The sequence below is a fragment of the Flavobacterium crassostreae genome (assembly GCF_001831475.1).
Lineage (GTDB): Bacteria > Bacteroidota > Bacteroidia > Flavobacteriales > Flavobacteriaceae > Flavobacterium > Flavobacterium crassostreae.
Map to the genome: position 1 here is coordinate 1,557,127 of NZ_CP017688.1, position 230,686 is coordinate 1,787,812.

At 36.1% G+C, this 230,686-nt stretch carries 186 protein-coding genes, 4 tRNA genes, 3 rRNA genes and 3 pseudogenes (1 of these 196 cut by a window edge); 78 read left to right on the forward strand and 118 right to left on the reverse strand.

Annotated elements, in window-relative coordinates; genetic code table 11:
• Positions 1 to 43 precede the first annotated feature (43 nt).
• Positions 44 to 1,012 carry a hypothetical protein gene (locus LB076_RS07000; protein WP_066334704.1) on the reverse strand — a complete coding sequence of 323 codons (969 nt, stop codon included), beginning with the start codon at positions 1,010 to 1,012 and terminating at the stop codon, positions 44 to 46.
• Between the two features lie 87 nt (positions 1,013 to 1,099).
• Here LB076_RS07000 and LB076_RS07005 point away from each other — a divergent pair, with 87 nt between their 5' ends.
• Positions 1,100 to 2,224 carry a cysteine desulfurase family protein gene (locus tag LB076_RS07005; RefSeq protein WP_066334707.1) on the forward strand — a complete coding sequence of 375 codons (1,125 nt, stop codon included), beginning with the start codon at positions 1,100 to 1,102 and terminating at the stop codon, positions 2,222 to 2,224.
• 286 nt (positions 2,225 to 2,510) lie between these two features.
• On the opposite strand, the gene LB076_RS07010 is transcribed toward LB076_RS07005, so the two are convergent.
• From LB076_RS07010 to LB076_RS07025, 4 genes are all read right to left on the reverse strand, one after another.
• On the reverse strand, positions 2,511 to 2,960 hold the full coding sequence (locus LB076_RS07010) for a sensor of ECF-type sigma factor (protein WP_066334807.1): 450 nt from the start codon (positions 2,958 to 2,960) through the stop codon (positions 2,511 to 2,513).
• A 49-nt stretch (positions 2,961 to 3,009) separates the two neighbouring features.
• Positions 3,010 to 3,441: a hypothetical protein gene (locus tag LB076_RS07015; protein WP_066334710.1), complete on the reverse strand. Its 432-nt coding sequence runs from the start codon at positions 3,439 to 3,441 to the stop codon at positions 3,010 to 3,012.
• Positions 3,442 to 3,474: 33 nt separating this feature from the next.
• Positions 3,475 to 3,972 (reverse strand): RNA polymerase sigma factor, encoded by a 498-nt coding sequence (locus tag LB076_RS07020; protein ID WP_486599208.1) that lies wholly within the window; start codon positions 3,970 to 3,972, stop codon positions 3,475 to 3,477.
• A gap of 113 nt (positions 3,973 to 4,085) precedes the next feature.
• Entirely contained in the window at positions 4,086 to 5,492 is a 1,407-nt protein-coding gene (locus LB076_RS07025) for an SRPBCC family protein (protein ID WP_066334719.1), read from the reverse strand.
• 404 nt (positions 5,493 to 5,896) lie between these two features.
• Between LB076_RS07025 and LB076_RS07035 the strand changes: the two genes are divergently transcribed.
• Positions 5,897 to 6,277 (forward strand): pyrophosphohydrolase domain-containing protein, encoded by a 381-nt coding sequence (locus tag LB076_RS07035; RefSeq protein WP_066334723.1) that lies wholly within the window; start codon positions 5,897 to 5,899, stop codon positions 6,275 to 6,277.
• Between the two features lie 63 nt (positions 6,278 to 6,340).
• On the opposite strand, the gene LB076_RS07040 is transcribed toward LB076_RS07035, so the two are convergent.
• Positions 6,341 to 7,408 (reverse strand): branched-chain amino acid aminotransferase, encoded by a 1,068-nt coding sequence (locus tag LB076_RS07040; RefSeq protein ID WP_066334725.1) that lies wholly within the window; start codon positions 7,406 to 7,408, stop codon positions 6,341 to 6,343.
• Positions 7,409 to 7,718: 310 nt separating this feature from the next.
• Between LB076_RS07040 and mnmC2 the strand changes: the two genes are divergently transcribed.
• Both mnmC2 and LB076_RS07050 read left to right on the forward strand, forming a co-directional pair.
• The gene (gene mnmC2, locus LB076_RS07045; protein ID WP_066334733.1) at positions 7,719 to 8,384 is read left to right on the forward strand and encodes a tRNA (5-methylaminomethyl-2-thiouridine)(34)-methyltransferase MnmC2; all 666 of its coding nucleotides are present in this window, start codon (positions 7,719 to 7,721) and stop codon (positions 8,382 to 8,384) included.
• 163 nt (positions 8,385 to 8,547) lie between these two features.
• Positions 8,548 to 8,745, forward strand: a complete 198-nt coding sequence (locus tag LB076_RS07050) for a hypothetical protein (RefSeq protein WP_066334735.1) — start codon at positions 8,548 to 8,550, stop codon at positions 8,743 to 8,745.
• A 113-nt stretch (positions 8,746 to 8,858) separates the two neighbouring features.
• On the opposite strand, the gene LB076_RS07055 is transcribed toward LB076_RS07050, so the two are convergent.
• Positions 8,859 to 9,806: a LysR substrate-binding domain-containing protein gene (locus LB076_RS07055; RefSeq protein WP_066334736.1), complete on the reverse strand. Its 948-nt coding sequence runs from the start codon at positions 9,804 to 9,806 to the stop codon at positions 8,859 to 8,861.
• Positions 9,807 to 9,899: 93 nt separating this feature from the next.
• Between LB076_RS07055 and LB076_RS07060 the strand changes: the two genes are divergently transcribed.
• From LB076_RS07060 to can, 3 genes are all read left to right on the forward strand, one after another.
• Entirely contained in the window at positions 9,900 to 10,373 is a 474-nt protein-coding gene (locus LB076_RS07060) for a Dps family protein (RefSeq protein ID WP_066334738.1), read from the forward strand.
• 526 nt (positions 10,374 to 10,899) lie between these two features.
• Positions 10,900 to 12,558: a SulP family inorganic anion transporter gene (locus LB076_RS07070; RefSeq protein WP_066334752.1), complete on the forward strand. Its 1,659-nt coding sequence runs from the start codon at positions 10,900 to 10,902 to the stop codon at positions 12,556 to 12,558.
• 87 nt (positions 12,559 to 12,645) lie between these two features.
• On the forward strand, positions 12,646 to 13,281 hold the full coding sequence (gene can, locus LB076_RS07075) for a carbonate dehydratase (protein ID WP_066334754.1): 636 nt from the start codon (positions 12,646 to 12,648) through the stop codon (positions 13,279 to 13,281).
• Here can and LB076_RS07080 read toward each other — a convergent pair.
• On the reverse strand, positions 13,278 to 14,246 hold the full coding sequence (locus LB076_RS07080; protein ID WP_066334756.1) for a sodium-dependent bicarbonate transport family permease: 969 nt from the start codon (positions 14,244 to 14,246) through the stop codon (positions 13,278 to 13,280). The genes can and LB076_RS07080 overlap by 4 nt on opposite strands.
• 94 nt (positions 14,247 to 14,340) lie before the next feature.
• Here LB076_RS07080 and LB076_RS07085 point away from each other — a divergent pair, with 94 nt between their 5' ends.
• Positions 14,341 to 15,264 carry a LysR family transcriptional regulator gene (locus tag LB076_RS07085; RefSeq protein ID WP_066334763.1) on the forward strand — a complete coding sequence of 308 codons (924 nt, stop codon included), beginning with the start codon at positions 14,341 to 14,343 and terminating at the stop codon, positions 15,262 to 15,264.
• Here the strand turns inward: LB076_RS07085 and LB076_RS07090 are convergent.
• The 10 genes from LB076_RS07090 to LB076_RS07135 all read right to left on the reverse strand — a co-directional run bounded on the left by LB076_RS07090 (position 15,261) and on the right by LB076_RS07135 (position 31,379).
• Entirely contained in the window at positions 15,261 to 16,457 is a 1,197-nt protein-coding gene (locus LB076_RS07090; RefSeq protein ID WP_066334766.1) for an LETM1-related biofilm-associated protein, read from the reverse strand. The two genes, LB076_RS07085 and LB076_RS07090, sit on opposite strands and share 4 nt — an antisense overlap.
• Before the next feature lie 292 nt (positions 16,458 to 16,749).
• The gene (locus LB076_RS07095; RefSeq protein ID WP_066334769.1) at positions 16,750 to 18,540 is read right to left on the reverse strand and encodes an acyl-CoA dehydrogenase family protein; all 1,791 of its coding nucleotides are present in this window, start codon (positions 18,538 to 18,540) and stop codon (positions 16,750 to 16,752) included.
• Positions 18,541 to 18,572: 32 nt separating this feature from the next.
• Complete coding sequence (locus tag LB076_RS07100; RefSeq protein WP_066334771.1) at positions 18,573 to 18,938, reverse strand: four helix bundle protein; 366 nt, start codon at positions 18,936 to 18,938, stop codon at positions 18,573 to 18,575.
• Positions 18,939 to 19,004: 66 nt separating this feature from the next.
• A complete protein-coding gene (locus LB076_RS07105; RefSeq protein WP_066334774.1) occupies positions 19,005 to 20,186 on the reverse strand; it encodes an acetyl-CoA C-acyltransferase in 1,182 nt (393 codons plus the stop codon).
• Between the two features lie 96 nt (positions 20,187 to 20,282).
• Positions 20,283 to 22,673 carry a 3-hydroxyacyl-CoA dehydrogenase/enoyl-CoA hydratase family protein gene (locus LB076_RS07110; protein ID WP_066334775.1) on the reverse strand — a complete coding sequence of 797 codons (2,391 nt, stop codon included), beginning with the start codon at positions 22,671 to 22,673 and terminating at the stop codon, positions 20,283 to 20,285.
• 129 nt (positions 22,674 to 22,802) lie between these two features.
• Positions 22,803 to 23,246, reverse strand: a complete 444-nt coding sequence (locus LB076_RS07115; protein WP_066334778.1) for a MarR family winged helix-turn-helix transcriptional regulator — start codon at positions 23,244 to 23,246, stop codon at positions 22,803 to 22,805.
• 371 nt (positions 23,247 to 23,617) lie between these two features.
• Entirely contained in the window at positions 23,618 to 25,396 is a 1,779-nt protein-coding gene (locus LB076_RS07120) for an AMP-dependent synthetase/ligase (RefSeq protein ID WP_066334779.1), read from the reverse strand.
• Between the two features lie 89 nt (positions 25,397 to 25,485).
• Positions 25,486 to 25,932, reverse strand: a complete 447-nt coding sequence (locus LB076_RS07125) for a hypothetical protein (protein ID WP_066334780.1) — start codon at positions 25,930 to 25,932, stop codon at positions 25,486 to 25,488.
• 136 nt (positions 25,933 to 26,068) lie between these two features.
• Positions 26,069 to 29,755 carry a phosphoribosylformylglycinamidine synthase gene (gene purL / locus LB076_RS07130; RefSeq protein WP_066334784.1) on the reverse strand — a complete coding sequence of 1,229 codons (3,687 nt, stop codon included), beginning with the start codon at positions 29,753 to 29,755 and terminating at the stop codon, positions 26,069 to 26,071.
• Positions 29,756 to 29,861: 106 nt separating this feature from the next.
• Positions 29,862 to 31,379, reverse strand: coding sequence for a hypothetical protein (locus tag LB076_RS07135; RefSeq protein ID WP_066334787.1), 1,518 nt, complete (start codon positions 31,377 to 31,379; stop codon positions 29,862 to 29,864).
• Positions 31,380 to 31,495: 116 nt separating this feature from the next.
• Between LB076_RS07135 and LB076_RS07140 the strand changes: the two genes are divergently transcribed.
• The 4 genes from LB076_RS07140 (at position 31,496) to LB076_RS07155 (ending at position 33,949) form a co-directional block, all read left to right on the forward strand.
• On the forward strand, positions 31,496 to 31,930 hold the full coding sequence (locus tag LB076_RS07140; protein WP_066334790.1) for a PaaI family thioesterase: 435 nt from the start codon (positions 31,496 to 31,498) through the stop codon (positions 31,928 to 31,930).
• A gap of 36 nt (positions 31,931 to 31,966) precedes the next feature.
• Positions 31,967 to 33,049 carry an isochorismate synthase gene (locus tag LB076_RS07145; protein ID WP_066334791.1) on the forward strand — a complete coding sequence of 361 codons (1,083 nt, stop codon included), beginning with the start codon at positions 31,967 to 31,969 and terminating at the stop codon, positions 33,047 to 33,049.
• A 33-nt stretch (positions 33,050 to 33,082) separates the two neighbouring features.
• Positions 33,083 to 33,799, forward strand: a complete 717-nt coding sequence (gene bshB1 / locus LB076_RS07150) for a bacillithiol biosynthesis deacetylase BshB1 (RefSeq protein WP_066334792.1) — start codon at positions 33,083 to 33,085, stop codon at positions 33,797 to 33,799.
• 74 nt (positions 33,800 to 33,873) lie between these two features.
• Positions 33,874 to 33,949, forward strand: a tRNA-His gene (locus LB076_RS07155).
• Between the two features lie 121 nt (positions 33,950 to 34,070).
• Here LB076_RS07155 and LB076_RS07160 read toward each other — a convergent pair.
• Both LB076_RS07160 and LB076_RS07165 read right to left on the reverse strand, forming a co-directional pair.
• On the reverse strand, positions 34,071 to 35,054 hold the full coding sequence (locus LB076_RS07160) for an ISAon1 family transposase (protein WP_070786762.1): 984 nt from the start codon (positions 35,052 to 35,054) through the stop codon (positions 34,071 to 34,073).
• Positions 35,035 to 35,400 carry an ISAon1 family transposase N-terminal region protein gene (locus tag LB076_RS07165; protein ID WP_070786763.1) on the reverse strand — a complete coding sequence of 122 codons (366 nt, stop codon included), beginning with the start codon at positions 35,398 to 35,400 and terminating at the stop codon, positions 35,035 to 35,037. Before LB076_RS07165 ends, LB076_RS07160 begins: the two co-directional genes overlap by 20 nt.
• Positions 35,401 to 35,844: 444 nt before the next feature.
• Between LB076_RS07165 and LB076_RS07170 the strand changes: the two genes are divergently transcribed.
• The 9 genes from LB076_RS07170 to LB076_RS07210 all read left to right on the forward strand — a co-directional run bounded on the left by LB076_RS07170 (position 35,845) and on the right by LB076_RS07210 (position 54,715).
• Positions 35,845 to 36,546, forward strand: a complete 702-nt coding sequence (locus LB076_RS07170) for an outer membrane beta-barrel protein (RefSeq protein ID WP_066336554.1) — start codon at positions 35,845 to 35,847, stop codon at positions 36,544 to 36,546.
• A 14-nt stretch (positions 36,547 to 36,560) separates the two neighbouring features.
• Complete coding sequence (locus LB076_RS07175; RefSeq protein WP_066336561.1) at positions 36,561 to 37,292, forward strand: outer membrane beta-barrel protein; 732 nt, start codon at positions 36,561 to 36,563, stop codon at positions 37,290 to 37,292.
• 30 nt (positions 37,293 to 37,322) lie between these two features.
• Positions 37,323 to 39,287: a T9SS type A sorting domain-containing protein gene (locus LB076_RS07180; protein WP_066336556.1), complete on the forward strand. Its 1,965-nt coding sequence runs from the start codon at positions 37,323 to 37,325 to the stop codon at positions 39,285 to 39,287.
• 146 nt (positions 39,288 to 39,433) lie between these two features.
• Positions 39,434 to 49,231, forward strand: a complete 9,798-nt coding sequence (locus tag LB076_RS07185; protein WP_070786764.1) for a SpvB/TcaC N-terminal domain-containing protein — start codon at positions 39,434 to 39,436, stop codon at positions 49,229 to 49,231.
• Positions 49,232 to 50,101: 870 nt separating this feature from the next.
• Positions 50,102 to 51,055, forward strand: a complete 954-nt coding sequence (locus tag LB076_RS07190; RefSeq protein WP_486599209.1) for an RHS repeat domain-containing protein — start codon at positions 50,102 to 50,104, stop codon at positions 51,053 to 51,055.
• Entirely contained in the window at positions 51,052 to 51,627 is a 576-nt protein-coding gene (locus LB076_RS07195; protein ID WP_066336614.1) for a hypothetical protein, read from the forward strand. The genes LB076_RS07190 and LB076_RS07195 overlap by 4 nt, the downstream gene beginning before the upstream one ends.
• 3 nt (positions 51,628 to 51,630) lie before the next feature.
• Positions 51,631 to 52,080 carry a hypothetical protein gene (locus LB076_RS07200; RefSeq protein ID WP_066336611.1) on the forward strand — a complete coding sequence of 150 codons (450 nt, stop codon included), beginning with the start codon at positions 51,631 to 51,633 and terminating at the stop codon, positions 52,078 to 52,080.
• A 314-nt stretch (positions 52,081 to 52,394) separates the two neighbouring features.
• Positions 52,395 to 54,290: an RHS repeat domain-containing protein gene (locus LB076_RS07205; protein ID WP_066336609.1), complete on the forward strand. Its 1,896-nt coding sequence runs from the start codon at positions 52,395 to 52,397 to the stop codon at positions 54,288 to 54,290.
• A gap of 11 nt (positions 54,291 to 54,301) precedes the next feature.
• Positions 54,302 to 54,715 (forward strand): hypothetical protein, encoded by a 414-nt coding sequence (locus tag LB076_RS07210; RefSeq protein ID WP_066336607.1) that lies wholly within the window; start codon positions 54,302 to 54,304, stop codon positions 54,713 to 54,715.
• Positions 54,716 to 54,748: 33 nt separating this feature from the next.
• Here the strand turns inward: LB076_RS07210 and LB076_RS07215 are convergent, their stop codons facing one another.
• Positions 54,749 to 54,949, reverse strand: coding sequence for a hypothetical protein (locus tag LB076_RS07215; protein WP_066336605.1), 201 nt, complete (start codon positions 54,947 to 54,949; stop codon positions 54,749 to 54,751).
• A gap of 528 nt (positions 54,950 to 55,477) precedes the next feature.
• On the opposite strand from LB076_RS07215, the gene LB076_RS07220 reads away from it, so the two are divergent.
• From LB076_RS07220 to LB076_RS13960, 8 genes and pseudogenes are all read left to right on the forward strand, one after another.
• Complete coding sequence (locus LB076_RS07220; RefSeq protein ID WP_157776675.1) at positions 55,478 to 58,270, forward strand: RHS repeat-associated core domain-containing protein; 2,793 nt, start codon at positions 55,478 to 55,480, stop codon at positions 58,268 to 58,270.
• A 529-nt stretch (positions 58,271 to 58,799) separates the two neighbouring features.
• Positions 58,800 to 59,072 (forward strand): hypothetical protein, encoded by a 273-nt coding sequence (locus LB076_RS07230; protein ID WP_066336878.1) that lies wholly within the window; start codon positions 58,800 to 58,802, stop codon positions 59,070 to 59,072.
• On the forward strand, positions 59,062 to 59,433 hold the full coding sequence (locus tag LB076_RS07235; protein WP_066336879.1) for a hypothetical protein: 372 nt from the start codon (positions 59,062 to 59,064) through the stop codon (positions 59,431 to 59,433). Before LB076_RS07230 ends, LB076_RS07235 begins: the two co-directional genes overlap by 11 nt.
• A 321-nt stretch (positions 59,434 to 59,754) precedes the next feature.
• Positions 59,755 to 61,668 carry an RHS repeat domain-containing protein gene (locus LB076_RS07240; protein WP_066336882.1) on the forward strand — a complete coding sequence of 638 codons (1,914 nt, stop codon included), beginning with the start codon at positions 59,755 to 59,757 and terminating at the stop codon, positions 61,666 to 61,668.
• Positions 61,665 to 62,039 (forward strand): hypothetical protein, encoded by a 375-nt coding sequence (locus LB076_RS07245; protein WP_141672845.1) that lies wholly within the window; start codon positions 61,665 to 61,667, stop codon positions 62,037 to 62,039. The genes LB076_RS07240 and LB076_RS07245 overlap by 4 nt, the downstream gene beginning before the upstream one ends.
• 383 nt (positions 62,040 to 62,422) lie before the next feature.
• Positions 62,423 to 63,538 carry an RHS repeat domain-containing protein gene (locus LB076_RS07250; RefSeq protein WP_066336886.1) on the forward strand — a complete coding sequence of 372 codons (1,116 nt, stop codon included), beginning with the start codon at positions 62,423 to 62,425 and terminating at the stop codon, positions 63,536 to 63,538.
• Positions 63,535 to 64,134 (forward strand): hypothetical protein, encoded by a 600-nt coding sequence (locus tag LB076_RS07255; protein WP_141672846.1) that lies wholly within the window; start codon positions 63,535 to 63,537, stop codon positions 64,132 to 64,134. Before LB076_RS07250 ends, LB076_RS07255 begins: the two co-directional genes overlap by 4 nt.
• A gap of 457 nt (positions 64,135 to 64,591) precedes the next feature.
• Positions 64,592 to 64,768, forward strand: a pseudogene (locus tag LB076_RS13960) (type I restriction-modification system subunit M N-terminal domain-containing protein); the annotation flags it as partial.
• On the opposite strand, the gene LB076_RS13965 reads toward LB076_RS13960, so the two are convergent.
• Entirely contained in the window at positions 64,705 to 65,103 is a 399-nt protein-coding gene (locus tag LB076_RS13965; RefSeq protein ID WP_066336891.1) for an FtsZ/tubulin family protein, read from the reverse strand. The pseudogene LB076_RS13960 and the gene LB076_RS13965 sit on opposite strands and share 64 nt — an antisense overlap.
• 370 nt (positions 65,104 to 65,473) lie before the next feature.
• On the opposite strand from LB076_RS13965, the gene LB076_RS07265 reads away from it, so the two are divergent.
• A complete protein-coding gene (locus LB076_RS07265; RefSeq protein WP_070786662.1) occupies positions 65,474 to 65,836 on the forward strand; it encodes an ISAon1 family transposase N-terminal region protein in 363 nt (120 codons plus the stop codon).
• A 13-nt stretch (positions 65,837 to 65,849) separates the two neighbouring features.
• Positions 65,850 to 66,431, forward strand: coding sequence for an ISAon1 family transposase (locus LB076_RS14045; protein ID WP_425598070.1), 582 nt, complete (start codon positions 65,850 to 65,852; stop codon positions 66,429 to 66,431).
• Between the two features lie 14 nt (positions 66,432 to 66,445).
• On the opposite strand, the gene LB076_RS07275 is transcribed toward LB076_RS14045, so the two are convergent.
• A complete protein-coding gene (locus tag LB076_RS07275; protein ID WP_099092426.1) occupies positions 66,446 to 67,291 on the reverse strand; it encodes an IS3 family transposase in 846 nt (281 codons plus the stop codon).
• Positions 67,292 to 67,341: 50 nt separating this feature from the next.
• Positions 67,342 to 67,653: a transposase gene (locus tag LB076_RS07280; protein WP_066337192.1), complete on the reverse strand. Its 312-nt coding sequence runs from the start codon at positions 67,651 to 67,653 to the stop codon at positions 67,342 to 67,344.
• A 119-nt stretch (positions 67,654 to 67,772) separates the two neighbouring features.
• Between LB076_RS07280 and LB076_RS07285 the strand changes: the two are divergent.
• Positions 67,773 to 68,126: pseudogene (locus tag LB076_RS07285) on the forward strand (ISL3 family transposase); the annotation flags it as partial.
• Between the two features lie 20 nt (positions 68,127 to 68,146).
• Here the strand turns inward: LB076_RS07285 and LB076_RS07290 are convergent.
• The 18 genes and pseudogenes from LB076_RS07290 to LB076_RS07370 form a co-directional block, all read right to left on the reverse strand.
• Positions 68,147 to 69,730 (reverse strand): ScoMcrA-related endonuclease, encoded by a 1,584-nt coding sequence (locus LB076_RS07290; protein ID WP_066336452.1) that lies wholly within the window; start codon positions 69,728 to 69,730, stop codon positions 68,147 to 68,149.
• Between the two features lie 20 nt (positions 69,731 to 69,750).
• The gene (locus tag LB076_RS07295; RefSeq protein ID WP_141672838.1) at positions 69,751 to 69,993 is read right to left on the reverse strand and encodes a hypothetical protein; all 243 of its coding nucleotides are present in this window, start codon (positions 69,991 to 69,993) and stop codon (positions 69,751 to 69,753) included.
• 29 nt (positions 69,994 to 70,022) lie between these two features.
• Positions 70,023 to 71,258 (reverse strand): type I restriction enzyme endonuclease domain-containing protein, encoded by a 1,236-nt coding sequence (locus LB076_RS14050; RefSeq protein WP_232505638.1) that lies wholly within the window; start codon positions 71,256 to 71,258, stop codon positions 70,023 to 70,025.
• 36 nt (positions 71,259 to 71,294) lie between these two features.
• Positions 71,295 to 71,873: a hypothetical protein gene (locus tag LB076_RS14055; RefSeq protein WP_232505639.1), complete on the reverse strand. Its 579-nt coding sequence runs from the start codon at positions 71,871 to 71,873 to the stop codon at positions 71,295 to 71,297.
• A gap of 365 nt (positions 71,874 to 72,238) precedes the next feature.
• Positions 72,239 to 74,386: a UvrD-helicase domain-containing protein gene (locus tag LB076_RS07305; RefSeq protein ID WP_066336458.1), complete on the reverse strand. Its 2,148-nt coding sequence runs from the start codon at positions 74,384 to 74,386 to the stop codon at positions 72,239 to 72,241.
• Between the two features lie 53 nt (positions 74,387 to 74,439).
• Positions 74,440 to 75,072, reverse strand: a complete 633-nt coding sequence (locus LB076_RS07310; RefSeq protein ID WP_066336461.1) for a ribonuclease H1 domain-containing protein — start codon at positions 75,070 to 75,072, stop codon at positions 74,440 to 74,442.
• Positions 75,073 to 75,093: 21 nt separating this feature from the next.
• On the reverse strand, positions 75,094 to 76,359 hold the full coding sequence (locus LB076_RS07315) for a restriction endonuclease subunit S (RefSeq protein WP_066336463.1): 1,266 nt from the start codon (positions 76,357 to 76,359) through the stop codon (positions 75,094 to 75,096).
• Positions 76,360 to 77,214 (reverse strand): nucleotidyl transferase AbiEii/AbiGii toxin family protein, encoded by an 855-nt coding sequence (locus LB076_RS07320; RefSeq protein ID WP_078055306.1) that lies wholly within the window; start codon positions 77,212 to 77,214, stop codon positions 76,360 to 76,362.
• Complete coding sequence (locus tag LB076_RS07325; protein ID WP_066336465.1) at positions 77,186 to 78,139, reverse strand: type IV toxin-antitoxin system AbiEi family antitoxin; 954 nt, start codon at positions 78,137 to 78,139, stop codon at positions 77,186 to 77,188. The genes LB076_RS07320 and LB076_RS07325 overlap by 29 nt, the downstream gene beginning before the upstream one ends.
• A 190-nt stretch (positions 78,140 to 78,329) precedes the next feature.
• Positions 78,330 to 80,402 carry a P-loop NTPase fold protein gene (locus tag LB076_RS07330; protein ID WP_066336467.1) on the reverse strand — a complete coding sequence of 691 codons (2,073 nt, stop codon included), beginning with the start codon at positions 80,400 to 80,402 and terminating at the stop codon, positions 78,330 to 78,332.
• 642 nt (positions 80,403 to 81,044) lie between these two features.
• Positions 81,045 to 81,329: pseudogene (locus LB076_RS13850) on the reverse strand (hypothetical protein); the annotation flags it as partial.
• Between the two features lie 339 nt (positions 81,330 to 81,668).
• Positions 81,669 to 83,258: a type I restriction-modification system subunit M gene (locus LB076_RS07340; RefSeq protein ID WP_066336472.1), complete on the reverse strand. Its 1,590-nt coding sequence runs from the start codon at positions 83,256 to 83,258 to the stop codon at positions 81,669 to 81,671.
• Between the two features lie 233 nt (positions 83,259 to 83,491).
• Positions 83,492 to 83,794 carry a DUF6804 family protein gene (locus LB076_RS07345; protein WP_099092427.1) on the reverse strand — a complete coding sequence of 101 codons (303 nt, stop codon included), beginning with the start codon at positions 83,792 to 83,794 and terminating at the stop codon, positions 83,492 to 83,494.
• Positions 83,787 to 84,587, reverse strand: a complete 801-nt coding sequence (locus LB076_RS07350) for a TerC family protein (RefSeq protein ID WP_066336477.1) — start codon at positions 84,585 to 84,587, stop codon at positions 83,787 to 83,789. The genes LB076_RS07345 and LB076_RS07350 overlap by 8 nt, the downstream gene beginning before the upstream one ends.
• A gap of 29 nt (positions 84,588 to 84,616) precedes the next feature.
• On the reverse strand, positions 84,617 to 86,128 hold the full coding sequence (locus tag LB076_RS07355; RefSeq protein ID WP_066336478.1) for a helix-hairpin-helix domain-containing protein: 1,512 nt from the start codon (positions 86,126 to 86,128) through the stop codon (positions 84,617 to 84,619).
• 3 nt (positions 86,129 to 86,131) lie between these two features.
• Positions 86,132 to 87,541 (reverse strand): PP2C family serine/threonine-protein phosphatase, encoded by a 1,410-nt coding sequence (locus tag LB076_RS07360; RefSeq protein WP_066336479.1) that lies wholly within the window; start codon positions 87,539 to 87,541, stop codon positions 86,132 to 86,134.
• Between the two features lie 3 nt (positions 87,542 to 87,544).
• Complete coding sequence (locus LB076_RS07365; RefSeq protein ID WP_066336485.1) at positions 87,545 to 88,597, reverse strand: TerY-C metal binding domain-containing protein; 1,053 nt, start codon at positions 88,595 to 88,597, stop codon at positions 87,545 to 87,547.
• Positions 88,594 to 89,103, reverse strand: a complete 510-nt coding sequence (locus tag LB076_RS07370; protein ID WP_066336490.1) for a macro domain-containing protein — start codon at positions 89,101 to 89,103, stop codon at positions 88,594 to 88,596. Before LB076_RS07370 ends, LB076_RS07365 begins: the two co-directional genes overlap by 4 nt.
• Before the next feature lie 226 nt (positions 89,104 to 89,329).
• Between LB076_RS07370 and LB076_RS07375 the strand changes: the two genes are divergently transcribed.
• From LB076_RS07375 to LB076_RS07420, 10 genes are all read left to right on the forward strand, one after another.
• On the forward strand, positions 89,330 to 89,755 hold the full coding sequence (locus LB076_RS07375) for a site-specific integrase (protein ID WP_066336491.1): 426 nt from the start codon (positions 89,330 to 89,332) through the stop codon (positions 89,753 to 89,755).
• A gap of 176 nt (positions 89,756 to 89,931) precedes the next feature.
• Positions 89,932 to 90,159, forward strand: coding sequence for an ISAon1 family transposase N-terminal region protein (locus tag LB076_RS07380; RefSeq protein WP_070786767.1), 228 nt, complete (start codon positions 89,932 to 89,934; stop codon positions 90,157 to 90,159).
• A 26-nt stretch (positions 90,160 to 90,185) separates the two neighbouring features.
• The gene (locus LB076_RS07385) at positions 90,186 to 90,422 is read left to right on the forward strand and encodes a 7(1) septoil knot domain-containing protein (RefSeq protein ID WP_066336495.1); all 237 of its coding nucleotides are present in this window, start codon (positions 90,186 to 90,188) and stop codon (positions 90,420 to 90,422) included.
• A 67-nt stretch (positions 90,423 to 90,489) separates the two neighbouring features.
• Positions 90,490 to 90,696, forward strand: a complete 207-nt coding sequence (locus LB076_RS07390) for a helix-turn-helix transcriptional regulator (RefSeq protein WP_065213545.1) — start codon at positions 90,490 to 90,492, stop codon at positions 90,694 to 90,696.
• A gap of 3 nt (positions 90,697 to 90,699) precedes the next feature.
• The gene (locus LB076_RS07395; RefSeq protein ID WP_232505640.1) at positions 90,700 to 92,970 is read left to right on the forward strand and encodes an N-6 DNA methylase; all 2,271 of its coding nucleotides are present in this window, start codon (positions 90,700 to 90,702) and stop codon (positions 92,968 to 92,970) included.
• Positions 92,960 to 94,333: a restriction endonuclease subunit S gene (locus LB076_RS07400; protein WP_066336502.1), complete on the forward strand. Its 1,374-nt coding sequence runs from the start codon at positions 92,960 to 92,962 to the stop codon at positions 94,331 to 94,333. The genes LB076_RS07395 and LB076_RS07400 overlap by 11 nt, the downstream gene beginning before the upstream one ends.
• Positions 94,333 to 95,820: an AAA family ATPase gene (locus LB076_RS07405; RefSeq protein ID WP_066336504.1), complete on the forward strand. Its 1,488-nt coding sequence runs from the start codon at positions 94,333 to 94,335 to the stop codon at positions 95,818 to 95,820. The genes LB076_RS07400 and LB076_RS07405 overlap by 1 nt, the downstream gene beginning before the upstream one ends.
• Positions 95,820 to 96,500 (forward strand): retron system putative HNH endonuclease, encoded by a 681-nt coding sequence (locus tag LB076_RS07410; protein ID WP_066336506.1) that lies wholly within the window; start codon positions 95,820 to 95,822, stop codon positions 96,498 to 96,500. Before LB076_RS07405 ends, LB076_RS07410 begins: the two co-directional genes overlap by 1 nt.
• Before the next feature lie 85 nt (positions 96,501 to 96,585).
• Positions 96,586 to 96,948 carry an ISAon1 family transposase N-terminal region protein gene (locus LB076_RS07415; RefSeq protein ID WP_070786662.1) on the forward strand — a complete coding sequence of 121 codons (363 nt, stop codon included), beginning with the start codon at positions 96,586 to 96,588 and terminating at the stop codon, positions 96,946 to 96,948.
• 13 nt (positions 96,949 to 96,961) lie between these two features.
• The gene (locus tag LB076_RS07420; protein WP_198402051.1) at positions 96,962 to 97,915 is read left to right on the forward strand and encodes an ISAon1 family transposase; all 954 of its coding nucleotides are present in this window, start codon (positions 96,962 to 96,964) and stop codon (positions 97,913 to 97,915) included.
• A 132-nt stretch (positions 97,916 to 98,047) separates the two neighbouring features.
• Here the strand turns inward: LB076_RS07420 and LB076_RS07425 are convergent.
• The 14 genes from LB076_RS07425 to LB076_RS07490 all read right to left on the reverse strand — a co-directional run bounded on the left by LB076_RS07425 (position 98,048) and on the right by LB076_RS07490 (position 112,854).
• Positions 98,048 to 98,135: transfer RNA gene (locus LB076_RS07425), tRNA-Ser, on the reverse strand.
• A 157-nt stretch (positions 98,136 to 98,292) separates the two neighbouring features.
• Positions 98,293 to 99,426 (reverse strand): 3,4-dihydroxy-2-butanone-4-phosphate synthase, encoded by a 1,134-nt coding sequence (gene ribB / locus LB076_RS07430; RefSeq protein WP_066337087.1) that lies wholly within the window; start codon positions 99,424 to 99,426, stop codon positions 98,293 to 98,295.
• 1 nt (position 99,427) lies between these two features.
• Entirely contained in the window at positions 99,428 to 100,876 is a 1,449-nt protein-coding gene (locus LB076_RS07435) for an LptF/LptG family permease (RefSeq protein WP_066336897.1), read from the reverse strand.
• A gap of 8 nt (positions 100,877 to 100,884) precedes the next feature.
• Positions 100,885 to 101,526 (reverse strand): outer membrane lipoprotein periplasmic chaperone LolA1, encoded by a 642-nt coding sequence (gene lolA1, locus LB076_RS07440; RefSeq protein WP_066336900.1) that lies wholly within the window; start codon positions 101,524 to 101,526, stop codon positions 100,885 to 100,887.
• Between the two features lie 4 nt (positions 101,527 to 101,530).
• Positions 101,531 to 103,969, reverse strand: coding sequence for a DNA translocase FtsK (locus LB076_RS07445; RefSeq protein WP_066336904.1), 2,439 nt, complete (start codon positions 103,967 to 103,969; stop codon positions 101,531 to 101,533).
• A gap of 18 nt (positions 103,970 to 103,987) precedes the next feature.
• Positions 103,988 to 104,362 carry a diacylglycerol kinase family protein gene (locus LB076_RS07450; protein WP_066336906.1) on the reverse strand — a complete coding sequence of 125 codons (375 nt, stop codon included), beginning with the start codon at positions 104,360 to 104,362 and terminating at the stop codon, positions 103,988 to 103,990.
• 10 nt (positions 104,363 to 104,372) lie between these two features.
• Positions 104,373 to 104,870, reverse strand: coding sequence for a thiol peroxidase (tpx, locus tag LB076_RS07455; protein WP_066336908.1), 498 nt, complete (start codon positions 104,868 to 104,870; stop codon positions 104,373 to 104,375).
• A gap of 181 nt (positions 104,871 to 105,051) precedes the next feature.
• Positions 105,052 to 105,309, reverse strand: a complete 258-nt coding sequence (locus tag LB076_RS07460; protein ID WP_066336910.1) for a DUF6952 family protein — start codon at positions 105,307 to 105,309, stop codon at positions 105,052 to 105,054.
• Positions 105,310 to 105,383: 74 nt separating this feature from the next.
• Positions 105,384 to 105,692, reverse strand: a complete 309-nt coding sequence (locus tag LB076_RS07465) for a thioredoxin family protein (protein WP_066337089.1) — start codon at positions 105,690 to 105,692, stop codon at positions 105,384 to 105,386.
• A gap of 123 nt (positions 105,693 to 105,815) precedes the next feature.
• Positions 105,816 to 106,454, reverse strand: coding sequence for a peroxiredoxin (locus LB076_RS07470; RefSeq protein WP_066336912.1), 639 nt, complete (start codon positions 106,452 to 106,454; stop codon positions 105,816 to 105,818).
• Between the two features lie 188 nt (positions 106,455 to 106,642).
• On the reverse strand, positions 106,643 to 108,103 hold the full coding sequence (gene nhaC / locus LB076_RS07475; protein ID WP_066337091.1) for a Na+/H+ antiporter NhaC: 1,461 nt from the start codon (positions 108,101 to 108,103) through the stop codon (positions 106,643 to 106,645).
• Positions 108,104 to 108,323: 220 nt separating this feature from the next.
• Positions 108,324 to 109,937: a glycoside hydrolase family 3 protein gene (locus LB076_RS07480; protein WP_066336913.1), complete on the reverse strand. Its 1,614-nt coding sequence runs from the start codon at positions 109,935 to 109,937 to the stop codon at positions 108,324 to 108,326.
• A gap of 81 nt (positions 109,938 to 110,018) precedes the next feature.
• Complete coding sequence (locus tag LB076_RS07485; protein ID WP_066336914.1) at positions 110,019 to 111,296, reverse strand: MFS transporter; 1,278 nt, start codon at positions 111,294 to 111,296, stop codon at positions 110,019 to 110,021.
• Positions 111,280 to 112,854: a glycoside hydrolase family 10-like protein gene (locus LB076_RS07490; protein ID WP_066336919.1), complete on the reverse strand. Its 1,575-nt coding sequence runs from the start codon at positions 112,852 to 112,854 to the stop codon at positions 111,280 to 111,282. The genes LB076_RS07485 and LB076_RS07490 overlap by 17 nt, the downstream gene beginning before the upstream one ends.
• Positions 112,855 to 113,256: 402 nt before the next feature.
• Here LB076_RS07490 and LB076_RS07500 point away from each other — a divergent pair, with 402 nt between their 5' ends.
• Complete coding sequence (locus tag LB076_RS07500) at positions 113,257 to 115,182, forward strand: amino acid permease (protein ID WP_066336923.1); 1,926 nt, start codon at positions 113,257 to 113,259, stop codon at positions 115,180 to 115,182.
• Positions 115,183 to 115,292: 110 nt separating this feature from the next.
• Here LB076_RS07500 and LB076_RS07505 read toward each other — a convergent pair whose 3' ends face one another.
• Complete coding sequence (locus tag LB076_RS07505) at positions 115,293 to 116,492, reverse strand: aminotransferase class I/II-fold pyridoxal phosphate-dependent enzyme (protein ID WP_066336925.1); 1,200 nt, start codon at positions 116,490 to 116,492, stop codon at positions 115,293 to 115,295.
• Between the two features lie 270 nt (positions 116,493 to 116,762).
• On the opposite strand from LB076_RS07505, the gene LB076_RS07510 reads away from it, so the two are divergent.
• From LB076_RS07510 to LB076_RS07530, 5 genes are all read left to right on the forward strand, one after another.
• Positions 116,763 to 117,221, forward strand: a complete 459-nt coding sequence (locus LB076_RS07510; protein WP_066336928.1) for an Lrp/AsnC family transcriptional regulator — start codon at positions 116,763 to 116,765, stop codon at positions 117,219 to 117,221.
• A gap of 151 nt (positions 117,222 to 117,372) precedes the next feature.
• Positions 117,373 to 118,776, forward strand: a complete 1,404-nt coding sequence (gene lpdA / locus LB076_RS07515; RefSeq protein WP_066336930.1) for a dihydrolipoyl dehydrogenase — start codon at positions 117,373 to 117,375, stop codon at positions 118,774 to 118,776.
• Positions 118,777 to 119,149: 373 nt separating this feature from the next.
• Complete coding sequence (locus LB076_RS07520) at positions 119,150 to 120,436, forward strand: anthranilate synthase component I family protein (protein WP_066337094.1); 1,287 nt, start codon at positions 119,150 to 119,152, stop codon at positions 120,434 to 120,436.
• 49 nt (positions 120,437 to 120,485) lie between these two features.
• Positions 120,486 to 121,799 carry a tRNA lysidine(34) synthetase TilS gene (gene tilS, locus LB076_RS07525; protein ID WP_066336932.1) on the forward strand — a complete coding sequence of 438 codons (1,314 nt, stop codon included), beginning with the start codon at positions 120,486 to 120,488 and terminating at the stop codon, positions 121,797 to 121,799.
• Between the two features lie 38 nt (positions 121,800 to 121,837).
• Positions 121,838 to 123,907 (forward strand): protein-disulfide reductase DsbD family protein, encoded by a 2,070-nt coding sequence (locus tag LB076_RS07530; RefSeq protein WP_066336934.1) that lies wholly within the window; start codon positions 121,838 to 121,840, stop codon positions 123,905 to 123,907.
• A gap of 84 nt (positions 123,908 to 123,991) precedes the next feature.
• On the opposite strand, the gene LB076_RS07535 is transcribed toward LB076_RS07530, so the two are convergent.
• The 5 genes from LB076_RS07535 to LB076_RS07560 form a co-directional block, all read right to left on the reverse strand.
• A complete protein-coding gene (locus LB076_RS07535) occupies positions 123,992 to 125,065 on the reverse strand; it encodes an alanine/ornithine racemase family PLP-dependent enzyme (RefSeq protein WP_066336937.1) in 1,074 nt (357 codons plus the stop codon).
• Positions 125,065 to 126,216: an alanine racemase gene (gene alr, locus LB076_RS07540; protein ID WP_066336941.1), complete on the reverse strand. Its 1,152-nt coding sequence runs from the start codon at positions 126,214 to 126,216 to the stop codon at positions 125,065 to 125,067. The genes LB076_RS07535 and alr overlap by 1 nt, the downstream gene beginning before the upstream one ends.
• Positions 126,206 to 127,357, reverse strand: a complete 1,152-nt coding sequence (locus LB076_RS07545; RefSeq protein ID WP_066336943.1) for an amidohydrolase — start codon at positions 127,355 to 127,357, stop codon at positions 126,206 to 126,208. The genes alr and LB076_RS07545 overlap by 11 nt, the downstream gene beginning before the upstream one ends.
• Positions 127,358 to 127,363: 6 nt before the next feature.
• Positions 127,364 to 127,798 (reverse strand): GNAT family N-acetyltransferase, encoded by a 435-nt coding sequence (locus tag LB076_RS07550; protein WP_066336946.1) that lies wholly within the window; start codon positions 127,796 to 127,798, stop codon positions 127,364 to 127,366.
• Between the two features lie 1,207 nt (positions 127,799 to 129,005).
• The gene (locus LB076_RS07560; RefSeq protein WP_066336954.1) at positions 129,006 to 129,350 is read right to left on the reverse strand and encodes a hypothetical protein; all 345 of its coding nucleotides are present in this window, start codon (positions 129,348 to 129,350) and stop codon (positions 129,006 to 129,008) included.
• A 41-nt stretch (positions 129,351 to 129,391) separates the two neighbouring features.
• On the opposite strand from LB076_RS07560, the gene LB076_RS07565 reads away from it, so the two are divergent.
• Together LB076_RS07565 and LB076_RS07570 are read left to right on the forward strand one after the other, a co-directional pair.
• Positions 129,392 to 129,982: a hypothetical protein gene (locus LB076_RS07565; RefSeq protein WP_066336956.1), complete on the forward strand. Its 591-nt coding sequence runs from the start codon at positions 129,392 to 129,394 to the stop codon at positions 129,980 to 129,982.
• 20 nt (positions 129,983 to 130,002) lie between these two features.
• Positions 130,003 to 130,773 (forward strand): hypothetical protein, encoded by a 771-nt coding sequence (locus tag LB076_RS07570; protein ID WP_066336958.1) that lies wholly within the window; start codon positions 130,003 to 130,005, stop codon positions 130,771 to 130,773.
• Between the two features lie 319 nt (positions 130,774 to 131,092).
• Here the strand turns inward: LB076_RS07570 and LB076_RS07575 are convergent, their stop codons facing one another.
• Positions 131,093 to 133,810: a hypothetical protein gene (locus LB076_RS07575; RefSeq protein ID WP_066336965.1), complete on the reverse strand. Its 2,718-nt coding sequence runs from the start codon at positions 133,808 to 133,810 to the stop codon at positions 131,093 to 131,095.
• A 194-nt stretch (positions 133,811 to 134,004) separates the two neighbouring features.
• Positions 134,005 to 134,274, reverse strand: coding sequence for a hypothetical protein (locus LB076_RS07580; protein WP_066336967.1), 270 nt, complete (start codon positions 134,272 to 134,274; stop codon positions 134,005 to 134,007).
• Between the two features lie 1,547 nt (positions 134,275 to 135,821).
• Between LB076_RS07580 and LB076_RS07585 the strand changes: the two genes are divergently transcribed.
• Positions 135,822 to 136,424 (forward strand): recombinase family protein, encoded by a 603-nt coding sequence (locus LB076_RS07585; protein ID WP_066336970.1) that lies wholly within the window; start codon positions 135,822 to 135,824, stop codon positions 136,422 to 136,424.
• A 99-nt stretch (positions 136,425 to 136,523) separates the two neighbouring features.
• Here LB076_RS07585 and LB076_RS07590 read toward each other — a convergent pair whose 3' ends face one another.
• Positions 136,524 to 137,237: a hypothetical protein gene (locus tag LB076_RS07590; protein WP_066336972.1), complete on the reverse strand. Its 714-nt coding sequence runs from the start codon at positions 137,235 to 137,237 to the stop codon at positions 136,524 to 136,526.
• A gap of 69 nt (positions 137,238 to 137,306) precedes the next feature.
• Positions 137,307 to 139,106 carry a recombinase family protein gene (locus LB076_RS07595; RefSeq protein WP_066336980.1) on the reverse strand — a complete coding sequence of 600 codons (1,800 nt, stop codon included), beginning with the start codon at positions 139,104 to 139,106 and terminating at the stop codon, positions 137,307 to 137,309.
• Between the two features lie 46 nt (positions 139,107 to 139,152).
• Here LB076_RS07595 and LB076_RS07600 point away from each other — a divergent pair, with 46 nt between their 5' ends.
• Positions 139,153 to 140,637, forward strand: coding sequence for a YifB family Mg chelatase-like AAA ATPase (locus LB076_RS07600; protein WP_066336981.1), 1,485 nt, complete (start codon positions 139,153 to 139,155; stop codon positions 140,635 to 140,637).
• 60 nt (positions 140,638 to 140,697) lie between these two features.
• On the opposite strand, the gene ypfJ is transcribed toward LB076_RS07600, so the two are convergent.
• The 12 genes from ypfJ to thrA form a co-directional block, all read right to left on the reverse strand.
• Complete coding sequence (gene ypfJ / locus LB076_RS07605) at positions 140,698 to 141,558, reverse strand: KPN_02809 family neutral zinc metallopeptidase (protein WP_066336983.1); 861 nt, start codon at positions 141,556 to 141,558, stop codon at positions 140,698 to 140,700.
• 176 nt (positions 141,559 to 141,734) lie between these two features.
• The gene (locus LB076_RS07610; protein ID WP_066336985.1) at positions 141,735 to 142,520 is read right to left on the reverse strand and encodes a DUF2189 domain-containing protein; all 786 of its coding nucleotides are present in this window, start codon (positions 142,518 to 142,520) and stop codon (positions 141,735 to 141,737) included.
• 20 nt (positions 142,521 to 142,540) lie between these two features.
• Positions 142,541 to 143,278: a nitroreductase family protein gene (locus tag LB076_RS07615; RefSeq protein WP_066336986.1), complete on the reverse strand. Its 738-nt coding sequence runs from the start codon at positions 143,276 to 143,278 to the stop codon at positions 142,541 to 142,543.
• On the reverse strand, positions 143,269 to 144,597 hold the full coding sequence (locus LB076_RS07620) for an aldehyde dehydrogenase (protein WP_066336990.1): 1,329 nt from the start codon (positions 144,595 to 144,597) through the stop codon (positions 143,269 to 143,271). The genes LB076_RS07615 and LB076_RS07620 overlap by 10 nt, the downstream gene beginning before the upstream one ends.
• A 36-nt stretch (positions 144,598 to 144,633) precedes the next feature.
• Positions 144,634 to 145,323, reverse strand: coding sequence for an RluA family pseudouridine synthase (locus tag LB076_RS07625; protein WP_066336993.1), 690 nt, complete (start codon positions 145,321 to 145,323; stop codon positions 144,634 to 144,636).
• A gap of 62 nt (positions 145,324 to 145,385) precedes the next feature.
• Positions 145,386 to 146,204: a 3-methyl-2-oxobutanoate hydroxymethyltransferase gene (panB, locus tag LB076_RS07630; protein WP_066336998.1), complete on the reverse strand. Its 819-nt coding sequence runs from the start codon at positions 146,202 to 146,204 to the stop codon at positions 145,386 to 145,388.
• A gap of 113 nt (positions 146,205 to 146,317) precedes the next feature.
• Positions 146,318 to 147,367, reverse strand: coding sequence for a glycosyltransferase family 9 protein (locus LB076_RS07635; protein WP_066337097.1), 1,050 nt, complete (start codon positions 147,365 to 147,367; stop codon positions 146,318 to 146,320).
• 246 nt (positions 147,368 to 147,613) lie between these two features.
• Positions 147,614 to 148,003: a DUF1398 domain-containing protein gene (locus LB076_RS07640; protein ID WP_066337005.1), complete on the reverse strand. Its 390-nt coding sequence runs from the start codon at positions 148,001 to 148,003 to the stop codon at positions 147,614 to 147,616.
• Between the two features lie 29 nt (positions 148,004 to 148,032).
• Positions 148,033 to 148,311 (reverse strand): DUF3781 domain-containing protein, encoded by a 279-nt coding sequence (locus LB076_RS07645; RefSeq protein ID WP_066337007.1) that lies wholly within the window; start codon positions 148,309 to 148,311, stop codon positions 148,033 to 148,035.
• A 233-nt stretch (positions 148,312 to 148,544) separates the two neighbouring features.
• Positions 148,545 to 149,834, reverse strand: a complete 1,290-nt coding sequence (thrC, locus tag LB076_RS07650) for a threonine synthase (RefSeq protein WP_066337009.1) — start codon at positions 149,832 to 149,834, stop codon at positions 148,545 to 148,547.
• Positions 149,835 to 149,940: 106 nt separating this feature from the next.
• Positions 149,941 to 150,867 carry a homoserine kinase gene (locus LB076_RS07655; RefSeq protein ID WP_066337014.1) on the reverse strand — a complete coding sequence of 309 codons (927 nt, stop codon included), beginning with the start codon at positions 150,865 to 150,867 and terminating at the stop codon, positions 149,941 to 149,943.
• Between the two features lie 18 nt (positions 150,868 to 150,885).
• Positions 150,886 to 153,333, reverse strand: coding sequence for a bifunctional aspartate kinase/homoserine dehydrogenase I (thrA, locus tag LB076_RS07660; RefSeq protein WP_066337017.1), 2,448 nt, complete (start codon positions 153,331 to 153,333; stop codon positions 150,886 to 150,888).
• A gap of 521 nt (positions 153,334 to 153,854) precedes the next feature.
• Between thrA and hutH the strand changes: the two genes are divergently transcribed.
• From hutH to LB076_RS07675, 3 genes are all read left to right on the forward strand, one after another.
• Positions 153,855 to 155,360 carry a histidine ammonia-lyase gene (gene hutH, locus LB076_RS07665; protein ID WP_066337019.1) on the forward strand — a complete coding sequence of 502 codons (1,506 nt, stop codon included), beginning with the start codon at positions 153,855 to 153,857 and terminating at the stop codon, positions 155,358 to 155,360.
• A 62-nt stretch (positions 155,361 to 155,422) separates the two neighbouring features.
• The gene (locus LB076_RS07670; protein WP_066337022.1) at positions 155,423 to 156,067 is read left to right on the forward strand and encodes a DUF47 domain-containing protein; all 645 of its coding nucleotides are present in this window, start codon (positions 155,423 to 155,425) and stop codon (positions 156,065 to 156,067) included.
• A gap of 31 nt (positions 156,068 to 156,098) precedes the next feature.
• Positions 156,099 to 157,382 (forward strand): inorganic phosphate transporter, encoded by a 1,284-nt coding sequence (locus tag LB076_RS07675; protein WP_066337027.1) that lies wholly within the window; start codon positions 156,099 to 156,101, stop codon positions 157,380 to 157,382.
• Between the two features lie 82 nt (positions 157,383 to 157,464).
• Here the strand turns inward: LB076_RS07675 and LB076_RS07680 are convergent, their stop codons facing one another.
• On the reverse strand, positions 157,465 to 158,481 hold the full coding sequence (locus tag LB076_RS07680; RefSeq protein ID WP_066337030.1) for a M28 family peptidase: 1,017 nt from the start codon (positions 158,479 to 158,481) through the stop codon (positions 157,465 to 157,467).
• A 114-nt stretch (positions 158,482 to 158,595) separates the two neighbouring features.
• A complete protein-coding gene (locus LB076_RS07685) occupies positions 158,596 to 159,048 on the reverse strand; it encodes an Lrp/AsnC family transcriptional regulator (protein ID WP_066337031.1) in 453 nt (150 codons plus the stop codon).
• 217 nt (positions 159,049 to 159,265) lie between these two features.
• Between LB076_RS07685 and rocD the strand changes: the two genes are divergently transcribed.
• Positions 159,266 to 160,549, forward strand: coding sequence for an ornithine--oxo-acid transaminase (gene rocD, locus LB076_RS07690; RefSeq protein WP_066337100.1), 1,284 nt, complete (start codon positions 159,266 to 159,268; stop codon positions 160,547 to 160,549).
• A gap of 13 nt (positions 160,550 to 160,562) precedes the next feature.
• Positions 160,563 to 161,525: an arginase gene (rocF, locus tag LB076_RS07695; protein ID WP_066337036.1), complete on the forward strand. Its 963-nt coding sequence runs from the start codon at positions 160,563 to 160,565 to the stop codon at positions 161,523 to 161,525.
• Positions 161,526 to 161,616: 91 nt separating this feature from the next.
• Here rocF and arsB read toward each other — a convergent pair whose 3' ends face one another.
• From arsB to LB076_RS07715, 4 genes are read right to left on the reverse strand one after another with little or no spacing between them, the layout of a single operon-like run.
• On the reverse strand, positions 161,617 to 162,681 hold the full coding sequence (gene arsB, locus LB076_RS07700) for an ACR3 family arsenite efflux transporter (protein ID WP_066337037.1): 1,065 nt from the start codon (positions 162,679 to 162,681) through the stop codon (positions 161,617 to 161,619).
• 2 nt (positions 162,682 to 162,683) lie between these two features.
• On the reverse strand, positions 162,684 to 163,316 hold the full coding sequence (locus LB076_RS07705; RefSeq protein WP_066337103.1) for an arsenate-mycothiol transferase ArsC: 633 nt from the start codon (positions 163,314 to 163,316) through the stop codon (positions 162,684 to 162,686).
• Positions 163,317 to 163,332: 16 nt separating this feature from the next.
• Entirely contained in the window at positions 163,333 to 163,803 is a 471-nt protein-coding gene (locus LB076_RS07710; RefSeq protein WP_066337040.1) for a DUF6428 family protein, read from the reverse strand.
• 19 nt (positions 163,804 to 163,822) lie between these two features.
• Entirely contained in the window at positions 163,823 to 164,152 is a 330-nt protein-coding gene (locus LB076_RS07715; protein WP_066337112.1) for an ArsR/SmtB family transcription factor, read from the reverse strand.
• A gap of 228 nt (positions 164,153 to 164,380) precedes the next feature.
• On the opposite strand from LB076_RS07715, the gene LB076_RS13855 reads away from it, so the two are divergent.
• A complete protein-coding gene (locus LB076_RS13855) occupies positions 164,381 to 164,539 on the forward strand; it encodes a hypothetical protein (protein ID WP_157776676.1) in 159 nt (52 codons plus the stop codon).
• A gap of 118 nt (positions 164,540 to 164,657) precedes the next feature.
• On the opposite strand, the gene LB076_RS07720 is transcribed toward LB076_RS13855, so the two are convergent.
• Positions 164,658 to 165,380 (reverse strand): DUF547 domain-containing protein, encoded by a 723-nt coding sequence (locus tag LB076_RS07720; RefSeq protein WP_078055325.1) that lies wholly within the window; start codon positions 165,378 to 165,380, stop codon positions 164,658 to 164,660.
• A 466-nt stretch (positions 165,381 to 165,846) separates the two neighbouring features.
• Complete coding sequence (locus LB076_RS07725; protein WP_066337048.1) at positions 165,847 to 166,434, reverse strand: DUF6642 family protein; 588 nt, start codon at positions 166,432 to 166,434, stop codon at positions 165,847 to 165,849.
• Positions 166,435 to 166,675: 241 nt separating this feature from the next.
• On the opposite strand from LB076_RS07725, the gene LB076_RS07730 reads away from it, so the two are divergent.
• Complete coding sequence (locus LB076_RS07730) at positions 166,676 to 167,158, forward strand: hypothetical protein (RefSeq protein ID WP_066337051.1); 483 nt, start codon at positions 166,676 to 166,678, stop codon at positions 167,156 to 167,158.
• Between the two features lie 242 nt (positions 167,159 to 167,400).
• Complete coding sequence (locus LB076_RS07735; protein ID WP_066337053.1) at positions 167,401 to 167,913, forward strand: CAP domain-containing protein; 513 nt, start codon at positions 167,401 to 167,403, stop codon at positions 167,911 to 167,913.
• Positions 167,914 to 167,962: 49 nt separating this feature from the next.
• Here the strand turns inward: LB076_RS07735 and LB076_RS13775 are convergent, their stop codons facing one another.
• The 8 genes from LB076_RS13775 to LB076_RS07775 form a co-directional block, all read right to left on the reverse strand.
• Positions 167,963 to 169,144, reverse strand: a complete 1,182-nt coding sequence (locus LB076_RS13775) for a hypothetical protein (protein ID WP_099092429.1) — start codon at positions 169,142 to 169,144, stop codon at positions 167,963 to 167,965.
• Between the two features lie 312 nt (positions 169,145 to 169,456).
• Positions 169,457 to 170,347 (reverse strand): Ppx/GppA phosphatase family protein, encoded by an 891-nt coding sequence (locus LB076_RS07745; protein ID WP_066337056.1) that lies wholly within the window; start codon positions 170,345 to 170,347, stop codon positions 169,457 to 169,459.
• Between the two features lie 38 nt (positions 170,348 to 170,385).
• Complete coding sequence (gene ppk1 / locus LB076_RS07750) at positions 170,386 to 172,455, reverse strand: polyphosphate kinase 1 (protein ID WP_066337059.1); 2,070 nt, start codon at positions 172,453 to 172,455, stop codon at positions 170,386 to 170,388.
• A complete protein-coding gene (locus LB076_RS07755; RefSeq protein WP_066337062.1) occupies positions 172,449 to 172,949 on the reverse strand; it encodes a SixA phosphatase family protein in 501 nt (166 codons plus the stop codon). Before LB076_RS07755 ends, ppk1 begins: the two co-directional genes overlap by 7 nt.
• A gap of 389 nt (positions 172,950 to 173,338) precedes the next feature.
• Entirely contained in the window at positions 173,339 to 174,457 is a 1,119-nt protein-coding gene (gene dnaN / locus LB076_RS07760) for a DNA polymerase III subunit beta (RefSeq protein ID WP_066337063.1), read from the reverse strand.
• Between the two features lie 109 nt (positions 174,458 to 174,566).
• Positions 174,567 to 176,252 carry a gliding motility-associated ABC transporter substrate-binding protein GldG gene (gene gldG / locus LB076_RS07765; protein WP_066337064.1) on the reverse strand — a complete coding sequence of 562 codons (1,686 nt, stop codon included), beginning with the start codon at positions 176,250 to 176,252 and terminating at the stop codon, positions 174,567 to 174,569.
• Positions 176,252 to 176,977, reverse strand: a complete 726-nt coding sequence (gldF, locus tag LB076_RS07770) for a gliding motility-associated ABC transporter permease subunit GldF (RefSeq protein WP_066337065.1) — start codon at positions 176,975 to 176,977, stop codon at positions 176,252 to 176,254. The genes gldG and gldF overlap by 1 nt, the downstream gene beginning before the upstream one ends.
• 44 nt (positions 176,978 to 177,021) lie before the next feature.
• On the reverse strand, positions 177,022 to 177,852 hold the full coding sequence (locus LB076_RS07775) for an SAM hydrolase/SAM-dependent halogenase family protein (RefSeq protein WP_066337071.1): 831 nt from the start codon (positions 177,850 to 177,852) through the stop codon (positions 177,022 to 177,024).
• Between the two features lie 192 nt (positions 177,853 to 178,044).
• On the opposite strand from LB076_RS07775, the gene LB076_RS07780 reads away from it, so the two are divergent.
• The 4 genes from LB076_RS07780 (at position 178,045) to LB076_RS07795 (ending at position 181,969) form a co-directional block, all read left to right on the forward strand.
• Positions 178,045 to 178,995, forward strand: coding sequence for a PhoH family protein (locus tag LB076_RS07780; protein WP_066337074.1), 951 nt, complete (start codon positions 178,045 to 178,047; stop codon positions 178,993 to 178,995).
• A gap of 128 nt (positions 178,996 to 179,123) precedes the next feature.
• Positions 179,124 to 179,939 carry an SDR family NAD(P)-dependent oxidoreductase gene (locus tag LB076_RS07785; protein WP_066337076.1) on the forward strand — a complete coding sequence of 272 codons (816 nt, stop codon included), beginning with the start codon at positions 179,124 to 179,126 and terminating at the stop codon, positions 179,937 to 179,939.
• A gap of 124 nt (positions 179,940 to 180,063) precedes the next feature.
• Positions 180,064 to 180,915, forward strand: coding sequence for a Cof-type HAD-IIB family hydrolase (locus LB076_RS07790; protein WP_066337078.1), 852 nt, complete (start codon positions 180,064 to 180,066; stop codon positions 180,913 to 180,915).
• Between the two features lie 100 nt (positions 180,916 to 181,015).
• Positions 181,016 to 181,969 carry a phosphoribosylaminoimidazolesuccinocarboxamide synthase gene (locus LB076_RS07795; protein ID WP_066337080.1) on the forward strand — a complete coding sequence of 318 codons (954 nt, stop codon included), beginning with the start codon at positions 181,016 to 181,018 and terminating at the stop codon, positions 181,967 to 181,969.
• An 82-nt stretch (positions 181,970 to 182,051) separates the two neighbouring features.
• Here LB076_RS07795 and LB076_RS07800 read toward each other — a convergent pair whose 3' ends face one another.
• On the reverse strand, positions 182,052 to 182,657 hold the full coding sequence (locus LB076_RS07800; protein WP_066337082.1) for a DUF2238 domain-containing protein: 606 nt from the start codon (positions 182,655 to 182,657) through the stop codon (positions 182,052 to 182,054).
• 102 nt (positions 182,658 to 182,759) lie between these two features.
• Entirely contained in the window at positions 182,760 to 183,848 is a 1,089-nt protein-coding gene (locus tag LB076_RS07805) for a M42 family metallopeptidase (protein WP_066337083.1), read from the reverse strand.
• An 80-nt stretch (positions 183,849 to 183,928) separates the two neighbouring features.
• On the opposite strand from LB076_RS07805, the gene LB076_RS07810 reads away from it, so the two are divergent.
• The 6 genes from LB076_RS07810 to rrf all read left to right on the forward strand — a co-directional run bounded on the left by LB076_RS07810 (position 183,929) and on the right by rrf (position 190,566).
• The gene (locus LB076_RS07810) at positions 183,929 to 184,606 is read left to right on the forward strand and encodes a DUF4294 domain-containing protein (RefSeq protein ID WP_066337085.1); all 678 of its coding nucleotides are present in this window, start codon (positions 183,929 to 183,931) and stop codon (positions 184,604 to 184,606) included.
• An 832-nt stretch (positions 184,607 to 185,438) separates the two neighbouring features.
• Positions 185,439 to 186,952 (forward strand): 16S ribosomal RNA (locus LB076_RS07815).
• A 129-nt stretch (positions 186,953 to 187,081) separates the two neighbouring features.
• A tRNA-Ile gene (locus LB076_RS07820) sits at positions 187,082 to 187,155 on the forward strand.
• Between the two features lie 94 nt (positions 187,156 to 187,249).
• Positions 187,250 to 187,323, forward strand: a tRNA-Ala gene (locus LB076_RS07825).
• Between the two features lie 124 nt (positions 187,324 to 187,447).
• Positions 187,448 to 190,330 (forward strand): 23S ribosomal RNA (locus LB076_RS07830).
• Positions 190,331 to 190,456: 126 nt separating this feature from the next.
• A 5S ribosomal RNA gene (rrf, locus tag LB076_RS07835) occupies positions 190,457 to 190,566 on the forward strand.
• Together the 16S, 23S and 5S rRNA genes with 2 tRNA genes alongside form the textbook arrangement of a ribosomal RNA operon.
• A 222-nt stretch (positions 190,567 to 190,788) precedes the next feature.
• Here rrf and LB076_RS14060 read toward each other — a convergent pair.
• The 7 genes from LB076_RS14060 to LB076_RS07870 all read right to left on the reverse strand — a co-directional run bounded on the left by LB076_RS14060 (position 190,789) and on the right by LB076_RS07870 (position 204,911).
• Positions 190,789 to 191,172 carry a transposase gene (locus LB076_RS14060; protein ID WP_232505642.1) on the reverse strand — a complete coding sequence of 128 codons (384 nt, stop codon included), beginning with the start codon at positions 191,170 to 191,172 and terminating at the stop codon, positions 190,789 to 190,791.
• A gap of 658 nt (positions 191,173 to 191,830) precedes the next feature.
• Positions 191,831 to 194,251 (reverse strand): phenylalanine--tRNA ligase subunit beta, encoded by a 2,421-nt coding sequence (pheT, locus tag LB076_RS07845; RefSeq protein ID WP_066331766.1) that lies wholly within the window; start codon positions 194,249 to 194,251, stop codon positions 191,831 to 191,833.
• A gap of 260 nt (positions 194,252 to 194,511) precedes the next feature.
• A complete protein-coding gene (locus LB076_RS07850; RefSeq protein ID WP_066331762.1) occupies positions 194,512 to 195,939 on the reverse strand; it encodes an L-serine ammonia-lyase in 1,428 nt (475 codons plus the stop codon).
• Positions 195,940 to 196,111: 172 nt separating this feature from the next.
• Positions 196,112 to 198,397 (reverse strand): translocation and assembly module lipoprotein TamL, encoded by a 2,286-nt coding sequence (gene tamL, locus LB076_RS07855; protein ID WP_066331752.1) that lies wholly within the window; start codon positions 198,395 to 198,397, stop codon positions 196,112 to 196,114.
• A 30-nt stretch (positions 198,398 to 198,427) separates the two neighbouring features.
• The gene (locus LB076_RS07860; protein WP_066331750.1) at positions 198,428 to 203,398 is read right to left on the reverse strand and encodes a translocation/assembly module TamB domain-containing protein; all 4,971 of its coding nucleotides are present in this window, start codon (positions 203,396 to 203,398) and stop codon (positions 198,428 to 198,430) included.
• Positions 203,399 to 203,600: 202 nt separating this feature from the next.
• Positions 203,601 to 204,359: a patatin-like phospholipase family protein gene (locus LB076_RS07865; RefSeq protein ID WP_066331748.1), complete on the reverse strand. Its 759-nt coding sequence runs from the start codon at positions 204,357 to 204,359 to the stop codon at positions 203,601 to 203,603.
• Positions 204,360 to 204,473: 114 nt separating this feature from the next.
• Positions 204,474 to 204,911, reverse strand: a complete 438-nt coding sequence (locus tag LB076_RS07870; RefSeq protein ID WP_066331819.1) for an acyl-CoA thioesterase — start codon at positions 204,909 to 204,911, stop codon at positions 204,474 to 204,476.
• A gap of 297 nt (positions 204,912 to 205,208) precedes the next feature.
• Between LB076_RS07870 and sbcD the strand changes: the two genes are divergently transcribed.
• Together sbcD and LB076_RS07880 are read left to right on the forward strand one after the other, a co-directional pair.
• Positions 205,209 to 206,426 carry an exonuclease subunit SbcD gene (gene sbcD / locus LB076_RS07875; protein ID WP_078055238.1) on the forward strand — a complete coding sequence of 406 codons (1,218 nt, stop codon included), beginning with the start codon at positions 205,209 to 205,211 and terminating at the stop codon, positions 206,424 to 206,426.
• 22 nt (positions 206,427 to 206,448) lie between these two features.
• Positions 206,449 to 209,466 (forward strand): SbcC/MukB-like Walker B domain-containing protein, encoded by a 3,018-nt coding sequence (locus LB076_RS07880; protein ID WP_066331746.1) that lies wholly within the window; start codon positions 206,449 to 206,451, stop codon positions 209,464 to 209,466.
• A gap of 50 nt (positions 209,467 to 209,516) precedes the next feature.
• On the opposite strand, the gene LB076_RS07885 is transcribed toward LB076_RS07880, so the two are convergent.
• From LB076_RS07885 to clpB, 4 genes are all read right to left on the reverse strand, one after another.
• Positions 209,517 to 209,942, reverse strand: a complete 426-nt coding sequence (locus LB076_RS07885) for a DUF1801 domain-containing protein (protein ID WP_066331743.1) — start codon at positions 209,940 to 209,942, stop codon at positions 209,517 to 209,519.
• Between the two features lie 152 nt (positions 209,943 to 210,094).
• Entirely contained in the window at positions 210,095 to 211,357 is a 1,263-nt protein-coding gene (locus tag LB076_RS07890; RefSeq protein ID WP_066331742.1) for an MgtC/SapB family protein, read from the reverse strand.
• Positions 211,358 to 211,457: 100 nt separating this feature from the next.
• Positions 211,458 to 212,219: a cyclase family protein gene (locus tag LB076_RS07895; protein WP_066331740.1), complete on the reverse strand. Its 762-nt coding sequence runs from the start codon at positions 212,217 to 212,219 to the stop codon at positions 211,458 to 211,460.
• A 221-nt stretch (positions 212,220 to 212,440) separates the two neighbouring features.
• A complete protein-coding gene (gene clpB / locus LB076_RS07900; protein WP_066331739.1) occupies positions 212,441 to 215,047 on the reverse strand; it encodes an ATP-dependent chaperone ClpB in 2,607 nt (868 codons plus the stop codon).
• 158 nt (positions 215,048 to 215,205) lie between these two features.
• Here clpB and ytxJ point away from each other — a divergent pair, with 158 nt between their 5' ends.
• Positions 215,206 to 215,595: a bacillithiol system redox-active protein YtxJ gene (ytxJ, locus tag LB076_RS07905; protein WP_066331737.1), complete on the forward strand. Its 390-nt coding sequence runs from the start codon at positions 215,206 to 215,208 to the stop codon at positions 215,593 to 215,595.
• An 88-nt stretch (positions 215,596 to 215,683) separates the two neighbouring features.
• Here ytxJ and LB076_RS07910 read toward each other — a convergent pair whose 3' ends face one another.
• Positions 215,684 to 217,036 (reverse strand): TIGR00341 family protein, encoded by a 1,353-nt coding sequence (locus LB076_RS07910; protein WP_176699265.1) that lies wholly within the window; start codon positions 217,034 to 217,036, stop codon positions 215,684 to 215,686.
• Positions 217,020 to 218,198 carry a Na+/H+ antiporter NhaA gene (gene nhaA / locus LB076_RS07915; protein ID WP_066331814.1) on the reverse strand — a complete coding sequence of 393 codons (1,179 nt, stop codon included), beginning with the start codon at positions 218,196 to 218,198 and terminating at the stop codon, positions 217,020 to 217,022. The genes LB076_RS07910 and nhaA overlap by 17 nt, the downstream gene beginning before the upstream one ends.
• Positions 218,199 to 218,701: 503 nt before the next feature.
• On the opposite strand from nhaA, the gene yaaA reads away from it, so the two are divergent.
• On the forward strand, positions 218,702 to 219,460 hold the full coding sequence (gene yaaA / locus LB076_RS07920) for a peroxide stress protein YaaA (RefSeq protein ID WP_066331735.1): 759 nt from the start codon (positions 218,702 to 218,704) through the stop codon (positions 219,458 to 219,460).
• 188 nt (positions 219,461 to 219,648) lie between these two features.
• Here yaaA and LB076_RS07925 read toward each other — a convergent pair whose 3' ends face one another.
• Complete coding sequence (locus LB076_RS07925) at positions 219,649 to 220,275, reverse strand: TetR family transcriptional regulator (RefSeq protein WP_066331732.1); 627 nt, start codon at positions 220,273 to 220,275, stop codon at positions 219,649 to 219,651.
• Positions 220,276 to 220,521: 246 nt separating this feature from the next.
• Here LB076_RS07925 and LB076_RS07930 point away from each other — a divergent pair, with 246 nt between their 5' ends.
• The 4 genes from LB076_RS07930 to LB076_RS07945 all read left to right on the forward strand — a co-directional run bounded on the left by LB076_RS07930 (position 220,522) and on the right by LB076_RS07945 (position 222,968).
• Positions 220,522 to 220,905: a DoxX family protein gene (locus LB076_RS07930; protein WP_066331731.1), complete on the forward strand. Its 384-nt coding sequence runs from the start codon at positions 220,522 to 220,524 to the stop codon at positions 220,903 to 220,905.
• A 9-nt stretch (positions 220,906 to 220,914) separates the two neighbouring features.
• Complete coding sequence (locus LB076_RS07935; protein ID WP_066331730.1) at positions 220,915 to 221,520, forward strand: TetR/AcrR family transcriptional regulator; 606 nt, start codon at positions 220,915 to 220,917, stop codon at positions 221,518 to 221,520.
• A gap of 48 nt (positions 221,521 to 221,568) precedes the next feature.
• Positions 221,569 to 222,201, forward strand: coding sequence for an NAD(P)H-dependent oxidoreductase (locus tag LB076_RS07940; protein WP_066331729.1), 633 nt, complete (start codon positions 221,569 to 221,571; stop codon positions 222,199 to 222,201).
• Between the two features lie 224 nt (positions 222,202 to 222,425).
• Positions 222,426 to 222,968 carry a DUF4494 domain-containing protein gene (locus LB076_RS07945; RefSeq protein WP_066331727.1) on the forward strand — a complete coding sequence of 181 codons (543 nt, stop codon included), beginning with the start codon at positions 222,426 to 222,428 and terminating at the stop codon, positions 222,966 to 222,968.
• Between the two features lie 105 nt (positions 222,969 to 223,073).
• Here the strand turns inward: LB076_RS07945 and LB076_RS07950 are convergent, their stop codons facing one another.
• The 8 genes from LB076_RS07950 to trpC all read right to left on the reverse strand — a co-directional run.
• On the reverse strand, positions 223,074 to 224,918 hold the full coding sequence (locus tag LB076_RS07950; protein ID WP_066331722.1) for a PLP-dependent aminotransferase family protein: 1,845 nt from the start codon (positions 224,916 to 224,918) through the stop codon (positions 223,074 to 223,076).
• A gap of 311 nt (positions 224,919 to 225,229) precedes the next feature.
• Entirely contained in the window at positions 225,230 to 226,096 is an 867-nt protein-coding gene (locus tag LB076_RS14065) for an Lcl C-terminal domain-containing protein (protein WP_066331719.1), read from the reverse strand.
• 4 nt (positions 226,097 to 226,100) lie between these two features.
• A complete protein-coding gene (locus tag LB076_RS07960; protein WP_066331717.1) occupies positions 226,101 to 226,583 on the reverse strand; it encodes a T9SS type A sorting domain-containing protein in 483 nt (160 codons plus the stop codon).
• Positions 226,584 to 226,793: 210 nt separating this feature from the next.
• A complete protein-coding gene (trpA, locus tag LB076_RS07965; protein ID WP_066331716.1) occupies positions 226,794 to 227,555 on the reverse strand; it encodes a tryptophan synthase subunit alpha in 762 nt (253 codons plus the stop codon).
• Positions 227,556 to 227,594: 39 nt separating this feature from the next.
• Positions 227,595 to 227,915 carry a gamma-glutamylcyclotransferase family protein gene (locus tag LB076_RS07970; RefSeq protein WP_066331715.1) on the reverse strand — a complete coding sequence of 107 codons (321 nt, stop codon included), beginning with the start codon at positions 227,913 to 227,915 and terminating at the stop codon, positions 227,595 to 227,597.
• 195 nt (positions 227,916 to 228,110) lie between these two features.
• Positions 228,111 to 229,292, reverse strand: a complete 1,182-nt coding sequence (trpB, locus tag LB076_RS07975; RefSeq protein WP_066331714.1) for a tryptophan synthase subunit beta — start codon at positions 229,290 to 229,292, stop codon at positions 228,111 to 228,113.
• 6 nt (positions 229,293 to 229,298) lie between these two features.
• Positions 229,299 to 229,946, reverse strand: a complete 648-nt coding sequence (locus LB076_RS07980; protein WP_486599206.1) for a phosphoribosylanthranilate isomerase — start codon at positions 229,944 to 229,946, stop codon at positions 229,299 to 229,301.
• A 106-nt stretch (positions 229,947 to 230,052) separates the two neighbouring features.
• On the reverse strand, positions 230,053 to 230,686 hold the 3' portion of the coding sequence (trpC, locus tag LB076_RS07985) for an indole-3-glycerol phosphate synthase TrpC (protein WP_066331712.1). The gene runs 152 nt beyond the window's last position; the window shows 634 of its 786 coding nt (coding positions 153–786); the start codon falls outside the window, past its right edge; the stop codon is at positions 230,053 to 230,055.

Sequence of the window (230,686 nt, forward strand, 5' to 3'; positions counted from 1 at the left end):
TTTTTTAAATATCACAACCCCAGTACGGGGGTTAAGATTCGCTTTATTTGCTTGTATAGAGCACGCCATAAGCATAGCGGTCCCCCAACGAAAAACTATAGTTATCTCTACCCAAAGTAGCTTTTTTAATTACAATAGTGTGTTTATAGCTATTAGCGCCATAGGTAGTGGTGGTTACCTCAATTATTCCGTTTTGATTAGTGGTACCTGGCAGCGCATTCCACTCTTGTTTAACAGCAGGAATGCTAGGAGTATTCGCATTACAAAAATAAGTTTCGGTTACTAAATCCGAAAACAAGCGGTAGGTTAATTTGTTTTGAGTGGTGCCTATAATCCCTACTCTTGGAGTGTTTATTGCAGTAACTTCATTTTTTATTAATGTTGGATCTATATCCAGTATAAAAGCTTCGCTAGTATTAAACGCATAAATAATATTAGAAGTGCTGCATTTATGTAAGGGCTTTGTTGGGTCAAACTTAAATCCCAATGGTGTGGCAGTGGTTTTATAATCTCCAAAATTAAAATTTTCATAAACCTGTTTGCCTCCAGAGGTTTTTGTGAAAGTGATGTTTTTAAAAACAATGTTATGGTTGTACCCTGTTATTCTACTACTATTTTCAGTTTCATTGACCGTTATAGTAGCAGCTTTAGTAATTACAATAGATCCGTTAGTACCGTCCCACTGATCTATAACATTGGGAGTTGCAGGAGGGATTGTTTCGCAAATAGTATTGGTAGCTAAGTTTCCGTTGTAAAAACGATATACAACACGGTTGCTTCCACTGATGGGCAAAATGGTTGTGGTTTCTTTGGCGTCTTCGTTGGTAAATATAGCTTTTGGAACCTCTAGCAACAAGGCTTCTTTATCTTTTAATTTATAAAGAATATTGTTGTTACTACAACTTAGTGTGGTTTTTATATCTTCAAAAGAAATGTCTTCTTGGATCAAATCCCCATCGTCACAGCTGTTTACAAACAGAGCAAAAACCAATAGGGCGAGTACTTTTTTCATGGTAAGTTTTATTTGTTACAAAAATAACCAAAAAAATGACAATTGATAAACAACCATACATAATTGATATTTACTAACTTTGCCATAATGAAAAAAGTATACCTCGATAATGCAGCAACAACAGCCATAAGACCCGAAGTTATTCAAGAAATGACAAAAGTAATGGCTGCAGATTTTGGTAATCCATCGTCAACACACGGTTTTGGACGCCAAGCAAAAAACATAGTAGAACTATCCCGTAAAACCATAGCCAAGACATTTAATGTTGCAGCACAAGAAATTATATTTACTTCGGGCGGTACCGAAGCAGATAATTGGATCTTGAGATCCGCAATAAAAGACCTCAAGGTTTCTAGAATCATTACCAGTAAGATAGAGCATCATGCCGTTTTGCACCCAGTATTGCTATTGCAAAAAGAGTTTGGTATACAGGTAGATTATGTAGCCATAAAACCCGATGGATCCGTGGATCTAACCAATTTAGTAGAATTATTGCAAAATCCAGCCAAAACCTTGGTGAGTTTAATGCATGTAAATAATGAAGTAGGTACGGTTTTGGACTTAGAGCGAGTGGCACAAATTTGCAAAGAACACGCTGTTTTGTTTCATTCAGACACCGTACAATCTATTGGAAAATTGCCTTTGGATTTACAAAAAATTCCGATAGATTTTATTGTAGCCAGTGCGCATAAATTTCATGGACCCAAAGGAGTAGGATTTGCCTTTGTCAGAAAAAACACAGCACTACAGCCGCTGTTTTATGGAGGCGAACAAGAAAAAGGATTGCGTGCCGGAACCGAAGCAGTCCACCAAATTGCAGGTATGGCTAAAGCCTTGACAATTTCGTATGCCAATCTGGAGCAAGAGCGTCTGTCTATATCCGAAATAAAAAACTATTTGATAGAACAGTTGCAAAACACGTTTCCGGACTTTAAGATCAATGGAAATCCAGATGGCTTTTATACTCTATTGAATGTTTTATTGCCTTTTTCGGCAGATAAGACAGCGATGTTATTATTCTATTTAGACATGAAAGGAATTGCAGTATCCAGAGGAAGCGCTTGTCAGAGTGGTAGTGTTAGGCCATCACATGTTTTGGCAGAAATGCTCTCTATAGAAGACTTAAGCAAGCCAAGTATTCGGATTTCTTTAAGTCATTATAACACTAAAGAAGATGTGGACCTCCTCCTAGAAGCCTTAAAAACGGTCTAATAAATACCTAGCACAACACCAACAAAACACAAGTGTTAACAAAAATTTTTTGAATTAAATTTGGTTGTCCAATTGTGTATTTTAACCCAAACTGCAAAAGTTTTAGATCTCAAAATGCAACTAATTTTGCGTCAAGCAGAAAACAATATAGGTTCGGTTTTTATTCCTGAGAGCACTATGCGGTGCGCACAGAAAGTATAAATTCGGAAATTATAAAATCAGTATTTACCAAATTCCAGAACCAATCCCATTGCGGCAATCCTTTTTATTAAAGCCTAAAAAGGGACTATTTCTTGGCTCTATATTGTCGCAAAAGCTTTCGGTTAAAATCTTCTTCAGATTTTTTTAGTTTTAATATTTTTATAGCCGGAAGTATTTGTTTTAAATCGGTTTGGTATTTTTTGCGTAAGCGGTACAATTCTTCTTCTGAACTTTCTATTTTATCTAACAAAAGTAAAGCTTCTTTTTCGGACAATTTGTTTAAAGCAGTAGCGTTAATTTCGTTTTTGCAGACCTTCATTTTTTGGTGTCTAATTTCAAATTGTTGTTGGTCAAAAGCGTTATAAACTGGCCAGAACTGGTTTGCTTCTTTTGGACTTAGATCCAATTCGGAGGTCAGAAAAGCAATTTTTAAGGCATGTATTTGTTGTTTTTTGTTTTTCATACTTTCCTGCTGGCCGTAAAAGCTAACAGAACCCAGTAAAAAGAATAGGGAGAGTATCTTGGATAGTTTCATTTTGTTGGTTTTAAAAGTCTTAGCGGCTGCATACATAAGTAAAGGGATATTATTCTAATAGGTAATTTTCTAGATTGTCATTATATAATAAGGTTTCTTCGAGAGTTTGGGTCTCTAACGGCAAAGCAATACTGGTTGTTAGCTGTTGCAAATCTTGTAGATCTAAGCCATGGATTAGATCGTATTGGGTCAGGCTACTTTGGTAGTAGATGTAGTTTTCTAAAGTAATTGATTCTGGCGGTGCAGGATTGTCGGTAGTGGATTGGAGTACTAATGGAATTAGTAAAGCAAGTACTACTACTGCGGCAACAAATGCGAATACGTGTTTTTTGTTTGCATAAAATGAAACTACCCTTGTTTTACTGCTTTTATTTGGAGGTAATTTGGGAGTAATTTTTGCCGCAAAATCTTCAAAATAATTTTCGGGCACAGAAAATCCTGTTTTTATTTTAGAGACTTGGTTTAGTTTAAATTCTTTCATAACATCTATTGGACTTCAAAAGCGATAAAGGGTTTAATTGGTAGTTACAAAATGTTCAATTTTTTTGACGGCATGGTGGTAAGATGCTTTTAGCGCTCCTACCGAAGTGCCTAATATATCTGCTATTTCGTGGTATTTAAGTTCTTCAAAATATTTCATTTTAAAAACCAATTGCTGTTTTTCTGGAAGTGTAGCAATTGCTTGAAAGAGTTTGATTTTAATAGCATCTCCATCAAAATAGGTATCTGCCTTGAGAGTGCTAATGGCTCTTTCTTGAATACATTGGGTAGTGGTGCCGTTTTTTTTGGCTTTTTGTTTCAAAAAAGTAAGGGCTTCGTTGGTGGCAATACGGTACATCCAAGAAAAAAGTTTGCTATCTCCTTTAAATTTTTGAATGTTTTGAAACACTTTTATAAAGGTATTCTGTAGCACATCATCGGTGTCTTGATGCTGAAGTACAATGGTTCGGATGTGGTTATAGAGCGGTTTTTGATATAAAAGCACCAGTTTTTGAAATGCTTCATTTTGCATTTTACGATCCAGTAATTCTTTTATAAATGCTTCTTCTTCTAACAAAGTATTGTTTTTAATTACTTTAGAATAGAATTTTTAAAAAAGGTTTAATCCCGTTAGGTTAAAAAAATCTAAAATTCAAATTCATCGTCTGCACTCATCGGAACTTCTGGCTCTTCTTTTTTGGGAGTAGTTGGTTTTACAACCTTTTCGGACTCTTTTTTAGGGACTACTTTTGGAGCAGGTTTTGGAGTTGGTTTTGGGATTCTTTTTGGAGCAACAGAAGGGGTTGTTATTGTTTTAGGGACTCCAGTATTTGTAACAGCAGGTTTTGTAGCTGTGGGTTTTGTAACTGTGGGTTTTGTAACAGGCGCCTCGGTAGTTGGCACTGCCTCTTGTTCAGAACTGGTAGGGGCGTAGTAGCTAGGTTCTACAGTAATTTCTTGGATAGGCAACGGAATATATACCTCTGTGGTCCATTTAGAGGGAGCTTTATTTTCTTTGGAGGTAGTAGTATAAACCTCAATATGGGATACCTGCGCATCTTGTACTAATTTATTTTGATTTAAATAAGCCAAGGCTTTGTTGTAGGCTGTTTTAGTATGCGAATGGTCTCCTGTCAAAGTGGCTTTTACTGCTTCAAAAGAACCTAGTTTAGAAGATACTAAGTCACTGCCTTCGCTGATAAAAATTTCTTTTTGGATAGGCAAGCAAATAGTAATGTTTGCCAATTGGGTTTGCAAATCATAACTATTATAGATTATAAAAGGTTTGCCGCTGGTGGTAATGCCATTTTGTTCACAAAAACTAGTGATTTTTGGAATCACAATCTTGAAATTTTTGTTGATTTTTGCAATTTCAGAAGTAAATCTTTGGCCTATATAATAGCGCATTGGTTGGTGTGCTAAGCCATCTACTTTTACAGAATAGTTGTTGATCTCGTAATCTAATTGCTGGTCTAAATTCTCGAGGCTTTTTTCGTACATGCTACCAATTACTCGGTCTACGCCACCATTTAGAGCGGTATAAACCTTAAAGGCAAAATTCATGTTTCCTTTGATCCTCCAGGTTACTTTGGTTCCTTTTGGAGTTTCTTTAAAGGTCCAATAAACTAAAGATGGCGATCCGTTAAAGTCCATCTTTTGAGCAATACTATCGTTTTCTTTGGTGTATAAGGTTTGTATCCTTCCATCGCCATCTTTGGACTCCCAAGTATAAAAGGCACCTTTACCAATAGTGTTTTCAGGAAAAACGTTCTTTATTTCTGGATCTTTTTTAATCCAAGAACCAAAATCGACCCAATTTTTATAATCATTTACATAGCTAAAAACAGCTTCTTTAGGAGAGTTAATCACTTTACTTCTTTCTACCTCAAAATCACCTTTTTGCGTAGCAATAAAAATAGACAATGCTACTAAACTTAGTAGTGCTAAAAGAAATAAGTATTTTAAAATTCTCATGATAAAGGGGTTGATTTCTGAGGTAAAGTTATTAATAAACGATACCAATGTAGTAAAAATAGCATTTTTTTTTGGCATTATAGAAAGCGCTCTATTAAAAATAACTCTAAGCTGGAAGCTTTGCTCCTTCAATAGCCTTGGTTTGTTTTAAATTCTGTCCTTAAGACTAGTGCTCTTTACTAAGTGCGGCTTATAACCATACAACCAAATAATTACCGTTTAGAAAGTATTTTGATCAAAAATAAGATGCCAATAAAGAACAAAAATCCCAATAGTATTTTATAATTCCCTTTATAAAATTTTTTATGAATTTTTATATCCTTTCTGTAAGCAATACTAATTGCAATAACAAATGTGATAAAAAAGCAACCCGCAAAAAGCAATTGTCCTTGACTAAACATAATTAAATAATTTTAAGCAAATTTAGGTAATTGTTTAATAATAGTTACTAATTTGCTGTTTCATTTCTTAATAAATACGTTATGCAAAAACAAATAGAAGGCGTCACGAGGTTTCATCAAGCTTTTAGAGTTGGATTTAGTAAGTATCCAGTGGCGGATTTAGATCCTGCACAAAAAAAATTGCGCTATGCTTTAATGCAAGAAGAGAACCAAGAATATTTGCAAGCCGCTAACAAAAATGATTTAGTGGGGATTGCGGATGCTCTAGGAGATATGTTGTACATTTTGTGTGGAACCATTATTACTCATGGGTTGCAAGATAAAATAGAAGCCATATTTGAAGAAATACAGCGCAGTAATATGAGCAAACTAAACACCAATGGTGAGCCTATCTATAGAGAAGATGGTAAGGTGTTGAAAGGACCTAATTATTCTAAACCAGACTTTTCTAAAATAATATAGTATTGGTATAAAACCCCAAAAGGAGGCAGTGTAAATTGCCTCCTTTTGGAATTATAAAATTGGTTATACTTTCACGGTCCAGCCAAAACTGTCTTCGGCAAGTTTGTTTTGTATGTTGGTTAGTTTTTCTTTTAATAAAGAAGCATAAGAATTTTCTGTCTTAGGCAATTCGTAATAAACCTCTTGGTACGAAAATCCAGCAATAGGATTTACAACAGCAGCGGTACCTGCACCAAAAATTTCTTTTAAAGAGCCATCTTTGGCGGCAGCAACAAGCTCGGACACCAAAACAGGGCGCACACTAACAGCAATGCCTTCTTTCTGGGCTATTTCGATTAAGCTTTTTCGGGTAATACCATCTAAAATTCGTTCGCTTGTTGGCGCGGTAAACAAGGTATCGTTGATTCTAAAAAACACATTCATGGTTCCTGCCTCTTCAAGCATAGTATGGGTAGCATCGTCTGTCCAAATTACTTGTTGAAAACCTGCTTGGTTAGCCAAACTAGTTGGATAGAATTGTGCAGCATAGTTACCAGCAGCTTTTGCAGCACCAATACCTCCGTTGGCTGCTCTACTATAATGCTCTGCAATAAGTACTTTTACTTCGCCAGAATAATATGCTTTTGCTGGAGATAAAAGAATCATAAATTTATAATTATCGGATGGGCTTGCCATAACACCGCTGCCAGTAGCAATCATAAAAGGACGGATATATAAAGAGTTACCTAGTCCTTTTTTTATCCAAGCTTGATCTAGTTTTAATAACTCGTTTAAGCCTTCCATAAAAATAGTTTCGGGCACCTCTGGCATGGCCATACGGACTGCAGACTTATTAAATCGCTTGTAATTTTCGTCGGGTCTAAAAAGCCAGATACTATCGTTGGTATCTTTGTAGGCTTTCATGCCTTCAAAAACAGCTTGGCCATAATGAAATACGCGTGCAGACGGATCTAATAAAAAAGGCGCATAAGGTTTAATGGTAGGCGTTTGCCAAGCTCCTTGGATGTAATCACATTCAAATAAATGGTCTGTAAAAACAGAACCAAAAGTTACGTTATCAAAATCTACTTCATTTATTTTAGATGAAGCTGCTTTTAAAATTTGAATTTGTTGATTTTGAGAGGTACTCATAATTATAATTTTATTTGTTTCGTTTTGAGAGGATTGCTATGGCTTAAACACAAAATTAGGGGTGCTTTATAACCCATTATATTTTTGGCAAAATTAAATAAAAATCAGTAAAATACGTACTAAAACCATTATTTATTAGAGGTTTAAATCATGGATTTGTGTATCTGTTAATAAATTAAATTAAAATAGTATTTTTATGTAAAAAATATAATTTTTATGGGCTTATTTTAAACAATGTCTATTTGTTTTTGATTAATTTTGACCTTGTCTTAATTAAATAGAGCATACAAAAAACGATAAAAACAGTATTTTGAAAAGAGAAATCATACAAACCTTAGATGGTTCTACCACCATACATTTGCCAGAATGGGAAGAATGTTACCATTCTAAACATGGAGCCATACAAGAAGCCCAGCATGTATTTATTAAAAATGGGTTGTCTTTATTTAAGAATAAAGAAGTTGCTATTCTAGAAATAGGTTTTGGTACGGGATTAAATGCCTTTATAACTTTTTTAGAAAGCCAAAATTACAACCAATCCATCCAATACACCGGAGTGGAGGCATACCCAATATCTGCAACAGAATTAAGCGGCATGAATTATGCCGATGCATTAGATGCTGGAGCCAGTAAACCAGTATATCTAGAGATGCATGGCTGTTCCTGGGAAACCCCAAACGCTATAGGCAACCACTTTAATTTAACTAAGCGCAAACAGTTTTTTGCAGATATTACGGATCTAGATTGCTATGATTTAATCTATTTTGATGCTTTTGGGTATAGAGTACAGCCAGAATTATGGAGCACTGCCATTTTTAAAAAAATGTATGAAGCCTTAAAAGACAATGGCGTATTGGTGACCTATGCAGCTAGAGGAGTCGTAAAAAGAAGCATGATTGAAGTTGGTTTTGTAGTAGAAAAATTAGCAGGCCCACCAGGTAAAAGAGAAATGTTTAGAGCAACCAAAGTAGTGTAGTTTAAGTTTTTGAGTGTTTAGGGTTTTGATTGTAAGTATTTTACGATTATAAAATCAAATATTAATCTAAAATTTACGTTAAAGTAGAAGGATGCCCTTTTTTAAAACTGTATTTTTACCGTAGTAGAAGATCAAAATAATAACCCAAAATTCGTATTTTATTATGTCTAGAATAATGTTTGATTATACCAAATCTATATTAGAACGAGTGAGTTTTGATCCGTTTCTTTTTTGTAAAGAATTAGAAAAAGCCGTCAGAACCTTATTGCCATACGAAATTGACCAACTACAAGAATGGTTGTTTGATTTTACCACCGAAAAACCAGAATTAAAGCAATGTTTGCTAATCCTAAATTCGTAAAATAAATACAAACAGAAATCCGTTTTTTTAGGTTTGTATTTATTTATACCTAGTTCAAAACCAGATTAATTGGTTTTATATCGGGTGCATACTTCGGTATTGTAGGCAAGCATTTATTTTTTGTTTTTGGCCAAAGGACTAATAATTTCAATGTTTTGAAAAACAATAGCTCCCTTAATTATTCCGGCAATAGTGGTTCTTAGAGCGTCAATAATGTGTATTTTGAGCTCGCTTTTAGCAAACAACAAGCTGACTTCTCTTGCGGGTTTGGGTTCTTTAAAATGTCTTAATTTTAATTTATCCGATTCTTTTAAGTCCAAAGTATGCAAATAAGGCAATAAAGTAGTGCCTAAGCCTTCGTTGGCCAATTTTACTAAAGTCTCAAAACTGCCACTCTCTATTTGAAAATGAGAAAACTCTTTTTTAGGATTGTTTTTGCACAAATTTAAAATTCCGTCTCTAAAACAATGCCCATCTTGGAGTAATAAAATTTCATTCAAATCCAAGTCTGCTACCTCTATTTCCTTCTTTGGATAATCCCTGTGTCCTTCGGGGATATAGGCCATAAAAGGTTCGAAATACAAAACAATTTCTTTAATGTTTTCTTCCTGCAAAGGTGTAGCCGCTATTGCAGCATCCAGATGTCCATTGTTTAATTTTAGGATAATATCTTCCGTATTTAACTCCTCGATAATTAATTTTACTTTAGGGTATTTTTTGATAAAAGTATTTAAAAACATCGGCAATAAGGTAGGCATAATGGTAGGGATAATTCCGAGTCTAAACTCGCCGCCAACAAACCCTTTTTGTTGTTCTACAATATCTTGTATTCTATCGGCCTCATTGACAATATTTTTGGCTTGATTGACAATTTTTTGACCAATATCCGTTAGCTGTATCGGTTTTTTGGTTCTATCAAAAATCAAAATACTTAATTCATCTTCAATTTTTTGGATCTGCATACTCAAAGTAGGCTGGGTCACAAAACATTTCTCTGCAGCTAGCGTAAAATTCTTATACTCCGCTACGGCAAGTACATATTTAAGTTGCGTGATTGTCATCTATAGTTTTTTATGATGCAAATATAAAAACAATCCATTTGATTGGGGTATATTTTGGGTTTAGTTGCCTAAATTTGTGTAAAACTACAAACTATGAAAACAACAATTTTAGGTTTACCCGCAAAAGAGAACGCACAATTAATTACAGAATTAAACACTTTGTTATCCAGCTTTCAGGTTTATTACCAAAATTTAAGAGGAATTCATTGGAATATTAGAGGAAAACGTTTTTTTGATTTACATATAAAATTTGAAGAGCTGTATAATGATGCACAATTAAAAATTGATAGCATTGCAGAACGGGTGCTCACCCTTGGAGGAACTCCTTTGCATACTTTTGAAGCCTATATAGCCCACAACCAAGTAACCGTTGGCAAAGATGTTTCTAAAGACGAAAAAGCAATCCAATTAATTGTAGCTTCTTTAACCACATTATTAAAAATTGAGCGCACTATTTTAGAACAATCTGGAGCCATTGCTGACGAAGGAACAAATGCGATGATGAGTGATTTTATAGCAGAACAAGAAAAAACAATATGGATGATGCATGCTTGGTTAGAAGAATAGCATAATTTTAACACATGTAAACACCAGATTGTTATGTATTTAATGGTCTGGTGTTTTTTTATAGTGTTAAATTTATATAAAATTAGTTAAACAATGTTTTGATTTTAGGAGTTATAGTATATTTTTGTTAGAATGAAAATAATCTCGTGCGCATTTTTATTCTTGTTTCTAGCTTTTTTAGCTACACCTCCTCTTGTTACAATAATAGAAAAATCCTGTGATACGTCCATTTTTTTCAGTATTTCTGAAGAAGAACATACCCAAAAAGAAATTAAAGTTTTTACCCTTCACAATGAGGTGCAAGTAGGATTCTTGACCACAAAGCACCAGCATTGTAGCTTAATACTCTCAGAGAATTTATCCAAACACGATAAAATTACTCCTATCATATTCTCGCCACCTCCCAATTTATCGTAATATCCTTGATTACATTTTTGTAAAAAAAACAAAAAACAAAAAACAAAAAACAAAAAACAAAGACTGTATTTATATGCAGCAACATTTTATCGATAAATAGTATTACGTTATGACAAAAAAAATAAATCTTTTTGCTAACCTAAAATCCGATTTTGCGTCTGGTTTAGTGGTTTTTTTGGTGGCGCTACCCTTGTGTTTAGGAATTGCAATGGCTTCTGGAGCTCCCTTGTTTTCAGGGATTATTTCAGGAGTAATTGGAGGTATAGTAGTAGGATATTTAAGTAAATCCCACCTTAGTGTGTCTGGACCTGCTGCGGGTTTAACCGCAATTATATTGACCGCCATTACTGATTTTGGCGCCTTTGACATCTTTTTGACGGCAGTATTAATAGCCGGATTTGTGCAATTAGCATTAGGCTTTATAAAAGCCGGAAGCATCTCTAACTACTTTCCGACCAACGTTATTGAAGGAATGTTGGCAGGTATTGGAGTAATTATTATCCTAAAACAACTCCCGCATGCCTTTGGTTATGATGCAGATTTTGAAGGAGACCAATCTTTTATAGAGCCCAACGGAGGCAACTCGTTTAGCTCTTTGTTAGAAATTTTTAACCACGTACAACTAGGAGCCATTGTAATAACTGTAGTTTCGTTGGTTATTCTTATATCTTGGGATAAAGTACCCTTCTTGAAAAAATTAAAACTAATTCCGGGAGCCTTAATTGCGGTAGTTTCTGGAATTGTATTAAATGAAATTTTTATCAGCACAGGAAGTTCTTTAGCAATAAACAGTGCACATTTGGTTTCTTTGCCAGTGCCAACTAGTTTTGAGGAGCTCAAATCCATTGTGGTTACACCTAATTTTTCAGGATTTACAAACCCTAAAGTATGGGTTGTAGGGTTAACGATTGCTATAGTTGCTTCTATCGAGACGTTATTATGCATTGAGGCCTCTGACCGAATGGACGCCCAAAAAAGATATACCGATACCAATGTAGAACTCAAGGCCCAAGGTATTGGTAACATTATTAGTGCTCTAATTGGTGGATTGCCTATGACCTCTGTTGTGGTGCGAACCTCGGCTAATAATGCCGCTGGTGCTAAATCTAAAATGTCTTCAATAATCCATGGGGTGTTATTGCTTATAAGTGTATTGGCAATACCGGTAATTCTGAATAAAATCCCGTTGGCTACTTTAGCTACCATTTTAATTCTGGTAGGTTATAAGTTAGCTAAGCCAGCAACATTTGTACATTTTTGGAACAAAGGAAAGTACCAATTTATTCCCTTTGTGGCCACATTAATAGCTGTAGTAACCACAGATTTATTAAAAGGGGTAATGCTAGGGATTGTTATTAGCATTATTTTTATATTAAAAGGAAATCTTAAAAGAGCCTATAGTTTTAAAAAAGAAGCCTACGTAGATGGAGATATCATCCATATAGATTTAGCTCAAGAGGTTTCGTTTTTAAACAAAGCAGCCATTAAAAGCACCTTAAATGACATTCCAGAAAACACAAAAGTAATTATCCATGCGCACGACACCGTATATATAGCGCATGATATTTTGGATTTAATAAAAGAATTTAAAAACACCCGAGCCAAAGAAGACAACATTGATGTAAAATTAAAGGGGTTTAAGAAAGAATACGACTTAGAGAACTCTCCAGATGCAGCCAACCACGTTACTTTTGAACATTATTACGATGTAGCCAAAAGAGAAATGGTTAAAAAAGGAACTGCCCCAAAAGAGGTTATTAAAAAATAAGACCACCATCGGGTTTATTGCCAGGTATGCTTTTTCTGGTTAGGATCTTGATGGGTATAAAAAAATAACATATAAAATTTAAAAAACATGAGTGATTTTTATAAAAAGATTTTAGATAATAACAAAGAATGGGTAGAAAACGCTTTAGCCAAAGACCCTAACTTTTTTGCAGATTTAGCCAAAGGACAAACTCCACCATTATTATGGATTGGTTGTTCAGATAGTAGAGTTCCTGCTAATGAGATCATTGGAGCCAAACCAGGAGAGGTGTTTGTGCATAGAAATATTGCAAACATGGTAGTACATTCTGACATGAATATGCTAAGCGTTCTGGATTATGCCGTAAACGTTCTAAAGGTAAAACACGTTATTGTATGTGGTCATTATGGCTGTGGTGGTATAAAAGCAGCCATGGGCAACCAATCTATCGGAATTATAGATAACTGGATACGCCATATCAAAGACGTATATCGTTTGCATAATAAATACTTGGACTCTATCGAAGATGAAACCGAGCGTTTCAATACTTTTGTAGAAATCAATATCAAAGAACAGGTTTTTGACTTATCCAAAACATCCATTGTACAATCTGCTTGGAAAAATGGGCAAGATTTAAGCATACATGGTTGGGTTTATGGATTAAATTCCGGATTTGTAACAGATCTAAACGTAAATATTAGTTCTAACCTAGATCTAGACGAAGTATTTCAGTTACAGTTCTAACCACAACTTCCCATTATAAGAGAATAATAAATAGGCATTCCTAAAGTTATATTAAATGGAAATGTAATTGCCAACGCCATTGGCAAATACAAACCTGGATTGGCTTTAGGAACGGCTATTTTTAGCGCCGCAGGAACCGCAATGTATGAGGCGCTAGACGCTAAGATTGCCAATATAAAACGGTCTCCAATAGCATCCGTAACCACAGCACTAGCAAAGGCAACCACACAGCCATTTAGTAACGGAATAACTATTGCAAAAAGTACTGCAAACCAGCCACTTTTGATAAAATCCTGTAATTTTCGGCCGCTTATAATACCCATATCTAATAAGAATATGGACAAAAATCCCTTGAACATATCGGTAGTAAAAGGCTTAATACCCATGGCTTGCTCTTCGCTTGCCAAAAAACCAATTACTAAACTCCCCAAGATTAACAACACACTCCCGTTGGTAAAAGAATGTTTTACCAAGGAGGATATGGATGTTTTGGATTCAGATTGTTTATTAAACACACGGATTAAAATAACCCCAACCACAATGGCAGGAGCCTCCATTAATGCCATGACTGCTACCATGTGTCCACTAAAACTTTGGTTTTGAATTTCCAGAAAACTAGCTGCTGTAACAAAAGTCACTGCACTAACTGACCCATAAGCCGCAGCAATTGCTCCCGAGTCAAAAGGGCTGAATTTTCGTCTCAAAATAAAATAAGAATAGAAAGGTATTGCAGTTGCGATAAAAATTCCAAATAAAATAGACCATACAATCTCTAAGGTAAATACACTATGTGCCAATTCTTGCCCGCCTTTAAACCCGATAGAAAACAGAAGGTACAACGCTATAAATTTAGACGAGTTTGGCGGTATTTCTAAATCGCTCTTTAGCCTTACAGCGATAATACCCAATAAAAAAAATAGTAATGCTGGGTTGGTTAGATTCTCTAAAAGTAAATTTAAATTCATTGTTGCGGTTGTTGGTTATATTGTTTTGCAAATTTCCGTAATACAATTCATATATTTTTATTTATATTTGTAATGATATATATAAAATATTTTTATGAATTATACCTTGCATCAATTACAGGTTTTCTTTAAAGTAACACAAACCAAAAGCATTACCAAAGCAGCAGAAGAACTCCATTTGTCGCAACCTGCGGTATCGATTCAGTTACGAAATTTTCAGGATCAATTTGATATTCCGCTAACAGAAATTATCGGAAGACAGCTATATGTTACTGATTTTGGAAAAGAAATAGCTTTGGCAGCAAACACTATTTTAAACGAAGTACATGCCATAAATTATAAAACAATGGCCTTCAAGGGGCAGTTGTCTGGTTGTTTAAAACTAGCTGTAGTTTCTACAGGAAAATATGTAATTCCGTATTTTTTGTCCGATTTTTTAAAATTGAATAGAGCGGTAGAGCTGGAGATGGATGTAAATAATAAAACAAAAGTGGTAAAGGCTTTAAAAAACAACGAGGTAGATTTTGCATTTGTATCTGTGGTTCCCAAAGACATTGCAATTGAAAGCGAGGTTTTATTACAAAACAAGTTGGTGTTGGTAGGCAATAATTCCGTAGAAATAGACACTAAAAACAAGGTGTCCGATTTGCTTTTTACGACACCTTTATTATTTAGAGAAGCGGGTTCTGCTACCAGAATGGCAATGGAAGACTATGTTAGTAAACATAAAATTCAATCTAAGATGGCAATTCAACTCACCTCCAATGAAGCAGTCAAACAAGCCATTATTGCGGGTTTAGGGATTTCGATTATGCCAATTATTGGTCTCAAAAATGAATTAGACAATAAGCAATTAAAAACGATACCTAGTGCGGGTTTGCCAATTATAACCAACTGGAGACTCATTTGGTTAAAAGGTAAAAAAAGGAGCCCAGTAGCTAGTGCTTTTTTAGAATTTATACGCAAAGAAAAAGATTTGATCTCTACAAATACGTTTTCTTGGATGTCTAATTACTAATCTTCCAAATTTTCATTAAAAGCAGAAGGAAGCATCTTTGGGATAAATTTAATTAAAATAGGGAGCAACAAGCTGCCGCCCGGTAGCAAAAAAATAGTCAAAGAAGGTACGGATTTACAGATATCTAATACTTGTTTTTTTATCTTTTTTTTCTCGGATGGATCTAAATCTCTTGTGGTAGAGGCTGCCAGAAGTACCATTAACTCTTTACTTTGTACAATCTCTTTGTAGAGTCTGTTTTTGTTTCGGGTTATTAAAGTAATGACACTTTGTGTTGTTTGGTCATAAAAATGTTTAACCGGATTGGAGTAGTTAAAATACGGAATTTCATTTTTATGTTTGGTTATAAATGCATCGGTACTTTCAATGCTATTGCTTACAAAGGGATCTGGCACTGCGAGTAATTCGGCCAATTTATGCAAAAAGTAAACTTCTTCGTTTTCTATTTTTCCATCAGACCATAATGCCATTCCTGCCATGTCAATCAGGTAGTATTTTTCAAGAACAGAACCAAAATAATCCAGATGCAATTCTTCAAGATTCTGAACGCTTACCTTCGAAAATTTGCTATATCGAACCGAGGCTTCAAAAAGTTTAATCAATAAGTCATCATAGTTAGATTTTTGTGATTTGGTTTTTAATGCCAATGACACCAAGCTAATCACGGCCTCTTCCATTTTTTTTAAATATTTTTCTGGAATATGTCCCTCTAATAAATAGTGTCTAAAAGCCAACACATCAACAAACAACAACGCATTGGTTACAATATGCGAAAAATTTTTGCTAATAATATCTATATTAGTCTGAACACGCTCATGGATTAATTTTTCTAAATTTAAAGAGGAGCTATTGGTTGGTAATACTTTTTTTAACAAATTAAAGCCTTGCGGATTCATTTGGTTATAAAAATCAAAAGCCTGGTTTATAAAATTTTCCGTGTCTTCGTTGCCAAGTGTTAGTTGGTATAGCGTGTAAAGAGTATTGAGTAATGCTACTTTGGGTTTTTCGTTTTGTACCCATCCTTTGGTCTCTATGGCTGTGTTGGTTTCGAACGAAATTATATGACCATAAATAAAACCAGTTTCTCTAATTTTTAGATAATATGCGTCTGGATTGCTAAATACCGTTTGTGGAACCGTTTTTTGCATCAAGAAATACTTGTCTATCCAGCCCGGTGCTGATGGATTAATCATAGTGAATTATTAAGACTACAAAGCTATCTTTTTTTACGACTTTGTAGATTAATTTAAAATTAAATAAGACCTTTCTTTGTATAAATCAACGCTACGCTTTAGAGTTGCGGAGCATTATTTTTTACAGATTCAGGAGTTGTTTTGTGTTTAGCGTTTTTTGTTACTAAAAAAATTTTTTTTAGGATACAAAGATACCAATTTAGACTTTTTTTTATACATACAAAAACAGCAGTCATTCAAAATGACTGCTGTTTTTAACAACTAATAAAGCAATTATAAACTATCTTTTTGCTTAAAAGCAATAGGCGTTTTCGGCCACTAATTTAGAGGTGATGGTTTCTCTCAAAGCAACTACATTAGGCATAGTGGTATATTTTGTAAAACGTCTCAATCCCATAAGCATCATGCGCTGCTCATCTCCTTCTACAAACGAAATAATTGCTTCTTTACCTTTTTGGGTAACAATATCTACTGCTTGATACAAGTACAATCGTGCCATTGCAATTTGTTCTTGTACGTTGTCTTGGCCTTCTTTTTTGGCTAATTTTTCAGATCTAAGGATCGTGCTTTCGGCCATATAAATTTCAATTAACATATCTGAGGCTGCCATCAAAATTTGTTGGTGTGCTTCTAGGTCGGTACCAAATTTTTGAACAGCACTACCAGCAACCATCAAGAAAGCTTTTTTCAATTTTACGATCATGTCTTTCTCTTCGGCAAATAATTCCGAGAAATCTGGTGTGTCAAACGAAGGTATTCCCAGTAGTTCTTCGCCAACCTTAGTTGCAGGCCCTAATAAATCTACATGTCCCTTCATGGCTTTTTTAATCAACATGCCTACAGATAGCATGCGGTTGATTTCGTTGGTACCTTCGTAAATACGTGCAATACGCGCATCTCTCCAAGCACTCTCCATTGGAGTGTCTTCTGAGAATCCCATTCCTCCAAAAATTTGGATGCCTTCGTCAGCACAAGCTTGAACATCTTCAGAAACAGCAACTTTTAGGATAGAACACTCAATGGCATATTCTTCTACTCCTTTTAGTTCTGCATCTTGATGTGTTGCTCCTTCGGCTTCGCGAGCAATAATTCTGTTTTCAATATCTTTTGCGGCTCTATATGTGGCACTTTCGCCAGCATAACAGTTGGTTGCCATTTCAGCCAATTTAGCACGAACTGCTCCAAATTGCGCAATTGCCGTATTAAATTGTATTCTTTCATTAGCATAAGCTGTAGCATTGGTAATTACTCTACGCTGCGCATCAAGGCAAGCAGCAGCTAGTTTAATACGGCCTACATTTAAAGCATTCATGGCAATTTTGAACCCGTTACCTCTTTCGGATAGCATGTTTTCGGCCGGAACTTTGGTTTCATTAAAGAAAACCTGACGAGTAGAAGAGGCTCTAATACCTAGTTTGTGCTCTTCTTCACCCATTGAAATTCCGTTGTCTTTGGTGTTTTCTACAATAAAACCAGTGATGTTTTTATCGTCACCAATACGTGCAAAAACAATAAATACGCTACAGAAACCTGCATTGGAAATCCACATTTTTTGCCCTGTGATAGAGTAGGTCTTTCCATCTTCAGATAAAACTGCTTTTGTTTTTCCGGAATTGGCGTCTGATCCAGCACCTGGTTCTGTTAAGCAATATGCACCAAACCATTCTCCTGAAGCTAGTTTGGGCACGTATTTTTGTTTTTGCTCTTCGGTTCCATACAAAGTTATTGGCATGGTACCAATACCAGTGTGTGCTCCAAATGCAGTCGAGAAGGATCCTGTTGCTCCAGAGATGTAGTCACAAACTAAAACGGTGTTTACAAATCCCATTCCCATTCCGCCATAGGCTTCTGGAACGGCTACGCTCAAAAAACCTAAGTCACCTGCTTTACGCATAGTTTCTTCGGTTAGGGCATAATCTTTCTTTTCAAAACGGTCCTTATTAGGCCATAATTCTTTGTCTACAAACTCTTTTACAGAGTCACGCATCATTAATTGTTCTTCGTTGAAGTCTTCTGGGGTGAAGATGTCTTCACACTTGGTTTCTTTTACAAGGAATTGTCCTCCTCTAGTTACGTTGCTCATTTTTTTTGTTTTTTAGATAAAAGATGAAAGAGTCAAGAAGAAAGACTAGTGTCTAACTTAGTAATGAACCCTGTAGTCATCTTTTGAAATTCAATTATTTTGTTTTCTATTTCTTCAGTTTTATCTTTTGATAAATATTGATTTTGATAAGCGATCAATAATTGAGTTTGCAATTCAAACGAAGAGCCTAAACTAATATTCAAGTAATGTTGAAAATGTTTATTACTTCTATTTGAACCTTCTGCAATATTTGATGGCATCGAGACAGCAGAACGATTCATTTGACTTATTAACCCATACACCTCGTTATTTGGAAAATTTAAACATAACTTATGTATGTCAGAAGTAATTTCCATCGATAAAACCCATATTTTTAAGTTCTTAAAGTTATGTCTCATTTATCTATAAGGTTTCGTTCCAATAAAACATCTTGTCTCTTGCTTCTTGCTTCTATATTCTCTACTCTACATCAACTCATACACCCCAGCACTTCCTTGACCTGTACCTACGCACATGGTTACAATTCCGTATTTGTTACCGCGGCGTTTCATTTCGTCAAACAACTGAACAGAAAGTTTAGCACCCGTGCACCCTAGTGGGTGGCCTAAGGCAATAGCGCCTCCGTTTACATTGATAATATCTGGATTTAAATCCAACTCTCGGATCACGGCTAAAGATTGAGAAGCAAAAGCTTCGTTCAATTCGATTAGCTCGATATCATTAATGGATAAACCGGCTTGTTTCAATACTTTTGGAATTGCTTTTACTGGTCCGATACCCATAATCCTAGGTTCAACACCTGAAGAGGCAAAATTTACTAATCTTGCAATTGGCTCTAGGTTCAATTCTTTTACCATTTCTTCGCTCATCACCAGTACAAAAGCAGCACCATCACTCATTTGTGAAGAGTTACCCGCTGTTACACTTCCGCCAGCTTCAAAAACAGGTCTTAGTCCTGCTAAAGCTTCCTTAGAAGTTCCGGCTCTTGGTCCTTCATCTTTGTTCACAATATACGATTTAGTTTCTTTTTTGCCGTTTTCGTTCAAGAACGTTTGTTCTACTGTAATAGGAACAATTTGTTGGTCAAATTTACCTTCCGCTTGCGCTTTCAAGGCTTTCATGTGTGAGTTATAAGCAAACTCATCTTGATCTTCTCTTGAAACGTTAAACTGTTGAGCTACTGCTTCGGCGGTTAAACCCATTCCCCAGTAGTAGTCTTCGTTTCCTGCTTTTGCAACCGCATAATCCGGAGTTGGTTTGTATCCTCCCATCGGAATAAAACTCATACTCTCAGCACCACCTGCAATAATGCAGTGTGCCATTCCGGATTGAATTTTGGCTGTAGCCATACCAATGGTTTCTAAACCAGATGCACAGTAACGGTTTACGGTTACTCCAGGAACATCCTCTACTTTCAATCCCATCAAAGAGATCAAACGAGCAACGTTAAGTCCTTGTTCTGCCTCAGGCATCGCGTTTCCGACCATAACGTCGTCAATACGGGTTTTGTCAAAATCAGGCAATTCATTCATCATAAATTCGATGGTTTCTGCGGCTAATTCATCCGGTCTTTTAAATCTAAAAACTCCTTTTGGTGCTTTACCAACTGCTGTTCTGTATGCTTTTACTATATAGGCTGTTTTCATATTTTTTCTTTTAGAGATTTTTAGAAGAAAGAGTCAAGAAGAAAGTGGAGAAATAGAATTCTGTGTCTTGCTTCTTGCATCTTGGCTCTGTTTTTCTTAATTACGTAGCGGTTTCCCTTTGGTTAGCATAAATTGGATTCTCTCTAGTGTTTTTCTTTCGGTACATAATGACAAGAAAGCTTCTCGTTCTAGATCTAATAAATATTGTTCGCTTACCAATGTTGGCTCCGATAAATCACCACCAGCCATAACATACGCTAGTTTGTTTGCAATTTTCTTATCGTGCTCCGAGATGTATTTGCCTGCCTCCATTTGGTCTGTTCCTACTAAGAACATCCCTAAAGCTTGTTTTCCTAATACTTTTACGTCAGTTCTACGTATTGGTTGGGTGTAGCCAGCTTCGGCCATTAGTAACGCATGTTTCTTTGCTTCGGCAATTTGACGGTCTTTGTTCACCACAATAACATCTTTACCGTGTTGTAATAGTCCAGTGTCAAAGGCTTCATAACCAGATGTGGATACTTTTGCCATAGCAATAGTCAAGAAATACTCTTGCAATACATTGAGCTCTACGTCATTTTTATGGAATAAATCAGAAGCACGCAATGCAAGTTCCTTAGAACCACCACCACCCGGAATCACACCTACACCAAACTCCACTAATCCCATGTACGTTTCTGCTGCAGCTACCACTTTATCAGCATGTAAGCTCATTTCGCATCCACCACCAAAGGTCATTCCGTGTGGTGCAACCACAACCGGAATAGAGGAGTAGCGCACACGCATCATGGTGTCTTGGAATAGTTTGATAGCCATATTCAACTCATCATACTCTTGCTCCACGGCCATCATAAAGATCATACCAATGTTTGCACCTACTGAGAAGTTTCCGGCTTGATTGCCAATAACCAAACCTTGGTATTCTTTTTCGGCTAAATCAATAGCTTTGTTGATCGCTTGTAAAACGTCACCGCCAATAGTATTCATTTTTGAAAGGAACTCTAAGTTGATGATTCCATCACCTAGATCAGTAATTACTCCACCACTGTTGCTCCATATTTTTTTGCTTTCGCGAATGTTATTCAGAATAATAAAAGCATCTTGTCCAGGAACTTTTACTTGTGCTTTTGCAGGAATGCTGTAAAAATACGTTGCACCATCGGCAACAGTGTAGAAGCTTTTGTTTCCAGCAGCTAGCATATCAGTTACCCAAGCAGCTGGTTCGAGACCTTCGGCTTTCATGATTTCAATTCCTTTTTCAACTCCAATGGCATCCCAAATTTCGAATGGGCCATTTTCCCAACCAAAACCAGCTTTCATGGCATCGTCGATTTTGTATAACTCATCCGATATTTCAGGAATACGGTTAGAAACATACGCAAACATACCCGCAAAACTCTTGCGGTAAAATTCGCCCGCTTTGTCTTTTCCTTTTACCAATACTTTAAAACGGTTGATTGGTTTATCAATAGATTTCGTTAATTCAAGCGTTGCAAACGATGCTTTTTTAGCGGCTCTGTATTCTAAAGTATCTAGGTCTAAAGTCAGAATTTCTTTCCCTTCTTTTTTATAAAAACCTTGACCTGTTTTGCTTCCTAACCATTTATTCTCCATCATTTTAGTAACAAAATCAGGGAGTTTAAACAAGTCGTGTTGCTCATCATTAGGGCAATTTTCGTAGATTCCGTTAGCAACATGTACTAAAGTATCGAGTCCAACCACGTCTACAGTTCTAAAAGTAGCTGATTTTGGACGACCAATAACCGGTCCAGTCAATTTGTCTACCTCTTCGATAGTCAACCCCAATTCTTTAACTAAATGAAACAAACTCTGGATTCCGTAAATTCCAATACGGTTTCCAATAAATGCAGGAGTATCTTTGGCAACAACCGAAGTTTTTCCCAAAAATTTCTCTCCATATGTTGTAAGAAAATCCAAAACTTCAGTCGAAGTTTGTGGACCAGGAATAATCTCAAATAATTTCAGGTAACGCGCAGGGTTAAAAAAGTGCGTTCCACAAAAGTGTTTCTGGAAATCCTCACTTCTTCCTTCACTCATAAAGTGAATAGGAATCCCCGAGGTATTAGACGTAATCAACGTTCCTGGTTTTCGGTATTTTTCTACCTGCTCCAAGACCAGTTTTTTAATATCCAATCTTTCCACAACTACCTCAATAATCCAGTCTGCAGTAGCAATTTTGGCCATATCATCCGTAGTATTTCCTGTGGTAATACGGCTAGCAAATTTCTGACTATAAATAGGCGAGGGCTTTGATTTTAAAGCATTTGCCAAATGGTCGTTAACCAATCGGTTTCTAACTATGGTATCCTCTAAGGATAATCCTTTTTTGGTTTCTGCCTCAGTTAATTCTCTCGGAAGAATATCTAGTAGTAAAACCTCCACACCAATGTTGGCAAAATGGCAGGCAATACCAGAACCCATAATTCCGGACCCGATTACAGCAACTTTTTTAATTGTGCGTTTCATACGTAGTTTTTATTTTTTTTATATTAGAATAAATAGTGTTCTATAATTGGTACACCGTGCTCCAAACGGTATTCTGTATTACAAAAGGTTCTTGTTTTGTGTACCCAAAACAGCGCCCATTATTTGTTTTTATTCCGTAGGATAAAAAATATTTTTTTCCTGAATCAATTCATTAATGGTCTCGGCAACTTCAATAAAATGTTGTAATTTCTCTTCAGAGATATTCCCTCTAATGGTATCATTAAATTGCAAAACCGTTTTTTTAGACAATTCTCTTTTCTGTTTCCCAAAAGGGGTCAAATAAATTAAAACACCCCGGCCATCCTGCGGATTTTTTTTTCTAATAATAAGCCCTTTATCCTCCATAGACTTCAAGGTTCTAGTCAAACTAGTAGCCTCCATGCCCATTTTTGGTCCCAAGGCAGTAGATGGCGTGCCGCCCTCCTTATCAATACTCAGTAGAGCAAAACCAGTAGCCATACTAGCATCGTATTTAGAAGCCTCCTCATTATACATCCTTGCCACTGCTTGCCAAGTAGCGCGCAAAATGTAATCTATCGTTTTATCTTTCATAATTTAGGTAATCGATTCCAAATATACTTAAAAATACTATGCATGCATAATAAAAAAAGCTATTTTTTTGTTAAGAATCCTTAAATATAAAAAAAATCAATTACATAATTACAGCAACTATTTTTTAGTTTTGCTTCAGTGGGCGTATCCTTGCGTAAAAACTTCAGGTCGGGCTGTCCGTTATATCTTTTAAGTAGCCCCCAAAACCTGGGGACTACTTAAAAGGATGCCACTACCATCCCTTACGCAGCTACATCTGAGCTCTTGTTATAAAAACCATTGCATTAGAACATTCGTGTAACAGCAGGCCATTTTTGAGTAAAAAAAAACTATAAAAAAACCACGAATTGAAGTTCGTGGTTTAGTATATGTTATAGGTTATGGTAAATTTTCTGATACAACGCATCGTATTGTTGCAAAATAATTTTACGTTTCAGTTTTAAAGTAGGAGTCAAATGCCCTCCCTCAATAGACCATATATCGGGTGTTAATTCAAAACGTTTAATTTGTTCCCAATGTCCAAATTTGGTATTGATTTGATCGATTTCTTCTTGAATACGACGTATCACATTCTCATTACAGACAATCTCTTGGTTAGTTGTGCCAATATCTAATTTGTGGATAACAGCCCATTCTTTCACAAATTCAAAATTAGGCTGAATGAATGCGGCAGGCATTTTTTGCCCTTCACCAATAACCATTATTTGTTCAATAAAACGAGACTGTTTCATAGTGTTCTCAACAATTTGGGGCGCTATGTATTTACCACCAGAGGTTTTGAACATTTCTTTCTTTCTATCCGTAATTTTCAAAAAACCCTCTTTGTCCAACTCACCAATATCTCCCGTATGGAAATACCCATCCACAATTACTTCGTTGGTTAGTTTTTCATCTTTAAAATATCCCAACATAACATTCGGGCCTTTGCACAAAATTTCGCCATCCTCTGCAATGCGAACCGTTACATTACGAATCACCTTACCTACAGTTCCTACCTTAAAGCCTCTGTTTCGTAAATCATTTACAGCAATAACAGGGGAGGTTTCGGTTAAACCATAGCCTTCCATTACCGGAATTTCAGCGGCAGCAAAAACACGTGTTAATCTGGTTTGCAAAGCAGCGCTTCCGGATACCATTAAATCTAAATTACCGCCCAAACCTTCTTTCCATTTACTAAAAATAAGTTTGCGAGCAATTTTTAATTGAAATTCATACCAAAAACCATTAGCTCCATAAGGTTCGTAACGCAACCCTAAATCAATAGCCCAGAAAAACAAGCTTTTTTTGATTCCTGTCAATTCCGTTCCTTTGGCATATATTTTATCATAGACTTTTTCGAGCAACCTAGGCACTGCAGTAATTACGGTCGGTTTTACTTCTTTTAGGTTGTCACTGATTTTTTCAATAGACTCTCCAAAATAAATAGAAACACCATAGTATTGGTATAAATACAGAATCATTCTTTCAAAAATATGACATACTGGCAAAAAGCTCAACGCCTTGCTGTTTCCTGCTTCAAAAGGGATGCGTTCTGCACTATTTAAAACATCCGAAACAATATTTGCATGAGATAACATCACTCCTTTTGGTCTTCCGGTGGTTCCAGAAGTATAAATAATTGTGGCTAAATCATCGGTTTGGATGCTGTCTTTGCATTTTTCAACGTCTCCTTGGTTGCTTTGATCTTGACCCAGTTGCAATAGCTCTTCCCAGTTTTTGCAGCCCTCAATTGTATCAAAAGAATAGACCTCTTTCAGTAACGGCACTTTTTCTCGAATGCGGTTTACTTTGGCAAATACTTCTTGGTCCGATACAAAGCAATAAGTAGCCTCAGAATGGTTTAAGATATATTCATAATCTTGTTCCGAAATAGTGGGATAAATAGGCACTGTTTGGGCTGCAGTTTGCAGAATACCAATGTCCATAATATTCCATTCGGTTCTATTATTGGAAGAAATTATAGCAATTTTATCTCCTTTTTGAATGCCCATTTTTAAGAGCGCTCTAGATATTGTGTTGGCTTTATGGAGGTATTCTTGGGTGGATGTTTTAATCCAGACCCCATCTTTTTTGGTTACTAAGGCATCCTCTATAGCGTATTTTTCTTTTTGATAATATGGAAAATCAAAAAGTCTAGTAATTGTAACCATGGCTTTGAAATTATTGTTTGTATGGAATTAAAGGTAATTAATATTTAATTAAAAAAAAATTTTATATTTTTTTTATAAAAAAAACAAAATTACTCGTCTTCTTTGTAGGATTTTTCACGTTCCCCAGAGATAAACATTTTCTTTTTCTTAAAATGTATAGAAAACTGTACTTCATTCCATTCTACAATTTGTTCTGTTTGTGATTCTGCGGCATCGGTTTTGTACCATAGAGTATAAACGGCACTGTCAAATCCTTCTCTAAATTTGGGTATGCCTTTTTGGGAGCATTCAATACCCCAGACCATTCTTTTTTCTGGTTGGTTATGGAGTTGGTAAATTCCGGAGCCATTATCATTTAAGCTAACAATAGGCCCACTCTCTCCCTCAAACAAATACGTCCCAGATACAGGATACCCAATGGTTGTGGTGATATAATGGGTTTTGTTTTTAACCTCAATTGGAGTAACAATAACTTGCGAAAAAAGATTGGGTGTTGCTGCTAAAATTAAAAAAAGCATTATTTTTTTGAGTTGCATAAATAAAAGTAGTTTTGGGGTTAATAATATTTTAAAAAGCAAGTATATAACATTTTTTATTAAAATAACAAAAACAGTATTGTTTTTATAAAAAAAGCGCTCAGTTTAAAAATTTCTGAACGCTTTTGTGTATCTATTAAAACTTATTTTTTTCAACCCATTTTCGGGCATTTACAAAGGCTTCGTGCCATGGCGAAACTTCATCGTTTCGGTCTTTTGGATAATGTGCCCAGTTCCATTGAAACGTAGAACGCTCAATATGTGGCATCATTACTAAGTGGCGGCCTGTTGTATCGCATAACATGGCAGTGTTAAAATCCGATCCGTTTGGATTTGCTGGATAGCTATCGTAACCATATTTTCCTACAATGTTGTAGTTTTCTTCTCCCATCGGAAGCTGGAATTTTCCTTCTCCATGAGATACCCAAACTCCCAAAGTACTTCCTGCTAGGCTAGCCAACATTACGGATTTGTTTTCTTGTACCGTAACAGAAGTAAAAATACTTTCGTGTTTTTGGCTGTCATTGTGTAGCATTTTTCCGTGTACTTTATGCTCAGGATTGATTACTTCTAACTCCATAAACAGCTGGCATCCATTACAAATACCTACTGATAATGTGTCTTGGCGTTTAAAGAAATTTTGTAAGGCAGTATTGGCTTTTTCGTTGTATTTAAAAGCACCAGCCCAACCTTTTGCAGAGCCCAATACATCTGAGTTAGAAAATCCACCAACGGCACCTATAAACTGAATGTCTTCTAAGGTTTCTCTTCCGGATATTAAATCCGTCATGTGGACGTCTTTAACATCAAAACCAGCCAGATACATTGCGTTGGCCATTTCGCGCTCTGAGTTGCTTCCTTTTTCACGGATAATTGCTGCTTTTGGTCTTGGTTTTGAGGCGTCTATTACGGGTTTTTTACCAGTAAAATGAGTTGGAAATTGGTAGCGTAACGCTTGGTTTTTATAATTATCAAAACGCGCTTGTGCTGTGGCGTTTTTGGATTGTTTTTGGTCTAATAAAAAAGAGGTTTGAAACCAAATATCTCTATATTTTGCAATATCTAATTGGCAAGGTCCAAAGTCTAAAGTGGCTTGAGAGGTCGCGCTTCCAAGTTTGTAGAAATCAACCCCAGCTGTATGTAATTTGTTCTCTAAAACGGTATCTTCTTTGGCTTGAAAAACAAGACCAATATTCTCAGCAAATAAATATTTAATAATGTCTTTTTCTTCAAAAACTGAAAAATCTATTTTGGCTCCCAAATTTACATCCGCAAAACACATCTCGAGCAGGGTAGTAATCAAACCACCACTTCCAATATCGTGTCCTGCTAAAATTTGATTGTCCAAAATTAACTCTTGAATTGCGTGGAACGCTTTTTTGAAAAAAGCAGCATCTTGAATGGTTGGAGCCTCTTTTCCAATTTTATTCAAGGTTTGTGCAAAAGAAGATCCTCCTAGTTTAAATTGGTCTTGAGATAAATTAATATAGTAAATAGATCCGCCCCCTTTTTGAAGTACGGGCTCGACTACTTTTTGAATATCGGTACAGTTTCCGGCAGCCGAAATAATTACAGTTCCAGGTGCAATCACTTCTTCGTTAGGGTATTTTTGTTTCATAGAAAGGGAGTCTTTTCCGGTTGGAATATTTACTCCTAATGCAATTGCAAAATCAGAACAACTCTCTACCGCAGCATACAAACGAGCATCTTCGCCTTCGTTTTTGCAGGCCCACATCCAGTTGGCAGATAATGAAATGCCTTTTAGTCCGTCTTTTATAGGTGCCCAAATAATATTGGATAAGGCTTCGGCAATAGCGGTTCTGCTTCCTGCTACAGGATCAATTAGGGCTGCCACAGGAGAGTGTCCTATTGCGGTAGCAATACCTTCTTTTCCGTTATAATCTAAGGCCATAACGCCACAATTGTTTAGAGGCAATTGTAGTGGTCCAGCAGTTTGTTGTTTGGCTACCTTTCCGCCTACACAACGGTCTACTTTGTTGGTCAACCAGTCTTTGCAGGCTACTGCTTCGAGCTGTAGTACCTGTTCTAGATAGCTAGAAATATTCTTTACGCTGTATTCTAAATCTTCGTATTTTCGGTCAATGGTGGTATCCTTCATAACCACTTTTGGAGAGCTGCCAAAGAAATCTTCTAAGGCAAAATCCATTGGTTTTGCTCCAGTTGTTTTGGATTCAAATGTAAAACGATGGTCCCCAGTTACGGTACCAACTTGGTACATTGGAGCACGCTCTCTATCTGCAATACGTTGTAAGGTTGCTAGGTCTTTTTGGCCAATAACCAATCCCATTCTTTCTTGAGACTCATTTCCAATGATTTCTTTTGCAGATAGGGTAGGGTCTCCCACCGGAAGTTGGTCTAAATCAATGCAACCTCCGGTATCTTCTACTAATTCAGAAAGGCAGTTTAAGTGTCCTCCTGCACCGTGATCATGTATAGATACAATTGGGTTTGCATCGCTCTCGACTAAACCTCGGATGGCATTGGCGGTACGTTTTTGCATCTCTGGGTTAGAACGCTGTATGGCATTGAGTTCAATACCGGAGTTAAATGCGCCAGTATCTGCAGACGAAACTGCTGCTCCACCCATTCCAATTCTATAGTTTTCGCCGCCCAAAATAACAATTTCATCTCCAGTTTGAGGTGTTTTTTTCAGAGCTTGTTCTTGTTTTCCGTATCCAATTCCTCCGGCTTGCATGATTACTTTATCAAAACCGAGCTTGCGGGCGTCTTCTTGGTGTTCAAAGGTCAGGATAGACCCCGTAATTAAGGGTTGTCCAAATTTATTCCCAAAATCGGAGGCCCCATTAGAGGCTTTTATTAAAATATCCATTGGGGTTTGGTACAACCATTTTCTTTCGTCCATAGCCTGTTCCCAAGGTCTGTTGTTTTCTAAACGGGAGTAAGAGGTCATGTAAACGGCTGTTCCGGCTAGAGGCAAAGAACCTTGTCCGCCTGCAAGACGGTCTCTTATTTCTCCTCCAGAACCGGTGGCAGCACCATTAAATGGCTCCACTGTTGTAGGAAAATTATGTGTTTCTGCTTTTAAAGAAATAACCGAATCAAATTCTTTAATGGCATAAAAATCTGGTTTATCGGCGCTTTTGGGTGCAAATTGTGCTACGCGTGGCCCTTTTACAAAAGCAACGTTATCCTTGTATGCAGATACAATATCGTTGGGGTTTTCTTGAGAGGTTTTTTTTATCATTTTAAATAAAGAAGCAGGTTTTTCTTCTCCATCAATAATAAAGGTACCGTTAAATATTTTGTGACGGCAGTGTTCTGAATTGGCTTGCGAAAAACCAAAAATCTCAGAATCGGTCAATTTTCGTCCTAATTTAAGGGCAAGGTTGTCTAAATAGGTTACTTCTTCAGGGCTCAAAGACAAGCCTTCTTTAGCGTTGTAAGCTGCAATATCTGCAATGTCCAAAATTGCTTCGGGAGTGCTGTTTACAGTAAATAGCGATTGGTTGAGCTCGGTATATTTTTGCGAAAGCATGGGATCAAAGTCCGTAAAGTCTTTGGATACTCTCTTAAATTCTTCAATTCTAATGATTCCAGAAATACCCATATTCTGAGTGATCTCTACCGCATTGGTGCTCCAAGGGGTAACCATAGTAGCACGTGGGCCAACAAAAAAATCCGTCAATACGGATTTCTCTATTTTATGTGCATTGGCAAAAAGCCAGTTTAATTTTGAAATATCTTGAGCTGAAATTTCGTTTTGCGTTTGCTCTGCCAGTTTGCTATTGCTTGTGTGTACCGCAAAAATAGTGTTGCTTTGGTTTTCAAAGAAATGGATCATTGTTGTGTCGTTTGTTGTAATGTGATGCAAATTTAGTTAAAAAAACAGTAAGAGCAAGTGCAATGAATACTTTTTAAAAGAGGGGCTCTTGTTTTAAATAATGGCGTTATTTTTTGAATTCGTTACTTTGGTATGCGCCCAAATCTGGTGGGAGTGTTCTACTGCTGCCCAGAATATCTAACGGGATTAAATACGCCGGATTACCTTTTGCGTAAGCGCCAGAGGTGGCATCAATGTGGAGTTTGTTTTTGGTGGTGTTTAAAAAATTAGGATTTTGATTCAAAATAATACCAGTATAGTGGCTTGGATCTGTTTGAAATTGGTATTGAGCTTGGGTGCTTTTGGGATTGAATTTTAATAAACAATGGTTAAATTGGTAGTTAAACGCTGCTGTTGGTTTTGAAGATAATTGCAACTCATTGGTATTGTTGCCATAAATAATACAGTTGTTAAAGGTGGCTTTGGTTAGGTCTTTGGTGTCTGTGGCGGGGCTATCTTGGTGGTTGCTAATTGCCACGGCAAGGTGGGAGTTGTTGTTCCAGTTGTTGTTAAATGTGGCGTGTGTAAATTGATAATCTCCACCATAGTAACAAGATAAAGCGGCTATTCCGGCTCCGTTGATGGCTAAGTTTTGGGCCTCAATACGTGCTGTTTGTGCCAATATGCCATAATTGGCACAATTGTAAATTTGGCTGTTTTTGATACTTACGGTGGTTCCGTCGTTGTCCTGAATGCGTAGTCCGATGGTAGCATTTTTGATGGTAAGATGCGTAATGCTGTGGTTGGTGCTGCCTTTGGTTAACCAAATGGTGCCCCATTGACCAGGTAGGTTGGCGTATTCTGGCTCCAAGCGGTCTGCCTCAAAGATAACTTGATTTTCTAGGGCGTTGGTGGTGGAGGGGGTTCCGTTTATTTGTAGTGTAGCGTTTTCGGTAACTACTAATCCAGAATTGTTATGAAAATAAACCCGACTACCTGCATCGAACAAAACTGTTTTGCCTTTGGGTACTGCAGCATACCCATAAATAACGTAGGCTTTTTGGTTGGTAAAATGCAGTTCGTTGCCGTTTATGGGGTCTTTGGGGTCTAAATAAAAACCGTTCAATTTTTGGCCGTCTATCAAAGGTAGTGTTTCGGTGGTGCCATCAGCAAAACGCTGTGGATATAAAAAAAAGGCGTCTTTGACCAAGGTAACCAGCGGAATGGTTTGCAGGTTTTGTCCAGAATCAAATTCAATTTTGTCAGTATAGAGATAATCTGAGGCATTTGCATCGGTACTGCTTGCGGTAGTTTCAATAAAAATATAAAGACTGTCTTTGGCAAGTAGGGTTACGTTGGTAAACAATTTACCTTGATTGTCTTGCCTGCCATCTACAGTCATGCGGTATTTGGAGAGCAGGCCTCTTTCGAGCTTAATGCTCGGAATAGTAATGTCTTTTTTGGATCGGTTGTATACCTTTAATCGGTACGTGCTAGAGCCAATGTTCGAAAAAACCGTATCCAAATATATAATGTCTCTCGAAAAAGCTAGTTTTCCGTCACTAGCCACAGTATCAAAATCAGACCTGCAAGCAGCTGTGAGTAATAAGATAGTAATAAGAAACGGTAAAGTTACGTAGCGCATGGTCTTTGTTTTTTTGTAAAAATAAGAAAAAACTAATTTGGTTGGATAATAAGCGGCCTATTTCCTGTTTAGTGTATTATCTTTTATTTATTTTTACATTCTTAAGTATAAAAAAAATGACTTTAGATAAAAATAAAATAGTAGCGTATTGCAATGCGTTTTCCAAAAACACCTTGATGGAAACATTAAACATTGAATATATAGATGCAGGAGAGGGGTTTTTGGTAGCCAAAATGCCTGTAAATCCATCGGTACACCAGCCCATGGGATTGTTGCACGGTGGCGCCTCGGTGGCATTGGCCGAAAGTGTGGGTAGTGCGGCTTCTCATTTTTTTATTGATGCCAAAGAGCAAGAAGTTAGAGGTATCGAAATTTCGGCAAATCATTTAAAAAGCATTCGCGAAGGAGTAGTTTATGCTACCGCCCGAATTGTTCATAAAGGAAAAACCTTGCACCTCTGGGAGATTAAAATAACCGACGAGGAGGACAACTTAATTTCGTTGTGTAAATTAACCAATATGGTTTTGAACAAAACAAAACCGCAAGAGTAGTTTTTTAGTAATAATGTAGGCTTAAAAAAAGTACAGATGATTGATTTTTTCATAAAAGTAAAACAACAAGAAGCGCAAAATTTACCTTTTGTTATTTATAAAAAACCAAACAAAGATAAATTGGTAGGCTACTTTCAAAAAAACGACCATTTATTTTTTGCAGAAAGTCTAGAAGAAACCGGTTTTGTTTTTGCTCCTTTTGAAAACAATCAAATGCTCCTTCTGCCTAAAGAACAAACCGTTAAGGTAGAGTCTAAAATGAGTGTGGTCAAACTAAAAACAGCAGAGAATGCTGAGATACCTAAAAACAATACTGGCAAGGCTGCCTTTAAAGCCTTGGTGCAAAAAGCATTAGACAGTATTGCTGCCTCGGAGATGCGCAAGGTGGTGGTGTCTCGGAAAGAAGTAGTTTCGGTTCCGGATTTTGAGTTAGTTTCTGTTTTTACAAAGTTGTTACAGAGCTATCCAACTGCTTTTTGCTATTGTTGGTACCATCCTAAAATAGGAATGTGGATAGGAGCCACACCAGAACATTTGTTGTTTGCCAAAAAAAAGCGATTCTATACCATGGCTCTTGCCGGAACACAAAAATTTGAAAACACCACCGAAGTGGTCTGGAACTCTAAAGAAAAAGACGAGCAACAATTTGTTACAGACTTTATTATTGAAAACCTAAGCGAAATTACCACTGAAATTGCGGTATCTAGTCCATATACTTTGCAGGCAGGCAATTTGGTACACATAAAAACAGATATAGAAGGCATTGTTAATGCAAATTCTAATTTAAAACAAGTAGTATCCGTATTGCATCCCACCCCAGCAGTTTGCGGCTTACCTAAGGCTATTGCACAAAAATTTTTGTTAGAAAACGAAAGTTATTCTAGAGAATACTATACTGGTTTTTTGGGAGAACTCAATAAAAGGGGTATTAAAAATGAAAAAGTACAATCGGACTTGTATGTCAATTTGCGTTGCATGAAAATAGAAAAAGACATTCAATTAGGCACCACAAAAGCACATTTATACATGGGTTGTGGGATTACCAAAGATAGTGACCCTCAAAAAGAATGGAAAGAAAGCGTGAATAAATCCATGACTATGAAAAAAATACTGTTTTGATGCATAGTAAAAATAAGAGATAAATAAAACAAGATGAAATTAGATATAGTAGCCTTTGGAGCACATCCAGATGACGTAGAATTGGGTTGTGCAGGAACTTTGCTTAAAGAAATGTCTTTAGGTAAAAAAGTAGGAATTATAGATTTGACCCGCGGTGAGTTAGGAACAAGAGGTTCTGCCGAAATTAGAGACCAAGAAGCCCATGCAGCAGCACAGATTTTGGGAGTTTCGGTGCGAGAAAATCTAAACATGCGAGATGGTTTTTTTGTGAATGACGAAAAACATCAGTTAGAGATAGTCAAAATAATCCGAAAATACCAGCCCGAAATAGTATTGTGTAACGCCATAGAAGACCGACACATAGACCATGGCAAAGGGAGTAAGTTAGTTTCGGATGCCTGTTTTTTGTCTGGATTGGTAAAAATAGAAACCTTTTTAGAAGGACAAAAACAAGCTGCTTGGCGCCCAAAGGTGGTGTACCATTATATTCAGTGGAAAAATATAGAACCCGATTTTGTAGTAGATATTACGGGTTTTACAGACCAAAAAATCCAAGCCATACTTGCTTATGGATCTCAGTTTTATGATAAAAATTCTAAAGAACCAGAATCTCCAATTAGCTCCAAGAACTTTTTGGAAAGCCTTACCTATCGTTCTAGAGACCTAGGACGCTTAGTAGGGGTAGACCATGGCGAAGGATTTACAACCGAAAGGTATTTGGCAGTCAATAGTTTAGGGGATTTGGTGTAAAAATGTTGTATTTTTTTTAAAAAAAAGTTTGCAAAAGTAAACTTTAGTTGTATCTTTGCCACCGCTAAGCAAATGGTGGTTGTAGCTCAGTTGGTTAGAGCATCGGTTTGTGGTACCGAGGGTCGCGGGTTCGAGCCCCGTCTCCCACCCAGAAAGTAAAAGCCTTGAAGAAATTCAAGGCTTTTTTTGTGCCCTAAATTTTGGGTCTATAAGGTAGTTTAGGGATCAATCCCAAAACGGATCAATCCCAAAACCTGTGGAGCGACAAGAATTAGGCATAAATATTAGTTAGCCTAAAAAGAAAGAATTCTACATTTCTAACACCTCTAAACTGAGATTTAAATGCTTTTATTTTTGCATTGAACGATTCAGCCGAAGCATTAGTACTTCTGTTATCAAAATAGTTTAATATGGTTTGATAATGATTCATTATCGATCTTGAGATTGTACCGAAAGACTTAAATCCTGATTGATTTACTTTTTCATGCCATTTAGCTAGTCTGGCAAAACCAATGATTTTATCGGTTGTGTTTTCAAAAATGTTCCGTAATCCTTGAGATAGATTGTAAGCTTCTTTTATGTCGGGATATAAATCAAACAACAATAATGCTCGTTGTAATTGATTCGCCGTCCATTTTGATTTATTCTTGTATAAGAAATACCTACTTCTAGCAAGTAACTGCTTAATAGTATCTCCATTAGTCAATACTTCAGGCTCAAACCTTTTCTTGTTTTTCTTCGCTTTTTCGATGGCTTCATTTTCCTGGTCAATGGCTTGCCAGCGGTATTTGATCCTGATTTCTTGTAAAGCCTCTAACGCTAATTTTTGCACATGGAATCTATCTGTGACACGAGTGGTATTAGGGAAACATTTTTTAGCAATCAATCCCATGTTTGCCGCCATGTCAAGAGTTATTTCGGTAACAGAATTTCGTAGTTTAAGCGGTATTTTTTCAATAACACTAATAACTGTTTCCGCTTTAGTTCCTGCAATCATAGCCACTATAGTTCCTTTCTTTCCCTTTCCAGCTTTGTTGGTCAAAATAGTATAGAGTTCGCCATTGGACAAGGAGGTTTCGTCAATTGATAAGCGTTTGCCTATGTTTTCTGGAAATATAAGCCATTGTTTTGCGTGTAGTTTTTGATCCCATATTTTGAAATCACTTAAGAAATCTTTGTATTGATGTTGTAGGTTTTTACCGCTAACGCCATAGAAAGAGGCGATAGCATTGCAATCATTTGGGCTGGAATCTATGGATCTCTTTTAAAAAAGACGCAAACTCCTGTGTCACCCGAGTTCCGTCTGCTACTAAATTCCAATCTCTAAAAACTACTTTTCCAGTATCTTCATTCAGCCATCTTCTTCGAGTGATATGAAGATATACCTGATGCCCACGAATAGGGAAATCCTGAACTGTTATTTCATCAAAGAATCCTTTTGAGCTCAATTTTGATTGTCGATGTTCTTTAGGAATTGAATTAATCTCCTTTAAGTAAAGATGAAGTATCTCTTCCTCTTTTTTATAGGAAGTCAGTTCAAAGTAGTCTACTATGATTTCAGGAAGTAACAACTTGAGAAGGTCGACAAAAGAATCTTGCATTTGTATCTGATTTGGAAATACAAATATCTAAATTTTTATATTTCCCCACAACTTTTAGACTTGATCCCGGATCGGATCAAGCGCAAAAGTTGGGGACTATGCAAATAATTTAGTTAATTTAAACAGGAAGAAATCTACTTTTCGTGTATCAAGCGCAAAAGTTGGGGATTATCCAAAAACCTGAGATCAATCCCAAAACTGGAACTAGCGGCAAGATTGGAGACGCCATTTACTCCAAAACACCATTGTATAATTAATGCAAATTATTTATTAAGATATTTCAATTTTTTTTAGTGCTGGCATACGTAAGCCAACCCCTGATTTTAATGGGGTTTTAAGAGATTGTGTTAATAAGAGGTAATTTATTGTGAATTTTCTTGTTTTTTTTGTAAAAAATATATTTATAATTAAATTATTAATAGTTACATTCGCCAAAAAAACCGCATGAAAGTAACGTTATACGTATTTATTTATACCTTTTTTTTTACTAGTTCGTTTTATGCTCAAAACCAAACCAATATTACTTATGGGTTAAAACTCGGGGGCTTGTATTCTGGTATCAGCAATCTACCCGAAAACATTAAGGGTAGAGATAATTCGTTGGATAATAGCACTATGGAAACCCAAGGAATTTACGGTATAGAAGGTGGTTTTTTTGTAAATTTTAAACTTCACGATACGCGTGTAGCCATACAACCAGAAATTTTATTCCGACAATCTGGAGCCAAAGTTAGTTATCAAGATACCGTAGGAAAAGAGTTTGATCTGGGGTTTCATTATTCGTATATACAACTAGGTGCTTTGTATAAAGTATATCCTTACGAAGGCTTAAACTTAGGTTTTGGCGCTTTTTACGGAATCAATATTGCACCTAATGCGATTAGCTATACCTCTAATCAATTTGGAGGAATGTATGATGTTGCTACCAGGCAATTTTATCAAGACGGCTTAGACGGTACGGATGATTTTTCTACCTGTTTTGCCTTAGGTTATGAATTGCACCAGAGCATCCATTTTGATTTACGGTATTATCTAGGTGTGAAAGATATGGTAAAAAGCAATTCGGCTTCGTTTCAATTTATCGAAAATCAAAACAAAAGCACTGTTATTTGCTTTTCGGTAGGCTATAGTTTTCATCAATGGTAAATTTTATAAAAAAAATGAAAAAAATTATTTTACTTCTTCTTCTAATAAGCTCAAAAACAATTTTTGCTCAAGGAGACCGAGAGATTACCTATGGCCTTTTTGTAGGAGCAATACATTCCACCATGTCTAATCTTCCGGATGTAATTGTGCCAAAAGGGGTTTTTAAAGGCTATACTTTGGATACCAAAGGTAAATTTGGTACTACAGCTGGATTTAAGATTAATTGGAAATACCCTTATGCCAAAGTAAGTGTTCAAACAGAAGTTTTGTATTCCAACCAAGGGACGGATTTAAATTATAAAGATAACAAAGGACTTATATACAAAACCAATTTTGGGTATAGTTATTTAAATTTTGGCGCACAGTTTAAATTTTATCCTTTCGAAGGGTTTTATATCGGTTTAGGCCCTTATGTAGGTTTTAGTCTCAATAGCGATAATATACACTATAGTTCCAATAGTGCGGTCGTTTTTGGCAATTCTGAAGCTAATTTTGAGCCAGATGCTACCGTAGAAAAGGTTTTAAAAGAGTCCTTAACGGCAAAGAACTTTTTTTATGGAACCTTTGCTACAGGCTACGAATTTAGTAACAATCTATCCATTGGAGCCAGGTATAATCTGGGGCTTACAGATGGATTAACCACCGAAGAAAACGGGCATCGCTATAAGGAGAATGCTAATAAAATTAACAGCATATCTTTGGTAATAGGCTATAGCTTTAATTTTGATGATTTAGGTAATTTTTAATCCATACTATTCTTAACAACAGCTACTATTATGAATACTAAAACTTTTGCACCAGTAGTTTTACTAATAATGCTAACTGGAAACCTGCTTTTTGCACAACAAAAAGTATATCCAGGAAATGTTTTGACGCCTTATTTTTGGATTACTTCTAAAAACGTAGCAGACGCTTACCATTGGGACAGCCGGACCAAAGACCATACACCAATATCGGACCAACAACACCCAGGAGCCGCCTTTAATTTTAATCCTAGTATTTATTTCAATGCCGCTCAAGACTCTTTAAGCATACCTCTTGGGAGTAGTGCTAAGAGACAACAAACCTTGTTTTTGGTTTATAAAGTAAAGGATAGCCTAACAGAACAATTCTTGTGGACCATAAACCAGCCTCAGAGAACCCTTTCGGTGGCAACAAATAAGCGTTTGGTGGACCTAAAAAAATATACCTACCAATCGTATTCCGAAAAAATAAAACCAAATAAGGCCAATATTCATTTTTTTCAACAAAATATAACCGACAGTATTGCAAAGCCAGCAGTACTTTCTATTGGACAAAAATCCAAGTTTATATCCCTTCCGCCACAACAATTTGATGGCAATATAAGCGAAATTGTAGTTTACAACCGGGTTTTGTCTGGTTTTGAATCCCAAAAAATAGCCAGTTATCTAGCTATTAAATATGGTATTTCGCTGTCACAGTTTGAAACCAAAAACTACCTCAATAGTTCTGGCAATATTATTTGGGATAGTGCAAAACACCAAGGGTTTGCATCTTCAATTACGGCACTTGGCAGAGATGATGCCAGCGGTTTGTTGCAAAGCAAAAGCAGCAATATGGCCCAAGAAGGGTTGTTGACCCTCACGCTCAAAAGCAAAAGCAACACCATACCCAACCAATATTTTGTTTTTTGGAGCGACAACGCAAAAAGCATGCAGCTCAAAAAACAAGAGCAAGGACAACCTATCGGAATTGCAAGACAATGGCAATTGGATTTTACAAACCCCAAAGACCTTAGTCTGGATTGGTCTTTAAACCCCAATTTTATAAAAGGCAACTTTCCTAAAGACACGTATTATTGGTTGTATATAGATTATTCCGGAAAAGGAACCTATACCGAAGAGGATTCGGAATACCTAAAATTGGCAAGTACTTCAAGCAAAGAAAAATTAGTCTTACACGATTTTGATTGGGATAAGCAAAAAACAGGAAAAGCAAAATTTACTATAAAGATAGCTCCAAAAATGTTTAGCCGTGTTTGGATAACACAGGCGGATTGCGGTGTGAAAGATTCGGGTAAATTAAATTATTCTATACAAGGAGGCGAAGCGCCATTTACAATAACTCTCCAAAAAGAAGGCAGTGATGTCGTTGTAAAACAATGGAAACAAGATTCCAAAAATACGCAAGACCTCTTGCTATCTTCCGGTAGCTATACTTATATCGTTCGGGATGCAAAAGCAAACGTATACTCAGAAACAATTTTTGTAGCAGACAAACAAGGCACCCTGTCCAATCTAAAAGCAACTTACCAATTGACAGATGGCAAACCAATAATTTTGGATGCAAGCCAAGGTTTGCAAGGAACAACGTATGCCTACCAATGGTATTACGAGGGTGATTTTATCGATAACACACCTAAAATTTTGCTAGATCAAGCAGGAGATTATGAACTTAGATTAAGCAACAGTCAAGGGTGCACTACCTCCCAAAAGATACTAGTAACCACTGATTCTAAAGAAGCCTCTGTTGCTAACGTGCTGATGTTGTATCCCAATCCAACCCCAGATGGGCGTTTTACACTAGCCATGCAGTTTGCACAAAAAACAGATGTTACCCTAACTATACACACCTTGAGTGGCGGTTTGGTGCAGCAAAAACAGTTTTCACAGATAGAAAACTATGTTTATGATGGGATGATTTCGGCAGCATCCGGTATGTATTTGGTTAGTGTGCGTTCGGATTTTGGCACCAAAAATTTTAAAGTAATAGTCAAGTAGTTTGATTTTAAATAAATAATAATTAAGTATTGCCATACAGCTAAGAGGCCTTTAGAGTAAAACCACCTTAAAGAGTTGTTTTGTTCTTTAAGCCCATTGCCCCAAGGATAGTGCTGTTTTGGGTTTTATATAGATACGTTTTGGATATGAAAAATAAAATTATAATTCTGGTACTTTTAGTAAGTTCTTTTTTATTTGCAGTAAATTTTGAAAAAGAGATTATAATGGCCTCCTTGTCGTCTAATTTCTTAAAAAAAGATACTAAAGTAATAGCTGTAGATCCTGTAAGAATTTCTTCTAATGAAACTAGCAAATCCAAAGTATTTCAGGCCGATATCCAAGAAGGTTTTATAGGAGACCAAAATCTATTGGATACAGACGACGCCTATGACAACGTTTTTCATTTGGATATAAAAACACTTCCTACCGCCACCGAAAGTGCGTATTTGGAATACGAATTATATGGACACAAACTATCGGCATCCATCTCTAGGAGTTTGAACAACCAAGCCAGTATTGGAGGGCAATTTTTGACCCCAAACAAAAATTGGAGCCTCCAGTCCGAACTACTTTCTCCAAAAGCACTGCGTCAAGGAGATAACGTTTTGTTATTTACTGCTCCAGCAGGAATTTCAAATGGGTATAAAATTAAAAAGGTTAGAATTGTGTACAAACCTCTAGCGGTTGCTACTAAATACACCCTATTAAAATGGGATACTAAACGGTATATAAAAGGAACTATAGCCTCTTCGGATTTACAAAAAATGACCATTGGCGGTGTGGCTGTAAATTTAGAACAGCCAGAATTTGAATTGCTGTTAGATTCTAAAAATGTAGGTACAGACCAAGGCATTTTGGTTATAAAAGAAACCACCAAGGGCGTACGCACCCAAGAAATACTAAACGAGAGTTCTTTTTTGCAAGTAACCTCTTTTAGATCCTTAGAAAAAGCCAAAGAAAGCAAATCTAAAACTATTGATTTTAAAACAACCAATACGCTTGTTCACAAAAATTTTACAGCTGTTTTTCCAGAAGGCGCACTTAAAACAAACCTAAAGGTATCGGTAAGTAGTTTACGAAAAATAGATGTAGCACCATTAAATTCGGCGATGGTCAATGTTACGGCATCCCAAGCAGGTTTTAGATTGTTGCCTCATGGCACCCAATTTGAAAAAGCCGTACGCTTGTATTTGCCGTATGATACCAAAAATATTCCTCAGGGGTATACCCCAAAAGACATTAAGGTGTTTTATTTTGACGAGAACAAACGTCTTTGGCAAGAAACCACCAAAGACTCATTGGATATTCAGAAAGGAATAATTGTAGCCAAAACCACGCATTTTACCGACTTTATTGCCGGAATTATAAAGATGCCAGAATCTCCAGAAACCTCTGGTTATACCCCAACAAGCATCAAAGACCTCAAAGCAGCAAGTCCGTTGGTAGGCATGCAATCCATTGCGCCACCAACAGCAAATGGAAGAGGGACTGCCAGTACTGGTTTTGCCCTAGAATTGCCTAAAGGAAGAGCAGGCATGCAACCAGCACTAAACCTACAATACGATAGTGATGGTGGCTATAGTTGGGCAGGAATGGGTTGGGATATATCTGCGCCAGCAGTAAGCATTGAAACACGCTGGGGAGCACCAAGATACGATGTAAATCAGGAAACAGAATCCTATTCTATTGCAGGCGAAGCGTTGCTACCCAATACACACCGTGCAACCTGGGTAAGTAGAACCGCAGACAAACAGTTTTATCCAAGACGCGAAGGTGCTTTTCAGCAAATTATTCGTAAAGGATCTTCGCCCAAAAATTATTATTGGATCGTTAGAGACAAAAGCGGTGTAGCCAGTTATTATGGCGGTACCACAGCAGGATTGGCAGACAACAGTATTTTGCAAGATGCCTCTGGCAATGTTGGACATTGGGCATTGAGTATGCAAGTAGATTTGAAAGGAAATAAGGTTACCTATGAATACGACAAAAAAGACGGTGAACTCTATCTTAAAAAAGTATATTATACCGGATTTGGCACACAAAAAGGAAATTATTCTGTAACATTTGTCAAAAACAGTGATTTAGGAGAACCCAACCGCCAGGATACACAAGTATCGGCAAGATTAGGATTCAAACAATGGAACAATCAATTGCTACGAAAAATAGAAGTCCGCTATAAAAACGAAATGGTACGCAGTTACGAATTGAACTATAAAGAAGGAGCCTTCAAGAAAACCCTATTAAAATCAGTTTCGCAGCTAGACGCTAATGGCAACTTGTTTTATACCAATACTTTAGATTATTTTGATGATGTTCGCAATGCAAGTGGCGTCTATACCCCTTTTGAGGAAGAGCAACTTTGGACAGTGCCAAACAATAACATTAAACAAGGATTTACGGGGATAAAAGCGTTTGAAAGCAACCATACCCTTGTAGGAAGTACAACTGCAAAATCTAAAGGAATTAACTATAGAATAGGTGTTGGTCCTCTTAGCGACAGATATAAATACAACACCATTGGAGCTCACGGAGGAAACAATTGGGGAAAATCGGAGACTTTCGTTATGCTACAAGATTTAGATGGGGATGGTTACCCGGATAAAATATTTTTAAAAGATAAGGTGGTGTATTATTGCAAAAATCTAATGGCTACCGTTCCTTTTAGTTTTGATAAACCAATGGTTATAAGTGGTATTAATGACTTAGGAGTCAATAAAACTAAATCCTTTAGCTGGGGTGTAGATGCCACTATTGGCAACGGAGTGGCCTCTGCAAATATTGGGTATGATGAACAGCGTTCAACCAATAGATCCACTAGTTATTTTATGGATTTTAATGGGGATGGTCTACCTGATTTTGTATCTGGAGGAAAAGTACAATACAATCGTATAGTGAATGGTATTCCAACTTTTTTAAGCTCGAGTATAAATACACCATCTCCTGTTTCTGGAAACGGAACCTTAACACTAACAGTACCAGATCGAACTGCCGAACTAAATCAATTGCTGGATAAAAATCCTTTGCATGATGTAGTTCGTGTATGGCAAGCACCTGCAACAGGAAAAATCGTAATCAATCAATGGTATCAATTATTAGAAGATACTTCGCAAGAAAGGCTGGAGTATAAAACAAGGGATGGTTTGGATAAAGCAGATGGTGTGCATTTGTATTTTCAAAAAAACAATAGTCTAATTTGGGACGAAGTGATTTCAGGAACAGATTATGCAATAAAAAACAAACCGGAACAAACTCTTGAAGTTACAAAAGGAGAACGTTTGTATTTTAGGGTCAGTTCTATAAAAGATGGTAATTATGACAAAATAAGTTGGAACCCCAAAATAAGCTACACTGAAGTTGAAAATAAAAATATAGGTTCTGTCTCGCGTGTACCACTTGTTGCAAATAAAAAGGATGCAAATGGTATTTCGCTTAAAGAATTTGATGCTGCTGCTGATTTTTTTGTGAGTCAAGCCAATCCAATTTTAGTCCCAAGTCCAGGGATGGTACAATTTGGTGGGAGTTTTAAAAAACCAGTAACTTCAGATCATGTTACTTTAAAAATTACTAAAAAAGTAATTACTCCTTCGGTGGTTGAAACAGTTTTATATGAACACCAATTTTTGGCTTCAGAAATTGTCAATTTTGATATGGGAACACTTAGCTTTAATATTCCTGAATCCAATGCTTTTGTTACCACTACTTTAAGTTCCAAAACAAATATTGCTGTAAAAGATCTGTCTTTTAATGCTACGCTTTCGTTACCTGCAAGTACCGGAACACTTGTTACAGATAATATCAAGAAAGTAGATATTGGGCATAGTTTCTATTCTAAAATTGATGGCAATTATGTACTAAATGGTTTGATTCCAACCTTGACAGGAAAATTGAATATGTTTGTAGATCCATTAGATTACACTTTGGACTCTTCTGTTAATAGTTTCCTTTATGATGGAAATGTCGTGATAACAGCAAAACAAAACGGTTTGTTGGTTGCTCGTAAAACGTATGCTGTTCAAAATGGTGTTTTGAGCAATACAACCTCTCCTTTTGACCTTTCGTATAATTATGCTACAACTCAAAAAGGGTTTCCAATAGATTTGGAAATTTATGTGAGTGATGTAAAACTAAACAATCTTATTAAATCCTACCCAAATGGACTACTGAAAGTTGTTTGTTATATTGAAAACACGGATAAAGATGAACCAAATTACCCATTTCCATGGGGAGCTAAAACGGATAATTTTTCCATTTTTTCGGATTTAAATGAAACAGAAACAAACTTTAGTTTGCTATATAAAAACTGGGGTCGCTTTGCTATAAACGGAAATCTTGCAGGCAATTTAATAGATCAAACACAGCTCAAGTTTAATAATAACAATGCCATTGACGCAAATAATTTTCCGGATACGTCCACTTTGGATCCAGATGCAATGCCAACTGAATTCGATACCAGCAAACAGTATTTCATTCCTATGACTGCCAGTTATTCTGGTACAATTCTATATGGAGGTGAGGAAACGGCTTTTATTCAGAGAGATATTGTCAGTACAACTCGTTTGGGCGAGGATGATTTTGCTGCTTATACTGATTTTTCTTCTCCTATAATATCCATAACAGGAGGTGAGACCGAAGCTTTGGATATGATTTCCGAAAGTAAGAGTCGTAGTATTGGCGCTGGAGGTGGCAGTAAAATAGGAGCAGGGGCAATAAGTGGCGGTTTATCTGCATCAAAAGGAGATTCTTACGTTGTGCAAACTATGAGTGATATGAACGGAGATCGATATCCAGATTATATTAGAGATGGAAATGTGCAATTTACCACTCCAGTTGGAGGGATAGATAATCTGCTACAAAATGTAGGTAATTTTAGTCATTCCAAAACGACTAGTTTAGGAGGTAGTGCGTCTGGGAGTTATAGCCATGGAGGCCCGCAAAGTTCGGCGAGTATAGATATTAGCAAAAATGGAGTAAAATACAATAGTGCAAAATCAGATGCTGGTGCCGCTGCCGGAAAAGTAGGAGGTACGGTTAGTTTAGGTGGCAATATAGGTTTCTCAAACGATCATTCGACACATATATATTCGGACATTAATGGAGATGGTTTGGCAGATAAAATTCAGGACAATGAGATGGTAGCTCTAAACTCTGGTTATGGTTTTCTACCTGCCGAACCTTGGTCTAACATGAACGTTATTAATAAAGGAAAATCTGTAGATATCGCAGCTAATGCTGGGTATAGTATTTATAATGGTTCCTTCTCTGGTGGATTAAACTATTCGCATACTACTTCTGATAACTCGAATTCTTTTATAGATATTAATTCGGATGGATTGGGTGATAAAATTAGCTATAATGATACGGACGTTTCGATAGAACTGAATTTAGGAAATTCATTTGCACCAGCCATAAAATATCCTCGCTATGAATCAATGACACGAAATACGGCTTCTAGTTACGGGGGTAACGTAGGTTTTTCTATTCCGATCACTGTTGTACTCCTGAAAATTGTACCTAGTTTTGGAGCCTCAGTTGGTACATCTACCTCCCGAACCGAAGCCACTTTTATAGACATGGATGGAGATGGAAACCTGGATTATGTTCTTTCTACAGACGAAGACAAATTGATTGTAAGGCTTTCTAACATCAAAAGAACCAACAAGCTAAAAAGCGTTACCAATGCTGCGGGCAACAGTTATGTAATAGATTATGAGTTACTAAAACCAACCTACCAAAACCCAAATGCCAAATGGGTATTGCAATCGGTGGATGTAAATGATGGACACCAAGGAGACGGAATAGACCACTCGATAGCAAAATTTAAATACGAAAATGGGTTTTATGACCGCCGCGAAAGAGATTTTTATGGATTTGAAAAAATAACCCAACAGCAAATAGATGCTGCAGACAATTCGGTTTTTGCCACTACGGTGCAAGAGTTTTACAACCAGGATTACTTTCGTAAAAACCTATTGAAACGTAGTTACACCTTAGATAAAGACAGCAAAATGCGTCAAGAATCTATAAACGAGTATAGTTTTGTAGACGTGGTCACACAAACAAGTATTCCGGTAGCAGAGCTAAACACAGCATTATGTGATGCCAAACGCATATTTGTAGGCTTGATTCATACCAATCAAAAAATGTATGAGGGTGGGAGTGAGTATTTAGAAACCAATACTTTCAACACTTATGATGCCAAGGGAAACATCACGCAATACGAAGATTTAGGAAACGGCGCAGCGGATGATAAAGTAACCGCAAAAATTAGCTATTACGAAAGTGCTTCGCCTTATTTTGGAGGAATTCCAAAACAATTGGAAGTATTTACAGTAGATGGTTTGCGACGCAAGAGAGCCACCACAATCAATCCGACTACAGCTGAGGTTACACAAATAAAAAATTATAGCGCTGCCGATAAAATTGCCCTTACCGATATTGGTTATGATAGTTACGGCAACCTGCAAAAAATTACAGGTCCTGCCAACTACAAAGACCAGCGCATGACTTTGGAATACAGTTATGATACCGAAAACCATCAATTTATAACCACTATAAAAGATGCCTTTGGGTACCAAAATAAAATGGAATACGACTACCGTTTTGGTAGTCCGCTAAAAACCACCGACAGAAACGACCAAAGCACACTATATACCATCGATGCCGCAGGCCGCCCCGCCACTATACGTGGGCCGTACGAAATTGCCAGTGGCAAGCCGTACACCATTGCCTACGAATATTATCCGACAGCCAAAGTACCTTATGCCAAAACCCGAAATTACGATCCCGAGCTAGACAAAGACATTGAAACCTACACCTATACTGATGGTCTAGGCAGAGCGTTGCAAGTCAAAAAAACAGCAAGTTTATTCACCGCTGCAGGTAGCCCCGATCAGGAAGCGCAAATTGTCTCCGGAAAAGTGCTTTATGACGGATTAGGCAGACCAATTATTAGTTACTACCCAACCACTACCACTACCGTGGATGCTAATTTTAGTACAGCAATTTCGAATGTTACGCCTACCACAACCGAATACGACGAAGTAGGCCGCGCCATAAAAGTTACCTTGCCTGACGGAAGCACCAACACTACGGGTTTCCAGATAGACCAATACAATGGCGTACCCACTATGCTAACCACCCAAACCGATGCATTAAACAACACCGTACAATCCCAAACGGATGTAAAAGGAAGCAACTTGGCGAGCATCCAAAACAATTTGGTAACCAAATTTAGTATCAATGCCTTAGGCGAAACCATACAAGTAACCGATGCGATGGATCATGTTACCAAAAGCACTTACGACTGGCTGGGCAGACGCACTGAATTTTCGCATCCCGATGCAGGTACAACGACAATGGAATATGATTTGGCAGGAAACCTAACCAAACGTGTTACACAAGACATCAAAAACACCGTGCCTAATGGAGGTGCTATCAAATACGAGTACAACTACAACCGATTAGAAACCATAAAATATCCCAAAAACCCACAGAACAACGTACAGTACAATTATGGTAAAGCCGATGGAACTGCTTCGCGCCGAGGCCGATTGTGGTTTGTGCAAGATGCTAGTGGTGGTCAAGAGTTTTTTTATGGAAAGCTAGGCGAAGTAGAGAAAGAAATTAGAACGTTGCGCATCACGCCAACAGACATACAAACCTATATTTCGGAGTTTGAATACGATACCTGGAATCGCATCCAAAAAATGACCTATCCCGACGGCGAAGTGGTGGATTATACCTATAACCGAGCTGGAAACTTGCATAGCATGCAAGGGAAAAAGGAAAGTCATACCTATGATTACATCCAACAATTGGCGTATGATGCATTTGAGCAACGCAAGTATTTAAAATACGGAAACAACACCGAAACCCATTATAATTATGACCCTACCATGCGCCGTTTGCAACAGTTGCAAGTAAACTCAAATTTAGGACGTCAAATCATGAATAACAGTTACAGCTATGATTTGGTAGGCAATGTATTAGGCATAAAAAACACGGCTCCTGTAGTAAACAATACCTTGGGGGGAACCTCGACGCACCAATACGAATACGATTCTTTTTATAGATTAAAAACTGCCAAGGCGGTGTATCAAGGCGAGTTTACTAAGGCGAGTTATGAGCTGAATATGGGCTATAACCACCTGCACAACATTACCAATAAAAACTTGGTACACACTGTAAACAACGAGCAGAAAGGCTATGTTTTGGATTATAATTACGATAATGAACAGCATCCTAATGCGCCATCTTCTATCAACGAAGTGACACAAGCTACCACTGGAGGGATCCGAAATTATGTATACGACGGCAATGGCAATCCAACAAGTTACACGGAGCAACAAAGTTTCAGAAAAATGAGTTGGGACGAAGAAAACCGTCTAATGGGCATCAACGATACCGGAAGAATGCACCAATATACCTATGATGCAGCAGGCGAGCGTGTGATTAAAAGTTCTGGAGATTCTCAAAACGTAGCCGTTAACGGACAAACAGCAGCAACCATAGTACATACGGACGATTACACGGGCTATGTGAGTCCGTATTTTGTGATAAGCAAAGGGAAGTTTACTAAGCATTATTTTGAAGGAGCTGGCCGCATTGTCAGCAAATTAGGCAACGGCGCTTTTGCGCAACCCTTGGGTATTACCGCCGGTGGGGTCAATTATACCCAGCGTACTGCCGAACAACAAATGGCTTTGGATGCTTACGTCCGTACTTTGGGTGTGCCTCCAGGGCCACCGACACAACAAGGGATTTATGCCACACCCGAGTTTACAGGCGACCCGTACCCGAGTGATGCTCTTAAAGCAGTAGAAGAAAACCAAGAACCTCCCGAGGGCTGGCCTAGAAATCCTGTTTTTAACGCTCCGGGCGATGTTCCAGGGCCTCCGGTGCAATTTGGGGATCCTGTAAAACCCAGTACCGTTAGGGCAGGCGAAGGATTTACGGGTATTGGTTTGCCAGAAAAAGATATTTTTTATTTTCATCCCGATCATTTAGGGAGTACTTCGTATATTAGCAGCGGCAATGGTAGCATAAGCCAGCATGTGGAATACATAGCCTTTGGAGAGGTTTTATTTGAGGAGCATAGCTCTAGTTTTTCTAGTCCGTATTTGTTTAACGGAAAGGAACTCGACCGAGAAACGAATTTGAGCTATTATGGGGCGAGGTATTTGGACATGAAGACGAGTTTGTGGTTGAGTGTGGATCCAGCTGCAGAAGAATATGCAGATATTGGTTCTTATGTATATTGTGTAAATAATCCATTAAATGCTGTAGATCCTGATGGTCGTCGTGTTTATTTCGTTGCAGGAGCTGGTAATGATCCAGCTAGTCAAGGTTGGAACTATAAAAAGAGATTTAAAAAGATATGGGAGGCTAAAGGAATAAAAAATGTTAAATTAATGAATGTTAGTCATGGAAAAACAGGAGATATGATGTTTGCTGATACTTATAGACATTACAGTAAAATTAAAGGAACAGATACAAAAATTACTTCTAAAATGATTGACAAAGCCGTAAAAGGTATCATTAAAGACCTTACTAATAACCCGCTGCCTGAAGGAGAACAATTAAATCTAACTGGTTATAGTTATGGTAGTGTTTTACAAGCCCACGTAGCAATTGCCTTAGCCGATAAAGGTTTTAATATAGATAACCTTAGTTTAATAGCAAGCCCTATTCCTGACGACTCTGATTTAATGAAAACATTAAATGAATATAAAGATGCAGGTAAAATTGGAGGAATACAAAGAATTGACATAAAAGGGGATAATTTTAGTAATCCTAAAACTAATTGGGAGTATTTACAGGGAATTTATGAAGCAGGTACACAAGGAGATGCACACCCGCATTTTGATTTAGCAAGACCCGGAAAAGAAGCTGATAAAAAAATTGGAGAAGCTGCAGATAAATTAAAAACTGAAGGAGTTAATTAATATGAAAAAATATTTAAAATGGTTTTCATGCTTGTGTTTGCTTTTGAATATAATTCCAATGTATTTAATCAATATCATACCTAAAGGAAATTTTATTTCAGGATTTGCTACATTTGTTTTATTCTTAATTCCATTAACTGTTTTCCAATTTATTATACTATTAATCCTTTGGAATACTAACGATAAAAATAAACATAAATTGATATTTTTAACTAGTATTAATTTCCTTTTGTTAATTATAAATTTTTATTTATTATACAGATATGATTGTATTACAACATAAAATTTTATCGCCTGGCTCGAGCAGAAATAAGTTTAACGGCTAGCGCGATGGCTCTAGCTCGTGTCCACAAATTTGAGCCAAAAACAGAATTTAAAGTAATAAAAAACCAAGCAAATTTGCTTGGTTTTGTGTTTTATAGTGGTTGTTAAAAAAAGGTTCGTTTTGAAAACGATTGCCCTAGCCCAGATAGTAGCGGCATCCTTTTTGTTTTTTCTTTAAAAACAAAAAGATATAGCGGATAACTGGAAGTAGCTTCTTTAAAAAAAAGCTAGTCGTGCGTGTGATTAAAAGCTCTGGAGATTCTCAAAACGTAGCCGTTAACGCACAAACAGCAGCAACAAGGGATTTATGCCACACCCGAGTTTACAGGCAATCCGTACCCGAGTGATACTCTTAAAGCAGTAGAAGAAAACCAAGAACCTCCCGAGGGTTGGCCTAGAAATCCTGTTTTTAACGCTCCGGGCGATGTTCCAGGGCCTCCGGTACAATTTGGGGATCCTGTAAAACCCAGTACCGTTAGGGCAGGCGAAGGATTTACGGGTATTGGTTTGCCAGAAAAGGATATTTTTTATTTTCATCCGGATCATTTGGGGAGTACTTCGTATATTAGCAGCGGCAATGGTAGCATAAGCCAGCATGTGGAATACATAGCTTTTGGAGAGGTTTTATTCGAAGAGCATAGCTCTAGTTTTTCTAGTCCGTATTTGTTTAATGGGAAGGAGTTGGACAGGGAGACGAATTTGAGCTATTATGGGGCTAGGTATTATGATGCTAAGGTTAGTTTGTGGTTGAATGTGGATCCGTTGGCGGAGAAATATCCAAACTACGGAGCTTCCGTATATGCTATGAATAATCCAATGCGATATACAGACCCAACTGGCATGGAATCGGAGGATAATATTGATCCTCCTAGTAAGAAGAAAACTTATGATTTAGCTAAACAATCTGATTTTTATAGGAGACATGGCGATTATGTAAATGGTGATGCTACAGGTTTTGCAGGAGTAACAATAGGCTACAATAAGGAAAAAAAGAATTATTCAAGTAAGGCAAATATCAAACTATTTAATGTTGAAGGAAAAAATCTTTCTGGTAAATATTCAAAATCTGTTTCTGCAAAGGTACGAGGTATTGGTGCTGAAACTAAGAATAGATTAGGTACAGAAGATAATAATATTTATTACAATGCTGAAGTTTCGGTTCTTTATGCAGAAGCATCATCCGAAAATGGCATTTTAACAGGTGAAGGAGGGAAATATGGTTTTAATTTTGGAGGAGGAGCGGAAGCAGGTGCAGCTAAAGGAGAAGTTAGTTCTGGAGTAACTATATTTGGAATTAAAATGGGAACTACACAGGGAGGATGCGTTGAATGCGTGGGAGCAGCAGCGAATTTTGGAATCTATTTTGATAATAAAAAAGGTAATTTGGTTATTAAAGGTTCTGAAATGTTAGGACTGGAAATTGGTGCAAAGCTGGGAGTTATTGCTGAAATACCAATAGTAAAAATTACAGAAAAAGTAATTAAAACATTCAATAAATGATAAAGTTATCCAAGCAAGCTAATAGATTAGCCTTATGTTGTATTTTAGGTGTGTTTTTTTTAGTATTTATTTTAGGTTCACTGGATTCATGGGGAATTAAAAATAATAAAGACTTAATTGATATTTTAAAAACAATCCTTCTTTTTTCTTTACCTTTTTTAGGATATTGGGCAGCTATAAAACTACCAAATCCTAAAGATGTTAATGATGTAAATTTATTACCTAATACAAAAAATATTAGAGTTAGATTTTATAAAACTAGTGGTTTTATAGATAGAAATAATCAAATATCATTCGTGCGTTTTTTCTTTAATGAAGGAGTAATTTATATGTATTTTAGTAATTTTCTAAGAATATATGAAGGTCCTTTTTATATTAAGAAAAAAAATGAGGCTGATTTTGGAATGTTTTATATACATTCACTCAGTAACTACATAAATGAAGAATTAACACTTGAAATAACACCTAAAAACACTTTAGATCCACATTATAAATTAATTTTAAGGAATTTAATTAAAAGTGATTATGATTTAATGAAAAGATATATTAATAAAATTGATGAAATAAAATAAGAAATGAAATTAACAAAAAAGATATTTATAATTATAATAGTTTTAATTAGTAAAACATCATATTCTCAGGATTTACCCGATGAAATGATAAAAAGTTTTTTCACTCAATACTCTAAGAATCCAGCAAAGGCAGTAGAGAAAATTTATCAAACAAGCATCTGGACTTCTAGACTAAAAGATGGTATTGAAGATATGAAAAACGAAGTTGGTAAATATACCATTGATTATATGGGAGAATATTATGGTAGTGAATTGATTACAAAAAAACAATTGTCTAATACATTTGTGTTATACTCTTATTTGCTTAAATATGATAGACAGCCAATTCGCTTCATTTTTAAATTATATAGACCAAATGATAAATGGGTCTTATTTTCGTTAAAAATAGATGGCGTAATAGACGAAGAGATTGAACAATCTGCAAAACTTTTTAATTTAGACTTAGAGAAATAAACTACCCGACCGCTCGGATATGTCGACAACGCTAGCGCAGAATTTTATTCTGTGCCTACAAAGTTGAGCCACAAACAGAATTTAAAGTAATAAAAAACCAAGCAAATTTGCTTGGTTTTTGTGTTTTATAGGGATTATTAGGATCAATAATTCTTGTTAAAAAAAGGTTCGTTTTGAAAACGATTGCCCTAGCCCAGATAGTAGCGGCATCCTTTTTGTTTTTTCTTTAAAAACAAAAAGATATAGCGGATAGCTGGAAGTAGCTACTAAACAACACAGCTCCTGTAGTAAACAATACCTTGGGGGGAACCTCGATGCACCAATACGAATACGATTCTTTTTATAGATTAAAAACTGCTAAGGCGGTGTATCAAGGCGAGTTTACTAAGGCGAGTTATGAGCTGAATATGGGCTATAACCACCTGCACAACATTACCAATAAAAACTTGGTACACACCGTAAACAACGAGCAGAAAGGCTATGTTTTGGATTATAATTACGATAACGAGCAGCATCCTAATGCGCCATCTTCTATCAACGAAGTGACACAAGCCACCACTGGAGGGATCCGAAATTATGTATACGATGGCAATGGCAATCCAACAAGTTACACGGAGCAACAAAGTTTCAGAAAAATGAGTTGGGACGAAGAAAACCGTCTAATGGGCATCAACGATACCGGAAGAATGCACCAATATACCTATGATGCAGGCGGCGAGCGTGTGATTAAAAGCTCAGGAGATTCTCAAAACGTAGCCGTTAACGGACAAACAGCAGCAACCATAGTACATACGAACGATTACACGGGCTATGTGAGTCCGTATTTTGTGATAAGCAAAGGGAAGTTTACTAAGCATTATTTTGAAGGAGCCTGCCGCATTGTCAGCAAATTAGGCAACGGCGCTTTTGCGCAACCCTTGGGTATTACCGCCGGTGGGGTCAATTATACCCAGCGTACTGCCGAACAACAAATGGCTTTGGATAATTATGTACGCACTTTGGGTGTGCCTCCAGGGCCGCCTACACAACAAGGGATTTATGCCACACCAGAGTTTACAGGCGACCCGTACCCGAGTGATACTCTTAAAGCAGTAGAAGAAAATCAAGAACCTCCCGAGGGCTGGCCTAGAAATCCTGTTTTTAACGCTCCGGGCGATGTTCCAGGGCCTCCGGTACAATTTGGAGATCCTGTAAAACCCAGTACCGTTAGGGCAGGCGAAGGATTTACGGGTATTGGTTTGCCAGAAAAGGATATTTTTTACTTTCATCCGGATCATTTGGGGAGTACTTCGTATATTAGCAGCGGCAATGGTAGCATAAGCCAGCATGTGGAATACATAGCCTTCGGGGAGGTTTTGTTTGAGGAGCATTCTAGCTCGTTTTCTTCGCCATATCTTTTTAATGGAAAGGAACTCGACAGAGAAACCAATCTTAGCTATTATGGGGCGAGGTATTTGGATATGAAGACGAGTTTGTGGTTGAATGTGGATCCGTTGGCGGAGAAGTTTTATAATAACTCGCCTTATATTTATGTTAGCCAAAACCCAATAAACCTTATTGATCCTACTGGGATGGGTGAAGAAAGTGTAGGAAGTGATCCACCGAAAAAGAGTTGGGCTGGAAGAGCAGTAGAGACTGTAAAAAATTGGTTTGGTGGTTCTAGTTCTAATAACAGTGCTACTAAAACTAAGACAACTGTTACGGCTGGACCTATTAATGATGATCCAAGTTTTTTTAAGCAATTTTTATTAGCAACTCCAGTTTTAGGAGCAACTATTAACAGTAGCGATAAAATGGGAGAAGGCAACTATGCTGGAGCCGCAGCGGATTTTGGTGTAGGAGTTCTTGATTTATTTACATTAGGAGCAGCTAATAAATATAAAGTTGGTAGCGAGGTTGTTATTGGAAGTGCTGAAAAAGCAATGGCTAACGAGGGAGTGACGGTTATAGGCGAAGGGATGGCAAGAGTTGAAGCAGTTGCATCAAAAATACCAGGTTCAAAAATCCTTAATACTATGCCTAAATTCACAGGTACTGCAGACCAAGTAACAAGTCAAATGATGCAATATAATAGACAATGGATATTAAATGAAATGCGAAGTGGAGGAACTATTTTAGATATTGGGCGTGATGTAACAAGAGCTAATCCAAGTATCTTTTATCAGATGGAGCAAAATATGATGAAAAATTACAAACTACTTCACCCTTAATATAAATCAATATGATAGATAGTATCGAGTATATAAAAAACGTAAATGATTATTTTAGGTTTTTAATAACAGAGTTTGATTTCAAATTATTAGAAGAAAAAGTAAGGGGTAATGCGTTTTACGATATACAGTATAAAGATAATTCAAGGATTATATCAATCTCTTATGAAAATATAGAAGATTATTTATTAGTTACAGTTTTTATGTTGCAAAATGGGGAAATGCCAAACTATGACGATAAAACAAAAACACTACACTTAAAACAACTTAATAGATTAGTAATTGCAAAGTTGAGTAAAGAGGAGATTAATTTAAATGCTGAATATTTTACCAAATATAATGCGAAAAGTGAATTAGAAAGAAAATTATTAAAAGAAGCAAAAGAACTTCGATTATGCTTGAAGCATTTTAAGGAAATATACTAACAGCAAAAAGCCCCGCGAGGGGCTTTTTTATTGCTATAATATTGCTACATTCTTATTAAAAAAATCTTTGAATTTAGATTTTGTCAGCATCCCATCAATAATACGATAAATCGCTTGTTTGTCTTCTTCTTCGAGTTGCTCTATCATTTGAATTTTTTCATTAGAAGCTTTGTTCTCAATTTTTACTTCTGTTGGTATATCGCCCTCATAATGTATAATTTGGTCAATAGTCATCCCGATCGCTCGGATATGTCGACACCGTTAGCGCAGATTTGCAATCCCGATCGCTCGGATATGTCGACAACGCTAGCGCAGATTTGCAAACCCGATCGCTCGGATATGTCGACAACGCTAGCGCAGATTTGCAATCTGTGCCCACAAAGTTAAGCAAGTAAACAAAGAGAAATGAGTATAAAAAAACCGAGCAATTTGCTCGGTTTTTTGTTGTATTTATAATCGTTTTACCCGACCGCTTGGATATGTCGACAACGATAGCGCAGATTTGCAATCTGTGCCCACAAAGTTGAGCAAGTAAACAAAACACAAAACCAAGCAAATTTGCTTGGTTTTTGTGTTTTATAGGGATTATTAAAATCAATAATTCTTGTTAAAAAAAGGTTCGTTTTGAAAACGATTGCCCTAGCCCAGATAGTAGCGGCATCCTTTTTGTTTTTTCTTTAAAAACAAAAAGATATAGCGGATAGCTGGAAGTAGCTACTAAACAACACCGTACAATCCCAAACGGATGTAAAAGGAAGCAACTTGGCGAGCATCCAAAACAATTTGGTAACCAAATTTAGTATCAATGCCTTAGGCGAAACCATACAAGTAACCGATGCGATGGATCATGTTACCAAAAGCACTTACGACTGGCTGGGCAGACGCACTGAATTTTCGCATCCCGATGCAGGTACAACGACAATGGAATATGATTTGGCAGGAAACCTAACCAAACGTGTTACACAAGACATCAAAAACACCGTGCCTAATGGAGGTGCTATCAAATACGAGTACAACTACAACCGATTAGAAACCATAAAATATCCCAAAAACCCACAGAACAACGTACAGTACAATTATGGTAAAGCCGATGGAACTGCTTCGCGCCGAGGCCGATTGTGGTTTGTGCAAGATGCTAGTGGTGGTCAAGAGTTTTTTTATGGAAAGCTAGGCGAAGTAGAAAAAGAAATTAGAACGTTGCGCATCACGCCAACAGACATACAAACCTATATTTCGGAGTTTGAATACGATACCTGGAACCGCATCCAAAAAATGACCTATCCCGACGGCGAAGTGGTGGATTATACCTATAACCGAGCTGGAAACTTGCATAGCATGCAAGGAAAAAAGGAAAGTCATACCTATGATTACATCCAACAATTGGCGTATGATGCATTTGAGCAACGCAAGTATTTAAAATACGGAAACAACACCGAAACCCATTATAATTATGACCCTACCATGCGCCGTTTGCAACAGTTGCAAGTAAACTCAAATTTAGGACGTCAAATCATGAATAACAGTTACAGCTATGATTTGGTAGGCAATGTATTAGGGATAAAAAACACGGCTCCTGTAGTAAACAATACCTTGGGGGGAACCTCGATGCACCAATACGAATACGATTCTTTTTATAGATTAAAAACTGCCAAGGCGGTGTATCAAGGCGAGTTTACTAAGGCGAGTTATGAGCTGAATATGGGCTATAACCACCTGCATAACATTACCAATAAAAACCTGGTACACACCGTAAACAATGAGCAGAAAGGCTATGTTTTAGATTATAATTACGATAACGAGCAGCATCCTAATGCGCCATCTTCTATCAACGAAGTGACACAAGCCACCACTGGAGGGATCCGAAATTATGTATACGATGGCAATGGCAATCCAACAAGTTACACGGAGCAACAAAGTTTCAGAAAAATGAGTTGGGACGAAGAAAACCGTCTAATGGGCATCAACGATACCGGAAGAATGCACCAATATACCTATGATGCAGGCGGCGAGCGTGTGATTAAAAGCTCTGGAGATTCTCAAAACGTAGCCGTTAACGGACAAACAGCAGCAACCATAGTACATACGAACGATTACACGGGCTATGTAAGTCCGTATTTTGTGATAAGCAAAGGGAAGTTTACTAAGCATTATTTTGAAGGAGCTGGCCGCATTGTCAGCAAATTAGGCAACGGCGCTTTTGCGCAACCCTTGGGTATTACTGCCGGTGGAGTCAATTATACCCAGCGTACTGCCGAACAACAAATGGCTTTGGATAATTACGTCCGTACTTTGGGTGTGCCTCCAGGGCCACCAACACAACAAGGGATTTATGCCACACCAGAGTTTACAGGCGACCCGTACCCGAGTGATGCTCTTAAAGCAGTAGAAGAAAACCAAGAACCTCCGGAGGGCTGGCCTAGAAACCCTGTTTTTAACGCTCCGGGCGATGTTCCAGGGCCTCCGGTGCAATTTGGAGATCCTGTAAAACCCAGTACCGTTAGGGCAGGCGAAGGATTTACGGGTATTGGATTGCCAGAAAAGGATATTTTTTATTTTCATCCCGATCATTTGGGGAGTACTTCGTATATTAGCAGCGGCAATGGTAGCATAAGCCAGCATGTGGAATACATAGCCTTTGGAGAGGTTTTGTTTGAGGAGCATTCTAGCTCGTTTAGTTCTCCTTATTTGTTTAATGGAAAAGAACTCGACAGGGAAACCAATCTTAGCTATTATGGGGCGAGGTATTTGGATATGAAGACAAGTTTGTGGTTGAGTGTGGATCCCAAGAAAGAGGATTATATATTTGCGGGTCCATACATTTTTTGCATGAACAATCCTGTAAATATATTTGATCCAGATGGTAATCGAATACTTTTTGTAAACGGTCATTGGAATAGATTTTTAGGATGGTTAATAGGGTCAAGTTCTCCAAAAAAAGAGTATTGGGAAGAAGGTTTTGATAAAGCAGCACAAACATTTTTTGGTGATCACTCAAATATAACGACTGATAATTACGTAGATGGTTCATCTCTATTTGGGGGTAGTTCTAGTGGTGGTGAACGAGAAGAATTGGGTTATGAATATGCTAAAAAAAATTATAAAACATTAACTCACGGAATGAAAAAAGGTGAAGAATTTGAAATGGTAACACATAGTGAGGGTGGTGCATATGGTGCGGGTATAGCGCGATTTTTGATTGAGAAAGGTCATACAGTGAAGCAAATTTTACATTTATCTACAGATGAAGGTGATGAGTTTTCAACCCCAGAAGGCCCAGAAACATATCAACTTAGTTATAAAGGAGATTGGATAACAGGAAATAAGCAAATTAATAATGGCACAGATGTTTTTGGGATCATAGATAGATTTGAGACTAAGTCTGATAAATTTACTTTTGCACATGGCTCTACTAAAAGTGCTGAAATTTTTAAATCGGCAAAAGTAATGCTTGAAAGTTTAAAAAAATTAGGAGGTATTAGTGCTCCGCATAATTATCAAGATCAAAAAACCAAAATTAAATTTGAAATTATTTTAGATTATAGAAATAGTAATTAAATAGAAATATGATTTATAGATTTTTTAATATAGTAATTATATCACTAGGATTATTACTTGTTTATTTTTTGTCAATGTTTTGGATCGGCAGTAAAGAGCAATTTGATGTTTTGAAAAAAACTTTTTTTATTTTTTTTGTTAATAGATTCTTACTATGTTTATTTGGTATGTTTATTACTTTATTTTTTGTTTTTATCTTAAATAAATTATTCGGGGTTAAAAAAGAATTAAAAAAAGAGTTATTGATAAATTTTACTGTGCTGACTATTTTTTCAACATTGGTTATATTAAGTTTATACTTTAAGCCTTGATTTGTGCAAAATCCTGTTCCCCCGCTCCCCCGCTGGCGCGAGCAGAAATAAGTTAAACGGCTAGCGCGATGCCTCTGGATCGTGCCCACAAAGTGAAGCAAGTAAACAATGCCTGTAGCCCCCGCCACAGTTGCAACCCGATGGCTCGGATATGAAAAATAAAGTCGACAACGATAACACAGATATTTATCCGTGCCCAAAAAGTTGAGCAAGTAAAAATGGATGCTTTTGGAGGTAAAATTGGTGCGTTAGCAGGGGATAAAGCTAAAATTAATAGTGGTGAAATAGCAAAGAATACAAAAAAGATTCTTCGTTCTGTTAATGTTAATGTTACAGGAAATGTAAATAGAACTATCAAGCAAACTGCTAGAGGTATAAAAAATGTAGCTCCAAAAGTTAATGATCAATTTCAAAAATCTGTAAAAAATGTTTTTAAAACTAAAACACTTGAGCCAATAAATAAATTTAAAGAAAATACAAATGAAAAATGAAAAAGCTAAAGCGTGGTTATTTATGATTGTTTTAGGGCTTGTCATAGGTCATATGTTTTTAAAACACCCTATACAAGATAGACTGCTTTTAAAAGACGGGAAATCAATTGAAGGGATTATGATAAATGAAAGAGGTTATAATGGTAAAGGAAGTTTTTTATTAAAAGAAGAAAATGGAAATTCAATCATATATAAATATAATTTTAAAATGAACGGAAAATTATATAAAGGAGATTCACAAAGTAGCAAATTTTCTCCTGGTGACACAATAGAAGTGCTTTATTTAGAAAGTTTTCCATCAGTAAATAGGCCGGCATATTATTTAAGAGACGACAAAGAGAGCTTAAAATTAAGGAATTAATCTAGCTCATTCTACCCCACCGCTCGGATATGTCGACAACGCTAGCGCAGATATTTATCTGTGCCCGCAAAGTTGAGCCACAAACAGAATTTAAAGTAATAAAAAACCAAGCATTCACGCTTGGTTTTGTGTTTTATAGGGATTATTAGGATCAATAATTCTTGTAAAAAAAGGTTCGTTTTGAAAACAGATGCCCTAGCCCAGGTAGTAGCGGCATCCTTTTTGTTTTTTCTTTAAAAACAAAAAGATATAGCGGATAACTGGAAGTAGCTACTAAACAACACGGCTCCTGTAGTAAACAATACCTTAGGGGGAACCTCGATGCACCAATACGAATACGATGCTTTTTATAGATTAAAAACTGCCAAGGCGGTGTATCAAGGCGAGTTTACTAAGGCGAGTTATGAGCTGAATATGGGTTATAACAACCTGCACAACATTACCAATAAAAACTTGGTACACACCGTAAACAACGAGCAGAAAGGCTATGTTTTGGATTATAATTACGATAACGAGCAGCATCCTAATGCGCCATCTTCTATCAACGAAGTGACACAAGCCACCACTGGAGGGATCCGAAATTATGTATACGATGGCAATGGCAATCCAACAAGTTACACGGAGCAACAAAGTTTCAGAAAAATGAGTTGGGACGAAGAAAACCGTCTAATGGGCATCAACGATACTGGAAGAATGCACCAATATACCTACGATGCAGCAGGCGAAAGAGTGATTAAAAGCTCTGGAGATTCTCAAAACGTAGCCGTTAACGGACAAACAGCAGCAACCATAGTACATACGAACGATTACACGGGCTATGTGAGTCCGTATTTTGTGATAAGCAAAGGGAAGTTTACTAAGCATTATTTTGAAGGAGCTGGCCGCATTGTCAGCAAATTAGGCAACGGCGCTTTTGCGCAACCCTTGGGTATTACTGCAGGTGGGGTCAATTATACCCAGCGTACCGCCGAGCAACAAATGGCTTTGGATGCTTACGTGCGTACTTTGGGTGTGCCTCCAGGGCCGCCAACACAACAAGGGATTTATGCCACACCCGAGTTTACAGGCGACCCGTACCCGAGTGATGCTCTTAAAGCAGTTGAAGAAAATCAAGAACCCCCCGAGGGCTGGCCTAGAAACCCTGTTTTTAACGCTCCGGGCGATGTTCCAGGGCCTCCGGTGCAATTTGGAGATCCTGTAAAACCCAGTACCGTTAGGGCAGGCGAAGGATTTACGGGTATTGGTTTGCCAGAAAAGGATATTTTTTATTTTCATCCCGATCATTTAGGGAGTACTTCGTATATTAGCAGCGGCAATGGTAGCATAAGCCAGCATGTGGAATACATAGCCTTTGGGGAAATACTTTTTGAGGAGCATTCTAGCTCGTTTAGTTCTCCTTATTTGTTTAATGGAAAAGAACTCGACAGAGAAACGAATTTGAGCTATTATGGGGCGAGGTATTTAGATATGAAGACCAGTTTGTGGTTGAGTGTGGATCCGTTGGCGGAGAAAATACTTAACTATTCTCCATATAATTTTGTTAGAAATAATCCAATAAACAGAATTGATCCTGATGGGAGGACAGATTATAGGATTGATGGAGAAACTCAAAATATAGATGATGGACATAACGATTTGGTTGTTAACGTAACACAAAAACAATTCGACAAGCTTCAAAATAAGTTTAATAAGAGTGTGTCAGGTTATGAAAGTTACATGAATAAGGTATCTATCCAAAATGGATATACTACATCAAACTCAATAGCAGATGGGAGTGGAAATAGATTAAATACTATTGAAATAATATCTCATAAAGCTGGGGGAGATTCGTATCAGCAATGGTCAGATTCAAAAGATGACTCGAATATGAAATCAGGATCTGCAATTGTTGGTTATGAGGGAGCCCTTTTAAGTAAAGCTGAAATTCTCATAAAAATCGGAGCAAAAGGTGAAAGTTTTTCGAACTTAAGACATGTTTCTAAAGCCTTACAGATGACAAAATATGCTGGTCGAGGATTAGGTGTTTTGGGTACAGGTTTGTCTGTTATAGAAGACATTAATTCAAACAATGTTGGTTGGGGAACTGGTGCTAAAGTTGGTATAGGTACATTGTTACTTGGTGCGTCTGCACCAGTCGCATTAACATGTGCTGTTTTGGATGTTGGTTGGGGCTTGGCTACGGGTACAACTATAACTGATAATGTAGCAAATTATGTGAATGAAAAAACGAAATGATGAAAAATTTATTTGATTATACATTTTATAGAACTGCAAAAAGGCATTTTAAGAGTGATGGAGCTAAGGCATTTACAGCGTGTTTAAGCATCTCATTTATAGTTTTTTTATATTGTGCATCAATTTATTATTTTATTATCAATTTAATTAAATTTAGGCTTTCTCTTTTTTTTGATAAAATTATTTTTGTTTTTATAGCTTTTTTGATTTTTTATGTTGTCAGACGAAAATATAAAGGGAAGTATTTTGTTTTAAGAGATAAATGGATAAAAGAAACTAAAAAAGAAAAATTATTTGGAGAAGTATTAATTGTGGTTTTCTTTTTCTCTCCTTTATTGTTAATGTTTGTCATTAAATTTTTATTTAAATAGATACTGTCCCCTCTGTGGACCCGACCGCTCGGATATGTCGACAACGCTAGCGCAGATATTTATCTGTGCCCACAAAGTTAAACAACTAAACAAACACAAAACCAAGCATTCACGCTTGGTTTTTGTGTTTTATAGGGATTATTAGGATCAATAATTCTTGTAAAAAAAGCTAGTCGTGCGTGTGATTAAAAGCTCAGGAGATTCTCAAAACGTAGCCGTTAACGCACAAACAGCAGCAACAAGGGATTTATGCCACACCAGAGTTTACAGGCGACCCGTACCCGAGTGATACTCTTAAAGCAGTAGAAGAAAATCAAGAACCTCCCGAGGGCTGGCCTAGAAATCCTGTTTTTAACGCTCCGGGCGATGTTCCAGGGCCTCCGGTGCAATTTGGAGATCCTGTAAAACCCAGTACCGTTAGGGCAGGCGAAGGATTTACAGGTATTGGTTTGCCAGAAAAGGATATTTTTTATTTTCATCCCGATCATTTGGGGAGTACTTCGTATATTAGCAGCGGCAATGGTAGCATAAGCCAGCATGTGGAATACATAGCTTTTGGGGAAATACTTTTTGAGGAGCACTCTAGCTCGTTTTCTAGTCCGTATTTGTTTAATGGAAAGGAACTCGACAGAGAAACCAATCTTAGCTATTATGGAGCGAGGTATTTGGATATGAAGACGAGTTTGTGGTTGAATGTGGATCCGTTGGCGGAGAAGTATCCAGGCTGGAGTCCGTACAATTTCTGTATGGGGAATCCTTTGAGATTAGTAGATCCAGACGGCAGGTCTCCATTTGATTGGATTAAGAATAACAAGACAGGTGCATTTGTGTGGGATAATAATGTAACTTCAGCCAGTAATACTCCTAAAGGATATAGCTTTGTTGGTAAAAGTGATAATTCTATTGTTACTAATCTTTTTGGTACAAATAGTTCAAGCAATAACAGTAGAGATATTGGATTAATCTCAACAGAGGATTTTAATAATCCACATTCTGCAAGTGGTGCTGCTTTTATGAATATGAGTACTAATACAACTCTGTCAGCAAGTCTTTCTGCTGATGTTTCAACAGTTTACAATAAAGATGGTAGTGTACAAAGTAAAGACTTTAAAGGAATAAATATTAATACATCTGTGTCAGGGGATATAGTAGCCCCATATCCAGGTGTTGATATAAGTTTAGTAAGCCATAATATGACATTACAGGGTAATGAAATGAAAGCTCATCAAACTAGCCCTTATGGAGAAATTAGACAAGGTGGTGGCGTTCCTACTTTAACACACGATAGCTATTGGAATAGTTCATCAATTCAAAGTAACTTTGGTAAATCATTTAATCTTGACTTTAGTTTTAAAGGACAGTATTTAAATGGTAACACACCAATGTCTGGACCTGGTGCAACTGGACTTTTAGGTATTCCTAACACCACTAGTGTAGGAACATCAATTAATTTTAATAATACTGCTCCAGCAGTAAAAATAGATACTAATAAATTATGAAAACTATAATATGTTTTAGCTTTTTATTTGTTTTGTCCTGTGTTAATACAAAGAAAAATATTACAAATGAAGAATTAAATGTTTTGTTAAATAAAACTACGATGCAATATTTTCAAACAAAAGATAAGAAATATTTAGATGTTGCATATGAACAACTTAAGTATAATAAGGACTTTGTTGAAAAAGGATTATCAGGAAAAAATTCATTACCTATCGTTTCATTATTATTAAATTTGAAAAAGTATGACGAGTTGGAAGAATTATTGATTAAAAATAAATCAATAAATGAATATAGTAGGTTAAATACTTTAAATACTACAAGATATCTAAAATTTAAAGATAAAGACTTACCTAAAGCAAAATTGTATATAGCTGAAAGTTTGAAAATGATTAAAGATACTATTGATAAAAAACCTAACGACTCTTTGAGATATGCAGATTATTTTTCTATGCGTATGTTTTTAGTAGGTAAAAAAGGAGCTTTAAAGGAAGTTGATAGTATGAAAGCAGTAAATAAAAGATATTCAGATATATTTTATGATGCAATTTTAAAGGATGCTATAGAGAGTTATCCTGATGAATATTTACCAAAATAAATCATAAAAAAACCTTGCAATTGCGAGGTTTTTTTATGATTTATAATGCAGCTACATTTTTACTAAAGAACTCTTTAAATTTTTTAGAGGTTAGCGTTTTATCTACCATTTTAAAAACCCGATCGCTCGGATATGTAGGCAACGATAGCACAGACATTTATCCGTTCCCACAAAGTTGATCAAGTAAACAAAACACAAAACCAAGTGTAAATGCCTGGTTTGTTGTTTTATAGGGATTATTAAAATCAATAACTCTTGTTAAAAAAAGGTTCGTTTTGAAAACGATTGCCCTAGCCCAGATAGTAGCGGCATCCTTTTTGTTTTTTCTTTAAAAACAAAAAGATATAGCGGATAACTGGAAGTAGCTTCGGATAAAAAAAATAGAAAAATAGGGGTGGAGCATCTAATATTTTATGCCTACTTTAGCCATTATTCAAAATAATTAGTTACATAAACCATGTCAGACGATCAAAAAAAGCAATTAGAGTCGCAGCTCTGGGCTATTGCCAATATTTTAAGGGGTAAAATATCTGCTAATCAATTTCAGGATTATATTTTGGGGTTTATTTTTTATAAATACCTTTCGGAAAAATTAGAAAAAAAAGCAAATGAGTTTTTAAAACCAGATGGTATTGTATTATCACCTACATTAGCTATAAGGATTGCCATTTTCGCATTTTCGGTAATTAATGATTCGATTTGATCAAAAGCATTAATTGCAGCATCTATTGCCATATCTAATTCTACATTCAGATGACAATCTTCTTCAAACAGAGTTATAGGAGATAAGGTTACTGTTTTTCCGGTTGCGAGTTGGACTTTGCTCTCTACGGAACTTTTAGATAAATTACTGATATCTATGTCACAAACTACCAAATCCAAGTTTTTGATAGTATTGGGTTGCATTCTTTCTAACACTTCTATTCCAGCTGGACCCACTCCAATAATTTTAATTTCATTCCTATTCATGCTCTTTGGCTATTTAGTTTACTTGTTTAAGTTATTCTGTGTCGCTTGCTGTACAAAATTACTTTCACTACAAAACTAAATCCTGATAATGCCGTAACATGGCCGAGGAATATTTTGTTTCACTTTAGTGAAGACATGAAAAGACAATAAAATATATTGTTTTTATTTATAAAGCTGTGTCATTTTTAAAATTCTCTTTTTGATTTCATTTTGAAGTGAAACAGGCGATATAACCTTGACATTGGAGTCATATTTCAATAGTTCCATAACGATATCATTAGTTGGATGAATATACAATTCAATGGATCAAGTCTAAATGTTGTGGGGAAATATAAAAATAGAGATATTTGTATTTCCAAATCAGATACAAATGCAAGATTCTTTTGTCGACCTTCTCAAGTTGTTACTTCCTGAAATCATAGTTGAATACTTTGAACTGACTTCCTATAAAAAAGAGGAAGAGATACTTCATCTTTACTTAAAGGAGATTAATTCAATTCCTAAAGAACATCGACAATCAAAATTGAGCTCAAAAGGGTTCTTTGATGAAATAACAGTTCAGGATTTCCCTATTCGTGGGCATCAGGTATATCTTCATATCACTCGAAGAAGATGGCTAAACGAAGATACTGGAAAAGTAGTTTTTAGAGATTGGAATTTAGTAGCAGACGGAACTCGGGTGACACAGGAGTTTGCGTCTTTTTTAAAAGAGATCCATAGATTCCAAGCCTAATGATTGCAATGCTATCGCCTCTTTCTATGGCGTTAGCGGTAAAAACCTACAACATCAATACAAAGATTTCTTAAGTGATTTCAAAATATGGAATCAAAAACTACACGCAAAAGAATGGCTTATTTTTCCTGAAAACATTGGAAAACGATTATCAATAGACGAAACCTCCTTGTCCAATGGCGAACTCTATACTATTTTGACCAACAAAGCTGGAAAGGGAAAGAAAGGAACTATAGTGGCCATGATTGCTGGAACTAAAGCGGAAACGGTAATCGCTATCATTGAAAGAATCCCTCTTAAACAACGAAATCTAGTCACCGAGATAACCCTTGATATGGCAGGAAATATGGGGCTCATTGCCAAGAAATCCTTTCCTAATGCAACTCGCGTCATCGACCGGTTCCACGTTCAAAAATTGGCTACAGAAGCTTTACAGGAAATAAGAATTAAATACCGTTGGCAAGCTATAGACCAAGAAAATCAGGCAATAGAAAAAGCGAAGAAAAACAAGAAAAGGTTTGAGCCTGAAGTATTGACTAATGGAGATACTATTAAGCAGTGTTTTGACCCCTATAAAACAAGAGTATTATTGTAAATTTCGATTATTATTTATGCGGTTAATTTTTTCATCAAAATTAGACGCTTATCCTGGTTCCATTTCTCTATTGGGGTAATGCGTCCTAAAAGTCCATGTAGCCTAGTATTATTATAGAAAATCACATATCTTTTTAGTATTAGTTCAATTTCTCCAAAAGTTCTATAATCAACTCTTTGGAACACTTCTTTTTTTAGTATTCCATGATAGGCTTCAATATGTGCATTTTCTTCTGGTGTTGCTACATGGGTAAATTCTTGCTGAACTCCAATGAGTCCAAGGTATTCCCGAACTCTTTTGGCAATAAATTGACTTCCATTATCACTTCTTATCACAACATTTTCAGGGTATTGGTATTCTAAAAATAAATCAGAAAGCAAAGCGATTACTTTGTTTTGTTTTATAGAAAAAGAGAAAAAATCCTTTAATATTCTGCGAGTATGAACGTCTATTATAGATAGTAAATAAGCGTTTTTACCTACCTTTGGGATCCAAACCATCTTAATATCCATTTCTAAACATTCAAAAGGTTTAGTGGTTTTAACTTTTCTATATTTTACAAATTTACGACCAGAACCACTCCTGTTTATTCGGTTTTCTAGTTTCAACAAACCCTCTTCTCTCATAATTCGATACAACTTTTTAGGATTAATTAAGTACCCCTCTCGTTGTAAATAGGAAGTCATTAAACGGTAACCGCAGTCAATAAACTCATTACTTAAAACATCTTTAACAGATTCAACAACAGTATCTTGACTTACATATCCTTGATGTTTATTAAAGGTAAATTCACTAGGTTTAATACCTTTCTTACCTGAGCTTGGTCTTCTATAATAACTACTTTGAACCATGCCTACCATAGCAATAATTTTAGTTTTACTAATCTTATGTTTACTATAAAAACTATCTACTAAATCTTTCTTGGATCGGATGTCCCAAACTTTTTTTTTAAAAGTTCACGCCCGATTTCTAATTCGATTTCCTTGTTAGCTAATAATTTGCGTAGAATTCTGTTTTCTTCCTCAGCTTGCTTTAGCTCTTTACTACTAGTGTCATAAGTTACTTTTAAACCTGCTTCTCCCTGCTTCTCGTGTTTCTTCTTCCAGCTATACAAAGTGCCAGTGCTAAGGCTGTATTTACGGCAGGTTTCAACGGCTCCTAATTCTTCTGAAAAGGATAGGATTTCTAGCTTTTCTTCTAAACTCCATTTCTTGTATTTCATATCTCAAATGTACTATTTGAAATTTAAAATATCACTCCGAACTATTAAGGGGCTAAAATAAGCAGTTACTTGCTAGAAGTAGGTATTTCTTATACAAGAATAAATCAAAATGGACGGCGAATCAATTACAACGAGCATTATTGTTGTTTGAATTATATCCCGACATAAAAGAAGCTTACAATCTATCTCAAGGATTACGGAACATTTTTGAAAACACAACCGATAAAATCATTGGTTTTGCCAGACTAGCTAAATGGCATGAAAAAGTAAATCAATCTGGATTTAAGTCTTTCAATACAATATCTCGAACCATAATCAATCATTATCAAAGCATATTGAACTATTTTGATAATAGAAGTACTAATGCATCAGCAGAATCCTTTAACGCCAAAATAAAAGCTTTTAGATCTCAGTTTAGAGGTGTTAGAAATGTAGAATTCTTTCTTTTTAGGCTAACTAATATTTATGCCTAATTTTTGCTGCTCCACAGGTTTTAGGATTGATCCAATTCAATCACTAATTCCTCATCAGTATCCTTCAGGACTTTTTGTGAAGAATGTAATGGGAATGATTTGATATAATTTCCCTGTTGCCAAGTAAAAGAAAGTATTATTTTTTGAACAGGTTCGTAGGTTTCAATACCAAAAGCATGTTGGTATTTTTTATCAACATCAAATGAGATAGCCTTGAATGTAGTATCTGAAATTTTTAAATCAGTGATTCTGTCAAAACCAAAGTTTTTTACGATACCATCTTTCTCATCCTGTGCAATAAGGTACCAGCGGTGTTCCGATTCCTTTATGGCTAATGGTTTTACGCTACGTTGGCTGATTTCCATATCCCAAAACTTCGTATGGGTGAATGAAATCAGGAAACGGTTTTGTATGGCATACAGTATTCCGCTTATTAAATGGGTTCCAGTAACTTTCCTTTTTTCGAGATAAATACTCGGGGATAATTTATTTCCTTCTTTTAGTGCCTGATGAATAGAAAACGCTTCGATCATTCGTGATACTGAAGGATCTTCGATTTCCTCATCGATAGAATACACTTTATCTTTCCGATTGTATTGAATAAGCATGCCAAACAAATCAAAAATGTCTTTTTTGTCTCTGTCAAATGTTCTTGAAGAGTATTCAAAATTTTTACCTAAATCATCATTTTTAAGTTTTGTCATTACATGTTTATGCAAATCAATTTCTATTGCTACTCGATCTTCGTTTTCGTCGTAACCTGTTTTGTAATATTTGATTTCCTCTTGACTCGCTGAAATCCTACCAACATCTGAGGTTACTTTTGCCAAGGCATAACAACCTGAATTTTCTCCCGTCAGCCATAAAATTACTTTATCCCCTTTTTTTATTTTGTCTTTGTGAGTCGCTACTTTCCATGTAGTTAGCAACTCATTTTGCAAAGAACCAACAACATCATAAAATTTAGGATTACCTTGAAATATCCAGTAATTGATAGTGTTTTTTTGACCCAATTTTTCTTGGAGAAACTTTAAATAATTGTCCTTTCCTAATATTGCTCTTGGTCTATCTCTTGATCTGTTTTCACTGAATTTAGAAAATTCTGCTGTTTTATCATAGATGTTTTTCTTAATCGAATTAATTTCAATTTTAGAGTTTTTTGATTTTATAATAAATAATTCAGATTCAAAATTTTTCTTATATTCAAGTTCATATAAATCTAATTCTTGCACAAGGCGCTCTTTTTTACTACCAAACTGTTTCGAAAAATAATTACTTTTTTTTCCATCATGTTCAATCATCCAATTTACAAAATCCTCTTTAACATTTATTGATTCTTCAGTTACATCAGCTTTTGGAATTATCTCAAACCCTTCCTTTTTTAACAATTGAAAAGCAGGAGTATCAACGCCACCTGAAAATATAGAAGAGTCAAGTTCTCCTCCAGTTGCAAAGCGATTGGCAATACTAATTACTAATTTAGGGGGATAGTGTTTGCCTTCATGGATTAAATCATAAGTACTGGAATGTCTTCCAGATCTAATTCCTTCTCTATCTATCTCTTGAATTGCAGATAATATATCCTCTTTTTTGATTTCGTTCATAGTTTTAATTCATGCTAAAATTATTTTCTCAATTTGATTGAGCTATTGTCAATTTGCTCGAAAAGATAGATGTAATTGCCTTTTGATTTTGTAGATCTCAACATAATTTGTTTTGTTAAATCAATCTCTCCTTTTCTTTCAGTATACAATCCTCTTTTTTCAATAAAATCAGCAATTTCATCAAAAGTTGCTGAGAAATTTTCTTTATTGATATTGATTAATGCAATAACAATAGCTTCATGCAGTGTTAATAGATTTTTCATTATTAGTTTATTAAATTTAATGCTATTAATTATGCCCTCCATTCTGCAAACTGGCCTTCGGCTTGTTCCATTATTTCCTGTAGTATGTTGTTGAGTTCCAGAATACCTACTTTTCCTCTCAATTCTCTTTTTACGGCCAATCGTATGCTTGCTTTAGCATCTTCTTTGCTCATCCAGTCTAGTTGTAAATTACTTTTTACAGCCTTCACCACGCCATGTACAATATCCTGAATGGGTCCAGCTTCTTTGATGATTTCCTTTTTGGAAGCTATAATGTCATAGAAAGCTAACTCTTCATCGCTCAATCCTAATTCCTTATTTCGGTGATCTTCCTCTTGCAAATGTTTTGCTCTCTCTACTAATTCAGCAATGGTGGTATAAGAATCAATCGCATTTTTATGGTAGTTCTCGATTACTCGTTCCAGTTCTTCTTTGAGCGAAGTGTATTTCTTTATGTTCTTATGCAATCGTAGTTTAACCTCGTCCATTAGGATGTTTTTCAACAACTCAATTTTTATAGCGATACTATCTTTTTCTTTTTTGGCACCCAAAAGAAAATCTTCGTTTAATATAGAGATATCAGCACGTTCTAATCCTGCCATGGCAAATACATCTACAATATCATCTGATTCGATACTGCGGCTTATCAATTCCTTGATTTGGTCTTTTTGATTCGTTCGGGTTCCTTTTACTGATTTGGCGTTCCGAATCGCTTTTGATAAATGTTGGATAAACAACACATCAACTGAATGTTCCTGAATTTGAGGTTGTGATTTTACAATAGATAATAAGCCCTTCAATTTCTTCTCTTCTAGCATAAATTGGTTTGCTGCTTCATCATATTTAATAATGCCGTTCAATGCCTTTCTTATCAAGAGTACCTTGTCGCTATCTCGTAATCCTTTCCAATTGGAATAGTCACTTTTTTCGGGTAATAAACTCTTACAAATCTCTACTTGGTTGTAGAACATTTCCAAGGCTTGATGCATATCAATAGTGGGTTGTCCTTTTCCGCCACCACCAGTATATTTAGAAGTGGCAATTTTCAATAGGTCTCCAATACCAATATAATCTACAATAACACCCGATGGTTTGTCTTTAAAAACGCGATTGGTTCTTGTGATTGCTTGCATTAAAGTGTGTCCACGCATGATCTTGTCTATATACATGGTATGTACACATGGCGCATCAAATCCCGTCAACCACATATCTCGAACTATTACGATTTGAAGCGGATCTTCGGGTTTACGGAATCGTTTTTTCAAGGCTTCGGTTGTATCTTGTGTTCTAATGTGTTCATTCTAAGCAATAGGATCTTTGGATATATTGCCGGTCATTACAACAGCTATTTCAGGGCAACCTTCAATAGCTTTTAAGGCATCATACATTTTTACACTATTGCGACGACTCATACAAACCACCATTGCCTTTCCGGGTAAGGTTTCTGTACGGTTTTTATAATGTTTCATAATGTCATTGGCAATTTTCTGAACTCGGTCTTCTGAACCTGCTGCATCTTCAATGGCTGCCCATTTCAGGTTGCCATCATCCTCAAGATCTTCGGTAATGGCATCCACTTCGGCATCAATGTTTTGATTTCCTAAATGCAGTTTTGCCAAGCGAGGTTCGTAATATATAGGAACAGTCGCCTTATCATTGACCGCCTGTTTGATGTCGTAAATATGTATCGTTTCTCCAAAAACTTCCTGAGTATCGGCATCCTTGCTGTCTATAGGTGTTCCTGTAAACCCTATAAAGGAGGCATTAGGTAATGCTTTGCGTAAGTTGGATGCAAAACCATCTAGTAAACCATACTGTGTTCTGTGAGCTTCATCTGCCATCACAATAATATTCTCTCTTTCTGAAAGGTTTGTATTCATAACTAATCCCTTTGGTAAGTTTAAGATGAAAATCACGGTTACGGTAATCAATGTCGGTACCTAGATTGTTGCAAAAGTCAGCTACAGCAAGATCTTGAATTTCAGAGGGTACTTGAGGGTATTTATTAAGAATAAATTCCTTTAGTTGGTCTTTTAGGATTACAGCATTGGCATTTTGAGGTAACTCATTCCCTTTTACGTGCGGTATAACCTAAGTCTTGTAACCATTCGATAGTTGCCTGTTCAATTAGTGCTTCTGTAGTCATATCAGTATGATGTCATTGCGAGCGCAACGCAGTAGAGCGTGGCAATCTTATTAATTATTCCCCAAATTCTTTTAACCCCGTTTCTATGCTCTAAATATTCTAACTTACTTTTTCACCACAATAAGGACATGCAATCCATAATTTTTCCAGTTGACTAAAACAGTTGTCACATTTAATAATTTTTTCTACTACTGATTGCATCGACTGACTTGTTTTTACCGTAAACTTTTCTGGAATTTCTTTCAAAAAGCTAGATTCATTTCCCTTTTCTGTTATTAGAAATAGTTTGTCTTTTGCTCTGGTGATAGCGACATAAAACAAGCGTCTCTCTTCTTCCATTAGTAAATCGTGATTGGCTGTTTTTATTACTTGAAAAATTCTATCTTCTAGCCAAATATCTGGAAACCCACCGCTGCCTTCCGTTAATCCGAGTATAAAAACGGCTTTCGCTTCCAGTCCTTTTGAGGCATGTATTGTTTTTCCTTGCACCCTGATATTCTCATTTTTAAATTTAAAGAAGTAGGGACTGTACATTTTATTTCTTCGGTACAAAAACAAAATATCATCCTGTAGAAAACCATCTTCCAATAATTCTCTTACTTTATCTGTGCAGAACTGAATATTATCTTTTTCATCATTACCAGAATAGACCACAATTTTATGTTCAGATATTTTAGAGGAATGAATCTCTTTCTCCACTTTAAACTTGTTGTGCTTTATGACTTCATTACTAGCCCCAACAATATTTTGAGTACTACGATAATTCTGATCCAATTTCACCACTTTTGAATTGGGAAAGTATTTTTCAAAATCTACAATGTAATCTACGTTTGATCCCCTAAAACCATAAATACTTTGCCAATCATCACCTACACAAAACAGTTGTGTTTCATCAGTTAATAAATGTTTGATTAGTTCAACTTGTAAATTATTGACATCCTGAAATTCATCAACTAGAATGTATTGGTATTTACTTTTGTATTTATTAGCTATATCTTCATGATTTTCAAATAATGAGGCACTTCTTGAAATTAGATCGTTGAAATCGAGATAGGATTTATTGGTTGTGTATTCAATATATTCTTCAACGATGGGAATAGCTAATGCATAAAAATGTCTTACTCTTTCATGCTGATCATTTTTTGCGTTTTCTAATATTTGTTTAGGGCTAATGTTTTCGACTTTAATCATATCCGTAATTCGCATGATTTGCTTTACGAAGTCTTTTACACTTTCATAATAGCCATTAAACTCTTCTCTAAAAGTTAGGGATACATTTTTATGATAATTAGAGGGTAAACGATTCTTAACTACTTTATCTAACGTATGATTGAATAGAGCCGAATCCTGAGTGATGTAATCATAGGTTTTAAAATAGAGTAAGTTTCCTTTTTCAAACTGTTCTTCTTTGCCATTAAGTGGGTAACTTTTGTCGCTTACATGCTCTATATATAAGTTCGCTTCTGGGATATAAAAATCAGGGCGAAAATCAAAATCCTTCACTTTAAGAAGCGGTTCATATTCGTATTTTATACTGTGTCTGTAAAACCAATCGGCTATAAACTGTTCTGATTTTGAACGGACTCTAGTACCATCCAGTGTAGTGAAATACTTCCCGTCGTTGTTTGAATTATTAGGGTTGTTTTTAGCTAGATGTATTTTATCTACGTTATAATCTAGAATGTATCTCTTTAGTTGAAGCAGAAATTCAGTGTTGTCACATTTTGATATCAAAAGTTTATGAACTACTTCAAACACAGTTTCTGGCGCCACATGTTTAGCGAGTTCATCCTCTTCATCTCGTTTTTCATCGCCTATAATTCGAAACTTATTATCAAATTCATTTACACCATAATTACGTAAAATACTATAACAGAAACTGTGAAATGTTCTCACGGTTAAGCCATCGATCCATTTGTAATTTTTTTGCTGTAAATAGCGCTCTCGATCTTTTTCAGCTTTAGAAAAGCGTTTGTCTAGCAACATATTTTCATATTTCTTGCTTGTATCTGCCGAAATGATCAAACGGTCAATCATTTCATTGGTTGCATTTTTGGTAAAAGTAATGGCCAGGATACTGGAAGGACTAACTCCTTTTTCTTCGATTAAGTAAATGATTTTTTGTAACAGCGTTTTAGTTTTTCCAGAGCCAGCTCCAGCTAATACTAAAATTCGTTTGTCTTCACTAACAACAGCTTCATGTTGTTTGATATTTAAATTACTTAAATCCGTTTTGGTAGTTATCAATTGTATTTAATTTTTATGAAGGTAATATACTATTTTTAGCTGTAATACTAGTACTACTTTCTGCCGAAATCAGCTGGGTTTTCTCCCCAAGCTTTCGTTTCCCATTTCAGCACCTTATTTTCATATTCGTTTTCATTGAGCCATTTAGTAGCACGTTCCAGTAGTTCAAATAGTTTTTTGTTTTTATCACTTGGATCATGGTTAGTGCTTTGTTTTTTATCACGAACCCATCCTATTGCGATCTTACTATCTGAATAAATAGGAAGTGTAATATTGTTTTTCTTACAATGTGCCAAAGCATGAACTATAGCTAGAAACTCAACTATATTGATGGTTCCATCTTCAAACGGTCCCATTGTGAAAATGCTTTTTTTATCTTTTACAAATACACCTTGGTATTCTACAATTCCCGTAGTGTTGTTCCATGCACCATCTACTGCAATACTATCTTCAATTGGGTTGCCTATGAGTAGTAACTCTTCTTCTGACAAACCTAGTTTTTCAACGTTTTTACCAATAAAATCATAACTAGAACCATTAAATGCTTGTTGTGCCAGTTCCAGTGTTTCAAAGGATTTGAAAACGGCTTGAGGAAAACCATTTGTTTGCTCCTGGCATTCTGCCCAAGTGTTAAAAACTCCTGTTTGACGCCCTTTCCAGACTACATAAAACTTAATTTTTGCCATAATTCATCCTCAATTTTAGTACTAAACTACTTCTTCTACTGTTTCCAGAAACTCTTTTAACCGCACTGTACCACTGATTAATTGGGGCAATAGCGTGTCACGGAGTTGGGTTAGGGTTTGGTTTTCTTTAATATTTTCTAATTGTTTATTTATATAAAAATCTAATTTTTCTGCTACTTCATTTTGAACTAAGATGTTTGGTAAAGCAATTTTGATATTAGTTAAATCTTTACTTGTTATTGAAACAGCAGTTTGTCGTGCTAATTTTTTTACTTCATCTCTACCATATTTAGTTTTAAAAAAAATATATATAATATCAGGAAAAATCTTTTTTTTATCAAGTCTTATACGAAATAGATTAGATTCAAATATAGGAACATTGTCTTCACATTTTATTATTGCACATTTACCAATACCTTCAAGCACTAGTGATGTTCTCCCAAAAACGATATCGTCTTTTATACAACCAAATTTTTCTATTTCATTATCTGTAACGCTTATTAATTCCATTTTTTGATTTGTAATTATATCCAAACCATAAACGGAACTCATTTTAAGCCATCTATTACCATATCCTTGAAATTCTGATTTCTTGTATAAACCATTTAATGGTTTTATGGAGAGCAAATCTTCAATGCTCTTTACTTCCCAACCCTTAGGAATCATGCCTAATTCACTTTCTACAAATTCACCCTCCTGAAACGGGCCAAAATCGACAAACCAGTGTTTATACAATGCCATTGCCATTTCTTCGAGGGTTTTGTTAATGGCGAGGTTGTTTTCTATTTTGTCGTCTATGGCAGCGAGGATGGAAGCTATGGATTTTTGCTCTTGGAGGGATTCAGGGATTTTCACATCCAATCCATCAAAAGTCTTAGTGGTTATAGTATCAAAAACACTACCATAACTTAAACTTTGTAATTCTAAAACTTTTTGTTTTAGCAAATAATATAAATATTGATTATCTATCTTTTCATTTGGTAAAATGCCATAGCAAGATTGATTAAAAGTCATTTCTTTTCCTAAAACTGCTAATTCTCCAACAGTTCCTCTCGCTGATATAATTATAGCATCTTTAGGGAGTAATTTAGTTGAGGATTTCTTTAAACCTTCATCAGATATAGTTTTCTCAGTATCGTATACAAACTTTCTTTCACCTTGAAAATCTTTGACACTAAGCCATGGAATATTACCATCCCAATATTTAGGTTCTGATGTTTTAGGTGTTCCACCTCCAACAATTTTTATTACTTGTGAGAGTTTATATGTTTTCCAGTTGTTGGGCATTTATTGTTTTGGTTTATCGTTAATCCCTTGTAAAACCAAGCTTAAAATATGTTGTACATCTTCAATGGTTTTGTCCATGCTTTGGGCGAGTTGTATTTCGGGGTTTTCGGCTTTTTGTTTTGTGGCAATGCTGTTTTCTAAAACCGTTACAATGGTTTGGTGTAATTTGCTGTTTTGTTCTAATATGGGGTGCATTTTACGGCCAATGATTCTTGCTGCAGTATTAGTCTGCTCAAAATCGTCATCAAATAAATCCAGATGATCAGCGTAGGCTTCGTCTTCATATAAGTCCCAGCCGTGTTTTAGTAAGAACGAAATATCTTCAAGGTCTTTGGTTCTTGTTTCGGGTTTTTCGCTCCAAGCCACCAGTTTTAAAATCAAAATTCCTTCAACGGGTGTTACTGGTATGGTGAATTTTTCGTTTTCGGGTTGAAAACTTTCGGCTTTTTCGCCCACTTCCTTAAATCCCAAAACACTCAAAGTAAGATCTCTATCGATAAAGGTTACTGTGTATTCCTGCTCAATTTCGCCGTAAGGCATAAGATCGATGGCGGTATTGGTTTTTTCAAAATACAATCGGTAATTTTCATTTGCTTTCCTAAATCCCATAGTGCAAAGGGTTTCAAAAACAGCATTGTAGGTTTCAAAGTCCGGAATCATAATTGCAAAATCGATGTCGGCAGTTCCTCTGGAGGGTTTAATCCCCTTTTTGTACAATTGTACATCACGTGCGTTTGCACCAACCAAATAGTAGGATATACCAAATTGGGCAAATACTTTTTCTAAAATAGTATACACTTCGCCATGATGCGCAAAGGAATAGTCTTTATAACTTAGGTTTGATATACTCATCATAAATTAGTTTTGCTGTTTCTATATTTCTGTCTTTGCCGCTGTACATCAATTGTGCATAAATAAGCAAAGGGGACACTGTTCTGTTTTCTTGGTTTTTCCAAAAAGGTTTGTATATCGCTACCTCTCCATTTGGATTCGGCAATAACCTCCCATTTTTAATAATGTCATTTTTATAATGATTGGTAAACAAACTAAATTTTTCAGGATTTAAATACTGGTTTAGTAGTGCTGCTCCGGGTTCTCCTCCCCATTGCACTTCTAAATCGATGTTTTTCCAATTGTTATTTTTAATGAAATTGAAATTCCCTACTTTATAGGTTGGCAATACTTTTTCGTTAATTAGAGGAATCCACCTTTCCAGTAACTCTTTTCTTTTTACTAATTGCAATTGCGTCTTATTTACTCGTACTGCATAGCCGTCACGCACCAATGCTTTCATGATCTTACTTACACTACCTAACGAAATTGCACATGCTTCGGCTAAATCTCTATAGGTAGTATTGATGTGTTCTGGGTGTTGTAATAATTCAAATAAAAGTTTGGCACCAGTTGGAGTAAATACTTCAGTGCTTTCGTTTACTATAGGTTTTGCGTTGCTTTTTTCTATGTATATTTTTACTTTTTCGAGACTTAAATACGCATTTCCAAAACTATCTATATAATTTATGTGACGCTCTTTTAATTTTTCTTTGGCTAAAGGTGTAATGTAATCAGCGACCAATAGCAAATTGTTTTTTTGTTCGAATGTTTCATTTAAAACGTGCAAATATCCCGGTCTTACTTCTTTTTTTATTGTGACATAAAGAGGTTCTTCATTAATATGAATAAGGAAATCAAAAGTGTTGTCAGTATTGTTTTCTTCTGATAGGCTTAATTTAAAATCGAGCTTGCCAAAATAGTCTTGTATTGTTTTGAAACTGTTCATTTGTTCATTTTTTAATTTAGTTCATGTAACATGAACATTCAAATATAGTGAACGTAATTCATAAATATTAATTTTTGTTCATTTTTTATTATTGTTCATGTAACTTGAACAATGTTTTTTAGTAAACAAGAGATGAATTTATTATACATATTAATTTTGCTAGTTAGTGTGTTTTGTTGTTTTTAGGCATTTATATGTTATTAAATGTAAATCTTTTGATAAATGAATTATGCTTTCTAAATATAGAAACATCTATTTCTAATATTTTTTTATTGGAATTTTGCAATGTCATTTTTAATTCTGTTTTTCTACTTTTTAATTTATCATCTTTACTTCCTCCAAGTGAGGGTGGAGGACTAACATAATGATCTAATGTTTCAAAATCTATAGTTTCTATGCCTAAAAAAGACTCAAATGAACCCATTAAATCTTTAAATTTTCCCATAGGTAATGCTAATAAAAACATGATTGCTAAAATTTCTTTCTCTTCGATATCTTCATTATAATCAAAATCTTCATGGGTTTTTACTATCCTATAAATATTTACAAAACGTTTTATAGCTCTTGGGTTATTACCGATGATTTCAGTTAAGCTTTTAATTTGTTCAATTTCCTCATCAGTTATATCTAAAGCTTTAATTTGTTCTTCATTTATAATTGGTACTATTTTAGGAGTAGAAGAGATATTTAAAGTTTTAGTGATTTTTTGATTATCATTGTCGTCATATTCAACTATTTCTATATTTACAGAATCTGGACTGACACTGTTATCTTGTTCTTTATCTTTGTTTATTATACCTAAATTTTGTTTTGTTTTTGCTAATTTCTCAATCATATTTTTGATGCTATTGTCGTCGGCATCTTTCAAATGAAAAGGTACTTGAAATATTTTTTCTAAATAATTAGATGGAGAAATTGCTTCTTCGTTATCACTATTTTTATTAAATAATTTTTTATATTTCTTTCGTAAAGCTGTCTTTACCCATCTAGGGTCAACCCCAACTACAACAACGAAAAGCGGAAATGCCATTAATAAATTAACTGCTTCCAAAACTTCAACTACTCGGTCTTCGGGACAACGGTCTAAGTCATCTATATAAAGAATGATTCGTTCAAGTGGTTTCTCAAACATTGCTTTAAATTCTTCATTTCCTTTATTTTCTGTAGCTTCTATATTGTGGTCAGTTAGTAAGCCACTGAGTACTTCAAAATCTTTCCTTATGATAGAGACTATTCCTAAGTGTTTTTTATAATCTTCACTATTCGCTCTTTTTTCAATAAATGTGAATAGGGCTTCTGTTGACAGTGCGTGTTCTATTTTAAATTCAATTCTGATCTTTGTACTCTGTGTTTCAATTATTTGTTGGGTAATATTATTTATTTCCTCCTTACTATTTTCTATTTGTAGTATTAATGCTTTTTCTTTTTGATTAAATTCAAATAGAGCATTTTCTTTTTCGGTTTCATAATCATTTTTTATTTTCCAAAAGGAAGCAAATATCGGTTGTAATTTTTTGTAAGTATCAACTATCTTAACATACAATGTTCCTAAAATTGTTACAATAGCCCAGGTTTTAGGAGAAAATGTAAAGTCTCCATAAGTGATATAAAAAATAAAAGTTATTACAATAGCTGATGAAAAAAACATAATTAAAAGTATACCTATTAACCATTTTAAATTAGATTTCCATTTACCAGATTTGAAAAAAGATCTAAAAAATGTTTGCTTAGATTTTAACTGATTGTATAATTCTTCAGGGCTACTCCAATACTCTTTAGGGACTATTTTGCTGAATTTTTCTTTAGTTTCAATGAATGATTTATTGCTATCTAAAGCATCTTGAATTTTGCTTTCAACATTATATTTATCATTAATATTTTTAATAATGTTAATCAATGTCATTTTTTCAATTTCATCGATTTTGTTTTTTAATTCTTTTTCAACTTTTCTTTTATCCTTATATAAACAAAATAGTTTTTTTCTTACATCCTTTTTTTGTTTTTCAAGTTCTCTTAATTCATCCTTGGAAATATTAAGATTTTGAGTCAGTTTTATTGCAATTTCTTTTTTATAAGTTTTTGCTAAATTGTCGCCACTTATGTATTCATGCAAACCTTCAAAAATTCTGGTGACAATGCTTGCCCAAAGATTGGCATCCATATATGACCAAGCATTAAAGTGCACGTGAGTGATTCCTTCACAAAAGGCTTCCTGAGGATTGTTTTCAGATAATTTTTGAATATCTTCCTTTAGTTTTTGCATAAAAAAACTTTTGCCAGAGCCTCATTTTCCTAATAAAGCAATAGCTAGTGGTGGGGTAAAACTTTTAGCTCCAATCACACGGGCAAAAGCTTCAACATCTTTTTTAATATCTAAGTGGTCTTCCCCTATTTCAGAATCGCATAGCAATCCGGGTATTGTAGTGATATTAGGTTTTAATTGGTTTGATTGTAATTCAGAATTTAAGACAGAAAGTGCATCACCTAATTTTTTAACATCTTTAGATTCAACTTTGGCAAATATCTTTTTTAAAACAGATTTACTCGGTTCAACAATTATAGACCTGAAATTTGATATTTCTGAAATTTTGATATCTATATTCTGATTCTTTATTATCCAAGCAACATCAAATTTATTACGACGATTTAAAGACTCAGTTACAATTCCTATTTCTTTTACTTTTAAATAAGCTTCATTATTATTTGTTAAAATCGATTTACTAATTAAAATGTCGCCAATACTAATTTTATTAGTTATTGCTAAATATTCTTTATTGCTAAATATTACTTCCGAGAAACCCTCATTAAATGGCTTACTGGATTTATTTTTATTGTCTGAATTGGAATCTAAAAGGTAAAAATTAGCATTAGTATTGTCTACAATATTTGAGACTAATTGGTGATGTTTTTTGTCTTTAAACTGGATGTTTTCAATTTCTTTTTCTCTTTCCAAACGTAAAGCTACTTTCTCTTTTCTTTTTTCTTCGCCTACTTCTTTTGAAGCTTCCTTTTTCCCTCTGTCTCCAGCAAACTGACCGCACAAGATATTATAAACATCATCAGAAATTTTAGTATTTGGATTTGATTCAATGTTAATTCCTTTGTCTTTAAGATAGTCAACAGCTCTATCTAATGAAATGTTTAACTCTCTTAAAACTTTATTTATCCTAATAACTTTCTTGTTTTCCATTTCAAATTGTTCTTTTAGAATATTATATTCTATTTCAGAAAGTATAGTGTTCGGATTAGAATCTATGGTAAACCCTTTAGATTAAAGAAAGACAACAGCTTTTTCTAATGAGATATTAAATTCCCTTAAAACTTTACTAATTCTAGTAATTTTAACTTCAGACATCAAATCCTTTTTTATCGATTTTTTAATATAAATTCAATTATTAAACCTCCGAACCATTTTATTTAAAGCACCTTTTTAATCTACGGAGTTATTTAATACAATTAACATCATTTAGAAATACCAATATCTCTAATATATTGATGTCAATTCTTATTGGTCTCAAAATATTAATGATTATAGCTTTCCGAAATTCTCCATAATTCTCCCTTGCAATTCATTCCCTTTGGTAAACTGTTCTTGTAGTTGTGCTTTTAATCCTGTTATTTTATCTTCAAACAAAATACCATCATCTTCTACTTCTTCGGTGCCCACATAAATACCGGGTGTCAATTTGTAGTCTTGTTGTTGTACTTCGGCTAAAGTTGCAGCATAAGAGTAACCATCGGTGTTTTCATAAATGCTATTTATGTTTCTCCAAGCATGGTAGGTTTCGGCAACTTTATCGATGTCGGCATCAGTAAAAACACGCAGTTTACGGCTTTCCATGGTTCTCATTTTACTGGTATCAATAAATAGGATTTCATTAGTTCGTTCGCGGTGAACGCCATCTTTTCCATCACGGTTTTTACTTAAAATAAAGATACATGCAGGAATTCCTGTGGTTAGGAATAATTTATCTGGTAAACGCACAATGCAATCAATCATTTGGTTGTTGACCATATATTCTCGTACGTTTTTCTCTCCTTTGTTGTTTGAGGTCATGGCGCCATTTGCCATTACTACTGAGGCTGTTCCTGTATTGCTTAAATGACTCCAAAAGGTTTGCATCCACATGTAGTTAGCACTACCGTCTGTGGTAAATTCTTCTTTGGGGCCAAAAAGACGAGGATCATTTTCAGGTAAATCTTCGGGATGCCATTGGCTGACGTTAAACGGCGGGTTAACAATGATAAAGTCGGCTTTTAAGTCTGGGAATTTATCGTTTAGCAAAGATTCTCCCAAACGGACATCAAAAGATAAATCACGTAAGGCTAAGTTCATTTTACATAAACGCAAAGTACCATCATAACGCTCTTGTCCGTAGATAGAGATATTCTTTTTGTCACCACCATGAGATTCCAAGAATTTCAAGGATTGTACAAACATTCCACCTGAACCACAGGCTGCGTCAAATATTTTACCTTGGTAAGGTTCGATTATTTCGACCATCAATCGCACGATACTTCCAGGTGTAAAGAATTGTCCCGCACCAGAACCTTCGGCAATGGCGAACTTACCTATGTAATATTCATACACACGACCCAAAATATCACTTTCGGGGTTTTCTTTTTGAGAGAGTTTCGGGTTAGAAAGTAAGTTGATCAATCCACCTACTTGTTTTGGGGATAATTGACTTTTTACAAAAAGTCGGGGTAAGATTCCTTTTAAATCAGGACGGAATAATGCCAGTGTATTATCTAACACATCAAATGCATCATCAATGATTACTTTGATGTTGTCTTGCTCTGCATTTTCTTTTAGATATTGCCAAGTAGCTTCTTTGGGAATAATATAGATGTTTTTAGATAGATACTCGTCGGCGTCTTCTAAAACGTAATTGATTTCGTCTTGGTCTTGGGTATAATAACCTGAGGTTTTGTCTTGCACTAAATCCAGTAATTCTTCTTTTCGAATCTCATATCGTTCAGACATGTGTTTCAAGAAAATTAATGGAAGGATATAGTCTTTGTATTGATTTTCAGCGACTGCGCCACGTAGTTCGTTAGCAGCTTTCCATAATTCTTGTTCAAAATTGACATCTGCTTTTATAGGAGTCTTTGACATTATTTGTTTAAATGATTATAGCAATAGTATTTCGCTAAGGTATTAAAAAATACTTCTTAGAAAATGTGGGAAACCGTATAGGATAAATTATTTCAGATAGATTGAATACCGTTGATTTGTTTTAATTGAAAGTTGTAAATAAACGGCATTTTGAAGGATTGTACCATACCCACTTTTAGTGATATTGAAAAGTACTCTACATAGGGCAGGCAATATTTTTTGTAATTATAAGATTAACGACTCAATTTTATTTTTGTGTCTTTAATGACAGAAATCAATAATCCTATCGCAGTAATTACATCTACTATATTCCAAATGGTTCTGCCCAAGGCGATCTTGATAAAAGGTTGAAATAAAAAGGCCAATGCAATATAGATAAACATCTCATTTTTTCTATTTCGTTTCATGACAGAATAAGCGAGATAACCAAATGCAACCATTGCCACAAAACGAACAAATTGGTAGAAGCCGTAAGGCATGTCTAAGAGACATGCCATTAATAAAATTGTTAAAACTATTTTTATTGAACTATTCAACAGAAGAAGTTATACTTTTCTTTGGGAAATTTAGAAAGGAAGAAGTAATAATTGGGATAAAGAATATTGCAACTGTAAGAACAGATATTCCAATATCAGCAGTATGGCTTCCTAAAAAAATACTTATTGAACTTTGGGGATAAAAATGCTCAAACAATGATAGCGTTAGTTTTAAACCCAATATTGCAATTACAATGAATGCGGCTGTTTCAAGAAAATTGTATTTTTCCATAAGTTTAACAAACCATTGCGCTATAAATCGCATAGCAAGAATACCAATAAATACTCCAATACAAACTAATATGATATTTGGAGTAAATGCTACAGCTGCGAAAACATTATCAATTGAAAAAGCCATATCCATTAATTCTACTAGACAAACTGTTGCCCAAAATGTACCTAATGAGCCAACTGTTAATTTATATAGCCAGTTACTTTCTTTGTCTAGTGTATCATCATCTGTAGATACGGTTTGTTTGCTTTTCCAGTAGTCATAAACTAAATATAATAAATAGATCCCGCCCAAAGGTTTAAGCCACCAGATTGTTATTAGAAACGAAGCGAAAATCATTGCTAATCCTCTAAAAAAATAAGCTCCCCAAATTCCATATTTTAATGCTTTGTCTCTTTGTTTTTGAGGTAGATCCATAACCATTGTAGCCAAAACGGCTGCGTTGTCCACCGATAATAAGCTTTCTATAATTATTAAATTACCTATTATTGCTAGTGATGCGCCTGGATGACTGATAATGTCTTGCCAAAGTGTACTAATGTGAAAAATTAATTCATTCATTTTATATTTATTTAAGGTTATTTATTTACTTATTTATTTGCCATTGTTATTACTACAACTCTTCCGCCATCTTCTTTTGATAATAGAAGTTTTTTTCCATCGGTTAATTCTACCATGGATCCGATTGGGATTTCTTTATTTTCGGTTACGTCTTTTAATGATGTTAATTTTTGATTTACTAAGACCCATTTGTTGTTGTGAAAGGTGAAATAGCCCACTGGAACTTTTTGGTCAGGGGTAATTTTTTCATTTCTTGTAATATTTCGATTTACGTGCCACTGAAAAAGATATTGATCTTTATAAACCATTAGTCTATGATTTTCAGGTTTCCATACGGATTCTTTAAATTGATAGTAAAGGTCTAAGATGGGCAGAGTGCCTTTATGAGCCGTACCACAAAATGGGCATTTAGGGGTATTTGTGTTATCAAATACATACCATTTTTGTTCACAAGAAACATTATGGCATTTCTGCATTAAATCGGTTGTTTTTAATAAAGCAATTTCCCACTCATCTGCTGTTGGCCTTTGCATTGGGTTGTGCAATCCGTCTATAAAAACTTTGTCAAATAAGGTCTTTAGATAGGGGCCAGTAACCGAATAAGGAAGTTTGTTAATATCTGCCCATGGCAAATCCCATTTTGAGCCTTGAGCAAGTTTAGGTCTGTTTGTCTTATCTGTTGGATGTTCTATAAACATTGCTTTTTCGCCCATCGATAGCAAATCATCTTTTTCAGTATCAAGATCATGCACTTTGCCTCCTTTTAAGGGATGTCTGTGCAACAAAAACATGTAAATAAGTACAGGTAAAGCGTGTAAATCAGTCAGCCTATTAGGTAATTTCCTATTTGAATCTGTCTTGTTTAAATGTTTACTAGAAAGTACTTCCGGAGCAATAAATTCGGCTGTTCCAATCACTTCAGCGGCAAACATTCCAGGAACTACGAGACCATCTAAGTCAATTATACATGCCGATTTTTCAACAGGATCAATAAGCACGTTATTATAGGATAAGTCAGAATGTGCTAGTCCCATGGCGTGCATTTTTTTAACTCCACGAGTTAAATTCACACATACCTGGAAGTAGCTTAACCAATCCCCTAATTCTGAATTTGCAACTTTCAATGGAAATTGAGGGTTCCTAAATTTTGCACCAGCAAACCATTTTCCGTTTTTTTCTTTTCCTTGAATTAAATCACTTGTTTCATATCCTTTTTTGAAGAAAAATTTAGAATTATATATGGGAACAATGACACCAATAAATCCATTATGCTCGATCACATCTGTTGGCCATCGAAACACTTCATTTAAATAGTAGTCGCCAGCTTCTTTTTTTTGAATTTGTGGCAAATAATGATTTGTTATTTTTTGTAACCTTTCTTTTTGATTAAAATCTAATTTATCTCTAAAAATGGCCACAACGTATTTTTTATCAGGGCTAAAAAAAACATCTTTCACACCACCACGCATCGGTTCACCATTATCTATATATTGATAAGATTTCGAAGAATCATTAATCGATTTTACAGTAATTGTTTTCATAGTTTAATAGATTATTGCAAGTGTTCTGTCATCATGATTTCCTGGATTCCAAAAGTCCATCCAATTTGAAAGTTGATTCGCTATATTGTCATTATCTCTGTTAAGATCTACCGATAACCCATCCTCGTTTTTACCTTGTAAATCTTCCAGGAATTCCTTCCATTTTTCTATTTTTTCTAAATTTGCTTCAACGACAAATTTCGGATCATAGATTCCGTCTGTCATTAGCATTAAATAGGAGAAATCATCTACTAATTTGAATCCAAAACGTGTTTGAAGTTTATCGCTTTTAAATATTTCAGGCATTGTAATAAAGCGTGTTCCTCCACCAAATTCTCCAACATCTAACCAATTCATTAATTTAATTTCAGTTAAATCTGTATTTAATAATCCTATTGGGCAGTCACCAACTCCAAAGGTTAAAATGGCATAACCAAAATCATATTTTTTTATTAACGCAAAAATCAATGTGGAATGAAAATCTTTTAATGGTTTTTCTAATTTTATTGCGAATTTCTCTAATTCTTTATGAACAAACCATGCTGCTTTTGAAAGGTTATCATAGACAAAACGGCTTATTTTCTTTGAAGAATCTTCATCTGTTTGATTATTGTGTTGCAATAATGTTTCGCCAAATTCCTTTAAAAAATCAGAGGTGAAGTTTTCTTCAAAATAACTAATCGCTAAATCACAAGACATTTTTGAACCTTCTCTTGATAAACTGGCTGAACCAGCTCCATCGGAAACTGCTAAAATACTCCACCCTGTATCGTTAATTTTTTTGAAAGCAAAATCATCATCTCTGAAAGAACCAACATTTGCGTGGCTTCTCCCTCTTTTGGAAGCTACAACTATCTTTTTGTCCAAGAAATCACTTGAAACTGCAACATTGTCCTCTTTCCAAAAAGGTGCTTTTTTGTCACTTTCAATATTTTTCCATAAAGATTTAGGATCTGGATTGATTATAATGGTTATTATTTTTTCATTCAAATTAGAATCTTCGGCTTCGCCTTCTACTCTGAAAAGGAATTTTATTTTTAAATCTCCACTTATTAATGGATTTCCAAAAAGTAACTCTTCTTCATTATTAAATTCAAGGCCGGTTTCTTCCAAGTCTATAATTTCTGAATAAATAACATCTTTCCAACCTAAGTTAATAAAGTCAAATTTCGCTTCATATTTTTTATCTACTGTACCGTTTGGTAATGATACTGATTGTATAATAATATCGTCAATTCGTGTTTTTAACGTCCAATTTGCCATAATCATTTTTTGATTTTCTTGAATTATTTGTACGGATTTAATATTCGTTTCATTAGAAATAAAATCATCAAAAAGAGACAATTTACTTGTTGCAACGTCAATTTTATTTTGGAATAAAAAAGCTTCAATATATTTTTTTGTTTCTTCCATAATTTATCCTTGTGTTCTATTTACATCAAATCCACCATCACCATTACCGTAAGTTCCTTGATTTCCACACCAAGGACAGGTGCTCAATTCTTCTTCTCCTATACAATGAATTTTTCCACAAGAACAAACTGCGAATGCAATTTGATTACCACAACACGGGCAGGTTGGTCCACCAATTAATTCATCGGTATTTACTTTATTGGTAAAATTAGCGTTGTCTGCCAACTCAAAGTAAGAGTTGTCCACCTGATAGGCCCCAACTAATCTGTAGCTTTTAGTACCTAATTCGATACCGGCAAAACTTGAAGGAGCAATTGATTTGCGGTATTTCATTAAATAGGGTCTTTTTGTATTTTGGCATTTCCCGTTGAGGACCACAAAATTATCATCTACAAATTGTCTGTTTGGCTCTGACTTGGTTAAATCTATTTTCGATAAAGTTTCACCATCTAATTTTGCCAATTCAAATCCGGTTGCATTATTTTCAACACTGATGCTACTTGTTTTAATAGAGTCTGTAACCCATTTGAAGAACTCTTTATAGGATTGTACATTGGTATTTTTAAATTGTAAAACATTATCCGTTAATTCTCCCAAAAGTTTAGTATCTGTTTCATTACCAAAAGAGACCGCAATCATATTGGCTGTTTTTTGCCAGTTTTGTTTCCATTCATGAATAGCCGCTTTACTATCATCTGTTGGTACACCATCGGTAAACAGATATACAATAGGTTTCCAGTCGCCTTTAACTTCGTAAGTTGTCTTAACTATGTTCGTTCTTAATTCGTGCATTAAATGTCCCAAACCTTTACTTAAAGAGGTGCCACTTCCAATAGGAAATTTAGGTGGATAAAAACTAACTATTTCTTGTAAAGGGACTAATGTTTTTGCTTGCCCTGCAAACACAATGATAGACACAAACACGGTTTCTAGTGCGTGTGGGTCGGTTTTTAAAGCTTGAATAATAGTAGCTAATCCTTCCTCAACTTGTTGAATAGGTTCGCCAACCATTGATTCTGAAATGTCTATCAGGAAATAAATAGGTAATCTTCTCATATTTTTTCTTTTATTAAATTCAAATACAATTCTAAATTTTCTACATCATAACAACAAAAAATCACTTTTTCTGGAAATTCATTTTCCAATAAAAAAGATGTTACTGTTTCAAAAGAAATAGTTGAAGCTAAATCTTTGGGAAACCCATAAGCTCCAGTTGAAATGTTTGAAAACACCACCGTTTTAAATTTGTGCTTTTTAGCAATTTCTAATGAATTTAAGTAACAGTTTTTTAAGTCTTGAATTTCGGATTCGCTTTTAAATAAATACCTGGGACCAACTGTGTGAATAATATTTTGGGCAGGCAAATTAAACGCGGGCGAAATTTTGGCTTCTCCGACGGAGCAGCCACCAAGTGTTTTACAAAATTCCGAAAGAGCCATTCCTGCTTTTCTGTGAATTGCCCCATCCACACCGCCACCACCTAAAAGTGAAGGTCTAGCAGCATTTACAATACAATCCGCAGTATACTCTGTAATATCACCAAAATGTAATTCAATCCTCATTTTAAAATAAATTTAGTAGCATTAAAAAAATTATTAAAAGCACAATTTGTGACATATCAATTGACAATCCTAAACCTACTTGAAAAGGCTTTATTCTTATTTTTAAAAAATTAAAAATGGGAGAGAAAAGGCTATTGAAAACAAAGTATTTTCAAATCGGAGGTTAGATGTAACACGTGATATATTCTTATTCAGTTGCTATACTAGCTATGCTCCAGTTGATGTGATGAACCTTCGTCAAGGTAATTATAGCTTAGATAACGATTTAGACAGCTGGATTCAAACAAAAAGACAAAAGACAGGTGTAAAGACCAATGTTTTAGTTATTCCTCCATTGCAACGTATAATCGACAAATACAAAGACGACCCTGAATGTTTAGAGGAAAATCGATTGGTTCCAAATCGAAGTAATTCTAATATGAATGCTTATCTCAAAGAAATTGCAGATTTATGTGGCATCTGTAAAAATTTGACATGGTATGTTGGAAGACATACTTTCGCAACCACAGTTGCTTTGGCTAATAATATTCCAATGGAGGTAATTAGCCAAATTATGGGACATAAACGAATTACCCAAACTCAGCATTATGCAAAATTGCTGGATGATACTGTAAAACAACACATGAAGATTTTAATGAAAGAATTTGACTAAATAGATTTTAAATGTAAATTTGAAAACTAACAAATGTTGGTTTTCAAATTTACAATTATGAAGGGATTTTCGAACGCAAGTCAAATTAGTGAATGTATTAAAGAAATTGCGGATCAAGTCTAAAAGTTGTGGGGAAATATTAAATTTAGATATTTGCATTTTAAAATTTAATACAAATGCAAGATTCTTTTGTCGACCTTCTCAAGTTGTTACTTCCTGAAATAATAGTAGACTACTTTGAACTGACTTCCTATAAAAAAGAGGAAGAGATACTTCATCTTTACTTAAAGGAGATTAATTCAATTCCTAAAGAACATCGACAATCAAAATTGAGCTCAAAAGGGTTCTTTGATGAAATAACAGTTCAGGATTTCCCTATCCGGGGACAGCAATTATATTTCTAATTTGTACAAATTCATTTTCTCAAAAAGTGTTTTATACATCAAATCCAAAAGAAGCAGATTACAAAATATTTGTTTCACAAAAGGAGTATGATGCTAATTGGATAGTATTAAAAACCAACTGGATTAAAAGTGTTAAAAAAGGAATTTGGTTTGAAGTCAAATATAAAAATGAAGCAGATTTAGTTGTTTACATAGTCAAAGAAAAATACTTAGCAGATAAGATTGTGTTTTTTACAGAATTTGAAAGCAAAATAAAATTTTAATTTTTTTACTTTAATTTATCTAAACTTACTTCAAAAGAAGATATATTTGCATTATACGCTAATTAATATGAGCAAAAAGACAATAAATAGACTTAAAGTTGTTCTAGCAGAAAAAGGAAAAACTAATAAATGGTTATCTGAAAAGCTAAACAAAAATGAAACAACGGTTTCAAGATGGTGTACAAATGAAGTGCAACCATCTTTAGAAAATTTAGTACTTATAGCTAACTTATTAGCTGTTGATGTAAAGGAATTAATAAATTCAACTCTTTAAGAAATGATAGAAATTCAAACAAAGAACAATCAAATATTTGCACCTCTTAAAGATAAGTGGCTAATTCAAACACCAGAAGAAACTGTAAGACAAGAGTATATTAAAAGACTTGTAAACGATTATGGTTTTTCTTTGGATCAAATGGCTCAAGAAATTCAAGTAAACAATTCACAAAGAGGTCAAGGTAGAGCAAGTGCAGATATTGTAATTTGGAAAAACAAAAAAGATAAAACCGATTCTAATAGTCCAGTTATTGTAGTAGAATGTAAAGCGGAACATATAACAGTAAGAGAGGAAGATTATTTTCAAGGTTACAATTATGCCTCATGGGCTGGCGCAGATTTTTTTGTTACAACAAACATTAAAGAAACTAGAATTTTCAAAGTTGTAAAAGGAAAAATTCCAAAACACTTAGAAGAGATTATTGATATTCCAGATGCAGAAAGCATAAAAAGCGAAAAGAAAATAGATGAGTTATTAAAACAAACTAAAGCATTCACCAGAGATGAATTTTCTAAACTGCTTTTTAATTGTCATAACATTATTCGTAACAATGATAAACTTTCACCAGAAGCCGCTTTTGATGAAATTTCAAAAATTCTTTTCATAAAAATTAGATATGAGCGTTCCAATACTGGAACTCAAATTTTTTCAAAAAAACAATTCTTATCTGATAAAGAAGCATACGATAGACATAAGTCAAAAGATAGTAGACCGTTCTATCAACAACTATTTGAAAGCACCAAAGAAGACTTTAAAAATCAAGATTTGTTTGCAGAAAATGAAACGGTTAGAATTAGAGAAAATAGTTTTGAAGCTATTGTAGAAAAACTAGAAAAATACAATCTATCAACTACTTCTGATGACGTTAAAGGTATTGCTTTTGAACAATTTTTAGGAAGAACTTTTAGAGGTGAATTAGGACAATTTTTTACACCTAGAACAGTAGTAGATTTTATGGTGGAAATTCTCGACCCTCAAGAAGGTGAAATAATTTGCGACCCTTGTTGTGGCTCTGGAGGTTTCTTAATTAAAGCTTTTGAATATGTAAGAGCTAAAATAGAAGCTGAAATTCAAGAACAAAAAGAAGTCATTAAAAGAAAATATTTTAATGATGAATACACTAATTCTACTGATAAAAAGAAATTAGAAATTGAAGAAAAAGTTAATCAATTATTCTTTTATCTAAATCAAGAATTAGACATAAACAATCCTAAAAGCAGATTAAGAGTACTTTCTTACGATTGTATTTTTGGAACGGATGCGAACCCTAGAATGAGTAGAACCGCCAAAATGAATATGATTATGCACGGTGATGGTCATGGTGGTGTACATCATAATGATGGGCTGTTAAACGTGAATGGAATTTTTGAAAATCGTTTTGATGTAATACTAACTAATCCTCCTTTTGGAGCTAGAATAGAAAAGAGTTTACTAATTACGGAATCTGATAAATATACTGATGAGGTTAGAATTGCTGAGTATAAAAATCGATATGGTAAAGCTTATGACAATGCTTTAAAACAGATTAATGATAACATTGGTGAACCTCTTTTAGATTTATACAAAACTGGAAAAATGAGTTCACTAACTGAGGTCTTATTTATTGAAAGATGTTTGAACCTATTAAAACCAGGAGGAAGAGTTGGAATTGTTTTACCAGAAGGAGTTTTAAACAATAGTAACCTTCAAAAAATCAGAGAATTTGTAGAAAGTAAAGCTAAGATTGTTTTAATTACTTCAATTCCTCAAGATGTTTTTATTGCTAGTGGTGCAATGGTAAAACCTAGTTTGCTTTTCTTTAAAAAGTTTACAGAGGAAGAAACAAAACAATGGAAAAATGTTACTACAAAAGCATCTAAAGAAATTGAAGCAAAACATAAAACCGAACTTGATAATCTTAAAGCAAAATTTGCTTTAAAAGGAAAAGAAGCCCCAAATGCAGAAGAGAAAAAAGCCCTTAAAGCATCTCTGAAGGAATTAGAAGATAGAATTGAAAACGAAATAAAGGCTAAAGTAAAAAAAGAGTTTGATTATGAAATTCCAATTGCTGAGGTAGAAAAAGCAGGAATTAGCACAACTGGTGCTCAAATTGAAAACGAACTTAAACCACTAGCAGAAGAGTTTTTAGAATACAGAAAAAACAACAAGCTTTGGGATAAAAAATTTGATTACATCAATTATGAAGTTGATGAGGAAGAGAATTTTTATAGAATACCATTTGCAGGAAATCCTTCAATAGCTCAAGAGCCAGAAATGTTTTATGGAAAATAATAAAAATATGATTATTACCGTACCATTTTCAGAGCTTAAAATTTGGGATGTTAAAAGCTTTTACCATCAATCTGATATTTTCAATAAAAAATATCCAGTTGTTTTGTTTGGTGAATTTTTAACTAAACCTATTATATCAAAAGTTCAAATTGAAGATACTAAAGAATATAAAATTCTTGGTGCTAGAGCTTATGGTAAAGGGGCTTTTGTGAATAGAACCGTTAAAGGTGATACTCTAAAAATGAGAACCTATCAACAAGCTAAACCAAATCATTTATTTTGGTGCAAAGTTGATACAAAAAACGGAGCTTTTGGTATAATTACAGAAGAACTAGCAGATGGTGTAGCCTCTTCAAATATGACTTTTGCCAAAATTGAAACTGAAAAAGCAAATCCAGAGTTCCTTCAGTTGCTTTTCAAGAGCAAAAGAATTAACGAATATATGGATGGCTATGTTTCTGGAACTACAAACCGAAAATATATAAAACCAGACCAGTTAAGGGATGAAATAAACATTGTACTACCTTCAATTGAGGAACAGAATAGAATTGTAAATAATTATAAAACAAAAATTGATTTAGCTGAAAAGCAAATAAATGAAGCCAATAATCTTGAAATTGAAATTGAAAAATATTTATTTGATTTAATTGGAGTTAAAAAATTTGAAAAAAAAGAAATTAAAAAAGGACTTCAATTAGTTAATTACAGTGAAATTTCAGACTGGTCAATGAATAATTTAGAATTTTCATTATGGAAATCAAATAAATATCCTGTTACTTCAATTGACTTGAGTAAAAATCTTGCAATTGAAATTTATAGAGGTAAAAGTCCCAAATATGATATAAATGGAAAATCATACATTCTTAATCAAAAATGTAATAGATGGAATTTTATAGACTTACAATTTAAAAAAACTGTAAGTGATAACTGGTTTAAAAGTATTGATAAAGATTTTCTAACTAGAGAAGGTGACATTTTAATTAATTCAACTGGAGAAGGTACAATTGGAAGAGCTAGTTATATTAATTCCAATAATGAAGGTTTGTTATATGATAGTCATTTATTAATGTTAAGATTAAACCCAAAAGAAGTTAATCCAAAGTATTTTACTTTTTTATTTAATAGCTCTTATGGTCAAAGTCAAGTAGAAAATATAAAGTCTGCACAAACAACTAAACAAACTGAATTAGGTGTAACAAATTTAAAAAAGATAATATTTCCTATACCTCCAGTTGAAAAGCAAATTGAAATAGTAGATTTTATTGAAAATTTAGATTCTAAAATTAGAAAATTGAAAGTTGATTCAATTAATAATAACGATAATGCTTTAATAGAATTTGAGAACGAAATATTTAACAGCTAATGAAATTATTAGATTTAAAAATTGAAAAGTATAAAAACCTATCCAATTTTCATTGGGAGATAACAGAAGATAATGCTTCACCAGCTTTGTTATTAATGGGTAAAAATGCTTCTGGAAAAACAAATGTTTTAGAAGCAATGATTCAAATTTTTGATTTTTTAATTCATAGCCAAAGTAAAAAAGCACCTTTTAAATTTTCTATTACTTATGTTTTAGAAGTTACAACAATCAATATAAAGTGTAATAAAAATGAAGCTTTGGAAGGAGTTTCAATTGATGAGGTTTTTGTTCCAGTTTCAGAGATTAGAAGAGTAAATAATACATTTAGAGCACCAAATCACACCGATTTAGAAAGTCTTTTGCCAGAGAATATTATACTTTATTACTCTGGTTTCTCAGGGCGTTTTAATACCGTTTCAAATAAGTTTAAACAAGAGTATTCAAAATTATTTAGAAGACAAAAAGCGGTTGCATTACCTCCAATTATTGCTTTAGAGCCTATTCATTATCAAATGATTCTATTAGCTCTTTTTTCATTTTCTAATGATGCACCAATTTATGAGGATTTCTTTAAAAAGTATTTTAATATAACTGCTCTTGATTCTTTTGAAATACATATCAAAAAACATACTGGATGGATCAAAGACCATACTTTTGAAAACTTCTTTGATACTGATGGAATAGTTAGAAACTTTATTGAAAAAATACATTTAGTACAACTAGATGAAGATGCAGAAGGATTACCAGTTTTACACCGTTCTACTAAATACAATGAGAGAATAAACTGGATTACATACAAGTTTAAAGGAAATAATGCTTTGTTGAAACTAAAAGAGATATTTGGTTATGAAGATGACATTTTCAAACTACTTAATATTCTACACACTACTAAAAACCTAGCAGGTATTACTTTAAAGGTAAAAAAAGAAAATATTGATGTATCTATTCCTTTTAATGGTTTAAGTGAAGGTGAACAGCAATTTCTAGCCATTAAAGGAATGATTTATTTGTTGCAAGGTAAGAACTCATTATTTTTATGGGATGAGCCAGATACATATCTAAATCCATCATGGCAATGGGATTTAATACCAGATTTAGAAATTAATAATACTCAATATGCAGAAGAAGACTATGCAGAGGAAGATTATTTTCAAGGTGCTATTCAAAGAGACCAGTTTATATTAACAACGCATTCACCAGTTTTATTAAGTACAGTAAAAAAACAAGCTTACTATATTGATAAAGGAACAATTTCTTCTATTAAAAATACTTACGGTCTAACAGTTGATGAATCATTAATAAAACAAAATATTACACCAAGAATAGAAGAAGTAGATAATGCTTTAAAAACTTATTTAGAGCTTATTGCAACTGGTCAATCACAATCAGAGGAAGCACTCCAATTAAGAGCAAAATTAGAGCAAACAATGGGGGCTAATCACCAAGAACTTCAAAGAGCAAATGTTTTAATTAATTTTTACGAATAATGAGGTTTATCAGAAAAAATCAGATAGAACCTCAACTTCTTACAAATTTGAAGCAAAGGTTAATTGCAGAAGGAAAAAAATTCTCATTCAAAGAATTAATAAATCCAGATAAAAACGATTTTAGAGAGATACTAATTAGTGAACAAAAGTATTTATGTTGTTATTGTGAGCAAGAAATTGAAAACCATTCTTTAAGGGTTGTTTTAGAACATTTTCTACCACAATCAAAATTTAAAGTTCAAGAGCTTGATTACTTTAATCTTCATTTATCTTGTACCCATTCAAATAAGCATTGTGATACGGTTAAAAGTGATGAGCTTATAGTTAATTTGTTATTACATCCAGATTGCGCTTCATTTTTTAAATATATGCCAACTGGTGAAATTTTACCAAATACACACGAATACAGAAGCTTTTCAGATTTTAAAGCAAATATTGCATCTCTACAAATAAGATTTCAAGCTGTTGTTCACCTTATAACGGTTTTAGACTTAAATAATTTGCAATTAGTAAGTGAGAGAAAAAAAACGTTTGATGACTTGATTAGAGTAAAAGATACACAATTTGATACACTAGACAAAATAGAGGATTATTTAGAAAAAGAAAATGCTAAAGCTAATAGTTCACGTTTTCCTTCACTTGTTGAGTATTTATTAAATAAACAAAAAACAAAAGTTTAGAATTTATTCGTTTTTTAGGGATCAAGTCTAAATGTTGTGGGGAAATATAAAAATAGAGATATTTGTATTTCCAAATCAGATACAAATGCAAGATTCTTTTGTCGACCTTCTCAAGTTGTTACTTCCTGAAATCATAGTTGAATACTTTGAACTGACTTCCTATAAAAAAGAGGAAGAGATACTTCATCTTTACTTAAAGGAGATTAATTCAATTCCTAAAGAACATCGACAATCAAAATTGAGCTCAAAAGGGTTCTTTGATGAAATAACAGTTCAGGATTTCCCTATTCGTGGGCATCAGGTATATCTTCATATCACTCGAAGAAGATGGCTAAACGAAGATACTGGAAAAGTAGTTTTTAGAGATTGGAATTTAGTAGCAGACGGAACTCGGGTGACACAGGAGTTTGCGTCTTTTTTAAAAGAGATCCATAGATTCCAAGCCTAATGATTGCAATGCTATCGCCTCTTTCTATGGCGTTAGCGGTAAAAACCTACAACATCAATACAAAGATTTCTTAAGTGATTTCAAAATATGGAATCAAAAACTACACGCAAAAGAATGGCTTATTTTTCCTGAAAACATTGGAAAACGATTATCAATAGACGAAACCTCCTTGTCCAATGGCGAACTCTATACTATTTTGACCAACAAAGCTGGAAAGGGAAAGAAAGGAACTATAGTGGCCATGATTGCTGGAACTAAAGCGGAAACGGTAATCGCTATCATTGAAAGAATCCCTCTTAAACAACGAAATCTAGTCACCGAGATAACCCTTGATATGGCAGGAAATATGGGGCTCATTGCCAAGAAATCCTTTCCTAATGCAACTCGCGTCATCGACCGGTTCCACGTTCAAAAATTGGCTACAGAAGCTTTACAGGAAATAAGAATTAAATACCGTTGGCAAGCTATAGACCAAGAAAATCAGGCAATAGAAAAAGCGAAGAAAAACAAGAAAAGGTTTGAGCCTGAAGTATTGACTAATGGAGATACTATTAAGCAGTTACTTGCTAGAAGTAGGTATTTCTTATACAAGAATAAATCAAAATGGACGGCGAATCAATTACAACGAGCATTATTGTTGTTTGAATTATATCCCGACATAAAAGAAGCTTACAATCTATCTCAAGGATTACGGAACATTTTTGAAAACACAACCGATAAAATCATTGGTTTTGCCAGACTAGCTAAATGGCATGAAAAAGTAAATCAATCTGGATTTAAGTCTTTCAATACAATATCTCGAACCATAATCAATCATTATCAAAGCATATTGAACTATTTTGATAATAGAAGTACTAATGCATCAGCAGAATCCTTTAACGCCAAAATAAAAGCTTTTAGATCTCAGTTTAGAGGTGTTAGAAATGTAGAATTCTTTCTTTTTAGGCTAACTAATATTTATGCCTAATTTTTGCTGCTCCACAGGTTTTAGGATTGATCCTTTTTTAGCTTCAAAACGAACTAAAACAACAACCGAACCGACAACCGTAAAATAAAAAACCCTGTAAGTGCTTAGTTTACAGGGTTTTACTTTGAAAAGTGGCGGAGAAAGAGGGATTCGAACCCCCGGACCTGTTACAGTCAACAGTTTTCAAGACTGCCGCATTCGACCGCTCTGCCATTTCTCCAATAAAGTGCTTTCCGTGTTGGATTGCGAGTGCAAATATAAGATGCTTTTTTGGATTATTAGCTGTTATTTTACAAAAAAAATAAAGTAAATTTAATGTTTTTGTAAAGATCTCATATTCTTTTATTTAGCAGTCGCAAAAAACAGCGTCAGACTATTTAGTAAGGTACATATTCCGTTATCTCTAAGCCGTATCCTATCATTCCTACTCGTTTTTCTTGTTGGGTGTTGGATACCAATCGGATTTTAGAAATAGCAATATCGTGTAAGATTTGTGCCCCAATACCAAAATCTTTGCTGTCTATTTTTATTTTTGGAGCCTTAATTTCTCCTTCTAATTGCAATTTTTTTAATTCCGAAATTCTATTTAATAGATTTACAGATTGCATGTCTTGGTTAATAAAAATAACTGCCCCTTTGCCGTGTTCGTTAATTACTTTAAACATGGCATCCAATTGTTGGTCTGCGTTGTTGGTTAAGGTGCCCAGTAGGTCATTATTGACCTGAGAGGAGTGAATTCTAGTCAAAACTGGCTCTCCTAAATCCCAATTTCCTTTGGTTAGTGCAATATGTACTTGCTTGTTTGTGGTTTGCTCATAGGCTCTTAAACGAAAATTGCCAAAACGGGTTTGGATATCAAAATCTTCTTTTTTGACAATCAAACTATCGTGTTGCATTCGGTATGCTACAAGCGCTTCTATAGAAACTAATTTTAGATCAAATTTTTTGGCTACTTCAAGCAGTTGTGGCAAGCGCGCCATAGAGCCATCTTCGTTCATGATCTCTACTATAACTCCTGCAGATTTAAACCCAGCAAGTCTAGCAAAGTCAATTGCAGCTTCGGTGTGTCCGGTTCGTCTTAAAACCCCACCTTGTTTTGCGATTAACGGAAAGATGTGTCCAGGTCTGGCTAAATCATGTGGTTTGGTATCTGTGTTTACTAGCGCTAAGATGGTTTTGGCTCGATCTGATGCAGAGATTCCTGTGGTTACACCGTTTCCTCTTAGGTCTACCGATACCGTGAAGGCAGTTTCCATAGGATCCGTGTTGTTGCTAACCATTACATGCAAACCTAATTCTTTGCATCTGCTTTCGGTTAGAGGAGCGCAGATCAATCCGCGTCCGTGAGTAGCCATAAAGTTTACCATCTCCGGGGTTACCATTTCGGCGGCAGCCAGAAAATCGCCTTCGTTTTCTCGGTCTTCATCATCCACTACAATTATAATCTTTCCTTGACGAATGTCTTCTATTGCTTCATCAATGGTGTTTAATTCTATTTTATCTGTGAGCATGTTAGGCTTGTTTTTTTTGGGGAAATAATTTTTTAAATAATTTTTGAACTGGAGCAAGTATGGCATCCATGTTTATCAAACCAATATCATTAGTAGCTCTGTAGGTTAACAAAATAGCTAATGGTGTCAGAATAAAAGAAGACATCCAGGCTCCTAAAAATGGGGTCATTCCGTTTTCTTGGGCTATTCTTTTGCCAAAAGTATTTATAAAGTGAAAGCTAATAAAAATCAATACCGCAAATATTATAGGAAGTCCTAGTCCTCCCTTGCGGATTATTGCACCCAATGGGGCACCTATAAAAAACATCATAAAACAAGCGTATGCAATTACAAATTTATCATAAAAGGCAAGCAAGTGGTTGTTAATGTTTTTTTGTTTGTTTGCAAGATCTACTTTGGTAGCCTCTATAGAATAGTTGGTGCTGGTTAAATAGCTACTTGCGTTTTTTAAAATATTGGATTGTTGATCCAGAGAATATAAAGATAAAATATCCTCAGGCACGGATTTGTATTTGCCTAAAGTATCTTGTAGGTATATGGGTTGGGTATTGGGTATTCCGGTTCTTAAGTGAATGTTTTCGGCATACGAAACCACTTCGGTCTTAAAACTCTTGTTCAAAGAATCTATGGTATAACGCAGCTCCTGAACATCCAACATCGTATTGGTGTTGGTCACGTTATTTTCGTCTACGTTGGTCGGATTTAGATGGGATAAATCGATGTTTAGAGTGTATTTTTGGAAGGCGCTTTTAGCAAAAGGCATTTTTTGACGGTCTTCGTATTTTTCGGGAACAATATCCTCGTAATAATTACCATTATTTAATACCAATTGCAGGATGCTGGATTTTTCGCTACTAATTAATTCTCCATCAACGGCCTTAATAACTATTTTGCTTCCGTCTCCAGTATTGGATTTTTTGTGTATCGTAATTCCGGTCAAAAAATTGCCGTTTTCGCCAGATTTTTTGTCTACTTTGATGTTATAAAAACCAACCTCACTAAATTGTCCTTCGGCTATGGCCAAAGCGGGTTTTACTTGTGCAATGTTTTTTCTAAAGTTGGTAAACTTAAATTCTGCATACGGAATGACATTATTGGCAAAAATAAAGGCCAAAAAACTAATTATTACAATAGCAACAGTAAGGGTTCGTAAGGCTCTTTGGAGAGAAATTCCCGAAGATTTCATGGCTGCAAATTCGTAATTTTCGGCAAGGTTACCAAAAGTCATTATAGAAGCCAGCAGGATAGATAGTGGGAGTACCAACGGAATTATTCGGGGCATCGAGAACATCAAGAATTTTATAATTAATACAAAATCCAAATCTTTGCCAGCCAACTCTGCTATAAATAGCCAAATGGTTTGCAGTATGAATATAAAAAACAAGATTACAAATACCGTAGCAAATGTAATCAAGAATGTTTTTAGTAAATATTTGTCAAGAATTTTCACCTAGTGATTTAATCTAATTTATTGATGTAGTAATTTGGGTATTTACTCTGCGCAAAGATAAATTGATTTTTTGACAATGGTTGGTTCGTTTTAAAAGAATTAACGGTTAATGTTGTCTTTGTGCCTTTTTTGCCCATTTCTATCAAATTATAAATGTGTTTTGTTTGTACATCAATACCCAATAAAATTTCTTTTCGTTGGTCTCTTGGGTTGGTTGGAATTAGTTTGATGTATTGGATTTTTCTACCTCTCACATCCTGAAGAATATCCATATAATATTTATAGCCACTATTAAAAAAAGTTAGCATCTTGGATGGTGTAATAGCGTTGTCGTCGTTTTCATTTACGCTGGATATGGTGATTTCTTCGTCTTCAGGAATAATGGTATAGTTTTTTTTGCCATCAAATATTTTGGTAATTCCCATAAAATTCAAAACATATTGGTTGCCCTTTAGGGTTACGTTTCCTTTGCTGTCTTGATTGATGTTTTCTTTGGCATTGTTCAAGGAGTATTTAAAATCAATTACAATATTGTTATAACTTTTAACTTTTGAAGTCACTTGATCTAAAAGCGCTTTTGCCTTTTTGTCTTGTGCTTGTACCGAAAAGCTAAAAAGAATAATAAATGCAATTTGAATTAATTTTTTCATGTTGTTAATTGTTTTGTTCGTTGTTAAAAAATTGATCTAAAGCACTTAAATCTAGAATGTTTACCGATCGGGCCTTACTGCCTTCAAAGGGGCCTACAATTCCGGCTGCTTCTAATTGGTCAATTAATCTACCAGCTCTATTGTAGCCCAATTTTAGTTTTCGTTGTAGCAGCGAGGCAGAGCCTTGTTGTGCATTTACAATAACTTCGGCAGCTTCTCTAAATAAAGTGTCTCTTTCGGATATAGCTACATCAAGATTGATGCCACTTTCTTCTCCAACAAACTCAGGAAGCAAATAAGCAGTAGCATAGGCTTTTTGGGAGCCAATAAAATCGGTTATTTTTTCGACCTCTGGAGTGTCTATAAACGCACATTGCACCCGCACCACATCGTTACCATTGGTGTACAACAAATCCCCACGACCAATTAATTGATCTGCTCCCTGGGTGTCCAAAATTGTTCTAGAGTCAATTTTAGAGGTTACTCTAAAGGCAATTCTTGCAGGAAAATTGGCTTTTATTAAACCTGTAATAACATTTACCGATGGTCTTTGTGTGGCAATAATTAAGTGAATTCCTATGGCACGAGCAAGCTGGGCAAGTCTAGCAATAGGTATTTCGACCTCTTTGCCGGCGGTCATAATTAGATCGGCAAACTCATCGACCACCAATATAATATATGGCAAAAAACGGTGGCCATTTTCGGGGTTGAGTTTTCGGGCCTTAAACTTGTCGTTGTATTCTTTGATGTTCCGGACCATGGCATCTTTTAGCAAAGAATAACGGTTGTCCATCTCCACACAAAGTGAATTTAGAGTGTTGACTACTTTTGCATTATCGGTAATGATAGCATCTTCTGTATCGGGCAATTTGGCTAGATAATGCCTTTCAATTTTATTGAATAGCGTGAGTTCTACTTTTTTGGGATCTACCAAAACAAACTTTACCTCAGCGGGGTGTTTTTTGTATAACAAGGAGGTGAGTACCGCATTTAATCCTACTGATTTTCCTTGTCCGGTAGCTCCCGCCATCAGTAAATGGGGCATTTTGGCAAGATCGACAACAAAGGTTTCATTCGAAATTGTTTTTCCTAATGCAATAGGCAATTCCATTTCGGCTTCTTGAAATTTAGCAGAACCGATAACACTTTTCATAGAAACCATGGTAGGATTTTTATTAGGAACCTCAATACCAATGGTTCCTTTTCCAGGAATAGGGGCAATGATACGGATCCCTAATGCCGAAAGGGACAGGGCAATATCGTCTTCTAAATTTTTAATTTTAGAAATACGTATTCCGGCCTCTGGAACAATTTCGTATAAAGTTACCGAGGGGCCTACGGTGGCTTTTATTTGTGCAATTTCAATTTTATAATTGCGCAGGGTGTCTACAATTTTATTTTTGTTTTCTTCTAATTCTGCTTGGTTGATTGTAATACCTCCGGTGGAGTATTCTTTCAATAAATCGATGGTGGGATATTTGTAATTGGATAAATCCAGAGTGGGGTCAAATAATCCAAAATCAGAAACTAATCTGGAGGCCAAATTTTCTTCCATGATTACTTCTTCGGCAGCAGTTTCAATTACAAAATCGTCTTGTTTCTCTTCTGTTTCTTTGTATGGAGCAGCTATGGGCTTGGTTGTGGCACTTAAATTAATCTCTGAAGAGCTAGAAATGGTAGGTTTTAAAGCGTCTTTATTAATTTCAAATTGCGCCTTGGTTGGGCTTGGAGCGGGGTTTTCGGGTAGTTCCTCTGCTTCTGAGGTGGCAAATTCTTCTAGATTGTACGCATTTTCTTTTGCAGTAGCGGTGGTGTTGGCATTTAGATCGGTTTGGATTTCTTTTTTAGTATTTTCAAAAAAGGCCTGAATTTTCTCTGGAGTTATTTTCATTTTAAAAATAACATAGATCAGTAATCCAAAAAGAAGCAACAATAGGGTGCCGGTTTTGCCAATGTAATCTTGCAAAAACAGATTCATTTCGTAGCCTACAACGCCTCCTAGTTCTGGCAAAGAAGTAGCAAAAAAACCAAATAGAATAGATACGATAAGCAGTACAAATAGATCCCAAAACCAGATTGATTTTAGTTTTTTTATAGACAAATCTACCAACAGGTAAATTCCGCTAAGCAAGAATAATCGCACAAAAATAAAAGAAGCAAGCCCAAATCCTTGGTAAACTAGCAAATCTGCCAAAAATGCACCTACTTTTCCGGACCAATTGTAAACCGTTTCGGAGCGGTCTGTTAGTGTATTTACGGCACTTTGATCTTCGTGGCCGTAGATATAAAAAGAGATAAATGCTGCTAATAAAACTACAGCAAATAATACAAACAAACAGCCCAAAATAAATTGGTGCTGTTTGGTAAATTGCCATTGGTTAGCCTCTTTGGGTTTGGAATTTTTTTTGTTCTCCAAAGGTGCGGATCGTTTTTTTTGTGCCATTCTGGTACGTACTTTTGTCTAGGTTATTTTTGGCAGGTAGATTATTAAACCAATGATTATTGCTGTAATTGCTGCAAAGAATACTGCTCCTGCGGCAATGTCTTTTATAAAACCAATCCTTTTATGGTAGTTTGGATGAATAAAATCTGCTGTTTTTTCGATGGCAGTATTAACTCCTTCAATACTCATTACAAGGCCTATTGCTAGGGTCTGAAAAAGCCATTCTGTGGTAGTTATTTCAAAATAAAACCCAGCAATTGCCATGAGTATTCCTAAAGAAAATTGTACCATCACACTGTGTTCTGTAGTGATTAGTTTTACCGCTCCTTTAAAGGCATAGGTAACGCTTTTTAGCCTTCCTGTAAAAAAGGTATTGTCTTTTTGAAATTCCATTAATTAAAAATTAGAGTACCGCCAAGGCTGCTTCATAATTAGGTTCGTCTGCTATTTCACTAACTTGTTCGGTATGCAAAATGGTACCGTTTGCATCGGTAACAATAAGTACTCTAGAGTGCAAACCAGCTAAAGGACCATCTAGAATCTCTAGGCCATTGTTTTTTCCGAACGCGCCGGTATTGAAATCCGATAGATTGATGACGTTTTCTAAACCTTCTGCACCACAAAAACGTTTTTGAGCAAAAGGCAAATCTCTCGAGATACACAATACTGCAGTTTGGTCTAATTTTGCTGCCGTTTCGTTAAATTTTCTAACAGAAGCCGCACAGGTTCCGGTATCTACACTTGGAAAAATATTTAAAATTAAATTTTTGCCAGCAAATGTGCTTAACGATGCTACAGATAAATCGTTTTGAATTAGTTCAAAATCAGTAAGTTTTGTGCCTACTTTAGGTAATTCGCCGGTGGTGTTTATTGGATTTCCTCCTAATGTAATTGCTGCCATTTTTGTTGTTTTTTGTTAGATTTCAAAAGTATGAAATTTATTTAAGATTTGGGATTTAACCGTGTGTTTTAAATCTAATTTTACTATTTTTTAGAATATAAAAAGGCCCAGAGTTTCCTCCCTAAAAAAAAACGCACCTCTTTAGGAAGTACGTTTTCAATAACCAAGTATACCTCAAGGGCTATTGGTCTATAGAACCCAAAACTCTTTTCATAAAGGTGTTTAGGGCTTCTTTTTTGTCGGTACCATCTTGGATCAATTTTTGTACCTCTAGAGCGCCATACATGTTCGAGATGAGTTCTCCTATAACATCTAGTTCGTTATCTTTTAAAGAAGAAACTTCGGTTAATGCCTCCAGTACCTCAATGGTTTCTAGGATATAGTCTGTATCATTTTGTTCAATAAACTGGGTAAGGTGTTTGATTACGGGTAGTTTCATGTTTTGTGTTTATTGGGTTGTTTTTTAGTTTTAATGCGCAATAGCCATTAGAGTAAACCAGTACGCAGTACTAATTATAAAATTTCCTGAACTAAATCTAGCAATACCTCTTGTTTGTTCGTTTGTGTTTGGTTTACCAGTTTTCCGTCTACAAAGGTAGCAAAGGTTGGCAAGTTGCTTACATTGGCTAGTTTTCGGGATTCTGGTGCATTTTCGGCATCTACTAGCACAAAAGTAATGGCTTCGTTCTCGGAGGCTAGTTTTTTAAATTTAGGTTTCATAATTCGGCAATTACCGCACCATGAGGCAGAATATTGCACTACCACTTTGTTGTTTTCTTTAATTAAATCCGCTAGTGTATCTTGGGTTAAATCAATTAACATAAGTATTGTTTTTGGGGTTAAAAAAATAGAGGTTTCTAGTAACAAAGCAGCATAATGCTTTGTTACTAGAACTGGCACCAAAATACGTGCTAGTTTGGGGATCCAACCTCTGTGTTTTAGTAATTAGTTTGCGCTTAGGTACGCTGCAGTACTGTTTCTGTCTGCACTCATGGCTTCTTTACCAGCTTCCCAGTTTGCAGGACAAACTTCGCCTTTTTCTTGAACATGTGTGTAGGCATCTACCATACGGATGTACTCATTTACGTTACGACCTAATGGCATGTCGTTTACACTTTCGTGAAAAATTTTCCCTGTTTCGTCAATTAAATACGTAGCTCTAAAAGTAACATTAGAACCTTCTACAATCACAGAGTCCGTTTCTTCACTATATTCCATAGAGTCTACATCTAGAATACCTAATATATTAGATAAGTTTCTGTTTGTATCTGCAAGAATTGGATAGGTTACGCCTTCAATACCTCCGTTGTTTTTAGGGGTGTTTAACCAAGCAAAATGCACTTCGTTGGTATCACAAGAGGCACCAATCACCATAGTGTTTCTTTTTTCAAATTCAGGTAATGCAGCTTGAAAAGCATGTAATTCCGTTGGACATACAAAAGTAAAATCTTTTGGGTACCAAAACAAAAGTACTTTTTTGTTGTTTTTTGTAGCTTCTTCAAAAATATTAATTTTCAAATTGTCTCCCATTTCTGAGATAGCATCTACTGCAATACTTGGGAATTTTTTTCCTACTAATGACATAATTTTGTGTTTTAAAGTTATTTTTTTAGACCATGTAAAAGTAGTTAATTCGTGTAGTTTTAAGCCATCAATTTCAATTATATATTTTTATATACCAATAGATTTTTGCTATAGTCTGAAAGAGTAAAGCCATAACTAATGGGTAGTTATGGCTTTATAATAAAAGGATTTTGTAAAGTAGGTTTTGATTATAGTAGTTCTTTGGAAGAAACAAGCTGTTTTATTTTTATCTGAAAGGCAGCAAATAATAGTGTCATAAAAGGGCTCAATAAATTAAAGAAGGCATAAGGCAAATAATCAAATGTTGCCACTCCTAAAGTCCCCGATTGGTAGGCACCACAAGTGTTCCAAGGTATTAAAACCGAGGTTACCGTTCCAGAATCCTCTAGGGTTCTACTCAGGTTCTCTGGTGCCAATCCTTTTTCTTGGTATGCTTTTGCAAACATTTTGCCAGGAACCACAATGGCTAAATATTGATCCGATGCGGTAATGTTTAAAGCCAAACAACTTCCTACCGTTGCCGCAAACAGCCCAAAAGTAGTATGCGCTAGCTTTAATAAGGTTTGGCTAATTCTTGCCAAAGCACCAATGGCATCCATTACTCCGCCAAAAACCATGGCGCAAATAATTAACCAGATAGTGCCAAGCATTTTTTGCATACCTCCAGATGTAAATAAATCTGCAAGGGTTTTGTTGGGCGTAGGGATGGTTATTTGACCAGTAATGGCGTTCATTACGGCTTTGTAACCAGATTCAAAAGATAGCTGCTCTACACCAGCAATTTGATTGAGGATTTCGGGTTGCCAAATAACAGCAAAAGCCGCCGCCAGTAGCGTACCGGCCAATAAGGCAATTAATGGTTCTGTTTTTTGGATTATAAGTCCAATTACCATTGCAGGTACCAGAAATAACCAACCCGATATGGTAAATGTGTTTTCAATATCTCGTAACAAATCTGCAATGTTGATAGCGCCTTTTACATCTACCCAAAGCCCCAAAATAAGAAACAACAACAACGATATAATATAACTTGGAATGGTCGTTAAGGTCATGTATCTAATGTGGGTAAACAAATCTGTGCCAGCCATAGTAGGAGCTAGGTTTGTGGTATCTGACATTGGAGAAAGTTTGTCTCCAAAATAGGCTCCGGAGATTACCGCACCCGCCACCATGCCCAGATCAAAGCCTAGTGCACCACCCACACCTATCAAAGCAATACCTACGGTGGCACTAGTGGTCCAAGAGCTACCAGTTGCAATAGAAATGATAGAGCATATAATTAAGGTTGCAGGCAAAAATATAGCTGGACTTAGTAGTTGTAATCCATAATAAATCATGGCAGGAATAATGCCGCTTACCAGCCAAGTTCCGGCTAAGGCACCCACCATTAATAAAATGAGTATAGATCCTACGGTGGATTTTATATTTTCGGCAACCTCTTCCATCATTTTTTGATAGCTAACCTTATTAAAAAAACCTACTACTATAGCAACAGCAGCTCCTAATAACAAAACAAATTGGTTGCTTCCGCTCAGGGCATCTTCGCCGTACACAGACACATTATACCCCAGCATTACGATAAGTGCCGCCACCGGTATTAAAGCCTCTGTGATAGATAAGTTTTTGTTTTTATTGATCTTTGTATCCATGTGTATTGTTTGAGATGGCAATATAACTAAAAAAGAAGGTACGAGCCTAAAAACTGCTTTCATCCAAAGGCTTTGTAGAGGCTTTTTTTTCAAAAAACAACAAATAATACAAAACACACTATGATTTTAAAACGCTGAATAATAGCATTTTGTGGGTATTCATAAGATTTTTTTATTGGCTATAACAAAAAAAAAGGATTTTGTGCAAAATCCGCATAGTTTAAACAAACAACGATCCAACCACATCTAAATGTACCGGTAATGTTCCAGGACAAAAACGGTTTTCTACCAATTGTATGGCTGCGTTTTCTTGAAAAACAGCAAAATCTTGGTAGACCTGAACAATTCCAGAGGCCAATTGCAAATTAGGGATAACCGCTAAGGCATACGGATTACCAAATACATAAAGCACACATTTTTTGGATTGTAACAACTGGTTCAAGAACGCCAAAACCCCATCCGAAATCCCAAAGTTGTCTAACGGTTTGGCTTTTGGAACAAACAAGGCAACAATAAGTGTATCGTATTGGTGTAGTTGCTCTTTTAAAGAAACAATAACAGAAGGATCTTCATTCTCTATACAAAAACTAGGAGCTTGTAGCGTTGGAGCTATGGTCTCAAAAAAAGAATTGCTACTGGGTTGGTACAAACTCAATTGGGCCAAAGTACCTTTTTGAGCAGCCTCAAGCACTAGGGCAGTATTGGCAGTATCTTTTATTTTGGTAATGGTTTGTTGCGCTATTTTTTGGTTAAGATCTGCGGTGGTTTCAAAATCTAAAGTAGTTTTAATGGCAGTGTTAGGGGCAAATAAACCGGCTTTTTCTTTGCATTTTAACAACCGAGCATAGCTCTCTTCGATGCGTTGTGGAGTAGCATTTTGGAGGATTTCTTGCACCCCTTCGGGTATGTTTTCGGCAAAACACAACACATCATTACCGGCATTAAAAGCCTCCCACTCTAACTGGCCTTTTTTGGCATACAGTTGGGCAACGCTATGCATGTTTAGAGCATCCGAAATCACCAAACCATCAAATTTTAATTGCTTTCGCAAAAGGGTCTCAATAACGGTTTTGGATAGAGTAGCCGAAATATTTTTACCATCATGTAAGGCAGGAACCGCCAGATGGCCAATCATGATAGAATCTACGTTTTGTTCTATTGCCTTTATAAACGGATACCATTCATTGGCTGTTAATTGGTCTAGCGTTTCTTCTAAAACGGGCAAGCCTAAATGCGAATCTACGCTGGTGTTGCCATGACCTGGAAAGTGTTTTAGACATCCTAAAATTCCAACATCCCGCATTCCTCTGAGATACTCTAAGGCAAAGAGGCTTACTTTATGTTTGCTCTCTCCAAACGAACGATAGCCAATAACCGGATTATTAGGGTTGTTGTTAATGTCCGCTAGTGGTGCTAAGTTGTAATGAATTCCGGCGGCTTTTAAATCCAATCCAATTTGTTTGCCTACTTCATAAACCAAACCAGAGTCGCTCTCTGGCAATGCTCCAAGTGTTATGGCATAAGGGTATTGTGGGGTTTTTTCTACCCGCATGGCCAAGCCCCATTCTGCATCAATACTCATCAGTAGTGGTGTTGGGGCGCATTTTTGGTACCGTTGGATTAGTTGTTGTAAACGCTGGTAACTATGGTTGTTTAGGGCTACTTTTTTTTTGGTTTCGTAATTAGTTGCAGCACTGGCTCGACTATGAAAAAAAGTTAAACCTCCTATGTTATGGTCTCGGATTAATTTTTCGGTGGCCTGAATGTTTGCCTCGCTGTCATTGATAAAAACGGCTGGAAAAAAAAATTGTCCTATTTTTTGTTCTAATGTCATGGTTTGGTTTTTTTGTCTTTGGCTGTTTGTTTTTGGAATAGAAAAAAAATTAAATCCAAACCAACCGCTCCGGATGGATACTTATGGATTGGTATCTACTTTTTTGCCAAATGTTTTGGGATAGATTAAAAATTGGGATAAAATTATCCCGGGTACGGTCGCTAATAACACCCAAACAAAAAAATTGCCATAGCCTAAATATTCTTGTATAAAGCCGCTTGCCATACCTGGAAGCATCATTCCTAATGCCATAAAACCGGTTGCAATAGCGTAGTGTGCGGTTTTGGACTCTCCTTCGGCTACATAAATGAGGTACATCATAAAGGCAGCAAAACCAAATCCATAACCAAATTGTTCCGCTAGTACGGTTGCATAGATATAGTACAGGTTACTTGGATGAAAATGCGCCAGCAGTACAAAACCAATAATAGGCAAGTGCATGGCCAAAATCATGGGTAACATCCATTTGCCTAAGCCGTCTTTGGAGATAACGATGCCGCCAATAATACCGCCAATGGTTAGGGCTAGTACACCAAAGGTACCGTATATAATACCTACGTCTTGTGTGGTTAGCCCCATGCCGCCTACTGCAAGATCGTCAATTAAGAACGGAGTCAGCATTTTTAAAAGTTGGGATTCTCCTAGGCGAAATAACAAAATAAAAGCCAAAACAATACCTATTTGTTTTTTTTGAAAGAAACTAGAAAATACGGATGCAAAACTGGCTTTTGGGGCTGCAACAGAATTTTTTACCAAGGCAGTTTCGGATCTAGGTGTCGCAAAATAATTGTAAATAGTAAGCAACGTCATCAATGCTCCTACAAAAAGCATGGTGTAGGACCATGCTTTTTGTTTGTCACCATATTCTTGTTCTAGATACCCGCCAATGATCACAATTAGGCCGTTTCCGGTAAGCATAGAAAGTCTGTAAAAAGTGCTGCGTATTCCTAAAAAAAAGGATTGTTGGTCTTTTTGTAAAGCTAATAGATAAAAACCATCACTAGCTACATCATTAGAGGCAGAGGCAAATGCGGCTACCCAAAATATGGCAAGACTGATTACAAAAAAATGCTGCATCGGAAGGGTTGCTCCAACTGCCAAAAAAGCCAGAGAGATCACTAATTGCATGGCCAAAAACCATTTTCTTTTGGTGGCATACAAATCAATAAACGGACTCCATAATGGTTTGATTACCCATGGCAAGTACAATAGGCTGGTATAAATACCGATAGCTTCGTTAGGAATACCGAGGTTTTTGTACATTATCACCGATACGGATATGATAATTGCATAAGGCAGGCCTGAGGCAAAATTTAACACAGGAATCCAGTACCAGGCGCTGTTATTTTGGGTCTTCATTTTCGGTGGGTTCAATGGTTTTTTTAACGGCATTTGGGTTTAGTGTTGTAGGCAAGCTTTCGTTGCCATAAAAGTCAATGAACGAAAGGGCATAGGTGGTGTTGTTTTCGGAATTGTTTTTGGGCAGTACAATGCTAATGGTGTATTTTTTTTCTTGGATAGCAATTTTGTCTACTATTTGACTTGGGTTGTTGGTGTCTAATTGGGTGCTGTCTTTGGCGGCATATACCACTACATACCGTACCATAGAGTGTGTAGGATAGTTCAGTAGATAGGTGGTGGTGCTATCGGTTTGTTTTTTGTTGCAAACAGTAGGGATGTCCATTACTATTCTTCGGGAGTTTGGGACTACATACGGTAATGCAGGATATTTGTATTGGTTGTTGGCTAAGAGTTGGGTTACTGTTTTGTTTTTGTTGACAAAGACTTTGGCGCTAAAAAAAGCATTTCCTCCTAGGTTAGGGTAGGTTCTGGTTAGGTCAATTTGGCTGGGTATTTCATGGGGGTTGTACCAGTTTTTGTCTGAATCGGCATTGATTTTATAGCTTCCGTTGCCAATGTATATGGCGGTGTTTTTGGAGTTTTCGGCCCACCATTTTAATAATTTTGTGTAGGAGGCGGTACGGTGGTTTCTGCTCCAGTATAGTTGGGGTACTAGATAATCAATCCAACAGTTTTCCATCCATGCCATAGGATCTGCAAATAAATCGTCATAATTGGTTTGTCCGGATTGGGTATCGGAGCCTTTTGGATCTACGGATTTATTGCGCCATACTCCAAAGGGACTGATTCCGAATTGCACCCAAGGTTTGGCTTTTTTGATAGATAAGGATACCGCTAGTACAAAATCATTGACGTTCTTGCGTCTCCAATCTTCTAGGGATAATCCGTCTGCATATTTTGAGTAGGAGGCGGTGTCATTAAAATCTTCTCGGGCTACTTTGTAGGGATAAAAATAATCATCAAAGTGGATGGCATCAATGTCATATTTGCGTACTACCTCGTCTACTACGGCTATTAAATGGGATTGTACCTCTGGGAGTGCAGGGTCATAGTAGTATTTTCCGCCGTATTTTAACATCCACTCGGGGTGTTTGTACCAGTCGTGTTGTTTGCTTAGTTGGGCGGTGTTGAGGTCCATGGTGGCGCGATAGGGGTTTAGCCAGGCATGAAATTCAAAGCCTTGTAGGTGGGATTGGGTAACCATCCAGGCGAGTAAATCTACGTTGTTGGCGGGGGCTTGTCCTTGTTTGCCGGTGAGGTATTTGGACCAAGGGGCTAGTTGTGTGGGGTAGAAGGCGTCTCCGGCGGTTCGGATTTGTACGATTACGGCATTGTAATGTAATTTTTTGTAAGTGTCTAGTATTTCAAGAAAATCTGCTTTTTGTTTCTCTATGGAGTCGTTGCCAGATTTTGGCCAGTCTATATTTGCTACGGTGGCTATCCAAACAGCTCGGAATTCGTTTTTGGGATGGCTGGTTGGTTCTTGTGCATTTGCTTGATTTATAGAAAGGATAAGAAGCAACAAGAGGGATAGTAGGTGGTTGTTTTGGGTCATTGTTAGTAATTTAAATAAAGATCAAAAATAGTTTTTTTATGGAATTTTATGCCCTATTATTGGTATTATAATTTTAGAAGTTTTTTGGTGGGTGGCTGGTTTTTTTGTAGAACTGCGGTTTTGCTAGCCCCAACAGTAGTGAAAAGCCTTTGTAGGCTGCTGGCTGTTTTTTATGGTAGGCACAGAGCGACCAAAGGAAGCTCCTGTGCGTGCCTATAAAAAAGGCCGGCAGCCAAAAAGCTTGTAACGGATGCTGGGAATGGCTCCAAAAAATAAAAAACAAATAGGGATGCAAATTGAAATTGTTTTATACATTTGGATTTTAAATTTTAGATTGCATTATATTTAAGATATAGGCTAGATTTTTATATACTATTAATTTTTACTAATAATTTCCTGATTATGGCCCTTTCGAGTTTGTTTAGAAAAAAAACGGTTCAAGATATTTTAAAACAGGTAGCCCAGAATGAAACCGATGGACATGCTGCTCTAGGTAGGCATTTGACGGCTAGAGATTTGACGGCTTTTGGTATTGCTGCCATTGTGGGTGCGGGTATTTTTAGTACCATTGGTAAGGCTAGTGCGGATGGGGGACCTGCGGTGATTTTTTTGTTTTTGTTTACGGCTTTGGCTTGTAGTTTTGCGGCTTTTGCTTATGCGGAGTTTGCTTCGATGGTTCCGGTTTCGGGGAGTGCTTATACGTATTCGTATGTGGCCTTTGGGGAGTTAATTGCTTGGATTATAGGTTGGGCTCTTATTATGGAATATGCCATTGGTAATATTACGGTGGCCATATCGTGGAGTGATTATTTTACGGGTTTGTTAGAGAGTGGTGGTATTTTGTTGCCGCAATGGGTTCAGATGGATTATTTGACGGCTTCTAACGGTTTTAGGGATGCTACGGCACTGATGCAAAGTGGCAAAACCTATGCTAATTTAAGTGATGGTTTAAAGGCGTCTTATATGGCTTGGACTACCTGTCCGAGGTTGGGGTCTTTTCATTTGGTAGCAGATTTGCCGGCTCTTTTTATTATTGTTTTGATTACGGCTTTGGTGTATCGGGGTATGAAAGAGTCTCGCAATGCGAGTAATATGATGGTGGTGGTTAAATTGTGTATCATTTTGTTGGTTATTGCGGTGGGTGTTTTTTATGTTGATACCGCCAATTGGACTCCTTTTGCGCCTAATGGTGTGAGTGGGGTTTTAAAAGGGGTTTCGGCGGTTTTCTTTGCCTATATTGGTTTTGATGCCATCTCTACTACTGCCGAAGAGTGTAAGGATCCGCAACGGGATTTGCCTAGAGGGATGATGTGGGCAATTATAATTTGTACTATTTTGTATGTGGTGATTGCCTTGGTTCTGACCGGTATGGTGAACTATAGTTTGTTGGACGTGGGGGATCCTCTGGCGTTTGTATTTGCTAAGTTGGATCTAAAATGGATGTCTGGAATTATTGCTGTTAGTGCGGTAATTGCTATGGCGAGTGTTTTGTTGGTTTTTCAAATGGGGCAACCGCGTATTTGGATGAGTATGAGCCGAGATGGTTTGTTGCCAAAGAAATTCTCTAGGGTGCATCCAAAATTTAAAACCCCTTCGTATGCTACTATTGTTACGGGTTTTGTGGTAGCTATCCCGGCTTTGTTTTTAAACCTAACTATGGTTACGGATTTGTGTAGTATTGGCACTTTGTTTGCTTTTGTATTGGTGTGTGCGGGGGTTTTGGTGTTGCAGAATAAACCAAATATTCCGAGAGGAAAATTTAAAACGCCGTATGTAAATTCAAAATATGTGGTGCCTTTTATGCTGGTGGCTGGGTTGTATTATGCTTTTAATTTTAATACTAAGGCTACCATGGATTTTATTACTAATGCAACCCAAATAAATTCGCCAACGGCCATTATTACGGCACTCAATAAACAAGAGTCTCAAAAAGTATATGCTTATTTGGTGGGACTAGACGCCAATAATAGTACTGTTGGTACGCCAGATTTAGAGATTTTAATGAGCCAATATACCTCCAAACCAACGCAATATGCTGCCGTTGTTGCGGGATTGCCTATTGTGGATTCTCTTAAATACGAAAGTGGTTTGGATCTTTTTAAGCATAAAATACCGATGTGGATTTTCTTGTTGGCTTTGGTGGGGCTCACCATCTGGTCTTTTAAAGAAAATTTGTCTTTGATACCACTGTTGGGTTTAGTGAGTTGTTTGTATATGATGGCAGAGTTGAGTGTTTGGAACTGGATTTACTTTACTATTTGGTTGTTGGTAGGGTTGGTGATTTATTTTAGCTTTGGCCGAAAACACAGCAAACTGAGTCATTTGTAGCTTTTGGATGCCGATAGTTTTATATAAAAAAAATCCGTTTAAGATCTCTCTTGAACGGATTTTTGACTACATAAAAAAACTAATTATAAAACGTAACTCTAGGGTTTTGATTATAAAATAGAAAGTTCTACCATGCATGTTCTCATCATTTGGTAGGTTCTTTCAATATCATTATCGAGTCCTATAGAAAAACGGATTAAACTGTCTGTAAGCCCCATTTGTACTTGTTCCTCTAAGGGGATTTCGCTGGATGTAGAGGTTCCAGGGGCACTAAATAGCGTTTTGTAAAATCCAAGACTTACCGCTAGGTATCCTAAATTGCAAGATTGCATCCGCTCCATCAACGCATTGGCCTTAGCTAAGCTGCCTACATCTATGGTAAGCATTCCTCCAAAACCATACTCCGGATTAATCATTGAGGCATATAATGCATGACTCGGATGGCTTGCCAAACCAGGATATACGGTCTTTAGACCATCTTTTTCAAAACGCGCTGCTAGATATGCGGCATTGTAGCTGTGTTGTTTGATTCGCAGGTGTAAGGTGCGTAAATTTTTCATTACACTAGCAGAACGCATGCTGTCCATTGTTGGCCCCAATAGCATACTAGCGCCACTGTTTACATTTTTTAAATCCGCAATAAACTCTTTGGAAGCACAAGTAACGCCGCCTACGGTATCGCTGCTCCCGTTGATGTATTTGGTTAAACTATGGATCACAATATCGGCCCCTAGTTTTGCTGGAGTTACCGATAATGGCGAGAACGTGTTGTCTACCACTAATTTTAGATTGTGCTTTTTGGCTAACTTAGACAAGCTAGCTATATCTGCTACTTCTAATAACGGATTGCTCACGGTCTCACAATACAATACTTTGGTATTTGGTGTTATTGCAGCAGCAACACGCTCGAGATTAGTAATGTCTACAAAGCTTGTTTGGATACCCAAACGTGGCGCAAAATTCTTTAAGAAGGCATAGGTCCCACCGTATATTGTTCTGCTAGAAACAATATGGTCTCCAGAACCACACAATTGTAATAAGGTCGGAGTGATGGCTCCCATTCCGGATGCCGATACGTTTGCGGACTCTGTTCCTTCCATGGCTGCCATAGCTTGGTCTAAATACAAATTGCTAGGAGAGGAGTGTCGGGAGTACAAATAGCATCCTTCTACATTGCCTTCAAAGGTGTCAAACATGGTTTTTGCCGAAAGGAAGGTGTAGGTAGAAGAGTCCGATATGGACGGGTTTACACCACCAAATTCTCCAAAAAACTGTAAATCTTGAATGTTGTCTGCGGGATTAAATTTCATAGTATTTATTTTTGGGGTTATTATTTTAAAATAGCAATTGGTTTTAGACCGCTAAAAAAGAATTCTACGGCTCATTATTTATTAAAGCTACATAAAGGAATTAATTCATCCATGTAATACGTGTTTTTTGGGCGTAAAGAACGGTTTTATGGTTTTTGGCAGCAACATTATGCCTTAAACTTAGTTTTTAAGAGGTTATTTGTGTGTTTAGATAGTTTTTTTTTCTAAATTTGATGTTGTTTAAGGGCTTACGCCAAAAAAAACACAAAAATGAACTTAGATGCAATTGATAAAAAGCTATTATTATTACTACAAACAGACAGCAAAAAAACCACCAAAGAGCTTTCTGTAAAGCTGCACCTTTCTGTCACTGCAGTTTATGAACGTGTCAAAAAATTAGAACGAGAAGGCATTATAGATAAATATGTAGTTTTGTTAAACAAAGCCAAAATAGCCAAAGGATTTATTGTTTTTTGCCACATAAAACTCATCCAGCATACCCAAGATTTTTTGACCACCTTTGAGAGTCAAGTCACCCAGCTTCCAGAAGTTTTAGAATGCTATCATGTAAGTGGCGATTATGATTATATATTAAAAATTGTAGTCCAAGACATGCCTGCTTATAGAGAATTTTTGGTTACCAAGCTCACCACCTTACAACACATAGGTAGCACCCAAAGCACCTTTATGATTAGCGAAGTAAAAAACACCACCGTGGTTACCATTTGATTTGTTGGTTGCCATTACAACAAAAGCAACGGCATGAAATTTCTTAGAGATACAAAATCCTAACAAAAAAACTCAAACTTTAAACTTTAAACAAAACTTAATTCCTTAATTTTGTAGTTCGAAAAATTAATTTACATATAAAAAATATACTATGAGTTCATTTGACGTAGTCATTATTGGTTCCGGTCCCGGAGGATACGTATCCGCAATTCGTTGTGCGCAACTAGGGTTCAAAACAGCAATTATAGAAAAATACTCCACCTTAGGAGGAACCTGTCTTAATGTAGGATGTATTCCTTCAAAAGCAATGCTATCCTCATCCCACCATTATGCCGAAATTAAGCATTTTGCAGATCATGGAATTGAACTATCAGGCGAAGTAAAAGTTAACCTAGAAAAAATGGTTGCTCGTAAACAAGCCATTGTTGACCAAACCTCTGGTGGTGTAAAATACCTAATGGACAAAAACAAAGTTACTGTTTTAGAAGGAACTGGTTCTTTTGTAGATGCAACCCATGTTGCTGTTGCAAAAGCGGATGGAACTACAGAGACCATTGAGGCCAAAAATATTATTATTGCCACGGGTTCTAAACCATCTTCTTTGCCTTTTATAAAAATAGATAAAGAAAGAATTATAACTTCTACCGAAGCGTTAAAATTACCCGAAGTTCCAAAGCATTTAGTAATCATTGGTGGTGGTGTTATTGGTATTGAATTAGGACAAGTGTATTTGCGTTTAGGAGCGCAAGTTTCTGTAGTGGAATACATGGACCGAATTATTCCAGGAATGGATAGTTCTTTATCTAAAGAATTGACAAAAGTATTAAAGAAACAAGGAATGAAATTCTATGTTTCGCACAAAGTACAATCTGTAGAAAGAGCCGGAGATGCCGTTACGGTTCAAGCCGAGAATGCAAAAGGCGAAACAATTACCCTAGAGGGTGATTACGCCTTGGTTTCTGTAGGGCGTCGTCCGTATACCGATGGATTGCATGCAGACAAAGCAGGAGTAAAAATATCCGATAGAGGACAGGTAGAGGTAAATGACCACCTGCAGACTAACATTCCAAACATTTATGCTATTGGAGACGTGGTTCGTGGAGCCATGTTAGCGCACAAAGCAGAAGAAGAAGGAACCATGGTTGCAGAACTCATTGCAGGTCAAAAACCACATATTGACTACAACTTGATCCCTGGTGTTGTATACACTTGGCCCGAAGTTGCTGCAGTAGGACAAACAGAAGAACAATTAAAAGCAGCAGGAGTTGCGTATAAATCCGGAAGTTTTCCTTTTAAAGCCTTAGGTCGTGCTAGAGCAAGTAGTGACTTAGATGGATTTGTTAAAATCCTTGCAGATGCTACCACAGATGAGGTATTAGGAGTACACATGATTGGAGCCAGAACAGCAGATTTAATTGCCGAAGCCGTAGTGGCAATGGAGTATAAAGCATCCGCCGAAGATATTTCAAGAATGTCGCACGCGCATCCTACTTTTGCAGAAGCAATAAAAGAAGCCGCTCTTGCTGCAACTGATAACAGAGCCTTACACGTATAGTAAGTAATTATTTTATATAACTAAACCCCATTCTGAGTTTGTTTGAATGGGGTTTTTTTATGCTCAAAAAATACGTAAGATGTTTTTTGCTCAAAGAGAGACTTCTTTTTTATAAATACTTTGGAACAACCACTGCCCTTAATTTTATAATTACCGATAGCATTAAAAGAGTGCCTAAAAAAAGCAGAAGAAATAAGCTATGCTACTGCAGATTTAATCTGGGTAGCACACAACCAATAAGATGCTACTAATACTAAAGGTAACAAAAAACACTTTTGGGATTTAAAGCCATAAAAAAACAACGGATTTCTATCCCAATCTCTTACAAAAGGCAATTTTTATCGTAATTTTGAATTTAAAACAAAATTATCCTTTGAGAACCTCCGTTTACAAACCAATTTCAGACCAAAAACAGTTTAAAGAGCAACTTTTAATCTGGGCCCAAGACTATTCCGAAATTAGTTTTTTAGACAGTAACGGCCACCAGCAAGAATACTCCAGCTATCAGGGCATTTTGGCTGTAGAGGCATTTACGGCTATAAAAACAGATTCGTATCATGCCTTTGAGGATTTAAAACAATACCAACAAACCACCAAGGATTGGATTTTTGGGTACCTTTCGTATGATTTAAAAAACGACGTAGAGGATTTAAAATCCACTAACTTGGATGCCTTAGATTTTCCGGAATTGTTTTTTTTTCAGCCCAAAAAAATATTTTTGATTAAAGAAACCTCCGTAGAGATGCTTTATCTCAACCTATGCCAAGAAGAGATAGAATCGGATTTTTTAGAAATCCAAGCAACGCAGCGGTGTCCCGAAATAACCAACACCCAAATTGCAATAAAAGCCCGAATCACTAAAGACGATTATTTCGCAAAAGTTACCAAAATGCAACAGTACATGCACCAAGGGCACTGTTATGAAGCCAATTTTTGTATGGAATTTTATGCCGAAAATACAACCATTGACCCATTAGAGAACTATATAAAGCTTAGCAAAATTTCTAAAGCGCCATTTGCTGTTTTTTTTAAAAACCAAAATAATTTTTTGCTTTCTGCCTCGCCAGAACGTTATTTAAAAAAACAAGCAGAACAATTAATCTCGCAACCAATAAAAGGCACCGCAAAACGTTTTTTGGATAGCCAAGCAGATCAGGAGTCCAAAAACAATCTATCCAAAGACCCCAAAGAGCGAGCAGAGAACATTATGATAACCGATTTGGTCCGTAATGATTTGTCTCATACGGCACAAAAAGGGTCGGTAATTGTCCAAGAATTATGCGGTCTCTATTCGTTTATGCAAGTACACCAAATGATCACCACAATAACCTCAAAATTAGACCCGGCCTATAGCGCCATAGATGCTATTAAGACAACATTCCCGATGGGGAGCATGACCGGTGCCCCTAAAATTTCGGCCATGAAAATTATTGAAGAACTAGAAGTTACTAAGCGTGGCCTATACAGCGGTGCAGTAGGGTATTTTACACCAGATGGCGATTTTGATTTCAATGTAGTGATTAGGAGTATTTTGTATAACCAAAAAAATAAATATGTTTCGTTTTCGGTAGGCAGTGCAATTACGGCAGCTTCGGTCCCAGAGAAAGAATACCAAGAATGTTTGCTTAAAGCAAAAGCAATGCACCAAGTATTACAATAGCCACACTTTTTGGGCTGTTTTATGGCTAATTCAAAAAATATATAAGATAATGTTAAGCGAACTCAAACAGCATATTGCTACCAATTTTTCTTTTATAGAAAACAAAAAACTACTCTTGGCCACCAGTGGCGGATTAGATAGTATGGTAATGGTACAGTTATTCAAAGAATTAGGATATACTATAGCTATTGCACATTGTAATTTTCAACTTCGTGGCTTGGAGAGTTTTGAAGATCAAAAATTTGTAGAAGAATATGCTGCTGCACAGGCTATTCCGGCTTTTGTCACCCTATTTGATACCCAAGCTTATGCAAAAGACTATAACGTTTCGACCCAGGTTGCTGCCCGTGACTTGCGTTACAATTGGTTTTATGAACTTCTAGAAACTCAAGGTTTTGATTACCTGCTGACGGCACACCACGCAGATGATAACTTAGAGACCTTTCTGATCCATTTGAGTAGAGGAACCGGCTTAGAAGGTCTTACTGGAATTCCAGAACAAAACGGAAGTGTTCTGCGCCCATTATTGGTTTTCTCGCGCAATACAATTTTAGAATATGCCCAACAAAAATCCGTGCAATGGCGTGAGGATAGCAGCAATGCCTCCGATACGTATTTAAGAAATAAAATACGCCACCATGTGGTACCACTCTTGAAAGATCTCCACCCACAATTTATGGATGCTTTTCAAAAAACCCAAACCTATTTGCAACAAAGTGCTAGTTTGGTTGCTGATGCATCCATTATGGTATACCAACAAGTGGTGCACCAAAAAGAACAAGCTTTTTATATTGATTTACCAAAATTATTGCAACTACCCAATTACCAAACCTACTTATACCAGTGGTTAAAAGATTTTGGTTTTACGGCCTGGCAAGATATTTATAATTTAGTAAACGGCATGTCCGGAAAACAAGTATTGGCACCCGAGTATCGACTGCTCAAAGACCGAGAGTATTTAATAGTCAGTAAAATAGAAATACCAAACAACACCCCAATCTATTATATAACCGAAGATTTGCAAGAAGTTAATATTCCCTTAAAACTTTCTTTTAGCAAAACAAACAAGACTGCTGTTGCTGCAAATAAAGGTATCTTTGTTGCTGTAGATAAATTGCAATATCCGTTAGTAATCCAAAGGTGGCAAGATGGAGATTCGTTTAAACCTTTAGGTATGAACGGAAAATCAAAAAAATTAAGTAAGTTTTTTAAAGACGAAAAACTATCCTTGTTACAAAAAGAACAACTTTGGATATTATGGTCTGGAGATGCCATAGTTTGGATAATTGGGCTGCGTCAGGACGAAAGATTTAAGATAAATCCGGCCGCAACAAATAGTCTTAGAATAGCTCTCGAAAACTAAAATTTAATTCTGCATATACGCACCTAAAAAAATGCTTTATGACTTCAAAACACACTTTTTTACTCCTAGCATTATTGGCTTTTGTCCAAATCAATGCCCAAATTTTAGATCCTGCAAAATGGACTACAAAAGTGGAACAAAAACAAGAGCAAACGTATATTTTGGTCTTAGATGCCGTTATTGAAAAAGATTGGCACTTGTATTCTCAATTTACTCCCGATGGTGGTCCGCTGGCTCTTGAGGTAGTTTTTAAAAATCAAAAAGAAAATTTCAGCCTAATTGGCAAAGCCAAAGAAAGCAAAACCAAAACAGCCTATAACGATGTTTTTGAAGTAAACGAAACTTTTTTTGAAAATAGGGCACAAATTACCCAAGAAATAAAAGTTACCAATCCGAGTTTGACCAAAGTAGAAGTCGTCTTGAACTACCAAGTCTGCAAACAAGTGTGTATCAACCAACAAAAGAAATTTACATTTGTTTTGCCTACGCAAAAAGGCAGCAGCGCTTTAATCCCAGATACTAAAACAACTCTCCAAGAAGCAAGTGCTACCACACAGGCAGAACCCATCGTACTGGATACAGCAACAACAACCTATGCTTTTGTACCCGATACGGCAGCTACAGCAGCAGTGGTCCTCAAAAACAAGAAAACCCCAAGCAATACAATGGCTGCCACAAGCCAACAAAAAGGGCTTTGGACGATCTTTTTTATTGCTTTTTTTTCGGGGTTTGCAGCCTTGTTGACTCCTTGTGTTTTTCCGATGATCCCCATGACGGTTAGTTTTTTTACCAAAAAAAGTAAAACAAAAGCGCAAGGAATCCGTAATGCAATGGTTTATGGCCTAGCAATTATTGTTATTTATGTAATGCTGGGGTTTTTGGTTACCTGGATTTTTGGAGCCGATGCACTCAACGCACTATCGACCAATGTTTGGTTCAATATTCTGTTTTTTGTTTTATTGATTACTTTTGCAGCTTCTTTTTTAGGTGCATTTGAAATTATGTTACCCAATTCGTGGGCCAATAAAGTAGATAACCAAGCCGATAGAGGAGGTTTAATTGGTATTTTATTTATGGCTTTGGCCTTAGCAATTGTATCTTTTTCTTGCACAGGTCCTATTGTAGGGACCTTATTGGTAGAGGCAGCTTCCAAAGGCGGCATAGCCCCAATTGTAGGGATGTTTGGCTTTTCGTTGGCTCTAGCGTTGCCTTTTATGTTTTTTGCCATGTTTCCGGGTTGGCTGCAATCTTTGCCTAAATCAGGCGGTTGGCTAAATACCGTAAAGGTTTTTCTAGGGTTTTTAGAACTGGCCTTGGCTTTTAAATTTTTATCCAATGCAGATTTAGTATTGCAACTGCACTTATTGGAGCGAGAAGTTTTCTTGGCTATTTGGATTGCAATTTTTGGAACCTTAGCTTTTTATTTATTTGGCAAAATTACGCTGCCTCACGATAGTCCGTTAACACATATTTCTGTAGGAAGGCTAGCAATGGGCTTGGTTGTCTTGACTTTTACTATTTATCTGATCCCTGGTTTGTGGGGCGCTCCCCTAAAAATAATCAGTGCATTTCCGCCTCCGTTAACCTATAGCGAAAGCCCTATGGGTTTGGGTTCTTCGGCACGTAATACTATTGTAGAGTTGCCCGAAGGAGCCACGAGTGGCCCACATGGCATTGTTGTTTTTGAAGATTATGACAAAGGATTGGCATACGCCAAAGCGGTAAACAAACCCATTATGTTAGATTTTACGGGCTATGCTTGTGTTAATTGCAGAAAAATGGAAAACAATGTTTGGTCCAATGCCACTGTTTTAAAGCTCTTGAAAAATGAAGTAGTGGTGGTTTCTTTATATGTAGATGATAAGAGAGAATTGCCCAAAGCAGAGCAATTTATTTCGAACCAAACAGCCGCAGAAATTGTAACTGTAGGAGATAAATGGACTGATTTTATGATCTCTAAATACCAGACCAATACGCAACCTTTGTATGTTTTGACGGATTTAGAAGGCAATAGTTTAAATACAACTACGCCCACTATAAGTTATGTAGGTCTTAAAGAATATACTTTTTGGTTGCAAGCAGGGATTTCAGAATTTAAATCAAAATAAAACCACTAGTTGGTGGTTTCTAAAAAAAAAGCTGAGAAAAATTAGGGCTTCTAGTTTTTCTCAGCTTTTTATCAATATAAGGATTTAACCAATTGTTTTTTCGATATAATCCGAGCTCAATAAGTACAGCGCACCCATGTATTTTATTTTAAAAGAAATTAAATCTCCTATTTTGTAATTTTTTTTGGAGTTAGAAATGTCTACCACCAACATATCCGAGCTAGCATCAATGATGGTAATATCCAAATCATCCGCTTCAATATATTGGGGCTGCATATCTAGTAAACCAATATCTAAAATAGCCCTTAAAGAGGTTTCTCCTAGATCTTCAGATTCATCTGGTGCATAGGTACTTCCTACACCACTTTCGCCCAATTCTCCAATTGGAGCATCTGGTTTTTCCGTAATTTCAATAATTTCGGTATATAATTTAAAAACATCGTTATGCATGCCTTGAATGGTATCGCCGCTAAAAAGATCTTTACCAAAAAAGAGGGCTTCGCCTATTCTAAAATGATTTACCGCCATGGGGCGCGCATTTTTTAAGATTAGCGGTATAGCAACTGAAGTGCCTCCAGATACCCACGGAATATGGATATTGAATTTAGCCTCTATCAATTGTTTGTACAAGCTTAGTTGTATTAATTTGTCTTGAGTTGGCATGATGCCGCTCAAACAATTAAGATTGGTGCCAATACCTAAAATTTCAATGTTTGGAAGTTTTAAAATAGCACCATAAAATTCTATTAGTTCCTCTCCCATAACTCCTTCGCGCAAATCTCCCATTTCAATCATAATAATGATTTGGTGTACTTTGTTTTGCTTTTGCGCTTCTTTGGAGAGCATCTCGATGGTATAAATTTCGGTATTGAAACTCACATCTGCATACCGCACAATATCTTCGATACTTCTTTTGGCTGGAGGTTTGATATAAACGGTTTGTACGCTTGGATCCAAGGATTTAATTTTGCGTAAATTACTTATTCTGGAGTCATGAATTTCTCTCACGCCTAGAGCTATAATTTCTTTCAAATAAATTTCGTTTCCACACAATAGTTTAGAAACCACACCCCATTGGATGTTTCGGGATTTAAAAATAGTATCCAGAAATTGGAAATTCTCTTCTAGTTTGTTTCTATATAATTTTATAAATGCCATTATTCTATTATTTTACGAGGAATTGTTTTTGCTATTCGGGTTAATAATTCATAATTCAATTGGTTACTAAAATCACTAAAGGAAGCTACAGAAACCGTATGCTCTTCTTGCGTTCCTATCAAAACTACTTCGTCTGCTGTTTTTACAGTTTCTATATCTGTAACATCCACCGTCATCATGTTCATGTTGACAGATCCTACCACAATACATCGTTGGCCTTGGATTAAAACCCTTCCTTGATTGCTCAAAGAACGACTATATCCGTGGGAATATCCTATAGGTACCACCGCAATTTTCATTTTTCTTTCGGCCAAAAAACTAGTTCCATACCCTATAAAATCGCCTACATTTACTCGTTTAACACTCATTACGTTGCTTTTCCAGCTAATAACGCGTTTTAGAGGATCGATTTTGTTTTTTTTGCTATTCAGATAATTAACAAATACCTCTGGACTGGACCACAAACCGTATTGCATAATTCCAATTCGTACCATATCCATTCGGGTTTGTGGAAACATGATAGATGCAGCCGAACATGCAGAATGTTTGATCTCCGGTTGCAGTTCATTATGGCAAAGGTATTGGTAAATTTCCTCAAATTTATTGATTTGTTTTTCAATTCGATGGTAGTTTGCAATACTTTCGGCACCAGCATAATGGGTGCATATTCCTTCTAAATAAAGGTGTTGTTTTTCTTTTTTTAAAAAAGGAATAATACTGCTGAGTTCTTTTTTTTCAAAACCAGTGCGGTTCATTCCAGTTTCTATTTCTAGATGGATTCGGGCTTGTTTTTGGAGTTTTTTGGCAGTACGGACCGCTTGGGTCAAACGGGTTTTTTCAAACACAAAAAACGAGACCTTGTTTGCAATTACCCACTCCATATCTTGCTCCTGCACCAAGCCCATAACCATGATTTTCACCTTGTCTTGTAGGGTTTGGTAGACTAATTTGGCTTCTTCTACATCAAAAACAGAAAAATGATTCACCCCACAACGATAAGCCATAGCCACAAACTCTTGTATGCCATGCCCGTAGGCATTTCCTTTAACTACAGACGAAAGAAGAACCTTTTTTCCGAAAGTTTTTTTTAAAAAAGCAATGTTATTTTGATAAGCAGCTTGATTGAGCTCAATGCTTGAGTTAGTGTGCATGTAATAGTTGTTTGGTAATAGTGTAAAAAGTGGCAACTCCTGTAGTAATTATTTCATCCGGAAAGTCGTAATCTGGGTTGTGTAATGCTGGAGTTTTTAATCCAGATCCCAGACCAAACATGGCTCCAGGAAATTGTTGGGTAAAAAGGCCAAAATCTTCTCCCCATGTAAAAGGAAATTCTTTTTCAAGCAATTCTAGACCATTGGTTTTTGCGGCTTGACGGATGTGTTGTGCAGCTTGTAGATTGTTCTCGTTAGCCTGAAAACACTCTATCCACTCTATAGAAGATACGAGTTGGAATTGGCTTGCAAGTTCCTTTACGGTGTTTTCTAAAAAGCGTTCTACATTTTTCATTTGTACATTGCTGTTGCTTCTTACCGTAAAATGAACTTCGCCATCTCCTGCAGAAACACCATAAGCCTTGGACCCAATTCGGGTATAAATAGGAGTAATTAAGCAATAATCGCTTTGAGAAATATCGGGTTGGATGGCGCTATTAAATTTAGAAATAATAGCAGCAATGGCAAGTGTTGGGTTGATTCCTTTTTCGGGCTCACCTGCATGTGCTGTTTTTCCTTTTAATTGTATAACCATACTATTTACAGCGCAGGTAAAGGTGTTGTTTTTGATAACAATTTGGTGTTTTGGATACCCGGGCAAATTATGAAGCGCAAAAGCAAAATCGGGTTTATAATCAAATTTAGGGTCGTTAAAAACCCTTGCGGCTCCGCTACCATCTTCTTCGGCTGGCTGAAACAACAACATAACAGTACCGGTATCGGGTCTTTTATGGTATAGTTTCATTGCTAAACCGCACAATATAGCCATGTGTCCGTCATGTCCGCATTTATGCGAGACACCTTCAATTGTAGAACGGTGTGCAAATGTATTGGTTTCTTCAATGGGTAAGGCATCTAGTTCGGATCTAAAGAGTAATTTCTTGCCAGCTGCTTTTGCTTTGTAGAGGGCAAGAATACCATGTTCCCCTACTTCGGTTATGATTTCGTCAGGAGGATAGTTTTTCAGAAATGAAATGATACGTTGAGCAGTATTTTTCTCGTTACCAGAAACTTCTGGATATTGGTGCAATTCCTTTCGCAATAGCGATAACGCTTCAATGCTTGGGTTGGAGTTTTCCATTTTTAGTTATTTAACAAGGCGCATCTCTAAATACTTGTTAGTGAAACCTAGTTTTTCGTATAATTTTTTAGCAGGATTGTTAGGCTCTACGTGTAGTGCAATATTTCCTTTGGCAGTAGCAATGGCTTTTTGCATTAGTTGTTTACCGTAACCTTTACCTCGTTGCGAATTATCAACCGCAATGTATACTAAAATATTTTCGGGAATAAAATCTTGCATTCCGGTATTGTTGAGTATTACAACTCCTACAATTTTATCTTCGTCTATACCCACTACAATATCTCCTCCTTTGTTTGGGTTCATTACGTAGTCAATACATTTTAAAATATCCGCAACTTTATCGCCATATTCTTCTAAATGAGTAAATAGAAACTCGGCAATAACTTGATTGCTATATTTTTGATCTGATCCAGTTGTAGCATTAATTATTTTAAAATCCATTTTTGTTGTATGTTTAAGTTATGTTAGTATGCTAAAGGCACAAATCAAAATCCTTATGCTCTACAAGGAAATGTTTTGAAATTTGGTTGCCTAAAGGTAATTTATTTTTGCTGATTATTAAAATTAGAGAGTATTCTCTGTCAGGAGTAGGCAAGCGTTGTTTTTTTTTGACCTAAACAACCTTTTTTAAGCTAAAAAAAGAAATATAAATATTGCTAATATAAGAAAATATATCCAAAAAAGAACCCCATTGACCTTCAATACCTCTCAAAGCCTTTTTAAAAATGCAGCACATACTATTTAAATTATAGTTATTTGGGTGCGGATGGCTCCTAAAAGCAAGTCCCTTTTTTTTGAATGAAGCACAATGACTCACCATAAAATTACCGGTAGACTTCTTTTCCCTATACCATTTTAAACCACAATGGATCCTTTGTTGGGCTGTGTTCTAAAATTACAGTTTTGTTTTACAAAAAACATATAAAACTGCTAACGGCTTGTTTTTAAGGCATTAGTTATTGTAAATTATGGATTTCTTTAAAAAATGTTTATTTTTAGAAAAAAAATCAAGATGCTAATTAAAACTTTTGGTAGCGCAGTTTTTGGAGTAGAAGCTACAACAATAACCGTAGAAATAATAATTATATACTAGTAGGTGTTAATTTGAAATGTAAATAACTAAAAATCAATATAATATGAAATTATTGTTTTGTATGCTTACGCTCGTGGTAGTAAATACAAATACTAGTTCAAGCGATGTCTATATATGTATAAGTAAAACGGCTTCTAAGTATCACTTAAGCGAATCTTGCAAAGGATTAAGCCGATGTACTCACCAAGTTAAGAAAACTAGTAAGGATGAAGCTAAACGCCTTGGATATACCTTGTGCGGTTGGGAGTAAATACAATGCAAAAAGCTACTCATTTCTAGGTAGCTTTATATGTATTCAGTTGTATTATTTTATTAGAAAAATTTATAATTCTTAAATGTTTATTATATTCAATAGTAATTCAAAGAAATTAATATGTTTTTCATGGTTTTTTATTTCATTTTCAAGTTTAATTACAGTTTGACCACTGTAAGTATCGATTCGTTTAGTAATTTCAAGTTCGTATTCAAGTTCAATTATTTTATCTTGATGTTCTTTAATATTTAAATAAACACTCATTTATTATTTAAATATTTAGTCTTGTTAAATCTATTTCTTTATCTGTTATCATATTTTATATATACATCAACATCTTTATCATCAATGATGATATTACCAATTTGTTTTGTTTGCAATTGGTCAACTATTAATTGAAGTGTTTCTTCTTCAGTATAATCATCGTAATCAAGTTTATTCAATTCAAACTGAAATGTAAAATACGATGTTCCAAGTCGTGTTGCAATCATATCATCATTTTCATAATCAGCTGGATTATCAAGTTCATAACCAAAATGTTCAATCTTTACCAAATTTGATTTGATTAAGTCCAATATGAATTCAATGATATTTGACTCAGGAATATTTAATTTTGGTGCTGTAAGAATAAGTATGTAATTTTCCATACATTTATAAATTTTTAAAATTAATTAATTAAAAAATACAAATGGAAGATTATCAAAATTTAATTATACATTCATTAATTCCAAGTTTAATAGCTCTTATTGTATCTCTAATTATCAAAGGTAGTATTAAAAATTCATTTGATAAGAAACTTGAAGAACTCAAAAAAGAACATTCAAAAGAAATATCTCAATTTCAAACTGAGTTAACACATTTAAAATCGAAAGAAAATTTTAAGTTTACCAAGTTACACCAAAAGCGATTTGAAGTATTGGAAAAAACATATGTATATATAACTGAAAACTATGATTTAATTCAAAGATTTGTCAGTCCATTTAGTCAATTACCTGAAACAGAAAGAGAAATAAAATCAATTCATTTGGTAAAGTCTCATATAGAATTTAAAAATTATTTTAAAAGTAAATTAATATATTTTGATGATTCTACCGAAAAGATGATTCAAGATTACATTAATAGCTGGGATACTATTTATTTTGATAATGAAATTGACCGAGTTAATGAAATCCAAAAAGCAGATGTTGATTATTTTACAATACCATATAGTGTAACTGAAAATAAATTACTTCAAATTAAGCATCAATTAAAAATGAAGTTTCGTGAACTTTTAGGTTAATAACACTTATATAAAATTAAATGATTCAAACAAGTATTAAATTACAAACAATTGTTAATTTTCTAAAAGAAAATTTAAATATTATTATTGTTGTTCCAGCTTTTATTGGTGGATTGTGGCAAGCATTAGAGTTAATGAATATTGATTATTCATACATTCGTTTTTTTTCAATCTCTCAAATTGTTCCTGATGGTATTTTAATTCTTATATTTCTAATTATTGCTTTCTCTTCCGCTATGTTTGGATTATTTGCAGATACTATTTTTTTTATAAAGGATGAAACAAAGCCTATTGAATATTTAGGTACTGATGATTACGAAAAATATAGAAAAAAGGAATTAAGAAAGTGGAAAATTCTATTTGTTTTAATTTACGTTGGTTCTTTAGCTTACTATATAAGATTTATGTTTAGTAAACCCATTTATCGGGAATTTAAATTTGATGTAGTTTTAATTTGTCTAATTATTTTTTGGTTAAACAATGTTCTAAATAGATGTTATTATTTTGCAAAAGATACTAGCAAAGAACTTTTTAAAATGTGCAACTTTTTTTTATTAATATTGTATTTAATTATAGGAAATTATTTCAGTAAAAATCTTCATAAAATTTTTATTGTTCCAGATAATATTATTAATATTGAAAAGGTAATAAGTGAAGTTAATATTAAATTTCCAAATTCAAAACAAGAGTTATTATACTTTAATGATAAGTACATTTTTTTTAAAATTACAGATAAATTAAAAAAAGAAAAAGTGTATATAACTAAAATTGATAATTTATTTAATGAATAAAAAAGGCTATACGTCATGTGTAGCCTTTTTTATTATTAATCATTGTTTATGTTACTTTAAGATTATATACAAACCCATTGCTAGTATATAGCTTTTCATTTGTAACATTATCGTAATGACTGAAATTTGATGTTATTCGATATATAGTTTTTAAGTTAACCACCTTGCCGAAAAACCTATTATTTCTTAAAAAAGTACAATTTTCGGCGAGGTGTTTTTCCTCTTTTAACTCCTACTATCACTACGATTGTCTTAAAAAAAGGTAAAAAAAATGAGGCGAAATTTGCCTCAATTCTTTATTTAATGTGTGTTAACTTCTCTATTTAGTGGTTGTACGTTCGGCAATCCATTTAGCTAAATCAACTGCATATTTTTCTGTACTTTCAGTATCAAACTTAGTATCAGTACTAAAACGTAATGAACCAAATTGAGTAATATAGTTTGTCTTATCTGACTTCATAAACATTATTGCATCGTGAACCCTTGTATATTTGTGTATGTCATTAACCTCAACAAATGTTTCAACTGCTTTCTTTTCTCTTGGTGTCATATTACGATAGAAAGAACCCTTACCAGTTTTGATGATAACTTTTAGTTCTTCAATCTGTTTGATACTATATCCACATTTAGTTAATACCTTTGTTATTTCGGTCAATGGTGCTTGCCAACTATTAAGAATACTATTGTATTTTTTCTTTGCATCTGCTCTACATATTCCATACTCACGCATAAGGTTTTTATATACATCATCTTTAATATTTGAACCAACCATATCATCAACAAACGTTGCAAACTCTGAATCAATATCAAACGTGACCATTTCATAAGGCGTTAAGCTTCTTAACTGTCTAGTTGTTTTCGTTATGATGTTAAATTCTCTATCATCGGTTGTAGTGCGTTTAAATCCCGCAACGTGTCCCGCAACGGAACTACTTAATAGAAATAAAATCATATTGTTATGATTCTCTTTTTGTTTACTGATTGAATAAATATTACTTATATAACTTGCATACACACCATTTTTACATTCACATAATGACTTTGTTATACTTGCAAGTTTTTGATTAAATTGGTTTATTTCACTACTGTTAAACTCGCATACTTCATTATCATTAAGTATTTCATTAAGTCTAGTTCCAAGTGTTCTTGGTACATTCTTAAAATAGTTATGCTTTGCGTGGTTACTATCCACTTTTATAGTTTTAAGCGTTTCAATATCTTTATCTTTTATTAACTTTTTTATATCTAACCCTGTATCGTTTGTTAATCCATCGGCATAAGCATTTAATAATACTTCACTAATAGCACTAAATCCTTTAATAAATTTACGTGTGCGTAATGGTACTAGTGAATCATCATTGATACCTTTAATACAATACAGTGCTTCAATTGCTTCTTTAATTTTTCTAAATGCTTCATCACCTATAAACGTATGATGATATTCATTATATTTTTCAGTATTCATAATTGCGCCATGCGCAATAGCCATCTCTTTCTGCTTATTTGTAATGTGATAACGTTTGTACTTTTCTATACTTTTATACTCTAACATTAATTCATCATTAACATCAAAAAAAGCTTTTAGTTTATCAATACATCTATCTATTTTATCAGGTACTTGCAATAAGTATTGTGATTGCGTAACCTTAGCAATATAACCGTATGAATGTATTAATATAGGTTTAATTCCAAAACCGTTAAACTCTATGTCATCACCCTCGATATTGTTAAGTATCGTTAATACTTGTGGTTTAGTTACTTCAATATCTTGTTCTATTATATTGTTAATTGCAAAGGTTAATCCACCTTTTGGTGCTTTCGGCTTATCTGCATCTGCTGTCATATCTTTAACGTTGAAATTAGCTTGTTTAAGCGATTGAATCAATGAATCAACATTGAATGTTAATGCTTTGTTTATCGTGTTGATATGAGGTTGTATTTGCGTTAAGTAATCGGATGTCCACTCAGTATTAACAATTGCATTTTGAGCATTCAACACATCAATTCTACTAGGTATCAGCTTTTCACTTATTCCACTATAAAAAATTGTAGCATTAAAAACATTTTTTCTGCAACGTCCAAAGGCTTGTACTATGTCATTTATATATTTGCATTCTGCAAAGTTGTTACCGTCTACACATATAGCAAGACTACAATCAAAATCAATATCAAAACCAATGGTGTACGAAGTAGATAATATGTAAATATCTTTTGATGTGTCAATCTCACCTGTTTCAATCTTCATTTGTTCATCTAGTGTTCTAGCTTTAATCAATGATGTTTTAATTGCTATTTTTTCACCAACGAGTATTTGAGTTTGGTCACCAAAGTTATCTTGGTGTAGTATATTTTTGTACTTGTTTATGTCATTGGTGAATATTACAACCTTTCTACCTTGTGCTAGTTCTTGCTTAATAAAATTGTAATAGCCTATCATAGGTTGTACATTCACATTCTTAGTTTTTGGTGTTATGTGTTCGATGTGTATCACTTCAAGATTATCTTGAACGTGTAACGGAATGTCTATCATTTTGTGTGTTGGTGTTGCTGTTGAAAGTATAAACGGTACTTTAGCATCCGTAAAGATTTGAAAAAAAGCACTACTTGCATTTTTGCGGTATTCTGCTTCACAAAAAACTTGAAATTCATCAACAAACCAATTAATCTTACAGATTTTTAAGTATAATGGATAGTTCTTTTCTTTTAACATAACTAATTGGTCAAAAGTTACCGTTATAATAATATTACCGCCATCGAATAACCTATCATTAACATCTTGCCATTTATCTTTTGACCCACGATATATTGAAAGATGGTGTGATTGTGCGTGTAGTTCTTTACCTTTTATTATTCCTGTTGTAGGTGTTATTATTAGTACAGATTTATCTTTTATGTTTAGGATACTAGATGTACCTCCCATTCCTGTACTACCTTTTATTATGTATTTGTTATGTGTGAAATTTGTTATTGCATCGTTTGCAATTGTATCATTTGAAATGTAATCTTTGATTTTAATTACTTGTTTATCATTTACCACTTATTTTAAAGATTAGCGGTCAATTAATTGAGTATATACTTTACTATCAAAAAAAATAGTAGTATTATATTGAATAGCAATCAATCTTTATATAGGTTATTTAACCACTTTATTCTAGTGTTGGCTTTGCGACCTGTAACCTATATATTATTTTATGAAACCCTGTGCAACTAGTACAGGGTTTTGTGCTTTTATTAAGCTTGTGTTATATGAAAAAAATATGCGTTCTTTAATCGTTTCATTGCTAAATGTCGTGCAACCTTTCTTGCGTTGTATCCTTCATCATTTGTTGGTATTAATGGTAAAATACCATTTACCCATAATTCTTTTACCTTAATGATTGCGGTTGCATAATCACCACATACATTTAACATTCCTAACATTATCATTGCATCTTTACGTTGTTGTAAGGTTAGTTCTTCTTGTGGTACATTAAGTATCCATCGTTGCGTTTTGTCTATCATTCATTTAATATCTGACTTTGCGTTATTGTACAGTTCTAAACTGTTATACTTCAATTATACTAAACATTAGTGCATTAGTAAATAGGTAAAAGCTTAATTTAACTTATTATTTTTCATTAATTTAACTAATATATTGACTAGTAGATGTTTAGTAGATGTAGTTACTTAAGATTTAACTTATAATTAACTTTTTATTTTTAGGAATTAATATGTAAATAATCTATAAATAACACACTTACCTTGCCGAAAAACTTATTATTTCTTAAAAAAGTACAATTTTCGGCAAGGTGTTTTATAGGTTTAATGTGTTGTAAATCAATTAGTTGTTTTGAAATGTAGTGAATAAAGTGAGGCGAAATTTGCCTCAATTGCAATTGAAGACGGCTAGTTATTTGACCAAGTAGTAAATAATAGGGTAGGAGTGCAAAGAATCCATCGTTGGGATTTTAGCATTTATAAATTTACCCCCCCGCCCCCCTGTATTAGTAAATTAGGTTTTCGTTTGCTCTCGTTACCTCCCTCAATAATAGTGTACAATTGCAAATAGAGTAGTACATTCGGATTTGTCCTTTAAATATTTTATATATTTTGGTTATACTATTATGTACCGTATATGTTCTATTATGTACCAAAAAGGATATAACTGCTCCTGTAAAAACAACACATTTAATTTAGCAATCGGTCTTTAACCCATTAAAAACCTTATTAATATCTAATGTTTAAACAAATGCTTTGAGTAATTTATTTTCATTATTATTTGAGGTGATACAAATAGATTTATTTAAGGCTTTAGTGTATTTATGATGGTATATAAAAGGATATTTGCTTGTTGTTAATAACTCTACTTAATTGTTTATAAATTAGTTAATTAAATTAGTGTATTGTTATTGGAAATTAGTGTTGCAATTTTTCAATTAGTGTATTGCTATTTGAAATTAGTGTTATAGTTTTTCAATTATTCTTACAGTTTTTCAATTAGTGTATTGTTATTTGAAATTAGTGTTGGTAATTGAAATTTTTCAAAAATACATTGAATTTTTTACTACAAAAGAATCATTTATATTTGCAACACAATAACTCGTTAGAGGGACTAACACAAAAAAAGCCAAAGTTCGTACCTTTGGCTTAATTGATAGAGTTATTAACTCTAAATGTAAATACAATGAAGTACTTAGATTATTTTTGGTTTATGCTTGGTATCTATTTACTTAGTTACCTATTAAAACAGATTAGAAAGCTAATCTTTGAGATTAAAGTAAAACGCTAATCTAAATTAAAATCGTTAGACTTAGTTAGTGGGTCTGGCGGTTTAGTAGTTTGAATACCTATTTGCAAAAGTAGGTATTTTTTTTTGATTACATCATTACTTGTACTCCTTGTTAATGATAATTTGTGTATGCGTTTAGAGTAGTTGTACAAATACACTCATACATCTAGGTAAAACGTTCTCATTTATCTTTATAATTGACCGCAAATAAAGTATACTTTATTTGCATACAATAAGCTAATCAATTACATTTGTAGTGTTCAATACAAACAAGGTAATTATGAAAGCAAGATACATAAGAGTAAGCTCAGCAACTCAAAACACAATCCGTCAAACTATCAATGCAAATAAAGACGAACAAGTATTTATTGATGTTGTTAGCGGTGTTGTTCCGTTTAATGAAAGAACTGAATCCAGCAAGTTAATTGAAGCTATTGAAAACGGTTTAGTTAATTATGTAAGTGTAGAAGCAATCGACCGTTTAGGACGTAGTACATACGAAATTCAAAGTACTATTGAGTACTTCAATAAAATGAATGTTACGCTTAAAGTTGATAACCTTGGAATTGAAAGCCTTGTTAACAATAAAGTTAATCCAACGTTTAAACTAATTTCGGACGTGTTAGCAAATGTTAGTGAAATGGAACGTACCAACTCTAAAGAAAGACAAGCACAAGGAATTAAGATTGCGGTTGCACTGGGTAAATTTAAAGGACGTGTAAAGGGTAGTGGTGCAAGTGATAGCGAAGTACTAGAAAAGTATAAACTAGTTGTTAAAACACTTAATAACCATCCAGATTTATCACTTAGAAAAATAGCAAGTATTAGCGGTGTAAGCCTTGCGACTGTACAAAAAGTGAAAGGAATATTAGTTAAACAGTAAAGGTATATAATAAAGAAAGGCTATCGTAATTGATAGCCTTTTTACTTTGGTTGTATATAATATATTATCTACTTTTTGAAGCGTTCCTAAACATAGTAATTAGTTGTTTTTTTCAATCCATTCTTTTACACTTGCTTGCTGTTCCTCATTCAAAGTGTCTAATTCAATTACATTTTCAGTTGGTATCTTATTTATATCCTTGTTTGCTTCTTTTACAAATACAACACTTTTAAGTATAGCATTTTTTGTTACGCTTACATTACCATCATTAACACTATATGGTACATTAATTGAAGATAACATAACTGTACCATCTTGTTTGATTATTGCTTTAGCCTTACCATCAATAATTAATACTCTATAGTCTGGAATGCCGTTAGTGCCTTGACTTCTTTTTGCAAGTGCTTTTGTTATTCTTTCCTCAACACTTATAACTTGGTTACTAGGTTCAGTATCAAATTTTAAATTATATATTGAACTTATAATATCCTTTTCTTGCTTGTGTTGTTTCTCTAGTGTTTTTAATTCTTTAGCTTGTCTTTTAAGTGTTTGCATACGTGCATCACCAATATTAATAAAAAAATCGGTATAGTAATCTTCTCTGAATTTTGAAATTAGTGAACGTATATTTTGGCTGTTAGCTGTAATTGCATCACTTAATTTGTCAAATTCTCTTTCAATATTTGCAGTTACATTTACTCTTTCATTGTTAGCGGATTCAGTTTTTTCAAGTCTTTCAAGTGCTTCATTTAAATCTTGTTCGTATTCACGTCTTAATTTCTCTTTCTTTTGTTCTAGTGTTAAGTTTTCCATTTTAGTATATATTAGTTTGCTTTCTATATTTGAATGCAAATATTAAGTAATTATTTTCTTATTAACAAATCATAAATCAAATTCATTAATGTATAATCTATTTTCTTTGAGTATGTTATATGTTTTAGGTTCAACTCTAAATTTAAAATCAGTTGGTACGTCATAAGGATTATGAATATCATTTTGTATACGGTCAAACTCTTCTTTAATATCTTGTATCGGGGTTGTGAGTATATTATCCTTATACGTTGGGTCATTAAGAAAATGAAGTACTGATATGTATTTATAAATCTTTTGATTACGACCACCATATTTGCGCACACCATCCGCATATATAAATAACTTTAGTCGTTGGTTCGTATAAACAACACCGTTAATCTTTATCGTTAGATTAGCAAGTACATAACCATTACCAATATCATTAATTATAATACTATGCACAAACTGTTTGAATATACTCTTTAACTCGGGGCGGTTGTGTTGCGCCTTAACTATCATATCTCGGCTTGTAGCTTCAATATTGAAGTTTTTAACAGTTGTTACCTTAGAGAAAATATCTCTCTTTAAAAGTCCTATTTTATCTTTTAATAAAGTCATTTGTGTTAGTATGTCAGTTTCCATTTTAGTATATAAACTAAAGTTTGGATTCTGTGAAAGTGTCATAGTCGTTAAAAGGTTTTCGAGTTGTTTCTCTTTTGCAGTTAGTTCCTTTTGTTCATTCTTAAGTAACTGTTCTTGTTGTGTTAATTCCTTTTTGATTTGGTTTAGTAACACGTTTGGATTGTCTAATGTTTTTAATACACTATCAGTATTGATAATAAGATTGTAAATAACACTTTCAATCAAACTAATATTAATACTACGGTTTGCACATCGTTTTTTCAAACTGGATGTACATCTGTAAACTGCATCACCACCCGCAACATAACGACCCATATACACACGACCACAACAACCACAACGAATAACATCTTTAAGTAAGTATTCGTATTTGGTTAATATGTTTCTTGTGTTCTTTGATTTGAGTAATACATTGCAGTAATCGAACACCTCAACACTAACAATTGGGTCAACTTTTATAATTTCATCTTTATACTTTCGTTCTCCTTTGTAAATTGGATTAATTAATATTTGTCGTACTACTACATCAGTCCACTTTATTTCATTACCCTCTATGGTTGGTATTGATTTATTATACTTATATACTTTGTCTGGGTTTCTTTTTGCGTGTGTTGTTGGTATTAGCATAGTGTTAAGCGTTTGTGCTATTATACGTGTTCCTGTACCGTTTTTATAACTATCAAATATTTGTTCTATTATTAACCTTTCCTCTTCATCTATTATAACATAACCGTTTGCATCGCTTGTGTAACCGTATGGTTGCACACTATTTGACGTTTTACCCTCTTTGGCTCGCTTCATTTTCCCGCTTGCCATACGTGTTTTCATTTGTTCACTTTCCAAATCAGCAAATTCCATTAATACCTGTAATATGATACTAACTATTATATTTCTTTTACCGTTGGTATCGATTGTAGCTTGTTTAATACTATCAATCCATAACGGTATGTTTAACTCTGTTAGCTTGTCGATTATTTCACGTGTATTTTTTGGATTGCGACCGACACGGCTTATCTCTGTACAGTATATTATTTTGTATGTTTGCGGTTCATTTTCTATTATGCTTAACAACCTATTCATTTCGGGTCTGTCCTTTTGGTATCCGCTGACCATTTCGGCAAATACATCTATTTGCTCGTTAGTATATCCGTGTTGTAAGGCGATTCTTGTAAGGTCTTGTATTTGCCTGTGAAAAGATTGCTTGCCGTCTGTCGTTGAAACCCTTGCATATATACCTATTCTATCCATTTTTAACAGTTTTAAAGTACCGCAAATATATACCTACTAGTTTACAATAACAAGTGAGGTAAATATAGATAACGGAATAGGATACCATTTAGTGGGTTTGCCAGACAACGCCATCAAAGAGAGTAGCTATAGGATTGCTGCGGCACTCAAAAATAATGGATATAAAATGCCAGGCAAAAAAATCACCATTAATATGGCTCCTGCAGATTTAAGAAAAGAAGGATCTGCCTATGATTTGACCTTAACCATTGGGATTCTGGTAGCTTCGGAACAAATAAAGGCACAAGAGTATGCACAATACATCATCATGGGAGAACTCTCCTTGGACGGGAGTTTGCAGCCCATACGTGGGGCATTGCCCATTGCTATAAAAGCAAAAGAAGAAGGTTTTAAAGGTTTTTTTTTGCCAAAGCAAAATGTTAAAGAAGCTGCAATAGTTGCCGGATTAGACGTCTATGGCGTAGAAACCGTACAAGAAGTTATTGATTTTTTGGAAGGGAAAGGCACGTTGGAACCCACCGTAATAGACACCCGAAAAGAGTTTTATAAAGATTTAGATTTTCCGGAATTTGATTTTTCGGACGTGAAAGGGCAGGAGTCTATCAAAAGAGCCATGGAAATTGCTGCTGCAGGAGGACATAATATTATTTTGATAGGTCCGCCTGGAGCCGGAAAAACAATGCTAGCAAAGCGTTTGCCTAGTATTTTGCCGCCCATGACCTTGCGCGAAGCATTAGAAACCACCAAAATACATAGCGTTGCAGGTAAATTGAAAGAAGTAGGTTTGATGCACCAACGCCCCTTTAGGAGTCCGCACCATACGATCTCTAATGTGGCATTGGTAGGCGGGGGCAGCTACCCACAACCTGGAGAAATTTCAATGGCACACAACGGCGTATTGTTTCTGGATGAATTACCAGAGTTCAAGCGCGATGTTCTGGAGGTCATGCGCCAGCCTCTAGAAGATAGAGAGGTAACCATCTCTAGAGCCAAGTTTACGGTTACCTATCCTTCGTCTTTTATGTTGGTGGCTAGCATGAATCCGAGTCCAAGCGGTTTTTTTAACGATCCAGATGCACCACAAACCTCTTCGCCACACGAAATGCAACGGTATTTAAGTAAAATATCGGGGCCATTATTGGACAGAATTGACATACATATTGAAGTAACCCCAGTACCTTTTGATAAATTATCCGAGGATAAAAAAGCCGAAAGTAGCATCCTTATCCGAAAACGGGTCACTACAGCCCGAGAACTACAAACCAGTAGATTTGAAACAATGCCCCACATTCATTACAACGCCCAAATGAATACCAAACAAATTCGAGCGTATTGTGCCTTAGACGATAAATCAAAGCAATTACTAAAAACAGCAATGGAACGACTGCATCTTTCTGCTAGAGCCTATGACAGAATTTTAAAAGTTGCTCGTACCATTGCCGATTTGGAACCCTCTGCTAGTATAGAATCGTCCCACATTGCCGAAGCAATACAATACCGGAGTTTGGATCGTGATGGTTGGTTGGGATAGTCTATAAACAAAAAAAATTGGGAGTTGCTCCCAATTTTTTTTGTTATTCTGACGCTAGAGTTATCGTATAGACTCAAACGTATTTCCTTGTTGGATGTCTCCTGTTTTATACCCTTTAAGAAACCAAAATTTACGTTGTTCAGAAGTTCCGTGCGTAAAGGATTCTGGAACAATATGCCCTTGCATTTTGGATTGTATAGCATCATCTCCTACAGCATGAGCGGCACTTAAAGCCTCATCTAAATCACCATCTTCAAGAATGGCATTCATTTTTTGGTTGTAATGTGTCCAAACCCCTGCGTAAAAATCTGCTTGTAACTCCAAAGCAACAGACAATTTATTAGCCTCTGCTTTGCTTTTGCCTTGTTGCATCTGGCGCATTTTGGCAGAAGTGCCTAATAGTGTTTGCACATGGTGTCCTATCTCATGAGCAATCACATAGGCTGTTGCAAAATCGCCACCTTTGGCCCCAAAACGAGTTTTTAATTCTTCAAAAAAAGACAAATCCATATACACTTTTTGATCTCCAGGGCAATAAAAAGGGCCAGAATCCGAAGAAGCATTACCACATTTAGTGGCTACAGCTCCTGTAAACAAAACTAAATTTGGTTTTTTGTACGTTAAATTATTTTCATTAAAAATAGTAGTCCAAACATCTTCATTATCCACCAACACGGCATTGACAAAATCTCTTTCTTCTATTTCTTTTGCAGTTAGATCTCTTTGTTCTGTAGGGGCACTTTGTCCTTGGTTCATTTGCTCTAATATGGGTGTGAGCATTTGGGCATTTTCGCCACCAAAAACATTTAAGAGCAGTATTACAATGCCAATAATTCCTCCACCTACAATTGTTTTGCCACCAGAGGACATGCCTCTTCGATCTTCTAAATTATCACTTTTGCGTCTGCCTTGCCATTTCATAGTGTTGTTTTTTTGAGCTTTTAAATTTTATAAAAACGAATTTAATTTTTTTTTGGTAAAAAAAGCGCTTAAATTTTAAAAAAAGTAGTTTTTCAAGAAGGTTTCTAAACACCAAAATAAGTAGTTACTTTAGTCGAGGGCTATTTTACAGGGTTAAATGGATCTAAAACCATAGGTTATACTAAAGGCAATTCCTCTGGTTGTTCTGGATCGTCAAATCCTATTATGGCTTTATAAAGGGCATAATTTAGCGCATACATAATAGGTATGGTAAAAAATACGCCAATACAACAGCCCACAAAACCTACTAAAGAACCAATAAATGCAGTGACAATTAATGCTACAATCACAAATGGATTTTTTAAAACCAGCTGGATACTGGCAGTAATGGCTTCTGTAGGATTTAAGTTACCAAAAATAATTAAAGGAATGGTCAAAAGGGTGAAAATACTAATGCAGATACTACTGAAACTACCCAATAAAGGTAAATTGATGTAATTAAATAATGTAGAAAGAACCGCATTGCTGATACTAATAATTAAGGTTGCAGTAATTATTTTGATAAAATAAGGAGCCTTATAGTAGGTAAAAATGGCGCTACTATTGAATGCTTCGTCTCGGTCTGCAGCTTGGGCCATTTTAATAAAGCCAGCAAAAAAAGGACCTATTAAAAGAGAAATCAAAATGAGAGATACTAAATAAATAAATAAGTTAATTCCTACTAGGTTTTCGAGGGCTAAATTTTCTGGATTTGCCATTTGCGCTAAAGCGGCCATGCCAAAGGTTAGAACAAAACCTCCTGCCAAAAGCATGCCCATCAGTACCGAAAATACTAAGATTATGGATCCGGCATATAATGCGATTTTTTTGTAGTTTTCAAAAGCATCATTAAAGACGGTTCCAAAATCCAACTCCAAACCATTGGCTTTTATTTTTTCAATTTTTTGTTGTGTAGTGGTCATAATTTTTTTGATGTATTTGGTTATATTTTAAAATAAACGTCTTCCAAAGGCACTCTAAAACGCTCGGAATAAATTCCTGTCTGATCTTTTATTCCACAGGCTAAAACCATATTGATGGCTGCTGAGGCAGGCAAACGAAGTATTTTTTTGACCCTTAAAGAATCAAAACCTTCCATTGGACAGGTGTCATAGTCTATTGCAGCCATACTATTGATAAAGTTTTGTGCCGCTAGACCTGCGCTTTTTTGTGCCACAATATCCATATCTTTTTTGGTGGTTTGTCGGTATACGGGTTTGAAAACACCTATAATTTGAAAAATAAAAAATTTAATCCATCCTAAAATTCCTAAAAAATCCAAGTATAGTGTTGGAATTAATTTTTGATAGTATTGAAGCGCAAATTGCTCTCTTTTGGTATATTGTTCCGTTGGTTTGTTGCCAAATTGAGATTTTAAAAAAGCAATATTGGCTGCTGCTCTTTTTTTCCACAAATCCTTTCGGACAACTACCACCACCATTTGTTGGGCAGTTTTGGCTGCATTTTGGTTCAAACAAGCCTTAGCCATATTCTGTAGTATTTCAGGAGAGCTAATGTGGTAAAATTCCCAAAGTTGCATGTTGCTGCTGGAGGGTGCTAGCGTAGCCAATCGGATGCATTCTTTTACCTTGGCATCTTCTAAGGCATCTTTTTTAAAAACCCTTACGGATCTGCGGTATTCAATAGCTTGAGCGACTGTTTTTTGATTGGTTAAATCCATTTTAATATTTTTTTGATTGTTTTCAATTTATCTTTATACGGAGCATAGCGCATGGGCAAATCCAGCCAATTGGCTTTTTTGACAATGCTTTTGTGGTGCGAAAAAACATTAAAACTTAACGCACCATGGTAGGCACCCATACCGCTGTGACCAACTCCTCCAAAAGGCAGTCTTTTGTTTGAAAAATGAATGATGGTATCGTTTATACAGCCACCACCAAAGGAGTAAGAAGTAATTATCTTGCGGGCAAAGGCATTATTTTTTGTAAAAACATAGAGCGATAATGGTTTTTCGTAAGTAGAAACAATTTGTTGTAAATCCGTGGCATTGGTATAGGTCAAAATAGGCAATATAGGTCCAAATATTTCTTCTTGCATGAGCAAACTATCTACTGTAGTTTCTGCAATAAGTGTGGGAGCAATGTAATTGTCTTCTGGGTCTGTTTGGCCACCGTGCACTATTTTTTTAGGATCTATTCTTTCGGCGAGTCTTTTCCAGTTTTTATGGTTGATAATTCGGGCATAATCCGGAGAGTTTCTCGGGTTTTGTCCGTAAGCCAGAATTATTTCTTCTTTTAAATGTTTTATAAGTTCGTTATAAACGTCTTTTTGAACCAAAAGATAATCTGGTGCAATACAGGTTTGTCCTGCGTTTATAAATTTTCCCCAAACAATTCTTTTTGCAGCGCAGGCTATGGCAGCAGTTTGGTCTACAATACAAGGGTTTTTGCCCCCCAACTCTAGTGTAATTGGAGTTAAATGGATTGCTGCCGCTTTTGCTACAATTTTTCCTACGGGAACACTTCCGGTAAAGAAAATATAATCCCAGCGTTGTGCTAACAATTCTTGAGAAACTGCCACACCACCTTGGACCACCTCGACATGTTCTGGTCCAAAGGTTTTGGAAATAATTGTGGCTAATACCGCAGCAGTTTTAGGGGTTAATTCGGATGGTTTTAAAACTACTTGATTACCGGCTGCAACAGCAGCTATTAATGGCGCTAAGGCTAGTTGGTATGGGTAGTTCCAAGGGGCAATAACTAATACTTTGCCGTACGGTTCTTTGTAAATAAAATCGGTAGATGGAAAATTAAGTATAGAAGGTAAAACGGCTTTGGGTTTGGCCCATTTTTTTAAATTTTTGATGGTTTCTTTTAACTCCGTTACGATATAACTGGTTTCGGTAAGTACGGTTTCAAAAGCAGGTTTTTTAAAATCAAGGTATAGGGCATTTATAATCTCTTTTTCGTGTAGCACTACCTGATGCAAAAGTGTCGTAAGTACTTCTTTGCGATAATTGAGGTCTGTTTTAAAATCCATTGTAGCGTTTTTTAGGCCAACCTAATAGTTGTTGGGTTATAATGCGTTCCATAGTACTTCCTGGGGTACGGGTGCCGTAATTTTTAGTTCGTTTTTAGTCACCGGATGAATAAACACCAACTCTCGAGCATGTAGATGGATGCCTCCATCTGGATTGCTACGGTCAAAACCGTATTTTAGATCCCCTTTTATTGGACAACCAATGGCTGCTAATTGTGCTCTAATTTGATGGTGTCTGCCGGTATGCAAGGCAACTTCTAGGGCAAAATAATGGTTTAATTCTTTAAAAACGGTATAGTCCAGATGTGCCATTTTGCTGTCTGGAACTTCTTTTATGTGGGCTTTGGAACTGTTGTTTTTTTCGTTTCGTTTGAGATAATGGATTAAACTATCTTTTGGTTTTTCGGGTTTATTTTTTACAATAGCCCAGTAGGTTTTTTGGGTTTGTCTGTTCTTAAATAGTTCATTGAGTCTGGTGAGCGCCTTGCTCGTTTTTGCAAAAGCGACAATTCCGGTAGTGGGTCTGTCCAAACGATGTACTACTCCCAAGAAAACCTCTCCTGGTTTGTTGTATTTATCTTTAATATATTCTTTTACCACATCGGATAGTGGTTTGTCTCCGGTTTTGTCTCCTTGAACAATATCTCCTACGCGTTTGTTTATCACAATAATGTGGTTGTCTTCGTGTAAAACTTGTAGGTTATTTTTGGTAGAAATTATTTTCAAAATAAGAAGGAATGCTTTGGATTAATATGCAAATAACGAGGGTTCTTTTTTAAGAATATTTTTTAATATTGCTCTTTTTCGTTAGGGAAATCACTAGATTTTACATCAGCTACATATTGGCTGATGGCGGTGGTCATTCCTTGGTATAGATCCATATAACGACGCAAAAACCGAGGGCTAAATTCTTTGTTCATCCCTAACATATCATGAATGACTAAAACTTGTCCATCTACGCCACCACCGGCACCAATACCTATTACTGGTATGGCAATACTTTGGGCTACTTTTTGGGCTAGGTGTGCGGGTATTTTTTCTAGAACAAGAGCAAAACATCCCAAACGTTCTAATAATTGTGCGTCTTCTACAAGTTTGTCTGCCTCTGCTTCTTCTTTTGCTCGGACGGTATAAGTTCCAAATTTATAGATGGATTGTGGTGTTAAACCCAAGTGTCCCATTACTGGAATTCCGGCATTTAATATTTTTTTGATGGATTCTTTTATTTCTTTTCCGCCTTCTAGTTTTACGGCATGTCCGCCGCTTTCTTTCATGATCCGAATGGCAGAGCGTAAGGCTTCTTTGGGATCGGATTGGTAGCTACCAAAGGGTAGATCGACCACAACCAAGGCTCTCTCTGTAGCCCGTACTACCGATGAGGCATGATAAATCATTTGGTCTAAGGTAATAGGAAGGGTGGTTTCGTGCCCTGCCATCACGTTGGAGGCCGAATCTCCTACCAGAATTACATCAATGCCTGCGGAGTCAACAATTTTTGCCATGGTATAATCATAGGCAGTTAACATGGAGATTTTTTCTCCATTGGCTTTCATGTCAATTAAGGACTTGGTGGTAATTCTTTTATAATCTTTTTTTGCTACAGACATAGTTGTTTTTTTGGAATGGTAAAAGTACTAAAACAATTTTTTAGGAATAACATAAAAGAACAGGAGTTTGTAGCGTCTTTTTTGGGCATACTTACCATAAACAATTTTAAAAACTAATTTTCTAGCAAAATACGTGCTATTATAGCCATGCTTTGCTCTGTTGTGGTATGGTTGGTGTCTATGGCTAAACTACTATTGCCATAGGGCGCATAAACCGCTGCGTTGGTAATGCTAAATAGCCCTACGGTAGGTGTTTTGGAGGCGGTTGCTAGATGCATCATGCCGCTATCTGCACCAATAAAAACGCTAGTATTTGCTATAAAGGCAGCAATTTCTCTAATGTCTTTGCTATAAAAAGTAGGTGCTTTAAAACCAATTTGAGAAACATTTTCAACAGGCAATACCTCTACAATGTTGTAGTCCGGAAACGTCTTTTGCAACGATTGGTAAAAAGATTCCCACCAGGTAGGAGTGTAGCATTTCTCTCCCGTTGCAAATGTAAAAATAGCAATTGTTTTCTGGTCATTCTGGACACGATCTTCAAGTATTTTGCTTGCCTGCTTAATTTCGGAAGAGGTTAATTTTAGATCTAAAGAAGCAATAGGGCGGTGGCTATCTTTAAGCCCCAAAAGGCTTAAGTAATGCCTAAAATTATAGACTGGGTTTTTAGCAATATGCACATAATCATCAAATTGACTGCTTAAATCGGCAATGTCATCACCAAAAAATTTAAATTTTCCGTTAGCAAATTGTGCCGAAAGCCTTCCAGAAGAAGAGTTTTTCATAACATTAATTACAATGTCGTACTTGTGTTTTCGGATTGCCATCCACCCTTTTAGGTATTCCAAAAGAGATTGGAATGGTTTTCGGGGCAACCGGATGATGCGTTGGATGTTTTTGTAGTTGGCAAAAATACTAGGAGCAGCATTTCCGTTGACAAATAAATCAATTTTGGCATCCGGAAAAGTAGTGGTTATTTCTTGCAACAAAGGAGTTAGCAGTAGTTGGTTGCCTAATCTAGGGTTGGGTCTGCATACTAAAATTCGCGTAACTTTTATTTTGGTAATATCTGCAGTGCTATCCAAATGCGAGTTCCCAATATTTCGGGTCAAGGTTCGCATTATTTTTCTTCGGACAACATTTATTTCGCTCTTTATGCTCATCTGGTTTATTTTCGGTTTTAAAAACAAAAGCCCCAATCTTTAGTTGCTAAAAAAAATTGTTTAAAAGGTATTGGGATCTGCGTTTTGTTTTTGCCAAAGAAACAATTTTTTTTTAAGACTTTCCTTTTGATACACATTATCTTAAAGTCATTTTTTGTTTATAAAACAACACGCAAACGCAATACATGTACCGCTAAAAAGTTCTTTTTTTTTGGAAAGAAAGTTAAAACAGCAGTTTTATAAAATTTAAACAGGTATTTTTTCAATCAAAACAGCATGGTTCTCTGCGGTCAAATACGTACAGGTCATTTCCAGGATGTCAATACGCCATTTGGCAATACCACATTGGGCTGCCTGTTGGCAAAAAGTGATATAATCACTCTGACCGTCTTGGTGTTGTACTAAATTTTGTATCAAGAGCGGTTTGTTTACCGTAGTGGCAAGAGCAAAATCAGGATGTTTTTGGTCTGTGTGCACTTGGTGGCCAGCGGCTCCATAATAAACCACGTGACTGTCTTGGGTATAGGTATCGTATCCTTCAACTCCCATGGCTATTAATTCTTGAATATACTGGGTAAAATCAGGGCCAGTTTTTACTTTATCGTAGGCTTGTTTAATTTGTTCTAGGCTAAACATAAGGGGTGGTGTTTTTTAGTGTGTATATTTTAATTTTTGGGTTCAAATTTTGGCTGTATTTTATCTACAGTAATAACCCTATAGGTGTTTGCGTTTACGGTTATTTTAATATTGTTTTTAGAATTGATGATATAAAAATTTTTGCCAATTTTTTCAAAAAAAGGCATTTCGGTTTCTTTTATACTAGCAAACAGCATAGTTTCGATGGCTAAATTGGTGAGTTGGGTATGTAGTTTTTTATTGATCCGACCATAAACCAATTCGGTGTAACAAAGATTTTTTAAAATAGTATCTTGAAGTGTGTTCATTATTAATTTTTTTGTAAAAATTACTCACAAAGAAACGCTTTTTTTAGTAGTATTTGCGAGTAAATGAAAACCAATTGGCGGTGTTTTGTAAACCAAAACAAAGTGCCTCCTAAAGCAATAGTTTTACTTTGCGTAAGGCACTTTGTTTGTTATTTTGGATAGAATGTAGCGCGTGGTGGATGCTTTTGTGTCTAAAAAGTTCTAGTTTTTTGTCACGACACTTATGGCGTTAATTATCCCAAAAAAGCCTTGAATTGGTCGTAGGTTTTAATTGCAGTACGTACTTTTTCTTTGTTTAAAACACCTTCTATTTGTGCCGGAAGCGCTAATTTTATGCCTAAAGTAGGTTCTACTATATCCAAAAATTTGATAGGGTGGGCGGTTTCCAAGAAAACGCCAAGTGCACCAGGTTGGTTTTGTAATTCTTTTTGTAACCCTAAATATCCCACAGCACCATGCGGCTCGGCTATGTAGCCGTTGGTGTCATAAATTGTTTTCATGGCCGCAATGGTTTGGGTATCTGTAAAAGTAAACGAAGAAAAATCCTTATCAAATTGTGTTAAATCATTTTGGTACATTTCTTGGATACGAATAAAATTACTTGGATTGCCTACATCCATTGCGTTAGAAATGGTTGCCTTAGAGGGTTTTGGGTCATAGATTCCGTTTTCTAGAAAGCGAGGTACGGTATCATTTGCATTAGTGGAAGCTACAAAATGGGCAATAGGCAATCCCATTTTTTTGGCAATAATTCCGGCACAAATATTCCCAAAATTGCCACTCGGACAAGAGAAGATCAAGGGTTTATTTTGGTTTTTAAGAGCTTTGTATGCAAAGAAAAAATAAAACATTTGCGGCAACCAGCGTGCAATATTGATAGAATTGGCTGAGGTCAAATGGAGGTGTTTTAAATCCGCATCCAGAAAGGCTTTTTTGACCATGTCTTGGCAATCATCAAATACGCCATCTACCTCAAGTGCTCTGATATTTTGTCCTAGTGTAGTGAGCTGGCGTTCTTGAATGTCGCTCACTTTGCCTGATGGATACAAAATAACCACTTCAACTCCTTTTACTCCCAAAAAACCACTAGCAACCGCACCACCGGTATCTCCGGATGTGGCTACCAAAACGGTGTTTTTGCTGTCTTTTTGGTCTTTGTTAAAATAGCCCAAACACCGCGACATAAATCGGGCACCTACATCCTTGAAAGCCATAGTAGGGCCGTGGAATAATTCGAGAGAATAGATTCCGTTTTCTACGGCTACCACCGGAAAATCAAAGCACAGTGTTTCGGCAATAATCTCCTTTAGTTTGCCCTCAGGAATTACATCTCCTACAAACTGTTGTATTGCTTGAAAGGCAATTTCTTGGTTAGATAAATTTTCGATTGAATCAAAAAATGCTTGCGGCAAAGGGGTGATTGTTTCCGGAAAATACAATCCTTTATCGCTTGCTAACCCTTGTATAACAGCTTCTTGAAAAGAAACCTTTGGGGCATTATGGTTTAAACTGTAGTATTTCATTGTGATTTTATATTTCGGATTGAAGAGTGCTTTTTTTTGATTTCTCTACGGAAACTAAGTTATCTCCGAGATCAAAAATGAGGAATCTAAAATCGTAATTGTTTAATTAGTTTTCTATTATTCTCACGCCGTCTGGATTTACTCTCGAAACATGCATTTCATACGGCAATTGCATTTGGTCATAGACTTCGCTCATGGCTTTGGCAATTTTGTAGGCAGTTGTTTTGCCTTTGCTTAAAGCAAAAATAGAAGGACCAGATCCGGATATCCCAGAACCCAAAGCACCGTTTTCTAAAGCAGTTTGTTTGATTACATCAAAGCCCGGAATCAATACACTGCGCAGTGGTTCTACAATTTCATCGTGTAGAGACCTGCCTATTAAATGGTAATCTTTGGTGTACAATCCAGCAATTAATCCGCCAAGATTTCCCCATTGGATGATGGCTTTTTGTAACGAAACATTTTGTTTTAAAACCGATCTGGCATCTGCGGTTTTCAACTCAATTTGCGGGTGCACTACGGTGGCATATAATTCAGAAGGGCTTTCTATTTGGATAATATCCAGCGGTGCATAACTACGCACTAGTGTAAAACCACCCAAAAGGGCAGGAGCCACATTGTCGGCATGGGCGTTTCCGCAGGCTAGTTTTTCGCCTTGCATGGCAAAGGGTACCAAATCTTTGGTTGCAAAAGGGCGGCCTAGCAATTCGTTAATTCCAAAAACAGCTCCTGCTGAACTAGCAGCGCTGCTCCCGATGCCGCTTCCGGCCTGGATTTTTTTGTAAATTTCGATTTCAAAACCAGCATCCGAATTTAAGGCTTTTAGCAGTGCCAAAGCAGCAACACCAGCAACATTTTTTTCGGTTTCAAGCGGTAAATTAGCGCCAACTATTTTGGTGATTCGCACCCCTTTGAGGGCAGATTTTTTAATAATCATTTCGTCGCCCACATTGTCCAAACACAATCCGAGAACATCAAATCCACAAGATAGATTGGCAATTGTTGCGGGGCAAAATATTTTTATTTCGTTCATATTTTTTTGGTTTCAGGTTTAAACAGTACCTATTCGGATAACATCTGCAAAAATTCCAGAAGCAGTAACCGCAGCACCAGCACCAGCACCTTTTATTAATAGCGGTTGGTCTACGTATCTATCTGTATAAAACAATACGATATTGTCTTTTCCTTCTAGGTTGTAAAAAGGGTGGTCTTTTGGGATAAATTGCAAACCTACGCTGGCTTTTCCATCTTCAAATTGTGCTACAAATTTCAGGCGGCTGTCTTTGGCATTGGCTTCTGCTAAAATAGCCTCAAAATGGCTGGCGTATTGGGTTAAAGAGGTGAAAAAATCGTTATTATTTGTGGTTTCCATACAGGGAGCCGGAAGGAAAGATTGGTTTTCAATTTCTTCAATTTCCATTTGGTACCCGCTTTCGCGAATTAAAATCAGAATCTTTCTAGCCACATCTATACCGCTTAAATCAATCTTAGGGTCTGGTTCTGTAAAACCTTGTACTCCAGCTTCTTTTACCACATCGTGAAACGAATTATTGGTGTCAAAATTGTTGAAAATAAAGTTCAAACTACCGGATAATACGGCTTGTATTTTATGGACTTTATCTCCGGATGCTACCAAGTTTTTGACGGTGTCTATGACCGGTAATCCAGCACCAACATTGGTTTCAAACAAAAAAGGAGCGTTGTGTCTGCGGGATAAGTTTTTTAGGTTTTTGTAATTATCAAAAGCAGAGGAGCAGGCAATTTTGTTGCAGGTTACTACCGCTACACTTTCTTTTAAATACTGCGCATAGCTTTGCGCTACATCTTGGTTGGCGGTAATATCTACAAAAATACTGTTGCGCAAGTTTAGATTTTTTACTTGCTCAATAAAGTCTTGTTGTTCTGCTTTTTGACCTTGGTCTAAACTGGTTTGCCATGTTTTTAAATCAATACCGTCTTCTTCAAAAAGCATTTTTCTTGAATTGGCCAATGCAATAACTCTGAGGTTTATTTTTAGGTTTTCTTTTAAAAATTTCTTTTGTTTGCTGATTTGCTCCATAAATTTTTGGCCAACGTTACCAACTCCAATTACAAACAAATTGAGTTGTTTGGTGTTGTCTTCAAAAAAACGTTCGTGGAGGGTATTTAAGGCTTTTTTAATGTCTCTTTCGTTGATTACTGCCGAGATGTTTCGTTCTGAAGCACCCTGAGCAATGGCGCGAATATTAACGTTGTTTTTGCCTAATGTGCTAAACATTTTACCACTCAATCCTTGGTGGTTTTTCATGTTTTCGCCCACCAAGGCAACGATGCATAAGTTGCTTTCTAGAATGCAAGGTGCTACTTTGTTTTGTGCTATTTCTACCTCAAAAGCCTTGTTAATGGCTAGTTGCGCGCTAGGAGCATCGGTGTCCAAAACACCAATACAAATAGAATGCTCTGAGGAGGCTTGGGTAATAAAAATTACATTTACATTGGCTTGTGACAGCACTTCAAACAACCTCTTGGAGGAGCCCAAAACGCCAATCATGCCGGGGCCTTCAAGGGTGATTAAAGAGATGTGATCGATATGGCTAATTCCTTTTACCGGATTTCCATTTGCGGCAGCGTTATTGGATATAATAGTACCTTCGGCTTCGGGTTCAAAAGTATTTTTGATTAGAATAGGAATGTTTTTTTGTAGCACCGGTTGGATTGTTGGTGGGTACAAAACTTTGGCACCAAAATGCGATAACTCCATTGCTTCTTGATACGAAATGGTAGCAATAGGTTGCGCTTGTTTGACTATTCGGGGGTTGGCAGTGTACATGCCGTTTACATCGGTCCATATTTGCAGATCGGTTGCATGGAGGGCTGCTGCTACAATTGCGGCAGTATAATCGGACCCGCCACGGCCTAAAGTTGTGGTGATGCCTTCGGGTGTTGCAGCAATAAACCCAGGAACAACCAATACTTGATGCTCGTTATTGGCATAAAAATCCGAGATTAATCGGTTGGTTAATTCAAAATTTACTGCTGCTTTTCCAAAATGATTATTGGTTTGGATCCATTCTCTGCTGTCTTTATAACTGCTGTTTTTTATGGTTTGTTGTAAAGCTTGGGCAAGGATGTAGGAGGAGAGTAGTTCTCCAAAACTTAAAATAGTATCTGCTGTTCTGGGAGATAATTCACTCAAAAGAAAACAACCATCCAATAGGGTTTCTAGATGGTTAATTATGCGCTTGATGTGGCTCAGAGGACTGCTTTGCTCGTTTACGGGAACTAATTCTTTGAGTAGTTCTAGATGCATTTTTTCAATTTGAGCAAGAGTTTCTTTGTAATTCTCGTTCTTAACAGCGGCTTGTTGGGCGGCGCTTTGCAATAAATCGGTAACCGAATGTAGGGCCGAAACCACAACGACTAACTTGTTCTGGGAGGCTTGTTTTTGAATAATATTTAGGACTAATTTTATATTTATAGCATTGGCTACGGAGGTTCCGCCAAATTTTAATACTTTCATGTATAGGATGTTTTAATGTTTTTGAGATAGGTTTATGTTGCACCAGAAAGTTATTTCAAAAAAAATGAAATAACGATACTATTGATGATATGTAAAATGTATACCCCTAAGGGGTAATAATTGTAATAGAAGTGCGAATAATAGTAATAACAGCAGTGCCAATCCAAATTGGAGTGGGTATCGAAGAGTGATATGTTGCGCTGTATATATTCATTGTTGCCAAAAATACGTGTTTTTATATAGTAATAAAAATAATTATTCGTTTTTTGCGAATATTTCAAACAATTGCTGGTTTAGCCAATTAGTTGTCAATTAAATACTAAAAAGAGCTGTTCTGGTTGCTATTGCTATACTTTTAAGCTATTGGTTGGGTTTATAGCGTAATTTCAGGCCGTTTTTAGGTTGATTGATATAAATAATTTAGGTATTGCGGGTGTTTTTAATGGTATTTTAAATTATTAGGAATTAATGTTGCTTTTTAATATTGATTTATCCAATTTTGACACTCAAATTTAAGCCCAATGGAAAACACACATTACATCAGTTCTGACACCTTAACTCTAGATATAGTTCGTGAAATTGTTAGCGAACATAAAAGTTTGGCTTTATCCGAAGAAGCAAAAGTTAACATTCAAAAATGCCGAGATTATTTGGACGAAAAAATGGCTTCTCACTCGGGACCTATTTATGGTATAAACACGGGTTTTGGGTCTCTTTGTGATGTAAAAATTTCTAATGAAAATTTATCTAAACTACAAGAAAACCTGGTCAAATCCCACTCTTGTGGTACAGGTGATGAGGTACCTAGTGCTATTGTTAAGTTAATGCTGTTGCTCAAGATCCAATCCTTGAGTTATGGGCATTCGGGCGTGCAAATACAAACAGTAGAGCGTTTGATTGCATTTTATAATAAAGAGGTTTTGCCGGTGATTTATACCCAAGGCTCCTTAGGTGCTTCGGGCGATTTGGCTCCCTTAGCACATTTGTCTTTGCCTTTGCTAGGGGAGGGCGAGGTGTATTTTGAAGGAAAAAAAGTATCTTCGAGCGTGGCGCTGCAACATTTTGGGTGGGAGCCACTTGTTTTAAAATCCAAAGAAGGTTTGGCGTTACTAAACGGAACCCAATTTATGAGCGCCTATGGAATGCATTTATTATTGAAGGCCAAAAAATATGCATACCTAGCGGATTTAATTGCAACCATCTCTTTAGAAGCATTTGATGGCAGGATAGAACCCTTTAATGAGTTGATCCACTTTATAAGACCGCATAAAGGACAAATAGTAACCGCTAACAGAATAACTAATTTTCTGGAAGGAAGCCAAATTATAGCCAAAGAGAAAACACAGGTACAGGATCCGTATTCCTTTAGATGCATACCACAGGTGCATGGAGCGTCAAAAGATGCTATAGATTATGTAGAAAAAGTTTTTAAAACCGAGATAAATTCGGTTACCGATAATCCAAATATTTTTAGAGATAGTGATGCCATAATTTCAGGAGGTAATTTTCATGGGCAGCCCTTGGCTTTGGCTTTAGATTTTATGAGTATAGCTTTGGCTGAATTAGGAAGTATTTCGGAGCGCAGAACCTTCCAGCTGATTTCAGGATTACGCAATTTACCGGCATTTTTGGTTACTAACCCTGGCTTGAACTCTGGTTTGATGATTCCGCAATACACTGCCGCTAGTATTGCCAGTCAGAACAAACAATTAGCCACTCCATCGAGCGTGGATAGTATTGTGTCTAGCAACGGGCAAGAAGATCACGTAAGCATGGGCGCTAATGGTGCTACCAAAGCACTGCGTATAATGGATAATTTAGAACAAATATTGGCTATTGAATTAATGAACGCCTCACAGGCAATACCTTATAGAGAGCCACTGCGTTCGAGCGAATTTATAGAATTATTTTTAAAATCCTACCGACAAGAAGTGCCCTTTGTTACCGAAGATAGAATTTTGCATTACGATATAAAGAAAACAGTAGCGTTTTTGAATAGTTTTGTGATCCATAAAGAATTATTGTAACAAAATAAATGTTCAGGTAAAAAAAATCAATTAAATTCGCACTTCTAAAAAATAAAATAACAATGTCATTAAATAGTCTCTTTCAGTTTTTGGTACCAAAAGACAAAAAATTCTTTCCGCTTTTTGAAGAAGCATCTAACAATTTAATAGAACTAGCTTCTCATTTGCATGAAGCAGTAAACCTTCCTTTAAAAGAAAGAGAAGAACTTTTTGAGAAAATTGACACCTTAGAACAAAAAGGCGAGGATATAACCCGTCAAACCAATTTAGAGTTGAGCAGAAATTTTATTACCCCTTTTGATAGAGAAGATATTCATTCTTTGATAACCTCTATAGATAATGTGGCGGATAATTTGCATGGAGCCTCTAGCAGAATGCGTTTGTATCAAGTAGATAAAATTACTAAGTCCATTCGAAAACTAACGGAAATTAACCTTGAAGCTTGTCAGAATATAGATCTAGCCGTTAAAGAACTAAAAAACTTTAAAAACATTCCTAATATTACTGCTGCTTGTGCCAGAATTAGCAAGTTAGAAAACAAATCTGACACGGTATATAACAAAGCGGTATTTGAAATTTTTGAGAACGAAACCGATGTCAAAAATATCATCAAATATAAAGAAGTTTTGTCCGTGTTAGAAACAGCAACAGATAAATGCAAGAGTGTAGCAAGTGTTTTAGAATCTATTGCTGTGAAGCATTCTTAATTTAACGGTTTACTTTTCTGAAAATATATTTATGGAATTTACTTTACTCTTAATTATTATAGTTCTAGCGCTAATATTTGATTACATCAATGGTTTTCATGATGCTGCAAATGCTATAGCTACAGTGGTTGCTACCAAGGTTCTGACACCTTTTCAGGCAGTGCTTTGGGCAGCTTTTTTTAATTTTTTGGCCTATTGGGTCTTTGGTTTTGGAGTTGCAGATACGGTAGCCAAAACGGCCAATAGTATGGAAATTAATTTGGTGGTGATTCTCTCGGGAGTTATTGCCGCAATTATTTGGAATTTATTTACTTGGTGGCAAGGTATTCCGTCCAGTTCTTCGCATACCTTAATTGGAGGATTTGCGGGTGCGGCCATTGCACATGCTGGTTTTGGTGTTGTGTCTTGGTACAAAGTTAATAAAGATGGCGGCATGCCGTCTGGGGTACTAATTATTGTAGCCTTTATTGTATTGGCTCCTTTAATTGGGGCATTGATCTCGTACTTAATCTCTTTGTGGTTGTTGCATTCTTCCAAAAAAACCTTGGCGCCCAAATTAGTTACTCTAGCTCTAATGGTAGGTACCGTTTGGTTTGTTGCTAGTCAAATGATGCCGTATGACGCTATTGAGAAACCGCGTTTTGAATCCCATTTTTGGAGTGTAATTTTGGAGTCTCATAATATCAAATGGTTTTTGGTGGCCTTTATCGTGTTGTCGGTGAGTACTTTTTGTTTAATTTTTAGTTTTTTGAACTTAAACCAAGCTACTTATTGGTTAAAAAAAATGCAATTACTCTCTTCTGCAGCCTTTAGTTTGGGTCATGGCGGAAATGATTCTCAAAAAGTAATGGGAATTATAGCAGCAGCCGTTGCGGTATTTATACACACCACAGGAGCAGCCCAAGAGAGTATGCCGGAGTGGTTGGATGTAGTACTGCCTAATAGTCAAGGTGCATTCAAAATGCCTGCTTGGATTCCGTTGGCTTGTTATTCTGCAATTGCAGCAGGTACCTTAAGCGGTGGTTGGAAAATTGTAAAAACAATGGGCTCTAAGATAACAAAAGTAACCTCTTTTGAAGGTGTTGCAGCCGAAACAGCCGGTGCATTAACACTTTATTTTACCGAACACTTTAAAGTTCCGGTGAGTACCACCCATACCATTACGGGATCTATAATTGGAGTTGGAATGACCAAACGGGTTTCTGCAGTGCGCTGGGGCGTTACGGTGAGTTTGCTTTGGGCTTGGGTATTGACCATTCCTATCTCGGCATTATTGGCGGCATTGATTTATTATGTTCTTAGCGCATTTATTTAAAAAATACAGCATTGATTTGGATATATAAAAAAAGAAGCACTTGGATACCCAAGTGCTTCTTTTTTTATATAAATATTTTAAATTATTTTACATCTACAACGGGTCTGTTTTGGCCATTTGCCAGCTCCCAAGCAATAACAAAAGCAAGTTGGGTTCTTTTGGCTAAAGCATCAAATTCAATTTTGTCTGGAGTGTCTGTTTTTTGGTGGTAATCTGCATGAACGCCATTAAACAAAAATGCAGAAGGGATACCATGTTTCGCAAAGTTATAATGATCCGAACGCTCATAAAAGTGGTTAGGGTCATTTTTGTCATTAAATCGGTAGTCTAAGTCCAAATGGATATACTTGTCGTTGGCTTGTTTGCAAATACTATCAAGTTGTGTAGACAATCGATCTGCGCCAATTAAGTAAACATAATTATTGGTATTGGGATGGATTTCGTCTCGGCGACCAATCATGTCAATATTAATGTTGGTAATGGTATTTGCAAGAGGATATAGAGGGTTTTCAGAATAGTAACTAGATCCTAGCAAACCGTGCTCTTCTCCTGTAGCATGAAAAAACAGTATGGAACGTTTCGGGCCATGGCCTTCTTTTTTGGCAAGTGCAAAGGCTTGGGCAATTTCTAACAAAGCAACTGTTCCAGAACCATCATCATCTGCTCCGTTATAGACGTCGCCGTCTTGAATGCCAATATGATCGTAGTGGGCAGAGATTACAATTATTTCTTCGGGTTTTTCAGTACCTTCTATAAATGCCCAGATGTTTTCGGAGTCTTTTAAATCGGTATGGTATTTTTTGTTTAAAAATGCTGCCGGTACCTTTTGATAAAAAGAACTGGCTGCCTTTGGGTAAGAGATGGCATTGCTTTTGTATTGTTCAATTAGATAGTTACCTGCTCTTTTTTGGCCCTCAGAGCCAGTTTCTCTACCTTCCATACTATCGTTTGCAACAATAAACAGATGTTTTTTTAGATCTTTGACAGTAATAGAGTTTAGGTATTTTGTTGGATTGCTATTGTTTTGCTCCACAGTAGTTTGGGTGCTTGAGCAAGAAAAAGATAAGGCTATAGCAATTAGCGGAATAATTTTTTTCATTTAAAATTAATTAGAATTAGTCTTTTTGGGTTTGGATTAAAAATTACACAAAGCACAAAAATAAGACAATTAATGATTCGGATTTAAATTTGAATGCGTTGTTTGTTTAAAAAACTACAACGAGATATTTCTTTTAAAGGCACATCCCAATTCAATCATAGAATCGGTTTTAGCAATGCCAGGAATATTGTCAATTTTATCATAAAGCAATTTACGCATGTGTTCGTGATCTTTGGCAATCATTTTTATGTATAGCGTGTAAGAACCCGTGATATAATAACACTCGGTTACTTCTGGAATTTTTTTGAGGGCCTCTATAATTCGGTTAGAATCTTGGTCTTTGTTTAAGGTAAGTCCCGTAAAAGTGCCCCAATCATAGCCTATTTTTTTTTCATTAATGAGTGGTTTTATCCCGGTGATAATTTCGTGTTCCAACAATCTATTGATGCGTTGGTGTACCATAGTATTGGATATCTTTAGGGTGGTGGCAATAGAGGAATAAGGCATTCTTCCGTCTTTTTCTAACTCTTTGATAATTTTTATATCAAATTCATCTAAAATTTCCATAGCGGCTTTTTTTACAAATTATTGGGGATAAATGTACTCATAATTGGTGTTTGTATCCAGCTAAAACAAATTTATTTTAAGTAATTTGACTTTTAAAATCGGCATGTGCATAAATTTGACTTTTTTTAAAGATATCCAAGTCAAAACAGCCGCTTTTTATTGGAAAATAAATAAAAAGTTATATTTTTGTTTTATAACAGATTTAAAAACAGATATCATGCAAGAAACACAACAAACACTTTCAGAAAAATCAGCAGCACTTATTGCTAAAGAAAATAAATATGGAGCACATAATTACCATCCTTTGCCCGTGGTGCTTGATAGAGGAGAAGGCGTATTTGTTTGGGATGTAGATGGCAAAAAATATTATGATTTTTTATCTGCTTATTCTGCTGTAAATCAAGGACATTGTCATCCAAAAATTATTGATGCAATGGTAAAACAAGCCCAAACTTTAACCTTGACCTCTAGAGCATTTCATAATGATAAATTAGGAGTCTTCGAAGAGTACATAACTAAGTATTTTGGTTTTGATAAATTATTACCAATGAATACAGGTGCAGAAGCAGTAGAAACGGCTTTAAAGTTATGCAGAAAATGGGCCTACGAAGTAAAACAAATTCCGGAGAACCAAGCACAAATAATTGTTTGCGAAAACAATTTTCATGGAAGAACCACCACCATTATATCCTTTTCTAATGATGAAGGCGCTCGCAAAAACTTTGGTCCTTTTACCGATGGATTTATCAAAATTCCGTATGATGATACAGCGGCCTTAGAAGCAGCCTTAAAATCCTCTCCAAATATTGCAGGATTTTTGGTAGAACCAATTCAGGGAGAAGCAGGAGTTTATGTTCCTACGGAAGGGTATTTAGCCAAAGCCAAAGCACTTTGTGAGGCGCATAACGTATTGTTTATAGCCGATGAGGTACAAACTGGAATTGCACGTACCGGAAGATTATTGGCTACCTGTGGTAATTGTAGCTGTAGTAATGGTTGTGAGAACAATCCGGAGGTTAAACCAGATATTTTAATTTTAGGTAAAGCAATTTCAGGAGGTGTATATCCGGTGTCTGCGGTTTTAGCAAATGATGCCATCATGAACGTAATACAACCAGGACAACATGGTTCTACATTTGGTGGTAACCCAGTTGCAGCAGCAGTAGCCATGGCTGCCTTGGAAGTAGTAAAAGACGAAAAATTATCCCAAAATGCAGAATATTTAGGAACTGTTTTAAGAAAAGGATTAAACGAAATAGCATCCAGAAATCCATTAATTACCTTAGTAAGAGGAAAAGGATTGTTAAACGCCATTGTAATTAATAGTGACGAAGATTCGGATTTAGCATGGAATATATGCCTAAAATTTAGAGACTACGGATTATTGGCCAAGCCAACCCATGGAAACAAAATTAGATTTGCGCCACCTTTGGTAATCACAGAAGAGCAAATACACGACTGTCTGGCAATTATAGAAAAAGCACTTAACGATTTTAAATAAGCGATAGCAAAAAATGGAAAGAGCCATAAAATTAATTAAGAATAGATCCGATATTGGAGCAGGAACAAGAGGTTCTGATCTGGGGATAGATGCAATAGAAATTGCAGCCATAAACAAAAAAAGTGATTATTTCAATCGATTTCCTTTTGAAGATGTAAAAACACATAACGAAAGTATTTATGATAAAAATAAAAACACCTTTGCCAAAAGAATTGAACACGTAGTAGAGCAATGCACACGGGTAAGTTATGCCGTAAAAAACAATCTAGAAAACAATTTTTTTCCGTTAGTTCTATCCGGGGATCATTCTTCGGCTTTAGGAACCATTAGTGGTATTAAGGCCGTGTATCCTACCAAAACCTTAGGAGTTATCTGGATTGATGCCCATGCGGATCTACACTCGCCATACACTTCTCCTTCTGGAAATATTCATGGTATGCCTTTGGCGGCAGCACTTAACGAGGATAATTTAGACTGCAAAGTCAATACCGTTGCACCAGAAACAGAATTGCACTGGCAATCTATGAAAAACATAGGTGTTAAAGGACCCAAAATTAAACCTGAAAATTTAATTTATTTTGGCGTGCGAGATACCGAAGAAGCAGAGGACAAACAAATTGAAAAATTAAAAATTAAAAATTACAAAGTTGACGAAGTGCGTTACAGAGGGCTTCAAACTTGTGTTGCCGAAGCGTTATCCAAACTAGCTGGTTGTGATTTAATTTATGTTTCGTTTGATGTAGATTCTATGGATTGTGATATGATTTCTTATGGAACAGGTACACCGGTTTCTAAGGGATTTGATCAACACGAAATAGTGGCAATCATAAATCAAATTATAGCCACCAAAAAAGTCGCTTGTCTAGAAGTGGTAGAAGTAAACCCATTATTGGATACCAAAGGAAACAAAATGGCCGAAACGGCTTTTGAAGTATTAGAAAAAGTAACCGATACTATTGATGTCTGGATTGCCTAATAATTTTAGAAATTAATACCAAAAGAAACCCCAAAATCTACATTAGATTTTGGGGTTTCTACTTTAAAAAAGCCTTAAAAAAGCATTTTTTTTAGTTAGTGTAGTATTTTTTTTGAAACCAAAACGCCAAGTTTACTAACGCAATCAACGCAGGAACTTCAACCAAAGGACCTATAACTCCAGCAAATGCTTGGCCACTATTAATACCAAAAACACCAATAGCTACAGCTATAGCAAGTTCAAAATTGTTGCCTGTGGCAGTAAATGCAATTGCTGTACTTTTAGAATAATCGGCACCAAAATACTTACCAATAAAGAAACTCAATACAAACATCAAAATAAAATAAATAACCAGAGGAAGGGCAATACGCAGCACGTCCATCGGAATTTGTAGCATTAAAGCCCCTTTTAGGCTAAACATTATTACAATGGTAAATAAGAGCGCAATAAGAGTTATGGGAGAGATAAATGGCAAAAATTTATTTTGAAACCAGGTTTCTCCTTTTAAAGACAGTAGAGCATAACGGCTAATAATGCCCAAGGCAAAAGGAAGTCCTAAATATATAGCAACACTTTCTGCAATTTGTGCCATGCTAATGGTTACCTCAAAACCCGCATAGCCAAAATAAGGAGGCAATATAGTTATAAAAACATAGGCGTAAAGACTATAGAGTAAAACCTGAAAAATACTATTTAGAGCAATCAATCCTGCAGCATATTCTCTATCTCCATTTGCAAGATCATTCCAGACTACCACCATAGCTATACAGCGTGCAAGACCAATAAGAATAACGCCAATCATGTATTCAGGATAGCCATTAAGAAATATTAAGGCTAAAAAAAACATTAATATTGGACCTAAAACCCAGTTCAAAAATAACGAAGCACCCAAAACACGGGTGTTACGGAATACCTGTCCCATCTGTTCGTATTTTACCTTGGCCAATGGCGGGTACATCATTAAAATTAATCCAATAGCAAGCGGAATATTGGTAGTTCCACTAGAGAAAGAATGAATAAAAGTAGTGCTGGATGGAATGAAATTTCCAATAGCTACCCCTATAAGCATTGCTATAAAAATCCAAAGAGTTAGGTAGCGGTCTAAAAAGGATAATTTTTTTCGGTTTGCAGCAGCGGCGCAGTTAGTTGCGGACATATTTATTTTTTAATTTGGGAGAAAACGTAAAACAGCTCGGTTGCAATTTGCATGCTTCGTTGGTGGTATTTTTCGGCTTGTTGCGGGCTATTGTCAAAGATTTTAGGATCTTCAAATGGGATCGGAATTCTTTTTTGGGCCCCAGCAATAAAAGGACATCCAGCATCTGCATCAGAACAGGTTAGTATGGCTCCAAATTCAGATTCGGGATTAAAGGCCGCATCATAGGCTTTAGAAAATCCTATTACAGGCAGTGTATTGTTTGCGTATTTGATGCTATACACAGGATTATCTCCTTCTGAAAGTGCCATTATTTTAAAACCAGATGTAGATAATGTTTGTATAATTTCTGGAAATACCGCAGTGGCTTGAGTGCCTCCAGAATAACAAAACACCTTTTGAATGTTAAAATAGGATGCCGCTGTTTGTGCCCAGACTTGTGCCAAATGGCTTCTTCTGGAATTGTGTGTACAAATAAAATTAAGCCTTATTTCCTCTTGATTGTGGGTTTTAATTTGCAAAAACTCAATTAAAGGCTGCAAAATCGATTTTCGGTCTTGGGTTATGTTTTCTGGATCAAACGAAAGTATTTCGTTTTCAATAGTAGAAAATAGTTTATTTTTTGTTGGTATCATTTCTGGATAATTTAAATTAACAACAACCTCCACCAGGGGTGCAACTAGTGTTTGAGCTTGCAATTTCAGACAGATTTACTTTTTGCTTTGGGGGAGTAATACCGCATTGGTCTTCTGCTAGACAAGCAGTTTGCTTATTTAAAAGCATAAATTGGGTACCGTTAAAACCTAAATCATATTTACCAATGGTTTCGGCTTGGTATTCTACTTCAATTTCAAAATCTTCAATAGCAAGGACTTTTTGGGATAAAGTAATAATATCTAAGAGTTTTTTGGGTTTTAATCGGTGTTCTAAATCATTGGCATTCCATAATTGAAAATTGACAACCGTTTCTTGTCTTTGTTTTCCGCCACAGTCAATAAATTTTTTGGTAATCAATCCTACTTCGGTTACATGAAAATGCTCTGGAACCAGATTGCCATTAGGTAATACAAAAATTACATTTTCAAGAGAGTTTAGTTGTTGTTTGATTTCGGATACTTTCATAATAGTGTTTTTTAGTAAGTTAGCAACAAGTATTTTGGGTTGTAAAATGCGTGTTTATGTTTTCAAAAAAAGTTTTTATTTTTTCAAAACCAGCTTCGTTAAGGCAGTAGCAAATAGCGTTTCCTTCAATATTTCCTTTGATGAGTCCAGCATTTTTTAACTCTTTTAAATGTTGTGAAATCGTAGGTTGTGCCAATGGGAGTTCATTTACAAGATCCCCACAAATACAACTATTTACCTTTATAAGATGCTGTAGGATGGCAACACGTGCGGGATGTCCAATCGCCTTAGCGAGTATGGCTAGTTCGTTTTGTGCTGCACTAAAGTGTTGTGTTTTGGTAATCCCCATTGTGATATATTTATATTGCAATATTACGATATGTTTTGGTGTAAAAAAAATATACAACGCTTTTTTTAGTTCAATTATCCAATTCAAACAAGACTATTAGTACCAAAGGGACCTGTTTGAAGAAGAAAACGAAAAAACAAAAAATGGTTTATAAATGCCACTACAGGAGCTGTAGAGAGAAATTTAGAAATAAAATAGGTCTACTTTTTGGCTCTAAAATTCCACAAGATGCTTTCAGATAAATCTTTAAGTTGTTGTCAGAGTGAAATTACAGAGTGCTCTAGCGCAGATTTTAAATTAAAAAACAGTACTATTTTGACAAATTTTGACAACCGCGAATATGGTTTTGTGAACAAACGACTACCAGTGGTCAAATTTAGAATATAATGCAGACAACCACACAACGTATTATATCGAAACAACAAGTTCTCGGTTGGCATCAGTGGTAGACTATACCAGCCATAATGAAGGTTTTTCTGTCGCTTTTGTACTAAAAAATTGTTGTTTACGGTTTTATATTTAGAGACCAGTTAAAGTCGTAGGTCTCGACGGTTAATTTATTGTCTATTTTTTTCTTTAAAAATAAATTAATAAAATCAATTTCATTAAAATAATTAACAGCAAAATCTTTTTTGTACCATTCAAATATTTTAGGCAGTTCAATGATTCTCAATTCTTTATTGACATAAAAATATTCTTTAGAATTAATCACCATTGTGGCTTGTTGTTTCATTTGCTCGTCTACCGTTTTGGGCATATAAGCTCTATTTAAAAGCGGCGCTCCGCCATTTGCTCCATTAGATAAAGTAAAATGTACTGCTGGATCAAAAAACAGATCTCTTAAAATTATATTTTGAATATCATTGAGGGTCAACTCTTGCTTTCCTACCATAAAGCTATTAAGGTCAAAAAAACCAGGTATTTTTTCAACAGATACTAATGGCATGTTGTCTATTACGGCTTTAATAACCTGTAAATTATAGACGTTAATCCAAAATGCTTTGGCTAGTTTTTTGTCACGAAATTTGGTGTCTAATTGCTCTATATTGCTTAAAATATAGATGAGTTCTCCGGGGCTTTTTTTGATAGTATAATAATCTACTTTGCCTTCTTGGGTTACATTTTTCTTTAAAAATTCATTAGTTTGTTCAAAAAAAAGTGCTGTGGTTTGCGCCTTACTCATAGACGAAAAACTTAAGAAACATAGCACTAAAATAATATTCTTCATTTTAAATTGGATGTTTATTATGGGTTTGTTAGATCCATTATTAGGTATAATTTTTAGATAAAAAACACCATTGATATTGCGTTGTTTTGATTAAACAACACTATCGTGTTTTTGCAAAGCCATCTTTATGCTAAAAAACAATACGGGTTTTTTTTGCCAATAGCGCTTTAGTTTATTTAAAAAATGAATACCAACTACAGTATTTCCAACCGCGTTACTAATGCAAGGATATCCGTATTCTTAAAGAAAAAAGCTTTTAAAATACTAAAAATTATTGAGCGGCAAAGATAAGCTATTTATATACTTAGAGGTTAGGATAGTGTAAATACTACTAATTTTTTTGCTGTAAAAACATGTATTTGTAGTAAAAATATTCCTAAAATAGATTTTTTTTTAAAATGAGTTTTGATTTTGTTTCTGATACCAAAATTAGTTGCCCCAATTCAAAACGGAATGGAGTGTTTTTTTAATAATACAACCTAAAATCAAGCAGTTTGCAAAGCGTATAGTTTTTTTGGAATAGCGTTTCAACAAGGTCTACAATGTTGTCTTGTTCACTAAAAAGACTAAAAAAAAGTGCATCCAGCGTATTGCTATTGCCGTAAGTGGCATCTACTCCATAACCCGAAATGGCTTTTGCGCCAGTGATATCCAAAAAATATTGCGCTTCATCGGGCTCTAAATCTAATGTTTTAGAATTTGCAAAATGCAGTATTTTGCCGGTTAGTTTTCCTTCAAATAGTTCGGCAATTTCTTCTAAAGTATAATAATACGCATTAATACAAATCGTGTTTGCTTGCCCTTGCAATACCAAATAAAGGATTTCATAATTTTTAAAGTCATGGTCTCTGTACAGCAAGGCATTTAGACTGTCTTCTAAACCTTCAATGGTGTCACAGCTTTTATAAATACTAGTTAGATTATACTTGGTTGCTAGTTGTTCTAGATTGGTTCTGGTTGGAGTAATGCTGGTTTGATTTATATCTGTAACGCATTCGAGGCAAAAAATAAAGTGGTCCGGTACGTTATAATTAGATCGCTCTATGGAGTCCATGGTATAGATTTTAAATTGGTAATACGTAAAGCAAATATAAGCAAGCCAATGGTTTTTTGTTTGCTCCTAATACGGGTATTTTTAGATTTCTAAAACGATCTTTTTTTTACTAGGGTGACTCGATTCCATTTTTATATTTAACACAAAAATTCATATCAATGAAGCTATAAATAGGTTGATTTTATGTAAATTAGCCACAAGAAGAAAGTTTAAACCCTCTTTATACCCAATACTACTATTTATGAAAAAATCCTTCGTTACCTATCTACTCTTGTCTAGCGCTATCTTTGTGAGTTGCAAAAATAAAGAAAGCGATGCCGTTCCAGAAGCAAAATTGCCTCAAGAACCACAAACAGTAACGGCAAGTTGTTACAAAGCTATTTATCAGAAAGACACATTAGATCTTCAATTAAACCAAGCCAATAACGGAACAGTTAGTGGAGATATGGTAATGGCAATAGAGAATATGCCCAAAAAAGTAGGTACCCTTTCGGGAAAATTTCACGGAGATACTTTATTTGCGAGTTATACCTTTATACAAGGAGGTTACCAGAAAAAAACATACAAAAACCCTATGGCATTTTTGAAACGAGCAGACACACTTATATTAGGTAACGGACAAATTCAAACTACCATGGGAGCGTCTTATTTTGTAAAAGGCAGTCCTATAGATTTTGATACTGTAAAATACAATTTTACCGCTGTAGACTGCAAGTCCGAATAAAGATAAAACGGCTGGATATCTTTTTACCATTCATGGCCAAAAAAGAGTTAGTACTTGCAGTTACTAACCACTGTAACACCCCACAAATACAACGTATATACGACATCTTTTGTATTATGCGTTGTATTTTTGGTTTAAAACCAGAGATTTGTTTCTTTTTTTTGTTTATATTTGGGTATATAACAAACCGCTACTTTGTTTGATAGTCTCTAAAGGAGTGTTTTTAACTAAAACCCAGCCCCATGAAAACAAAACTATACTCCGCATTGGTCTTTTGTGTATTGCTCTTGACCACAACCTCTTGTTCTTCGGATGGATCCGATGCTGCTCCAGTTCCAGAGTTACCAGCCACTTCTGAAAATATAGAGAACTATACCTACAAAGACAATGAAACAGAAACCTTAAAATTAATCAATGAATACCGCGTAGATAAAGGGCTTAGTAGTTTGCAAGTAAGCAATTATATTTCTCTGAAATGCTCGCAACATAACCAATACATGATTGCAAACAAAAAATTGAGTCATGATAATTTTGAAAGCCGTTCTGCAGATATAACAAAAACTTTGAATGCCATATCGGTGGGCGAAAACCTAGCCTTTAATTACACTACGCCCCAGGCAGCATTAACGGGTTGGGTAAATAGTCCGCCACATTTGGAGATCCTGGTCGGCAATTATTCTCATTTTGGGATTGCTATAAGTGTCGATTCTAGCACAGGAAAGAATTATTATACCACAATTTTTGCTAAACTGTAGTAAAATTTGTTTGAAAACCAAAGCCAAAAGAGTAAATCAGATAGAGGATTTACGGGCGTAATTGGTCCATTATTTTTTGGGCTTTCATGTTTTGACCTATTGCTTTTAGGGCACTGGCATATTTATAATAAAATTCCGTATCCAGGTTTTCTTCTAGGTCAAATAAAGCTTGATACCACTTTACTGCTTTTTCCATTTGATCGTTATAATAAAAATCATTCCCTAGTTTTTTAAATAAATAAGCAGATTTATATCCTTTTAGAGCGACTCCTTCGTAAGTTTTCATCACATTCACATAGGCATACAAAACTTTTTTGGTAGTAGTATTGTTTTGATTTCCATTTGTTTGATTTTGGCTTGTGGCACTTATTTTAATAATGGAACCAATCAAATCATCTAATATTTTTTCGTCTTCTTTTAGGCTTCTTTTTTTGTTAGGTAAAGCAAGCAGCTTTTCTATTTCAGTAGCTATTGCTTCTTCTTGAAGGCTTGCAATTGCTTCACTTTGGTCGTCAGTATCTTTTTCCAAATCATCTGTATTGGTTTTAGTTTGATAATTGGTATTATTGGAGTCAGAGGCTCTGTCGGCAATATTTGTCGGAAAATACGTTTTCTCTTTTGCTGCAATTGTAGTAGATCTCTTTTTGTTTGTGCCTAAAGAGTTGGCATCTTTAGTGTTAGTATCTTCATCTGTAGGGTTTTTCGTGAATGTTTGGTTGTAGTATGATGATGGACTTGATTTTGCATTCAAGATAGACGCAGGCAAATTAGAGGTATCTGTTGAGGCAATCTTATTTGCGTTTTTGGCAGTTTGGACTTTGGAATCTTCATTGGTAGTCCCAGTAGTAGTAATGTTATTGCTGGCTCTTGGACTATATTGCGTATTATTAGAGCTAGAATTTAAGTCATTTGCAGCAAGATTACTCGGTGGTAGTTCTGTATATACTGCCGTAGAACCATCTGTGTAGGTAACGGTGATTATCCGCTGGTTGTTGGGGCCTAGGTCATTTTGGCTGATTAATCGAGCATCTACTACATCATAGGTAGTGATCACACCTCCAAATTTTAGGTTTATTCTCTCTTCAACATGGTAGTATTTAACTTTTTTGGTAGTTTGAAGTGTTTTTTTAGGTAATGAATTATTTGTAGTTGGTGCAGCAATAGTTTGTGCCATGGTTTTTTCAGGAAATCCACTAAGGCAAAGGAGCATGAAAAAAAAAGAAACTTTCATAATAGACAAATTTAGTAGAAAAGCTACAATTGCTTACTCTTTTAGTATTTGCTAATTGGAGTAAGGAGAAGTAAAATTAGTTACAAAAATACGATACTAATTAAAAATTTCTACCATTAACCAATTTAGACGTTGAATAGCAGTTTTGTACCTTTAAAATAAAAATGAAGCGGTTATATGGCATGATAGAATATGCTACTCAAAGAAGTAGTCGTTAGATTTAAGACCAAGATCATTTGTTCCGTCTCCAATCAAAAGACGGAATAGTCCGTAAAAAAAAGTCTTTAATGATTTAGGCTAACTGCCAATATTTTAAATTTTTTGGTAATACATGGCTTTTACAATTCCGTCAGAAAGTCCAATTTTAGGCACATATATTTGTCTTGCGCCACTCCATTTCATTGCGTTTAGATAAATTCGTACAGCAGGAATTATTACATCGGCACGGTCTGGATTTAAACCTAATTCTGAAATTCGTTGGTCATAGGTTAAAGAATTTAAAAAAGCATATTGCGAATTGATATAAATATACGATAAGGGTTTTTCTTGCGTTTTCCCTGACATTTTAAAAAGCTTGTTTATATTTCCGCCAGAACCAATTAAGGTAACTTCTTCGTAGTCTGCAGTATTGGTTTTTATCCATTTTTCAATTTCTTGCCAAACTACTTCACAAACCATATTGTTTAATAAACGCACCGTTCCTGCTTTGAAGGATCTAGAGCTAACTATTTTTCCGTTTGAAAAAAGAGTAAACTCGGTGCTACCACCTCCTACATCCACAAATAAATAGGTTTGTTCGGTATGCAGCAAATGCAGCAAATCTGTAGAGGCTATAATGGCCGCTTCTTTTTTTCCGTCAATGATCTCTATAGTTACTTTGGATTTTTCGTGTATTAAATCTACAATCTCTTTTCCGTTGTATGCCTCTCGCATGGCCGAGGTGGCAAATGCTCTATATGAGGTCACTTTATGCACTTTCATTAGTAGATGAAATGCCGTCATAGCATCACACATACGGTCTATATTTTCTTCAGAAATCTCTCCTACCGTAAAAGCATCTTGCCCCAATCGTATGGGTACACGTACCAGAGAACTCTTATTAAATTGGGGTTCTTTGCCTTCTTGTTCTATAATATTTACAATTAATAGTCTCATGGCATTAGAGCCAATATCAATTGCAGCATATTTTTTTAATGTAATCATTAGTGTACTGCGTTTTTTAATAAAATAAACAATCGGGACTAAAACTCTTCTTTTAGGTTGTTTACTTTGCTTTGGTAGTATTTGTAAGTTTCTATTTGGGCTCTAAATATGGTATCTGCATTGTTTTTTCGGTAGGCATTATCTAATTTGTAAGAATGGTAACGCGCCTTAACGTTTCCTTTCCAAGCGATATCAAAATTATCCATAAGTTCTTGCTTGATTTCGGGATCGTATATAGGGCAGGTGACTTCTACTCTTCCGTCTAGATTTCGGGTCATAAAATCTGCCGAGGATATAAAAACAGCTGTTTTTCCGCTGTTGCCAAAGATGTAAATTCTGGAATGTTCCAGGTAATTATCGACTATACTGATGGCTTCAATGTTTTCACTAAGGCCTTTTACTCCCGGAATTAAAGAGCAAATACCCCGAACTTGTAGTTGTATTTTTACTCCCGCTTTGCTGGCTTCGTACAATTTATCAATCATTCCAAAATCAGACAAGCTGTTCATTTTTAATTTTATAAAGGCTTCATTGCCCTGCGCGGCGTTCTGTATTTCTCGGTCAATGAGTTTGTAAAACCGAGTTCGGGTATAGTGTGGCGATACAATAAGGTGTTTGTATCGATGGATTCTGTAGTTGGTATCAAAAAAATCAAAAATTCTACTGATGTCTTTTAAAATTTGCTGATGGCTTGTAAATAAAGTAACATCGGTGTAGACTTTGGCGGTAGACTCGTTAAAATTACCGGTAGATATAAAGCCATATCGTTTGGTTTTTTTGTTTTCGGTTCGTTCTATAACACATATTTTGCTGTGTACTTTTAGTCCTTTTATACCAAAAATAAGATCAATTCCTTCGGTTTGCATTTGTTCTGCGTAAGAAATATTAGAAGCTTCGTCAAAACGGGCTTGTAACTCAATCTGTACCGTTACTTTTTTGCCGTTTTTGGCTGCATTTATTAATGAGCTAATAATTTGCGAGTTTTTGGCTAATCTATATAGGGTTATTTTGATGGAAGTAACTTTAGGATCTAAGGCTGCTTCTCGCAAAAATTTGGTTAAGTAAGAAAACGATTGGTAGGGAGCGTTTAACAAATAATCTTTCTTGCTTATTTTATCCAAAATACTTCCTTCTAGACTTAATCCAGGTATAGGCAAAGGGGCATTTTTTTGGTATAATAAATCATACCTTCCTAGGTTAGGAAAATCCATATAATCGCGCCTATTATGGTATTTACCGCCGGGTATAATACTGTCTGTAGACACAATTTTCATTTTATCTAAAAAGAACTGAAGGGTATCTGTTTCTATTAATTTATCATAAATAAAACGCACTGGTTCTCCAACTCTTCGTTCTTTTACGCTAGTAGATATTTTTTCGAGCATGCTCTTACTCAAATCACTATCAATGTCTAGTTGTGCATCCCGGCTAATTTTGATCATGTGGGCAGCAATGCTTTGGTAATCAAAAATATTGAAAATGCTTTTTAAATTATGTCTAATAACGTCGTCCAACAGAATTACATATTGTTTGTTATTTACGGTAGGCAGTACAATAAACCGGTTCATTGTTTTTGGAATTTCAATGATGGCATAGCGCACTTCGGACTTTTTTTTCATCACTAGTTTAACCGCTAGGTATCCCATGTTGTCTTTGAGCAACGGAAATTCGGCTAAATCATTGAGTATAATGGTTACTAGTTCTGGGCTTAGTTTTTGAATAAAATAATCTTTCAAAAATTTTTCTTGCTCACTGGATATTTCATTTTCATCTATAATGAAAACATTTTCCGTTTCTAACTCGTTTTCAATACCTTTTAGTATGAGTAAACTCTCGGTTTGATGCTTGATAACAATTTCGGTAATGTCTTTTACTAATTGTTGTGCAGAGATGCCACCGAGTATTTTTTCGCCAGATTTACCAGACAAACTAAGTCTTCTGATGGCTGCAAAACGAACTCTAAAAAATTCGTCCAAATTATTAGAAAAGATACCCAAAAAACGCAATCGATCTAATAATGGTACGGTATTGTCTGCGGCTTCTTGTAAAACTCGGGCATTAAATGCTAACCAACTTTTTTCTCGGTCAATATATTTTTGTTCTAACACTTTTTTTTAGGTTTTAAGTCTTTTGGAGTTACTATTTTTAGGGTTTTTCCGTTGCGGATTTCTTTCCAGTTATTGGTGTCAAATTCTAAAGAGACAAAGCCTGCTGTAGGCACGTTGTCTATTGGAATAGTTCCAAATTTAGCAACAAAATTTGTAATTGCTGCATTATGCCCAAAAACAATAATGGTGGTAAAATTGGATTCGCAAGAGGTTATAGCCTCTTCTAATTGGCTTGCATCAAAGGTGTATAATGCGCCTTTATATACAATGCTATCGGTGGGGTAGTGCAGGTTTTGTGCAAAAATAGTAGCGGTATCGGAAGCTCGTTTGGCAGGGCTAGACCATATTACATATTTGTTTGGGACAAAGTTGGATATATTTAAGGATACCAAATGTGCATCTGCGACTCCTTTAGAATCCAAGGGTCTGTCGATGTCTTTTACAGGCATATCCCAGTTGGATTTGGCGTGCCTTATCAATATCAGATTTTTCATATTTTAAAAAATAAGTAGTTGCAATTGAAAAAGAAAGATACAATTAAATACAATTTCTATCAAATAAAACAGTGGTTTTGTAACGGATATAGGATATAAGTTGCAAAAGGAGGTTTTGGTTTGATTTTTTATAGATAATAATCCAAATTAAATCATTATCTATAAAAATAATTGATTTTTTTTATTCAGTAGGTTGTAATTTTGGTATAGTATTCTTAAAAAAGAAACCACACTGGAGATAAAAAAAACCGCATTTTCATTTTATTGAAAATTGCGGTTTTTTTGGGTTATAAAAAATGGTTTGGTTAATAGCGTATTTTACAAATACAATTATAAGTATAATTTTTGAGTTTCAATCTAAATTGGAATGAAATTATAAAAATTAAAACTTAGCTATTTAACATCACCGGCATAACAAGCATGGTTACCGTTTCGCCTTCTTCAAGACCATCTACTGGAGTTAAAATCCCAGCTCTATTTGGTAGTGACATCTCTAACATAATCATGTCAGATTGTAGGTTGGTTAGCATTTCGGTCAAAAAACGCGAGTTGTATCCTATCTGCATATCGTCTCCTTGGTAGTCACAGGTCAATCTTTCTTCGGCTTTGTTGGAGTAATCAATATCTTCGGCAGATACATTAAGTTCGGCTCCAGCAATTTTTAACCTAATTTGATGGGTAGTTTTGTTAGAAAAAATAGCTACACGACGAACCGAACTCAAAAATTGAGAGCGATCAATCATCAATTTATTAGGGTTTTCTTTAGGAATTACGGCTTCGTAATTTGGATATTTTCCGTCTATCAAACGACACATCAAAATGTAGTTGTCAAAAGAAAAAGTGGCATTAGAATCGTTGTATTCAATTTTCACTTCTGCATCTGAGGTAGACAGAATATTTTTTAAAATAGTAAGCGGTTTTTTGGGCATAATAAAATCAGCAACCTCGGATGCTTTTACATCCGTACGGGCATATTTTACTAATTTATGCGCATCTGTAGCCACAAAGATCAGACCCTCTGGCGAAAACTGAAAGAAAACTCCAGACATCACTGGGCGCAAATCATCATTTCCGGCGGCAAAAATGGTCTTGCTTATTGCTGTAGCCAGTACATCTGCAGGCACAAGGGTTACGGATGGTTCTTCTAGGTTTACTGCTTTTGGAAATTCTTCGCCTGGGGCATAAGCTAAGGCGTATTTACCAGAATTAGAGCTAATTTCAATAGTATTGTTTTCTTCTACCGTGAAGGTTAAGGGTTGCTCCGGAAAGGTTTTTAAAATTTCTAATAATAATTTTGCGGGCACTGCTACATTTCCTTGACTGGTAGAATCAATGGCTAAGCTGGCAGACATTGTTGTTTCTAGATCCGAAGCAGAAACAATTAATTTATCATTATCTAACTCAAAAAGGAAGTTATCTAAAATAGGTAAGGTATTACTGCTATTGATAACACTACCCAAAACTTGTAATTGTTTTAATAAGTACGAACTCGATACTATAAATTTCATCTGTTTGGTTTTATTTTTTTGCTGTATATTTTAATTCATTTTTTAAAATACAATACTTTTTACAAATATATCGTAAACTATACTAGTATGGAAACTTTTTTATCAACATCTATCGACTGTATTTTCTTTTTCGGATAATGGTAAACAAAAGCCCAAATAGCACCAATATTACAATTGGTAGTCCGAGGGTTATGCTTTGTATTAGACCATAATTTTGATATACTTTTTCTTTATCCAAGAGTGGCAAATCAAGATCTTTGCTCCTAATGTTAATAAGTCCGGTGTCGTCTAGCAAATAATTGACACAATTTAGCATCAAATCTTTGTTGTCATATAGGTTTCCGGAGCGTTGATCAAAGCCTAGTTCTACGGGTTGAAAGTTTTTATCTAATTGATTTTTGACGATATCTCCATCCGAGATTACGACCATTTTGTTTTTAATTCCTTTGGCTTCAAAGTTGGGTTGCTCAAAGGCGAGTACCCTGTTTTGGTATACCGATTTAAAGCTTCCTTCGAGCAATACTGCCAATGGAATGTTTCCGGTTTGGATATAATGATTGGGGCTGGTTTCTTCTGCAACAATGGCCAAATCTATCTCTGCTGGCGTGCCTACTTTTTTGGAATATCGTGAAGATTGTAATAATACTGTTTTTTTGATTCCGTTTTTTAAAGTATCAATAGGGTTAGCAAAATCAAACTTAATGCCACCTAAATTTTTAACAATAGGATGGTTGTTTTGTGGATAAACCAAGGGAGCAAATTTCCAATTAAAATCTTGAAACTGGGTAGCGCTTCCGGGTTCGCCGGTGGCTAATTGAATAGGGCTTCCTTGTTCGTCTTTTACCATATCGGGATTGATTCTAAAACCATATTTAAAAAACATATCGTTTAGATTTAAATCTCTCGGAAACGCCATGGTTGTTCCAGATGCATGGTATAAACTATCCATCTCTACGGCCACTTGATCCAAGAGCCATAGGGTTTTTCCACCATGCATAATGTATTGGTCCAAAACTTGTTTTTCGGCGTCCGAAAAAGCCGTTGTTGGTTTTGCAATAATAGCCAAATCATATTGTTGTAATGCTTTCAAACTACGGCTTGGGTTTGCCGCTACGGAGTCTAGAGTAAAAGGGCCAATATGATAACTTTCTCGCATTTGCAACAAAAACTTGGCCATTAAAATATCCTGCAATTCGCCATTTCCTTTGAGTACCGCAATGGTTTTTTGTTTCGGAATGGTAATTTTGTTAATGGCATCGGCTATAGAATATTCGAGGTGTTGTACCGATCCAATTACTTTTTGGGTAACGCTAGCGCCCATTTGGTTTTTTAATAAAGCAATGGAAACTTCTTTGTTGTCATAAACGGCAGTTGCCCACGGAAATACCATGGCTTGGGATTGCTTCCCTTTGTCCTCTACGGTAATGTTTATGGGAGTGAGGCCTTTTCGGTACAATTCTTTAATGTTGTCCATGCTTTGGTCCTCATTCTCTAAGGGATTGACAAATTCAAAAAAGATGTTCTTGTTATAGGCCTGAAATTCTTCTAATAATTGTTGGGTTTCTTGCTGTAATCGTTTAAAATCTGCTGGCAAGTCTCCCTGCATATATATTTTTATAGAAAGTGGATTTTTTACCTGTTTAATAATTTTTAAAGAAGTAGAAGATAGGGTGTATCTGTTGTCTTTAGTTAAATCAAAACGATGAAAAAAGTAGTTTCCGATGCTGTTTACTACCACCAGTAGTACCAATAGCAGGAGTAACGATTTAAGGTTTTTTTTACGAGCTGCCTTCATTACAATTGGATGGTTTTAAGTTGGTATACAGTAAACGAAAGAAAAACAAGCATGGTGCTTACAAAGTAAAGAATATCTCTAGTGTCTATTACGCCACGTCCCATGCTTTTAAAATGGTCTTGCATGCCTAGTGCGGTTATACTATTAGAAAAAGTAGGTGTCAATGCCGCCATTTCTTCAAAGCCAAAATACAAGAAAAAACAAATAAAAACCGCAATAATAAAGGCTACAATTTGATTCTCCGAAAGGGTAGAGCTAAAAATCCCCACAGAGGCATAAGCCCCAATTAAGAATAAAAGCCCAAAGTAAGCCCCAATAGTACTGCCCATGTCTATGTTTCCTGTTGGTAAACCTAGTTCGAATACCACCACCACATAAAGAAATGTGGGTATAATGGACAGGATAATAAGCAGTACGGCGGCCAAAAATTTGCCCAATACAATTTCCCAGATGGATAAGGGTTTGGTTAGTAATAATTCTAGCGTGCCTTGTTTTTTTTCGTCCGAAAAACTTCGCATGGTTACAGCCGGAATCAAAAAAATAAGAATCCAAGGAGCTAAAGTAAAAAAAGGTGTTAGATCCGCAAAACCAGTATTCAAAATGTTGTAATCTCCCTGAAAAACCCAAAGAAATAATCCGTTTAGAATTAAAAATAATCCGATAACCAGATAGCCAACCGGCGAACCAAAAAAAGAATTAATCTCTCGTAATAATATTGCTTTCATTTTTTTTAGACTTTATTTTAAAAGTTGGACCAAGGTAGTTGGTTTTAGTTTGTAAACGCTACAGTAACCACATCACTATAATTTAGTCCCAATAAACTATGTGCGGATCCTACAGATGCAGGGTTGCTCCTAAAGATGGCAATCTCGAGATAACCCGCTTCATTAAAAAGGGCTAGTTTTTCGCCTTCATAGTTTTTGATAGGATATTTTTCGGAACTAGCTATTGCAGAATAATTAGGAAGTATTGTTTTAATGTTTTTATTTCTCATAACAATCTCATATGGCCGTCCATTTGCTACCTCCAGAAATAGTTTTTTAGTGATATTAGTAACCACATTTCCAAAATGGTCAATGTAAACTACCTGTCCTTTAATGGCGTTTTTTGTTTCAGAAACACTTGCCTTCAGGGCTGTAATTTCTTTAATACTATGGATCTCTTTGCCGATAACATGCAACAAACCTCCTTTGGCAACATGGCAGGCTGATTTTACAAAAACATCTAAACCAGAAGCATCGTTGGCTAAATGATCGTGGATGTTTATGGCAACTATTTTTTGGGGTACAATTTTTTGCGAAAGCAAGCTCAGTATTCCATTATCTGCAGCTATAAAGTAAGAATCATTCCACTGCATGGCAATGTGTTGGTTTTCTTTATTGCGTTCCATATCCACGCCTATTATATGTACAGTGCCTTTTGGAAAACTCGAAAACGCAGCTCCTATGATGTAACTTGCTTCTAATGTGTTAAATGGATCAATGTAATGCGAAATATCAATAATTGTAGCCTCCGGATATTCGGATAAAATTTTGCCCTTAAGCGCACCAACAAAGTGATCTTTTAAACCGTAGTCCGTAGTAAGGGTGATTATTGACATAAATTTATTTATAAATAATAGTGTTTTCTAAAATTAATTTTCATTAAATTTGAGAAGTGCAAAGCTAATAATAGTAAATTCAAAAACGCAAAAAACAACTATAAATTCTAACAATTAAAAAAAAATAAAAGCGAAGTTTTACAACCAAAAAGAAAATCAGATTTATTTATTTTTAATATAAAACCAAACCATTTGAACGAAAGAATAATTGAACTCATAGACATCGCACCAAAAGATTTTTGGGGCGCGCAAGACTTGCATCTTGAAACGATTAAAAAGTACTATCCAAAGCTTAAAATAGTAGCACGAGGAACTACCCTAAAAGCCTTTGGCGAAAAAGAAATCTTAGACGAGTTTGAAAGCCGTTTTCAACGCTTGATGCTTCACTTTACGCGCTATAACACCATTGACAATAACGTTATAGAAAGGGTTATATTGGGAGATCCGCAAGATGATAAAAAAATGGCTGCTAATGATAAAATTCTGGTACATGGAGTAGGAGGTAAAATCATCAAAGCAATGACACCAAACCAGCAGTTACTGGTAGATACGATCCAAAAAAACGATATGGTGTTTGCAGTTGGGCCAGCCGGTACCGGAAAAACCTATACTGGAGTTGCTATGGCAATAAAAGCCCTAAAAGAAAAACAAGTAAAACGGATCATTCTTACTCGTCCGGCAGTAGAAGCGGGTGAAAATTTAGGTTTTTTGCCTGGAGATATGAAAGAAAAGCTAGATCCCTATATGCAACCGCTTTATGATGCCTTAAGAGACATGTTGCCTAACGAAAAATTAGAAGATTATATCCTAAAAGGAATCATTCAGATAGCACCTTTGGCTTTCATGCGTGGTAGAACTCTAGATCATGCATTTGTAATATTGGATGAAGCCCAGAATACCACCCACTCACAAATGAAAATGTTTTTGACCCGAATGGGCAAAAATGCCAAATTTATGGTTACTGGAGATCCAGGTCAAGTAGATTTGCCTAGACGCACTATTTCAGGGCTTAAAGAAGCGTTACTAGTACTAAAAGATATTGAAGGAATAGGCATTATATATTTGGATGACAAAGATATTGTAAGGCACCGATTGGTCAAAAAAGTAATTGACGCCTATAAGTATACCGAAAACCAAGGCTAATCCATAATACACATACTATGTTACTTTTACGACCCCAGCTAGGGGTCGTATCTATTCCATACATGCAGCAGGATCAAACCAAACCATAACCTACACGTAGAACCAATAAATTTAAAAAAAAAGACCTATTGAAAAATGTTATCATAACAGGAGCATCAGGAGGCATAGGGAAAGAAATGGCCTTATACTTTGCTCAAAACGGTTGGAATGTGCTAGCCACAATGTTGTGCCTGAGTGACGCAACAGAACTACAAAACCAAAAAAACATCCATTGCTATGTATTGGATGTAACTTGTTCCAAGAGTATCGCTGCCGCAAAAGAACAAATACTACAAGACTTTAAAACCATAGACGTAGTTGTCAATAATGCAGGAGTTGGCTACCGTAGTTTTGTAGAACTATCCGAAGATTCTAAAATAGAAAATATAGTTGCCGTAAATTATCTAGGCGTAGTAAAAATGTGCCGCTCCTTTATTCCGGTATTTAGAGCCCAACAAAGCGGTTGTTTTATCAATATAACTTCCATAGCAGGATTAGTAAATTTGCCATTAGGTAGTTTTTATCACTCCACAAAACATGCTGTAGAGAGTTTTTCAGAATGCATGGCTTATGAATTAGCAAGCTTTAATATTAGCGTTTCTACGGTCCAATTTGGTAATACTCCTTCGGATTTCCAAAAAAATGTTACCAAATCAGAACGATCCTCTTTGGATTGCTATAACCATTTAATGGACAAAATTAGCGCAGTTGTGGAGAATAAAACCAAAAAAAATAAAGATTTAAAACCCCAAATAATTAAAAAAATAGGCGCTATTGCAACCCATCCTCCAAAAAATTTTAAAAGATATACCATTGGTTTTGATGCTAATTTTTTAAATATTGTAAGGTCCAACATAGGATACCGTTTGTTTGGTAGGCTAATCAAACGATGTGTTTTTAAATAAAAAATGGTTGTTCCAGCGGAAGTAAAATTTAAGTTAAATTGCGGTAATGCCTTCCAAAGAGGTGATTTTTGGTTTTGTATTTGCTATCTAGTATAATTATAAAAAATAAATTTAAAAGTTATCCATGAGTCTATTGCACAACATCAAAGTTATTATTACTGATTTAGACGGTACCTTGCTCCATACCAACCACCAGATATCGACTTACACCCGAGCTGTTTTTCAAGAACTATACCAACAAGGTTATTTGATAATTGTAGCTACGGGTAGGCACCATATTGATGCTATGTCTTTGGTTGCAACACTCGGATTTCCGGTGTATTTAGTTAGCTCCAACGGTGCCAGAATCCACAGTCCCGAAAAAGAACTTTTATTTTCATTTGATATAGCAAGTGATGCCATAAAATCAGTATTGCAATTAGGTATAGAGCCTGAGTTTACCACCGTATTATTTAAAGAAAAAGTTTGGCTAACCAACAAATCCAACCAAAAACTCAATAATTTTCAAAAAGAACTTCATTATCCGCCTGAAATAGTAGATTTTGACACCATCGAAGATTTTAAAGCCATCAAATTGTTTTTTACCCATGAGTGCCATGATAAATTGGTAGCACTAAAAAACCGTATTTTAGACACACACCACACGCTTTTTAATCCTGCATTTAGTCTGCCTCTTTGCCTTGAATTTATGGATAAATCTATTGACAAAAAGCGGGCAATTGCTCAAATTTTGCAAAAAGAAGCAGTAGGTTTTCATCAAGCCATTTCCTTTGGAGATGGTTATAATGACGAACAGATGTTAAACGCAACCGCCAAGGGTTTGTTAATGGCTAATGCCCCGGATAGTTTAAAAAAAACATTGTCCCATTTAGAGGTTATTGCTTCCAATGATCAGAACGGGGTAGCCCAATATTTGTCCAAAATGCTTTTAAAAACCAAGCCTTCTAATTACGCCCAAGACGGTTTCTGTAATTAGAGGCTCTAAAAAGTGTGTATCGGCTAGCAATTCTTTGTTTTTCTGTCTAAAATAATCCTAAATTTGCACCCAAATAAATAACAACACAAGACTTATACTGATGAGTAATACAATAACAACTACAAATTTTAATTTTCCGGGTCAAAAATCCGTTTATCGTGGTAAGGTAAGAGAGGTTTACAACATCAACGACGCTCTTTTGGTGATGGTTGCTACAGATAGATTATCGGCTTTTGATGTCGTTTTGCCCGAAGGCATTCCGTACAAAGGTCAAATTTTGAACCAAATTGCCACTAAATTCATGGAGCTTACTCAAGATATTGTTCCTAACTGGTTAATTGCAACTCCAGATCCTAGCGTTGCAGTAGGTCATTTATGTACCCCTTTTAAGGTAGAAATGGTAATACGTGGCTATCTTTCGGGACATGCTGCACGCGAGTACGCACTAGGCAAAAGAGAAATTTGCGGTGTGGCAATGCCCGAAGGTCTAAAAGAAAACGACCAATTTCCGGAACCAATTATAACTCCAACAACCAAGGCAGATAATGGGGATCATGATGCCGATATTTCTCGCGAAGCTATTTTATCACAAGGTATTGTTAGCCAAGAAGATTACGAAGTTCTCGAAAAATATACCAGAGCTTTGTTTGAAAGAGGAACTACCATTGCAGCCAGCCGTGGTTTGATATTGGTAGATACTAAATACGAGTTTGGAAAAACCAAAGAAGGCGTAATTGTTCTAATTGACGAAATTCATACACCAGATTCTTCTCGCTATTTTTATTCTGAAGGCTATGCAGAGCGTCAAGAAAGAGCCGAGGAGCAAAAACAACTATCCAAAGAGTTTGTGCGTAGATGGTTGATAGAAAATGGTTTTCAGGGAAAAGAAGGCCAGCAGATACCCGAAATGACTCCAGCGTATATTGACTCGGTTTCGGAACGATATATTGAATTGTATGAGAATATTCTGGGAGAGAAATTTGTAAAAGCAGATATTTCTAATATTAACCAACGGATTGAGAAAAACGTATTGGATTATTTAGCCAAACAATAGCCAAATAAATACGAGTCCATTAAAAAACCAAAAGCCGCAATTCGGACAGAATTGCGGCTTTTGGTTTAATATAACTAAAAAATTAGACAACAGGAACCCTCAAGAGGTATTGGTCTTGAACTTTAGACAATAAAACCAATCCTGTTATGGCTCCAATGGCAGCAAAAAGCAGGTCCGATTGTGTGTCCCAGATATAGCCTTGTGTTCCTAAAAAAGCATCACTTTGGTCTCCTGTGATACTAGATACCAACCATTCTAGCAATTCGTAAGCCGCACTGATTGCCAACGCAATGGCAACAAGGATAAAGTTGAAAAAATGCTTGTTGCTAACCACTTTTTTGCGAATAAATAGCTCTCGAGTAATCATTGCAGGTACCAGACCTTGTGCAAAGTGGCCTAACTTGTCGTAATTGTTTCTACTTTGGTGGGCTATTTCTTGTATGTAATCAAAAAAAGGTACTTGTGCATAGGTATAATGACCTCCAATAAATAAGATTATGCAGTGTAGCAAAATCAAAAAGTAGGTAAAATTAGTAAACCTAAAGCTAGTAAAGGTGCATGCCAAAACAAGCAAACCAATAAGAGCTGGAATAATTTCTAAAAAACAAGTAAATACTTCGTTGGGATTTATAATGGACCAGATAAAAAATCCAAAATACACAACAAGCATGAGATAAATAGTCTTCATTGGATTTTTTTTAGCCTTGATAGCAGCGATATCCTTTTTATGGTTTCTTTTTTTTAGAAACCATAAAAAGATAAAGCGGATAGCGAGAATAGCTCCTAAAATTTATTTAAAGTAAGAAAAACTTTCGTTGTTCTCTAGTTTTAAAAGGGTTTGGTAAATGAGCTGAATTACATTTTCAACATCCTCCCGATGCACCATCTCTACGGTGGTATGCATGTAGCGCAACGGCAAGGAGATCAACGCAGAGGCTACTCCGCCATTGCTGTAGGCAAAAGCATCGGTATCTGTGCCAGTAACGCGAGACGAAGCCAAACGCTGAAACGGAATGTTGTTTTGTTGGGCAGTGGTTAGGATCAACTCTCTTAAATTGTTTTGCACCGCAGGAGCATATGTAATTACGGGTCCATTGCCTATTTTAGTATCGCCTTCAATTTTCTTTTCAATCATGGGCGTGGTGGTGTCATGGCATACGTCGGTAACAATGGCCACGTTTGGTTTTATGGTTTGTGTGATCATTTCTGCACCACGTAGTCCTACTTCTTCTTGAACAGAATTGGTTATGTACAATCCAAAAGGCAATTTTATGTTGTTTTCGTGCAACAAACGCGCCACTTCGGCAATCATAAATCCGCCCATACGGTTGTCAATAGCACGGCATACAAATTTATTTTGGTTCAAAACCATAAATTCGTCTGGATACGTAACTACACAGCCTACATGCACCCCTAGTTTTTCTACCTCCTCTTTGCTTTGGCAGCCCAAATCAATAAAAATGTTACTGATAGAGGCATTTTCTTCCTTATCTCTATTGCGAGTATGGATGGCAGGCCAACCAAAAACGCCTTTAACAATTCCTTTTTTAGTATGGATATCTACTCTTTTAGAAGGCGCTATTTGGTGGTCTGAGCCGCCGTTTCTGATAACATATATAAACCCCTCATCGGTAATGTAATTAACATACCACGAAATCTCATCGGCATGCCCTTCAATAACCACTTTATAAGGAGCATCCGGATTAATTACCCCTACAGCCGTACCATAAGTGTCCGTAATAAAGGTGTCCACGTAGGGTTTTAGGTACTCCATCCAAATTTTTTGCCCTGCAGCTTCAAAACCCGTAGGCGAAGCATTATTTAAGTATTTTTCTAAAAAGCTAATCGAAGATGGCTTTAATATAGATTGTGTGCTCATAAAAATATTTTTTGCTAAATTATAAAATTGCTATTACAGTTGTACAATTAATACCTAATTTTACATTAAAATTAGGTCGGATGAAATTTGTTGCCCCATTACTATTTTTGATTTTATCTCTTACTTGTTCCGCACAAGTACTAGCTGTAGATACCACCAGAACCTCCGTGATCATTGATGCAGACTACGATATAAAAAACGATACCATTGCATTAGACGAAATTGTGATATCCAAAGAAAAACTAGATCCCGAAGCCCAGAAACAATTTAGAGTTTTACAAAACAGAGTCTATAGAGTCTACCCATACGCCCAACTAGCAGCAGAACGCCTAGTGTTGCTCCATAAAGGAATGGCAAGCTTAAACACCCAAAAAGAAAAGAAAAGATACTTTAAAATAGTCGAAAACTATCTCACCCAAGAATTCGAGGCCAAGCTCAAAAAATTGTCCCGTAGCCAAGGCAGAATACTCGTCAAATTAATACACCGCCAAACCGGTAGCACCACCTTCGAACTCATAAAAAACCTAAAAAGCGGATGGAAAGCCTTTTGGTCCAACACCACAGCAAGTATATTTGACATCGATTTAAAATCAAAATACGCCCCCTACCAAGTAAACGAAGATTATTTGATCGAAACCATTCTGCAAGAAGCCTTCGAAAACGGAAGACTACAAAACCACCCATCCACAAACCCAATAGACATAGACCGCTTAAATACACTCTGGCGCACCAAATCCGAGAATCCATCCTTACCATAAAAAAACAAGGAGCTATTTCCTGCTATCCGCTACAATCTACCTCGCCGAACCCCGTCTCGGCAGGATTTCCACTACTATCAGGGCTAGGAGAGCGGCGTCCCAAAGCTAATCTCATTCCAAAGTTAAGCCTACCTATATATAAAGAAAACAGATACACCTGCAAAAAACAACCACCAAACCCCTAAAACCGGCAGAATAACCGCAAAGAAGATAGCAAAGACCTATAAAAGCAACAAAGAAGCATTTGTATAGAATTAAAAACAAAGCAGTTAGCGATTCTTATTAAGAAAAGGTAAATAAAAGGTAAAAAAAGTATTGATTAACCGAAAAAAGGCGGTAGTTTTGCACCCGCAACAAGAAACAAGTTCTTTCAAATACTGGCAAGCACACGAAATCAAGACGAAAATTTATTTTTCAAAAAAGAGTTCAAAAGCTTGTGAGAATTAAAGCAAAAGTTTACATTTGCACCCCGCAAACAAAGTTCATCGAACACTTTTTTAGATAAGAGTTAAGTGAGATAAAACAAGCGACGTTATTTGACATACTGCTAAGAGAAATAGAGAAAAAATTAAAAAATTATTTTTTAAAAAAACCTCAAAATTTTCTTGCCAGTTACCAAAACAAGTTGTAGTTTTGCACCCGCTTCGAGAGTCACGAAAATTGACCGACGAAACGAGAAACAAGATAAGACACGTTCCTAGACATATTGAATTGACAGCCGTTTTAAGAGAGATCTTAAGACAAAGAATAAGAGTAATAGAAATGCAAGCATAAAAAAGAACCAATAGATCTTCAGTCAAAAATAAATAGCTTAGAGATAAGCAAACAATATACGATGAAGAGTTTGATCCTGGCTCAGGATGAACGCTAGCGGCAGGCTTAACACATGCAAGTCGAGGGGTATAGTTCTTCGGAACTAGAGACCGGCGCACGGGTGCGTAACGCGTATGCAATCTACCTTTCACAGAGGGATAGCCCAGAGAAATTTGGATTAATACCTCATAGTATAGCAGTCTCGCATGAGACCACTATTAAAGATTTATCGGTGAAAGATGAGCATGCGTCCCATTAGCTAGTTGGTATGGTAACGGCATACCAAGGCTACGATGGGTAGGGGTCCTGAGAGGGAGATCCCCCACACTGGTACTGAGACACGGACCAGACTCCTACGGGAGGCAGCAGTGAGGAATATTGGACAATGGGCGCAAGCCTGATCCAGCCATGCCGCGTGCAGGATGACGGTCCTATGGATTGTAAACTGCTTTTATACAGGAAGAAACCCTGGTTCGAGAACCAGCTTGACGGTACTGTAAGAATAAGGATCGGCTAACTCCGTGCCAGCAGCCGCGGTAATACGGAGGATCCAAGCGTTATCCGGAATCATTGGGTTTAAAGGGTCCGTAGGCGGTCAGATAAGTCAGTGGTGAAAGCCCATCGCTCAACGGTGGAACGGCCATTGATACTGTCTGACTTGAATTATTAGGAAGTAACTAGAATATGTAGTGTAGCGGTGAAATGCTTAGAGATTACATGGAATACCAATTGCGAAGGCAGGTTACTACTAATTGATTGACGCTGATGGACGAAAGCGTGGGTAGCGAACAGGATTAGATACCCTGGTAGTCCACGCCGTAAACGATGGATACTAGCTGTTGGGCGCAAGTTCAGTGGCTAAGCGAAAGTGATAAGTATCCCACCTGGGGAGTACGAACGCAAGTTTGAAACTCAAAGGAATTGACGGGGGCCCGCACAAGCGGTGGAGCATGTGGTTTAATTCGATGATACGCGAGGAACCTTACCAAGGCTTAAATGTAGATTGACCGGTTTGGAAACAGACCTTTCGCAAGACAATTTACAAGGTGCTGCATGGTTGTCGTCAGCTCGTGCCGTGAGGTGTCAGGTTAAGTCCTATAACGAGCGCAACCCCTGTTGTTAGTTGCCATCGAGTCAAGTCGGGAACTCTAACAAGACTGCCAGTGTAAACTGTGAGGAAGGTGGGGATGACGTCAAATCATCACGGCCCTTACGCCTTGGGCTACACACGTGCTACAATGGACGGTACAGAGAGCAGCCACTATGCAAATAGGAGCGAATCTACAAAACCGTTCTCAGTTCGGATCGGAGTCTGCAACTCGACTCCGTGAAGCTGGAATCGCTAGTAATCGGATATCAGCCATGATCCGGTGAATACGTTCCCGGGCCTTGTACACACCGCCCGTCAAGCCATGGAAGCTGGGGGTGCCTGAAGTCGGTGACCGCAAGGAGCTGCCTAGGGTAAAACTGGTAACTAGGGCTAAGTCGTAACAAGGTAGCCGTACCGGAAGGTGCGGCTGGAACACCTCCTTTCTAGAGCCTTAGTGTTAGCGCAAGCACGCTAGGGAAAGAGACGAAAAGAGAAGTTGGTCATTATGCTTAAAGTTTTATTACTCTTGCTGTTAATTTAAAAAAAAGAACAAATAATTTAAGAATGAAGAGTGTCTCGTAGCTCAGCTGGTTAGAGTACTACACTGATAATGTAGGGGTCGACAGTTCGAGTCTGTCCGAGACAACAATTTAGGATTAGTTATATATAAGGAAATTTTAGAAGTATGAGTATGAATACCTTAATTCAAAATTCAACATTCATAATTTAAGATTAGAAATGGGGGATTAGCTCAGCTGGCTAGAGCGCCTGCCTTGCACGCAGGAGGTCAACGGTTCGACTCCGTTATTCTCCACAATTCCGAAAGGAAAAAAGTTCATTGACATATTGAGATAAGAAAATATTACAAGTAGAAAGCGTTTTTTACTATTAGTAGTAAAAGACAAAAAAAACGGTCTTAATTAATTTTAAGATTGGTACAATAAGCAAAATAAGGGCGTATGGGGGATGCCTTGGCTCTCAGAGGCGATGAAGGGCGTGATAAGCTGCGAAAAGTTACGGGGACGAGCACACATCGATTGATCCGTAAATACCCGAATGGGGCAACCCACTATGTTGAAGACATAGTACACCTACGGGTGGGCAAACCCGCTGAACTGAAACATCTAAGTAGGCGGAGGAGAAGAAAACAAAAGTGATTCCGTAAGTAGTGGCGAGCGAACGCGGATTAGCCCAAACCAAAGTTGTTACGGCAATTTTGGGGTTGTAGGACCACGATATTCCATGTAAAACGAACTAGAATCTACTGGAAAGTAGAACCAAAGAGGGTGATAGTCCTGTATAGGTAAGTGCTATAATGGATAGTGGTATCCTGAGTAGGGCGGGACACGAGAAATCCTGTCTGAATTTGGCGGGACCATCCGCTAAGGCTAAATACTCCTGAGAGACCGATAGTGAACCAGTACCGTGAGGGAAAGGTGAAAAGAACCGTGAATAACGGAGTGAAATAGATCCTGAAACCATACGCTTACAAGCGGTCGGAGCCCTTTCGTGGGGTGACGGCGTGCCTTTTGCATAATGAGCCTACGAGTTAACGTTGCTGGCAAGGATAAGTGGTTAAGCCACGGATCCGTAGCGAAAGCGAGTCTGAATAGGGCGCTTTAGTCAGTAGTGTTAGACGCGAAACCGTGTGATCTACCCATGGACAGGTTGAAGCTTTGTTAACCCAAAGTGGAGGACCGAACCCGTTGACGTTGAAAAGTCTTGGGATGATCTGTGGGTAGGGGTGAAAGGCCAATCAAACTCGGAAATAGCTCGTACTCCCCGAAATGCATTTAGGTGCAGCGTTATGTTTAAGTTATATAGAGGTAGAGCTACTGATTGGATGCGGGGGCTTCACCGCCTACCAATTCCTGACAAACTCCGAATGCTATATAATGTTTCATAACAGTGAGGGCTTGGGTGCTAAGGTCCAAGTCCGAGAGGGAAAGAACCCAGACCATCAGCTAAGGTCCCCAAATATATACTAAGTTGAAAGAACGCGGTTTGTCTGCCTAGACAGCTAGGATGTTGGCTTGGAAGCAGCCATTCATTTAAAGAGTGCGTAACAGCTCACTAGTCGAGCGGACGAGCATGGATAATAATCGGGCATAAGTATATTACCGAAGCTATGGATTTACGATAATACGTAAGTGGTAGGGGAGCATTCTAATGGGGTTGAAGGTGATTCGTAAGGGTTGCTGGACTAATTAGAAAAGAAAATGTAGGCATAAGTAACGATAATGCGGGCGAGAAACCCGCACACCGAAAGACTAAGGTTTCCACAGCTATGCTAATCAGCTGTGGGTTAGTCGGGACCTAAGGCGAACCCGAAAGGGACAGTCGATGGACAACGGGTTAATATTCCCGTACTAGTTTTAACTGTGATGGGGTGACGGAGTAATGAAAGTGTCGCGAACTGACGGAATAGTTCGTTGAAGTACGTACCTATAGGCTGCGCAGGCAAATCCACGCGGCTTGGGGAAATACGATAGTACTCGGCGTCTTCGGACAAAGAGATAGTACACCTAAGCGCTTCCAAGAAAAACCTCTAAACTTCAGGTTAATAGTACCCGTACCGCAAACCGACACAGGTAGTCGAGATGAGAATTCTAAGGTGCTCGAGAGATTCATGGCTAAGGAATTAGGCAAAATAGACCCGTAACTTCGGGAGAAGGGTCGCCAGCAGCAATGCTGGCCGCAGTGAAGAGGTCCAGGCGACTGTTTATCAAAAACACAGGGCTCTGCAAAATCGTAAGATGAAGTATAGGGCCTGACACCTGCCCGGTGCTGGAAGGTTAAGAGGAGATGTTATCTTCGGAGAAGCATTGAATTGAAGCCCCAGTAAACGGCGGCCGTAACTATAACGGTCCTAAGGTAGCGAAATTCCTTGTCGGGTAAGTTCCGACCTGCACGAATGGTGTAACGATCTGGACACTGTCTCAGCCATGAGCTCGGTGAAATTGTAGTAGCGGTGAAGATGCCGCTTACCCGCAGTGGGACGAAAAGACCCTGTGCACCTTTACTATAGCTTAGTATTGACCTTGGACAAATGATGTGTAGGATAGGTTGGAGACTATGAAGTGGCGTCGCTAGGCGTTGTGGAGTCATTGTTGAAATACAACCCTTTGTTTGTCTGAGGCCTAACCCCGCATTGCGGGGGACATTGCTTGGTGGGTAGTTTGACTGGGGTGGTCGCCTCCAAAAGAGTAACGGAGGCTTCTAAAGGTTCCCTCAGTACGCTTGGTAACCGTGCGTAGAGTGCAATGGCATAAGGGAGCTTGACTGAGAGACATACAGGTCGATCAGGTACGAAAGTAGAGCATAGTGATCCGGTGGTTCCGCATGGAAGGGCCATCGCTCAAAGGATAAAAGGTACGCCGGGGATAACAGGCTGATCTCCCCCAAGAGCTCATATCGACGGGGGGGTTTGGCACCTCGATGTCGGCTCGTCACATCCTGGGGCTGGAGAAGGTCCCAAGGGTTGGGCTGTTCGCCCATTAAAGTGGCACGCGAGCTGGGTTCAGAACGTCGTGAGACAGTTCGGTCTCTATCTACTGTGGGCGCAAGAAATTTGAGTGGATCTGATTCTAGTACGAGAGGACCGAATTGGACAAACCTCTAGTGTATCTGTTGTCACGCCAGTGGCATGGCAGAGTAGCTACGTTTGGAAGGGATAAGCGCTGAAAGCATATAAGCGCGAAACCCACCACAAGATGAGATTTCTTTTAAGGATCGTGGGAGATGACCACGTTGATAGGCTATAGATGTAAAGGCAGTAATGTCATAGTCGAGTAGTACTAATAATCCGTAAGCTTATGTACACCCTTTCCAGCCTCGTAAGAGGCTGGGGAAACTTTCTAATTATATTTTTTTCTTTATCTCAGTATGTTACGATATTCTGTAATGTTTATTAGCACCATGCTAATTTACCCATTGCAAAGCGACCTTAAGGTGGTTATTGCGGCGGGGCTCACCTCTTCCCATCCCGAACAGAGAAGTTAAGCCCGCCTGCGCAGATGGTACTGCAGTTATGTGGGAGAGTATGTCGTCGCCTTTCTTTATGGAACCCCAACTTGTAAAAGTTGGGGTTCTTTTTTTTTATAGGCACCAGGTGTCGGCTAAAAAGCCTCGATCTGTCGCCTTTCTTTTTAAAAAACCCTTATCCTAATCGGATAAGGGTTTTTTGTTTTATATCTAAAACCCATTGGATCCAATTTAGTTGGTCTTAAAAAGAACAAGGATCAATGGATCAAGTCTAAAACCTGTGGAGCAGCAAAAATTAGGCATAAATATTAGTTAGCCTAAAAAGAAAGAATTCTACATTTCGAACACCTCTAAACTGAGATCTAAATGCTTTTATTTTAGCGTTGAATGATTCTGCAGAAGCATTAGTACTTCTGTTATCAAAATAGTTTAATATGGTTTGATAATGATTTATAATTGTGCGAGAGATTGTATTGAAAGACTTAAATCCAGATTGATTTACTTTTTCATGCCATTTAGCCAACCTTGAAAGTCCAATAATTTTATCGGTTGTTTTCTCAAAGATATTTCTCAAATTCTGATCTAGATTGTAAGCTTTTTTGATGTCGGGATATAATTCAAATAAGAACAGTACTCGTTGTAATTGATTCTGTGACCATTTTGATCTATTCTTATACAAAAAATAATGACTTCTAGCTAAATTGTTTGAGTGTATCCCCATTAATCAATATTTCAGATTCGAAGCGCTTCTTGTTTTTCTTGGCAATGAAACCATATTCGCTGCCATATCAAGGGTTATTTCTGTAACGGTATTTCGTAGTTTAAGTGGTGTTTTCGATAATAGCAGTAACAGTCTAGGCTTTAGTACCAGCGATTATTGCTACTATGGTTGTTTTTTTTGCCTTTTCTGGCTTTGTTGTTTAAAATTGGATACTTCGCCATTCGATAGGGAGGTTTGGTCTATTGATAATCTTTTTTCCAATGTTTTTAGGAAAAATAATTCATTTTTTTGCATGTAATTTTTGATTCTAGATTCTGAAATCACTTAAAAAATATTTGTATTGATGCGTAAGGTTTTGCCACTAACATCATAGAAAGAAGCAATAGCATTGCAATCATTAGGCTCGGAATCGAGTTAATCTCTTTCAAATAAAGATGAAGAATATCTTCTGCTTTTTTATAAGAAGTCAGTTCAAAGTATTCAACTATAATTTGATGTAAAAATAACTTGAGAAGTCACTAAAAGAATCTGGCATCTGTGTTTAATTTTATTTATAAAAAAAAACCTCAATTCTGAAATTTTTAGAATTGAGGTTTTTAATTGTTGTATTAAAAATTTATCTTAAAACAGCATCTAATTCTGTTTCAAATGTTTTCTGTAATTTATTCATTATTTTATCAATTTGCGTATCTGTAAGGGTTTTGGTAGTATCTTGTAGGATAAAACTCAATGCGTACGATTTTTTACCTTCGGGTAAATTATCTCCTTGATAGACATCAAACAAATTAATTTCTTTTAATATATTTTTTTCGGTTTGCTTGGCTAATGCATAAATAGCATCATAATTTACATTTTGATTTATTAATAAGGCTAAATCTCTTCGTACTTCAGGGTATTTAGGTATGTCTGTAAATTTAATTTTGCTTGCTGCTGCTTTTATTAGCGTTTCCCAATTAAAGTCTGCATAATAGACTTCTTGTTTGATATTAAAGTGTTTTAGAATGGATTTTTTGACTAAACCAAATTCTACTAAAGCATTGTGACCAGCACCGATGGCAATTCCTTCAGAGAAAATGTCGGATGTTACAGGGCTGTTTTGTGTTTTTTGAATACCAAATCGGGCTAGTATGGCATCTACATGTCCTTTTAGTAAGAAAAAATCAGTTGGTTTGGCGGGAGTTGTCCAGCTTTCTTGATTTCTATTTCCTGTCAAAAAGATAGATAGGTGTTTGTGTTCTTCGTAACCGGATAGAAATTTGTGGTACGTTTTACCAAATTCAAATAATTTTAAATCGTTGTTTTTACGATTTATATTGTAGGATACTGCTTCGAGACCCGAAAATAACAACGACTGGCGTAAGGTAGCTAAATCATTGCTTAAAGGGTTTAGCATGGTTACGTTATACTCTTCTTTTAAGGTTTCAGAAAGGGCGATATAACTGGCTGTGGTTAAAGAATTGGCCATTATTTCGTGAAATCCTTGAGAGTTTAGTTGGTTTCCAATGATGTTTTGTAGTTTGTAATCTTCGTTGCGTGGAGATATAGCTACGGTGGCATGGAATTTTTTTGAAAAATGAATGTTGTTGTAGCCGTAAACTCTTAGTATTTCTTCGATTACGTCAATTTCTCTTTGTACGTCTACTCGGTAAGAAGGTATGGTTAGCCCTAGTCCTGTTTCTGAAATGCTGTTTACTTTTATTTCTAGAGAGACTAAAATTTGTTTGATTATGTCTTTAGGAATTTCTTGACCTATTATTTTTTTTACATTTTGAAAATTTAAAAATACGGTAAAATCTTCAATTTTCTTTTGGTAAATATCACTTACATCTGAGGTGATTTCGCCTCCGGCTACTTCTTGGATTAATAGGGCAGCACGTTTTAAGGCATAGGCGGTTATGTTGGAGTCTACTCCTCTTTCAAATCGGAAGGATGCATCTGTGTTTAGTTGGTGTCTTTTGGCCGTTTTTCGGATGCTTACGGGGTTGAAATAGGCGCTTTCTAAAAATAGGGTATTGGTTTGTTCTGTAACGCCAGAGTTTTTGCCACCAAACACTCCTGCAATGCATAATGGGCCTTTTTCGTCGCAGATCATTAAGTCTTCTTCGTGCAAACTGCGTTCTACATCATCTAAGGTGGTGAATTTGGTGCCTGATGGTAGGGTTTTTACGATTATTTTGCCGTTTATTTTGGAAGCATCAAATGCATGTAAGGGTTGTCCTAGATCGTGTAGTACGTAGTTGGTAACGTCTACAATGTTGTTTTTGGGGGTAAGTCCAATTGCTTTTAGTCTGTCTTGCAACCATTTTGGGGAGGGTTTTACGGTAATCCCTGATATGGTTAGGCCGCAATATCTTGGTGCTAATTGGGTATCTTCTATAACGGTATCAATTTTGAGTGTACGCATGTCTACTCTAAAGTTGCTTACAGAGGGTGTCATTAATTCGGCATTTACACCACTTTGTAATAAACCGGCTCTTAGATCCCGAGCGGTTCCTAGGTGGCTCATGGCATCTGCACGATTGGGGGTGAGTCCGATTTCGAATACTTCGTCGTTTTCTATCTTAAAAAGGCTAGCAGCTTTTGTTCCTGCGGTAACGCTTGGGTCTAGAATTAGTATTCCGTCATTTGCTTTGCCTAGGCCTAATTCTTCTTCGGCGCAGAGCATTCCGTAACTTTCTTGGCCACGTATTTTTCCTTTTTTGATGGTAAAGGCATTGCCTTCTTTGTCATATAAAATGGTTCCAATGGTGGCTACTGCTACTTTTTGTCCTGTGGCTACATTGGGTGCTCCACATACTATTTGTAGGGGAGTTTCGGTGCCGATATCTACGGTGGTTAGTTTGAGGCGGTCTGCATCTGGGTGTGCGGTACAACTAAGTACGTGGCCTACTACAACTCCTTCTAATGCGCCTTTTATGGATTGGTACTTTTCTACGCCTTCTACTTCTAGGCCTAAATCGGTTAGTAACGCTGCTGTTTCTTCGGAATTCCAGTCTATTTTAATAAATTGCTTTAACCAATTGTAAGATATTTTCATCTGTCATTTTTAATATGATTGCAAATATAAGGATTGCAGTTTGTAGTAAAAAACAATTTTTTTTGTTTTTTGTTCTATTGGTTGGTCTTTCTGCTTTGGTTGGTGTTGTGGTTTGATGGCGCGGTTTGATGGTCTAAAACGGGGCTGCAAGAGGGATGGTAGTGGAAATCCTTTTATGGAGCTTGGCGCAATAAAAGATTGTAGCGTACAGCCCGACCCTGCTGTAATGGAATGGAAGCAGGGTCTTGCCATAGTTTTATTTAGCAATCGGATATGTTCACGGCTACTGCTAGTCCTCCTTCGGAGGTTTCTTTGTATTTGTTGTTCATGTCTTTGGCGGTTTCCCACATGGTGCTTACTACTTTGTCTAAGGGCACTTTGACGTTTTTGGCGTCTGTGGATAGGGCTAGTTCGGCGGCATTTATGGCTTTTATGGCTCCCATGGTGTTGCGTTCTATGCACGGGATTTGGACGAGTCCGCCTATGGGGTCACAGGTGAGTCCGAGGTGGTGTTCCATGGCTATTTCGGCGGCAATTAGTACTTGTTCTGGTGTGCCTCCCATTAATTCGCATAGTGCGCCGGCGGCCATGGACGAGGATACGCCTATTTCTGCCTGGCAGCCTCCCATTGCGGCCGATATGGTGGCTCCTTTTTTGAAGATGCTTCCTATTACTCCGGCAACGGATAGAAATTGTTTGATTTCTTTTTCTGAGGCTTGGTGGTTTTCTATAACTAGGTAGTACATTAAGACCGATGGTATTACTCCGGCGCTTCCGTTGGTTGGGGCGGTTACAATTCTGCCTAATGCGGCATTCACTTCGTTTACGGCAAGTGCAAAACAGCTAACCCATTTTAAAATTTGACGAAATTTGACTTCGGTACTGCGTATTTGTTCTAACCAGCTATGTTGGTCTGTGTAGTTGGAGAGGCCTATTAAGCCTTGGTGCATATCAAAGGCTCTACGGCGTACGTTTAGGCCTCCGGGTAGGATCCCTTCGGAGTGACAGCCAATGTACATGCATTCGAGCATGGTGTTCCATATGCGTAGGAGTTCTTTGTCTATTTCGGACTCGGTACGCATGGATTTTTCGTTCTCAAAAACAATTTCGGAAATGCTTTTGTTTTCGCTTTTGCAATAGGCGAGCAACTCGGATGCTTTGTTGATCGGGTAGGGAAAGTGGCATTTTACTTTCTCTTTTTCTTTGGCATTGGCTCGTTCTTCTTTGACTACAAATCCGCCGCCTATGGAATAAAAGGTTGCGCTATAGCTGTCTCCGGAGCCATTGTATGCAGTAAAGGTCATTCCGTTGGAATGAAAAGGCAGGAAGTTTTTGTTAAACAAAATATCCTGTGGTATGTTAAATGCTATGGGGTATTTATTGGCTAGAAGTAGTTGTTGTGTGGTTGCAATTTTTTGGATAATACCGTCTATGTTTTCTACGGGTATGTATTCTGGGTCTTGCCCGCTTAGACCTAGCATTACGGCTAAATCTGTGGCGTGCCCTTTGCCGGTTAGGGATAAAGAACCATACAAATCTACTTTGATTCTGGTGGTGGTTTCTAGTAGGTTTTCTTGTGTGAGTTCTTCTAAGAAACGTTCTCCTGCTCTCCAAGGTCCTAGTGTGTGCGAACTGGATGGCCCAACACCTATTTTGAGCATGTCAAAAATCGAAATGCATTCTTCCATATTAAAATTGTTTTTTTGGTTACAAATATAATTGAATTTATGAACTCATGGTATCTTATAAGAATTATTATGCTTTTTATGATTAAGGCTTAAAGATTCAAGATTTGTAGTTGTTTTATTGTTTTTGGGTTGTTTTTTATATCAAAAAAATATTTTTTGGCTTTTGTACTATTTAAAACGGATAGCCAATGGCTAGATTAAATACTAGGTTTTCTTTGCGCCAATTTTTGTCTCCAAAACTAATTTGGTCTAGTTGCCAACGTGCTCCTTCGGGAAGGTACGGTTTTCGTATTGGAAAAGCTAGGTCTGTTCTTAAGATTAAAAATGAAAAATCAAATCGAAGGCCTGCACCAACGCCTACGGCTAGTTCTTTTAAAAAACCTTTTGAAAATTTGGCTCCAGGTTTTTCGGGAGTTTCTCGTAGCAACCAAATGTTTCCAGCATCCAAGAAGAGTGCACCATGAACTAATTTGTATATTTTGGCGCGATATTCTGTACTGAATTCTAATTTTAGATCTCCAGATTGGTCCGGCAAAAAATTTCCAGAAGTAGCATTGCCATTAAAGGATCCTGGGCCTATGGAGCGTGCTCTAAAGGCACGAATGCTGTTGGATCCGCCATTAAAGAATTGTTTTATAAAGGGCATCTGATCTGAATTTCCGTAGGCATATCCTGCTCCTACTAAAATTTTGCTTGCTATTTGTGTTTTGGAACTAAGCTTTAAATAGTGTCTAAATTCGTTTTCTATTTTTATAAATTGACTAAAAGGTACTTTGAATATCTCTACGGTGTCTCCTTTTTGCATATTTGCCCAGGATAGCCAGCCCGTTAGGTTGGCAGATAGATCCAAACTAGCTTTATAATAATAGGTGTGTTTTTTGTTTTGGAGCATGGTATTGGTATAGGTGTAGGAGTAGGTTGGTCCAAAAATCAATTGTTTTTCAGTGACTTTGGCCAAAGACGGATCTATGGCTATTTGTTGCCGGTATAGGTTGGTTACATTTTGAGGGCTTGCATAGGTGATTTCGGTTACATTGAGTAGGTGTTCTTTGCGTTGGTTTTCTTTCCACAAATAGCCAAAGGAGCCTTTTAGGGTTTGTAGGGAGTATAATTGGGTTCTGTTTTGGTATTCATAGCCTAGGGTTGCTTTTGTTTTTGGAACAAACCCGCTTGCAGATTTAAAAGGAAAGGGAGCAATAATTCGTGGCCAAATTAGATTTGCTTCGGTACCCAAACGGTATACATTAAAACCTTTATTTTGACCAGAAACCTGCACTTCAAGCCCGCCAAAAGCAGATAGGTTGAGTAACTCGGCTCCTTTAAATAAATTGCGGTTGCTCCAATTGATATTTAGTTCGGTCCCGGTATAATTTGCGGAGTTGGTTTTGGCCGAGATAACTGCTTGTATGGATTTTTTGGGCAGTGGTGTAAGGTAGTAGTAGACGTCTAAAAAGTTTGCAGTAGTATCTGCAACTTTAAATTGGTTTTTTACAAACTTAAAAGTGCCTAAGTTAACCAAACGATTTAAGGATAAATTATGATTGGTGCGGTTGTATAAATCCCCTTTATGGAAATAGAGTGCCCGATCAAAAATTCTGGGTTTGAATTGATTTTTGGAACCAATTATGGTAAAATCCTTATATTGTAGTGCGGATTCTGGATCCGGTATGGTGTCTTTGTTTAATCGATAATTTGGGTACACCATAATTTGGTTTATTTGGTATTGTTTTTGGGCAATGTCGGTAATTTCGGGCTTTATTTTGATGGTCAAATTTACGCGGTGCTCTGCAACGGTACTGTCTACTTCCATTTTTAGATACTCGGCATTAAAATAATAAAACCCTTTTTCTTTAAGATGGCTGTCTATGCGTTCTCGTTCTTGTTTAAAAGCATCTAGGCTATAGCCTTGGCCTATTTTTAATAAAGACGTTGGTATGGTATGGCGTATGGCATTTGCAACTGCCGAAGAATCTTCGGGATATTTAATTTGTTGGATGACATATTGTTTGCCCGGATTTAAGCTATAGGTGGCTGTTGCTTTTTTGCCACTACGGCTAGAATCTGCTACAACTTTGGCGTTAAAGTAGCCGTTGTTTTGTACGTAATTTAGAATTATTTTTTGATTATAATTGAGGTCAACTCTCGAATACAGTATCGGAGGTTCTCCTACTTTATTACGGAGCCAGTATCTAAGTCCTTTTTGTTTTGTGGGCTCTCCGGCCAAATTATAGAAAAAAAGTTTGGGTCTCCATCCCAAAAAAGTAGTATTGGGCTTGGGTCTCAGTAAAGGGGTTAGTGCTGTTTTTAAAGCTTTTTTTTGTTTTCTTGGGGTAGTATTTTCTATTTTGATGGTGGCTCCGGTATACAATAAGCTGCCCTCTGGTAGTTTTTTGGTGCCAGTACAGCCGGTTATTACGATAAGCAATAAGAGTAGACTATTTAAGATGCGTGTATTCATTGTAAGAGATTGTTTAAAAAAACAGAATCGTTATTCGGCTGTTTTTTTAGAATGAAATAATTCTTTGAATTGGTTGTAATCAAGGGTTAAAACAAAAGAAACTCCTGTTTCTACTACTTGTCCTTGCAGAGCCACTTGGTATTTATTTAGACGATAGGCTCTGAGTTTGTAACGGCCATCTTTGGATATTTGGTATTCCACAGACACATCGCCAGCAATGCTATTGGCTGCTTGGTTTTGTTGCTGTGGTCCCTCTAATCCAAAACGGCTACCAACAGTTACTTTTAATCGATCGTCTAATAGTTTTTTAGAAATACCTACATTCAAATCGGTACGGTTTTCTAGATTTCCGGTAGTATAGTCTTCGGTGGCATCTAAATCAAATTCAATGGCTACGCCATCCACTAATTCTGCTGCAAAATTATTTAATTGTTGCGACAAAATTTTGCTAACACTCTCTCTGGCTAATGAAGATACCGAGCTCCCTCCAGCTTGACTTGCAAAAGGATTTTCGCCAATAAAACGATTTAGCAATAACAAAGCAAATACTTGTTTGTTTAATTCTTCTGGTTGTTGGCGCAATTGAGATAATTTGGCTTGGGTAGTACTAATAATTTCAGTGGCTACGTTATTGTTTCCTTCTGGAAGTACAATATCAAAATGGATGGACGGCTGGAGTAATTCGCCCTTCATTAGTAGCTCGGTTTCAAAGGGTATTTTTTGTTTGTAGGTATTTCTAACTGCAGATGTGGTACCTGCTAATTGGCTATCTACTAAATCAATTGGAGCAACCTCGTTTTTGTAAACGGCTGTTATGGCAACTTCTGCCGAGGTAGGCTCTCCAGTCCATAGAAGATAGCTGCCTTTTTTTATCTCAAATTTACGATTAATTAGATTAAAATTCATTTCGTAGGTACCTTCTTGTATTTCGTATCTTCCGGTAAGGTTGGTTTTTCCAGAAGGATCTATTCCGCCAGAGAGCTGTGCTTGGCCTTTTAATTTCAAGAAATCTCCATTGGCCTTGTCTAATACCATAGTCAGAGCTGCTTTTTTATCAATTTCAATGTTTACCGCAGCGTTAATGCCTTTTATGGCAGTTTCACGTAATTTTTCTTGGGTGGTGATTTTGGTAATTAATGGCGGATTGTCTGCATCTACAAAAGAAACAATGCCCTCTCTATCTGCAATAGATGGGTCAGATTGCGGCAATACGAGTACAAAATCCGTATTGGCATTTATTTTAAGATTTCCATCAACCATTGGGTTATTCCAATCTCCTTTTATGCGTAAATGGTTGTCTAAATATAAAGCACCGTAATACAAATCATTGTCTTTCTCTTCAGAATTTATAGCCTTAAAATTGGTGGCATCTACCGTAAGGTTAAATGCGGGGTTGCTGGCATCTGTAGTAGAAATAGTTCCATTAAGTACCAGGGTATTGTTGTTTTCGTCTTTAAGGGTAAAAGCATCAAAACCAATGGTCTCTCCGCTAAATTTGAGCGTGTTGTTAGTGTCTTTAAAAACAGAATTTAGAGGAGTTACTCTAAAACCTATTTGGTTAAAGTTTAAACTTCCTACCAGCTGTGGTTGGTTTATTGTGCCTGTTAGAGCTAGCGATCCGTTTATAAAACCCGTACTTTCTTTAAGGTTGCCCATAGTAAAGCCTTGAATGCTTTTTAAATGTAATTTTTCGATTGCTAATTTTAGGTCTAGATTAGCCGTATTGGTGTGGTAGGTTCCGTCTAGGTTTAGTTGGTTATCTTGTCCGGAGAGGGCTATTTTTGTGGTATAGGTATTGGCTCTAGAATTTTCTATTTCAAGATCTATACTACCTAGAGTATCATTCCGGAAGCTAAAGTCTTCCACTTTTAGGGCAGCCTTAAAAACAGGGTTTTTAGTTGCATTTTGGATTGTGGCACTACCGTTTAGGGTTCCGTTAAACTGCAAACTATCTTTTTGAATCCAATTACGGATAGTCTTTATCTCGAAATCGGCAAATGTTACAGATAGGGGCGCATTTTTTTTGGTAGATAAAGAAGCAATCTCTAGGCTACTTTTGGAGTTATTTAATTTAAAATCCCGTGCCTGAATGCCGGTTTTACCAAACTGAATTAGATTGGTAGCAGCAATTGTCCACGGCTTGTAATTTAAAATCAAAGTACTTGGGTCCAAATGCACTTCGGTATTTCTAGGAGTAGTTTTTAGGGTTCCTGCTACAGAATAACGCAGAGTATCATTGCTGTCTTTAAGTTCTAACTGATAGGTTGCGGTTTGGTCTTTTAATTGGCCCTTGATTGCAGTGGCGGGTAGTTGCAATTGGTTGTTCTGAAGGCTATCTATGGCAAAGTCATAAAAAAGGGTTTTGTCTTTAGTGCTAACATTCAAAATAGCGTTAGTAATGGTGTTTTGACCGTATAGTAATTTTGGGATTTTTCCGTTAACAATAATACTATCTTTTTTACTGTGGTAGCTTCCGGAAATAAAAAATGGTTCTAAAACCTGAACTTGAGGCATTATTTTATGCAGCAAAGGGCTGTCTTTTACCTCTATTTGAAAATCCAAATTCTGTTCTGTTTTGTTTTTGGCAGCTAAAATTGGTTTTGGGGCATAATAAACCGATAACGAGTTTTTTAAAGCAGCAGTTATTGTAGTTAAAGTATAGTTACCTCTAACAGATGCGTTCAAAAACGGCGATTTTAGTACCACGGCACTAGTATCTGGCAGTACTCTAGCAGACAAACTAATGGTGTCTGTAACAAATTGCTGTTCTGCATCTGCAACGGTAAGTTGGATGATGTCTACTTTTCCTTTTAAATTATCCAAACTCGCCGAGGCTATGGCAGCATTCATGGTGCCTCTTATTTTGAGAGGGCCCGCATGTAGGTTTAGTTTTTCTAGATCTGCGATATCTACATTTAAATGGGCTTTTACTGCCGGATATTTGTCTTTAAAGCTGCCACTGCTTACTAAATCAAACCTCAAATCAGGATTCTGGATGCCAGCTGTAGCAGTAAACAAGCCGTGATCAATACTCCCATTTACTACTAAATTGGAGTAGGCATAGTTGTTGTAATCCAGCTTTAAAATCCTGGCTTTTAATTGGGCTTGGGCAGTTTTAGGGTTTAGCCCGATGCCACTGGTTTGTGCTTTTAGACTAATTTTCCCAAGGGTTTTGGTTTTGAAAAGTTTTCCTAAATCAAAATTTTTAAGATATAATTGAGCAGTATAGTTCTCGCTATTTTTTGTTTTTTGATCCAACAAAGCCTTAATTGTAGCTTCACCATAACTGCTTTTTAGAACTAGATTGGTATTGAAATGGGTGGTAGTTCCTTGAAAGGTTCCGTTTACATTTAAATAGGCCGGTAACTCAAGGGCGCTCGGGATACTTCCTTTTGGAATAAAATACGGCAAATCAGTGGCACCAGATTGCAATTGTTTTATAACCAAGTCAAAATAGGCTTTGTTGATATCCTGTAGCCCAGTTATGGTTCCGCTTGCGGCAATTTTGGTATCTCGGATTCCGCTTATTTCTAAATTAGGAATACTAAGACGATTTAGTTTTCCGGTTAGCGCACCATTTATAGACAAAACAGCATTTTTATTGCCTTTAAAAGGAGCAGATTGTGCCAATGCCGGTGCAAAAAGAAGCACATCTTTAAGGCTAAGTCGACTCTCTTTTAAATGGGCATTAACGCTTATTTGGGCGCTATTTTGGCTAAGAGCCGCCACGGAAGGATATCCGATCTCTAGGTGGTCTTTTATCAGAGATTGCGGTGTTTTTAGAACAAGATTTTTTAGATAAGCATTTTTGGTTCCGTAATAAAATGCGGTAGATAATTGGGTAATCTCTACGCCACTTTTTTCTTTCAATCGCAGCTGGTTTAAATTTCCTTGTATAGCCAATGGGCTATAATTTAAGTCCGTAAGATCGAGGTGTGCGTCCTGAATGTTTAGATGTTGGTAATCTATTGCAGATGCAGCAGGGATGGAATTGGTATTGTCAAATACCAAATCTACGTTATTAAAAGTAGTTTGCTTTATCTTAAATTCTAGTTTGTTTTTTGGACTAGTAGTGCTGGCGGTATTCGCAGTATTGGTTGGAGGGGTTACTTGGTCTATAGTCACTTTTGCTTTAGCATCCGAAAAATAAATACGGTCTACCAAAAAAAATTGATTGCCTAAGTCCGTTTTGCGGAATGTTGCTTTTAATTTTTTGAATTTTAAGGCGGCAGCTATCTTGCTTTTTAAATCGGTATACTGTAGGTCAAATTTTGAAAAGTCTATTTCTCCAAGATCTAAATTAAATTGGGGATCGGTGGGCTTTGTTTTTGGAGTTCTTGGGGTTTGTTTTTGGGTAGATGTAGTTGCTTGCAAAACGGCCAATTGTAGTGCTTGGATTTTAATTTTAGGTACTTCAAAATCCAAGGTGTTCCAATTTTGTTTTCTTATTTTGGTATCCAGAATACCTAATTTAAGCTTTACGTTTTGCCCAGTATAGGCATCCGAATATTGGATTTTGATGTTTTTAAAACGGATATTTTCTATCAAAAAAGCGGTTGGTTTGGCCTCTTTGGGTGTCTGCAAGCTATCTTTGGACGCAAAGGCTTTGAGGATATAGTCAAAATTAAAAACCGCATGAGTATCTCGGTTTACACTTGCTGTTATGCCTTCTAGATCAATTTGGTTGAGGGTTATTTTTTGGTTTATTAAATCTAAAAAATTGAGGTCAATGGCTAGTTTTTGTCCTGCTAATAGGGTGTCTTTTTGTTGGTCTTCAAAATAAAAATTATTTAAAATTATTTTTTTCGGAAAACCGATCTCCAAACTACCTACCACAACTTTAGTTTTAACTTTTTGTTGCACAAAAGCCACCAGCTTTTCTTTGGCCAGGTTTTGAACTGCAGGAATTTGAAGGGTTACCAAAACCAAAAACAGTATTGCAAAAACAATCCCTAAAATCCAAAGGAGTAGGTTGGAACTTATTTTTAAATATTTTTTCAAGCGTTATCGATTTTAATTTCAGTTAAGACAATCCACAGGAATTGGTAGGCAAAAACGACTACTTCCTTAAAGGAAGCAAAGGTCAAAATTTAAATTTGATTTGCCTTGTAGTTTTGTGGTATTATATTATAAAATTAGAATATGCGCTGTATGGAACCACTCGAGGCTAGTTCACGTCTTGAAATAGTTAATTTAAAAAAGGTTATCCTAAATCTAGGGCTTTAATTTGAGGCTCCAAAGTACGAGCATATTGGTAGCCATATTCAAAAATTTCGTCTGCTTTTTTGAGGCTCAAAAGACTAAATTGGCTCATGTTTGGTGGTTCTATATAAAGAGTACAAAGGTTGGTTTTGTCTTGCACAGAACTTTTCATGGCTAAGTGAAAAGAACGATCAACAATATTATTCATGTGTACTTGATCGACCTCTTTTTTGATCGAATTTACATAGCTTCCAATTAGTATATCGCATTGACCAAGTAAGGGTTCAATAGGAAAATTATTAAGTATTCCGCCATCTACATACAAAGAATTATTAATGCTTACGGGCTGGAACACCACCGGAATGCATGAAGAAGCCAATAAGGCTTGAGATAAATTTCCGGAAGAAAAATAGGTAAGTTCTCCTTTTAAAATATCTGTAGCTGCAACATATAAAGGAATTTTAAGATCTTCAAAAGTATTTAAATGTTCTTGATACAAGCCTTCAAATCCCTTCATGGTAAATAACCCTTGTTTTTTGATTAAAAAATTAGAAAAATTAAAAATTTGACTTTTTTTAAGTATGGTCACAATCTCCTCTACAGAATATCCTGCAGCATAAAATGCGCCTGCAATTGCTCCTGCACTAGTCCCGGATATATGTGTAAAAGAGATACCAAATTCTTCTAAGGCTTTTAATATTCCGAGATGCGCCATGCCTCTTACGCCACCACCAGATAACACCAACCCAATTTTTTTCATTTTTATGAAAGTTTTTTTAAAAAACCAATAACTCTATGCTCTTGTTGCATTTAAAAACAAGATAGCCAATTTAAATACGCCGTCTGCTTAGTCAAAAGACCATATTTAGGACCATTATAGTAGTGCAAAATCATCGCTTTTAGGGAAATCCCGTAATGCTTGCAGGGCTATTTCTGGAGTTGGATTGGCAATTTTTCGGAGTTTGGTATCCATCCAAGCACCATCTACGGTTATTGTGGCGTATAGTTGGTCTTCTGCTGTTTTAAATTGGTGTACAATAGACCATCTAGAGGCATCGGTTTTCATTTTAGACACGGTGGTATGTATAAAAATGGTATCAGATAGCTTGATTTCTTTTCTAAAAACACATTCTTCTCTAAAGAGTATTGGTCCAAAGTGGTTGGTCTGCAATACGTTCATGGTTAGGCCAAGTTTTTCTAAAATTTCAATACGGTGTTGGGCACCAAAATCATAATACGCACTATGGCGCACATGAAAATTCGGGTCTAAATCAGACCATCTAAAAGATAATTGTTTTTGGAAAGCAAGCATTGGATATCGTTTTAAGGGTAGAAGTTCGGTTTCAATATACTGGTGTAAATTTACTAAAAGCAATACAACTTTGTGTTAAGATGCCATAATTTATTCTAAAAGAAATGGTGTTTTTAAATTCTTGCTGCATGCATAAAAAAAACTAGGTTTTGTGTGTGCTTACTTGTATTTTAGACAGGCATTTATCTGGTTTTTAGTTTTTAAAAGTTAAATTTGTTAGCTGGATCCAATAGGCAAACAATTTTTGTTTTAGAATTGTATTTGGATTCTAAATTTACAACCACAAACTCCCAAATCATGAACATAAAGATTTTGCATACTGCAGATTGGCATATTGGCAAACAATTATTAAAAACGGATTTTGCAAAAGATATGGATCTTTTTTTGGATTGGTTGTTGGATTGCATCCAGCAAAACAACATAACGATACTACTGATGTCTGGAGATTTGTTTGATCAAGCAAATCCATCGCAGGCAGCCATGGCACAATATTATGGTTTTTTGAAACGGTTATTGCCCTTAAATTGCAAAATAGTCCTAACGGGAGGCAATCATGATTCTCCACAAGTTCTGAATGCACCCAAAGAGTTGTTAGAAATTCTAGACATAAAGGTAGTAGGAGGAGTTCCAGAAAATCTAGCAGATTTGTTTTTAGAAGTTAGCCTCGGAAATCAAAAAGTAGTTCTTGCAGCAGTGCCTTTTTTGCGAGACAAAGACATCCGAAATGCAGCGCCAGGAGAATCTTATGAAGATAAAGTAGCATTAACTAAAGATGGTATAGCCAACTATTTTGCCAAGGTCACTACGCATTATAACACATATTACAATAAAATTCCCTTTGTGGTTATGGCACATTTGTATGCACAAGGGGCGTCCGTATCGGATAGTGAACGCGAAATACAAATAGGAAATCAAGCTGGTGTTGCCGCTAGTGTTTTTGGCGAAGAACCGCATTATGTAGCATTAGGCCATATACACCGACCACAAATGGTTGGCAAACCGAATATTAGGTACAGTGGCTCCCCAATTGCACTTAGTTTTAGTGAAAAAAAGGATATAAAAGAAGTAGTTATTTTAGAACTAATTGAAGATAATTTTACAATCAATACCCTAGCGGTACCCAAATTCAGAAAATTAGTTAGTCTCAAGGGTACTATAGAGGAGGTCACCCAAAAAATAGCCAGCTACAGCACCGACTCCGTACTTACGGATCTTGCAGAGCTAATTATTGAAGAAGAAACCGAAAATATTGCACACATAAAAGCCCTAGAGGATTTATTGACCTCAGAGCCCAATGATGAATTACAAATTCTAAAAGGCAGTATTACATTTAAGAATACCGTTTTGGGCACCTCTAAACTGCTTTCTAAAGGAGAAGCCATTAACGATTTTTTGCCAGTACAATTATTCGAAAAAAGAATACAACAAGACCAATCCATAGAAGATGCCACAGAGTTGGTAGCCGCCTTTAAAGAAATTTTAGAAACACTGCACACCACAGATACCTCAGAATAACCAGTCTTACTCTTACTTAGATATGAAAATTTGTAAAATAAAATTCAAAAACATTCACGCGCTTAAAGGCGAACATTCTATTGATTTTGAAAACGGAATCTTGGCACAAGCAGGACTTTTTGTAATAACGGGAGCTACCGGAACAGGTAAATCTACCTTGTTAGACATCATTACTTTGGCCCTATATAACCGAATTCCGAGAATTGACAAACCCATCACAGAGAACGTTATAGAACAAGAAGGTGTGGTGTTGACCAAAAATGCAGCAGATTGTTATGCAGAGGTAGAATACCAAGTGAAAGGCACTCGGTATATTTCCTCATGGTCTATCCGTAGGACCAGAACTGGCTCTTTGGACAAAAGAAAACAAGAGTTGGTGGATGGCGCTACAGGTGCTATTTTGGTTTCTGGAGTGCAAGAAGTGGTGGTTGCAAATGAACGTATTATAGGTCTAAATTACAACCAATTTGTACAATCGATGATCTTAGCACAAGGGCAATTTTCAAAATTGTTATTGGCCAAAAAAGACGAACGGAACACGCTTTTGGAGGAAATTACAGGTTCTTCTATTTACAGAAAAATAGGAAAGCTGGTATTTCAAAAGTTTAGAGCCATCGAAGAGGCAGTTAAAATACAAACCATCAAAATGGGGGAGACCGTTTTGTTAACACCCCAAAACGTAAACGAAATTCAGCACGATATTTTGCTTCAAAAACCCCTGCTTTTGGCTAAAGAAACCCAAAAAGAACACTACGAAGCCAAAAAAATAATCAAAGAGAACCATATTAAAAACAAACGCTTACAAGCCGAAAACGCAATGGCATGGGCTTTGTTTTTAAAAGAAAAAGAGCTTTTTTTGCCCCAGCAAGAACAACTACAAGCCCATGAGGGTGTAGTGGAATACAAGGATCAAATGCTCGCCATTGAAACAGCAGAAAAAACCTGCCAGGCCATTTCTGAAAAAATTGCTTCCACAAAAGAGAAATTAGTTGCCAACCAAAAAGACAAATCCGACTTACTTTTGAGGGCTACTGCATTGGTTAAAACAGAAGTTTCTGAACAAAATTTAGAACAAGTGGTTACGGCTTTTAGAGCCAAAGTTACAGCCTTAAAGGCAGACGAAACAGATACATTAAACCAAACCAAACAACAACTCGGACGCATTGAAGACAAGCTATCTGAGGCAAATAAACTAGGTCTATCTCTTGTAAAAAACGAAACCCTAGAGGCACAAATACAAGACAATTTAGAGCGAGTAGAGGCGCAAATTAAAGCCAAAGCAATAGATACCATTATTGCCGTAAAAGATAAAAAAGAACAACTAAACAAACAGCTCTTGCCCGCTAGCCAGTTGCTAGGAGACCGAAGGTTGTTTGACGAAAAAAAGAAAGCAATACACGAGTTGCAGCTCAAAATCCTACAGCAAAAAACACAAATAGACCACCTATCGGTAAGCTTAAAAAAACAACAAGAAGAACGTAACGACTTGTTGCCTGCCGTAGAACAAGGCCAAAAAGAGTTAGAGCATTGGCAACAACGAAAAAGTTTAGACCAGCACCGTTTGGAACTAAAAGACGGAGAAGCTTGCCCGCTTTGTGGCTCAGAAACACATCCTTTGGTAACCGAAATTGCAGAAAAGGTAGTTTCTACTTTATACCAAAAACAACAGGCTTTGGTCCACCAGTTAGAGGCTCTAAACAAAAGCCTTTTGGAAAACGAAATACAATGCCAAGCATTACAAAAGACCCATGCAACCAATATCCAAGAGTTACAAAACAGCCTTGCCGAGTTTCAGGTTTTAGAAACCAAAATTGCTCATTTGTGCCAACAACTACAGTGGACTACTGCAGATACTCTTGAAATTTGGGAAACCAAAGCATTTGCTTTACAACACGAGTTGGCTGCTTTGGATCAATTAGAAAACCACATTCAGTCCCGAAACCTTCTCAAGGACATGCAACTACTCTTTTTAGAATATACCCGTCTAAAAACAAAGTACACCCAAGCAAAAGAGGCCTTAAAAAGTGTTTATGACAAAAATGACAGCGATCAAGAGACCAATAGCTTACTTAATGCCTTTATATGGTGTCGTTCTACTTTAAAAAACTTAGCAGAACAAGTGGCAGACTACCAAAAGTCTATGGCAGAAATACAGCATCAAAAAGAACAAATTGTAGCCACTTTGATGCCCGAGTTACAACAAAAAGGCATGGCTAGTTTGTCGGAATTAAAAGCCAAAATTCTAGAAGAAAAAACAGCCAATCACTTGCGTACCCAATGGCAAGCTTTACACCAAAATCAAATTAGACTGCAAACCAACAAAGAAAAAATTGAGCAAGATCTTGCCGCAGATGCAAAATTAGAAGATCCTACTATAACCCTAGAAGAAATCGGGTTAGAATTGCCTAAAATAAGCCAAGAAATTTTGCTTTTGCAAAAGCAAATCTGGAACCAAGAACAGCGCCTTTTGATTGACCACCAGAACAAAGAAAAACTACAAGAAAGTCAGTTAGTACTGGATGCTTTAGAGAAAGATTTGTTGCTTTGGTCCAAAATGAATTTACTTATTGGGGATGCAACGGGCAAAAAGTTTTCTAATTTTGTACAAGATTTGACCCTAAAACAGTTGTTAGAATACGGAAACCAAAGACTTATAGGTTTCTCAGACCGATATTTATTGGATACCACAAATGACACCGATGGATTAAAAGTAATTGACACCTATATGGGCAACACAAAACGATCCGTAAGCTCTTTATCTGGGGGCGAAACCTTCAAATTAAGTCTCGCATTGGCTTTTGGGTTATCGGATTTAGCAGCCCAAAATGTAGCCATAGAGTCTTTGTTTATTGACGAAGGTTTTGGCTCTCTAGACCCAGAATCTTTAGATCAAGCCATTAGTATTCTTGAAAACATGCAAAATGAGAGTAATAAATCGATAGGAATTATTTCGCACGTTGGAGAATTAAAAGAACGTATTGGTGCCAAAATAAAACTAGTACGTACCGGAGCGGGTTACAGCACCATTGAAATCGAGTAGCTAAATGACCTTAGGGTTCTTGGTAGGATTGGTATATTTATAAGTGGGGTCTAATCAACAATACCTAAAAATTTTAAATGTTTTACTTGATGATACAATAAGGCAGCTTGGATGCATTTTTTTACTTCGTTTACGGGTATTTTTTGATCTACAGAAAACAGTATGGCTCGTTCTCCTTGGTACTTAAATTGTTGGCCAAAAACCATTCTAAAAGTTGTAACTAAACTGCTATTGCATTGAAAATAAAGAGCATATTGGTCCGGACTATGTTTTTTCCAGTCCATTCTTAAGGTGCTGCCTTGTTTGGTAATAAAACTAGGTTCTCCCCATTTTAAGGTTTCTTCTAGAGTAGTGATTTTGGGGGTTTCTGTAGCGGTTTCTATAATTAAATCTCTCAAAAAACACATTTTTTCTCGTATAGTATCTGGATAACTTGCAAATACAGCGGCTACTTTTGGATGGGTATTTAGAGTCATTGTTTTATTTTTAGACGATCAAATATATTGTTTATTTAGATAAAAAACTTATTTATAGCCAAATACAGTTCCGAAAAATGGTGTTATCAGCGTGTTTGAGGATGTTTATAAATGGTTAATTAGCGGTATGATTTTAAATAAACGCGCTTATTTTAGATCCAAAAAGCGGCAACCAATGTGGTTATAATAAGTAATAACACCCCTGGTAATACTATTTTTTTTAGTGCTTTGTGTGCCGTAAACAGAACCACAGTAGCTTTTACAACCGTATTAGAAACCGCTGCCAGTGTAATGGCTCGGACGGCAACACTAGGTTCTAGACTACCGGATTGCTGACTCATTTCGGCCATAGAAAGCGTAATTGCATCTACATCCGTAAATCCTGCAGCTATAGCAGATAGATAAATACCTTGGTCTCCAAAATTAATCTGAGCTATATTTGCAATCACAATTACTGCGGCATAAAGCCCTCCAAAAATAAGGGATCTTTTTAAAGAAAAAGGGGCTTGTATCTCTGCATCCTCGTTCTGGGTTTGGTTCTGGGCTTGTTTTGGTCTAATAAACCAACAATAAGCCGCTCCTGTGCTAGCTGCTACAGTCATGGGGATCCATAGACTGCTAACCAAGGCATAATTAATAATAGCCACTTCTATAATTATCCGAAGAAACATCGTAATCCAAGCAACAAGTATTGCTATTGCAAAAGATCTAGAGAGAGCTGCTTGATTTTTACTTCGAGAAGAATACGATAGGGTTACTGCCGTGCTCGAAATTAAACCGCCCAAAAAACCCGTTAAAACAATCGCTTTATTTTTTTTAATGTTTTTGTTTAAAAAGTAGCCCACAATACCTATGGCACTTACCAGTAATACCATTAACCAGATATTTCGTAAAATTAAAACATCAAATGGAGCAGCTAAACTAGGTTGGTCAGGGAGTATTGGTAAAATAATAGCCGTCATTAATCCAAATTTAGCCAAACTTACAATTTCTAGTTGGGTGAACATTTTACTAAATTGGTGTAGTTCTGTTTTTAAAGACAATAAAAACAAAACTACAATGCCTAATGCCGCAGCTAATTCTAATTGGCTATAATAGCACAAAGCACCAATGAGTACCGTAAGCAGTGCAGAAACTTCTGTTGTTAACCCAAGATCTCCATTTTTGACGGTTCCTAAATAGGCAACAACCAAAAAAGCTCCTACAATGGCAATGGGTAGTACAAAACCCCATGGCGAATCCATCAAATCTCCTAACATGGCAGCCGTACAACCAGTTAGTGCAAGAAGAGGAAAAGTACGGATGCCTCCAAAAAGAGCATGTTCTAAATCTCCAGACATTTTAAATTGTCGTTCTAAACCAATTAACAAGCCAATGGCGAGTGCAAATCCAAAATGAAAAAATAGTTCAGTCATAGGTAATTTAGATTGATAAGTTTAAAAAAGGATTCAGCATAAAACAATAGCTATATTGCTTATTTATGTAAAAAAAATAAAAGGTTATAATAGTAATTATTTAATCAAAAATAGCAACAACTCTTGCTGGTGCAGCCGAAGCACCAACTATTTTTAACGGGAAAACAGCAATTTTAAAACCTTCATACGGAAGCTTGTCTAGATTAACCAGTTGCTCCATGTGGCAGTATTCTTTGTTTTTGCCTATTAAATGGGCTTCCCAAAATAATTCTGGATTAGCAGTTTCTTTCGCCTTTTTAAGCATATATGGTAGCGGTAAGTCCCAACCCCAAGAATCAATTCCCATTACTTTTATTCCTTTATCAATGATCCACTCGGTTGCTGCAGCGCTCATACCGGTACCTATTTTATGAAAATTTTTTGTTCCATTATATTTGTCTCGACCTGTTTTAATAAGTACAATCATCCCTGGTTTAATATCGAGTTGTTTTTCTTCTAAGAATATCTCGATATCTGTAATTGTTATAGGATCAAAATCTGCTTTATGTTTCATGTCAATAACTAGTCCTTCGCCAAAGCACCATTCTAAAGGAATTTCATCAATTGTTTTAGATTTTTGGCCATTTGTTGTTGGTGAATAATGCCAAGGAGCATCAATATGTGTAGTAGAATGTACTCCCATTTTTTGAATGGTATCATCAGCCCAGCCCACAAAATCTTTAGGGAATAGATGGAATGGCAATCCTAATAACCGAATAAGCCATTTTGATTTTTGATGTGGTTTGTGTTTTATTTTAACTTTCATAAACCAAGGGTCTGATTTATTGTATTGAATAGGCTTAGATAAATCTATAATTTTCATGGATTCTTTAGAATTACTTGTATGATGGCAAAAATACAATAAAATGCCGAAATCGCTATAGCAATTCTTGGAAGGCTAATGTTGTAGTCTTTATGGAATACCCAAGAATACTTAAGATTTTTTTTTGAAACACGAGCGTTCTATTCTTAAAGAATTTAAAACATAAAAAAAGAACACCAGCCTTTTTTAGACTGGTGTTCTTTACTTTCCAAAATAAAGGATTATTGGACTAACTCGGATTGGTTTCTAAAAACTAGTTTGCCATCAAAGGCATCTAATAGAATAATGCTATCGGTGGTTATTTTGCCAGCCAAAATTTCTTTGGACAATTGGTTTAATACCTCGCGTTGTATTACTCGTTTTACTGGTCGCGCTCCAAATTGTGGATCATATCCTTTTTCGGACAAATGGGCAATGGCATCTGGAGTAGCATCCATAGTAATGCCTTGTAATGCCAGCATTTTAGTCACAGATTTGAGTTGTAGCCCCACAATTTTAGTGATATTTGCTGTGGTCAATGGAGTAAACATCACAATTTCATCAATACGGTTTATAAATTCAGGACGTACCGTTTGTTTCAAAAGACCCAATACTTCTGCCTTAGCAGCTTCTGTGGTGTCTTCCATACTTGCTTTTAGATTTTCAAATTTGTCTTGTATAATCTGGCTTCCTATATTGGAAGTCATGATGATGATGGTGTTTTTAAAATCTGCCAAACGCCCTTTATTATCCGTTAGGCGGCCTTCATCCAGTACTTGTAGCAAAATATTAAAGGTGTCTGGATGGGCTTTTTCAATCTCGTCTAACAAAATTACCGAATAGGGTTTTCTGCGTACGGCTTCGGTTAATTGTCCGCCTTCATCATAGCCAACATATCCTGGAGGCGCACCTACTAATCTGCTCACACTATGACGTTCTTGATATTCACTCATATCAATGCGGGTCATGGCATTTTCATCGTCAAAAAGATATTCTGCTAAGGCTTTGGCAAGTTCGGTTTTACCCACACCAGTGGTTCCTAAAAACAAGAATGTTCCAACTGGTTTGCGCATGTCTTGTAGACCGGCTCGGCTACGGCGTACGGCATCACTTACGGCTTCGATAGCTTCTTCTTGCCCCACTACGCGTTGGTGTAGCTCTTGTTCTAGATGCAATAGTTTTTCACGTTCGCCTTGCAGCATTTTCATCACCGGAATTCCGGTCCATTTTGCTACTACCTCTGCGATATCTTCTCGCGTAACTTCTTCTTTGATTAAAGCGCTTCCGTCTGCTTGATTTTCAATTAATTCTTGGTGCAAAATAGCCAAACGTTCTTGAGCTTCTTTGATTTTTCCGTATCGGATTTCTGCAACTTTTCCGTAGTCGCCCTCACGTTCGGCGCGTTCGGCTTCGTATTTATAATCTTCAATCTCGGTTTTGATGGCCTGTACACGATCCACTACCTCTTTCTCGGATTTCCACTTGGTGTAAATAGTATTGCGGTCCTCTTTTAAATTGGCCAGTTCCATTCCAAGCACTTTGAGTTTGCTTTCGTCTTTTTCGCGCTTGATGGCTTCAATCTCAATTTCGAGTTGCATTACTTTCCGATCCAAAACATCCAATTCTTCTGGTTTAGAATTGATCTCCATTCGGATTTTTGAAGCCGCTTCGTCCATCAAATCAATAGCTTTGTCCGGAAGAAAACGATTGGTTATATAGCGTTGCGATAACTCTACGGCAGCAATAATTGCTTCGTCTTTTATTTGTACTTGATGGTGTGTTTCGTATTTTTCTTTGATACCTCTTAGGATAGAAATGGCACTTTCGGTATCTGGTTCTTCAATGATTATTTTCTGAAAACGGCGTTCTAAGGCTTTGTCTTTTTCAAAATATTTTTGGTATTCATCCAAGGTGGTGGCACCAATGGCTCTTAATTCTCCACGAGCTAAGGCTGGCTTTAAAATATTAGCGGCATCCATTGCTCCTTCGCCACCACCAGCTCCTACAAGGGTATGGATTTCATCTATAAAAAGCACAATATCTCCCTGTGCTGCAGTTACCTCTTTTACTACTGCTTTTAAACGTTCTTCAAACTCCCCTTTGTATTTAGCACCTGCAATTAGCGCTCCCATATCTAGGGAGAATACTATTTTGTTTTTTAAATTATCAGGCACATCCCCATCTACAATTCGGTGTGCTAAACCTTCCGCAATGGCCGTTTTACCTACCCCTGGTTCTCCTACAAGCATGGGGTTGTTTTTGGTTCTACGGGTTAGTATTTGCAATACCCTACGGATTTCTTCGTCTCTACCAATTACGGGATCTAATTTTCCGGATTGGGCTAATTCGTTGAGGTTTTTGGCATATTTATTTAAAGAGTTGTAGGTTTCTTCTGCAGAGGCAGAGGTTACTCTTTCTCCTTTTCGTAGTTCATCAATGGCTGCATTTAAATCTTTTTCTGTTACGCCTTGGTCTTTTAAAATTTGTGCCACTTTACTCTTGGATGCAAAAATTGCCAAGATCAAGTGTTCTATAGACACGTATTCGTCGTTTCTTTTTTTGGCCAGAATTTCGGCTTCGTTTAAGGTAGAGTTGGTTGTCCGAGAGAGCATAATTTCGGCACCCGAAACTTTCGGGAAACTCGCAATAGTGCTATCTAATACTTGGATAAATAAGGGCACGTTTACGTTTAATTTTTTTAAAACAAATGGCGTGACATTTTCATCTACTTCAAATAAGGCTTTAAAAAGGTGTTCGTTCTCAATTTGCTGCTGACCATATCCTTGGGCTAATTGCTGTGCTTGTTGGATGGCTTCCTGAGATTTAGTGGTAAATTTATTTATGTTCATGTTTTTTACTTTTTTTATAGTTAAATAATTAGTGTAATTGATAACTTTGTAAACAGATCAGCAATTTATATTCCATAGTAAAAGTAAAGACAAAATGGCTTGTAAAAGATGATTTTTATCATATAAACCAGTCAAAATGACTGAAATACAGACAAATTATGCAATTTTTAAAAAATATTTTTGGAAGTTCTGAAGACCCAAATGCTTCTGAGCTTAAAATGGATTGGGAGCCATTAAATCACATGGACCAATTAAATGCCATTAAAACAGTGTCTATGGAAAAACCGGTGCTTATATTCAAACACAGTACCCGATGCAGTGTGAGCCGTATGGCTTTAAAGCAATTTGAAAGAGAATTTGATTTTCCGCAGAGAGTAACGCCTTATTTTTTAGACTTACTTGCTTTTCGCGAAATTTCGGATGCTATTGTTACTGGTTTTGGAGTACAACACCAATCCCCACAACTCATTTTAATTAAAGAGGGCAAGGCAATTTATGATGCTTCACATAGTGCTATTGTTGCTGCCGATTTAAAAACGAAACTGTAAAGTAAATAAGTAAATTAGGTTTTAAAACCAAAAAACGAGTGCCTTTTAGAAGCACTCGTTTTTTATGGGTATGATTTACCAATACAGACTATTTTTTTTGTTTTTTGGTTGTCTTCTTTTGTGCAACCACTTTATTTGGTTGTTGGTACAGTTCTATTTCTTTTTTGGCGAGTCGTTGTTGTAGCCATTGGTTCAGTTTGTCTCTATTTTCGTCTTTTAAGGCAACTTTACTTTTGTACACAACTATCGGAAGGATACGGATGCTATCGGTATTTTCATTGAAAGTGTGGTTAGATACTGCAAGGTTTTCTATCTCTGGAAACAAAATTTGAATCTCCGCTAGTAAGCCAGCATTGTCATACCGATCTGCTGCAATTTGTTTTTTTAGATTTAAGATAGTAACATCTTTTTCACTCAATACCGATTTGTTGTATTTTATTTCATTCAAAATAGAGCTTTTAAGATCTGTAGTGTCTTGAATTACAACTAGTTTTGTGTTTGTAACCGCGTATTGTTTTAATTTTGAGTTATAGTTTTTTATTTGTGCTTCCGAAAACTTGGTGCTCAAAAAACCTAATTCCAATTTTTTTGGATTTTCATTAAATTTTGTCTTTTTGTATAAGATTGCAATCCCTTTATCCGAAAATTCTTTTTCAATAAATACGTCTATTTGGTGTTGGTAATTTTTTTGTTCAAATAATTGATAGGCAAAATAAATACTCGGTAGAATCAAAATAGTTATTAAGCTGGTGATGATATACCGTACTTTTTTTTCACTACGTTCGTCTAATTGTTTTTTCTTAGGATATTTTAAATAGGTTACTATAAAAAAAGTAGAAATACAAATAAATACACAGTTGATAGAGTAGAGGTATATTGCGCCAAAGAAAAATTTCATGCTCCCTATGGCCAATCCGTAGCCTGCTGTACAAAGTGGAGGCATAAGAGCTGTAGCAATAGCTACTCCTGGAATTGGATTGCCTTTTTCTACTCTAGTTATGGCTATTGCGCCTACTACTCCTCCCGAAAAGGCAATTAGAATATCATAAATATTGGGAGCCGTTCTGGATAGTAATTCGGGTTGGGTTTCTTTAAAAGGGCTAATAAAAAAATAGATAGCCGACACAAGTAACCCAACCAAGGTAGCAACCAAAAGATTTTTTAAGGATCTTTTGAGTAAGTCAAAATCAAAAATACCCAATCCAAAACCAGCACCAATAATTGGACCCATTAAGGGAGATATTAGCATGGCACCAATAATCACAGCTGCTGAATTTACATTCAGACCTATAGACGCAATTACTATCGCACAAGCCAAAATCCAGAGATTGGAACCTCTAAAAGAGATGTTTGCTTTTACATTTTCTAATACTTTGTATTTATCATCTTCTCCTTTGTTTAAGTTGATGTAATCCAGTAGTTTATCAATTAATATTTTCATTTTTTAAAGTGCTTTTCAAGAACATAAAACCTAGTAAACCTGCGATTAGCGATGAGGCTAAAATTGCAAATTTAGCATTATTTATGATAGTTTGATCCTCAAAAGCAAGTAAGGTAATAAATATAGACATCGTGAAGCCTATTCCTCCTAAAAATCCTACACTGGCAATTGTTTTCCAGGTTAGATCAGCGGGTAATTTGCATATTCCGGCTTTAACTGCCAAGAAACTACAGAAAAAGATTCCTAAGGGTTTTCCTACTATCAATCCTAAGGCTATACCAATATTGTAGTGTTGGGATAGGGTTTCGCCAATGTTAGAGTTGATAACTATGGCGGTATTTGCTAGTGCAAAAAGCGGTAAGATAAAAAAACCAACGGGCTTGTGTAAGGCTCTTTCTAATGCCGAGAATATAGAATCTCTTTCGCCATTGCAAAAAGGGATAGTGAATGCTAATAAAACCCCCGTAATGGTAGCGTGTATACCAGAGTGTAGCATAAACCACCACATAATTACTCCACCGAGTAAGTAAAGAGTCAAACTCCTAACTTTCATTCTATTTAGGATTAATAAACCAACAAATACAGCTAGGGCTAGAATTAGATTGAGCCATACAATGGTTTTGGTATAAAAAATGGCAATTACAAGTATGGCACCCAAATCATCAATAACGGCCAAGGCAGTTAAAAATATTTTTAGCGATAGTGGCACCCGGTTTCCTAACAAAGATAGTATCCCTAAGGCAAAAGCAATATCTGTAGCCATAGGAACTCCTGCTCCTGCTTGTGCAGCGGTACCATAATTTAAGAGTAAGTACAATCCTGCCGGAATAAACATTCCTCCTAAGGCAGCAAATATGGGTAGTAGCGCATCTTTAAAATTAGATAGCTCGCCATTGTTTATTTCTCGTTTTAATTCTAATCCAATCAGCAAGAAAAACACCGTCATGAAGCCGTCATTAATCCAATATTCTAAACTTTGGCCGCCAATTTTAATGTGCCAAGTATGTAAATATTGTGTAGCAAATAACGAATTTGCCATAATTAAGGAGATCAAAGTACACGCAATTAAGATTAGTCCAGTGGCTTTTTCGTTGTCAAAAAATTCTTTGAATAAGTCTCCGTTGTAAATTTTTTTAATGGTCTTCTTTACTTTTCTTTTCATGTAATTATCTTTTGTCCCTTTTTGGTATAAATACGATCCTCTTATGGGATCTCTCACGGGCTTTATTAGTCAATTTACAAAAATAAGTAAATAGTTGTCAAATAGACGTTGCCCTAGTGTAAATATTAACCAAAAATTAGCTTTTGAATAAATAAATCGCAGTGGTTCTTGGGTTTTATTGCACAAACGTCACTATTTTTTAAACACAAATTTCACTATATTTTTCGGGTACGGATTGTAGGTACCGATAGATTATTTTTTGGAGTGGTTCTGGATACAAATTAGTCTTAAGTACGGTCTTATTTTAGAAAAAGAGCAACATGCAACCCGCTTTGTTTGCCATTGTAAAAAGGAGTAATTTTGCCATACTTGGGCACGAATTAAGTAGTGACGTGTTGCAAATGTGACACGGCTGGTAAACAATTTGATCAGAAGAGCTGTTTTTATAATTTTCAATGTGTATTTTTGAGTACTTAAAAACAACAACCCGAAAGAGATTGTCTATGAAAATTGTAATATCGCCTGCTAAATCTTTGAATTTAGATAGAGACTTGCCTACCGAGGTATTCACTAAACCATTATTTTTGGATGAAGCTACACGTATCCAGAAAGAGTTAAAACAAAAAACGCCCAAAGAACTAGCTAATTTGATGCATATTTCGGATAAATTGGCAGATTTAAACTGGCAGCGCAACCAAGAGTGGAAAACACCCTTTACCATTGAAAATGCACGCCCAGCAATATTTACCTTTGATGGAGATGTGTACACTGGATTGGATCCTTATAGCTTGGTTACAGACAAAATAGAGTTGCTCCAAGGGCAATTGCGCATCCTGTCGGGATTGTACGGAATTTTGAAACCACTAGATTTAATGCAAGCCTATCGTTTAGAAATGGGAACAAAACTAGCGGTTAATGGCGCAACTAATTTGTATGAATTCTGGAAAAAATCCATTACGGAAAGCTTAAATTCAGAATTAGAAGCAGGAGAGCTTTTTGTAAACCTGGCCAGTAAAGAATATTTTTCGGCGGTAGATACTAAAACATTAAAAGTGCCTGTAATTACTCCAGATTTTAAAGAATATAAAGATGGTAAACTAAAAATTATAAGTTTTTATGCCAAAAAAGCCCGTGGCAGCATGGTGCGTTATATTATAGACACAAATGCCAAAACAATTGCAGATCTACAAGGGTTTAATTATGATGGATACCAATTTGATGCTACAATATCTAAAGGAAATCAGTTGGTTTTTACAAGATAAACAGTACGATTGTTAGTTTTTTTACTGTGGCATTATTTTTAGCAATACTACCAATACAATGCTTAGAGGAAATTTACATTTAGGCTTTTTTTAACCTAGAAGTAATCAGATTTTGTAAGTTTATAATTGTGCTTGAACCCAAAAAACACCCCCAAATAAAATTCCTAAAAGCGTTAAGGGATTACTTTTTAAATCATTAAGAGTGCTTTTATGGTTTGTTGTATGTGTTGGGTGAGATCCTGTACGATGTATTGGTCATAGGCTTCTTCGGAGTCTAAATGCAACAGCGTTTTAAAATACTCTTTGTTCATATGAAAATGAAAAAAAGTTCCTAAAATGGTAGGCGTAAGCAGTGGTATGGCAATGTCTTTTTTAAAAATACCTTCTTCTTGGCCTATTAGCACGATAGCCTCTAGGGCATTAAAATTGCTTTTTCGGAGGGCTGTAAAAGCGTCAATATCCAGATCCCTTTTTTTGGTGGCCACCTCAAAGTGCAAGATTCTATAAATACCTTTGTTGGCATTAATCTGGTGGATATAAATTTCAATTAGTTTGTTTATTTTTTCTTTAGAAGAAATATTTTGGAGCAATAAAGCATCAATCATGGCTTTTAAATCTTTAGTTCTAAATAAAACCAAAGATTCTAACAAGCCTTCTTTAGACCCAAAATAATACGATACCATAGCCACATTAATCTTTGCTTCTTTGGCAATGGTTCTAATTGGCGTGCCATCAAATCCTTTTTCGGCAAACAGGCTTTCGGCTACTTCTAAAATTTGAATCTGTTTGCTATTAAATTCGGTAGTAAATGGCATAATAATATTTTTTTGAAACAAAGTTAAAACAACGGTTAATTTAAACAATTATTTTAATTTCTTTAACATTTCTTTAACATTTATTTAATAATGTATTTCTGAAACCTAATTGGAGGTCTGTGACCCACAAAAGTTGCTTTGTATCTTATTTGTAAAAAAAGAAATTGGAATGCTGTTTTAATTTTTATAAAATAATGAACGTTCATTCTTTTTTTTGTAGTATCTTTGTATCCTAAAAAATACAACATGACTAAAAACAAAATTTTATTTTGGACTATAATAAAAGCAATTATGGCAATTTTTATGCTATATGGCGGCATACAGCACTTTGTTGCTACGGCATTTTATTGGCCTTTTGTTCCTGGATTTTTGCCTTTTAAAATGGCTATAATTTATATTTCAGGATTCCTAGAAATAGCAGTAGGGATCTTGTTGTTATTTAAAAAATCACAAGGCGTAGCAGCAATGGCATTGTTGGTTTTGATGCTTGTTTTTTTGCCCATACATATTTGGGATGTCTTCTCAGAGACTCCAGCCATAGGCAGCACACAGGCAGCTTTGGTACGCTTGCCAGTACAACTACTTTTTATAGCAATAAGCTGGAAATTAAAGAAAATTTATTTTACCTAAACCCCAATTATGGCATTGCTCCAAAAAAGTAAAGACAAACGCAGCGCACTCCTAAAGGCAACCTTAGCATTAGTTAATAATGGCGGTATCCAGAGCGCCTCTATGGCAAAGGTAGCCAAAATGGCTTGTGTCTCGCCGGCTACAATCTATCTGTATTTTGATAGCAAACAAGATTTGGTAAACCAATTGTATTTGAGTGTAAAAAGTGCATTTGCAGAAGCAGCTTTTGCAGCATATAATAAAGACGAAAGAGTCAAACAAAATTTTGAAAAAATATGGCATGCCATGGCTTGCTATAAATCCAGTTATACAGAAGAAGCCTCGTTTTTATCCCAATGTGACAACACTCCAATGATTGATGAGTCCACCAGACAAGAGGGCTTAGTACACTTTAAACCTCTCTTTGATTTGTGGGAGCAAGGCAAGAAAGAGGGCATAATAAAGGATGTTTCGCCGTATTTGTTATACGCTTACAGTATTTATCCTATTGCTTTTTTGGTCAACATGCAAGTTAGAGGCAACTGCTCCCTAAATAGTGCAGTAATAAAACAAGCTTTTGAGGCTGCTTGGGATAGTATTGGAGTTGTTGGTGGTGGCGTAAGGGATTTTAAATAAAGAAATTAAGTATCAAAATAAATTAAAATTAACCCGTAAATATAAAACATGGAATTATTAGATAAATTAAAATGGCGCTATGCTGCCAAAGCAATGAATGGACAACAAGTAGCCCAAGAAGATCTAGATAAAATTCTGGAAGCAGCCATTTTGGCCCCAACCTCTAGTGGTTTACAGCCATTTGAGATCCTGGTGGTTACCAATCCAGAACTTAAAGAAAAAATTAGAGCCATTGGCTGGAACCAATCTGTGATTACCGATTGTTCTCATTTACTGGTGTTTGCCGCCTGGGATACCTATACAGCAGAACGCATCAATACCATGTTTGACCTTACCAATACCGTGCGTGGTTTTAAAAACGAAGGTTGGGAAAACTACCGTCAAATGCTCTTGAATATGTACCCACAAAGAGATCCAGAGGTTAACTTTCAGCACGCAGCAAGACAAGCCTATATTGCCTTTTCGCAAGCCATCACAGCAGCGGCATTTTTGGGTGTAGATAGCACACCAATAGAAGGATTTGATCCAGAGGCTTTAGACGAAATTTTAAATTTAAAGCAAAAAGGACTCCGTAGCTGTGTTATATTGCCACTTGGATACCGAGATGCAGAGAAAGACTGGCTAGTAAATTTAGTAAAAGTTAGAAAAAGCAAGGAAGATCTAGTAACCTTTATCCAATAAAGAGAACAGTACTCTCCAGCAAGTAACCACGAAAGCCTTTCATTTTTATATTGAAGGGCTTTCGTTATTTTTAGAAATAAATAGCTAAAAACACACATCTGTAACTAGTTGTAATATAGTGATTTATGTTTTTACTATTCAAATTGTGAATATCTATTGGATCCATAAGGTATTTTAGTTGCTTTAAAATCTATCTTTGCGCTCCTTAAAAAAAAGAAATAGATATGAGCACAACTTGGTACGAATGCAAAGTAAAATATAGAAAAACAGACGATAGTGGCGTACAAAAGGTTACCACAGAACCCTATTTAATAGATGCCTTATCGTATACCGAAGCCGAGAGCAGAATTAACGAAGAAATGGCAGCCTATATCAGTGAAGAATTTAAGATAACCAACATAAAGGTGGCTAATTTTGCCGAAATTCATCCTTTTGAAAATGCCGATAGATGGTTTAAATCTAAGGTTTCCTTGATTGCTTATGATGAAGAAAGTGGAAAAGAACGCAAAACCAACCTGTATTTATTAATTCAGGCTAACGATGTGAAAGAAGCGTATGATAACACCGTTCATGTCATGAAAAACACCATGGGAGATTACAGCATTCCGGCAATTACAGAGTCGCCTATTTTGGATGTATTTCCTTATTTTTCTGGCGAAGAAGGAGAGTTAGAACAACTAGAAAAATTCAATGCCCTAAAAGCATCTAAGCCAGATATACTTGCCACTACTCAAGACCCAATAGAACCAGAAACTAATCCGGAATAAGGAGTATAAAGATTCCAACAATATAAAATAAGTTACCTAAAATAAAAGGTTGTAAAGTCCGTCATTTTCGGATTTTACAACCTTTTTAGATAAAATCAGTTTTTTTTAAATGGTTGCAACAAAATTTGAAAACACCTTTTTATGACGTTCTAAATCCATATTAGCAGACAAAGATACGCGTACAATATAGTCTTTGTCATCTTCTTTTGTGGTTCCTTGCGTAGAAGTGGCAGGGATGGTCCAGTAACATCCTTTTAGTTGGCCATAGCTTACGCAAAATTTACTCTCGTTAGGGATTTCTTGGATCATTAGATTAATTAATTGCAAGTTCAAGTCCCTTTTATAGTTTTCTTTTTCTTGGGCAGTAGCTCCTTTTGTCGGAAGATCTAAAGAGAAAACCGAAGGCGTAAACCCTTGTTGGGCTAATTCTTCCGAAACAAAATTAATCTTTGCTTCTGGCAACGCAGTTTGAATAAAAGTCACAAAATCTCGAGTATTCGCGTATGCAGCCGCAATCCTTTGATTCATTGAAGGCAATTGTTTGGCTAGTATTTGGTACTGAAGTTCCGTAGCTTCATTATCACAAAGTGCCAAATGAAGTGCAATTTTTTGCATGAATCCATCGGTTTGTTCGTTACCCACACAATAGCCAGCAGTACATTGTCCGCCACTAGGAAACTTGGACCCGCTAGCAAAAGATATCGTTTGTACTGAGGTCAGCAACCCATCTGGTGCCAAAAATGGTACATTAGGGCAAAACGTTTGATCCAATATAAACACTGGAGCAACAGCAATACTACCCGATTCAGTATGGCGTTCTTGGCTCAAAACGGTTTTTAGTTCTATCAGATCCGGAACTTCGACTCTTGGATTTGTTGGAATTTCGGCAATTATATACGGGATAGCATCTTCTAGGGCTATTTGTGTTAAAACCCTAGCAATACTCTGCACCATGTTATTGGCACCATCTACTAGTAGGTCTACTATTTCTACATTGGGCAAGGTTGCAGCAACACGCCTTGCTTGGTCATTGGTCCCGCCATAGCAATTGGGAGGAACAATGATTTTTATTTTTTTGTGGTTGTGGTTTTGCACGGCATCATGTATCAAACCCATTAAAATGGCATATTGTATAGACAATCCACTAGAGGCTACTAATGGTTTTGTAGTGGTATGGGTAATCTCTTGGATGCAATTTAAAACTATTTCTTGGTCTTGTTGTAAGGTACTTTTGGGTATAGAAATACGTTGTCCCACAAGAGATTGTAAAGCAATCAGACAGTTTTGGGGTGTCATTGCAATACTCTCTCGCCTTCTAACATGTTGTATTGCAGCAATGTAATCTTGGTTTTGTGCGCCATTAACAATTAAAACACTACCTAACGGGGCTTGCAGGCTGATAAAAAAATCTACTCCAGCAGCAATGGCGTTAGGTTCAAAAGGGGCTTGCTCTGAAATAAAAATAGTACTACCATCAAATGCAGGAATTGGGTCTTGTGGTGCTATTTTTTTTATGTCAAAGCAATAACCATAGATGTTTTTAATTAGCTCTTGGTCCAAAAAATCTGGCAGTTTGTTGGTGTAGACCAGCTGTGTTTTTTTGTGATCGAATACATTTTTTCTTAAAACAGCCAAAATAGGAATGGTTAAGGAAGAAAAACTGATAACGTTTTCGGCTGGTATATGGTGTATTTTGGCAATCGCCCATTCTAAAACGCAAGACAAAGGATGCCCCAACCGGATGTAGTCATAGGCGGTTGGAAGTTGTTGAAGTGCTGTGGTTAGATCCTTTGGTGGGTTATTGAATAGGGTTGTAAACTGGGTCAAAAATTGCGTTTTGGCTTGGTTTTCATTGTAAATATCCAGTCTATGGGTAGTTAAGTCTAGCCATGGAGTGGGCATGTTGTTTATTACTTCGGTTATATACTGTAGCATTTTGGTGTCTTTCATAATCGTACCTTTAGATAAGTTTGCAATTTACGTAATTAGATTTATTTAGAAAGACAGTAAGGGCTTTTATCTCCTAATTAGATTGCTTTTTTGGCGAACTAAAAAAGACATCAAAAGAGCGGATAGAAAACCGAAATTTAAAACCAATAGGAGTGGTTATCAGAGAGCTTGCTTTAACTAAACAATGCCCAAAGTAGTGCTTTGGGCATTGTTGAATAACTTAAAAAAATGCGTTGTAAAATAGAAATTTAAAAACGCGTTATACGGATATATACGAACCTAGCTTAAACTTAGGAAATAATAAAAAAAGCTTAAAAAGCCTTTATTCCACGTACTATGTTGGTATTTGATTTGTAGGTTTTAAATGCATGTGCATCATTAAAATAAAAAAAGTAAGCATTACTATCGCTAGCCTCTGTACTACTCCAATAATAAGCTGTATTTGATAATAAAGTGTTCCCTCCATTAAATAACGCTCTATTCACATACAAACGATTGTAGTATAGCTTACCTAACTCATCAATACTAGGCAGGTACCACCCTTTTCCTAATGAAGCAATGTAGGTTGCAGCGGGACTATTTGTCATTAAATTAGTGTTATAAACACCATCCCAGCTTCTAGTTGCATTAGTCACAGTTTCGATAGTCTGCCAAGTAGCAGTACTCTCTGTTAGAGAAACTATAAGACCATGTTCTAGGCCATCACTACCGCGGTGTAAATCATAAATAATACCACCATTAAATGCTTCTCCAAGATAATGTGTAAAGCCTCCTACATTGCTATTTGCACTAAATAAGGCATAAGGGACACTTAATAATTGGCTAGTACCGGATATATTGTAACTAGTTCCGCCAACGGGGTCTGTTTCTGTTTTAATAAAATAAGGACCTGCTGCCCAATTTATGCCTGCAAAAGTTCCTGTTACTGGTGTTCCAGCCCCAATTTCTAAACTAACTAAACCGTTTATATTGGTGTTGGTTGTTTGGGTTTCGGTATATATTGCTGTGCCTGTCGCCGAGCCTTGTAGTACGCTTATTCGCATTCCTACTGAAGTGGATGTAATCAACTCGTTACTGCTATTGCGTAAAACGGCTTGGTAACTCATTTTTTTAGGAGCTTGCGCAAACATGCTTGCCGTTACTAGTATTCCTGCCAATAGTGTGTAAAATTTCTTCATGTTTTTATTTTTTAATAATTTTAAAGGTTTTTGTTTCTTGGTTATTGTTGTTTACTTTTAAAAAGTAGATACCCTTAGGCAAGTGTTCTAAATTTATTTTCTCGGAGTTGCTAGCTATTTTTCTGTTTTCGATTAGTTTTCCTACGGAGCTGTAAAGTTGTAACTGTAAGGTTGTAAGTTCTAATTTTCCAGTATTGAGAATTAAATAATCTGCCGTTGGGTTAGGATAAGCTGCTAGCTCTAAATCAATAAAATGATGATTATCTAAACCCAATACAACAGCTATTTCATAAGGTTGTTGTACTCCTTGTGCTATTGAGCCTGCTGTGTCGGTATTGGTAGTATATACAATTTGCCCTACGGAATAAGAAGCTGTACCTCCGCTACCCAAGGCATTGTTACCGGTTGCATTTGTGGTCTGTTGTGCTTGCATTGTTAACCCAATACCTAACAGCAAAACACTCCATCGTACTTTTTTTTGTTTCATTTTTTTGTAGTCTAAATTAATTTTAATAAATTTTTATAACACGAAAATACAAATTAAAAAGATAATTTAACAAATTAGATAAAGGCTTTAGTGTTTTTTACCGAACTAAAAAAGACATTAAAATACCGCAAATGTACAGGATAGCTGCTCTATTATGGCGGCTTTAGTTTGTACGTTTGCGGTAAAATGTGTTTTTATAAAAAAATCTAATTAGCGGATTTCTTTTATAAAATCTGCTATTTTATGGGTGCCGTTCTGGGTTAAATGTTGGATAAAGGCACTCCCAATAATGGCGCCTTGGGCGTATTGTGTAGCCTGCTGAAAGGTTTCTTTATTATTAATACCAAAACCAACTATTTGAGGGTTTTTTAACTCCATGTTGGCAATTTTTTTGAAATAAGTTTCTTGGGTTGTACCAAATCCAGATTCAGATCCTGTAACGCTGGCAGAACTCACCATGTAGATAAATCCGTCGGATACGCTATCAATAAAACCAATACGCTCGGCGCTGGTTTGTGGGGTTATCAAAAACACATTGATTAGGCCGTGTTTTTCAAAAATGGTTTTGTAGTGTTCTGCATATACATCCACTGGAAGATCTGGGATGATCAATCCATCAATACCTATTTCTTGGCATTTTTTGCAAAAAGCATCTACTCCGTATTGTAGCACGGGATTGAAATAGCCCATGATAATTAGCGGAATTTGTACGCTTTCGCGAATGGTACGCAGTTGATCAAAAAGCACTTGTGTGGTCATGCCGTTGTGTAGGGCTTGGGTAGAGCTGGCTTGAATGGTTGGACCATCTGCTAGAGGATCACTAAATGGCAATCCGATTTCGATTAGGTCTACGCCGCTTTTTTCTAAATCCTGAATGATTTGTACGGTATCGTTTAAATTGGGGTATCCTGCCGAAAAATAGATGGATAGTATTTTTTTTCCTTCTTGTAATTTTTTAGTTATTCTGTTCATGAGTACGGGTATTTTGGTTGCTGTAATTTTGGGGTCTATTTATAGTTTTGCTATATATACCCAAATAGTTTGGTTGGGCGCTAGGGCTACTTGGGTGCGTTTATAAAATTTTCCTTCGTAGGTGTCTGCCAATTGTAATTCGGATAGGCTCAGGCTATAGATCATACCACTAACGCTGTCTTGGGGGTTTTGGCTTGGCTCAATAATGGGGTAGGGTTCCATTCCAAATTCTTCTTCAATTTTGATTTCTTTAAGGATATAGCCTTGTAGGGTTTCGGGGGTTCCGGTTAGGGTTCTGCCAAAAATTTTTTCTTGGACGTCTATGTCTTTTAAAGTTCCGTAAGCGAATAATTTTTCCATGCTTTTTGTTTTTTTTTGAATTTAAATGGAATACCTCATCTGTAGTGTTTGCTTTGCGTTAGGGATGGTAGCGGCATCCTTTTTGTCCCTTTTTGGAGGGACAAAAAGATATAGCGTACAGCCCGACCCTTTTGTCCTGATTTTTTTCAGGACAATGGGTAACGCGCTACTCTAAATGCTGCGCCAAGGGATGTGTTATAGTTTGAAATAATCAATGTAGGTGTTTAGGTCTTTGTCGCCGCGGCCCGAGAGGTTGATCACTACAATGTCGTCTTTTTTGAATTTCATTTTGTCTAGTACGGCAAAGGCATGGGCGCTTTCTATGGCTGGAATTAGGCCTTCGAGTTTGGATAATTTTAAGCCCCAATCCATGGCTTCTGCGTCTGTGATGGATATAAACTGGGCTCTTCCGGTGGCGTACAAATTGGCGTGCATCGGGCCTACTCCGGGGTAGTCTAGGCCTGCGGATATGGAGTAGGGTTCTGTAATTTGTCCGTCTGTGGTTTGCATTAGTAGGGTTTTGCTTCCGTGGATTACGCCTACTTTTCCTAGGGCGGAGGTGGCGGCACTCTCTCCGGAGTCTACGCCTAAACCAGCGGCTTCGACGGCAATGATGTTCACGTCTGTTTGGTCCAGAAAATGGTAATAGGCTCCTGCGGCATTGCTTCCGCCTCCTACGCATGCAATTACGTAATCGGGGTTTTTTTGGCCTTCTTTTTCGAGTAATTGTTCTTGGATTTCTTTGGATATTACGGATTGAAAACGCGCTACCATATCTGGGTACGGATGTGGCCCGACTACGGATCCGATGATGTAGTAGGTGTCTACGGGGTTGTTGATCCAATCTCTAATGGCCTCGTTGGTGGCGTCTTTTAGGGTTTTGGAGCCCGAAAGTGCCGGACGTACTTCTGCTCCTAACATTTTCATGCGTGCTACATTGGGTGCTTGACGTTGGATGTCTACCTCGCCCATGTAGACGATGCATTCTAGACCCATTAGGGCACAAACGGTTGCGGTTGCTACGCCGTGTTGTCCGGCTCCGGTTTCGGCAATGATGCGTTTTTTGCCCAAACGTTTGGCTAGTAAAATTTGCCCTATGGTGTTGTTGACTTTGTGTGCACCGGTGTGGCACAAATCTTCTCTTTTGAGATATATTTTGGTTTGGTATTGTGCGGATAGACGTTCTGCAAAATACAAGGGAGTAGGCCGTCCTACGTAGTCTTTTAGGAGGGCATCAAATTCTGCTTGAAATTCAGGTTCGGCGGTTATTTTTAGATAATTATGACGCAATTCTTCTACATTTGGATATAACATTTCTGGAATGTAGGCTCCTCCAAATTCGCCGTAATAGCCTTTTTCGTTTACGTTGTATGACATCTTGTTTTATTTTTTGTGGTTGGTATGTTGGTAGGTGTTTAGGGTGTTTATTGCCTCTAAGCACCTGGATTTGTTTTTTAATGCGGGTTCTGTTTCAAATTTGCTGTTAACGTCTATGGCGTAAACGGGCAATTTGGTTTTTAAAATTTTAGAAACAGCATCCATTTGGTCAAGACCGATGCCGCCACTTAGAAAGAAGGGTTTGGTGGAGGGATAGTTCTCTAGCATTTTCCAGTCAAAGCTGGTTCCGTTGCCCCCGGGCAATTTGCCTTTGGTATCAAAAAGGAAATAGTCACAGAGGGGTTCAAAGGGTTTGAGTGCGTTAAAATCAAAGGTTTCTAATACAGAAAATACTTTGATTATTTGGATATTTTTTGGTAGGGTTTTTTGTAATTCAGTACAATAAGCCACGGATTCGTTGCCATGTAATTGCACGGCTTGCAAATGGTATTGGTTTACTTTTTGGAGAATGTTTGGTATGGTTTCTTGAACAAAAACGCCTGTTTTTTGGATGCTTTTGGGCAATTCAGGCAGCACTCCATCAAAATACCGTGCTGATTTTTCCCAAAATATAAATCCCATATAATCGGGTTGGAGTGCCGCTATTTCAAGAATGTTTTCCGGGTATTTCATGCCACAGATTTTTATCTTCACGGTAGTGGGTTTTTTTGCTGGGGTGCAGTGGGTATCTTGGGTTGGGTTTGTCATGGCGTTTTGGTTTGCTGTGCGTTGTTTTTTATCCAAAAAAAAGATTTATGGGTTAAAGTGCTAGTTGCTCGATAAACTGAGTTGCTGCTTTGCCAGGGTTATCGGTTTTCATGAAATTTTCGCCTATCAAAAACCCTTTGTAACCATAGGGTTTTAATTCTTGGATGGCTTTTATAGAACTGATGCCGCTTTCGGATACTTTGACAAATTCATCCGGAATTTGGGCTGCTAGTTGTTTGCTGAAATCCAAACTTACTTCAAAGGTTTTTAAATTTCGGTTGTTTACTCCAATCAGGTCTAAGCTGGGCATGATGGATTTTTCTAGTTCTTCTAGATTGTGTATCTCTAGTAAGACTTCGAGACCTAAATTTTTGGCAAATTCAGATAATGCTTTGATTTCTGGGCGTGTTAAAACGGCAGCGATTAACAAAATCAAATCGGCTCCATGTGCTTTGGCCTCTAAGATTTGGTACTCGTCTACAATAAATTCTTTGCGTAATAACGGCATGTTTACCGAGGCTCTTGCTAGGAGCAAATCGTCCAAGGAACCACCAAAGTATTTGCCATCTGTTAAAACAGAAATGCCGCAGGCACCCGCATTTTGATAGCCTTTGACTACTTCTTCTACGGTAAAACCGTGGTTGATTACGGATTTGGAAGGCGAACGACGTTTGTGTTCTGCAATG

Excerpts from the sequence above, each read along its gene's own strand:
- LB076_RS07635 (WP_066337097.1), bottom strand. The coding sequence starts at position 147,367 with ATGAGCATAAAGAGCGAAATAAATGTTGTCCGAAGAAAAATAATGCGA.
- LB076_RS13855 (WP_157776676.1), top strand. The coding sequence starts at position 164,381 with ATGCTTTCAGATAAATCTTTAAGTTGTTGTCAGAGTGAAATTACAGAG.
- LB076_RS07460 (WP_066336910.1), bottom strand. The coding sequence starts at position 105,309 with ATGAAACTACCCGTAATCAAACACCTTACCCAGTTTATTGAACAAAAT.
- sbcD (WP_078055238.1), top strand. The coding sequence starts at position 205,209 with ATGAACATAAAGATTTTGCATACTGCAGATTGGCATATTGGCAAACAA.
- LB076_RS07370 (WP_066336490.1), bottom strand. The coding sequence starts at position 89,103 with ATGAGGATTGAATTACATTTTGGTGATATTACAGAGTATACTGCGGAT.
- LB076_RS07490 (WP_066336919.1), bottom strand. The coding sequence starts at position 112,854 with ATGACCCAAAACAACCACCTACTATCCCTCTTGTTGCTTCTTATCCTT.
- LB076_RS07945 (WP_066331727.1), top strand. The coding sequence starts at position 222,426 with ATGAGCACAACTTGGTACGAATGCAAAGTAAAATATAGAAAAACAGAC.
- LB076_RS07080 (WP_066334756.1), bottom strand. The coding sequence starts at position 14,246 with ATGAATTTAAATTTACTTTTAGAGAATCTAACCAACCCAGCATTACTA.
- LB076_RS07960 (WP_066331717.1), bottom strand. The coding sequence starts at position 226,583 with ATGAAACAAAAAAAAGTACGATGGAGTGTTTTGCTGTTAGGTATTGGG.
- LB076_RS07545 (WP_066336943.1), bottom strand. The coding sequence starts at position 127,357 with ATGGAAAACTCCAACCCAAGCATTGAAGCGTTATCGCTATTGCGAAAG.
- LB076_RS07870 (WP_066331819.1), bottom strand. The coding sequence starts at position 204,911 with ATGCTTGCTTTCCAAAAACAATTATCTTTTAGATGGTCTGATTTAGAC.
- LB076_RS07725 (WP_066337048.1), bottom strand. The coding sequence starts at position 166,434 with ATGGACTCCATAGAGCGATCTAATTATAACGTACCGGACCACTTTATT.
- LB076_RS07125 (WP_066334780.1), bottom strand. The coding sequence starts at position 25,932 with ATGCAACTCAAAAAAATAATGCTTTTTTTAATTTTAGCAGCAACACCC.
- LB076_RS13775 (WP_099092429.1), bottom strand. The coding sequence starts at position 169,144 with ATGAAAGTTTCTTTTTTTTTCATGCTCCTTTGCCTTAGTGGATTTCCT.
- LB076_RS07165 (WP_070786763.1), bottom strand. The coding sequence starts at position 35,400 with ATGCAAGATTCTTTTGTCGACCTTCTCAAGTTGTTACTTCCTGAAATC.
- LB076_RS07710 (WP_066337040.1), bottom strand. The coding sequence starts at position 163,803 with ATGAAAGTATCCGAAATCAAACAACAACTAAACTCTCTTGAAAATGTA.
- LB076_RS07405 (WP_066336504.1), top strand. The coding sequence starts at position 94,333 with ATGAAATTATTAGATTTAAAAATTGAAAAGTATAAAAACCTATCCAAT.
- can (WP_066334754.1), top strand. The coding sequence starts at position 12,646 with ATGAGTGATTTTTATAAAAAGATTTTAGATAATAACAAAGAATGGGTA.
- hutH (WP_066337019.1), top strand. The coding sequence starts at position 153,855 with ATGGAAAACACACATTACATCAGTTCTGACACCTTAACTCTAGATATA.
- LB076_RS07000 (WP_066334704.1), bottom strand. The coding sequence starts at position 1,012 with ATGAAAAAAGTACTCGCCCTATTGGTTTTTGCTCTGTTTGTAAACAGC.
- LB076_RS07500 (WP_066336923.1), top strand. The coding sequence starts at position 113,257 with ATGGCCCTTTCGAGTTTGTTTAGAAAAAAAACGGTTCAAGATATTTTA.
- LB076_RS07400 (WP_066336502.1), top strand. The coding sequence starts at position 92,960 with ATGGAAAATAATAAAAATATGATTATTACCGTACCATTTTCAGAGCTT.
- LB076_RS07910 (WP_176699265.1), bottom strand. The coding sequence starts at position 217,036 with ATGAAAATATTAATTGATAAACTACTGGATTACATCAACTTAAACAAA.
- LB076_RS07100 (WP_066334771.1), bottom strand. The coding sequence starts at position 18,938 with ATGAGACATAACTTTAAGAACTTAAAAATATGGGTTTTATCGATGGAA.
- ytxJ (WP_066331737.1), top strand. The coding sequence starts at position 215,206 with ATGCAATTTTTAAAAAATATTTTTGGAAGTTCTGAAGACCCAAATGCT.
- LB076_RS07485 (WP_066336914.1), bottom strand. The coding sequence starts at position 111,296 with ATGAAGACCCAAAATAACAGCGCCTGGTACTGGATTCCTGTGTTAAAT.
- LB076_RS07790 (WP_066337078.1), top strand. The coding sequence starts at position 180,064 with ATGAGTCTATTGCACAACATCAAAGTTATTATTACTGATTTAGACGGT.
- LB076_RS07175 (WP_066336561.1), top strand. The coding sequence starts at position 36,561 with ATGAAAAAAATTATTTTACTTCTTCTTCTAATAAGCTCAAAAACAATT.
- LB076_RS07010 (WP_066334807.1), bottom strand. The coding sequence starts at position 2,960 with ATGAAACTATCCAAGATACTCTCCCTATTCTTTTTACTGGGTTCTGTT.
- LB076_RS07315 (WP_066336463.1), bottom strand. The coding sequence starts at position 76,359 with ATGCCCAACAACTGGAAAACATATAAACTCTCACAAGTAATAAAAATT.
- LB076_RS07205 (WP_066336609.1), top strand. The coding sequence starts at position 52,395 with ATGCACCAATACGAATACGATTCTTTTTATAGATTAAAAACTGCTAAG.
- LB076_RS07005 (WP_066334707.1), top strand. The coding sequence starts at position 1,100 with ATGAAAAAAGTATACCTCGATAATGCAGCAACAACAGCCATAAGACCC.
- LB076_RS07115 (WP_066334778.1), bottom strand. The coding sequence starts at position 23,246 with ATGAAAGATAAAACGATAGATTACATTTTGCGCGCTACTTGGCAAGCA.
- LB076_RS07930 (WP_066331731.1), top strand. The coding sequence starts at position 220,522 with ATGACTAAAAACAAAATTTTATTTTGGACTATAATAAAAGCAATTATG.
- LB076_RS07530 (WP_066336934.1), top strand. The coding sequence starts at position 121,838 with ATGACTTCAAAACACACTTTTTTACTCCTAGCATTATTGGCTTTTGTC.
- LB076_RS07890 (WP_066331742.1), bottom strand. The coding sequence starts at position 211,357 with ATGACTGAACTATTTTTTCATTTTGGATTTGCACTCGCCATTGGCTTG.
- LB076_RS07720 (WP_078055325.1), bottom strand. The coding sequence starts at position 165,380 with ATGAAGAATATTATTTTAGTGCTATGTTTCTTAAGTTTTTCGTCTATG.
- LB076_RS07735 (WP_066337053.1), top strand. The coding sequence starts at position 167,401 with ATGAAAACAAAACTATACTCCGCATTGGTCTTTTGTGTATTGCTCTTG.
- LB076_RS07535 (WP_066336937.1), bottom strand. The coding sequence starts at position 125,065 with ATGGCATTTATAAAATTATATAGAAACAAACTAGAAGAGAATTTCCAA.
- LB076_RS07800 (WP_066337082.1), bottom strand. The coding sequence starts at position 182,657 with ATGAAGACTATTTATCTCATGCTTGTTGTGTATTTTGGATTTTTTATC.
- LB076_RS07850 (WP_066331762.1), bottom strand. The coding sequence starts at position 195,939 with ATGGAAGAATGCATTTCGATTTTTGACATGCTCAAAATAGGTGTTGGG.
- LB076_RS07895 (WP_066331740.1), bottom strand. The coding sequence starts at position 212,219 with ATGAAAATTATAGATTTATCTAAGCCTATTCAATACAATAAATCAGAC.
- LB076_RS07565 (WP_066336956.1), top strand. The coding sequence starts at position 129,392 with ATGGAAGATTATCAAAATTTAATTATACATTCATTAATTCCAAGTTTA.
- LB076_RS07410 (WP_066336506.1), top strand. The coding sequence starts at position 95,820 with ATGAGGTTTATCAGAAAAAATCAGATAGAACCTCAACTTCTTACAAAT.
- LB076_RS07395 (WP_232505640.1), top strand. The coding sequence starts at position 90,700 with ATGATAGAAATTCAAACAAAGAACAATCAAATATTTGCACCTCTTAAA.
- LB076_RS07615 (WP_066336986.1), bottom strand. The coding sequence starts at position 143,278 with ATGGATTTAACCAATCAAAAAACAGTCGCTCAAGCTATTGAATACCGC.
- lolA1 (WP_066336900.1), bottom strand. The coding sequence starts at position 101,526 with ATGAAAAAATTAATTCAAATTGCATTTATTATTCTTTTTAGCTTTTCG.
- LB076_RS07355 (WP_066336478.1), bottom strand. The coding sequence starts at position 86,128 with ATGAAAACAATTACTGTAAAATCGATTAATGATTCTTCGAAATCTTAT.
- LB076_RS07510 (WP_066336928.1), top strand. The coding sequence starts at position 116,763 with ATGAACTTAGATGCAATTGATAAAAAGCTATTATTATTACTACAAACA.
- LB076_RS07550 (WP_066336946.1), bottom strand. The coding sequence starts at position 127,798 with ATGGATTTTAAAATAATTAATGCTACAACTGGATCAGATCAAAAATAT.
- LB076_RS07880 (WP_066331746.1), top strand. The coding sequence starts at position 206,449 with ATGAAAATTTGTAAAATAAAATTCAAAAACATTCACGCGCTTAAAGGC.
- LB076_RS07705 (WP_066337103.1), bottom strand. The coding sequence starts at position 163,316 with ATGATACCAACAAAAAATAAACTATTTTCTACTATTGAAAACGAAATA.
- pheT (WP_066331766.1), bottom strand. The coding sequence starts at position 194,251 with ATGAAAATATCTTACAATTGGTTAAAGCAATTTATTAAAATAGACTGG.
- LB076_RS07020 (WP_486599208.1), bottom strand. The coding sequence starts at position 3,972 with ATGCAAAATGAAGCATTTCAAAAACTGGTGCTTTTATATCAAAAACCG.
- LB076_RS07445 (WP_066336904.1), bottom strand. The coding sequence starts at position 103,969 with ATGGCACAAAAAAAACGATCCGCACCTTTGGAGAACAAAAAAAATTCC.
- LB076_RS07295 (WP_141672838.1), bottom strand. The coding sequence starts at position 69,993 with ATGAAAAATCTATTAACACTGCATGAAGCTATTGTTATTGCATTAATC.
- gldG (WP_066337064.1), bottom strand. The coding sequence starts at position 176,252 with ATGAAGGCAGCTCGTAAAAAAAACCTTAAATCGTTACTCCTGCTATTG.
- LB076_RS07090 (WP_066334766.1), bottom strand. The coding sequence starts at position 16,457 with ATGATTAATCCATCAGCACCGGGCTGGATAGACAAGTATTTCTTGATG.
- alr (WP_066336941.1), bottom strand. The coding sequence starts at position 126,216 with ATGCACACTAACTCAAGCATTGAGCTCAATCAAGCTGCTTATCAAAAT.
- LB076_RS07140 (WP_066334790.1), top strand. The coding sequence starts at position 31,496 with ATGACTTTAGATAAAAATAAAATAGTAGCGTATTGCAATGCGTTTTCC.
- LB076_RS07290 (WP_066336452.1), bottom strand. The coding sequence starts at position 69,730 with ATGAACGAAATCAAAAAAGAGGATATATTATCTGCAATTCAAGAGATA.
- LB076_RS07470 (WP_066336912.1), bottom strand. The coding sequence starts at position 106,454 with ATGTCATTAGTAGGAAAAAAATTCCCAAGTATTGCAGTAGATGCTATC.
- LB076_RS07970 (WP_066331715.1), bottom strand. The coding sequence starts at position 227,915 with ATGGAAAAATTATTCGCTTACGGAACTTTAAAAGACATAGACGTCCAA.
- LB076_RS07590 (WP_066336972.1), bottom strand. The coding sequence starts at position 137,237 with ATGGAAAACTTAACACTAGAACAAAAGAAAGAGAAATTAAGACGTGAA.
- LB076_RS07655 (WP_066337014.1), bottom strand. The coding sequence starts at position 150,867 with ATGAACGAAATAAAAATATTTTGCCCCGCAACAATTGCCAATCTATCT.
- LB076_RS07865 (WP_066331748.1), bottom strand. The coding sequence starts at position 204,359 with ATGAAAAAAATTGGGTTGGTGTTATCTGGTGGTGGCGTAAGAGGCATG.
- LB076_RS07055 (WP_066334736.1), bottom strand. The coding sequence starts at position 9,806 with ATGACAATCACGCAACTTAAATATGTACTTGCCGTAGCGGAGTATAAG.
- LB076_RS07245 (WP_141672845.1), top strand. The coding sequence starts at position 61,665 with ATGATGAAAAATTTATTTGATTATACATTTTATAGAACTGCAAAAAGG.
- LB076_RS07810 (WP_066337085.1), top strand. The coding sequence starts at position 183,929 with ATGAAATTTGTTGCCCCATTACTATTTTTGATTTTATCTCTTACTTGT.
- LB076_RS07755 (WP_066337062.1), bottom strand. The coding sequence starts at position 172,949 with ATGAAAAATCTGATATTGATAAGGCACGCCAAATCCAACTGGGATATG.
- LB076_RS07925 (WP_066331732.1), bottom strand. The coding sequence starts at position 220,275 with ATGCCATTTACTACCGAATTTAATAGCAAACAGATTCAAATTTTAGAA.
- LB076_RS07235 (WP_066336879.1), top strand. The coding sequence starts at position 59,062 with ATGAAAAATGAAAAAGCTAAAGCGTGGTTATTTATGATTGTTTTAGGG.
- LB076_RS07645 (WP_066337007.1), bottom strand. The coding sequence starts at position 148,311 with ATGAACACACTTCAAGATACTATTTTAAAAAATCTTTGTTACACCGAA.
- LB076_RS07320 (WP_078055306.1), bottom strand. The coding sequence starts at position 77,214 with ATGATGAGTATATCAAACCTAAGTTATAAAGACTATTCCTTTGCGCAT.
- tamL (WP_066331752.1), bottom strand. The coding sequence starts at position 198,397 with ATGAATACACGCATCTTAAATAGTCTACTCTTATTGCTTATCGTAATA.
- LB076_RS07200 (WP_066336611.1), top strand. The coding sequence starts at position 51,631 with ATGAAATTAACAAAAAAGATATTTATAATTATAATAGTTTTAATTAGT.
- LB076_RS07580 (WP_066336967.1), bottom strand. The coding sequence starts at position 134,274 with ATGATAGACAAAACGCAACGATGGATACTTAATGTACCACAAGAAGAA.
- thrA (WP_066337017.1), bottom strand. The coding sequence starts at position 153,333 with ATGAAAGTATTAAAATTTGGCGGAACCTCCGTAGCCAATGCTATAAAT.
- LB076_RS07730 (WP_066337051.1), top strand. The coding sequence starts at position 166,676 with ATGAAAAAATCCTTCGTTACCTATCTACTCTTGTCTAGCGCTATCTTT.
- trpA (WP_066331716.1), bottom strand. The coding sequence starts at position 227,555 with ATGAACAGAATAACTAAAAAATTACAAGAAGGAAAAAAAATACTATCC.
- nhaA (WP_066331814.1), bottom strand. The coding sequence starts at position 218,198 with ATGAAAAGAAAAGTAAAGAAGACCATTAAAAAAATTTACAACGGAGAC.
- LB076_RS07340 (WP_066336472.1), bottom strand. The coding sequence starts at position 83,258 with ATGTCAAAGACTCCTATAAAAGCAGATGTCAATTTTGAACAAGAATTA.
- LB076_RS07025 (WP_066334719.1), bottom strand. The coding sequence starts at position 5,492 with ATGCCAAAAAAAAATGCTATTTTTACTACATTGGTATCGTTTATTAAT.
- panB (WP_066336998.1), bottom strand. The coding sequence starts at position 146,204 with ATGTCTGTAGCAAAAAAAGATTATAAAAGAATTACCACCAAGTCCTTA.
- LB076_RS07450 (WP_066336906.1), bottom strand. The coding sequence starts at position 104,362 with ATGGAATTTCAAAAAGACAATACCTTTTTTACAGGAAGGCTAAAAAGC.
- LB076_RS07480 (WP_066336913.1), bottom strand. The coding sequence starts at position 109,937 with ATGACATTAGAACAAAAAATAGGACAATTTTTTTTTCCAGCCGTTTTT.
- LB076_RS07060 (WP_066334738.1), top strand. The coding sequence starts at position 9,900 with ATGAAAACAACAATTTTAGGTTTACCCGCAAAAGAGAACGCACAATTA.
- LB076_RS07110 (WP_066334775.1), bottom strand. The coding sequence starts at position 22,673 with ATGAAACGCACAATTAAAAAAGTTGCTGTAATCGGGTCCGGAATTATG.
- LB076_RS07035 (WP_066334723.1), top strand. The coding sequence starts at position 5,897 with ATGCAAAAACAAATAGAAGGCGTCACGAGGTTTCATCAAGCTTTTAGA.
- LB076_RS07465 (WP_066337089.1), bottom strand. The coding sequence starts at position 105,692 with ATGTTAATTGATTTAACCCAAGATACACTAGCGGATTTAATTAAAGAA.
- LB076_RS07950 (WP_066331722.1), bottom strand. The coding sequence starts at position 224,918 with ATGAAAGACACCAAAATGCTACAGTATATAACCGAAGTAATAAACAAC.
- LB076_RS07145 (WP_066334791.1), top strand. The coding sequence starts at position 31,967 with ATGATTGATTTTTTCATAAAAGTAAAACAACAAGAAGCGCAAAATTTA.
- LB076_RS07390 (WP_065213545.1), top strand. The coding sequence starts at position 90,490 with ATGAGCAAAAAGACAATAAATAGACTTAAAGTTGTTCTAGCAGAAAAA.
- LB076_RS07070 (WP_066334752.1), top strand. The coding sequence starts at position 10,900 with ATGACAAAAAAAATAAATCTTTTTGCTAACCTAAAATCCGATTTTGCG.
- LB076_RS07095 (WP_066334769.1), bottom strand. The coding sequence starts at position 18,540 with ATGAGCAACGTAACTAGAGGAGGACAATTCCTTGTAAAAGAAACCAAG.
- LB076_RS07275 (WP_099092426.1), bottom strand. The coding sequence starts at position 67,291 with ATGGTAGGCATGGTTCAAAGTAGTTATTATAGAAGACCAAGCTCAGGT.
- LB076_RS07085 (WP_066334763.1), top strand. The coding sequence starts at position 14,341 with ATGAATTATACCTTGCATCAATTACAGGTTTTCTTTAAAGTAACACAA.
- LB076_RS07180 (WP_066336556.1), top strand. The coding sequence starts at position 37,323 with ATGAATACTAAAACTTTTGCACCAGTAGTTTTACTAATAATGCTAACT.
- LB076_RS07050 (WP_066334735.1), top strand. The coding sequence starts at position 8,548 with ATGTCTAGAATAATGTTTGATTATACCAAATCTATATTAGAACGAGTG.
- clpB (WP_066331739.1), bottom strand. The coding sequence starts at position 215,047 with ATGAACATAAATAAATTTACCACTAAATCTCAGGAAGCCATCCAACAA.
- LB076_RS07210 (WP_066336607.1), top strand. The coding sequence starts at position 54,302 with ATGATAGATAGTATCGAGTATATAAAAAACGTAAATGATTATTTTAGG.
- LB076_RS07775 (WP_066337071.1), bottom strand. The coding sequence starts at position 177,852 with ATGTCAATAATCACCCTTACTACGGACTACGGTTTAAAAGATCACTTT.
- LB076_RS07255 (WP_141672846.1), top strand. The coding sequence starts at position 63,535 with ATGAAAACTATAATATGTTTTAGCTTTTTATTTGTTTTGTCCTGTGTT.
- LB076_RS07375 (WP_066336491.1), top strand. The coding sequence starts at position 89,330 with ATGAACCTTCGTCAAGGTAATTATAGCTTAGATAACGATTTAGACAGC.
- LB076_RS07265 (WP_070786662.1), top strand. The coding sequence starts at position 65,474 with ATGCAAGATTCTTTTGTCGACCTTCTCAAGTTGTTACTTCCTGAAATC.
- rocD (WP_066337100.1), top strand. The coding sequence starts at position 159,266 with ATGCAAGAAACACAACAAACACTTTCAGAAAAATCAGCAGCACTTATT.
- LB076_RS07935 (WP_066331730.1), top strand. The coding sequence starts at position 220,915 with ATGGCATTGCTCCAAAAAAGTAAAGACAAACGCAGCGCACTCCTAAAG.
- LB076_RS07120 (WP_066334779.1), bottom strand. The coding sequence starts at position 25,396 with ATGGTTACAATTACTAGACTTTTTGATTTTCCATATTATCAAAAAGAA.
- LB076_RS07680 (WP_066337030.1), bottom strand. The coding sequence starts at position 158,481 with ATGAAAAAAATTATTCCGCTAATTGCTATAGCCTTATCTTTTTCTTGC.
- LB076_RS07640 (WP_066337005.1), bottom strand. The coding sequence starts at position 148,003 with ATGTTTAGCCTAGAACAAATTAAACAAGCCTACGATAAAGTAAAAACT.
- LB076_RS07365 (WP_066336485.1), bottom strand. The coding sequence starts at position 88,597 with ATGAGAAGATTACCTATTTATTTCCTGATAGACATTTCAGAATCAATG.
- LB076_RS07105 (WP_066334774.1), bottom strand. The coding sequence starts at position 20,186 with ATGAAAACAGCCTATATAGTAAAAGCATACAGAACAGCAGTTGGTAAA.
- LB076_RS07350 (WP_066336477.1), bottom strand. The coding sequence starts at position 84,587 with ATGAATGAATTAATTTTTCACATTAGTACACTTTGGCAAGACATTATC.
- tpx (WP_066336908.1), bottom strand. The coding sequence starts at position 104,870 with ATGGCAGCAATTACATTAGGAGGAAATCCAATAAACACCACCGGCGAA.
- LB076_RS07795 (WP_066337080.1), top strand. The coding sequence starts at position 181,016 with ATGAGTAATACAATAACAACTACAAATTTTAATTTTCCGGGTCAAAAA.
- LB076_RS14055 (WP_232505639.1), bottom strand. The coding sequence starts at position 71,873 with ATGAATACAAACCTTTCAGAAAGAGAGAATATTATTGTGATGGCAGAT.
- LB076_RS07195 (WP_066336614.1), top strand. The coding sequence starts at position 51,052 with ATGATAAAGTTATCCAAGCAAGCTAATAGATTAGCCTTATGTTGTATT.
- nhaC (WP_066337091.1), bottom strand. The coding sequence starts at position 108,103 with ATGGATACAAAGATCAATAAAAACAAAAACTTATCTATCACAGAGGCT.
- LB076_RS07330 (WP_066336467.1), bottom strand. The coding sequence starts at position 80,402 with ATGCAAAAACTAAAGGAAGATATTCAAAAATTATCTGAAAACAATCCT.
- LB076_RS07240 (WP_066336882.1), top strand. The coding sequence starts at position 59,755 with ATGCACCAATACGAATACGATGCTTTTTATAGATTAAAAACTGCCAAG.
- LB076_RS07135 (WP_066334787.1), bottom strand. The coding sequence starts at position 31,379 with ATGCGCTACGTAACTTTACCGTTTCTTATTACTATCTTATTACTCACA.
- LB076_RS07360 (WP_066336479.1), bottom strand. The coding sequence starts at position 87,541 with ATGGAAGAAACAAAAAAATATATTGAAGCTTTTTTATTCCAAAATAAA.
- ribB (WP_066337087.1), bottom strand. The coding sequence starts at position 99,426 with ATGCTCACAGATAAAATAGAATTAAACACCATTGATGAAGCAATAGAA.
- LB076_RS07015 (WP_066334710.1), bottom strand. The coding sequence starts at position 3,441 with ATGAAAGAATTTAAACTAAACCAAGTCTCTAAAATAAAAACAGGATTT.
- LB076_RS07170 (WP_066336554.1), top strand. The coding sequence starts at position 35,845 with ATGAAAGTAACGTTATACGTATTTATTTATACCTTTTTTTTTACTAGT.
- LB076_RS07040 (WP_066334725.1), bottom strand. The coding sequence starts at position 7,408 with ATGAGTACCTCTCAAAATCAACAAATTCAAATTTTAAAAGCAGCTTCA.
- LB076_RS07595 (WP_066336980.1), bottom strand. The coding sequence starts at position 139,106 with ATGGATAGAATAGGTATATATGCAAGGGTTTCAACGACAGACGGCAAG.
- thrC (WP_066337009.1), bottom strand. The coding sequence starts at position 149,834 with ATGAAATACTACAGTTTAAACCATAATGCCCCAAAGGTTTCTTTTCAA.
- LB076_RS13965 (WP_066336891.1), bottom strand. The coding sequence starts at position 65,103 with ATGAATAGGAATGAAATTAAAATTATTGGAGTGGGTCCAGCTGGAATA.
- LB076_RS07185 (WP_070786764.1), top strand. The coding sequence starts at position 39,434 with ATGAAAAATAAAATTATAATTCTGGTACTTTTAGTAAGTTCTTTTTTA.
- purL (WP_066334784.1), bottom strand. The coding sequence starts at position 29,755 with ATGATCCATTTCTTTGAAAACCAAAGCAACACTATTTTTGCGGTACAC.
- LB076_RS07610 (WP_066336985.1), bottom strand. The coding sequence starts at position 142,520 with ATGACCACTACACAACAAAAAATTGAAAAAATAAAAGCCAATGGTTTG.
- LB076_RS07620 (WP_066336990.1), bottom strand. The coding sequence starts at position 144,597 with ATGGATTTTAAAACAGACCTCAATTATCGCAAAGAAGTACTTACGACA.
- arsB (WP_066337037.1), bottom strand. The coding sequence starts at position 162,681 with ATGTCCGCAACTAACTGCGCCGCTGCTGCAAACCGAAAAAAATTATCC.
- LB076_RS07885 (WP_066331743.1), bottom strand. The coding sequence starts at position 209,942 with ATGACTCTAAATACCCATCCAAAAGTAGCCGCTGTATTTGCAAGTTAT.
- LB076_RS07380 (WP_070786767.1), top strand. The coding sequence starts at position 89,932 with ATGCAAGATTCTTTTGTCGACCTTCTCAAGTTGTTACTTCCTGAAATA.
- LB076_RS07685 (WP_066337031.1), bottom strand. The coding sequence starts at position 159,048 with ATGGAAATTTTAGATGAATTTGATATAAAAATTATCAAAGAGTTAGAA.
- LB076_RS07805 (WP_066337083.1), bottom strand. The coding sequence starts at position 183,848 with ATGAGCACACAATCTATATTAAAGCCATCTTCGATTAGCTTTTTAGAA.
- LB076_RS07670 (WP_066337022.1), top strand. The coding sequence starts at position 155,423 with ATGTCATTAAATAGTCTCTTTCAGTTTTTGGTACCAAAAGACAAAAAA.
- bshB1 (WP_066334792.1), top strand. The coding sequence starts at position 33,083 with ATGAAATTAGATATAGTAGCCTTTGGAGCACATCCAGATGACGTAGAA.
- dnaN (WP_066337063.1), bottom strand. The coding sequence starts at position 174,457 with ATGAAATTTATAGTATCGAGTTCGTACTTATTAAAACAATTACAAGTT.
- LB076_RS07585 (WP_066336970.1), top strand. The coding sequence starts at position 135,822 with ATGAAAGCAAGATACATAAGAGTAAGCTCAGCAACTCAAAACACAATC.
- LB076_RS07560 (WP_066336954.1), bottom strand. The coding sequence starts at position 129,350 with ATGGAAAATTACATACTTATTCTTACAGCACCAAAATTAAATATTCCT.
- LB076_RS14065 (WP_066331719.1), bottom strand. The coding sequence starts at position 226,096 with ATGAAGAAATTTTACACACTATTGGCAGGAATACTAGTAACGGCAAGC.
- LB076_RS07215 (WP_066336605.1), bottom strand. The coding sequence starts at position 54,949 with ATGACTATTGACCAAATTATACATTATGAGGGCGATATACCAACAGAA.
- LB076_RS07745 (WP_066337056.1), bottom strand. The coding sequence starts at position 170,347 with ATGATTACATTAAAAAAATATGCTGCAATTGATATTGGCTCTAATGCC.
- ypfJ (WP_066336983.1), bottom strand. The coding sequence starts at position 141,558 with ATGAAATGGCAAGGCAGACGCAAAAGTGATAATTTAGAAGATCGAAGA.
- yaaA (WP_066331735.1), top strand. The coding sequence starts at position 218,702 with ATGAAAATTGTAATATCGCCTGCTAAATCTTTGAATTTAGATAGAGAC.
- gldF (WP_066337065.1), bottom strand. The coding sequence starts at position 176,977 with ATGAAAGCAATATTATTACGAGAGATTAATTCTTTTTTTGGTTCGCCG.
- lpdA (WP_066336930.1), top strand. The coding sequence starts at position 117,373 with ATGAGTTCATTTGACGTAGTCATTATTGGTTCCGGTCCCGGAGGATAC.
- LB076_RS07325 (WP_066336465.1), bottom strand. The coding sequence starts at position 78,139 with ATGAACAGTTTCAAAACAATACAAGACTATTTTGGCAAGCTCGATTTT.
- LB076_RS07570 (WP_066336958.1), top strand. The coding sequence starts at position 130,003 with ATGATTCAAACAAGTATTAAATTACAAACAATTGTTAATTTTCTAAAA.
- trpB (WP_066331714.1), bottom strand. The coding sequence starts at position 229,292 with ATGTCATACAACGTAAACGAAAAAGGCTATTACGGCGAATTTGGAGGA.
- LB076_RS07505 (WP_066336925.1), bottom strand. The coding sequence starts at position 116,492 with ATGAAATTTAATCCCGCAGACAACATTCAAGATTTACAGTTTTTTGGA.
- LB076_RS07230 (WP_066336878.1), top strand. The coding sequence starts at position 58,800 with ATGGATGCTTTTGGAGGTAAAATTGGTGCGTTAGCAGGGGATAAAGCT.
- tilS (WP_066336932.1), top strand. The coding sequence starts at position 120,486 with ATGTTAAGCGAACTCAAACAGCATATTGCTACCAATTTTTCTTTTATA.
- LB076_RS07675 (WP_066337027.1), top strand. The coding sequence starts at position 156,099 with ATGGAATTTACTTTACTCTTAATTATTATAGTTCTAGCGCTAATATTT.
- LB076_RS07715 (WP_066337112.1), bottom strand. The coding sequence starts at position 164,152 with ATGGGGATTACCAAAACACAACACTTTAGTGCAGCACAAAACGAACTA.
- LB076_RS07310 (WP_066336461.1), bottom strand. The coding sequence starts at position 75,072 with ATGGCAAAAATTAAGTTTTATGTAGTCTGGAAAGGGCGTCAAACAGGA.
- rocF (WP_066337036.1), top strand. The coding sequence starts at position 160,563 with ATGGAAAGAGCCATAAAATTAATTAAGAATAGATCCGATATTGGAGCA.
- LB076_RS07280 (WP_066337192.1), bottom strand. The coding sequence starts at position 67,653 with ATGAAATACAAGAAATGGAGTTTAGAAGAAAAGCTAGAAATCCTATCC.
- LB076_RS07415 (WP_070786662.1), top strand. The coding sequence starts at position 96,586 with ATGCAAGATTCTTTTGTCGACCTTCTCAAGTTGTTACTTCCTGAAATC.
- LB076_RS07940 (WP_066331729.1), top strand. The coding sequence starts at position 221,569 with ATGGAATTATTAGATAAATTAAAATGGCGCTATGCTGCCAAAGCAATG.